The following is a 222408-nucleotide window of genomic DNA, read 5'->3' on the forward strand; positions in this document are numbered from 1 at the left end:
GCTGCTGCTGGACTGGCAGATGCCGGACCTGTCCGGGCGCGAGGTGCTGGCGTGGATGCGCACCAATCTCGACCGGCGCGTGCCGGTGATGTTCCTGACCTGCCGCGATGCCGAGCACGACATCGTCAACGCGCTGACGGCCGGCGCCGACGATTACATGGTCAAGCCGGTGCGCCAGGCCGAACTGGCCGCGCGCATCGAATGCCTGCGGCTCGGCGACTACGCCTTCGACTGCGCCACCCGCAAGGTCACCTGCAACGGCCACCCGGTCGGGCTGACACCCAAGGAGTTCGATCTGGCGGTGCTGCTGTTCCGCAACGAGGGGCGCATCGTCACGCGCGACCACATCACTGCCGCGGTCTGGGGCCGCGAGATCTCGCCGATGTCGCGCACCATCGATGCCCATGTGTCGCGCGTGCGCAGCAAACTGGACCTGCATGCGGCGCATGGCTTGCGGCTGACGCCGGTCTACACGCATGGCTACCGGCTGGAGCGCACCGGCAGCGCCGCGCTTGCTGCCGCATGAGGCCGGGCCTGTTGCGCGTTGCTGCGCTTGGTGCGGCACTGTGGGCGGGCGCGCACTGGCTGCTCCGGCGCAGGGGGGGGCAGCGCCTGTTCGCCGACCGGACGCCGGCGTGCGCGATCCCGGCGCCGTGCGCGACATGGTGCTCCATGTGCTCGGCCACGACCTGCGCGAGCCTCATGCCTCGCTGCTGGCCTGGCTGGCACTGCGCCGCACCCAGGCGCAGGCCGACGCGGCGCTGCTGGCACAGGTCGACGGCCATTCGCGCCGCTCGCTGCGGTATTTCGATGCGCTGAACCGGCTGCTGCGCGAAACCCGCCACCCCTACCGCATGCGCCGCCTCGCCATGGAAGCCCTGCTGATGAAGCGCTGGACCGTGTCTGGGACGCCGCCGGCGAGGCCGGTATCCGGCTGGACCGGCCGGCAGGGCGCCCGCCGCGCATCGGCGGCGACCACGCCATGCTGGTGCAAACGCTGGGATGGCTGCTCTCGTGCGCCATCGGTGCCGCGGGGCAGGGTACCGCGCTGCGCATCAGGTGCCGCCGCCACGCGGGCGGCATGGCGCTATGGATCGCACTCGATCCCGTCGATGAAGACAGCGCCGCGCGGCTGGCCGAGCCCGGGCCGGCGCTGCAGCCGATGGCGGCGCCACCAGCCAGGGACGCGACGCAAGCCTCGCCGCAGACAGGCTGGTACCTGTGGCTGCGGCGCCGGCCGCGCCCATGAAAAAAGGCACCCGAAGGTGCCTTTCTGCCAGGGTCTGCCAATCGGGCAAACGATCAGAAGATGTGGCGGATGCCGACAGCAGCGCCGGTCTGGTTGTTACGGCCCGGCAGTTCGGTGGTGGTGCCGCCCGAAACCTTGTTGAAGTCAACCGTACCGTAAACCTGGGTGCGCTTGGACAGCGAGTACTCGGCCAGCAGCACGCCGGTGTAGCGACGGCCGTTGTTGTCGTTCACGCCGTTTTTGTTCTCGACGTAGTCGCCGTAGAACACGCCGGTCAGGGCCAGGGCCGGGGTGGCCTGGTAGGTCACGCCGATGTAGCCGATGGTGTCCTTGCGCGGGTTGTTGACAGCACCGGCAGCGACCACGGGCGCGGGAGGCGCGGAAGCCGAGTTGTTCAGGAAGCCGTTGTCGATCACGCCGGTGCGGTCCTTGCCACCCACGTAACCCAGGAAGATCTTGGCCGGGCCGATCGAGTACTTACCGGCAGCGCCCCACATTTGCTGCTTGTTGCCGTTGATGTCGCGGATTTCCTGGTACACGCCGCCGACGCCGAACGGACCGTACGTGTAGGCGGCACGAGCGCCCCAGTACTGGTTCTTGGTCATGCTGCCCGGCTGCTCGCCGAAGCCGTAGCCGGCGCCCACGTCCAGGCCGCCGAACTTGCCGCTGTAGCTGACCACGTTGTCGCTGCGGAACTGGGTCAGGAAGAACGGCCAGGCGTTGGCGGTGTAGTTGCCGATAGTCAGCGGATCGTAGTCGCCGAAGAAGTTAAAGCCTTCGGTGTACTGGCGGCCCAGCTTGATCGCGCCGAAGTCACCCGACAGGCCAACGTAAGCCTGACGACCGAACAGGCGGCCGTTCGGGTTGGTGGCGCTGGCCTGGTTGGAGCGGCCGGTGTCCGGATCGAAACCGCCTTCCAGCTGGAAGATTGCCTTCAGGTTGTTGCCGAGGGCTTCGCTGCCCTTCAGGCCCCAACGGCTGTTGGTGACCGCGCCGTTGGTCAGTTCCCACAGATTGTCGTTGTTGGCGTTGGCGTTCGTGGTGAAGCGGATGCTCTGGTCGACGATACCGTACAGGGTGACGGACGCCTGGGCGTACGCCGAACCTGCCAACAGGCTGCCGGCTGCGAGGACGATGGCCGATTTCTTCATGGTGCTCCTTTTCTGTCTTGTATTGTTCTCCGCCGGATCACGGCAGTGACGAGGTCTACGTTTGGTGTAGACGTCGCGAAAATCTAACAAAACGTAAGCATTAAGGACACAAAACTCCGCCAAAGCGCGCTTTCCAGCAGGATTTTGGTGCAATTCCGTTGTCTGGCCGCTACACAATTCCGGATCGGTGCGAAGCGGCAAAGCCGGAAACCGGGCCTGTGCACTGAGCTGGCGGGGGAGCGGGAGAAAGCGGGGAGAGAGGGGAGGGACAAACCGCGGCGCAGGAGCCGCGCCGCGGTCAGGGTGAACAGCGATGAGGACTGGGGGAATCAGCCCTGCGGGATTTCGATCTTGACTTCAAGGACCTCGAGATTGTCCTGGCGCTCGAGGCTCACGCGCAGGTCCTGGTCGCTGATCTTGACGTACTTTGAAATCACCGCCACCAGCTCGCGCTGCAGCGCGGGCAGGTAGTCGGCGGGCGCGGAATGGCCGGTGCGCTCGTGGGCGAGGATGATCTGCAGCCGCTCCTTGGCGACCGACGCGGACTTCTTCTTCTCTCCCAGCAGGAAGGAAAGGATCGACATTGGGATGAGCCCTCCTGACCGTTACTTGTTGCCGAAGATGCGGGAGAACAACCCCGGCTTCTGGTAGTCGATGAAACGCATCGGCTTGTCCTTGCCGAGGAAGCGGTCCACCACGTCGCCATAGGCGTCGGATACGTCGCTGCCTTCCAGGTGGATGGCGGGCGTGCCCTGGTTGGACGCATGCAGCACGGCTTCAGACTCCGGCACCACGCCGATCAGCTTGATGCGCAGGATTTCCTGGATGTCGGTCAGCGACAGCATCTCGCCGCCATGCACGCGCTTGGGGTTGTAGCGGGTGATCAGCAGGTGTTCCTTGATCGGGTCGCCGCCCTCGCTGGCGCGCTTGGTCTTGGATGCCAGGATGCCCAGGATGCGATCCGAATCGCGCACCGATGACACTTCCGGGTTGGTGACGATCAGCGCTTCATCGGCGAAGTACATCGCCATCAGCGCGCCCGACTCGATGCCAGCCGGCGAATCGCAGACGATGAATTCGAAGTCCATGTCGATCAGGCCGTTGATGACCTTCTCGACGCCGTCGCGCGTAAGCGCGTCCTTGTCGCGCGTCTGCGAGGCCGGCAGGATGAACAGGTTCTCGCACTTCTTGTCCTTGATCAGGGCCTGGCGCAGGTTGGCTTCGCCCTGCACCACGTTGATCAGGTCATACACCACGCGACGTTCGCAACCCATGATCAGGTCGAGGTTGCGCAGGCCGACGTCGAAGTCGATCACGGCAGTCTTGTGGCCACGCAGGGCCAGGCCGGCGGCAAAGCTGGCGCTGGTGGTGGTCTTGCCGACGCCTCCCTTGCCGGAGGTCACAACGATGATTTTTGCCATGGCTCTTTGGTCCAGTAATGGGTTGAAGCTTACGCTGCTTTGATTGGGGATCCCGAGGGGCGCGCTGGCTTATTTGAGCCGCAACGCTTCCAGGATCAGTTTTTCATCGGCCAGGCGGACCTGGGCGGTCTTGCCGAGCACGTCGGCCGGGAGCGTCTGCTCCGCGGTGCGATAGATGCCGGCGATGGAAATCAGTTCAGGCTCCATGCACGTGCTGAAGATGCGCGCGCCGGTATTGCCCTTGACGCCCGCCAGCGCGCGGCCGCGCAGCGGGGCGTAGATATGGATGTTGCCTTCGGCGATCACTTCGGCGCCGTGGCTGACCACGTCGAGGATCACCACGTCGCCCTGCGCGTAGATCTGCTGGCCCGAGCGCACCGGCTTGTCGATCAGCAGGGTCTGGGTCTGGCGGATGGCGGCGGCCACGGCGGCGTCGGTCGCGGCGGCAGCGGCCGCGCGGACGGCCTCTTCGCGCGCGGCCTGTTCGGCGGCGGCTTGGTCGGCGGCCTGTTCCGCGGCAGCAGCGGCCTTGGCCTCGGCGGCGCGATCGGTGGTGCTGCCGCGGCGGCTCTGGCTGTCGAGCAGCGGCAGGCCGAAGCGCTCGGCCCACTCGCGCTGGCCGGGACGGGCCACCACCCCAATGGCGCGCGCCTTGAGCGTGGCAAGCGTCTCGATCACCGTTCCGAGCGCAACGGCGCCATCGTCTTCCAGTGCGCGCAGGTCCAGCGCGATCACGTCATTGGAGAAGAAGTCGGGAGTGGCTTCGAAGCGGGAGAGGAGGTCATCCCGCAGCGCAGCCATGTCGGCGGTCTGGAGGGCGAGAAGGAGGGCGTCGACGTTGCCACTGCGCAGCTCGAAGCGTGGCGTTTTCTTCTGGGACATAGCCGGGTGACCGTGGAAATGCCACATTCTAACGTTGTCTCTGTCGCGAACTGTAACAATTGGCGTGATAAAAGCGATGTAGGCGCGATGCCGGCGTGATGGGTGGCCTGTGCGTTCCATATGCACTGCGATGGCACAGCGTGGCCCGGCGAATGTGTGCCAGCCGTGGCCTGCGCCGCGCGACAGCGGGACGGCATAGCGTGGGCAAAGCAAAGCCTTGTTACGATTGCGCCATCTGATAGCGGAGTTCCCATGGGCGCCATCGTCAATTGCGTAGCCTACCGGCAGGGCAAACGGCTCGGCACGGTCGGCATGGAAGAGATTCCTTCAGTGCTGAGCGTGCCGGGCACTTTCGTCTGGCTCGGGTTGCACGAACCCGACCTCGCGCTGCTGCGCCAGGTGCAGCACGCCTTCGGCCTGCACGATCTCGCGGTGGAAGACGCGCTCGACGCGCACCAGCGTCCCAAGCTGGAGGCCTACGGCGATTCGGTCTTCGTCGTGCTCAACACCGCGCAATTGGTAGAGGATGAAGTCGTGGTCGGCGAGACCCATCTCTTCGTCGGCCCCAACTACGTGGTGTCGGTGCGCCACGGCGCCAGCAGCACCTACGCCCCGGTGCGCGAGCGCTGCGAACATGACCCGCAAGGGCTGGCCAACGGCCCCGGCTACGTGCTGTACGCGCTGATGGACTTTGTCGTCGACCACTACTTGCCAATCGTGACGCGGCTGGAAGATACCTTCGAAGCGCTGGAGCAAGGCATCTTCCGCGACGAATTCGACCGCGCGGCGATCGAACGCCTGTATCGGATCAAGCGCCAGGTGCTGCGGCTGCGCAATGCGGTCAGTCCCGTCGAGGATATGTGCGGCCAGCTGATCCGCCTGCACGAGGACCTGGTGCCAAAGGAGCTGCGCGCCTACTTCCGCGACATCGAGGATCACGCCAGCCGGCTGGTGCGCACGCTCGACGTGGTGCGCGAAATGCTGACCACCGCGGTGCAGGTCAATCTGGCGCTGGTCACCGTGGGCCAGAACGAGGTGGTCAAGCGGCTGGCCGGCTGGGGCGCGATCCTGGCGATCCCGACCGTGGTGTTCAGCCTGTACGGGATGAACTTCGATTTCATGCCCGAACTGCAATTCCACTACGCCTACCCGGCGGTGATTGGCGTGACGGCGCTTGCCTGCGGTGCGCTGTGGCGGCGGCTGCACCGGGCGGGATGGATCTGAGCACGTTGCTTATATATCTGTACGACGAATGTTATGGGGTGAAATCAAGGTGCGTTGATTATTCGCGCGGATAGTAAGACTGCTACCGAGCCTGCCTACCGGGCGCGTGCCCTGACTCCTACACTGGAGCAAAGAAGGCGCCGCGCCCGGAGTCCGCCATGTCGATTGCCCGTTCCCCGATTGCCGTCTTGCTGGCCGGCGCCATCGCCGCATGGCTGTCTGTGCAACCCGCCGCTGCCGCGCCGCAGCCGCCCGCGCCGGCGCAGGCCCAGACCCGCGATGCCGTCACGGCCTATGAGGCCGGCAACTTCGACCAGGCCCTGCGCGGTTTCGCCAGTGCCGCCCGCCAGGGCAACCGCCTCGCCCAGTTCAACTACGCCATGATGCTGCTGCGTGGCGAGGGCACCCCCGCCCGCCCGCAGGAGGCTCTGGTATGGCTGAAGAAGGCGGCCGACAATGAGATGACCCATGCCCAGTACACCTGGGGCGACCTGCATGAGCGCGGCGAGCTGGTGCCCAAGTCACTCGAGGAAGCCAACCGCTGGTATGAGCGCGCGGCGCAGGGCGGGCACGTGCAGGCGCAGATGGCGCTGGCGACCAACTACTTCACCGGGCGCGGGGTGCCGCGGGACTACGCGCAGGCGTTCGCGTGGTACAGCCGCGCCGCCAGTGCCGGCGACGGCGGTGCGCAGTACATCGTCGGCAGTTTCTATGAGCACGGCGAGCCAGGCGTGGTCGACCGGGATATCGAGCAGGCCAAGATTTGGTATGCGCGCTCGGCCGCGCATGGGGATCCGGGGGCGCTGGCGAAGTTGAGGTCGTTGCTGCAGGAGACGGTGCGGGGCAGGGCGGGGATGTAGGGAAGAGAGAAGCAGAAAGCGAATCCGACGGTGTTGGGTGCACCAGAACCGCCCGAGCTAGCCTAAGCAAGGTGTTCTCCCTCTCCTCTCAGGGGGAAAGGGTTGGGGGAGGGGTGGGCTAGCCAGGAACCACATCAAGCGGGGCCAACGGTTTTAACCCGCCGCGCTCAGCTTTTGACACGCCTGCCCTCTCCCCCGGCCCCTCTCCCGCACGCGGGAGAGGGGAGCAAACAGGCGGTTTGTTGAGGCTGTCTCAGTCCTCTGAACTCAGCCGAGTTTCTTGCGCAGCAATTCGTTCACCTGCGCCGGATTCGCCTTGCCCTTGGTCGCCTTCATCGCCTGACCAACCAGCGCATTGAACGCCTTCTCCTTGCCGGCGCGGAACTCCTCCACCGACTTGGCATTGGCCGCCAGCACATCGTCGATGATCTTCTCCAGCTCACCGCTGTCCGACATCTGCTTCAGCCCCTTGGCCGCAATGATCGCATCGGCATCGCCGCCATGCTCGCCCGCCCACATCGCCGGGAACACATCCTTCTTGGCAGTGTTGTTCGACACCGTGCCATCGGCAATGCGCGTCAGCAGCTTCGCCAGTTGCGCCGGCGTGACCGGCGCGGCATCGATGGCGATGCCTTCGCGGTTGAGCTGCGAGGCCACGTCGCCCATCAGCCAGTTGGCCGCCGGCTTGGCATTGGCCGCGCCGGCGTCGGCCACCACGGCCTCGTAGTAGGTGGCGAACGCCTTGGTCGCGGTCAGCGTGGTGGCGTCATACGCCGACAGGCCGTATTGCGAGACAAAGCGCGCCTGCATCGCGGCCGGCAGTTCGGGCAGTTCGCCGCGCACGCGGTCGACCCACGCCGCGTCGATTTCCAGCGGCATCAGGTCCGGATCGGGAAAGTAGCGGTAGTCGTGCGCGTCTTCCTTGGTGCGCATCGCGCGGGTCTCGCCGGTATCCGGGTCGAACAGCACGGTGGCCTGCTGGATCTTGCGGCCGTCCTCGATCTCCGCGATCTGCCACTGCACTTCGTATTCGATGGCCTGCTGCAGGAAGCGGAACGAGTTCAGGTTCTTGATTTCGCGGCGGGTGCCGAATTCCTTCTGCCCGAACGGGCGCACCGACACGTTGGCGTCGCAGCGGAAGCTGCCTTCCTGCATGTTGCCGTCGCAGATGCCCAGCCACACCACCAGCGAGTGCAGTGACTTGGCGTAGGCCACCGCTTCGGCGGCGCTGCGCATGTCGGGCTCGGTGACGATTTCCAGCAGCGGCGTGCCGGCGCGGTTCAGGTCGATGCCAGTCATGCCGGCGAAGTCCTCGTGCAGCGACTTGCCCGCGTCTTCTTCCAGGTGGGCGCGCGTCAGGTTGACGGTCTTCTCGTAGAACTCGCCCTTCTTGCCCTCGACCTGGATGGTGATGGTGCCGCCCTGGACCACCGGGATCTCATACTGGCTGATCTGGTAGCCCTTGGGCAGGTCGGGGTAGAAGTAGTTCTTGCGCGCAAAGATGCTGCGCGGCGCGATGGTGGCGCCGATCGCCAGGCCGAACTGGATGGCACGCTCGACCGCGCCCTTGTTGAGCACCGGCAGCACGCCCGGCAGCGCCAGGTCCACCGGCGAGGCCTGCGTATTGGCTTCGGCCCCGAAGGCGGTGGAGGTGCCGGAAAAAATCTTGGAGGCCGTCGAAAGCTGCGCGTGCGTTTCGAGGCCGATCACCACTTCCCATTGCATGGCGGTATTCCTGTTCGGTTCTTTCGGTTCTGTTTGTTGCGGTGGAGCGGCGCTGCCGCCCCGGTGTTCTTTGGCTTCGTTCCGCCTTCTAGGGGTCGGGACTGGCGAGCCATGAGTCGAGCTGGGCCAGCGCGGCCACGCGCGCCACCGCGTCGCCGCCGACGGTGACGCCTTGCACCTTGCGTGCGGCAGCGGGCACGTCGCGGCGCATATGCAGCTCGCTGGTGCCGTCAAAGCCGTGGTACGCGCCCGGGAAGATCTCCAGCCGGAAGCGCGCCCCCGGCTGGCGCGCCAGCACGGCGCTCTGCAGCATGGCGCAGCGGGTAGCGGGCGTCCAGTCGTCAGCGCCGCCGATCATCAGCAGTATCGGCGCGCGCAGGCGGAAGCTGTGCTGCTGCACCGCGCGCTTGCAGCCGGGGTAGAACGCAACCGCGCGTTCCACCTGCGGCGTGCCGGCCGGCCACGGGCGGCTGGCGTCGACTGTGGCCAGCACCGCCTGCGCGCCGTTGGACCAGCCCAGCAGCACGACGCGTGAGGTATCGATGCCCGGCTGGCTGGCCAGCCAGCGCAGCGCGGCCAGCGCATCGGCGCGGCGGGTGCGGTCGTCGATGCCGCGCGTGTCGGTCGGCTCGGTGCAGATGCCGTGGGGCCGTCCGCGGGCGCTGAAGCTGTCGGGCATCAGCACGGCGTAGCCGCGTTCGGTCAGCCACTGGGCGTATTCGCGATAGCGCTGCTGCAGCATGGCGGCGACCTCGCCGTCTGGTGTGGTCTCGCGCGCGGCGCGCGCCGACAGCAACCCGCCGCAGCCGTGCAGCGCCACCACCACCGGCAGCGCGCGCGCCGTTGCGCCTTCGCGCGGCAGGAACCAGTAGGCGGTCAGCGCGGGCGCGGTCGCGTCGCCGCGCAGCTGGACGCGCTGCGCCGGCACGGGTGCCGCTGCGGATCCGGGCGTCGGCCGCGTCACCGCGTTCGGTGCCAGCGCGCCGGCGGGTGTCAGCGGCGCCGGCTGCGTCAGCGCGGGCGCGGGGAGGTCGGGCGTATGCGCCGCGGCGCCGGCCAGCCACGCACCCAGCGCCAGCGCCACGGCCGCGCGCAGCAGCCGGCTGGCGGCGCTGGTGGAGCGGGGCGGGGTGGCGGAGGCGGTGGCCATGGCGGTCGGCATCGGCGGTATTGGCAAGATCAGCGCGTGCTGGCGCAGGCGCCGCTGCCGGGCTCGAACATCACGGGCCAGGCCTGCTCGTAGATGCCGGGCGTGCAGCGCTGCTGGCAGTTGGCATGCGCCAGCGTAACGCGGCGCGGGTCCTGCCAGACCATCAGCTTGCAGCCGCTGCCGTCATTGGCGCGCAGCTCGATATGCGGCCTCTTCTGGACCTGGCGGAAGTCCGCCAGGTTGAAGCTGCACGAGCCGCGCCTGCCGACCCACAGCTTCCACGACAGCTGCTGCACGCTGTTGTCGGACACGCGCAGCTGGGCATCCTCGCGGAAGCCGTCTTCCTCGGTGCGGCGGCAGTCGCCCACCAGGTCGATATCGCGGCTGGCGATCGGCGTGGGCCGGCCGAGCCCGCCCGGCAGCGGGATGCAGCCGGCCACCGCCGCGGCGAGCGCGGCGGCCGCCATCAGGCGCAGCGGAAGCAGGCGGGGGGCGGAGCGCGAGGTCATGGTCATGCCTTGGCGGGACGGCGCAGGTGCCAGTCGGTCGCCTGCTGGAACGCGTGCGCGGTCTGCAGCAGGCGCGCTTCGTCGAAGTAGTTGCCGATCAGCTGCAGGCCGACGGGCATGTTGCCCTCGCCGAAGCCGCACGGCACGCTCATGCCGGGCAGGCCGGCCAGGCTGGTCGACAGCGTGAAGATGTCGGCCAGGTACATCTGCACCGGGTCCGAGGTCTTCTCGCCCAGCTTCCACGCCACCGTCGGCGCCACCGGGCCCATGATCACGTCGCACTGGTCGAAGGCGCGCTGGAAGTCGTCGGCGATGATGCGGCGGATTTTCTGCGCCTGCAGGTAGTAGGCGTCATAGTAGCCGTGCGACAGCACGTAGGTGCCCACCAGGATGCGGCGCTTGACCTCCGGGCCGAAGCCTTCGGCGCGGCTCTTCTTGTACATGTCGAGCAGGTCGCGGTACTCGGCGGCGCGGTGGCCGTAGCGCACGCCGTCGAAGCGCGACAGGTTGGACGAGGCCTCGGCCGGTGCGATCACGTAGTACACGGGAATCGACAGCTCGGTCTTGGGCAGCGACACCTCGACCAGCGTGGCGCCGAGCTTTTCATACTCGGCCAGCGCCGCGCGCACGGCCTGCTCGACGTCGGCGGACAGGCCCTTGCCGAAGTATTCCTTCGGCAGGCCGATGCGCAGGCCGGCCAGCGGGCGCTCGGCGGTGGCGCTGGCACGCGGCTGGCCCAGCAGGCGGGTGTAGTCCTCGTCCACGCCGCCCTGCTCGGGCGGGATGCTGGTCGAATCCCTGGGATCGAAGCCGGCCATGGCGTTGAGCAGCAGCGCGCAGTCCTCGGCGCTATGGGCCATCGGGCCGGCCTGGTCGAGCGACGAGGCGAACGCGATCATGCCGTAGCGCGACACGCGGCCATAGGTCGGCTTGATGCCGGTGATGCCCGAGAACGACGCCGGCTGGCGGATCGAGCCGCCGGTGTCGGTGCCGGTGGCGGCGGGCGCCAGGCCTGCGGCCACCGCCGCGGCCGAGCCGCCAGACGAACCGCCCGGCACGCGGCTGGTGTCCCACGGGTTTTGCACCGGGCCGAAATGCGAGTTCTCGTTGGACGAGCCCATCGCGAACTCGTCCATATTGGTCTTGCCCAGCGTGACCATGCCGGCCGCGGCCATGCGCTCGACCACGGTGGCGTCGAACGGGCTTTCGTAGTTGCCCAGCATCTTCGAGCCGGCGGTGGCGCGCCAGCCACGGGTGACGAACACGTCCTTGTGCGCGACCGGCACGCCGGTCAGCGGCGTGGCCTCGCCGCGCGCGCGGCGTTCGTCGGCGGCGCGCGCCTGCGCCAGGGTGCGCTCGGCATCGACGTGGATAAAGGCGTTGAGCGCGGCGGCTTGCTCGATGCGGGCCAGGTACTCGCGCGCGAGCTCCTCGGCGGAGACGGAGCGCGCGGCCAGGGCGTCGGCGAGCTGGCGCAGGGAAGTCACGGAATCAGCGGAAAAGGGCATGACAGTCGGTTGGCATCAGGGGTGGCGCAGGGTGACGTAGTGAGGTAGCGGCCGCGATAGCGGGGTTCGCGGCGGCGGCGGTCACTCGATCACCTTGGGCACCAGGTACAGGCCGTTTTCGGTGGCGGGCGCGGGGCGCTGGTAATCTTCGCGGCGGTCGGCTTCGGTGACCACGTCGTCGCGCAGGCGCTGGGCCATGTCGCGCACGGCCGACAGCGGGTGGGCCAGCGGCACGATGCCGGTGGTGTCGACCGCCTGCATCTGCTCGACCAGCGAGAAAAAATTGTTCAGCTGCGCAAGCGTCTGGGCGGCCTCGTCATCGCTGGTTTCGATGCGGGCCAGGTGGGCGATGCGCTTGACGTCGGATAGGTCGAGGGCCATGGCGTGGTGTTCGGATGCTCGGATGCGGAAGGCGCCGGCGGGGCCGGCGGCCGGCCGTGCGGCGGAGGCGTCGCGCGGCCCGGACAGGCGGCTCCGGAGCGCGGCAAAGACGCCACGGAGTCGTCGGAATTACAGGTATTTTCAGGCTGTAAACGCCCGAAGCAGCAGGAATTATAAGGTATCATTGCGTGCTTCCGACCTTTGGCAACGCCTTCGTCACATGGCTGCCAAACTGGCTGCATACAGCCTTGGCCGGCGCCCCCGCGCCAGGGCCGCCGAAAGCGCCAGAAGGTGGAAAAAATCTGGGTCCTCTGATTAGGCCTCTGCCGCCGGCCGGACTATGTCTCAATGTCTTATGACATGCCGGTCCAGCGCCCGACAAATACTCGCGAACTTTTGCGCGAGGTCTAATCAAAGGTTCCCGTAGGGCCGGCATCGCGCATTGCAAATCGCAAAAATGCAAATTCGCAAAAGTGCTAGATTGCAACTTTGCAACCGCGTGCCGGCGGCGGTGCCGATCCCGATTCCGACTCTGCTCCCGGCCGCCCCGCGCCGGACGGCGGGCGGGCCGGGAAGCCGAGAACCATTCCGTATTCAACACAAGCATTTCGTGGCCGGGCCGCCCGCGGTGCCGGCCGCTTCGCCTACCCGCGAACACCACCACAGACAGGATTCCTGATGTTCGGATTTCTCCGCAGCTACTTCTCCAACGACCTGGCGATCGACCTCGGCACCGCCAACACGCTGATCTACATGCGCGACAAGGGCATCGTGCTGGACGAGCCCTCGGTCGTCGCGATCCGCCAGGAAGGCGGCCCCAACGCCAAGAAGACCATCACGGCGGTGGGCAAGGAAGCCAAGCAGATGCTGGGCAAGGTGCCGGGCAATATCGAAGCGATCCGCCCGATGAAGGACGGCGTGATCGCCGACTTCACCGTCACCGAGCAGATGCTCAAGCAATTCATCAAGATGGTGCACGACAGCAAGCTGCTGCGTCCGAGCCCGCGCATCATCATCTGCGTGCCGTGCGGCTCGACCCAGGTCGAACGCCGCGCCATCCGTGAGTCGGCGCTGGGCGCCGGCGCCAGCCAGGTGTACCTGATCGAGGAGCCGATGTCGGCCGCGATCGGCGCCGGCCTGCCGGTGTCGGAGCCGTCGGGCTCGATGGTGGTCGATATCGGCGGCGGCACCACCGAGGTGGGCATCATTTCGCTGGGCGGCATGGTCTACAAGGGTTCGGTGCGCGTGGGCGGCGACAAGTTCGACGAGGCCATCGTCAACTACATCCGCCGCAACTACGGCATGCTGATCGGCGAACAGACCGCCGAAGCCATCAAGAAGGAAATCGGCTCGGCCTTCCCGGGTTCCGAGGTCCGCGAGATGGAAGTCAAGGGCCGCAACCTGTCCGAAGGCATCCCGCGCGCCTTCACCGTCTCGTCCAACGAAATCCTGGAAGCCCTGACCGATCCGCTCAACCAGATCGTCTCGGCGGTGAAGATCGCGCTGGAACAGACCCCGCCGGAACTGGGCGCCGACATCGCCGAGCGCGGCATGATGCTGACCGGCGGCGGCGCGCTGCTGCGCGACCTGGATCGCCTGCTGGCCGAGGAAACCGGCCTGCCGGTGCTGGTCGCCGAAGACCCGCTGACCTGTGTGGTGCGCGGCTCCGGCATGGCGCTGGAACGCATGGACAAGCTGGGCAGCATCTTCTCCTACGAGTAAGCAGAAGGACGCTCACGTGGCGATGCGCGGCCTGCCGGATCCAGCGATCAGGGCGGTGTCGCGGCGCTGCATCCGTCAGGGGCTAGCCCCCACCGAACCCGCCGCCTGGCCGTGCCGCCCCCTTTTGGGGCGCGGTACGGCGGGCGGCGGGGCGTTTCCGCGTGTGCACCGGTTTTCAATCGGGTAAATGGATTACTCCCCTCCGCCGCTCTTCAAGCAAGGCACCTCCGCTGTCGCCCGGCTGGTCCTGTATGTGGCCATTGCGCTGGCGCTGCTCGTGGTCGACGCCCGCTTCGACGCGCTCAGCGTGGGCCGGCAGGTTGCCGCCACCGTGCTGATGCCGGTCGAACGCCTGGTGCTGACGCCGCGTGACGCGCTGCGCACGGTGTTCGACTATGCGCAGTCCTCCGCCATGCTCGCCACCGAGAACCGCGAACTGCGCCAGAGTGCGGTGCAGCAGGCCGAGGCCTCGGTGCGCCAGGCGCAGCTCGAGGCCGAGAACAACCAGCTGCGCAAGCTGCTCGGGCTGGCGCAGCAGTCGGCCACGCCGGTCACGGCCGCCGAGATCCTCTATGATGCGCGCGACCCCTACAGCCAGCGGATCGTGATCGACAGGGGCAGCCAGCACGGCCTGCGTGCCGGCTATCCGGTGATCGACGAGCGCGGCGTGGTGGGCCAGGTCACGCGCGTGTCGCCGTTCCAGTCCGAAGTGACGCTGCTGACCGACAAGGACCAGGCCATCCCCGTGCAGGTGGTGCGCAACGGCCTGCGCAGCGTGGCCTTCGGCGGCGCGCGCGCGGGCCAGCTCGACCTGCGCTTCATGGCCGCCGCGGCCGACCTGCAGCAGGGCGACCTGCTGGTGACCTCGGGCCTGGACGGCACCTATCCGCCGGGCCTGCCGGTGGCCAGGATCGTCCATATCGAGCGCAAGGCCGATACCGCGTTCTCGCGCGTGTACTGCGAGCCGGTGGCCGGCGTGCGCGCGCACCGCCAGCTGCTGGTGGTGCGCTACGACGCCGCCATCCCGGCGCGCGAGACCGTCGAGGCCAAGCCGGAGGCGCCGGTCAAGGGCGCCAAGTCCGCCGCCGCGCGCGCCGCCGCCGCCAGCGCCGCCGCGGCCAAGGCCCCGCCTGCCAAGGAGGCGTCACAGTGACCAATCGCCAATACCTGCTGCGGCCGGTCAATCCCGCCTTTATCGCGCTCAGCTTCGTGCTGGCGTTCCTGTTCAACCTGATGCCCTGGGGCGACACGCTGTGGATCCCCGACATGGTGGCGCTGGTGCTGGTGTTCTGGAACATCCACCAGCCGCGCAAGGTGGGCATGGGCGTGGCGTTCGCGCTCGGCCTGCTGATGGACGTGCACGATGCGCGTCTGCTGGGCGAGCACGCGCTGGCCTACACGCTGCTGGCCTACTTCGCCATCACCATCCACCGGCGCGTGCTGTGGTTCACCGTCTATACCCAGGCGCTGCATGTGCTGCCGCTGCTGTTTATCGCGCACGCGGTGCCGGTGCTGATCCGCCTGGCGATGGGCGCGCCGCTGCCGGGCTGGCCGTTGTTGCTGGCGCCGGGGATCGAGGCGCTGCTGTGGCCGCTGGCCACCAGCCTGCTGCTGGCGCCGCAGCGCCGTTCGAGCGATGTCGACGAGACGCGTCCGATCTGACGCCGCACGCACCTGACCGCACCTAAACGCTCACTCCTGGCCAACGCAGTACCATGACCGAAATCCGCAACGTCGAACTGGAAATCGGCCGCTTCCGCATCCGTGTGGCGGCTGCCGCCCTGTTCACGGTGATCTGCTTTGGCCTGCTGTTCACGCGCTTCCTGTGGCTGCAGTGGTACAAGCATGACCAGTACTCGGCCAAGGCCGAGGATAACCGCATCTCGGTGGCACCGATCGAGCCCAACCGCGGCATCATCATGGACCGCAACGGGATCGTGCTGGCGCGCAATTATTCCGCCTACACGCTCGAGATCACGCCGTCCAAGCTGACCGACACGCTGGACAACACCATCGAGGGCCTGTCGGCGCTGGTGGATATCCAGCCGCGCGACCGGCGCCGCTTCAAGCGGCTGATGGAAGAGTCGCGCAGCTTCGAGAGCCTGCCGCTGCGCAGCCAGCTGAGCGACGAGGAAGTGGCGCGCTTTTCCGCGCAGCGCTTCCGCTTCCCGGGCGTGGACGTGCGCGCGCGGCTGTTCCGGCAGTATCCGCTGGGCGAGTCGGCCTCGCACGTGATCGGCTATATCGGCCGCATCTCGCAGCGCGACCAGGAGCGCATCGAGGCCATGGACGAGGCCAACGATGCCGAGAGCGCCAAATACGACCCGCGCAAGGACGGCGACAACTACAAGGGCACCAACTACATCGGCAAGATCGGCCTGGAGCAGAGCTACGAGACCGAACTGCACGGCCTGACCGGCTTCGAGGAAGTGGAAGTGAGTGCCGGCGGGCGCCCGATCCGTACCTTGTCGACTTCGCCCGCCACGCCGGGCAACAACCTGATCCTGTCGCTCGACATCCGCCTGCAGCAACTGGCCGAGGCGCTCTACGGCGACCGCCGCGGCGCGCTGGTGGCGATCGAGCCTTCCACGGGCGACATCCTGGCCTTCGTCTCCAAGCCGACCTACGACCCCAACCTGTTCGTCGAAGGCATCGATACCAATACCTGGAACGAGCTGAACAACTCGCCCGACAAGCCGCTGCTGAACCGCCCGCTGCGCGGCACCTACCCGCCGGGCTCGACCTACAAGCCCTTCATGGCGCTGGCGGCGCTGGCCACCGGCAAGCGCACCGCAGCCTGGGGCATGTCCGATCCGGGCTTCTTCACGCTGGGCAACCACACCTTCCGCGACGACAAGCCGGGCGGACACGGCTGGGTCGACATGCACAGCTCGATCGTGCATTCGTGCGACACCTATTACTACGCGCTGGCGCGCGACATGGGCGTCAACGGCATCCATGACTTCATGAAGCCGCTGGGCTTCGGCCAGATCACGGGGATCGACATCGAAGGCGAAAGCCGCGGCATCCTGCCGTCGACCGACTGGAAGCGCAAGGCCTACCGCAAGCCCGAGCAGCAGAAGTGGTACGACGGCGAGACCATCTCGCTGGGCATCGGCCAGGGCTACAACAGCTTCACCATCCTGCAGCTGGCGCAGGCTACCTCGGTCATCGTCAACAACGGCAAGGTGATGAAGCCGCACCTGGTCAAGGCCGTGGAAGACGCGGTCACGCGCAAGCGCACGCTGACGGTGCCCAAGGAAAGCTACACGATCCCGCTCAAGCAGGCCGATATCGACGTGATCAAGCGCGCCATGGTGGCGGTGACGCACTCCGGCACGGCGGCGCGCGTGTTTGCTGGCGCGGCTTATGAATCCGCCGGCAAGACCGGCACCGCGCAGACCTACAGCCTGGCCAAGGGTGAGAAATACAACCACCACGCACTGGAAGAGCGCAAGCGCGACCACTCGCTGTACACCGCCTTTGCGCCGTCGGACAACCCGAAGATCGCGATCGCGCTGATCGTCGAGAACGCCGGCTTCGGCGCCGCGGTGGCCGCGCCGATCGCACGCAAGCTGATGGACTTCTACCTCACCGGCAAATGGCCCGGCGAGCTGGAAGCGATCGCGCCGCCGGCCACCGAGCTCGTGGCAGGCCGCCCGCCGGTCAATACGCCCAGCGTGTTCACCACCGGCCAGACCGCCAGCATTGCCAGCGCCACTGTGATGTCCGGCGGCGCGGCCGCGAGCGGGGCCGGCGCCAGCGCGGTGGCCGTGGCCTCCGCGCCGCACGCCGGCGCCTCCGCCGCCATCGCCGCGGCCATCGACCCGGCCGCGATCGCGCCGGCTTCGGCGGTGCAGTCGCTCGATGAACGCATGCTGCAGGCGCTGGGCCACAGCAAGCCCCTGGCGCCGCAGCCGGCCTCCGCGCCCGCTGCGCAGCCGGTCAAGGCGCCCGCGCCCAAACCACGCGTCAAGCCCGTGTCCGCCAAGGCGGCCAGCGGTGCCGACGCCACTCGCTGAAGGAGACGCGCATGGATCGACGCCGCGTCCTGTCACTCGTCAAGACCGCGCTGACCGGTTTTGACAAACCGCTCTCACTGATCGTCTTCCTGTTGTTCGCCACCGGCATCGTGGCGCTGTACTCGGCCGCCATCGACATGCCGGGCCGGGTCGAGGACCAGCTGCGCAACATCCTGCTGTCGTACGTGGTGATGCTGGTGATCGCCTACATGCCGACGCAGACGCTGATGCGGGTGGCGGTGCCCATCTATACGGTCGGGGTGGCGCTGCTGATCGCGGTGGCGATGTTCGGGCTGATCCGCAAGGGCGCGCGCCGCTGGCTCTATGTCGGCATGGTGATCCAGCCGTCCGAGATCATGAAGATCTCGATGCCGCTGATGCTGGCCTGGTACTTCCAGAAGCGCGAGGGCGTGATCAAGTGGTTCGACTTCGTGGTGGCGCTGCTGCTGCTGCTGATCCCGGTCGGGCTGATCGCCAAGCAGCCTGACCTGGGCACCGCGCTGCTAGTGATGGCCGCCGGCATCTACGTGATCTACTTTGCCGGCCTGTCGTGGCGGCTGATCCTGCCGCTGTTGGGGCTGCTGGTGGTGGCGATCACGCTGCTGATCACGTTCCAGAACGATATGTGCGCGCCGGGCGTGAACTGGCCGGTGCTGCACGATTACCAGCAGCATCGCGTCTGCACGCTGCTCGATCCGACCAGCGATCCGCTCGGCAAGGGCTTCCACACCATCCAGTCGATCATCGCGATCGGCTCGGGCGGGGTGGAGGGCAAGGGCTGGCTCAAGGGCACGCAGACGCACCTGGAGTTCATCCCGGAGAAGCACACCGACTTTATCTTCGCGGTGTACTCGGAGGAGTTCGGCCTGATCGGCAATGCGGTGCTGCTGGTGCTGTACCTGCTGCTGATCTTCCGCGGACTGTTTATCGCGGCTAACGCGCCGACGCTGTTCTCGCGGCTGCTGGCGGGATCGATCACGCTGATCTTCTTTACCTATGCCTTCGTCAATATGGGCATGGTGAGTGGCATCCTGCCGGTGGTGGGGGTGCCACTGCCGCTGATGAGCTATGGTGGTACGGCGCTGGTGACGCTGGGGGCGGGGATCGGGATTCTGATGAGTATTTCGCGGCAGAAGCGGTTGATCCAGACGTAGCGCGGCCCAGCGTGCTGAGGGTTTGCTCCCCTCTCCCGCCTGCGGGAGGGGGAGAACACCTTGCTTAGGCAAGCTCGGGCGGCTTTGGTGCACCCAGCACCGCGCCCCTCTTCTGGCTGGGTGGGTTTGTTAAACTGCCACCCAATTTTCTCTACCGGTTCCCGCCATGAACGCCCAAGACGTCGCAGCCTACCTGCAGAGCAACCCTGAATTCTTCGAAGAGCACGCCGAGCTGCTGGCCGCGGTGCAGCTGACCAGCCCGCACAGCCACCGCGCCGTGTCGCTGCAGGAGCGCCAGATGGAAATCCTGCGCGAGAAGAACAAGGGTCTGGAGCTGCGCCTGGCGGACCTGGTCCGGCACGGCCACGACAACGACCGCACCCAGCAGCGCATGCACGACTGGCAGCTGCGCCTGCTGGCCGAAGCCGATTCGCACGCGCTGCCCTATGCCGTGCAGGACGGCCTGCAGCAGGTGTTCGATGTGCCGGCGGTGGCGCTCAAGCTGTGGGACGTGGCCGAGCAGTACGCCCATATGGAAGTGGCGCAGGGCGCCAGCGAAGACCTGCGCATCTTTGCCGAAGGCCTGCGCGCACCGTACTGCGGCACCAACGGCGGCTTCGAGGCCGCGGCGCTGCTGGAGCGCGACGATATCGTCTCGCTGGCGATGGTGACGCTGCGCGTGCCCGTGCGCGCCGCCGACGCGGGTGTGGACGCACAGGGCGCGGCCTTCGGCCTGCTGGTGCTGGGCTCGCCCGATCCGCGCCGCTTCCATGAAGGCATGGGCACCGCCTACCTGACGCAGATCGGCGAGGTCGCCGGTGCCGCGCTGAACCGGCTTCGCGACTGAGGCGCGGTCGACCACAGCGGCTGACGCCATGACCGCACGCCGGCCGCCCCGCCAGGCCAACGACCCCGCGCCGGCCAGCGACAGCGCGCCCCCGCCGGCTCCCGATCCTCTCGTCACACGCTACCTCGACTGGCTGCGCGGCAGCCGCAAGCTTGCCGAACACACGCTCTCCAGCTACAGCCGCGACCTGCGCGTGCTGCAATCCCACGCGGCACGCTACGCGCCCGGCGCCGGGCTGCTGGCGCTGCAGACCCACCATATCCGCAACTTCGCCGCCCGGCTGCATGCCGCCGGGCTGGTCGGCACCAGCATCGCGCGCACGCTGTCGGCATGGCGCGGCTTCTACCAGTGGGCGGCTCGCCATGGCCACGGCGTCACCGTCAATCCGGTCGACGGTGTGCGCGCGCCGCGCTCGGGCCACGCACTGCCCAAAGCGCTGTCGGTCGAGCACGCGGTGGCGCTGGTGTCGCACCCCGCCGGCACCGATGCGCAGGCGCTGCGCGACCACGCGGTCTACGAGTTGTTCTATTCGAGCGGATTGCGGCTGTCCGAGCTGGTGCAGCTCGATGTGCGCTACGCCGATGCCGATGGCTACCGCTCCGGCAGCTGGCTCGACCTGGCCGGCGCCGAGGTCACGGTAACCGGCAAGGGTTCGCGGCAGCGCTCGGTGCCGGTCGGCAGCAAGGCGGTCGAGGCGCTGCGCGCCTGGCTGGCGGTGCGCGACACGCTGCTGCGCCCCGGCGCCGCCCCGGAAGACGCGCACGCGCTGTTCCTGGGGCCGCGCGGCAAGCGGCTGTCGATGCGCACCGTGCAGCTACGGCTCAAGCAGCAGGCCTTGCGCGCCGGCGTGCCGGCCGACGTGCATCCTCATATGCTGCGGCACTCGTTCGCCACGCACCTGCTGCAGTCGTCCGGCGACCTGCGCGCGGTGCAGGAGATGCTGGGACATGCCAGCGTCTCGACCACGCAGGTCTATACCGCTCTCGATTTCCAGCACCTGGCGCGCGTCTACGACAAGGCCCATCCGCGCGCCGGTCGCGCGCGCAAGACAGCGGCGCCGCAGGATGCCGAGGCTGCGGACGACCCAGCCGAAGACTAGTCGTCAGCCCACTGCGCCAGCACTTCGCGAAAGCGCTCCATCTCCGGCAGGAACCAGGCGCGGAACGCCTGCACCTTGGGTGCCTCCAGCATGCCCGGCGCGCACACGAAATACAGCAACCACGGACACGGGATGCTGACATCGAACAGCCGCACCACGCGCCCCGCCAGCAAGTCGTTGTAGGCCAGCGACGAGCGGATCAGCGCGATCCCCTGGCCCGCGGCAGCGGCTTGCAGCAGCAGCGACGAATCCTCCAGCAGCAGGCCCTTGCGCGGCTCCGGCCAGTCCAGCCCGGCGGCCTCGAACCACGGCTTCCACGGATCGCCCTCGCCGCGCAGCAGCGGCAGGCCGGCCATGTCCTGCGGCCGCTCGGGCAGCCGTCCGCCGTTGAAGCCGGGACTGCAGACCGGGAAGAAGACGTCGTCCATCAGCTTCTCGACATACAGGCCGGGATAGTCGCCGCTGCCCATGCGCAGCGCGATATCGACCTCCTCGCGGGCAAAGTCGACCAGCGTGTTCGACGACAGCAGCTCGACGTCCAGTTCCGGGTGGCGCTCGATAAAGCTGCCGATGCGCGGCGTCAGCCAGCGCGCGGCGAACGACGGCATGGTGCTGATGGTCAGCCGCTTGTCACGGTTGCCGGCCTGCAGCACGCGCGTGGCATCGGCGATCTGCAGCAGTGCGTCGCGCACGCGCTCGGCATAGACGCGGCCGGCCGGCGTCAGCGCGACGCGCTTGCCGTGGCGCTCGAACAGCGGCATGCCCAGCTCTTCTTCCAGCGCGCGGATCTGGTGGCTGACCGCGCCGTGGGTGACGAACAGCTCGGTCGCGGCGCGCGAAAAGCTCTCGTGCCGCGCCGCGGCCTCGAAGGCGCGCAGGGCGGTCAGCGCGGGCAGACGCGGCAGTTCACGATGCCAGCCGCGCGGCAGGTCCTTTTCCCAGGCGCTTTTCCAGGCCATGGCGGTCTCCCTGATCTCTGGGGGTATGTGAGTTTTACTAACAAGAACAAAGAAAATATATCGTTTTGATAGTGCCCGGGCAATCACTAATATTCTTTCACCGGCCCCTGCTGTTGCGATTTTTTTCACGGTGATTTCCACGTTATTTAACTGGCTCGGTCCCAATACCGGGCCAGTTGCCGAGAAACCCGCGACACTTCGGCGCCCCCTGCCGAAGCCGGCTGAACGGAGAACCCTCATGAAAACCGTGCTCACAACGACTGTGTTCACCCTGAATCCTGGCGAAGTCACCGCGCTGTCGGTGCACGCCGCCCAGCGCCTGCACGTGGAAAATGCCCGCGGCACCGACGTATGGCTCACGCGCGAGAACGATTCGGAGGACTACTGGCTGCGTTGTGGCGGCAGCCTGTTGCTGCGCTCCGGCGATGAGGTGACGGTCAGCGTCGATCCGCGCGCGGAGCAGCCGGTGCGGCTGGCCCTAATCGCCGAAGCGCGCCGCCCGGCGCTGTCGCTGGCCGATGTGCCGCACCTGGTGTATCGCAGCCTGCGCCGTTTGGTTCGAGGTACGGAGTGGACGCCTAACCAGGACCAGGTCACCGCATCCTGACGCGGGAGCCGGCGAGGCATCGTCCACGTCACGCCCGGGCCGCGCGCACCTGCGCCTGGTCTGGTCGCGTGGCGGATCGGACGATGCGCCACGCTCGCGACCGTAAGCGGTGCAGGGAAGGGAGCCGGCGCAAGCCGGCCCTTTTCGTTACACTCTCGCCATGCATCCGATCCACGTCATCGAACGCGGCCGCGAGGACTATCAGCCGTGCTTCGACGCGATGCGCGCCTTTACCGCCGCACGCACGCCCGAGACGCCCGACCAGATCTGGCTGGTCGAGCATCCGCCGGTCTACACGCTGGGCCAGGCGGGCGATCCCGCACACCTGTTGTCGCCGGATGACAACATCCCGGTGGTGCAGATCGATCGTGGCGGGCAGATCACTTATCACGGTCCCGGCCAGGTCGTGGCCTACCTGCTGGTCGATTTGCGCCGCCGCCACCTGATGGTGCGCGAGCTCGTGCACGGCATCGAGCAGGCGGTGCTGGACACGCTCGCGGCGTATAATCTCGCAGCCGAACGCAAGCCCGGCGCCCCCGGCATCTACCTGTCCGACGGGCCGCACCAGGGCGCCAAGATTGCCGCGCTCGGCCTCAAGATCCGCAACGGCTGCAGCTACCACGGCGTCAGCCTCAACGTGCAGATGGACCTGTCGCCGTTCCTGCGCATCAATCCCTGCGGCTATGCCGGACTGGAAACGGTCGACATGGCGAGCGCGGGCGCCACCTGCCCGGTGGCCGATGCCGGTGGCACCCCGCTGCCCGTAACCGCGGCAAGACAACCCGAAATCGCGCAGCGCCTGGCGGCGGCATTGTGCGAAGTGCTGGCAGCGCACGAAGCCCGCGTGCTGGCAGCCGAAGAAACCGCCACGCCGGCCCTGGCCTCCTAGTCAAAAGCGAAATGCACGCTGAGCGCGTGCGGAGAAATGTATGAGCGACGCCCTGATCGCCACTTCCAGCGAAGCCCCGCAGTCCCCCGCGGAGCAGTACGACCCGACCCGCAAGCAGAAGTCGGCCGACAAGACCGCACGCATCCCCATCAAGATCGTGCCGGCCGAAAAGCTCAAGAAGCCGGACTGGATCCGCGTCAAGGCCGCCACCGGCAGCTCACGCTTCTACGAGATCAAGGACATCCTGCGCGCCAACAACCTGGTGACGGTGTGCGAGGAAGCGAGCTGCCCCAACATCGGTGAATGCTTCGGCAAGGGCACGGCCACCTTCATGATCATGGGCGACAAGTGCACGCGCCGTTGCCCGTTCTGCGACGTCGGCCACGGCCGCCCCGATCCGCTCGACGTGAACGAGCCGGGCAACCTGGCCCGCACCATCGCCCAGCTCAAGCTGAACTACGTGGTGATCACCAGCGTCGACCGCGACGACCTGCGCGACGGCGGTGCCCAGCACTATGTCGACTGCATCTCGCAGACGCGCGACCTGTCGCCCGCCACCCGCATCGAAGTGCTGGTGCCTGACTTCCGCGGCCGCCTGGACAAGGCGCTGGACATCCTGCAGGCCTGCCCGCCTGACGTGATGAACCACAACATGGAAACCGTGCCGCGCCTGTACAAGCAGGCCCGCCCGGGTGCGGACTACGAGCACTCGCTCAAGCTGCTGCAGGAATTCAAGCGCCGCAACCCCAATGTGCCGACCAAGTCCGGCCTGATGGTGGGCCTGGGCGAGACCGACGAGGAAATCCTCGAAGTCATGCGCGACATGCGCGCCCACGACATCGACATGCTGACCATCGGCCAGTACCTGGCGCCGTCGAACCACCACCTGCCGGTGCTGCGCTACGTCCATCCCGACACCTTCAAGATGTTCGAGGAAGAGGCCTACAAGATGGGCTTCACCCACGCCGCGGTGGGCGCGATGGTGCGCAGCTCGTACCACGCCGACCAGCAGGCGCATCAGGCGGGGTTTGCCTGAGCGACAGCGCTGCAAACTGATCGAGCAGAGACGGCCGGGACTTCCCGGCCGTTTTTCTTTGGTGCCCCGCCATGGTGCAGCCGGCCGCAGTGGCCCTTGCGCCCCTAGGGTCAACCCTGACTGTTTCTCCTCGTTTCGTTTCGATATTATGAATTCATCGATAAATTATCGATGAAATACAACTGCGTCACATTCCGGCTTGCCTGCCTACACTGGTAGCAAGTGCGCTACCGGGAATCCCATGAACTCCTGCACCGTCCACCGACTCGCCGAGCAGGCGCTGCTGTACAGCGTCGCTCCGCCCGCATCGCTGGAAGTCCAGCGTCGCATCTGGGCGATGGCCGCCAGGGCGGCGGACTGGCGCGGCGTGGTGGACGTGGTGCCGGGCATGAACAACCTGACGGTGATCTTTGACGGCAGCGCCGACGTGGACGCGCTGGAACGCAACCTGAAGCTCGCGTGGGCCTCGGGCGAGGCGCGCAATGCGACGGGCAAGCTGGTGGAGATCCCGGTGCGATACGGCGGCGAGCACGGCCCGGACCTGGGCGACGTGGCCGCCCATACCGGCCTTTCCCCGCAGGAAGTGGTGCGCCGCCATGCGGCCGGCGAGTACGTCGTCTACTTCCTCGGTTTCCAGCCTGGCTTCGCCTATATGGGCGGCCTGGCGCCCGAGCTGGCCACGCCGCGCCGGCGCGAGCCGCGCGTGGCGGTGCCGGCCGGCTCGGTCGGCATCGGCGGCGAGCAGACCGGCATCTATCCGGCGGTGCTGCCGGGCGGCTGGCAACTGATCGGGCATACCGCAGCCGAACTCTTCGTGGCGGACCGCGATCCGCCGTCCCTGTTCGCGCCCGGCGACACCGTGCGCTTTGTCGCCGAGGAAATCATCGCGTGATCGAGATCATCCGACCTGGCGCGCTCGCCTCGGTGCAGGACCTGGGCCGAACCGGCTTTCGCCGTTTCGGCGTGGGCCGTTGCGGTGCGATGGATCCGCTGGCCGTGGCGGTCGGCAACCGGCTGCTGGGCAACGAGCCGGGCTGCGCCGCCATTGAATTCACGCTGGGCCGCGCCGCGGTGCGCTTTCACGCGGACCTGCGCGTGGCGCTGGCCGGCGCCGAGTGCGGCGCCAACCTGGACGGTGTGCCGGTGTGGTCGTGGCATGCCTTCGATGCGCACAAGGGCGAGACCCTGACGCTGCCGTCGACACGCGGCGGCACGCGCGTGTACCTGTGCGTGGCCGGCGGCATCGCTGTCGAGCCGGTGATGGGTTCGCGCAGCACCGATTTGAAATCCGGTTTCGGCGGCCTGGGCGGGCGTCCGCTGCAGGAAGGCGACCGCCTGCCCGCGGGGCGCCCGGGCCTGGCGGCCGAGGGCGACTGGATCGGCGTGCAGGCGCCGACATGGGCGCTGCCGGCCAAGGTTGATGGCAAGGCCACGCCGATCCGCATGCTGCCCGGGCCCGAGTACGAGGATTTTGACGCCGCCTCGCAGCAAGCGCTGTGGCAGGCCGACTGGACCGTCACGCCCAACAGCAATCGCATGGGCCTGCGCCTGAACGGACCGGCGCTGGTGCGCCGCCCTGAGCGCAGTGCCGACCTGCTGTCGCATGGGGTGGTCCCCGGCGTGATGCAGGTGCCGCCGGCCGGCCAGCCGATCGCGCTGATGGCCGATGCGCAGACCACCGGCGGCTATCCCAAGATCGGCGTGGTGATCGGCGCCGACCTGTGGCGGCTGGCGCAGGTGCCGCTGGGCGCGCCGGTGCGCTTCGTGCAGGTCACGCTGGGCCAGGCCACGGCGGCGCAGGCCGAGGTGGACCGCTACCTGCGCCAGATCGACCAGGCGCTGCAATGGCAGGGCAAAGGCATGACCATCGCCGCGCGCCGGCGCACGCTGACCCGCGCGGCGGCATGAGGGCACGCGCGCAGCACAGGTAACCGCGCCGGCGCGCAGACCACGCACCGGCCACACTGACAAAGGCGGCGGCACACACCGCACCGCACAGGAGAACGGCAATGCAGATCGATTTGAACGCCGACCTCGGCGAAGGCTGCGGCAACGACGAGGCGCTGCTGGCGCTGATCAGTTCCGCCAACGTGGCATGCGGCTGGCACGCCGGCGACGCGGCCACCATGCTGCAGACGGTGAAGTGGGCGATCGAGCACGGCGTCGCGATCGGCGCGCACCCGAGCTACCCGGACCGCGAGAACTTCGGGCGCACAGAAATGCAGCGCGACCCCGAGGCCGTCTACGCCGACGTGCTGTACCAGATCGGCGCGCTCGACGCGATCGTGCGCGCGCAGGGCGGCCAGCTCCATCACGTCAAGGCGCATGGCGCGCTCTACAACCAGGCCGTGCGCGATCCCGCGCTGGCCCGCGCGATCGTGCGCGCGGTGCGCGACTTCGATTCCGACCTGGTGTTCTTCGGCCTGGCCGGCAGCCAGATGATCGACATCGCCAGAGAGGCCGGCCTGCGCGTCAAGCAGGAAGTCTTTGCCGACCGCGGCTACAACCCCGACGGCACGCTGGTCAAGCGCGGCACGCCCGGCGCGCTGCACGAGGACGAGGAAGTTGCCCTGAACCAGACCCTGACCATGGTGCGCGAGCAACGCGTGCGCGCCATCGACGGCACCTGGGTACCGATCCGCGCTGAAACCGTGTGTCTGCACGGCGACGGCGCCCACGCGCTTGCCTTTGCGCGCCGCATCCGGGAACGGCTGGGCGCGGAAGGCATCGCGATTCGCGCCAGCGACTGAGCGCACCCGCGCCGCTTCGCTGGTTTCTCCCGCGGCCCGCTCCGTCGTGCTGTACGACGGCTGCCGTCCGCGCGCCTTCGTTTTATTCGTTTGGTGTCTCTTATGGAACAGGCAGTCAATCTTTGGCCCCTTGTCGGGGTCGGCGTCATCATTATCGGCTTCGTGCTGCGCTTCAATCCCATGCTGGTGGTGGTACTCGCCGCGCTGGCCACCGGGCTGGCCGCGCCGATGCCGCTGATGCAGATCTTCACCGCGATCGGCACCGCCTTCGTCAAGGCGCGCAACCTGCCGCTGATCATCCTGCTGCCGCTTGCCGTGATCGGCCTGCTCGAGCGGCACGGCCTGCGCGAGCATGCGCAGGCATGGATTGCGCGCATCGCCTCGGCCACGGTCGGGCGCCTGCTGATCGTCTACCTGGGCGTGCGCGAGCTGACCGCGGCGATCGGCCTGACCAGCCTGGGCGGCCATCCGCAGATGGTGCGCCCGCTGCTGGCACCGATGGCAGAAGGCGCAGCCGAGAACCGCTTCGGCCACCTGCCCGAGCCGGTGCGCCAGCGCGTGCTGGCCTTCTGCGCCGCCACCGACAACGTGGGCCTGTTCTTCGGCGAGGACATCTTCGTCGCGTTCGGCGCCATCGCGCTGATGCATACCTTCCTGCTGTCATCGAACATCGACGTCGAACCGCTGCATATCGCCGTGTGGGGCATCCCCACCGCGATCTGCGCCTTCCTGATCCATGCGGTGCGCCTGAAGCGCCTGGATGGCTGGCTGGAGCGTGAGCTGGGCGGCCAGGCCGCCACAGCCAGCGCCGCCGGAAATGTCGCAATGAAGTCCGGCGAGTAAGGGGCCAGCCATGATCGTTTCCATCGAATATCTCTACTGGCTCGCCGGCCTGGTGCTGGCCATCACCGCGCTGATGACCTTCGCGGATCGCACGCATCCGCGCCGCCTCAGCACCGGCCTGTTCTGGCTGCTGTATGCGATCGTGTTCCTGATCGGCGACCGGTTGCCGCCCGCGGCAGTGGGCATCGGTGCTGTGGTGATGGCGCTGATCGCCGGCTTCGGCGGCGTCGGCCACGGCAAGCATGACAGCCTGCCAGAAGAAGAACGCCGCGCCAGTGCGAAACGCCTCGGCAACAAGCTGTTCATCCCGGCGCTGCTGATTCCGCTGGTGACCGTGATCGGCACGATGCTGTTCAAGGACGTCAAGCTGGCCGGCGTGCCGCTGCTCGATCCCAAGAACGTGACCTTTGTCTCGCTCGGCATCGGCTGCCTGATCTCGCTGGGGGTGGTGTGCTGGCTGACGCGCGACACCGTGGCGCAGGGCGTGCGCGAATCCCGCCGGCTGACCGAGTCGCTTGGCTGGGCGCTGGTGCTGCCGCAGATGCTGGCGATGCTGGGCCTGGTGTTTGCCGACGCGGGCGTGGGCAAGGCCGTGGCGCACCTGTCCACCGCCTACATCAACATGGACTACAAGCTGGTCGCGGTGGCGGTCTACTGCGTGGGCATGGCGCTGTTCACGGTGATCATGGGCAACGGCTTCGCGGCCTTCCCGGTGATGACCGGCGGCGTGGGCGTGCCCATCCTGGTCGGCATGTTCGGTGCCAACCCGGCGGTGATGGCGGCGATCGGCATGTTCTCGGGCTATTGCGGTACGCTGATGACGCCGATGGCGGCCAACTTCAATATCGTGCCGGCCGCGCTGCTGGAGCTGGACGACAAGAACGCCGTGATCCGCGCCCAGGTGCCGAGCGCGCTCGCCATCCTCGTCGCCAATATCGTGCTGCTGTACTTCCTGATGTAACCGCGGAGCCCTTGCCATGCATACCGTGCTTCTGACCGGCTTCGAGCCGTTCGAGAACGAACCGATCAATCCGTCCTGGGAGGCGGTGCGCGCGCTCGACGGCGAGCGCGTCGGCGATGCCGTGATCGTGGCGCGCCAGCTGCCGTGCGTGTTCGGCGCGGCGATCGACGCGATCGGCGAGCTGGTCGGCGCGCTGCAGCCGACGCTGGTGATCGCCGTCGGCCAGGCTGGCGGGCGCACGGAGATGTCGGTGGAGCGCGTGGCGATCAATGTCGACGATGCGCGCATCGCCGACAACGCCGGGGAGCAGCCGATCGATACGGCCATTGTCGAAGACGGCCCCGCTGCATACTTCTCGACGCTGCCGATCAAAGCCATGGTGCGCGACATGCGCGCCGCGGGCGTGCCGGCCTCGGTGTCGCAGACGGCGGGCACGTTCGTGTGCAACCATGTGTTCTACGGGCTGATGCACCGGCTGGCGCAGCACAAGCGCGGCGAGGTCCGTGGCGGCTTCATCCACATCCCCTATCTGCCCGAACAGGCCGCGCGCCATCCCGGCCAGCCGAGCCTGGCGCAGGAAACGCTGGTCAAGGGATTGCGCCAGGCCGTGGCGACGGCGCTGGCGACCCGCGCGGACGTACGCGAGCAGGGCGGCCAGTTGCACTAGCCTGCCCGGCCCTGGCTACTCCTGCGTACCGGCCGCGGCCGCCTCACGGCGCGCCGCGGCTTTTTTCATGGCATGCCGGCGCAGGCTGACCTGCTCGAAGCGCCAGATCACATAGCAGAACGCCAGGAACGGCCACAACCAGCCCAGCCATTGCGCCAGGCTGTTGAAGTGGACGAAGCGGCCCATGCGCCAGCCTTGCTCCGAAATCCACGCATACGGGTTGGACGGCAGCACGTTGGTCAGCACCACCAGCGTGAGCAGCGCCGCCATCGCCAGCACCGCGCGCAGCCAGCGCGGCAGGTACAGCAGCAGCGCCAGCACCAGCGAGCTGGTCAGCAGCGCGAAGCGGCCGCCTTCGGACAGCCAGACGAAGGCGCTTTCGGCCGGGAACTGCAGCTCGGCCACGGTGGCCTTGAGCAGCAGCGCCGCCGCCAGCAGGCCGGCCAGGATGCGCAGCGACGGTGCGCTGCGGCGCATGGCGATCGAGGCGAACAGCCCCGTGCCGACCCAGCTGCTGGCGGTTACCAGCGATTCCAGCAACTGCTGGCTCTGCATGTCCTCGGGCCGCAGTCCGATATGGTCCTGCCACGCCTCCAGCTGCGGGAACAGCATCTGCAGCACCTGCATCGGCCACGAATCCGGATCGGTCAGCCATTCGCGCACGATGCCGCCCATGCCGAACAGGTGCTCCTGCGGGAAGATCTGCGCAAACGGCCACAGCATCAGCAGGATGATGGCAAAGCTGGCGTGCGGCTCGAACCAGGCATGGCGCAGCCGCGTAAGGCGCCCGTCGTCGATCAGCGCGCGGGTGAAGGGCGCCACCACCGCGCCGCCCAGCAGCGCGCCCAGCGCATTGGTGATCAGGTCGATGTTGGACGAGATCCGGCTCGGCAGCCAGGTCTGGAACGCTTCCATGCACGCCGACAGCAGCGCGCCCGCCACCAGCGCCACCAGCGTGGCGCGCCCGCCCGACATGCGCGGATGCAACGCCAGCACCACCAGCGCGCCGAAGGGGAAATACCCCAGCACATTGGTCAGCAGGTCGAAGTCGGTGATATAGCGCGGCTTGGGCGCGGTCAGGAAGGCGAACGGCGAGATGCCGTTGTCGACCCAGCCCGAAAACGGGTACAGGCTTGCGTACACCACCAGCAGCGTGAAGCAAAGCAGCCCCACGCGGGCCAGCGGCGAATACTGTGGCCCGGCCGGTTCGGGTACGGACGTTGCCGCCGCAGGCAGCGGCGAGGGCGGCGCGGAGGGCGGCGGGGGAGCCGGCTCCATGGGCATATCTCCTTGCTTGTCTTTACTTTAGCTGCAGTGTGCCGGCCCAGTCGAGCACCGTGGCGATCACCGCGTCGCTGGCGTCAGCCAGCGCCTTGGCGCCGCCGGCACCATCGCCGCTGGGCGCGGGCCGGCGCACCTCGAAGGTCTGCTGGCCGATCATGCCGTGGTGGTACACCGTGGCGCGCAGCCGCACCACGCCCTGGCTGGTGGTGGCGCTGTCGAATACCTGCTCGAACTGGAGCAGGTCGACCTTGAGCGCCGGCACGCTGGTGTCGCCGGACCAGGTCAGCGCGCCGCGCGCCGCCACGGCTTCGCGCAGCCGCTCGTCGAACAGGCGCGTGGGCGACATCACCCAGCGCTGCGTGGCATAGGCCTGCAGCCGCTGCGCCTGCGCGTACCGCAGCCGGTAGTAGAGCGCGTTGCCTTCGAGCCAGTCGGGGCCGTCGGTCTGCGTCACGCGCAGTCTGGGCAGCGGCGCCGGGCCCGGGTTTGTCGCGGGGAGGGCAGCGGACGGACCCAGGTCATAGGTGATGGTGGGCGTGCCGCGCGACAGCGCGCAGCCCGACAGCACCAGCGCCGCGGCCACCAGCGCCAGCAGCGTGGCGGAGGCGGAGGCGGAGGCGCGGCGATGTTGGCGTGGCATCTCGGGGGCAGGGTTCACGGCGATGTCTCGGCGGTTGGCAGTTCTTTGGTCTGGACAGGAGGGCGCCGTCATCAGGGCGTGCTGAAGCCCGGCTCGCCCGGCCCCGGCGTCGGCGTCGGCACGCCGAACAGCACGCTGTTCGGGCTCTCGTTGAACTGGCCGGCGGCGCGCTCGAAGGTGCGCGCGGTCTGGCGCGCGTCACGGGCCAGGCCGTTGAGCTGCGGCAGCGTTTCCTGGCTGAAGGTGCCGGCCGCCGACTGCACCGAGGCGGACGCGCCCTGCAGGTCGCGCCCGACGCTGTCGACGGTGCGCATCACGGTGCCGTTCGGGTTGGCCAGCTCCTGCGTCAGGCGCCGGGTCGATTCCAGCGTGGCGTTCAGGTTCTCGGTGACTTTCGGCAGCCGGTTCGTGGCCGGCGCCAGCGAAGCCGAGAGCTGCGAGTAATCCTCGGCGGTCTTGCGCACCGAGCGGATCGCCGCCATCAGCTCGGCGCGGTTGGCGGTCTGGAACATGTCGTTGAGCGAGGACAGCAGCGTCTCGGCCTGGGTCAGCAGCGTGTCGCCGCGCTTCTCCAGCTCCTCGAAGAAGCCGGGGCGCATGGCGATGCGCGCCGGCGCCTTGGGCGAGGTGGCCAGCGGCGGCGAGGTCGCGGAGCCGTCGTGCGCGGCGGAGTCATCGAGCTGCACGTATGCGATCCCGGTCACGCCCTGGAAGCCCAGCGTGGCATAGGTGGTGCGCGTAATCGGCGTGTCCTTGTTGACGCTGATGCGCACAATGATCTGGCCTGGCACCTGCGGATCGAACTTGATCGATTCGACCTTGCCCACCGCCAGGCCACGGTACTTCACGTCCGCCTGCGGGCCCAGCCCGTTGACGGTGGAGCGGGTGATCAGGTCATACGGCACGCGCACCGCGTGGTCGCTGCTGAACCAGAAGATCGCGAACATGACCAGCACGGCCAGGCCGATCGTGAACACGCCCGCGAGGAATGCGTTTGACTTGTTTTCCATCATGCTTCTCCAGAGGGCGCCGCATCCGGCCGCGCGGGGTGTGCGGACTGCGCGGACTGCCCTGGCTGCTGCAGCGCCTGCAGGGCGCGCTGGGCACGCTCGCCCAGGAAATACTCGCGGATGAAGGGGTGGTCCACCTTCACCACTTCGGGGATCGGCGCCGCGGCCACCAGCTTGTGGTCGGCCAGCACTGCGACGCGGTCGGACAGCGCCACCAGCGTGTCCAGGTCATGCGTAATCATCACCACCGTGAGGCCCAGTTCGCGGCGAAGTTCCCGGATCAGCGCGACATAATCGTCCGAGGCCATCGGGTCCAGCCCCGCGGTGGGCTCGTCCAGGAACAGCAGCTCGGGCTCCAGCGCCAGTGCGCGCGCCAGCGCCACGCGCTTGATCATGCCGCCGGACAGGTCCGACGGCATCTTGTCCGCATCGCGCGCGGACAGGCCTACCAGCTGCAGCTTGAGCAGGGCCGCGCGGCAGATCAGGTTGTCGGGCAGCGCACGCAGCTCGCGCAGCGGCAGCGCGATATTGTCGATCACCGACAGCGCCGAGAACAGCGCGCCGCGCTGGAACTGCAGGCCCCAGCGGTTGCGCAGCGCCTGCAGCTGCGCCGCGTTCAGCCGGCGTGGCTCTTCGCCGAACACGCGGATGGTGCCCGAGGTGGGCCGCTCCAGCCCGACGATCTGGCGCAGGAGCACGGTCTTGCCGCTGCCCGAGCCGCCGACGATCGACAGCACCTCGTCGCGGTAGACGTCCAGGTCGATGCCGTCGTGCACCACGACCTTGCCGAAGCGCTTGACCAGGTTGCGCACCTCGATCACCGGCGTGGGCTTCGGTTGCGAGGCTTGCGAGGGGGCTTGCGAGGCGGGCGGCAAGGAACTCATATGCCCACGTCCTTGAACAGGATCGCAATCACCGCGTCGGCCAGGATCACGATGGTGATCGAGGTCACCACCGAGGCGGTCGTGCCTTCGCCCAGGCTCTGCGTGTTGGGCTTGATGCGCAGCCCGAAGTGGCACGCCGTCAGCGCGATCAGGATGCCGAACACCACGCCCTTGCCCAGCCCCAGCCACAGGTTGGCCACCGGCACCGCGTCGGGGAGTTCGCGCAGGAAGAAGGCGGCGCTGATGCCAAGCTGCATGCGCGCGGCCAGCATGCCGCCGGCCAGCGCCATCACGTCGGTCCACGCCACCAGCAGCGGCATGGCGACGGCCAGCGCGATCACGCGCGGCATGATCAGCCGGAAGCCGTGCGAGATGCCCATCACGCGCATCGCGTCGAGTTCCTCGGTCACGCGCATCACGCCGATCTGCGCGGTGATGGCCGAGCCCGAGCGCCCCGCGATCAGGATCGCCGCCAGCACCGGCCCCAGCTCGCGGATCACCGCCATGCCGAGGATGTTCACGATAAAGGTGCTGGCGCCGAAGGTGCGCAGCTGGTTGGCCGACAGGTACGACAGCACGATGCCGATCAGGAAGCCGACCAGCGCGGTGATGCCCAGCGCCTTGTAGCCCACGTTGTAGATATTGGCCGAGATTTCGCGCCACGGTCCGCGCTGCGGCATGCGCGCGAAGCGCAGCAGGTCGAAGGTGAGCTGGCCGAGCATGGTGATGCCACGGCCCAACTGCTCGCCGAACGACAGCACGTTCGCGCCGAACAGCGTGACCGGGTTGAAGCGGTCCACCATGTGCTTCTTCCAGCCTTCGTCCTGCACCGCGGCGATGCGCTCGAACACGCGGCGCTGGCCGTCGCTGGCATCGAGCTGCGACGGCAGCTTGCCATCCCACGCCTGCCACAGCAGCTGCCCGCCGATGTGGTCCAGCCGCTCCACTTCCGCGAGCGACCACTGGGCATGCTCCGGCGCCAGGGCCAGTTCGTGCAGTTGCGACCGCAACTGCCGCGCCTGGTGGCAGCCGGCCAGGGCGAGCGCGGTCCAGTCGCCACGCAGCTGTACGCTGACGGTTCCGTCCCCGCGGGTGATCTGGAAATCTGGCGTCGTCTGGCGTTCCAAGGGCAAGGGATGTGATGACCGAGTCCCGATTCTAAGCCACCCGCCCCACTGGCGCGACCGCGGGCATGCCGCCGCCCTGCCCGGGCACGCCGCACGGCTACAATGCGGCATCCGTGGCCGGCGCCCGCGCTTGCCTGTGCGCTATACGATCCCCGTCGATCCCAGTCCTCTTGCTCCCTTTATCCCGCATGCCCGCCGATCCTGCCAGCCCGTCCAATCCGTCCGCCCAGTCCGCCCAGTCCGCCCTCTCCTGGCGCATCGATGCCGACGCCCTGCGCGCCGCGCTCTCGCCCGCGCTGCGCGATTGGACGCTGGAACTGGTGGAGAAAACCGGCTCGACCAATGCCGACCTGACCACCACCTGCCGCCAGATGCCCTGGTCCGACGCCGGCCGGCTGCGCCTGGCCTACCGCCAGACCGCCGGGCGCGGGCGCCAGGGCCGGACCTGGCAGGGGCAGGCGGGCATGACCTTCTCGGTGGCGTTGCCGCTGGCGCTGGCACCGGCGCAACTCAGCGGCCTGAGCCTGGCCGTGGGCCTGGCGCTGGCCGAGGCGCTGGGCGATGTCGATGCGCGGCTGGGTGCGCGCGTCGGCCTGAAGTGGCCCAACGACCTGCAGATCGACGGCCGCAAGCTGGCCGGCATCCTGATCGAATCGGTGCCTGCGGGCCCGCAGCGGGTCTGGGCCGTGATCGGCATCGGCCTGAACCTGGTGCGCGACGCGCAGATGGAAGCGGCGCTCGGCCGCGAACTGGCGGGCGTGGCCGAGGCGCTGCCCGGCTTCGACGCCCAACGCGACGCGCCGCGCCTGCTGGCCGCGTTGCTGGAGCGGCTGGCGGTGATGCGCACGGACTTCCTCGCGCATGGCTTCGGGCCGATGGCGCGGCGCTGGTCCGCCGCCGATGCCTACCGCGACCAGCCGGTGCGGCTGCTGCACGACGGCCAGGTGATGGCCGAGGGCATGGCGCGCGGCGTCGACGAGGCCGGCCACCTGCTGCTGGAAACGCCGGCGGGGCTGGAGCGCATCGCCAGCGGCGAGCTGTCGCTGCGGCCTGCGCCGGGCCAGGGAGACGCCGCATGAGCACGCCGCGGCTGCTGATCGATATCGGCAACACCCGCCTGAAATGGGCGTGGTGCGAGCCGGATGCGCCGGTGCCGGCGACCGCGGGCCTGCCCACGCCATGGCAGCACGCCGGCGCGGTCACGCATGCCGACGACGGCGCACTGAAGACGCTCGCCGCCGGCCTGCGCGCGCTGCGCGGCAGTGGCCCGATGCCGGCGGTATGGATCGCCAACGTGGCCGGCCCGGTGATCGCGGCGGCCGTCGATGCGGCGCTGGTCGATGCCTTCGGCGCCTTGGCGCCGGTGCAATGGGTGCGCAGCGCCGCCGCGCACGGCAACCTCGCCAACGGCTACCGCGAGCCCACGCAACTCGGCGTGGACCGCTGGGTCGGCGCCATCGGCGCGCACCGCTGGCTGCCGCACGACACGCTGCTGGTGGTGACCGCGGGCACGGCCACCACGCTCGATATCGTCACGGTTTCAGCAGATGGTCGGGCGCGCTTCGAAGGCGGCCTGATCCTGCCCGGGCTGGCATTGATGCTCGGCACGCTGGCGCGCAACACCGCGCAGCTGCCGGCGCTGGACGTCGACGACGCCGGCACTGTGGCCGGCGCGAACCTGCGCTGGGCCGACAACACCCACGACGCGATTGCCGCCGGCTGCCTGGCGGCGCAGGCGGGCGCGATCGAGCGCACCTGGCGTGCGCTGGGCGAGCGCGGTCCCACGCGCTGCCTGCTCTCGGGCGGAGCGCGCGCCGCGTTGGAGGGCGCGCTCGCGGTGCCATGCGAGATGCACGATAATCTGGTGCTGCTCGGCCTGCATGCGATGGCATTGGCCGACGCGTAGGGCTACCTGCCATCTTTTTGCCCCAGCTGCCAGCTATCTCCCACCCGATTCATTCCGTCCCCGCCCCATGCTTGCCAACCTCCCACGCCCGCTGCGCATCGCGCTGCTGTTGCTGCTGCTCGCCAATGTCGCGCTGCTGGCGGCGGTGCTCGGGGTGTTCGGGGCGAACCCGCTGTCGGGCTGGTTTGAAACGCCGCGTGAGCCGCATCGGCTGGAGCAGCAGGTGCGCGGGGAGCGCATGCGGTTGCAGCCACCGGCCTCGGCGGCAGAGGCCGCGCCGCGCAGTGGGTTGCCCGCCACCACGGCAGGCACGGTGACCACGCTGGCCGCCGCCTGCATGGAAATCGGCGGCTTCAGCGCCCAGGCCGCGCGCCGCGCCGCCGACGACCTGGCCGCTGCCGCGCTGCTGGTGGAGGCGTTCGAACGCCAGGAACAGGTGCGCTGGTGGATCCACCTGCCGCCGCAGCCCACCCGCGAGAACGCCGAGCGCAAGCTCGCCGAACTGCGCCGGCGCAACGTGACGGAATACTCGCTGGTGACCGCCGGTGCGGCCGAGGCGGCCACCTACACGGTGTCGCTGGGCCTGTTCCGGGAGCGCGAGCGCGCCGAGCGCTACCTCGACACGCTGCGCGGCCACGGCGTGCGCACCGCCATGCTGACCGAGGCCGCGCGCCCGCTCACGCGCCAGTGGCTGCGCGTGCGCAATGCCGATGACGCCGCGCGCGCTCGGATCGAGGATATGCGCCAGCGCTATGGCGCCGAGGACGTGCTGGCCTGCTCCTGAGTCGCACGCAAGCGCGTCAGGCGCCCTGGCGCACCCTGGTCAGCAGCTTGGTGGTCGAGCGGTCGTGAAGGAAGGGGATGGCGTAGGCCTGGCCGCCCCAGCTGCGCACCAGCCGGGTTTCTTCCAGCGTGTCGATGTCGTAGTCGCCGCCCTTGACATAGATGTCGGGGCGTACCAGGCGGATCAGCTCGACAGGGGTCTGCTCGCGGAACAGCGCCACCAGGTCGATCGATTCCAGTGCGGCCAGTAGCGCCATGCGGTCCGACTCATGGTTGAGCGGGCGGTCATCGCCCTTGCCCAGCATCCTCACCGAGGCATCGCTGTTGACGCCCACCACCAGGCTCGCGCCCAGGGCGCGCGCCTGCGCCAGGTAGGTGGCATGGCCGCGGTGCAGGATGTCGAAGACACCGTTGGTGAACACCAGCGGGCGCGGCAGCGCGGCAATGCGCGCGGCCAGCGCGGCGGGGTCGTCGGAGGGCGTCAGCTTGGATTCGAAGGCGGGTACGGACATGGGTCAGGGTCGGAAGTTGAAGGCCGGCCCCGCAACGGGCCCGGCACGCTTGTCCGAGATGGTACCCCGTCTTGTGCCCGACACCGCTGCGGGTTTGCGGCCTAGCCCGCCAGCGGCAGCGCCATGGCCGCGTCATTGGCCGGCAGCGGCACGGTCGCAGCGGCAATGCCGCGCAAAACCGCCACCAGCGCCTGCCGCACGGCGTCGATGCATGTGGCCTGTGCGCGCCCGCTCAGGTAAAGCAGGCTGACGCTGGCCCACGCCGGGAAGCCCTCGGGCACGTCCGCCACGTAGGCCGCGCTGGCGCCTTCGATCCACGGCACGTTGAATTTCAGCACCGGCGTTACGCCACCGCGCGAGCGCCACAGGGCCACCTGAGCGTTCCATGACGGCGCCACGGTCAGCCTGACGCTGTCGGACACGCCCGCCAGGTAGCGCCGCACCGCGCTGTCGGCGTCGGCATCGTCGGCCGCAGGGTCCAGTGCTCGCGCACCTGCCCTGGGTGGTCGCCCGCGACGGAGAGCGGCGGCAGCCGGATCAGGCTGCGCTGGGCCATCATCACATGCTCGGCCATCACGCCGCCCGGGCCGGGCAGCCCGTCCACCGTGACGACGCAGTCGATCAGCCCCCTGGCCAGCGCCTGGCCGGCCTGGCCTCCGTTACCGATCACACCCCTGCCAAGCCGGCGGTGCAACGATGCTATCCGAATTGCGGGATATTACAAAATGAATTGATTTAATCTTTAATGGCGGATCATCAATGCATCGGCGCACGTCGAGATAATCATCGGCAGTGAATTAAGTATTTTATTTTCCGAATTAAATGTCCTGGAGGATCGCGCCCCCACTGGGTTTGCGGCTGATGTATCGGGAAGGCATCGCTGGGCGCTTAAACCGGTGATTGCGTAACCGAATACCTCCCGCGGTTGCGCGGCTTCTGCTACGGCCCCGGGTTTTCTGAAATCATCGGAAAAACAGGAAACGGGAAATGCGCTGGCGCCGCGCCAATGAAAAAGCCCCGCCGGAGCGGGGCTTTGCTGAATGCAGCCGTGGCCGCGCGGCCCAGGCTTACGCCGGCTGGGCGCCGCCAGCGCCGGGCAGGCGCGCATTCAGTTCCTTGCGGTAGCGGTTCAGGTCCTGCACCGTCTCGAAGGTGCGTTCGAACAGCAGCGACATGTTGTGCAGGATCCGCTCGATGACCTTCTTCTCCCAGCCTTCGTCGAAGCGGATCTGCTCGTCCAGCCAGTGCTCGAGCCAGTCCGGGTCCGGCAGGCGCGACTGCACCGTGTCGTTGGGGAACAGCGCCTTGTTCACGTGCAGGTTGGTCGGGTGCAGCGGCTTCTCGGTGCGGCGCGCCGAGGCCATCAGCACGCCGATCTTGGCGAAGGCGGCGCGCGCGTTGTCGCCGAACTGGGCCAGGTACTTCTTCATGTAGCGCAGGTAGGCGCCGCCGTGGCGGGCTTCGTCCTGCGACAGGGTGCGGTAGATATGCTTGATCACCGGTTCCGTGTGCCATTCGGCGGCGCGGCGGTACCAGTGGTTCAGGCGGATCTCGCCGCAGAAATGCAGCATCAGCGTTTCCAGCGGCGGGGCCGGGTCGAACTCGAAGCGCACGGCGTGCAGCTCTTCCTCGGTCGGCACCAGGTCCGGGCGGAAGCGGCGCAGGTACTCCATCAGCACCAGCGAGTGCTTCTGTTCCTCGAAGAACCAGATGCTCATGAACGCCGAAAAGTCGGAATCGTGGCGGTTGTCGCGCAGGAACATTTCGGTCGCGGGCAGGGCGGACCATTCCGTGATCGCGTTCATCCGGATGGTCCTGGCCTGGTCGTCCGTCAGCAGGCTGGCGTCAAAGGTATCCCAGGGGATGTCCTTGTCCATGTGCCAGCGGACGGCTTCCAACGATTTGAACAGTTCGGGGTAGAGCATGGTAAGCCTTTGAAATTACGGGCAGATTCTACCAGATGCGAATTATTCTCTTCTTCTTTTTTAGCCGGGATCGGGCCAAATGCAACGTTATTTGCGAGGTTTGGCGCAGCCGGCTGCATTTTGCGGCCGATCAGCGGCGCCCGGGCGTGCCAAGTGCCATTCACGCCGCCCCGTCTTTGTGACGCCGGGCACTCAAGGCGACAGCGCCCGCTCCGCCGCCAACGCCGGGGGCGCCGCGCCGGGCACGATGCCGAACAGGAACGCCGCCAGTTCGGCGGCCTGGGCCTCGGCGTCGCGTTCGCCCAGGGCCATCAGCGCCTGGGTGAACTCGGGCTCGAACAGCAGGTAGCTGGCAAAGGCTGCGCCGCGCGCCTCGGTGCCGCCCAGCGGCGCCAGCAGCGCGCGCACGGTGCGCGGCAGCTGCTTCTGGTGCTCGGCGGCAATGGCCTCGATCGGCTCGCTTGGGGAGATCGTCATCACCTGCACCGGGCGCCAGCCCTCGCGGTCGCCGGCCATTTCCGGCATGCGCGCGAGCAGCCGGTTGATATGCAGCAGCCGCTCCAGGTCGGCGTTGAGCCCGTCCAGGAAGATGCTGGCCAGCGCCTGGCCGCCCACCTGAGCCAGCGACGGGTAGCCGCCGGCCGGTACCGTGTCGAACCAGCCCGAGCGTTGGCGCGAGGCCGCGCCGATCGCCAGGATGCGCGACGCGCCCAGGTGGATCGCCGGTGACAGCGGCGACATCTGCCGCATGGTGCCGTCGCCGAACCACTCATGGTGGCCGTCGATCTCCAGCGGCGTGGCCGGGAACAGGAACGGGATCGATGCCGATGCCAGCAGGTGGTCGACCGTGATCTGCGCCGGCACGGCGATGCGCTGGCTGCGGTGCCACGGGTGGATGCGGTGGTGCGACTGGTAGAAGGTCACGTGGCGGCCGGTGCTGTACGACAGCGCTGTCACCGCGAACGCCTGCAGGGCCCCGCTGTCCAGGCTGGCCTGCACGCGCGCGGGCTCGAACAGCTCGCCCAGCATGCTGCCCAGCGGGGTGTTGTCGAAGAGCGCGCGCGGCGCGCGCCGCTGCGTGGCCCAGCCCAGCGCCAGCGTCGACAGCCAGCGTGCGCCCGACACGCCCACGCGCAGCACGTCGGTGCGGTAGACGTCGTCGGCATGGATGCTGTGCCACAGCGCGCCCAGGCTTTGCGTGGCGGCCTGGAAGTCGGCCGCGTGGATGGCCAGGCCGGCGCCGTTGATCGCGCCCGCCGAGGTGCCGGCGATGATGCCGAACGGCAGCGCCCCGTGCGCCTTGCCGTGGCGCGCGGCGATGCGCGCCAGCCCGCATAGCACGCCCGCCTGGTACGCGGCGCGGGCGCCGCCGCCCATCATGATCAGCGCGGTGGCAGCGGGGTTGGGTCCGGATTGCGGAGCAGGGCGGGGTCCCGACAAGGGGTCGCGGTGCATTGGGGGCTGGGCGAAGGGTGTGGTGGGGCCGCGCCGGCTGGGGGTCAGGAAGCGTTGCTGCCGCCGTTGGCGCCACTGTTGCCATTGCCGTTGCCATTCCCCGCGTTCTTGGCGGGCTTGGCCTTGGCCGCCTTACTGGCCGGCGCCTTCTTTGCAGCGGTTTTCTTTGCCGCCGGCTTGCCAGCGGGCTTGGCCGCCGCGGCCTTGCGCGGGGGGGCGTCTTTCGGCGTTACCGCGGGCGCTTGCGCAGGCGTGCCGGGGCCGGCCGCGCCAAAGCCGCTCATGCCGAACGGTGCAATGCTGGCCGCGGCGGCGCTGCTGGCGATATGGCTGAACTGTTGCTGCAGCATGTCCCACCACAGCCCCGCGTTGGGCGGCGCGGCGGGCTCCGCTTCGCCCGCCCCGGCCTGCGCGCCTGCAGCCTGGGCAGGCTCCTGCGCAGCGGCCTCGGCCTGCGGCTCGTTGTGACCCGTGGCGCCGGTATCGGCGCCGGACCGTTGCGGTGGCGTGGCGCTGGGCGCGTTGGCCGCGCGCGCGACGTTCTCCATCGCCGACTGCATGGCCTCCGGCGAGAGCGCGTTGCCGAAGGTCTGCAGCGCCACCAGCGTGGCGCGCTGCACCTCCAGGCCCTGGATGGTGGTGTGCAGCAGGTTGGTATTGAGCTGCAGCCAGCTCTCCACCGCCTTCAGGTCGGCGATGCGCTTGTCGAGCTCATCGAGGTCCATCGGCGGGGCCATCGCCTGCAACCCGGGCATCAGGCCGCCGGGCATGCCGGTACCGCTGCCCCACAACCGGCGCACAAAGTCGAAGCCGTTGGTGAAATCGGGAATCTGTCCGAACATGGTCGCGCGCTCCGTGTGCGACGCAGCCCAGGGCCGGCCAACAGTGGGCCGGCGGCTGCGTCGTCGTTATCTGAATTGTGGCGGCCGCTTCTGGCGCAGGCTCGCCATGCCTTCGTGCACGTCGGGGCCGGCAAAGCCCATGAATTCGAGCGCCAGCGAGGTATCGAAGGCGGGGCCGGCCATGCGCAGCCAGTTGTTGAGGGCGTACTTGGTCCAGCGGATCGCGGTCTGCGACCCGGCCGCCAGCCGGTTGGCGACCTCGAAAGCGCGCGCAACCAGTTCGTCCTCTTCCACCGCCAGCGAGACCAGGCCGATCCGCTCGGCCTCCTCGCCGCTGACCGACTCGCACAGCATCAGATAGTACTTGGCCTTGGCCATTCCGCACAGCAGCGGCCACACGATCGCGGCATGATCGCCCGCCGCCACACCCAGCCGGGTATGGCCGTCGACGATGCGCGCGGTCTTGGCGGCGATCGAGATATCGGCCAGCAGGCCCGCCACCAGCCCGGCGCCCACGGCCGGGCCGTGCATGGCCGAGACCACCGGCTTGTCGCAGTTGATGACGTTGTAGACCAGGTCGCGCGCCTCGTGCCACACGCGCGTGCGGGTCTCGAAGTCATTGGCCATGTCCTCCACCAGCGCCAGGTCGCCGCCGGCGGAAAAGCCCTTGCCCTCGCCGCGGATCAGCGCCACGCGCACCTCGGGATCGGCGGAGACGTCGCGCCAGATCTCGGCCAGCTCGCGGTGCATGTTGGCGTCCGCCGTGGCCAGCTTCTGGTTGGCCGACTGGGCGGCGCCCATGATGATTTCCAGGATGGGGCCGTGGCGGCGCAGCGTCAGCGCGCGATAGCGGGCGTAGCGTTCGGAGAGTTCAGCGGAAGGCGAGTCATTATTGGGGGCAGTCATGGGTGGCCTGTCAGGTGAGGGGCGTGGGCCGCGCCGGATGGATTGCGAATTTACCAACCGATCGGTCGGTTAATTATATGCGCATCCGGACGGGCGCGGCCTTGCCGACAGGCCGGGCGGCGTTCAGGCCGCCGCCACCAGCTGGTCGATCGCGCCGAACACCGAATGCCCCTGCGCATCGAACATCTCGATCTTGACCGCGTCGCCGAACTTCATGAATTCGGTCGACGGCTTGCCTTCGTCGATGGTCTCCAGCGTGCGCTTCTCGGCGATGCAGCAGTAGCCCTTCTTGCGGTCGACGTTGGAGATCGTGCCCGAGCCGACGATGCTGCCGGCGCGCACATTGCGCGTCTTGCAGATATGCGCGATCAGCTGGCCGAAGTCGAACACCATGTCGGTGCCGCAGTCGGGCTGGCCCACCTTCTTGCTGTTCCAGTGCACGGTCATCGGCAGGTGCAACTTGCGCTCGCGCCAGGCCTCGCCCAACTCGTCTGGCGTCACCGCCACCGGCGAGAACGCCGTGGCGGGCTTGCTCTGGAAGAAGCCGAAGCCCTTGCCCAGCTCGGCCGGGATCAGGTTGCGCAGCGAGACGTCATTGGCCAGCATCACCAGGCGGATGGCGTCGCCGGCCTGCCCGGGGCTGGCGCCCATCTTCACGTCGCCGGTGATCACGGCCACCTCGGCCTCGAAGTCGATGCCGAAGGCTTCGCTGGCGCAGACGATATCGTCCTGCGGCCCGAGGAAGTCGTCCGAGCCGCCCTGGTACATCAGCGGATCGGTCCAGAACTCAGGCGGCATCTCGGCGCCGCGCGCCTTGCGCACCAGCTCGACATGGTTGACGTAGGCGGAGCCGTCGGCCCACTGGTAGGCGCGCGGCAGCGGCGCCATGCAGTCCTTGGCGGCGAACGGGAAGGGGTGGCGCGCGCGGCCGGCGTTCAGTGCGTCGTACAGGTCCTGCAGCTGGGGTGCGTAGAAGTTCCAGTCGTCCAGCACGGTCTGCAGCTTGCCGGCGATATCGGTGGCGTAGTGGGCTTGCTTCAGGTCGCGCGACACGACCACCAGCTGGCCGTCGCGCGAACCGTCCTTCAGGGTTGCGAGTTTCATGAATGCGGTGCGGTAGAGATCGGGGGGGCGTCCGCGTGGCGGACACAACGCCCGCTAGTCTACCGTGGCCGACATTCAGTCCACCGTGATGCCCTTGGCCTTGATCAGCTTGCCCCAGCGGTCAGCCTCGGCGCGCGCATAGCTGGCGAATTCCTCGGGCGTGCTGTAGACCGCCTCGACGCCCACGCCTTCGAGCTTCTTCTGTACCTCGGGCGTCTTCAGCGCCTTGACCAGTTCGGCGTTCAGGCGTGTGACCACGGCCTTGGGCGTGCCGGCCGGGGCCACCATGCCCTGCCAGGCGTAGGCCTCGAAGCCGGCCACGCCGCCTTCGGCCACGGTGGGCACGCCGGGCAGGGCAGCGAGGCGCTTGGGCGTGGCCACGCCGAGCGCGCGCAGCTTGCCTGCCGTCACGTTCTGCTGGCCCGAGGCCAGGTCCAGGAACATCAGGTCGACCTGGCCCGCCAGAAGGTCCTGCACGGCCGGGGCGGCGCCCTTGTAGGGCACGTGCGTCATCTTGACCTTGGTCTGGTCCATGAACAGTTCCATCGCCAGGTGGTGCGGGCTGCCTGCGCCGGGCGAGGCGAAGTTGACCTTGCCCGGGTTCTTCTGCGCGTACTCGACCGCCTCTTTCAGCGTGCGCGCCGGGAACTTGGGATTGGCCACCAGCACCAGCGGGAAGCGCGCGAGCTGGCCGATGTAGACGAAATCCTTCTCCGGGTTGTACGGCAGCTTCTTGTACAGCGACGGGTTGGCGGCCAGCGTGGCGGTGTCGGCGGTCAGCACGGTGTAGCCGTCGGGCTTGGCGTGGGCGACGGCATCGGCGCCGACGATGGTGGCCGCGCCCGGGCGGTTGTCGATCACCACCTGCTTGCCCAGCCCCGGCGTGATTGCCTGGCCGATGGTACGCGCCACCACGTCGGTGCCGCCGCCTGCCGGGTAGGGCACGACCCAGCGGATCGGCTGCGCCGGCCAGTCGTCGGCGCGGGCAGGCGCGCTGGCGCCGGACAGGGCGCCGGCCGCGGCCAGGGCCATCAGCACGATGCGGGTGGAACGAAGCTGAAGCAAGGGACGCAGGGGGCGCATCGGTAGTCTCCGTGTTAAAAAGGGGCCCGGCTCGGCGGGGCATGCATGTGTACGCCGGCAAGGTCTGTTGCGAAGAAAGTCTACCGAGGACTTAAAAATTGGTAAATCGATTTCGCTATAGTAAATTTACCTAGGAATTTGCCCGGGGAACGCTCCTGGGAGCGGCCTTTCGGGCCCATCAACAAGCCAACCAATCCGCTGCATGTCCGAACTCGAAGAAGACGACGCAAAGCTGCGCTCCGGGATCCAGTCCATCGAGGTGGGCTTCAAGTTGTTGCAGGCGCTGGCGGCATCGCCGCGCGCGATGATGCTGCGCGACCTGGCCGCGGCCGCCGGCATGAACCCGGCCAAGGCGCACCGCTACCTGGTCAGCTTCATGCGGCTGGGCGCGGTGGCGCAGGACCCGGTCAGCGGGCGCTACGACCTGGGGCCGTTTGCGCTGCAGCTGGGGCTGGCGGGGCTGAACCGGCTCGACCCGGTCAAGAAGGCGCGCCCGATCCTGTCGCAGCTGCGCGACGAGATCGACCTGACCGCCGGCATCGCGGTCTGGGGCAACCACGGCCCCACCATCGTCCACTGGGAGGAATCCAGCCACCCGGTCACCGTCAGCCTGCGTCTGGGCGACGTGATGCCGATGCTGAACTCCGCCACCGGACGCCTGTACGGCGCCTACCTGCCGCGCAAGCAGACGCTGCCGCTGATTGAGCGCGAACTGGGCGCGCGCGGTAACGATGGCGTGCCGGACATGCCGCGCTCGCTGGCCGAATACGATGCGATCTGCACCGAGGTGCGCGCCCATGGTGCCGCGCGCACGCGGGGCGGGGTGCTGCCGGGCATCAACGCGTTTTCGATGCCGGTGTTCGATGCCAACGGCCATCTGGCGATGGGACTGATCGTATTGGGCGCGCAAAGCATATTCGATGCAGAATGGGGCGGTACGATGGATTGCCGCGTACGCGACATCGCCCAACAGCTCTCATCGGAACTCGGCTACCTTGGTGCCGCCCCTCCGGCCGGACAAACCGGCTAAACCCGACCCGCGCCCCCGCCTCCCCGCGCGGCCAGGCACGGATCCCCGCGTCTGGCGCCGGCGACGCTGGATCATCGTCATTGCGCTGGTGCTGCTGGTCCACCTGCTGGCCGTGGTGGGCTTCGTGCGCATGCCGGGGCCGCTGATCCCGGTGGACGTCAGCAACACGCCCACGTTGGAGGCGGTCCTGCTGCCACCACCCAAGCCGCCCGCCCCGCCCAGGCCGCTGCACGCCCCACGTCCGCGCCCGAAACCGGCCGCGCCGGCCCCGGCTCCCGAAACGCAAGAGACGCCTGCGCCACCCCTTGCCACCAGCCCGCACGGCCCGGCCGAGATGGCATCCGGTATGGGTGGCGAAGGCACCGCAGCCGGACCCGCGGTGGCGCAACCCGCCGCACCGAATGGTGGGGGTGCCCCGGACGGCACCCGTTACAACGCGCCGCCATCGGCCACCATGCACTACGCCAGCTTCGTCAACGGCGTGCAGAACCCGGACGGCCTGATCCGCTGGGAGCAGGACGGCAAGCGCTACCGGCTCGCGGTCGAGACCCGTGTGCTGTGGTTCAAGTTTGCCTTCCAAAGCAGCGGCGCGATGGCCGAGCAGGGACTATTGCCCGAGCGCTACGAAGAGCGCCGCCGCAACAAGCTGGAGAGCTCGCGCTTCGACCCCGCGACCGGCATCGCCGTGCTGGCCTCGGGCAGCCAGGCGCAGTTCCCGCCCGGGGCGCAAGACCGCTTCAGTGTGTTCCTGCAACTGGTAGGCCTGGTGCGCGGCAATCCGCAGCGCTACGTCACGCCAGGTGTGACGGAACAGTTCCTTGTGGCCGACACGCGCGATGTGGAACCCATGCAAGTGCAGTATGTTGGAGAGGATGACATCGATACGGGCCATGGCGTGATACGTGCCAAGCACTTCGTGCGGCTGCAGCGCCGCGCCAACGACCGCCGGCGCGTCGAACTGTGGCTGGCCCAGTCGCTCGGCTGGATGCCGGTGCGGCTGCGCCAGACCGAGCCCGACGGGACCCAGATCGACCTGGTATATCGCGGCGCCGAGGGCCAGTAGCCGGCGCGCCGACACTGACTGACGCATTGCCAACAGCAAGGAGCCCAGCCATGACCGTTGCCATGCCACCCGCCGAAACCCACCGCATCCGCGCCGATGGCGCCGACATCTATGTGCGGCTGGACGGTGCCGACGGGCCGTGGGTGATCCTGGCCCACGCGCTGGGCGCCAACCACACGCTGTGGGACGCCACCGCGCAGCACCTGGCCGCGCGCTACCGCGTGGTGCGCCCCGACCTGCGCGGCCACGGCGCCAGCGATGCTCCGCTGGGGCCCTACACCATGACGCGGCTGGCCGACGATGTCATCGCGGTCATGGACGCGCTGGAGATACCGCAGGCGCATTTCTGCGGCATTTCCGTCGGCGGCATGGTCGGGCAGGCGCTTGGGCTGCGCCATGCCGAGCGGCTGTTGTCGCTGGTGCTGGTGGCCACCAACAGCCAGACGCCGATGGAAGCGCACCCGATGTGGCATAACCGCATCGGCCAGGCCGAGGCACACGGCATGGCCGGCATGGCCGACGCCACGCTGGAGCGCTGGCTTACCACCCCGTTCCGGGCGAGCCATCCTGACGAAGTGTCGCGTATCCGCGACATGCTGGTGGCTACCCAAGTGCGCGGATATGTGGGTGTGGCCGAGGCCATCATGGCTTTCGACCTGACCGGCGCGCTTTCCCGCATACATTGTCCTACGCTGGTAGTAGCAGGCGAGCAGGACCAGGGTGCCTCGGTGGCGATGGCGCAGAGCATCGCCGCCGCCATCCCCGGGGCCCGGCTGGAGGTGATGCCGCAGGCGGCGCACCTGGTGCATGTGGAGCAGCCCGAGCGCTTCCATGCCGCGCTGGACGCTTTTCTCGGCAACGCCGCATGCGGAGGCCAGTGCGACGTTCCGTGACAAGCAACACACTGATGTAAAACGCTCAAGAAACTTGTTGCATTGGCCGATGCCCAACCTATGTAAGGCAGCAAATCGTGGCAATGTGGTGACCAGCACTGGCAGCTTGATTTCCCGCGGGTCATCCCAAGTTTGGAGGTAAAGCCGCGGCGCCCCCCTCAAGGCATCAACGAGGCAAGAATCACAAGGGCATGCCGCCCATCCATGACGCCCAGGAGGTGTGCCATGCAAATGATCTACAACAGCGACAACTACTGCATCGTTGAATTCGGTGCGGATGTCGATCAGGCGCCGCTTGAGTTCGGTGGCTATGAAATCGTCGACAAGAACCTGAAGCGCGAGATTTTCCTCGGCGGCCATCTGGCCGAAAGCTTCCGCGCCGATGTGAAGCGCCTGATTGAAAGCGAGCCATCCGTGGAGGAAGTCGATGACTTCCTCGGCAAGTTCGACAATGTGATGACACACCCGCTGGTGATGCACTGAGCGGCTTTGCTTCGAATGGTCACGCCCGCTTCGGCGGGCGTTTTTGCTTTTTGCGGGTGCTGCGCGCCGCGCTCAGTACTGCTCCCATGGCAGCCCGTCATGGCGCCAGCCGTTGAGCGTATTGCGGTGGCGCTGCGCGTCGAGGTCACCCTCGAAGCCATGCAGCACATAGCAGACGTTGGAAAACCCCGCCCCTTCCAGCGCCCGCGCCGCCGCCGACGAGCGGTTGCCGCTGCGGCAGATCAGTAGCACCGGACGCGCCGAGACCTGGCCGGCCAGCTTCTTCACCACCGGTACGAAATGCGGATTGACCTCCCAGTCCGGGCCGTCGTTCCACGGCACGTTGTGGGCGCCCTTGGGATGGCCGACGAACAGGTATTCCATCTCGCTGCGGCAGTCGATGAAGAGCGTCTCGGGCGTTTGCTCCAGCAGGGCCTGGGCGTCGGCGGGGGAGAGGTATTGCATGGTCGGGAAAGGAGCGGGCGTGGAAGTGCCCATGCGGTGACGGTTACGTCTCTCAGTGTAGGCGCCAGACCGTCCGACAGGCAACCACGGGCGGCCGCAAGGCCTTGATACACCTGATAAAATCGCTTCTCTTTGGCCAGCATCGGCCACAGCCGCGGCCCACCGTCGTGCCACCATCGGTCGACGGGCGGCTCGCCTTTCCAGAGTTCCCCGCCATGAGTGCCCCTGAATCCCGCGCCACGCCGCGCCCCTACACCCGGGCTGCCGAGCTGCCCCGGCTGCTGCAAGAACGCATCCTGATCCTGGATGGCGCCATGGGCACCATGATCCAGCGCTACAAGCTGACCGAGGCGGACTACCGCGGCGAACGCTTTGCCGAACACAAGGTGGACGTCAAGGGCAACAACGAACTGCTGCTGCTGACGCGCCCGCAGGTCATCAGCGAGATCCACGAGCAATACCTGGCTGCCGGCGCCGACCTGATCGAGACCAATACCTTCGGCGCTACCCGCGTGGCGCAGGAAGACTACAAGATGGCCGACCTGGCGTACGAGATGAACGTCGAGGCCGCGCGCCTGGCGCGCGCCGCCTGCGACAAGTACAGCACGCCCGACAAGCCGCGCTTTGTTGCCGGCGCCTTCGGCCCCACGCCCAAGACCGCCAGCATCTCGCCCGACGTCAACGACCCGGGCGCGCGCAACGTGACCTTCGAAGAGCTGCGCGTCTCATACTACGAGCAGGGCAAGGCCTTGCTCGAAGGCGGCGCCGATGTGTTCCTGGTCGAGACCATCTTCGACACGCTCAACGCCAAGGCGGCACTGTTCGCCATCGACCAGCTCTTTGAGGACACCGGCGAACGCGTGCCGGTGATGATCTCGGGCACCGTCACCGATGCCTCGGGCCGCATCCTGTCGGGCCAGACAGTGGAAGCGTTCTGGAACAGCCTGCGCCACGCCCGGCCGATCACCTTCGGCCTGAACTGCGCGCTTGGCGCCACGCTGATGCGCCCGTATATCGCCGAACTGGCCAAGGTTTGTGATGCCGCGGTGTCGTGCTACCCCAACGCGGGTTTGCCGAACCCGATGAGCGACACGGGCTTCGACGAAACGCCTGAAGTCACTTCGTCGCTGGTGGAAGAATTCGCCGCTTCCGGCCTGGTGAACCTGGTGGGCGGCTGCTGTGGCACCACCCCCGAGCATATCGCCGCCATCGCCCAGCGCGTGGCAGATAAGACCCCCCGCACCTGGCCCGGCCAGTATCGCGACGCCGCCTGAGCCCGGAGCCTGAGAACATGAGCGACAACAAACTGCCCCCCCGCCCGATGCGCCTCTCGGGCCTCGAGCCCTTCACCATCGACGACGACACGCTGTTCGTCAACGTCGGCGAACGCACCAACGTGACCGGCTCCAAGGCCTTCGCGCGCATGATCCTGAACGGCCAGTTCGACGAGGCGCTGGCGGTGGCGCGCCAGCAGGTCGAGAACGGCGCGCAGGTCATCGACATCAATATGGACGAGGCCATGCTGGACTCGAAGGCCGCGATGGTTCGCTTCCTGAACCTGATCGCTTCCGAGCCGGACATCGCGCGCGTGCCGATCATGATCGACTCGTCCAAGTGGGAAGTGATCGAGGCCGGCCTGCAGTGCGTGCAGGGCAAGCCGGTGGTGAACTCGATCTCGCTGAAAGAGGGCGAGGAGCAGTTCCGCCACCACGCCGAGCTGATCCGCCGCTATGGCGCGGCCAGCGTGGTGATGGCCTTCGACGAGAAGGGCCAGGCCGACACGTATGAGCGCAAGACCGAGATCTGCAAGCGCAGCTATGACATCCTGGTCAATGAAGTCGGCTTCCCGCCGGAAGACATCATCTTCGACCCGAATATCTTCGCGGTCGCGACCGGCATCGAGGAACACAACAACTACGCGGTCGACTTCATCAACGCCACGCGCTGGATCAAGCAGAACCTGCCGTACGCCAAAGTGAGCGGCGGCGTGTCCAACGTGTCGTTCTCGTTCCGCGGCAACGACACGGTGCGCGAGGCGATCCACACCGTGTTCCTCTACCACGCTATCGGCGCGGGCATGGACATGGGCATCGTCAACGCCGGCCAGCTCGGCGTGTACGACCAGCTCGATCCCGAGCTGCGCGAGCGCGTGGAAGACGTGGTCCTCAACCGTCGCGAAGATTCCACCGATCGCCTGCTGGAGATTGCAGACCGCTACAAGGGCGGCGGCGCGAAGAAGGAAGAGAACCTGGCCTGGCGCGGCACGCCCGAGCAGCCGGTGCCGGTGGGCGAACGCCTGGCGCACGCGCTGGTGCATGGCATTAACACCTTTATCGTCGAAGACACCGAGGAAGTTCGCCAGCAAGTCGAGGCGCGCGGCGGCCGTCCGATCGAGGTGATCGAAGGCCCGCTGATGGATGGCATGAACATCGTCGGCGACCTGTTCGGCGCCGGCAAGATGTTCCTGCCGCAGGTGGTCAAGAGCGCCCGCGTGATGAAGCAGGCGGTGGCGCACCTGCTGCCCTACATCGAGGAAGAGAAGCGCCTGCTGGCCGAGGCCGGCGGCGACGTCAAGGCGCGCGGCAAGATCGTGATCGCCACGGTCAAGGGCGATGTGCACGACATCGGCAAGAACATCGTGTCGGTGGTGCTCCAGTGCAATAACTTCGAGGTGGTCAACATGGGCGTGATGGTCCCGTGCAACGAGATCCTGGCCAAGGCCAAGGTCGAGGGCGCGGACATCGTCGGCCTGTCGGGCCTGATCACGCCGTCGCTCGAAGAGATGGCCTACGTCGCCTCGGAGATGCAGCGCGACGACTACTTCCGCGTAAAGAAGATCCCGCTGCTGATCGGCGGCGCCACCACCTCGCGCGTGCATACCGCGGTCAAGATCGCGCCCAACTATGAAGGTCCGGTGGTGTACGTGCCGGACGCCTCGCGCTCGGTCAGCGTGGCCTCGAGCCTGCTGTCGGATGACGGCGCGGCCAAGTACCTGGACGAGCTGAAGGCCGACTACGACCGCATCCGCACCCAGCACGCCAACAAGAAAGCCACGCCGATGGTGACGCTGGCGCAGGCACGCGCGAACAAGACGCCGCTCGACTGGAGCGGCTACGTGCCGCACAAGCCCAAGTTCATCGGCCGGCGCGTGTTCCGCAACTACGACCTGGCCGAACTCGCCAACTACATCGACTGGGGCCCGTTCTTCCAGACCTGGGACCTGGCCGGCAAATTCCCCGACATTCTCAACGACGAGATCGTCGGCGAATCGGCGCGCCGCGTGTTCTCGGACGGCAAGGCCATGCTGTCGCGCCTGATCCAGGGGCGCTGGCTGACCGCCAACGGCGTGATCGCGCTGCTGCCGGCCAACACCGTCAACGACGACGATATCGAGATCTACACCGATGAGACCCGCAGCAAGGTCGCGCTGACCTGGCACAACGTGCGCCAGCAGAGCGAGCGCCCGGTGGTGGACGGCGTGCGCCGCCCGAACCGCTGCCTGGCGGACTTCGTGGCACCGAAGGACAGCGGCATCGCCGACTACGTCGGCATGTTCGCGGTCACCGCGGGCCTGGGCGTGGACAAGAAGGAAGCGCAGTTCGAAGCCGACCACGACGACTACAGCGCGATCATGCTCAAGTCGTTGGCCGACCGCCTAGCCGAGGCCTTCGCCGAATGCCTGCACGAGCGTGTGCGCAAGGACCTGTGGGGCTATGACGCGGGCGAACAGCTCAGCAACGAGCAGCTGATTGCCGAGTCGTACCGCGGCATCCGCCCCGCGCCCGGCTATCCGGCCTGTCCAGAGCACACCGTCAAGGGCCCGATGTTCGAATTCCTCGACGCGGCCGAGATCGGCATGGGCATCACCGAGTCGCTGGCAATGACCCCGGCCGCTTCGGTCAGCGGCTTCTACCTGGCGCATCCCGACTCGACCTACTTCACCATCGGCAAGATCGGCCAGGACCAGCTCGACGACATGGCGGCGCGCCGCCATGAAGACCGCTCGACGCTGGAGCGCGCACTCGCGCCCAACCTGTAACCGCGTGCGACGGCGGGGCGGTGCCGATATCGGCACCGCCCCGCTGCGCGGGGCCTTGATGCAGCAGGGAAAACCAGCGTGGCAGGCCGCATCCGCCGCATGTCGGCGTTGTTTGCGGCGCAACACAACTCCTTACACAGCCTTTCAACTCCTCACAGACCGGTGCAGCCCCGGTCCCTAGACTGAGGGCTCGATTCACGCAAACACCACGGCGTGAACACCGCAGCGAATGTTTCGTTGCGGGGCACCCTGAAAGGAGTCCTTCCATGAAGAAACTGCTGATCTCCCTGTCCGCTCTGTCGCTCGCCGCTGCTTCCTCGCTCGCCATGGCACAAGGCACCGGCGTCTCCGTGGGTACGAAGGCCGATGCGGGCGCTTCGGTGAACGCAGCGCCGGCAACTGGCGCCGCGCAGTCGGGCCTGTCCACCGCGGGCAGCGCGGCCGAGAAGGGCCTGTCGACCGCCGGTGCGGCAACTGACAAGGGCCTGTCGGCAGCGGGTACGGCAGCGGACAAGGGCCTGTCGACCGCCGGCGCGGCGGTAGACAAGACCACCGGCGCCGCGGCCGACACCACGGGTGCGGCCAAGGCCGAGGCCGGCAGCAAGGCCAAGTCCGGCAAGCACGCCGCCAAGTCGACCAAGAAGTCGAAGGCCGACGCCAGCGTGGGCGTGGGTGCCGAAGCAGGCGCCAAGGCGCAGTAATCCCCTGCAGTACTAGCCCTCTGCAGTCACCGGCGCCAGGACCCTCCCGGGATTCTCCCAACCCCTGACGCGCCGCAGCAAAGCGGGACGGATCGCATCCGTCCCGCTTTGCGTTTGTGCGTGCGCTGGTGCGTGCAATTGTGCGCGGCGATCCGGCAAGCCGGCACCCGGCGCGGCGTGCGTGCCGCCTGGCCCGTGCCCCATGTGCTGCGTACGCGTTGTGGCCGCACGTCATTGTCAGCCTGACACTGACAGCCCGCGCGCGCGGCCGGCACTACAATGACAGCAACGCAAGCGGTTCCGCCTGCACCCCGACGTGCACCGGGCAGTGTGCCGGTCCGTTCTATCCGTGGAGCCCCACATGATCCGCGTCCTGATCGCTGACGATCACGAGATTGTGCGTGCCGGGCTGCGCCAGTTCATTTCCGAAGAGCCCGACATCCAGGTGACAGGCGAAGCCGGAAGCGGCGACCAAGTCATGGCGAAGCTGCGCGACGCCGAGTTCGATGTCCTAGTTCTCGACATTTCGATGCCTGACCGCAATGGCATCGACGTGCTCAAGCTGATCCGCCAGCGCAAGCCCGACCTGCCCGTCCTGATCCTGTCCACCTACCCGGAAGACCAGTACGCGATCAACCTGATCCGTGCCGGCGCCTCCGGCTACCTGACCAAGGAGAGCGCCCCGGACGACCTGGTCAAGGCCATCCGCACGGTGGCCCAGGGGCGGCGTTACGTGAGCGCGACCGTGGCCGACCTGCTGATCGGCGGGCTCGACAAGCCCACCGAGCAGCCGGTGCACCAGATGCTGTCCGAGCGCGAGTTCCAGATCTTCTGCAAGCTTTCGCGCGGGCAGTCCGTGTCGGTGATCGCCGACGAACTGTTTCTCAGCGTCAAGACCGTCAGTACCTATCGTTCCCGCATCCTCGAAAAAATGGGCATGAAGACCAACGCGGACCTGACTTACTACGCCATCAAAAACGGCCTGGTCGAGTAGCAGCCCGCGGCTGGGCTGTGCCGAACCGGGCGAGCAACCTTGAATATGTCGGAGCAGGCTTCGAACACTTCCTACCGGGCGCTGAGCATACTGCTGATTGAAGACTCGGCGGTCCTGCGAGGCATGCTGCTCGAATACCTGAAAGACTTCTCGTTTATCGAGAACGTGGACTGGGCCGATACCGAGGCGATGGCCCTGCGCCTGCTCGCGGCCGGCAAGTACGATGTCGCCATTGTCGACCTGCAGCTGCGCCAGGGTAACGGCATCAATGTGCTGCGCGCGATGCAGCGCAACGGCTCCGGCACGGTGCGCATCGTCTACACCAACCATGCCCAGGTCGACATGTACCGGCGCCAGTGCGCCGAGGCCGGGGCGGACTACTTCTTCGACAAGTCGCTCGAACTGGAGCAGGTGTTCCGCGTGATCGAGGAACACGCGGCGCCCGCGCCCTGATACCAGGCGGCGCGATGCACGTCCGTGCGCCCGGCCACGCAGGCCGCGCGCGTCTCGCTTGATTCCTGCCTCGCCCCTCAGGCGCGCGCCGGCTCCTGGCTTTCCGGTTCCTCCGCCGGCTGCAGCACCGACGCCGTCAGCGGCACCTCGACATGGATGCGTACGCCCGAGTGCGCCGCGGAATCGATCTGCATGCTGCCGCCCAGCGCGGTGACGCGCTGCTCCATGCCCAGCAGCCCGTGGTGGCCTGAGGTGCTGACCGCGTCGAAGTCGGGCGGCATGCCCTTGCCATCGTCGCGCACGGTCAGCGTCAGCCGGTCGTCGTGGCATTCCAGGCAGACGTCGATGCGCTTCGCCTCGGAGTACTTGCTGGCGTTGGTCAGCGATTCCTGCACGATCCGGTACAGCGCGATGGCAGCCTCGTCGCGCAGCGGCGGCAGGTCCTCGGGCACGCTGACCCCGGTTTCCCAGTTGTTGCGCGCGCCTACTTCCTCCACCAGCTGGCACACCGCCGCGCGCAGACCCAGGTTGAGCAGCACCGTCGGGCGCAGGTCCTCGATCAGGCGGCGCTTGATCTGGATGCCCTGGTCCACGTGCAGCATCACGCGCGTGAGCCGCTCGGCGGCCACCGCGTGTTCCTGCTGTATCTGACGGCGCACCCAGTGCAGGTCCAGCTTGATCGCGGTCAGGATCGCGCCCAGCTCGTCGTGCAGCTCGCGCGCCAGGCGCGTTTTCTCGTCTTCGGTCACGCGCTGCAGGTGGCCCGCCAGTGCCGACAGCTGGCGCGTGCGCGCGCGCACCTTGCGGTCCAGCTTCACGCTTTCCTCTTCCAGCTGGGTGCGCGCCGCCTCGGCCATCGACAGCCGCTTGGCATGGCCCACGCCCACGGCCATCAGCAGGATGATGTTGATCGCCGTCAGCAGGCCGATGCCGTAGCGCGACAGCTGCACATCGTTCTCGGCGCCTTCGAGCCGGTGCGAAACCGAGCCCGCCTCGCGCGCCTGCAGCTGGTCCAGCCCGCGGCGCGCGTTGTCCATGGTCTGCTTGCCGTAGTCGGTGCGGATCAGCTCCAGCGCCACTTCCAGGTCGCGCTTGCCGTACACCAGCGTCAGCGCCATTTCGTTGAGCTTGCTGTTGATCAGCTTGGAGGTGTCGCCGAAGAGCTTCAGCGCCTCCGGGTCGTTGGCGTAGTCGGCGCGGACCTGCGCCATCAGCTCGGCAATGCGGGGCAGGGCCTTGTAGTACGGCTCCAGGTAGCTTTCCTTGCCGGTCAGCAGGAAGCCGCGCTGACCCGCCTCGGCGTTGACCAGCTCGCCGTTGAGCGCGGCCAGCTCGGTCTGCACGCGCTGCGAACGAATCACGTCGGTATAGCTTTCGCGCAGGCGGATATTGCCGGTCTCGGACGCCACCAGCACTACCAGCGTCAGGACGATGCCGCCCGCGAGCAGCAGCGTGTGGGGAAGGAAGGACTGCTTGAACATAGGGCAATTCCTGTAGTGGAGGCGCGCCGCCTGCCCGCGCAGCGCCAGGGAGCGCTTATGGAATCACATCGATTGCCATGGGGCAACAGCGGCGCCGTGGTTGCGCGGCCACGGCGCTGTCGGGGCTATAGGGTGGTTGTAGGACTCGGCTGACAGCGGAATCGGCTCCCTGTCGGTATTGGCGCGCCGGCTGGCTTCCTACGATGAGGCTATGAGCTTGCACCGCTTGGCGCAAGCCCTCACATGGGCCCGGCCAGTGCGCTGGCGTGGTCCGACATTTTCCGGAGCCTAGCCATGCTGCAGTATGCACTCGTATTTTTCGTCATTGCCCTGATCGCCGCGATCTTCGGCTTCGGCGGTATTGCCGCCGGTGCAGTGGAAATCGCCAAGATCCTGTTCTTCATCTTCCTGGTCGTGGCGCTGGTTGCGGCCGTGATGGGCCTGGTCCGCAGAGGACGCTAAGTACCGGCCGCGAGCCGGTTTCTCCCCGCCGACCGACACCTGAGGAGCCCGTATGCTGACGCAGAACCCGAAAGTCCGAAAGGAACTGAACCACTTGTCCGACAGTGCCGACAGCGCTATCAGCCATATCAAGCACGCCGCGCGCGACACGCGCGAAGCGGCGGCGCCGGTATCGGGCGAGGTCAAGGCCCTGATCACCCAGCTGGAGCACACCATTCAAGTGCTGGCGCACGAAGGCTCGGCCGAGAGCCTGCGTGCGGGGCAGCGCCTGCGCGAACGGGCCTCGGAAATGGCCCAGCGCCTGCGCGCCCAGACCACCGACGGCGTGATGCGCGCACGCGAACGCATGGACGGTGCCGTGGAGCACTCGCGCCAGCGTGTGGCTGAATCCCCTCTCAAGGCAGTGGCGCTCGCCGCTGCCGTGGGGGCGCTGATCGGTTTGCTGCTGGCCAACGGCCGCCACCATAGCGATGAGGAATAGGCCCGGCCAGCGATAAGACGAATGACTGGGGGCCGACGGCTCCCGGCAGGAATCCCCCTTTCCGGAACCCTCGTCCGGAAGCCCGGCAACCCTACTGCGGAGCCGGGCGTTTTTTTGTGCGCGCGGCAATCCGTGCCGGGCGCAACCGGGCGTCTTATCCCGTCACACACCCCACATCACGTTGGTCCCCTCACGCTGCGAGGCGCGCAGCATGTCCAGGAACGGGTAGGCGCGCTGGCCCAGGTGCAGCGGTTCTTCCTCTTCTTCGTCCTTGCCAGTTTCCGCTGCGACGGCCGAGTCGGCGGGATGGGGCTTGCGGGCATCGGCGACCGCGGCTTCCAGCTTGTGGATCGCGGTTGGAAGCTCTTCAACGGTGATCACCCCTCGTTCCCCGAGACGCTTGCCGATGATGCCCAGCAGCGTCATCGCCAGATCCTTCATCATGATCAGGTCCTGCGCGGCATGGGATTTGAAGGTGATCAGCATGATGTGTATTCCTTTCACGGAAGTGCGGCGCGCGGCGGTCCCGGGGGCGGGATGCCACGCCGATAGTGTCCCCGAATGTGGCCCGGATTGTGGCCCGGGGCCATCATCGCGCATGATGTCAGCATAGCACCTGATAAAATTCGGCGTTCCCGATTCCAATGCCTGTCACGCGGCGCAGCGCGGCGTTCACTGTTCCTTTGCCGTCACTTGCCGCCTTCCTGGCGACGGCGCCGCCCAAGGCGGTGCCTGAATACCTAGCCCACAGGGCTTCCGACATCCATGCTGCCTGTTCAGACCTCCAATCTCGCCGCTGCGTTCACCGATGCCGTGCGCGCGCTCGCCCCGGCCGATGCCACCCTGCCCGCCGTCACCTTCGAGCGGCCCAAGGTGGCCGCCCATGGCGACCTCGCCTGCAATGTCGCCATGCAGGTCGCGCGTGCGCTCAAGAGCAACCCGCGCGAGCTGGCGCAGCGTATCGTCGCCGCCGTGCAGGCCGACGCGCGCGCGCAGGGCCTGGTCGAGGGCCTGGAGATCGCCGGCCCCGGCTTCATCAACCTGCGCCTGACGGCCGCGGCCAAGGCCGACGTGCTGCGCGCGGTGCTGACCGAGGGCGACCACTACGGCGCGCGCGAACGCGGCGTGCACGGCCAGGTGCTGGTGGAGTTCGTCTCGGCCAACCCGACCGGCCCGCTGCACGTCGGCCACGGCCGCCAGGCGGCGCTGGGCGATGCGCTGGCCAACCTGCTGTCCTGGCAGGGCTTCCACGTGCACCGCGAGTTCTACTACAACGACGCCGGCGTGCAGATCCAGACCCTGGCGCTGTCGGTGCAGGCGCGCGCGCGCGGCCTGAAGCCGGGCGACGCCGACTGGCCCGAGGCCGCCTACAACGGCGACTACATCGCCGATATCGCCGCTGACTTCCTCGCTGGCAAGACCGTCAGCGCCTCCGATGGCGAGCCGGTCACCGCCTCGGGCAACGTCGAGGACATCGACTCGATCCGCAAGTTTGCCGTCACCTACCTGCGCAACGAGCAGGACATCGATCTGCAGGCCTTCGGCGTCAAGTTCGACCGCTACTACCTGGAGTCGTCGCTGTACAGCGACGGCCGCGTCGAAGCCGCGGTGCAGTCGCTGGTTGCCAAGGGCAAGACCTACGAGAGCGAGGGCGCGCTGTGGCTGCGCACCACCGACGACGGCGACGACAAGGACCGCGTGATGAAGAAGAGCGACGGCACCTATACGTACTTCGTGCCGGATGTGGCCTACCACACCACCAAGTGGGAGCGCGGCTTCACCAAGGTCATCAACGTGCAGGGCAGCGACCACCACGGCACCATCGCGCGCGTGCGCGCTGGCCTGCAGGGCCTGGACATGGGCATCCCGCAGGGCTACCCCGACTACGTGCTGCACAAGATGGTCACCGTGATGAAGGACGGCGAGGAGGTCAAGATCTCCAAACGCGCCGGCTCCTATGTCACCGTGCGCGACCTGATCGAATGGTCCAACGGCGGCGACGAGACTATCCGCGGCTGCCTGGAGCAGGGCGTCGCCGACTGGGCGGAGCACTTCACCCGCGGCCGCGACGCAGTGCGCTTCTTCCTGCTGTCGCGCAAGGCCGATACCGAGTTCGTGTTCGACGTCGACCTGGCGCTCAAGCAGAACGACGAGAACCCGGTGTACTACGTGCAGTACGCGCATGCCCGGATCTGCTCGATCTTCGAGTCGTGGGGTGGCGCGGACTGGGAAGGCCGCCTTGCCGAACTGGCCGGCGCCGACCTGTCGGCCGTGACCGGTCCCGAGGCCAGCGCGCAGGCGCAGGCGCTGGGCCGCCGCCTGGCGGAATTCCCGGACATGCTGTCGGCCGCCGCCGCCGAGCTGGCGCCGCACGCGGTCGCCTTCTACCTGCGCGACCTGGCTGGCGACTTCCACGCCTTCTACAACGCCGACCGCGTGCTGGTGGACGACGAGGCCGTCAAGCGCGCCCGGCTGGCGCTGCTGGCCGCCACGCGCCAGGTGCTGCGCAACGGCCTGGCGGTGATCGGCGTCTCGGCGCCGCGCCGCATGTAAGGAAGCGCCCGGCGCCACGCCGGGTGCGCAAATGGGGCCGCGCGGAGCGCGCAGCCCCGGGGAAACAGCCGGTGCTGCCCGTGGCGGCACTGGCCCTATAATCCCGGCATCACCAAAGAGGACTTCATGCAACAGCAACGCAAGCGCGACGCGCGCAAGGTCCGCCGCAGCCAGCAGCGCGGCGGTACGTTCCTGGGCCTGGTGCTCGGGCTGATCGTCGGGCTGGCCATCGCCGTGGTGGTCGCCCTGTACATCACCAAGTCGCCGACGCCGTTCCAGCAGAAGAGCGCCCCGCGGCCGAGCGAGCCCGGCAATGTCGCCAGCCAGCTCCCGCCGCCGGCCCAGCGTGCCGACGAGGGCCCGAGCGACCCCAACAAGCCGCTGTGGAGCAAGACGCCGGCCAAGCCGGTGGGCCAGGCGCCCGAGCCGGAACCGAAGCAGAACGGCCAGCAACCCCCGGTGGCCGTCGCCCGTCCGCCCGAGAAGCCGGTGGAAAAGCCCGTGGAGAAGCCGGCTGACAAGCCCGTCGCCACCAAGCCGGCCGAGAAGCCGGTGGCCGACCCGATCGCCGAGATCGCCCAGGCCGACGCCAACAAGGTGGGCTACCTGCTGCAGGTGGGCGCGTTTCGCTCGTCGGACGACGCCGACCGCCAGAAAGCCAATCTGGCGATGCAGGGCTTTGAAGCCAGGATCACCGAGCGCGACGTCAACGGCGTCAAGATGTACCGCGTGCGCATGGGGCCGTTCAATCGCATCGAGGACATGAACAAGACGCGCGAGCGGCTGCAGTCGTCGGGCTTCGAGGCCTCCGTGATCCGCTTTACCAAGCAGTAAGCCGGACCGCAGGGTCAGGCGTTATCCCGGGTGGCTGCGGCGGATTGCCGCAGCGCCTGGTGGCTGATTAATACCCGGTAACCACCGCAACACCTTGTCACGGCCGCGGCCGGCGTCCCGCTGAACCGGACGCCGCCGCCGCTGTCATACGCTCATCGTCCAAACCGCAAGGCCGCACCAAATGAAGAAACTCGCCGCACTATTCGCCATGTTCGCCGCCGTGGGCGGCCTGCTGATGTCCGCCCCGTCCCAGGCGGCGCCCGCCGAGGGCAAGGAATACCAGGTCCTGAAGACGGCCCAGCCGGTCACGCCGGGCAAGATCGAGGTCACCGAGTTCTTCTGGTACGGCTGCCCGCACTGCTTTGAATTCGAGCCCGACCTGGAAGCCTGGGTCAAGAAGCAGGGCAACAACGTGGTGTTCAAGCGCGTGCCGGTCGCCTTCCGCGACGACCTGATGCCGCACACCAAGATCTTCTATGCGCTGGAAGCCATCGGCAAGCTCGACGCGATGCACCTCAAGGTCTTCAACGCCATCCACGTCGACCGCAAGCGCATGCTCGACCCCAACGAGATCGCCGACTTCATGGCCAAGAACGGCGTGGACCGCAAGGCCTTCCTGGACGCGTACAACTCGTTCACGGTGACCACCAACTCGCAGCGCGCCAACAAGATCGCCGACGCCTACAAGATCGACGGCGTGCCGACCGTGGTGGTGCAGGGCAAGTACGTGACCTCGCCGTCGATCGCCGGCAACAAGACCAGCGCGGTCCAGGCCATGGATTACCTGGTGGAGCAGGTCAAGGCCAAGAAGATGTAATGGTTGCCGGCGGCCTCCCGCAGGCCGCTGGTTTTCTCCTCTCTCCCGCTTGCGTCGCTTGCGGGAGAGGGAGCCCACCAGTGGTATTGTCAGGGTAACCGAAACTCCCCGCACCCCGACGATGCGTCCCCTGAAAGTCTTCCTCACCGGCGCCTCCAGCGGACTAGGCCAGGCCCTCGCGCGCGAATACGCGTCGCAAGGCGCCATCCTCGGCCTGGTGGCGCGCCGCGAGGACGCGTTGCGCGAGTTCGTCGCCACGCTGCCCAACCCGGGCGCGGTGCGCGTCTATGGTGCCGATGTGCGCGACGCCGACGCCATGGCGCGCGCGGCGGAAGACTTCCTCGGCCATTTCGGCTGCCCTGACGTGGTGATTGCCAATGCCGGCGTCTCGGTCGGCACGGTCGCCAGCGAGCGCGAAGATCTCGACGCCTTCCGCCAGGTGATGGACACCAACTGGTTCGGCCTGCTGACCACCTTCCAGCCCTTCATGCATGCGATGCAGGCGCGCGAGCCCGGGCACTTCGGGCGGCGCGGCACGCTGGTGGGCATCGCCAGCGTCGCCGGCGTGCGCGGCTTGCCGGGCGCTGGCGCATACAGCGCCTCCAAGTCGGCGGTGATCAAGCTGCTGGAGAGCCTGCGCCTGGAGCAACGCGAGCACGGCATCCGCGTGGTCACGATCGCGCCGGGCTATATCCGTACGCCGATGACCGCGCACAACCCCTACCGGATGCCGTTCCTGACCGATGCCGACGTGTTCGCGCGCAAGGCGGTCCGCGTCATTGCCGCCGGACGGCGCTTCCGTGTGATTCCGTGGCCGATGGGTGTGGTGGCGGCGCTGCTGCACGTGATGCCGCGTTGGCTGTATGACGCGCTGGCCGCGGGCGCACCGCGCAAGCCCCGGCGCGCAGAAAGCCAGGAGCCCTGACCATGTGGCGCGACGCCATCGGCCAACAGCACGCCGCCGCCAGCGGCGAGGTGCGCATCGCCTCGCTGGTGCCGTCAGTGACCGAGCTGCTGTTTGCGCTCGGGCTGGGCGAGCAGATGGTGGCGCGCACCGGCTTCTGCATCCACCCGGAGCCGGCCGTGCGCGCGGTGCCCAAGGTGGGCGGCACCAAGGACGTGAAAATGGCGCGGCTGCGCGAGCTGGCGCCCACGCACGTGATGGTCAATATCGACGAGAACCGGCGCGAGACCGTGGATGAGATCCGCAGCTTCGTGCCCAACGTGATCGTCACCCATCCGTGCGCGCCGGAAGACAACCTCGGCCTGTACCGGCTGCTCGGCGGCATCTTCGGACGCCACACCCAGGCCGAGGCGCTCTGCACCGCGCTGCAAGCCGAGCTGGATGCGATCCGCGCACGCCCCTGGCCGCCGCGCCGCGTACTGTACGCAATCTGGCAGGACCCGTGGATGACGGTGTCGCGCGACACCTATATCAGCCGCATGCTGGCGCTGGCCAACTGGCAGACCTGGCCGGAGCCCGCCGACGGCACGCCGCAGGCGTGCGTCGATGGCGATTGCAGCCGCCCCAACACGCCCGGCGAACGCTATCCCACCTTCCGCTGGAGCGACGCCCTGGTGCGCGAGCTCGACCTGGTGATGCTGTCGACCGAGCCCTACCGCTTTACCGAAGACCACGCCGACGCGCTCGAGCGCCAGCTCGGCAAGCCGGTGCTGCTGGTCGATGGCGAGATGCTGTCGTGGTACGGCAGCCGCGCCGTGGACGGCGTGCACTACCTGGCGGCGCTGGCCGCCGCCAACTAGGGTCCCGGCTCAGGTTCAGGCCGCGCGGAAGCGGATCACGCCGTCATCGCCCGTTTCCCTTACCAGTTCGCCGCGGTGCCACAGGCAATGCAGGTGCGCCAGCGACTCGCCCATGGCGAAGGTCATCTGGTGGATATCGAACTGGCGCTTGAAGATCACGCTGACGATGTCGTGCGCGCTGCAGGCTTTCTCGCGGCACGCTTCCAGTGTCTCGGCGAGCCGGTCGACATGGTGCTCGCGCAGCTGGGTGATACGGGTATGCAGGTTGCGGAAGGGGCGGCCGTGCGAGGGCAGGATCAGCACGTCCTGCGGCAGCGGCTCGTACTTGCCGAGCGAATCCAGGTAGAGCTGCAGCGAATTGCCTTCGGGCTCCATGTCGAACACGCTGACGTTGGTCGAGATGCGCGGCAGCACCATGTCGCCGGAGATCAGCACGTTGGTGGCTTCGTTATACAGCGCCACGTGCTCGGGCGAATGGCCGAAGCCGGTGATCACGCGCCAGCCGGACGTGGCCGCATCGGTGCCGATGCGCACCGTGTCGCCCGCCATCATCCGGCGGTACTGCGCCGGCAGGTCGGGCACCAGCGACGGGTAGTAGGTCTTGCGCGCGCGCAGCTTTTCCTGGCTGTCTGGATCGGTCAGGCCGTGCAGCGCGAAGTGCGCGGCGGCTGCTTCGCCGCCCGCGCTGGAGCCGGCGCCGGTGCCGCTGCCCATCACGCGCGCGCTCATGTAGTCGCCCAGGCTCATCCACAGCCGCACGCCGAAGCGCTTGCACAGCCAGTGCGCCAGGCCGACGTGGTCGGGGTGGCTGTGCGTGACCAGCACGCGCACCACCGGCAGGCCATCCAGCTCATTGGCGAAAATGGTCTCCCAGTGGCCCTTGATGACATCGTTGGTGATGCCGCAATCGATGATGGTCCAGCCCTCGCGGCCGTCCAGGCGGTCGCGCACCAGCCACAGGTTGATATGGTCGAGCGCGAACGGCAGCGGCATGCGCAGCCAGTAGACGCCGGGGGCGACCTGTTGTTTGGTGCCGGGCTCGGGCATGGTGTCGCCGAACGGGTATTGGAGCTGGTGTTCGAGTGCGTTCATGAGGAGTCTCTTGGTCGAAGCCTTGTGCCGGAGGATCGGGGATCGGGGGCAGGCGGGCTTTCTCGTTGCTGCGTCAGGCCCTGGGGGCGTATAAGCGCTAGTTGCCAGTCGCCGGAGTTGACGCTAACGTAAACGTCAATTCAAGCGGTTCGTCTCCATCTTAAGCGAAAACTTGATTCCGCAACGAACGACCGTTCACTTCCTGGGCGCACCATGGCAGTCACGCAATCCCCCGGCTCCGCCACCTACACCATCACCGATCTCGCCCGCGAGTTCGACGTCACGCCCCGCGCCATTCGTTTCTACGAGGACCAGGGCCTGCTGTCGCCGGAGCGCGAGGGCCCGGGCGGGCGCAAGCGCGTCTACAACGGCCGTGAGCGCACCAGGCTGAAGCTGACGCTGCGCGGCAAGCGGTTAGGGCTCACTCTCAATGAGATCCGTGAGATCCTTGATCTTTACGAGTCGCCGCGCGACACCGCCCCGCAACTGGAGCGCTTCCTGCACTCGCTGGCTGACCACCGCCGCGCGCTCGAGCGCCAGTTGGAAGACCTGCAGGCACAATTGGCCGAGATCGACCAGCACGAGCGCCAGTGCAGGGCGCTGCTGGCCGCGCAGACCGGCGGCAAGACCTCGCCGGCGGAGGGCGGCGATGCGCCGGCCCGTAACCGATCGGCCTGATACAGCACTTCGTCCGGCATCCGTGCCGGACGGGATTGACGTTTACGTAAACGTAAATAGAATACCCGGACAGCCCGCCACTACGGCGGCGCGCCGTGCCTTAACGCCTTCATCGGCCTTCACACCGGAAACCCGCCATGACGTCCTCCAACGCCTGTGCCGTCCCCGCTGAACCCGAAGCACTGTCCGCCACGCGCGCCGACGCCATCGCCACCAGTTTCTCGCGCCAGGGGCTGATGACCAGCTTCGGCGCCACGCTGCAGCGGGTGGAGCGCGGCGAGGTCGAGATCGCGATGCCGTGGTCCGAGGGCGTGACCCAGCAGCACGGCTTCTTCCACGGCGGCGCGGTGGGCGCGCTGGCCGACAGCGCCTGCGGCTACGCCGCGCTGTCGATGGTGGGCGAGGGCGAGGCGGGCCTGACCGCCGAATACAAGATCAACCTGCTGTCCCCCGCCCAGGGCGAACGCCTGGTGGCGGTGGGCCGCGTCCTCAAGCCCGGGCGCACGCTGATCGTGGCGCAGGGCGAGGTCTACGTCGAGCAGGCCGGCCGCCGCAAGCAGGTGGCCACCATGCTGATGACGCTTTGCGTGGTCCGCACCCTGGACCACGTCTGAACCGCCTATCCGGCGACAAAAACACGACACACACCGAATCCAACAGGAGACCATCATGACCGAACTGCCAGGCCTGAAATTCGATCTGGGCGAAGACATCGAGATGCTGCGCGATTCCGTGCGCGCCTGGGCCCAGGCCGAACTGGCCCCGCGCGCTGCCGAGATCGACCGCACCGACCAGTTCCCGATGGACGCCTGGAAGAAGATGGGCGACCTCGGCGTGCTCGGCATCACCGTGGCCGAGGAATACGGCGGCGCCAACATGGGCTACCTGGCGCACATGATCGCGATGGAAGAAATCAGCCGCGCCTCGGCCTCGGTCGGCCTGTCCTACGGCGCGCACTCCAACCTGTGCGTGAACCAGATCCACCGCAACGGCACGCCGGCGCAGAAGGCCAAGTACCTGCCCAAGCTGGTGTCGGGCGAATGGATCGGCGCGCTGGCGATGAGCGAGCCCAACGCCGGCTCGGACGTGGTCAGCATGAAGCTGCGCGCGGAGCTCAAGGGCGACCGCTACGTGCTCAACGGCACCAAGATGTGGATCACCAACGGCCCGGACTGCGATGTGCTGGTGGTTTACGCCAAGACCGAGCCCGACCTGGGCGCGCGCGGCATGACCGCGTTTATCGTCGAGAAGGGCATGAAGGGCTTCTCGGTGGCGCAAAAGCTGGACAAGCTGGGCATGCGCGGCTCGCATACCGGCGAGCTGGTGTTTCAGGACGTGGAAGTGCCGGTCGAGAACATCCTGGGCGCCGAGAATGGCGGCGCCAAGGTGCTGATGAGCGGGCTGGACTATGAGCGCGCGGTGTTGTCGGGCGGCCCGGTCGGCATCATGCAGGCCTGCATGGACGTGGTTACGCCGTATATCCATGACCGCAAGCAGTTCGGCCAGAGCATCGGCGAGTTCCAGCTGATCCAGGGCAAGGTGGCGGACATGTACACCACGCTGCAGGCCGCGCGCAGCTACCTGTACACGGTCGGCAAGAACCTGGACGGACTCGGCAGCGACCACGTGCGCCAGGTGCGCAAGGACTGCGCCGCGGTGATCCTGTACACGGCCGAGAAGGCCACCTGGATGGCGGGTGAGACCGTACAAATCCTGGGCGGCAACGGCTATATCAATGAGTACCCCGCCGGCCGGCTGTGGCGCGACGCCAAGCTGTACGAGATCGGCGCCGGTACCTCGGAGATCCGCCGGATGCTGATCGGCCGCGAACTGTTCGCCGAAACGATGTAAGCCAGGCCAGTCATACGGCGCGGGGCGCCGAAATCACCCGGAGCCCCCGCCCGAACCCATTTACAATCTCACTACCCGTCGCAAGACCGCCGCGCCAGCCGCCCCCCGTCGACCCATGTCCCACTTCCCCAAACTGCTTTCCTCGCAGATTGCCTACGATGTGGCGAGAACGATGCTCGACGGGTTCGACAAGCACTACCGTTTGTTCCGCGAGGTCAGCCACCAGGCCAAGATCAAGTTCGAGGCCGGCGACTGGCACGGGCTGCAGCAGATCCAGCGCGACCGCATCGCGTTCTACAACGAGCGCGTGCGCGAGTCGAGCGTCATCCTCGAAGACGAATACGACGCCGAGAATATCGAGGACGAGATCTGGCAGCAGATCAAGCTGCACTACATCGGCCTGCTGACCAACCATCACCAGCCCGAACTGGCCGAGACCTTCTTCAACTCGGTCTGTACGCGCATCCTGCACCGCTCGTACTTCAACAACGGTTTCATCTTCGTGCGCCCGGCGATCTCGACCGAATACATCGAGAACGAGGAATCGCCCACGCGCCCGACTTTCCGTGCCTACTATCCGGGCAGCCGCGAGGGCATGGCGGCGTGCTTCGAGCGCATCGTGCACAACTTCCAGCTCGAGCGCCCGTTCGAAGACCTTCAGCGCGACATCAGCTACGTGGTGCGCGCGGTCGGCGAGCATTTCGGCGACCTGCGCATCGCGCCGAATTTCCAGATCCATACGCTGTCGTCGCTGTTCTTCCGCAACAAGGCGGCCTTCATCATCGGCCGCATCCTGAACGGCGACCGCACTTTCCCGCTGGCGATTCCGGTGCTGCATGGCCCCTCGGGCAAGCTGATGCTGGACACGGTGCTGCTGAAAAAGGAACAGCTGCTGATCCTGTTTTCGTTCACGCATTCCTACTTCATGGTCGACATGGAGATCCCGTCGGCCTACGTGACCTTCCTGCGCGACATCATGCCGCGCAAGCCGCGCGCGGAGATCTATACCTCGCTGGGTCTGCAGAAGCAGGGCAAGAACCTGTTCTACCGCGACTTCCTGCACCACCTGCAGCATTCGTCGGACAAGTTCATCGTCGCGCCCGGCATCCGCGGGCTGGTGATGCTGGTGTTCACGCTGCCGTCGTACCCGTACGTGTTCAAGGTCATCAAGGACTTTTTCCCGGCGCCCAAGGAAACCACGCGCGAGCTGGTCAAGTCCAAGTACCAGCTGGTCAAGCAGCACGACCGCGTCGGCCGCATGGCGGATACGCTGGAGTACTCCGACGTGGCCTTCCCGCGGTCGCGCTTCGACGATGCGCTGGTGCGCGAGTTCGAGCAGCACGCGCCGTCGATGATCGAATACCAGCGCGGCAAGGACGGCGGCGAGGAGATCGTGGTGCGCCACGTCTATATCGAGCGTCGCATGACGCCGTTGAACATCTACCTGCAGGAGGGCACCGACGAGCAGGTCGAGCACGGCGTGCTCGAATACGGCAACGCCATCAAGGAGCTGATGGACGCGAACATCTTCCCCGGCGACATGCTGTACAAGAACTTCGGCGTCACGCGCCACGGGCGCGTGGTGTTCTACGACTACGACGAGATCGAGTACCTGACCGACTGCAATATCCGCCACGTGCCGCAGCCGCGCAACGAGGAAGAGGAGATGTCGGGCGAAGTCTGGTACACGGTGCGTCCGCACGATATTTTCCCAGAGACCTTCCGCACCTTCCTGCTGGGCGATCCGCGCGTGCGCGCGGCGTTCCTGCGCCATCATGCGGATTTTTTCGAGCCTGCCATGTGGCAGGGCCACAAGGACCGGCTGCTGGCCGGACATGTTCATGACTTCTTTGCCTATCAGAGTACAGAGCGATTCATCCACCGTTACGGCGACACTGGCGGCGCACCTGGTGCCGCAGCTGACGCCGGTCCTGCAAGGAGAGTCGCATGATTGACGCCATTGCCCAGCTGTTCCGCAACAACCGTGAGTGGGTCGACCGTGTCAACGCGGAGGACCCGACGTTCTTCACCCGGCTGGCCAACCAGCAGGCGCCGGAATACCTGTGGATCGGCTGCTCCGATTCGCGCGTGCCGGCCAACCAGATCCTGGGGCTCGCTCCGGGCGAAGTGTTCGTCCACCGCAATATCGCCAACGTGGTCGCGCACAGTGACCTGAACGCGCTGTCGGTGATCCAGTTCGCGGTGGAAGTGCTGAAGGTGCGCCACATCACCGTGGTCGGCCACTACGGCTGCGGTGGCGTCAAGGTAGCGCTCAAGCGCGAGCGCATCGGGCTGGCCGACAACTGGCTGCGCCATGTGCGCGACGTCGCCGACAAGCACGAGGCTTACCTCGGCACGCTGCTGCGCGAAGACGACGCCCATACCCGGCTGTGCGAGCTCAACGTGATCGAGCAGGTCAACAACGTCTGCCAGACCACGGTGATCCAGGACGCCTGGTCGCGCGGCCAGGCCGTGACCGTGCATGGCTGGGTCTACGGCGTGTCCGATGGCCTGCTGCGCGACCTGGGCATGGCCGCCAGCAACAACGACGAACTGCACGCGCAACTGGCCGCGGCTTACCGCCAGTACGGCGACCCGCCGCAGGCATCGATCCGCTGACCGCTGCCGCAACGAATACCGCTTCATCAACACCGATCCAGGAGACCCGACATGGAAGAGATCGTCATCGTTTCAGCCGCCCGCACGCCAATGGCTGCGTTCCAGGGCGAATTCGCCAGCGTCACCGCGCCGCAACTGGGCGCCGTGGCCATCCGCGCCGCCGTCGAGCGCGCCGGCCTGAAGCCCGAGCAGGTGGAAGAAGTGGTGTTCGGCTGCGTGCTGCCCGCCGGCCAGGGCCAGGCGCCGGCGCGTCAGGCGGCGCTGGGCGCGGGCCTGCCGCTGGGCGTGGGCTGCACCACCGTCAACAAGATGTGCGGCTCGGGCATGCGCGCGGCGATGACCGTCTTTGACGGCCTCATTGCAGGCTCGTTCGAGGTCGCCGTCGCCGGCGGCATGGAGAGCATGACCAACGCCCCGTACCTGATTCCGAAGGGGCGCGGCGGCTACCGCATCGGCCACGGCATGATCTATGACCACATGATGCTGGACGGCCTGGAAGACGCCTATGAGAAGGGCCGCGCCATGGGCACCTTCGGCGAGGACTGCGCCGCCAAGTACGGCTTCACGCGCGAGCAGCAGGACACCTTTGCGATGGAAAGCGTGCGCCGCGCGCAGCAGGCTACCGAGAACGGCGACTTCCGCTGGGAGATCGCGCCGGTGACCGTGTCCGGCAAGGGCGGCGACACCGTGATCGACACCGACGAAGGCCCGCGCCGCATTAAGCTGGACAAGATCCCGTCGCTGAAGCCTGCCTTCGCCAAAGACGGCACCATCACCGCCGCCTCGTCGTCGTCCATCAACGACGGCGCCTCGGCGCTGGTGATGATGCGCGCCTCCACCGCGAAAAAGCTCGGCCTGCAGCCGATCGCCCGCATGCTCGGCCACACCACCCATGCGCAGGCACCGGGCTTGTTTGCCACCGCACCGGTGGAGGCCATCGCCAAGCTGTACCGCAAGCTGGACTGGACCACCGACAGCGTCGACCTGTTCGAGATCAACGAGGCTTTCGCCGTGGTGCCGATGGCCGCCATGCAGGACCTCAAGATCCCGCGCGACAAGGTCAATATCAACGGCGGCGCCTGCGCGCTGGGCCATCCGATCGGCGCCTCCGGCGCGCGCATCATGACCACGCTGATCGGCGCGCTGCGCAAGACGGGTGGCAAGCGTGGTGTGGCGAGCTTGTGCATTGGTGGTGGTGAAGCGACCGCGGTGGGGATCGAAATCCTCTAACACGCCCTCTCCCGCTTGTTTTCTCCCCTCTCCCGCTCGCGGGAGAGGGGTGCAAAGACCCAGGCAGTCCGCTGAACCTACGCACCCAGACAAAGGAGCACAGCCTTGCCAACCGTCCTGATCCTCGGTGCCTCGCGCGGCATCGGCCTTGAATTCGTGCGCCAGTACCGTGCCGACGGCTGGCGCGTCATTGCGGCGGCACGCACGCCCGAAGGCGTCGGCGCGCTGCAGGCGCTCGGCGCCGAAGCCCACCAGGTCGACCTGTCCGATGCCGGCGCGGTCGCGGGCCTGGGCTGGAAGCTCGACGGCGAAGCCCTCGACGTGGCGATCTACAACGCCGGCGTGCTGGGTCCGCGCACGGAAGGCGCGCAACCGGTCACGCCGCAGGAGTTCGACCAGGTGATGCACGTCAACGTGCTGGGCCCGATGATGGCGCTGCCGCTGCTGCTGCCTTATGTCGAAGCCGGCCAGTCCGGCCATGGCGGCGTGCTGGCGGTGCTGTCCTCGCGCATGGGCAGCATCGGCGCGATGGAGCACAACACCAGCTGGCTGTACCGCGTCAGCAAGGCCGGCGCCAATGCGGCGCTGCGCGCGGTGTCGCTGGATGCGCGCCACGCCACCTGCGTCGCGCTGCACCCGGGCTGGGTCAAGACCGACATGGGCGGCCAGGAAGCCGACCTGACCGTGCAGCAGAGCGTCAAAGGCATACGCCAGGTGCTGGCCGGCGTCAAGCGGCGCGATAACGGCACTTTCCATAACTACGACGGCACGCCCATCCCCTGGTAAGCGCGCCCGCATACCGATCACCGAACCGACATGCTGCTGACCCCCGAACAGGAAATGATCCGCGACGCCGTGCGCCAGTTCGCGCAGGAGGTGATCGCGCCGCAGGCCGCGCAATGGGACCGCGACAAGACCTTCCCCAAGGATGTCCACCGCGAGCTGGCCGCGCTCGGAGCGTACGGCGTGGCCGTGCCCGAGGAATACGGCGGTGCCGGTCTCGACTACCTGTCACTGGCGCTGATCCTGGAAGAGATCGCGGCCGGCGACGGCGGCACCTCCACCGTGATCAGCGTCAACAACTGCCCCGTGTGCAGCATGCTGATGTCGTTCGCCAGCGAGGCGCAGAAGCAGCAATGGCTGGTGCCGCTGGCGCGCGGCGAGATGCTGGGCGCGTTCTGCCTGACCGAGCCGCACGTCGGCTCGGACGCGTCGGCGCTGCGTACTACCGCCGTCCGCGACGGCGGCGATTACGTGCTCAACGGCGTCAAGCAGTTCATCACCAGCGGCAAGAACGCCGATGTGGCGATCGTTCTGGCCGTGACCGACAAGGCCGCCGGCAAGCGCGGCATCAGCGCCTTTATCGTGCCGACTACCACGCCCGGCTACGTGGTGGCGCGCCTGGAAGACAAGCTCGGCCAGCATTCGTCGGACACCGCGCAGATCCTGCTCGAGGATTGCCGCGTGCCGGCGGCCAACTTGCTGGGCGACGAGGGCGGCGGCTACAAGATGGCGCTGTCCGGGCTGGAAGGCGGGCGCATCGGCATCGCCTCGCAAAGCATCGGCATGGCGCGCGCCGCGTTCGAGGCGGCGCTGGCGTATGCCAAGGAACGCGAGAGTTTCGGTCAGCCGCTGTTCCAGCACCAGGCGGTGCAGTTCCGCCTGGCCGAGATGGCGACCCGCATCGACGTGGCGCGCCAGATGGTGTGGCACGCCGCCGCGCTGCGCGATGGCGGCCGGCCCTGCCTGAAAGAGGCCGCGATGGCCAAGTTGTTTGCCAGCGAGATGGCCGAGCGGGTGTGCTCGGATGCGATCCAGGTGTTCGGCGGCTATGGCTATGTCAGCGACTTCCCGGTGGAGCGCATCTACCGCGACGTGCGCGTTTGCCAGATCTATGAGGGCACCAGCGATATCCAGAAGATCCTGATCGCACGAGCGCTCGCCTAGTCCACAGATAAGCGCGTACGATGGGGGCATGCCGTGAAAGCGGCACACCTCCCTGACCCGAGTACCGGCAACCCCAACAAGAAGGGCCCCCGACATGACCGCAGCGATCGACTTCTATTTCGACTTCTCATCGCCCTACGGCTATTTCGCCAGTACCCGCATCGACGAGCTGGCGCAGAAGTACGGACGCATCGTCGCCTGGCATCCGATCTTGCTGGGCGTGGTGTTCAAGACCACCGGCGCCTCGCCGCTGCCGCAGCTGCCGCTCAAGGGCGACTACTCGTGGCGCGACTTCGAGCGCACCGCGCGCTTCCATGGCATCGAATACAAGCGCCCCACGCATTTCCCGCTGCCGACCACGCACGCCGCGCGCGCGATGCTGTGGCTGCAGAACCATCACGGCGACGACATCGCGGCGGCGTTCGCCAAGTCGGTGTACCGCGCGCTGTTCGCCGACGACATCAATATCGCCGAGCCGGCCGAGATCATGAAGCTGGCCGAGCCGCTGGGCGTCGATGTGCAGGCGCTGGACGCCGGCGCCACCAGCTACCAGATCAAGGACCAGCTCAAGGCCGAGATCGAGGTGGCGATGGCCAAGGGCGTGTTCGGTTCGCCCTTCGTCATTGTCGACGGCGAGCCGTTCTGGGGCTTCGACCGCTTCGACCAGGTCGAGGCGCACCTGAAGAGCCGCCGTCAGACTGAACTCCGGGCCGTACCCAGTGTCGGGAGCCTGGACAACATGGAAAAGAAACCCGCATGACTGCAGTAACCCGTGGCCATTCCGGCCGATTCGATTGCGTGATCTTCGACTGCGACGGCGTGCTTGTCGACAGCGAGCCCATCGTCAACCGCGTGCTCAACCAGATGCTGAACGAACTCGGCATCGAGATCTCGCTGGAAGACTCCACGCGCCTGTTCCTCGGCCGCGCCGTGCGCGAGGAACTGGAGATGATCGAACGCATGCGCGGCGCGCCGCTCCCCGAGAACTGGCTGTCGACCTGGCTCGCCCGCCGCAACGCGGTGCTGGAAGCCGAGGTCGCCGCGGTGGCGCACGTGCGCGACGCCATCGGCAAGATCGCGGCCACCGGCATGCCGGTGTGCGTGGCCTCGGGCGCGGACCGCATCAAGGTCAAGCTGCAACTGACCAAGACCGGCCTGGTCGAGCTGTTCCAGCAGGATGAGCGCGAGCATATCTTCTCCGCCACCGAAGTGGCGCGCAGCAAGCCCGCGCCCGATGTTTACCTGCTGGCGGCGCGCACCATGGGCGTGGCGCCGGGGCGCTGCGCCGTGGTGGAAGACAGTCCGACCGGCGTGACCGCTGGCGTGGCCGCCGGCATGACGGTGTTGGGCTACGCCGAGCGCAACGATGCCGCGCTGCTGCGCGGGGCCGGCGCGCACACCATCTTTACCGACATGCGCGACCTGCCGGAGCTGGTGGGATGACCAGGGGAAAGGCGGCAGAGAACGCGGTACGCCGGCTGCCTAAGGCCGGACCGGTGCCGTGCCCGTGCGGCAGCGCGGACTATGCCGCCTGCTGCGGCCGCTTTCACCGCGGCGAAGCGCTGCCGCCCAACGCCGAGGCGCTGATGCGCTCGCGCTACAGCGCCTATGTGCTGAGCGATATGGACTGGCTGCAGCAGACCTGGCATCCGTCCACCTGCCCGGCCGATCTCTTGCCGGACACCGCCACGCGCTGGCTCGGGTTGGCGGTCAAGTCGCATGCGCAGCAGGACGACACGCATGCCGAAGTGGAATTCGTGGCGCGCTACAAGGTAGGCGGGCGCGCCATGCGGCTGCATGAACGCAGCCGCTTTGTGCGCGAGCCGCGCGCGCCTGGCGAGGCGCCGCGCTGGCTCTATGTGGATGGCGACATGATCGGGGAGACATCATGAGCACCGAAAAGCAGAACCAGCCGGAGTACCTGCTGTATTGCTTCGCCCAGTCCGGCAACGCCTACAAGGTGGCGCTGCTGCTGGAGACGGTCGGCGTGCAGCGCGGCCAGCGCCTGTGGCAGCCGCGCTTCGTCGACTTCTTCAACGGCGAGACCCGCACCCCCGAGTACCGGGCCATCAACGTGATGGGCGAGGTGCCGGTGCTGGAGTTCGGCGGCCAGCGCCTGTCGCAGTCCGGCGTCATCCTGGAATCACTGGCCGCGCGGCTCGATGCCTACGGTCCGCGCGACGACGCTGAACGTGCCGAGGTGCTGCGCTGGCTGCTGTTCGACAACCACAAGTTCACCTCCTACACCGCTACCTACCGCTTCATGCGCAACTTCGCCAGGACGCCGGACCCGGCCGTGCTGGAGTTTTTCCGCGCGCGCTGCGAAGGCGCGTGGAACGTGCTCAATGCGCATCTGGCGGGGCGTGCCTTCGTGGTGGGCGAGCGCACCACCATCGCCGACTTCTCGCTGGCGGGCTATGTGTTCTTCGACGACGAGATCGGCGTGCACTGGCGCAAGGAGTATCCGCATATCCATGCCTGGGCGGAGCGCATGCGCGCGTTGCCGGGCTGGAAGCACCCCTATGACCTGATGCCGGGACATCCTCTCAATCGGCGGTAAAAAGAAGCAGGAAGGGACAAACCATGCCCACGCTGGAAACCAAGCTCAACGCCCGCTCCGAATCGTTCAAGACCAACGCCGAGGCCATGCAGGCCGTGGTGGCCGACCTCAAGGCGAAGATCGCGAAGCTCGCGGAGGGCGGCGGCGAAGACGCGCGCAACAAGCACCTGTCGCGCGGCAAGCTGCTGCCGCGCGACCGGGTGCAGCAACTGCTCGATCCGGGCACGCCGTTCCTGGAGCTGTCGCAGCTCGCGGCCTATGACATGTACGACGATGCCGCGCCCGGCGCGGGCATCATCACCGGCATCGGCCGCGTGGCCGGGCAGGAATGCGTGATCGTCTGCAACGACGCCACCGTCAAGGGCGGCACCTACTACCCGATGACGGTCAAGAAGCACGTGCGCGCGCAGGAGATCGCCGAGCAGAACAACCTGCCCTGCATCTACTTGGTCGATTCCGGCGGCGCCAACCTGCCCAACCAGGACGACGTGTTTCCCGACCGCGACCACTTCGGCCGCATCTTCTACAACCAGGCCAACCTGTCCAGGCAGGGTATTCCGCAGATCGCGGTGGTGATGGGTTCGTGCACCGCCGGCGGCGCCTACGTGCCGGCGATGAGCGACGAGTCCATCATCGTCAAGAACCAGGGCACCATCTTCCTGGGCGGCCCGCCGCTGGTGAAGGCCGCCACCGGCGAGGAAGTCAGCGCCGAGGACCTGGGCGGCGCCGACGTGCATACGCGCCTGTCGGGCGTGGCCGACTACTTCGCGCAGAACGACCACCATGCGCTGTCGCTGGCGCGCAATATCGTGCAGCACCTGAACCGCCGCAAGCCGGACCAGATCCGCCTGCACGAGCCGGTGGAGCCGCTGTACCCGGTGCAAGAGCTGTACGGTGTGATCCCCACCGACACGCGCAAGCCCTATGACGTGCGCGAGGTGATCGCGCGCCTGGTCGACGGCTCCGAGTTCGACGAGTTCAAGGCACGCTACGGCACCACGCTGGTGTGCGGCTTCGCGCGCATCTGGGGCTACCCGGTCGGCATCATCGCCAACAACGGCATCCTGTTCTCGGAGTCGGCGCTCAAGGGCGCCCACTTTATCGAGCTGTGCTGCCAGCGCAAGATCCCGCTGGTGTTCCTGCAGAACATCACCGGTTTCATGGTGGGCCGCAAGTACGAGAACGAAGGCATCGCCCGCAATGGCGCCAAGATGGTGACCGCGGTTGCCACCGCGCAGGTACCCAAGTTCACCGTGATCATCGGCGGCTCGTTCGGTGCCGGCAACTACGGCATGTGCGGGCGCGCCTATTCGCCGCGCTTCCTGTGGATGTGGCCGAACGCGCGCATCTCGGTGATGGGCGGCGAGCAGGCCGCGAGCGTGCTGGCGACGGTGCGCCGCGACGGCATCGAGGCCAAGGGCGGCAAGTGGAGCGCGGAGGAGGAAGACGCCTTCAAGCAGCCGATCCGCGACCAGTACGAACACCAGGGCCATCCCTATTACGCCAGTGCGCGCCTGTGGGACGACGGCGTGATCGATCCCGCGCAGACCCGCACTGTGCTGGGCCTGGGCCTGTCCGCGAGCCTGAACGCGCCGATCGAGGACATGAAGTTCGGCGTGTTCCGCATGTAATCACCACGCCGTCGCAGCCGTACCCATCACCATGCGCAGTGTCGCCCGCCTGTTTCGCAGTCTTGCCCTGGTAGCGGTGCTCGCCGTGCTGCAGCCGCCGGCGGGCCATGCGCAGTACGCCAACGGCGATGGCACGGGCAAGGCGGCGCCGCGCATGCGTTTCACCGAGCAGGTGATGATGCTGCCCAAGGCGGCGATCCCGTCGCGCATCGACCTGGAAGCCACGGTGTTCAAGCCTTCGGGCGAGGGGCCGTTCCCGCTGGTGGTGATCAACCACGGCAAGGCGCCGGGCCGGCCGTTCATGCAGGGGCGCGCGCGCTTTGCGGCGCAGAGCGCCGAGTTCCTGCGGCGCGGCTATGTGGTGGTGCTGCCGATGCGGCAGGGCTTTGCGCGCTCGGGCGGCGCCTATGTGGGCGGCAGCTGTGACATCGAGACCAACGGCCTGATGCAGGCCGACGATGTCGTCGCCACGCTCGACTACATGGCCACGCTGCCTTACGTGGACATGGAGCGCATCGTCGTGATCGGCCAGTCGCAGGGCGGGCTGACCACGATGGCGTTCAGCACCATCGGCTATCCCGGCGTGCGCGGCGTGGTCAACTTTGCCGGCGGGCTGCGCAACCTGAACTGCCCGGACTGGGAAGAGCGGCTGGTCGATGTCTTTGCCAGCTATGGCAGCCTGGCCCGGTACCCGTCGCTATGGGTGTACGGCGACAACGACAGCTACTGGCCGGTGCCCTTGCCCGGCCGCTTGTTCAACGCCTTCAAGTCGCGCGCCACCGGCCCCGGGGCCAATGCGCGGATGTTCGATGTGGGCGAGTTCGGCATGGACTCGCACCGCCTGTTCAGCCAGCGCGAGGGCATCCCAGTGTGGCTGCCGGAAGTCGGCGACTTCTTCCGCTCGCTGGGGCTGCCGTTCGATAGTGGCACCTGAGCGGCACCCCCGATAACTATCCGTCTACGGAGACGAACCATGGAATTCACCACCCTGACTGTCAATATCGCCAGCCACGTCGCCACCGTCACGCTGAACCGGCCTGACGTGCGCAATGCGTTCAACGAGACCGTGATCGCCGAGCTGACCGGGGCCTTCCGCGCCCTCGGCGACATGGACGAAGTGCGCGCCGTCGTGCTAGCCGGAAATGGTCCCGCCTTCTGTGCCGGCGCCGACCTGAACTGGATGAAGAAGATGGCCGGCTACTCCGACGACCAGAACCGCGCCGATGCGCTGACGCTGGCGCAGATGCTGCACACCATCTGGTCCTGCCCGCGTCCCGTGATCGCACGCATCCAGGGCGACACCTATGCCGGCGGCATGGGGCTGGTGGCCGCGTGCGATATCGCGGTGGCGGCCGAGCACGCGCATTTCTGCCTGTCCGAGGCGCGCTTGGGCCTGCTGCCCGCCACCATCAGCCCGTATGTGATCCGTGCGATGGGCGAGCAGGCGGCGCGCCGCTATTTCATCACTGCGGAGCGCTTCGATGCGGCCGAGGCGCTGCGGCTGGGGTTCGTGCATGCGGTGGTGCCGGCGGAGGGGCTCGATGCCAAGGTCAGCGAGCTGGCTACGGCGCTGGTCGCCAACAGTCCCAATGCCGTGCGCGAGAGCAAGCGGCTGGTGCAGGACGTGTCGGGGCGGGTGATCGACAACGACCTGCTGGCGGATACGGCGGACCGGATTGCGAAGATCCGGGCGTCGGCAGAGGGGCGGGAAGGAGTGAAGTCGTTTTTGGAGAAGCGTACGCCGTCGTGGCGGCCGGCTTGAGGATGGCGCTTAGCTTGCGGGGTGTTTGCTCCCCTCTCCCGCGCGCGGGAGAGGGGAGTCCCGCAGCAGCATGCGAAAGCGTGCCGCACTGAAAAAAAGACTTGCGTGGAGATCGCAGCACGCTAGCGACAAGAGAGCTGCTTCACCCCCGTAACATCCATCAAATCCAGCTAAACCACCGCTAACGCAAAAATCCCGCCGCCATTGCCAACATCCAGGAGACATTTCTAACATGACCCTCCCCAACCAGTCCGCCTTCGTCGCACTGCCCGGCCCAGCCGGCAGCGCCACGCACACGGACGGTCAACAAAGGAGGGCTACCTTGGATCACCTGTCCCTTTCCCCAGGCAGCGACGCGCAGGCCCTGGGCCAGCGCAGCCGCAACGCGGTCTGGCACCCCTGCACGCGCCTGCGCCCCGACGACGACGCCGTACCGCTGGCGATCGTGCGCGGCGAAGGCCCGTGGCTGCATGACGCCAGCGGCCGCCGTTATTTCGACGCCACCAGCTCGTGGTGGGTCAACCTGTTTGGCCACGCCAACCCGCGTATCAACGCCGCGCTGGCAAGCCAGCTGGAGACGCTCGAACACGTGATGCTCGCCGGCTGCACCCACGCACCAGCGGTCGAACTGGCCGAGCGCCTGTCCGCACTGACCGGCGGCGCGCTCGGTAATGTCTTCTATGCCTCGGACGGGGCCTCGGCCGTCGAGATCGCGCTGAAGATGAGCTTTCACTACTGGCGCAACACCGGCCTGCCGGCCAAGCGCGAGTTTGTCTGCCTGCGCCACGGCTACCACGGTGAAACCGTGGGCGCGCTCGCCGTGACCGACGTGGAGGTCTTCCGCGACGCCTACGACGCGCTGATCCGCCGCGCGCACGTGGTGATGTCGCCCGACGCACGCCAGGCCGCGCCCGGCGAGTCGGCGGCGGATGTTGCCGCCCGTGCGCTGGCGGAACTGGAAGCGCTGCTGCGAGAACGCGCCGGCCAGATTGCCGCGCTGATCGTCGAGCCGCTGGTGCAGGGCGCCGCCGGCATGGCGATGTATGATCCGTCCTACCTCGACGGCGCACGCGCGCTGTGCGACCGCTACCGGGTCCACCTGATTGCCGACGAGATCGCGGTCGGCTGCGGCCGCACCGGCACCTTCTTCGCGTGGGAACAGTCGCGCGCCGCGGCCGAGGACATGGCGGTGCTGCCCGCGCACCTGTGGCCCGACTTCCTGTGCCTGTCCAAGGGCATCAGCGGCGGCTACCTGCCGCTGTCGCTGGTGTTGTCGCGCCCGGAGATCCAGCGCGCCTTCGTCGCCGACGAGCTGGCGCGCAGCTTCCTGCATTCGCATTCCTATACCGGTAACCCGCTGGCCTGCCGCGCCGCGCTGGCCACGCTCGACCTGTTCGCGCAGGACGACGTGCTCGCGCGCAACCGCGAACGTGCGCAGTGGCTGGCCGAGGCGATGTCCACCCTGGCCGCCGACCCGCGCCTGCGGCACGTGCGCCAGCGGGGCCTGATCTGGGCCGCCGATGTGCGCGATGACGCCGCGGGCGCTGACTTTGCCTCGCGCTTCCACCACGCCGCGCGTGCGCGCGAGCTGCTGGTGCGCCCGATCGGCAATACGCTGTACGTGATGCCGCCCTACGTTTTCGATGCCGCGCAGGCGCGCTGGCTGGGCGAGCAACTGCTGGCCGCGCTCGACGATGTGACCACGCTGGTGAACGGGGAGGTGCGCCATGCTGCTTGAACAACTGAAGCGGGCTGCCGAGCAACGCCACGCGCTGGCCCTGACGCGCCGCCGCCGCATCGCGCACACCGCGTGCGCGCCGCACCAGGCCGTGGGCGAAGTGGAAGAGACGCGGCCGGAATCGCTGCTGACCTTCTGCAGCAACGACTACATGGGGCTGGCCAACCATCCCGACGTGATCGCCGCGCTGGCCGAAGGCGCGCATCGCTATGGCGCGGGCAGCGGCGCCTCGCACCTGGTCAGCGGCCATTCGCTGGCGCATGCGCAGCTCGAAGCGGAACTGGCGCGCTGGTTCGCGCCGCATATCCCGCACGCGCGCACGCTGTATTTCTGCACCGGCTACATGGCCAACATGGCGGTGCTGACCGCGCTGGGCGCGGCGGACGCGACGCTGTTCTGCGAATCGCTCAACCATGCCTCGCTGATCGACGGCGCCCGGCTGGCGCGCGCGGACGTGCAGCGCTACCCGCACTGCGATACCGCCGCGCTGGAAGCCCTGCTGGCGGCCAGCACCAGCGAACGCAAGCTGATCGTCACCGACAGCGTGTTCAGCATGGACGGCGACGTCGCACCGCTGCGCGAACTGCTGGCGCTGGCCGACCGCTATGACGCGTGGATCATCGTCGACGATGCGCACGGCTTCGGCGTGCTGGGCGAGCAGGGCCGCGGCGTGCTGGAGGCGCTGGGGCTCTCGTCCGAGCGCTTTATCTATATCGGCACGCTCGGCAAGGCCGCGGGCGTGGCGGGGGCGTTCGTCGCCGCGCACGAGACCATCATCGAGCACCTGGTCAACACCGCGCGGCCATATATCTACACCACGGCCGCGCCGCCGGCGGTCGCGCATGCATTGCTGACCAGCCTGGCGATCATCGAAGGCGAAGAGGGCAGGCAACGCCGCGCCCAACTGACGCGCTGCATCGCCATGCTGCGCGGCGGGCTGGCGCAACTGGCCGCGATCGCGGGCTGGACGCTCGGCGACAGCGAGACTGCGATCCAGCCGCTTATCGTCGGCGACAACGGCGCCGCGCTCGCGCTGTCGGCAACGCTGGAGGGCGACGGCATCCGCGTCGGCGCGATCCGCCCGCCGACGGTGCCCGAGGGCACGGCGCGGCTGCGTATCACGCTGTCGGCCTCGCACACCGAAGCCGACGTGCAGCGCCTGCTGGATGTACTGAGCGCCGCGGTGGCGCAGCGGGAGGCGGCATGACAGCACGCCAGCCTTTCGCCTGCTTTGTCACTGGCACCGATACCGGCGTCGGCAAGACCCACGCCAGCGCCACGCTGCTGCACGCGTTGAACGCCGCCGGCTACCGCACCGCGGGCATGAAGCCCGTGGCCAGCGGCAGCGAATGGCGCGACGGCCACTGGCACAACGATGACGTGGCGCAGCTGCGCGCCGCCAGCTCGGTGACGGTGCCGCTTGGCCATACCTGTCCGTTCCTGCTGCGCACGCCGTGCTCGCCGCACCTCGCCGCCGCGCAGGAGGGTGTGCGCATTACACGCGCACCGATCCGCGAAGCGTTCGACGCGCTGCGCCACCAGGCCGAGGCCGTGGTGGTGGAGGGCGTGGGCGGTTTCCACGTGCCACTGGATGTCGGCGCGGTGCGCTGGAGCACCGCCGACCTGGCGGTCATGCTCGGCCTGCCGGTCGTGATGGTGGTCGGCATCCGGCTTGGCTGCCTGAACCACGCCGTGCTGACCGCCCAGGCCATCCGAGCGCGCGGCCTCAACCTGGCCGGCTGGATCGCCAACCGGGTCGACCCGGACATGCTGCTCGCCGACGAGAACATCGCCACTTTGCATGCGTCGCTGGACGCGCCATGCCTGGGTGAACTGCCCTGGCAACAGGAACCCGCCGCTGCCGCTTCCAGGCTCGATCTCGCGCCGCTGCTTGCCGCCAATCAATACCAAGCCGAGGCCGCTGGCCTCGCCGCCTGAACCAGAATTCGAATCCAATCATGACCCAAGCTCACACCGTTACCACCGTTTCCGTTGACGCCCTGCGCCAGACCGCGCGCTCGCATGCCCTGCCCGATGACGCCGAGTGGCGCGTCGATGACGTGGCCGCACTGTTCGCGCTGCCGTTCAACGACCTGCTGTTCCGCGCCCAGCAAGTGCATCGCGAGAACTTCGACGCTAACACCGTGCAGCTGTCCACGCTGCTGTCGATCAAGACCGGCGGCTGCGAGGAGGATTGTGGCTACTGCCCGCAGAGCGCGCACCACGATGCCGGCGTCAAGGCCGAGAAGCTGATGGCGCTGGACGAGGTGCTCGACGCCGCGCGTGCGGCCAAGGCCAACGGCGCCACGCGCTTCTGCATGGGCGCCGCCTGGCGCAGCCCGAAGGACCGCCACCTGGAACCTGTGATGGACATGGTGCGCGAGGTGAAGGCCATGGGCCTGGAAACCTGCGTGACGCTGGGCATGCTCAAGGCCGAACAGGCGCAGCAACTCAAGGAAGCCGGCCTCGACTACTACAACCACAACCTGGATACCTCGCCGGAGTTTTACGGGAAGATCATCACCACGCGCACCTACCAGGACCGGCTCGACACCATCGGCCATGTGCGTGACGCCGGCATCAACGTCTGCTGCGGCGGCATCGTCGGCATGGGCGAGGCGCGCGAGGCGCGCGCCGGGCTGATCGCGCAGCTGGCCAATATGGACCCGTACCCGGAGTCGGTACCCATCAACAACCTGGTGCAGGTCGAAGGCACGCCGCTGGCCGGCACCGAAGCGCTGGACCCGTTCGAGTTCGTCCGCACGATCGCCGTGGCCCGCATCACCATGCCGCGTGCGATGGTGCGCCTGTCCGCCGGCCGCGAGGCCATGGACGAAGCGTTGCAGGCGCTGTGCTTCATGGCCGGCGCCAATTCTATTTTCTACGGCGAAAAGCTGCTGACCACCGGCAATCCGCAGGCCGACCGCGATCGCGCCCTGCTGGCCCGCCTCGATATCCGCGCAGAGGGTTACGCGGGATGACAAGGTAGGAGATAGCCCGCTGGACAGCTCGCCGCCGTAAGATCCCAATAACAGGGATAACAAGGAGGGAGCCATGTTCAACAAGATCCTGATCGCTAACCGCGGTGAAATCGCCTGCCGCGTGGCCGCCACCTGCCGCCGGCTCGGCATCCGCACCGTCGCGGTGTACTCGGACGCCGACGCCGACGCGCGCCACGTCGCCTTCTGCGACGAGGCCGTGCATATCGGCGGCGCGGCCGCGCGCGACAGCTACCTGCGCGCCGACCACATCATCGAGATGGCGAAGGAGACCGGCGCCCAGGCCATCCACCCGGGCTACGGCTTCCTTTCCGAGAACGAGGCCTTTGCCGAGGCCTGCGCCGCGGCCGGGCTGGTCTTTATCGGCCCGCCCGCGTCGGCCATCAATGCGATGGGCAGCAAGAGCGCGGCCAAGCAGCTGATGGAGAAGGCTTCGGTGCCGCTGGTGCCGGGCTACCATGGCGAGGACCAGGATCCGGCCCTGCTGCGCCGCGAGTCCGATCGCATCGGCTACCCGGTGCTGCTCAAGGCCAGCGCGGGCGGCGGCGGCAAGGGCATGCGCGTGGTCGAGTCTGGCGATGGCTTCGAGGCCGCGCTGGCCTCGGTCAAGCGCGAGGCGTCGGCCAGCTTCGGCGACGACAAGGTGCTGGTGGAGAAATACCTGACCCGCCCGCGCCACATCGAGATCCAGGTGTTCGCCGATACCCACGGCAACTGCGTCTACCTGTTCGAGCGCGACTGCTCGGTGCAGCGCCGCCACCAGAAGGTGCTGGAAGAAGCGCCGGCACCGGGCATGACCGAAGCACGCCGCCGCGCCATGGGCGAGGCCGCGGTCGCCGCGGCCAAAGCCGTAGGCTATGTCGGCGCCGGCACGGTGGAGTTCATCGCCAACCAGGACGGCTCCTTCTACTTCATGGAGATGAACACGCGCCTGCAGGTCGAGCATCCGGTCACCGAGATGATCACCGGGCAGGACCTGGTCGAGTGGCAGCTGCGCGTCGCCGCCGGCGAGCCGCTGCCGCTGACGCAGGAGCAATTGCGCATCGACGGCCACGCGCTGGAAGCGCGTATCTACGCCGAGAATCCCGACAAGCAGTTCCTGCCCTCCACCGGCACGCTGCGCTTCCTGCGCACGCCGCCGGCGGTGCAGTTCATGCGCGGCGGTGATACGCACGGCCCGGCCGGCATCCGCATCGATGCCGGCGTGCGCGAGGGCGACACCATCAGCCCGTTCTACGACCCGATGATCGCCAAGCTGATCGTCTGGGGCAAGGATCGCGACGAAGCGCTGGCACGCATGCGCCAGGCGCTGGCGTCGTATCACGTGGTGGGGCTGTCGACCAACGTCGCCTTCCTGCAGAGGCTGGTGTCGTCGCAGGCGTTTCGCACCGCCGATCTCGATACCGGCCTGATCGAGCGCAACGAGAAGGTCCTGTTCCCGGCGCCGGCGCCGGTCGGCATGGAGATCATCGCGCTGGCCGTGGCCGCGCTGATGGATCGCGAGAACCGCGAGCGCCGCATCGACGCCGCCGACCAGCATTCGCCGTGGACCCACGGCGGCGCGTGGCGGCTGAACGGTGGCGCGACGCGCCAGTTGCGCTTCGGCTATGGCGAGCAGGTGCTCGACGTCACGCTGCACATCAATGAGCACCGCAGCACGCTGATCTATGCCGACCAGGCCGCGCCATTCGCCTGCACCTGCCAGGCGGGCGATATCCGCGTCGACCTCGGCACGCGCCGCGCGCATGGGCAGGTACATGTCGATGGCGAGGCGTTCCATGTCTTCAATGCCGGGCGGCATGTCAGCCTGACCTGGCTCGATCCGCTCGCGCACGCGGGCGAAGCCGAGAGCGAAGGCGGCAAGCTGACCGCGCCGATGCCGGGCAAGGTCATCGCGGTGATGGTCGAGGCCGGCAGCACCGTCACGCGCGGCGCGCCGCTGCTGGTGATGGAAGCGATGAAGATGGAGCACACCATCAGCGCACCGGCCGACGGCGTGGTCAGCGAAGTGCTGTACGGCGTCGGCGAGCAGGTGGCCGAAGGGGCGCAGCTGCTGGCGTTCGAAGGGAAGTAAGTCTGCCCATGGGGGCCGGGATCGCCGAGCGCGGTCCCGCGCCGTCCATGGCGGTTGGCGTGCGTCAACGCCAACCCCATTACTCTGCCAGAATAGCTGTTTACCCCACCACCAGAATCCCCCTGGAGACAAAATGAAGTTGCAGTTGTACGTCCCTGACGGCCGCTATGATCCGTGGATCGAAGGCTTCGCCGAAGCACTCCCCGAAGCCGAATGCGTGACGTGGGAGGGCAGCCGTGGCGAACCAGCCGACTACGCCGTGGTCTGGCGCCCGCCGGTGGAAATGCTGCGTGGCCGTACCGACCTGAAGGCGGTATTCAACCTCGGGGCCGGTGTCGACGGCATCCTGCGCCTGCGCGACGAAGCGCCGGATGCGTTGCCTGCCGGCGTACCGATCGTGCGGCTCGACGATGCCGGCATGGCCGCGCAGATGGCCGAGTACGTCACCCACGCCGCGCTGCGCTATTTCCGCAAGCTCGATGCCTATGAAGCGCAGCAACGCGCCGGCACCTGGAAATTCCTCAAGCCGCACCGCCGCGTCGACTTCACCATCGGCGTGATGGGCGTGGGCACGCTGGGCACGCATATCGCCCGCGCGCTGGCGGGCTTCGGCTTCCCGGTGCGTGGCTGGAGCCGCACCGCGCGCGCCATCGAAGGCGTAAGCGGTTTCTATGGCGATGCCGGCCAGGCGCCGTTCCTCGACGGCCTGCGCGTGCTGGTCAATGTGCTGCCGCTGACACCGCAGACCGAGAACATCCTGAACGCAGGGCTGTTCGCGCGGCTGGCGCAGGGCGCGTATGTGATCAACGTGGCGCGCGGCCAGCACCTGGTCGAAGAGGACCTGCTGGCCGCGGTCCAATCGGGACAGATCGGTGGTGCCACGCTCGACGTGTTCCGCACCGAGCCGCTGCCGGCGGAGCACCCGTTCTGGCAGGAGCCGCGCATCACCATCACGCCGCATATCTCGGCGCTGACGCTGCGCGAGGACAGCATCACCCAGATCGCCGGCAAGATTCGCGCAATGCGCGCGGGCCAGCCGATCGCGGGCGTGGTCGACGTGCAGCGCGGCTACTGACGTCGCCACTGCGCGCCACCAACATAACGAACAACGGACAGGAGACAGCCATGACCATCCCGAACTACGTGAAGATCGTTGAAGTCGGCCCGCGCGACGGCCTGCAGAACGAAAAGGCGATGGTGCCGACCGACGTCAAGGTCGCGCTGATCAACCAGCTCACCGACGCCGGCTTCGTCAATATCGAGGCGGCGTCGTTCGTCTCGCCCAAGTGGGTGCCGCAGATGGCCGACGGTGCCGAGGTGATGGCGCGCATCCAGCGCCGGCCGGGCACGCTGTACTCGGCGCTGACGCCGAACATGAAGGGCTTCGAGGGCGCGATCGCCGCCGGTGCCGACGAGGTGGTGATCTTTGGCGCGGCCAGTGAGGCGTTCTCGCAGAAGAACATCAACTGCTCGATCGCGGAATCGATCGCGCGCTTCGAGCCCGTTGCCGCCGCGGCGAAAGACAAGGGCGTGCGCCTGCGCGGCAGCATCTCGTGCGCGCTGGGCTGCCCGTACCAGGGCGAAGTGCCGGTACACGCGGTGGTCGACGTGGTGCGCCGCATGCGCGAGCTGGGCTGCGACGAGATCGACATTGCCGACACCATCGGCGTGGGTACCCCCGTGCGCGTGCAGGAAGTGATGCGCGCAGCCGCGGCGGAGTTTGCGCTCGACCGGCTGTCGGGCCATTTCCACGACACCTACGGACAGGCGCTGTCCAACATCCTGGCCAGCCTGGAAGTGGGCATCTCGATCTTCCACGCCTCGGTGGCGGGGCTGGGCGGCTGCCCCTACGCCAAGGGCGCGACCGGAAACGTGGCGACCGAGGACGTGCTGTACATGCTGCACGGCATGGGTATCCACACCGGCATCGACCTGGAAGCGATGGTGCGCACCGGCGACTACATCTCGCAGGCGATCGGCCGCGCCAACAGTTCGCGCGTGGGCCGCGCCATGCTGACCAAATGGGCCGCCGCCAGCGATGCGGCGCCCGCCTGCGTCTGACTGTTGGACACAGCACAAGGAGAATGCATGACGGCAAGTAACGAAGCACTGCCGGAGTCCGCGCAGCGCGTCGCGGACCTGCTGGCCGAACTTGGCCACGATCGCCCGGTAGTGTTGCTGCCCGCGACCGGTAAGACTTCCGCGGAAGCCGCGGCGGGCCTGGGCTGCAGCGTGGCCGAGATCGCCAAGTCCATCATCTTCCGGCGCGTGGCCGACGATGTGCCGGTGCTGGTGATCGCCAGCGGCAGCAACCGCGTCGACGAGGCCAAGGTGGCCGCCCGCGTGGGCGCGCTGGGCAAGGCTGACGCGCGCTTCGTGCGCGAGAAGACCGGCTATGCCATCGGCGGCGTCTGCCCGATCGGCCATGCGGTGGCGCCGGTGATGCTGCTGGACCAGGACCTGTTCCGCTATGACAGCCTGTGGGCGGCGGCGGGGCATCCGCACGCGGTGTTCAACCTGACGCCGCATCAGCTGCAGCAGATGACCGGTGCGGAAGTGGCCGACGTGGCCGCGGGATCCGCGGCATGAGCCCCGAACTTCGCCCCGGCCTGACCTTCCGGTGGCAGTACACAGTGCCGCCCAAGGCCACGGTGCCGCAGCTGTATGACGACATCCCTTGCTGCCCGGAGATGCCCGACGTGCTGGCCACCGGCTATATGGTCGGCATCATGGAATGCGCCTGCCTGCAGATGCTGCGCGATCACCTGGACTGGCCGCGCGAGCAGTCGCTCGGCACGCTGGTCAGCTTCTCGCACCTGGCGCTGACGCCGCCGGGCATGACTGTGACGGTGAAGGGCGAACTGGTCGAGGTGGACGGGCGCCGGTTGCGCTTTGAACTGAGCGCGTGGGACGGCGAGGACAAGATCTCCGAAGGCGTGCATGAGCGCCACCTGATCGACGCCGGCCGCTTTAATCAGAAGGTGGCGGCCAAGGCCGCCCGCGCGGCGGCCTGAGTGCCGCCTGACTGCATCGACATGGCTGACATGCCCGCGCCCGTGACGTCCGCTGCAGAGATAGCCGTGCAGGCCGACGCGGCGCTGCGGGCCGCGCCCGTGCCGTCGCCGTGCCGCAACGTCTGCCGCATGGACGCGGCCAGCGGCTTCTGCGAGGGCTGCCTGCGCACCATCGAAGAGATCGCCGGCTGGTCGTCAGCCAGCGACGAAGACAAGCGCCGCATCTGGGCGCAACTGCCCCAGCGCGCCGCATGGCTGGCAGGCGAGGAGGCATCCCCTTGAGCGAAGCACCCGTTCCGCAGCTGCCAGCCACGATGCGCGTGTTCGAGCGCGGCTGGCTGTCGGCCAACAATATCCTGTTTGTCGACGGTGAAGACACGGTGCTGGTGGACACCGGCTACGTCACGCACGCGCCGCAGACCGTGGCACTGGTGGCGGCCGCGCTGCAAGGCCGCCCGCTCGCGCGCATCTTCAACACGCACCTGCATTCCGACCACTGCGGCGGCAACGCCGCGCTGCAGGCGCGCTGGCAGCCGCGAACCGCGATCCCCGCGGCCGAGGCTGAAGCCGTGGCCGCCTGGGATATCGATGCGCTGAGCTATATTGCCACGGGGCAGCAGTGCGACCGCTTTACCTTCGACAGCGTGCTGCAGGATGGCGACACGCTGCGCCTCGGCGGCATCGACTGGCAGGTGGTGGCCGCGCCCGGGCACGATCCGCATGCGGTGATGTTGTTCGCGCCGGCGCAGCGCATCTTGATTTCGGGCGATGCGCTGTGGGAGAACGGCTTCGGCGTGATCTTTCCCGAGCTCGAAGGCGAGAGCGGGTTTGCCGAGCAGGCGGCGGTGCTGGAGCGGATCGCGGAGCTCGATGCGAGGGTGGTGATCCCGGGGCATGGGCGGATGTTTGACGATGTGGCAGCCGCGGTGGAACGCGCGAAAGGGCGTCTTGGCTACCTCAGTGCCGACCCGGCGCGCAATGCCAGCCATGCGGTCAAGGTGCTGGTGAAGTTCAAGCTGCTCGAGCAGCAGCGCATGGCGCAGGCTGAGCTGGTGGCATGGATGGAGGCGGCGCCGTTGATGGTGCGGATCCGGGAGCGGTTCATGCCGGGGCAGGCGATGGCGGAGATTTATGCGCAGACGGTGCGGGCGCTGGCGGGTGTGGGAGCGCTGCAGGTTGATGGGGAGTGGGTGGTGAATCGGGATTGAGCTGGTTCGGACGGCCCCGGGATGGACGTGCCTGCCCTCTCCCCCCGCCCCTCTCCCGCCTGCGCTTGCCTTTACCCACATCTCGATAGGAAAGGTTGTAAACCGGATTGGACGGTGTTAACTTCGGGTGAAGTTGACAATCAGTGGTGGCAATTTTGCCTGATACGGAAGATCTGGAAGACTGGGCCAGCGACGAATTCGGTGGCGCTCAGTTGGGCGATGCACGTCGCACGCAGCGCCTTGTGGCATTGGCGCGCGGACTGGCGCAAAAAGCCCATGTTTCGTTCCCGCAGGCCTTGAGTGGTGCCCAACTCAAGGCGGCATATCGCTTCTTTGATAATGAGGCGGTCGACCCGGACGGAATACTGGCGAGCCACGTCACTCAAACCGTGGGTCGCATGCAGCAGGTACCTGTCGTATTGGCGGTGCAGGACACCACGGAATTCAATCTGGCAAATTTGCCCGCGACTGAGGGACTTGGTCACGGCACGGGCGGCAATTTGCACGGATTCATGTTGCACAGCGTGCTGGCGGTGACGCCTGAGGGCCTGCCACTGGGCGTGTTGAGCATGAAGACGTGGGTGCGTGCGCCGCAAGCATCGGGCAAGGCCAGGCAGCGCCGGGCGCTGTCCATTCGTGACAAGGAAAGCGTGAAGTGGCTGGAGGGGCTGGAATGCCTTGAGCCGCTCAAGATGCAGTGTCCGGACACGCACCTTGTTGCCGTCAGCGATCGCGAGGGCGATGTGTATGACGTGTTCCTGGCGCCGCGCCCAGCGGGGGTGGACTGGTTGGTGCGGGCCGCCTGGAATCGGGGCGTGGACCACCCAGAGAAGTATCTGTGGGAGACGGTTGCTGCGGCTCCTGTACTTGGGGAGACCGTACTGCACGTGCCCAGGAGCGGCGCCAGGCAGGCGCGTAGCGCCCGACTGGCTTTGCGCTGTGTGCCCGTCCAACTGCGACCGCCGCGCAGCCGCGGTGCAGAGGCCCTACCGAGTCTCGAAGTATTTGCCATTCACGCGCTGGAACTCGACCCGCCCGAAGGCGTTGAGCCGCTCGAATGGATGTTGCTCAGTTCAATGCCCACCCAAACGCTGGAAGATGTGCTCGAACGGCTGAGCTGGTACGCCCGTCGCTGGACCATTGAATCCTGGCATCGTGTCCTGAAAAGTGGCTGCCAGATCGAAGCCCGGCAGTTCGGGACGCTGGAGCGGTTCCTGCGGGCCACGGCGCTGTTCGCCGTAATCGGCTGGCGCATCTTGTACGCAACTATGCTGGGCCGGCTCGAAGCCGATATCCCTTGCTCGGTGCTACTGCAATCGCTCGAATGGCAGGCCTTGTACTGCCGCACGCACGGCACAACCAAGCCACCAGAGCAGGCACCCAAACTCAGCGACGCGGTCCTTTGGGTCGCCAAGCTCGGTGGCTACCTGGGTCGCAAAAACGACGATCCCCCCGGTGCTACTGTCCTGTGGCGCGGCTTCCTCGCCCTGCACGAAATCACCGAAATGTATCGGATCTTCCAGAAAAACGAGTAAGCCGCCGGAAGTTGTGGGTAAAGGCAAGCGCCTGCGGGAGAGGGGCCGGGGGAGAGGGCAGGCGCTGCAACGAAGTAGCGCCGCCGCCATGCCGAGCTCACCTCAGAACGTCGTCCTGAACCCCACCTTCACACTGCGCCCGGCCAGTGGCGCGATATCCCGCAAAATCGACGCCGCATTGCGCGCATCCTGGTTGGTCAGGTTGTCCCCGCGCAGGTACACCAGCGTCTGCGTGCCCGCCGTCTTGAACTTGTAGGTCAGCGCCAGGCTCAGCAGCGTATAGGCATCGGTCGGTGTGTCATTCACCGGCACCCGTGTCTGCTTTGCCGCATAGGTGACATCCACGCGCGCGCCCCACGGCCCGGCGCCATACACCAGCGCGCCGCCCAGGCGCAGCGGCGCCAGCCGCGGCAGCGGCTCGCCGGTATCGCGGTTCTCGCCGCGCACGTAGTCGGCACGCGCTTCGAAGTCGAGCGTATCGCTGGTCGTCAGCATCTTCTGCCACAGCCGCGTCTTGCCTTCGGCCTCGAAGCCATACAGCGTGGCCGGCACGCCCAGGTACTGGAACTCAGGCAGCGAGTCGGGACTGCCGGCGGCGACCACGTCGCCCGCTTCATCGCGCGCGCGGCCGGTCGAGGTCAGCGCCAGGTAGTTGGCAAAGCGGCTGTAGTAGCCCGACAAGCTTGCGCTGTGCGCCCCGGACTTGAAACGCACGCCGAGGTCGATCGAGGTGGCGCGCTCCTTGTTGGCGTTGGGGTCGCCCAACTCCCACGCGCCGGTGGCGACGTGCGGGCCGTTGGCGTACAACTCATAGAACGTCGGCGCGCGCTCGGTGTACGACAGGTTGCTGGTCAGCGACCACAGCGGATTGACCTTGTACAGCAGGCCCGCCGAGGCACTGGTGGCATTGAAGCTGCGGTTGGCATCGGCAAAGCGGTCGTTGCCGTTGGCGCTGGCCTTGATGCTGCTGTGGTCGAGGCGCCCGCCCAGGTTGAGCTTGAGGTCGCCGGAGGCCGTCAGCGGCAGTTCCTCGAACACGAACAGCGCAGCGTTGTCGGTGTTGGTGCTGGGCACGAACGCCTCTTCGCCCAGCGCCGAGAAATCGGTGTGGCCAAACTGCGTGCCGATCACGCCGGTCATGTTGCCGATCCTGGCGTGCTTGGCCTCGAAGCGCGCGTCCCAGCCGCGGTTCTTGAAGATCGTGCCGGTCTCGCCGTCTTCGATCTCCTTGTGTTCGTAGTCGGTGTAGCTGAACTTGCCCTTGACCGATTCGATCCAGCCGCCTGTGTTGCCGGCGAGGTTGCGCGCCTCGCTTTCCAGCGCAAAGCGGTCCTGGCGCATCTTCAGCCGCACGTCGTCTTCGGCGGGGGTGCCGTACTCGTTGCGGTAGGCACTGTAGTTGGCGCCGATAAAGCCGTCGGCCCAGGTGTAGGAGCCGCCCAGCGAGCCGCCTTCCTGCTGCGCGCTGGTGTTGGGCAGGCGGCCGTAGGCTTCGCTTTCGCCCTCGGGCAGCGGTTCAGCGGCGCGCAGGCGGTCGCTGCGGGCGAAGCCGGGGATGCGCAGGTCGCTGGTCTTGCGGGCAAAGGCGTCGGCGTGCACGGCGAACTTGCCGTTGCCGGCCTCGATCAGCGCACTGGCATTGCGCGCCTGGTCACCGCCCGCGGTGGCGCTGGCGTCCACCGCGCCGCCGATGCCTTCGATCGGCTCCTTGGGAATGCGGTTGTCGATCACGTTGACCACGCCGCCGATGGCGTTGCCGCCGTATATCAGCGCGGCGGGGCCGCGCACGACTTCGATGCGCTCGGCCACCAGCGGATCGACGGGCACGGCGTGGTCGTAGGATAGCGTGGAGGCGTCGACGGTGGTGCCGCCGTTCTGCAGCACCTTGATACGGTCGCCATCCAGGCCGCGGATCACCGGCCGGCTGGCGTTGGGCCCGAAGTAAGTGGACGAGACCCCGGGCAGCTTGTCGAGGGTCTCGCCCAGCGTGCTGGCCTGGCGCACGGCAAGGGCGTCGCCGCCCAGCGTCGATACGGGCGCCACCATGTCGTTGAGGTCGCTGCCGAGCGGGTTGGCGGTGACCACGACTTCGCGCAGGGTTGCGCCGGCAGGCGCGGTGGCAGGCGCCGCAGGCGTGGCAGGAGCGGTGTCGGCAGCGGGCGCCGCGGGCGGCGTGGCATTCTGCGCCAGCGCGGCGGGCGCCACGAAGGCGGTCGCCATGGTGGCGGTGAGCGAAGCGGCAAGGGCTGCCAGCGGGGTCAGGCGCGGTGCGCTGGTTTGCGGGTGTGAGCGGTTAGACATGGCGCGCGGAGAGAGGCAGTGGCAATCGGCCCGGCTGGCACGGCGGTCGCCCAGCGCCGGCCGGCCCGCAATGGGCGTGGCCGCGCAGCCGGAGTGGCAGGCGTTCAGCACGGATATTCATGGGCCGGGCGCGCGGCGAGGGCCGCGTCCCGGATCAGGCGAGGGCGATGGCCGGCGCCGGTGGCGCGCGCGAATGGAAGGGTTGTGCAGCGGGCAGGTCGGGCCAGCGCCAGGCCAGGTTGGCCGGCTTGACCGGTTTGCCGAAGGCGAGATCCGGCAGCGGCAGCTTGCCGCACAGGGTGTCGGCAACGGTGGCGCCGTCGAACAGCACGCACGAGTGGCCGGTGAAGGTCTGCGCCTGCGAGTGCGGGTCGGTATCGGCCGCTGGCGCGGTGTCAGTTGCCGTGGCCGTGGCGGCCAGGGCGGCCGCCGGCGGCAGCACGCCGCCGTGCACGATACGGTGGGTCAGCCCGGCATGCTGCGCGAGCAGCAGGCACAGCGCCAGCCACAGCGCGGAGAAGAGGCCCGGGCCGTGCGTGCGCAGGCGGGCGAACCAGTCAGTGCGCATGCCGATGGCCGCCGTGGCTGCCGTGGTCATGGTCGGGGTCGCCGCAGCCGCAGTCATCGCCATGGTCATGGTCATGGCTGTGGCCGTCTTCGTCGTCGAAGTCGTCGACCCAGGCAGGGAAGGGGTCCGGGTAAGCCGCCCAGGCGTCCGCGCCCGCCGCCATCTCGGCGTCGGTCAGCAGGCAGGCATCGAGCCGTGCCCACAGCGCGGCAGGGTCCAGTTCCACGCCGGTCAGCACCAGTTCCTGGCGGCGGTCGCCGAACGGCGCCAGGGCGCCGTCGACCAACATGTCGGCTTCCACTTCGGCGCGCTGCGCCGGGTCGCTCGGCCATTCGGCCGGGTCCAGCGCGGCCCACCAGGCGCCGGCGCCACCGTGGCGGCAGACGCCGCCGGCCTGGTTCCAGTCGCCGGCGGTTTCCATGCGGCTGGCCAGCCAGAACAGGCCCTTGGAGCGCAGCACGCTGCCGTGTTCGCGCAGCCACTCGGTGTGGATCAGGTCCGCGAAGCGTTGCGGATGGAACGGGCGCCGTCGCCGGTAGACCAGGGTGGACACACCGGTGGCGGCGTCGGCAGCGGGCACCTCGCCACGCAGCGCGGCGAGCCAGCCCGGGGCGTCGGCGGCGGCCTCGAAGTCGAAGCGGCCGGTGCCTTGCACGCGCTGCGGTGGCACCTTGCCGAAGCTGGCCTCGATGATGTCGGCACGCGGGTTGAGCGCATGCAGCACCGCATGCAGGCGCGCCAGTTCGGCGGCTTCGGCCAGGTCGGCCTTGTTCAGCACGATCACGTCGCAGAACTCGACCTGCGCGAGCAGCACTTCGGCCACGGTGCGGTCGTCGCCACCACCTTGCGCCAGCCCGCGGTCGCCGAGGAACTCGGCCTCGTTGAGGTCGCGCAGGAAGGTGGCGGCATCGATGACCGTCACCAGCGTGTCGGGCTGCACTGCGGCATCAGGCCCCGCGCCATGCTCGGCCTCGAACAGGAAGCCTTCGGCGATGGCCAGTGGCTCGTCCAGGCCGTCGGCTTCCACCAGCAGCGCGTCGAAGCGGCCTTCGGCGGCGAGCCGCGCCGCTTCGGCGAGCATGGCGTCACCCGACGGCAGAACGGTGGCCTCGCAGCCCGGCGGCAGCGGCGCCAGCGTCTGCCCGTCCTGCGCGCCGCAGACCAGCACGGCCACGCGGCTGCCCGCGCTATGCGCAAGCAGGTGGTTCAGCAGCGTGGTCTTGCCGGCGCCGGGGAAACCGGACAGCACGGCGACGGGCAGGCGATCGGCCATGGCAGGAGGGCAGAAAGACAGAAAATACGGCAGGCAGCGGGCGCACCTCGGCGGCCGTTGCCTCGTTGTTGCAACAAAGTTGCGAATTTACCAGAAAGGCCGGGCCGGCGACAGCCGGAGGATTCTGACAATGGTAGGCCGTGGCGACGCCACGACAAAGCGCCGCCAGGCCGTGAGTAAGCGCAAACACAAACGGCCCGGAGAACCGGGCCGTCACGTCGCGCCTGCCGCGCCGGCGTTGCCGGCGCGCGGCGTCTCAGTCGCCGAACAGCTTCTGGCGCAGTTCGCGGCGTTGCTGGGCTTCCAGCGATAGCGTGGCGGTGGGCCGGGCCAGCAGGCGCGGCACGCCGATCGGCTCGCCGGTTTCCTCGCACCAGCCGTAGTCGCCCGATTCGATGCGCTGCAGCGATTGCTCGACCTTCTTCAGCAGCTTGCGCTCGCGGTCGCGCGTGCGCAGTTCCAGCGCATGCTCTTCCTCGATGGTGGCGCGGTCGGCCGGATCCGGCACGATGACCGTTTCGCGCAGGTGTTCCGTGGTCTGGTCAGCGTTCTTCAGGATTTCGTCGCGCAGCTGCTCCAGGCGATGCTTGAAGAAGGCGAGCTGCGCTTCGTTCATGTAATCCTTGTCGCTCATCTTCAGGATTTCAGCTTCAGTCAGAAGTTTGTTGCTGCTCATGGTTGCTGCTGATTCTCTTGTTGATGCGGCCGGCGGCGTCTGGGTCCGCTCGGGTGCGCTGTCCGCGGGCTTGCGCGCCACGGTTGTTTCACTCTGGCTGGCTGCAGTCTTGCTGCTTCGCGGGCCTCCCTTCGTTGCGCCCGCTTCGGCGTTCGCCGTACTGCCGCGGGGAGCGGGCGCGGCCTTCACAGGCTGCGCCTTGAGCGTCTCTGCCGCTGCACTACCAGTCTTGCTGCGGCTTTCTTTTGTCTTCGTTGCGGCTGTCATGGGGACACCTCTCTCTCGCGTCAGTCAGTGACGGCGCGTGCCGGGGTACCCCAAGCGGAAAGGCGGTCTCCGCACGAAGCACTGCGACCGCACCTGCCCGGCGGCCTGCCTCATGCTGACGACAACCGCCGCCCTGCAAGATATCGGTAGCGGAAAAAAGGTGCGCCACCGGTATCAAATCCGGCCTATTGTACTTGAACAAATTTTTCCGAGATACGGGGGAAAGCCAGCCAGCACTTCGGTATTTCCCCGGTACCCCGAATGAGAGGGCCGCCGCAGGGCGGTATCTGGAGGCAGCCGCCCCGAGGGGCGGCTGGTGCACTCAGGCCAGGCAGTTCTCCAGGCCCTTGAGGATGGCTTCGCGGGGCAGGTCCACGCCGATGAACACCATCCGGGTGCCCGGGGTCTCGTCTTCCCACTTGCCGCCGATATCGCTGCCCATCAGTTGGTGGACCCCCTGGAATACCACTTTGCGGTCCACGCCCTCCATATATAGTACGCCCTTGTAGCGCAGTAGTTTTTCCCCGTACACCGCCAGGATTCCGGACAGGAATTCCTCCAGCTTGCCGTAGTGGAAGGGCTTGTCGCTGCGGAAGACAAACGACGCGATGCGGTCGGTATGGTGGTGGTGATGGTGGTGGTCGTGCTCGTGGCCATGATCGTGGTCGTGATCGTGGCCGCAGTCGGTGCCGCAGTGCTCGCCGTGGTCGTGATCATGGTCGTGGTCGTGATCCTCCGCGCGCAGGAACTCCGGGTCCAGCTCCAGCTTGGCGTTCAGGTTGAAACCGCGCAGGTCGAAGATGGTGTCGATCGGCGCCTCGCCGAAGTTGACCAGGCGGATCGGCGCGCGCGGGTTCATACGCACCAGCCGGTGGCGCAGCCCGGTCACGTCGTCCTTGCCGACCAGGTCGGACTTGGTGATGAAGATGGCGTCGGCAAAGCCCACCTGGCGCTGCGCTTCCTCCTGCTTGTCGAGTTGCATATGCGCATGCTTGGCGTCGACCAGCGTGATCACCGCATCCAGCAGGTAGCGCGAGGCGATTTCCTCGTCCATGAAGAAGGTCTGCGCCACCGGGCCGGGGTTGGCCACGCCGGTGGTCTCGATCACCACGCGGTCGAAGTCGATCTCGCCGGCGTCGCGCCGCGTCAGCAGCCCGGACAGCGCCTGCACCAGGTCGCCGCGGATGGTGCAGCAGATGCAGCCGTTGCTCATCTGCACGATCTGCTCGCGGCCGTCCTGTACCAGGATCTCGTTGTCGATGTTCTCTTCGCCGAACTCGTTCTCGATCACGGCGATCTTCATGCCGTGCGGCTCGTTCAGGATGCGCTTGAGCAGGGTGGTCTTGCCGCTGCCGAGGAAGCCCGTCAGGATCGTGACCGGGGTCAGTTTGGACATTTGTTGTTCTCCGGGAATTTGAGAAGGCCGTGTTCAGTGCGCGGGCGCGCGCTTGCCGCACTCGGCGCAGACGCCGTTCACGGTCAGTTCGACATGTTCGATGGCAAAGCCGCTGGGCACGCGCGGCGCGACCGGCTGCGCCGGCGCACTGGCATCGTCCAGGCAAAAGGTGCGGTCGCAGCGGGTGCAGTGGAAATGACTGTGCTGGCGATGCTCCTGCGCGCGCGCGGCCTCGTGCTCGACCAAGCTGAAGCGGAACACGCGGTCGTTGCCGGCGCGCTTCTGCGCCACGCCCTGTTCCACCAGCCAGTCCAGCACGCGGTAAACGGTGACGCGGTCGACGGTCTCGCCTTGCTCGGGCAGGCGGTCGATCACGGCCTGGTGCGTCAGCGCCTCGTCGCTGCCGATCAGGCAGGCCAGGATGCACAGCCGCGGCTGCGTCACGCGCGCGCCCAACTGGCGCAGGCGCTCGTGGGCGGCCTCCAGGGGCGGGGGGATCGCCGGTTCCGGCGCAAGGGCCGGCCGGTCCGGGCTGGGACGGGTCATGGGGCGATTTAACCATAGGGCCCCGGTTGATGCAATTCAGTTGCGTCAGCGGGACTTCCCGGGGGCGGCGTTGTATTGCCGGCTCCACCTCCGTGCGACCAAGCCGAAGGTGCTGTTTGTCGCCTATGATCGGCACAGAGATGTCCGTCAAACAGAGCAGACACACATGGAGACACCCATGCTGAACGACGCCAGCGCGCTGCTGTTCCCCAATTTCGAGCCCTTCCGGCGCCACGTCGGCGAAATCGAGATCGCCGGCGTGCAGGGCGGCTCGGGCCCGCCGCTGCTGCTGTTGCACGGCCATCCGCAGAGCCACCTGATCTGGCACCGCGTGGCGCCGGCGCTGGCCGACCACTTCACCGTGATCGCCACCGACCTGCGCGGCTACGGTAGCAGTTCCGCGCCGCCGGGCAACCCCGGGCACGAGGGGTACAGCAAGCGCAACATGGCGCAGGACCAGGTCGCGCTGATGGCCGCGTTCGGCTTCGAGCGCTTTGCGCTGTGCGGCCACGACCGCGGCGCGCGCGTGGCACACCGGCTGTGCGCCGACCATCCCGAGGCGGTCAGCCGGGCGATGCTGCTGGACATCGCGCCCACGCTGGCGATGTACGAACGCACCAGCATGGCCTTCGCCGCCGCCTACTGGCACTGGTTCTTCCTGATCCAGCCGGCGCCCTTTCCCGAGACGCTGATCAACGCCGAGCCGGAGTTCTACCTGCAGAAACTGATGGGCCTGCGCCAGGCCGGCCCAAGCCCGTTCGCCCCCGATGCCATGGCCGCCTACGTCGCCGCCATGCGCGACCCCGCGCACGTGCATGCCATGTGCGAGGACTACCGCGCCGCCGCCACCATCGACCTGGAACACGACCGCGCCGACCGCGAGGCCGGGCGCCGGCTGGAGCTGCCGCTGCGCGTGCTGTGGGGCGAGCACGGCGTGGTGGCGCGCTGCTTCGAGCCGATGGCGCTGTGGCAGGAGGTGGCTGCCGACGTCAGCGGCCGCGCGCTCCCGTGCGGGCATTACATTCCGGAGGAAGCCCCCGAGCCGCTGCTTGAAGAAATGCTCGGTTTTTTCCGCTAGCGCCCCGCCGCTGCGAACCCCGCGTTTTTCCGTGCATTCCTCCCATATCTTCGGCGTATCTCGCCATATGTGCAGCGTTGCAGGCGGGTTAGCCCCTATACCTGCACATTGTCTGGCGTTGCTAACATCATCCCCCCGCCCATGCCGCTGCGTGCGGCGGGGCGGCGGTGCCTGCCGGCATGGTCAAAGCGCGGCCAAAGAGCCTGCGCAATCAGCGCCCCCACAGCCGGGGCCGGGCCGGCGGCAACGCCTTGCAGACGGGTATTTGAAGGGAACCAGGAGAAGAGAGCATGAAACGAGTGGCAAAGATGGTCGCGGCAGCGCTGGCAGTCAGCGCAATGGGTGTGGTGTCGGGCGCGTACGCCCAGGAATATCCCGGCAGCAAGCCGGTGTCGGCGGTGGTGCCGTTTGCCGCAGGTGGTCCGACCGACAAGCTCTCGCGCGAGCTGACCGCGATCATGTCCAAGCATCTGGGCGCGACCATCATCATCGAGAACCTTGGCGGCGCCGGCGGCACCATCGGGGCCAAGAAGGTGGTGCAGGCCAAGAACGACGGCCACACCGTGCTGATCCACCATATCGGCATGTCCACCGCGCCGGCGCTGTACCGCAACCTGGGCTTCGATCCCCTGAAGGACTTCGAGATGGTGGGCGAGATCGCCGACGTGCCGATGATCCTGGTGGGCAACAAGTCGCTGCCGCCGAACAACTTCAAGGATCTGCTGCCGTACATCAAGGCCAACGCCAGCAAGCTGTCGCTGGCCAACGCCGGCATCGGCTCGGCCTCGCACCTGTGCGGCCTGCTGTTCCAGAGCGCGATCCAGACCGAGCTGACCACCGTGCCGTACAAGGGCACCGCGCCGGCGCTGACCGACATCCTGGGCGGCCAGGTCAACCTGATGTGCGACCAGACCACCAATATCGCCGGCCAGCTCAAGGCCAACGCGCTCAAGCCGTACGCGGCCATGCAGTCGCGCCGCGTGGAAGCGTTCAAGGACATTCCGACCGCGGCCGAGCAGGGCCTGCCGGGCGTGGAAGTCAAGATCTGGCACGCCATGTATGCCCCCAAGGGCACGCCCAAGCCGGTGATCGACAAGCTGTCGGCGGCACTGCAGAAGGCCGTGACCGACCCGACCTTCCGCGCCAAGATGGCCGAGCTGGGCGCCGAGGCCGTGCCGGCGCAGCGCGCCACGCCGGATTCGCTGCGCACCTTCCTGACCGCCGAAATCAACAAGTGGACCCCGGTGATCAAGAAAGCCGGCGTGTACGCGGACTGATCTGATGGAGTGATGTGCGAGGCGCGCGGGCCGCTGGCCCCGCGCGTTGCGGACAAGGGCCATGCGGCAACGCATGGCCCTTTTTGTTTGGGCGCGGCGCCGGGCAACGTGGCGGCAGGCATCCTATATTGGTCAGACCGCGCCCGGCGCACGCGAGGGCCTTGAAACCGGCCGGAGGCGTCGCCAACTACGGTCCTGACATATTCACGGAAGCCACCATGGAACAGTATCACGGCACTACCATCGTCAGCGTCCGCCGCGGCAATCAGGTCGCACTCGGCGGTGATGGTCAGGTCACTCTCGGCAATATCGTGATGAAGGGCACCGCGCGCAAGGTGCGCCGCATCTACAACGGCAAGGTGCTGGTCGGGTTTGCCGGCAGCACGGCCGATGCCTTCTCGCTGCTGGATCGCTTCGAGGCCAAGCTGGAGAAGTACCAGGGCAACCTGACCCGCGCCGCGGTCGACCTCGCCAAGGACTGGCGCTCGGACCGCGCGCTGCGCCGGCTGGAAGCCATGCTGATCACCGCCGACCGCGACACCACGCTGGTCATCACCGGTAACGGCGACGTGCTCGACCCCGAGGGCGGCATCGCCGCCATCGGCTCGGGCGGCGCGTATGCGCAGTCCGCCGCCAAGGCGCTGGTGGAAAACACCGAACTGCCGCCGAAGGACGTGGTCGAGAAGGCGCTGACCATTGCCGGTGAACTCTGCATCTATACCAACACCAACTTCGTCATCGAGACGCTGGAATAAGCGAAGGCCAGCCACTGCCAGCTTTTGCCACGCCCGGCTGGCCGCACGCCCCACCGCGCCCCAACTGAACGGATACCATGTCGCACACCATGACCCCGTCGGAAATCGTTTCCGAACTCGACAAGCACATCATCGGCCAGAACAAGGCCAAGAAGGCCGTGGCCGTGGCGCTGCGCAACCGCTGGCGCCGCCAGCAGGTGGCCGAGCCCCTGCGCCAGGAAATCACTCCCAAGAACATCCTGATGATCGGCCCGACCGGGGTCGGCAAGACCGAGATCGCACGTCGCCTGGCCAAGCTGGCCGACGCGCCGTTCATCAAGATCGAGGCGACCAAGTTCACTGAGGTGGGCTATGTGGGCCGCGACGTCGACACCATCGTGCGCGACCTGGCCGAGATGGCGATCAAGCAGACCCGCGAATCCGAGATGAAGAAGGTGCGCACCAAGGCCGAGGACGCGGCCGAGGACCGCCTGCTCGACGTGTTGCTGCCGCCGCCGCGCGATATCGGCTTTACGCAGCCGGAAGAAAAGGATTCCAACACGCGCCAGGTGTTCCGCAAGAAGCTGCGCGAAGGCCAGCTCGACGACAAGGAAATCGAGCTGGAGCTGGCCGCCGGCATGCCGAGCATGGACATCATGGGCCCGCCGGGCATGGAAGACATGACCGAGCAGATCCGCTCGATGTTCGCCGGCCTGGGCCAGGGCAAGAAGGCGCGCCGCAAGATGAAGGTCAAGGAAGCCTTCAAGCTGCTGATCGACGAAGAGGCCGCCAAGCTCGTCAATGACGATGAGCTCAAGCACAAGGCCATTACCAACGTCGAGCAGAACGGCATCGTGTTCCTGGACGAGATCGATAAGATCGCCAGCCGCAGCGATATCGGCGGCGGCGAGGTGTCGCGCCAGGGCGTGCAGCGCGACCTGCTACCGCTGGTGGAAGGCACCACGGTGAGCACCAAGTACGGCATGATCAAGACGGACCATATCCTGTTCATTGCCTCGGGTGCGTTCCACCTGTCCAAGCCGAGCGACCTGATCCCCGAACTGCAGGGCCGCTTCCCGATCCGCGTGGAGCTGGACTCGCTGTCCGTGCAAGACTTCGAGGCCATCCTGACGCAGACCGACGCGAGCCTGACCAAGCAGTACCAGGCGCTGCTGAGCACGGAAGCGGTCGAACTGGTGTTTGCCGATGACGGCATCCGCCGGCTGGCGGAGATCGCCTTCTCGGTCAATGAAAAGGTGGAGAACATCGGCGCGCGCCGGCTGTACACGGTGATGGAGCGGTTGCTGGAAGACCTGTCGTTCCATGCGACCAAGTCGTCGGGCGAGACCGTGACCATCAATGCCGCGTATGTCGATGAGCGCCTGGGCGACCTGGCCGGCAATGAGGATCTGTCGCGCTACGTGCTGTAAGTCGGTACTGTCGGCAAGCGGGAAGGGCGCACCACGGTGCGCCCTTTTTGCATCTGTGGGTCAGTTTCCGTCCCCTGGCGGGAACGGATTTCTCATATCCGTGCGTATCCGGCTGCCACATGCCGGTAAGGCGCGTAAGCATTGGTAAGCACGCTGGCGCGCGAAGGCGCGTCAATGCGACCCTTCGTCACCTTGACGGTCGATTGACCGGTGCGGGAGCCACCGCATCCCACTCAACTCACTGGCAGGAGAAATCCAATGATCCAATACAAGACCCGCCGTGTGGTGCTCGCCACAGGAGGCCTGCTGGCCGCGCTGGCCGCCGCGACGGCCTTTCTCTGCATCCGTCCCGCCGTGCCCGCCGCCGAGGCGGCGCAATCGGGTTCGCGCGGCGCGGCCACTGCCGCGGCAGCGACGCTGGCGCTGGATTCGGGCGCGCTGTTCACGCTGGCCGACCGGCATGCCGGCGACGCCATGCGCATCGTCGCGCAAGGCAGCACGCCGCAGGACAGCGCCGACGGGCTGGACTGGGACTACGTCCAGTTGCGCCTGTAAAACACCGGCAGCATTTGTCACCGGAAAGGCCGCGCAATACGCGCGGCCTTTTCCTTTAGCGTGACACCGGCCGCTTGCCCAGCTTGCGCTGCAAGGTGCGCCGGTGCATGTTCAGCGCCCGCGCCGTGGCGGAGATATTTCCGCCGTGCTCGGCCAGCACGCGCTGGATGTGTTCCCACTCGAGCCGCGCCACCGACAGCGGCACCGGCTCTTCCATTGCGGCCTGCGCCGCCTCTTCCGACACGCCCGCCATCAGCGCGGTCAGGATCGAATCGACATTGGCCGGTTTGGCCAGGTACTCGTCCGCGCCCTGCTTGACCGCCGCCACCGCGGTGGCAATGCTGGCGTAGCCGGTCAGGATCAGGATGCGCGCGTCGGGCAGCGCCTGGCGCAGCGGCGATACCAGTTGCAGGCCCGATTCGGCCGGCGCGGTGCTGCCGGCTTCGGGCGGCGGTTCCAGGTGCAGGTCCAGCGTGACGTAGGCAAAGGCCGTGCGCGACGCCAGCGCGAGCGCGCTGCGGCCGTCGTGCGCGACCTGCACCGAATAGCCGCGGCGCGTGAGCGCGCGCGCCAGCGTGCCGGCGAAGACTTCATCGTCGTCGATGAGCAGGAAGGACGTGCCTGCGGGTGCGGTGGCTTCAGGTACCGGGTGGAAGGTGTCGGTCATGTTCAGTGGTGGCGCGATGGTTCCGGATGCGCGGCAGGCGCGGAAAACGTCGATAGCGCGGACAGCGCGGGCAGGCGCAGCTCGGCCACGGTGCCGCCGCCGGGGCGGTCGTGCCAGGCCAGTTCGCCGCCCATCTGGCGGGCGGCGCTTTGCGCCAGGTACAGGCCGATACCCTGGCCGCCGTGCTGGCTGGCCACCGGCGTTTCGCCGAGCTGGCCGCGCAGGGATTCGGGGATGCCGTCGCCGTGGTCGGCCACGCGGAAGGACAGCCACGGCGCGGTGTAGCCGGGCTCCATCGCGATCTGCAGCTGCAGCGGTTCGTTGCCGCGGCCGGCGGCCTGCTGGCTGCGCGCGGCGTTGTCGAGCAGGATGGTCAGGATCTGGCCGACGCGGGCAGTTTCTACCGCTTGCGCGCCGGCGCCCGGGGTGGTGCCGGCCTGCAGGCCGGCGCCGGGATGGCGCAGCTGCCAGCGTTCGGCAAAGGCCGGCAGCCAGCCGTCGATGCGCTGTGGCGCCAGTGTGGCGGGATCTTCGCGCAGCCTTGCCAGCGTGGTGCGGCACAGCCCGAGCTGCTGCTCCATGGTCTGCAGGTCGGGCAGGTAGGCGTTGATCGCGGTGGCGCCGCGGCCGGGGTCGGAGGCATCCGCGCGCAGTTCGCCGGCGATCACCGCGAGCGTGGCCAGCGGCGTGCCGATCTCATGTGCCACGGCGGCCGCCTGGCCGTTGAGGTCTTCCACGCGCGCCTCGCGCAGCAACTGCTCGCGCGCCAGGTTGAGCTGCGCCTCGCGCTGGCGCAGCACGCCCGACAGGCGCGCGACGAACAGCGCGATCATCACCGCGCTGGCGACGAAATTCAGCCACATGCCCGCCAGGTGGTAGTTCACCGCGTTGTCGGGGTTGTGCAGGTCCAGCGGCACGTACTCGAACAGCAGCACCGTGTAGCAGGCCAGCGCGTACAGCGCCAGCGCGATCACCTGGCGCCAGGGCAGGATCGCCGCGGCAATGGCGAGGCCGGGCAGGTAGAACGAGACGAAGGGGTTGGTGGCGCCGCCGGTAAAGAACAGGATCGCCGACAGCGCGGTCAGGTCCACCAGCAACTGGCCCATCAGTTCGGCCTCGCCGGGCGCGCTGTTGCGCCGCGTGTGCTGGCGCAGGCGCAGGCCGGTGAGCAGGTTGAACAGCGCCTGCAGCCCGAACACCACCAGCAGCGGCCCGTAGGGCAGCCGGATGCCGGCCATCGGGTCGCAGCTCAGCATGGTCAGCGCCTGCCCGGCCAGCAGCGCCCAGCGCAGCCAGAACAGCCGGCGCAGCGTCACCTGGCCGTGGCGGGCGGAGGAGCCGGCCGGCAGCGGCGTCAGGAAGGGGAGTTCGGGCAGGCTTGGCACGACGGCGCGGGTGGTCATGGCGCGAGTGTATCAATGCCGCCGCGGGGCACCTGCGCGTGCGACACCTTGCCGCATTGGCGGCGCGCCGCGCGGCCTGCCAGACTAGCCGGCTATGCGCCGCGCCGGCGCTCCCCGGCCTGCCGCGCCGGCGCCCCCCTTGCCGGGCACGGCCAGGCATCGGCATGGTCTAATGTCTGCTTTCAGGAGAGCCTTACATGCAAGCCAAGATCCGCGCGGCCACGGTGGCCGCATCGTTCGCCGCGCTCGCCGCCACGCTGGCTTCGGGCGCCGTGCTGGCCCAGGTCGATGTCAGCAATGCCTGGGTGCGCGGCACCGTGCCGACCCAGGCCGCATCGGGCGCCTTCATGGTGCTGCACGCGCACGAGAACGCGAAGCTGGTCGGCGTATCGTCGCCGGTGGGCACGGCCGAGCTGCACGAGATGAAGATGGAAGGCAACGTGATGCGCATGCGGCAGATCAAGTCGCTGGACCTGCCAAAGATGAAGGACGTCGAGCTGAAGCCCGGCGGCTACCATGTGATGCTGATGGACCTGAAGTCGCAGCTGAAGAAGGGCGACACCGTGCCCATCACGCTGAAGATCGAGCAGGGCGGCAAGGTGACCGAGCAGAAGGTCACGGCAGAAGTGCGCGACATGGTGCCCGCTGCCGCCGGCGCGAGCGGCGGCCACGGCGAGCACAAGCACTGATCGCCTGACGGGCCCGGCCTCGTCCATCCACTCATCCAGCCAACATGGCCAACAAGCAGCACGGCACCCGGCAGAAGCTGGTCTTTCGCGGGGACACGCGGCCCGCCAGGCCAGCCACCGGCGCCACCCAGCGTCGTGATGCCAGACCGCAGCCACCGAATCCGGGTGGCGGCAAGCCCGCCAAGCCCGCACTCCGCCGTCAGCCGCGCAAGCTGATCGGCTCTTCCGATTCCTGATTGGCAGCCGCCGCCAGTACGCGCTCGCGCAGCCACGCGTGGGCCGGATCGGCCTCGGTGCGCTCGTGCCAGATCATGCTGAAGGTGAAGTCGTCCAACGCAAACGGCGGCGTGAATACGGCATAGCGGGGGTCGTCTTCCAGCGCGGCCAGGCTGCGTCGCGCGGTGGTGAGCACCAGGTTGGTCCCGGCGATCAGCGCCGGCGCCACGCTCCAGTGCGGCACCACGCAGGCGATCTTGCGGCGCCCGCCGAGCTTGGCGACGGCCGTGTCGATCGCATCCATGCGTTCGCTGTGCGTGGCCACCAGCACGTGCGAGCGCGCCAGGTAAGCCACCTGGTCGAGCCGGCCGGAATCGCGCACGGTCGCCGCATCCACCGCGCAGGCGTAGCTCTCCCGGAACAGCTCGGCGGATTTGACGCCTTCGGGCTGGTAGGTGAACACGCCCAGCGCCATGTCGATCTCGCCGTCGGCCACCTGCGCGGTCATGCCCTCGCGGCTGGCCTGCGACACCACCAGGTCGATATTGGGCGCGGCCTTGCGCACCGCGCGCAGCAGCCGCGGCAGCACCACCAGCGCGCCATAGTCGGACATCGCCAGGCGGAAGGTACGGCGCGTGGTGGCGGGCTGGAAGCCGCTCGGCCCCAGCAGGATGCGCACCTGCGCCAGCGCCTCGGCCAGCGGGCCGGTCAGTTCATGGGCGCGCGCGCTCAGCACCAGTCCACCCTTGCCGCGCACCAGGATAGGATCGTCGAGCAGCTGCCGCAGGCGGCCCAGCGCGTGGCTCACCGCCGGCTGGCTCAGGTGCAGCCGCAGCGCGGCGCGGGAGATATGGCGCTCGGCCAGCAGTGCTTCCAGCACCACCAGCAGGTTGAGGTCGATTCCGCGTAGGCTATTCATTCGGCGAATATTAAACGTACGAAAGCAGAATTGGGAATTCGCTTTGCGATATTTCACACTGGCAGGCATCGCATATTGCCTCACGGAGCGCACCATGTCAGTCACTCAGGTCCCGTTTTCGATCCCCGTTTCGCTGTTGCTGCCGCTTGCCACGGCGGTACTGGCCGGTGCCGTGATCCCGTTCCAGGCGGGTGCCAACGCCACGCTGGGGCGCACGCTGGGCCATCCGCTGTCGGCCACGCTGGTGTCGTTGCTGGTCAGCCTGGCAGCAATCCTGCCGGTGCTGTGCCTGCTGCGGGTGCCGCTGCCGGCGCCGTCGCAGCTGGCGCGCGCGCCGGGCTGGATCTGGATCGGCGGGGTGCTGGGGGTGTTTTATATCTCGGCCGCGCTGATGATGGCGCCGAAACTGGGCGCCGCCGGCTTTATCGCCGCGGTGGTGGCGGGGCAGGTGCTGGCGGCGCTGCTCGTGGACCAGTTCGGGCTGGCCGGGTTTGCCGTGCGTGTGCTGACGCCGGCGCGGCTGGCGGGCGCGGTGCTGATCGTGGCCGGGATGCTGGTGATGCAGTGGGGCAGTGCGCCGGCTCAGCCGGCCGGCGTGCCCACGGCCGGGGCCGGCGCCTGATCCTCGCTCCGGCGCGCCGCCAGGCAGGCGGGGCACAGGCAGTGCTGGCCGGGCACGATCTGCCGCGCCGGCAGCAGCGGCTGGCTGGCGCACCAGCACTCGGGCAGCCCGGCCACGTAGCCACAGACGAAACCGGCGCCACAGCGGCTGCAATGCTCGACCGGGCGCAGCTGGCCGGTGAGGACCGTGCGAGCGTCGCTCATCGGCGGCACGCCGGCGCCGGGGCCGGGATCGGAGGGGGCAACGCGGGGTTGGTTTCTGGCATGGTGGGAACTGGTGCGCGGAGTGGCTTGCCAAATGGGCACAGTGATCGGGGCACAGTGATCGGGCTCAGGTGACCGAGTGCGGGGCGGCTGTTGCGCGGACGGAACGCCGGCGCGCTGTCTGGTGCCCCGTGGGGCGCTTGCCGGCGGCTTGCGCGCGCAGCTTGGGCCGGCAGGCTCGCGCCCCGCGCGGTTTCTTGTAAAATCGGCGCCTGCCGTGGCCGGATGGCGCACTTTCGGGCGATCCCCGTTGGTTTCCCCCGGGTACGCGGCCGATTAGCCATCATACCTGTTGAATCTCACGGATGTCCCCCATGAACGCCGACAACCCCGGGCCTGCCGCAACGACGGTGGCCGCCATTGCCCCCGCGCTGAAAGCCGAGATCCTCGCCGAGGCGCTGCCGTATATCCGCAAGTTCCACGGCAAGACCATCGTGGTCAAGTACGGCGGCAATGCCATGACCGAAGAGAAGCTCAAGCACGGCTTCGCGCGCGACGTGATCCTGCTGAAGCTGGTCGGCATGAATCCGGTGGTGGTGCACGGCGGCGGCCCGCAGATCGATGAGGCGCTGAAGAAGGTCGGCAAGGTCGGCACCTTCGTGCAGGGCATGCGCGTCACCGACGAAGAGACCATGGAAGTGGTCGAGTGGGTGCTGGGCGGCGAAGTCCAGCAGGACATCGTGATGCTGATCAACCAGTACGGCGGCCAGGCCGTGGGCCTGACCGGCAAGGACGGCGGCCTGATCCGCGCCAAGCGCCTGCAGATGCCGGATCGCGAGAACCCGGGCGCCTTCATCGATATCGGCTACGTGGGCGATATCGAGGCGATCAACCCGGCGGTGGTCAAGGCGCTGCAGGACGATGCCTTTATCCCGGTGATCTCGCCGATCGGCTTCTCCGACGATGGCCAGGCCTACAACATCAACGCCGACGTGGTCGCCGGCAAGATGGCCGAGATCCTGAAGGCCGAGAAGCTGGTGATGATGACCAACATCCCCGGCGTGATGGACAAGAAGGGCAACCTGCTGACCGACCTGACCGCGCGCGAGATCGAAGAGCTGTTCGCCGACGGCACCATCTCGGGCGGCATGCTGCCGAAGATCTCGTCGGCGCTGGATGCGGCCAAGAGCGGTGTGCATTCGGTGCACATCGTGGACGGCCGCATCGAGCATTCGCTGCTGCTGGAAATCCTGACCGAGCAGGCGTTCGGCACCATGATCCGCTCGCACTGAGCGGAGCCGCCGGGGCGGCCCTGGCCACAACCAGCCGCCCCGGAACACCCCCATATCCTCCGAGTCGTCCGGCGTGCCTTCCAGTCTTCCTCCTCCGCGCCGTGTCCGCGCTCGCCTGCGCCGCCGCCCGGCGGGCGACAACTCAGGCCGCACGGTCTGGCTGTTCGACCTCGACAACACGCTGCACGACGCGTCGCACGCAATCTTCCCGGCCATCAACCGGCTGATGACCGCCTACGTGGCGCGCGTGCTCGGTTGCGACGAGGCCACCGCCAGCCGCGTGCGCGTGGACTACTGGCAGCGCTACGGCGCCACGCTGCTCGGCATGATCCGCCACCATGGCGTCGATCCCGCGGACTTCCTGCGCGCCGCGCATGAATTCCCGGCGCTGGCCGAGATGGTGCGCGTGCGGCGTGGGCTGGCCGCGCACCTGCGGAGCCTGCCCGGGCGCAAGATCCTGGTCACCAATGCGCCGCAGGACTATGCGCATGCGGTGATGGAGATTGCCGGCATCCGCCATTGCTTCGAGCGCGTGGTGGCGATCGAGCAGATGTGGGTGCACGGCCACCTGCGGCCCAAGCCGGACCGGCGCATGCTGCGCCGGTTGCTGGTGCAGACGGGCATCGCGCCCCATCGCGCGGTGCTGGTGGAAGACACCGTGTCGCACCTGAAGCGCTATGCGGGCACCGGTATCCGCACGGCATGGGTGACCGGCTACCTGCGCACGATCGCGCCGTCGCGCCCGCACGAGGCGCTTGCTGTGCCCACTGCGGCGCGCGACGACGGCAGCCGGCGCGATGCCGCGGTACGCTCCACGCTGGAGGCCGAGGACCGGCGCCATGTCGGCCACGCCGCGCAGGAGCAGTCGGTCACGCTGGTGGCGGCAGAGACCCAGGCGCCGCAGGCGCAGCCCGACAACGTGCCGCGCGTACGTGCCCGCGTGCCGAACCGGCCGGCCTATGTGGACATAAAAGTACAATCCATGCATCAACTCCAACGACGAATGCGGAGAACCGGGTCATGACGCAGAGCAACGGGGACCAGCCGGAGGCTGTCATTTCAGGCAGGGCCGAGGACATCGACATGCCGGCGGGCGAACAGGCGCCGGCCGCGCCCGTGCGCAAGCGCCCGCGCCCGGGCGAGCGCCGCGTGCAGATCCTGCAGACGCTGGCCACCATGCTGGAACACCCGCGCGGGGAAAAGATCACCACCGCCGCGCTGGCCGCGCGCCTGAACGTGTCCGAGGCGGCCCTGTATCGCCACTTCGCCAGCAAGGCGCAGATGTACGAGGGCCTGATCGGCTTTATCGAGCAGACCGTGTTCGGCCTGATCAACCAGATCGCCGACAAGGAAGAGCATGGCCTGCGCCAGGTCCATGCGATTGTGCGCATGCTGCTGTCGTTCGCCGAGAAGAACCCGGGCATGACGCGCGTGCTGACCGGCGAGGCGCTGGTGGGTGAGCACGAACGCCTGCAGGAACGCATCAACCAGGTGGTGGACCGCATCGAGGCCTCGCTGCGCCAGTGCCTGAAGGTGGCGGTGACACAGGCCGCGTTCCCCGCGGACGCCGATATCCCGGCACGCGCCGCGCTGATCATGGCGGCGGTGCAGGGCCAGTGGCACCGCTATGCCAAGAGCGGCTTCCGCAAGTCGCCGTCGGACCATGTCGAGGCGCACCTGAGGGTCTTGCTGGGCTGAAAACAACATGCCGGGCCGATTGCTCTATAATTGCCCGGTCGCGCCGATTTGATGACTGGCTTGCGGGCGCGCGGCAGCCAAGGGACCAAGGTCCGGGTTGCCACTATAAATGCGGCTAAAGAGGTTGGGTCGGCGCCCCATGTCACCACTGCAATGGATGGCGCCGGCACGCGGAATCCCGCAAGGAATCCAGTGAATCCCGACTTGGCTGCGATGCTGCATACGCAAATGCCGGTCGGGTTTTTTTATGCCCGTTCGCCACGGGCCCGGATTCCATGACTGATGTCGCCCTGCCGTCTGCCGCGCCCAGCGCGCTCGCCCTGCCGCCCGATTCGGTCGGCGTGGTCACGCCGCAGCGCATGCATTTCGCCGAGCCGCTGAAGCTGCGCAACGGCACGTCCATCGCCGGCTACGACCTGATGGTCGAGACCTACGGCACGCTCAATGCGGCCCGCTCCAACGCGGTGCTGGTCTGCCACGCGCTCAATGCCTCGCACCATGTGGCCGGCGTCTATGCTGACGACCCGCGCGACGTGGGCTGGTGGGACAACATGGTCGGCCCCGGCAAGCCGCTCGATACCAACCGCTTCTTCGTCATCGGCGTCAACAACCTGGGCTCGTGTTTTGGCTCGACCGGACCGATGAGCGTGAACCCCGCCACCGGCCAGCCCTATGGCGCGAGCTTCCCGGTGGTGACGGTGGAAGACTGGGTCAACGCGCAGGCGCGCGTGGCCGACGCGTTCGGCATCACGCAGTTCGCCGCAGTGATGGGCGGCAGCCTCGGCGGCATGCAGGCGGTGGCCTGGAGCCTGATGTACCCGGACCGGCTGCGCCACTGCATCGTGGTCGCATCCACGCCCAAGCTGTCGGCGCAGAACATTGCCTTCAACGAGGTCGCGCGCAGCGCCATCCTGTCCGACCCCGACTTCCACGGCGGCAACTACTACGCGCATGGCGTCAAGCCCAAGCGCGGCCTGCGCGTGGCCCGCATGATCGGCCATATCACCTACCTGTCGGACGAGGACATGGCCGAGAAATTCGGCCGCGAGCTCAAGACCGACGACATCCGCTTCTCGTTCGATGTCGAGTTCCAGGTGGAGAGCTACCTGCGCTACCAGGGCGACAAGTTCGCCGAGTACTTCGACGCCAACACCTACCTGCTGATTACGCGCGCGCTCGACTACTTCGACCCGGCGCTGGCCTACGGCGGCGACCTGACGCGCGCCATCGCGCAGACCCAGGCCAGCTTCCTGGTGGCGAGCTTTGGCACCGACTGGCGCTTCGCGCCCAGCCGCAGCCGCGAACTGGTCAAGGCGCTGCTGGACAACAAGCGCCCGGTCTCGTACGCCGAGATCGACGCGCCGCATGGTCACGACGCCTTCCTGCTCGACGACCCGCGCTATCACAACCTGATGCGCGCCTATTACGACCGTATCGCAGAGGAGATCGGCGCATGAACGCCCTGGCCAATCCCAATATCCTGGCGCTGCGCCCCGACTTCCGCGCGATCGCGCGCTGGATCGAACCCAATTCCACGGTGCTCGACCTGGGCTGCGGCGACGGCAGCCTGCTGCGCGTGCTGCAGGACGAACTCGATGTGCAGGCCTACGGCATCGAGATCCGCGACGAAGGCGTGCTGGCGTGCGCGCAGAAGGGCGTGCATGTCATCCAGCAAAACCTGGAGGGCGGGCTGGCGCTGTTCGAGGACAAGAGCTTCGACACCGTGATCCTGTCGCAGACGCTGCAGACCATCCACAACACCGCGCAGGTGCTGCGCGACACGCTGCGGGTGGGGCGCGAGTGCATCGTCTCGTTCCCGAACTTTGGCTACTGGCCGCACCGGCTGTCGGTGTTCCGCGGGCGCATGCCGGTGTCGGAGTCGCTGCCTTACCAGTGGTACAACACGCCCAACGTGCGCGTGCTGACCATCAGCGACTTCGAGGCGCTCGCGCCCAAGGTCGGGCTGCGCGTGATCGACCGCGTGGTGATGCACGAGGGCGTGACCGTCAGCTGGGGCGTCAACTGGCGCGGCAGCCTGGCGGTGTACCGGGTCTGCGCGGCCTGAGCGGGGCCCATCGGCTTCAGCCCGGCAGCGCGCCGGCCTCGTACTGCGCCGCAAATTCTCCCGACGGCGGGATCGGCTTGATGATGTCGATCAGCACGCCGTTGGGGTCGGCGGTGATGAAATGGCGCTGCCCGAAAGCCTCGTCGCGCAGCGGCAGCAGGATTGGCAGCCCGGCCGCCCGCAGGCGGTCATGGATCGCATCGGGGTCTTCCACTTCAAAATTCAGCAGCAAGCCCTTCGCGCACTGGCCGCGCGCCAGAGCGGGGATGGTCTCGTGGCTGCCGTCCAGCACCGCCAGGTTGACCGCCGGGTCGTCCGCTAGCTGCAGGTGTACGTACCAGTCGCTGGTGAAGAGGGCCACGAAGCCGAAGTGGCGCTGGTAGAACGCGGCCGTGCCGGCAACGTCGCCGGTCATGATGACGGGGTAGTAGCTGGTGACTTTCACGATGCGGCTCCTTTCGGTTGTTAGATACATGCAGACTGTATGTAAATTGATATTAAGATACAGGCTGCATGTATGCAAGGAGGAAATGCGTGGCCCGCTCGAACCGAGAACGTACCGAGGCAACCCGGCAGGCGCTGCTCGATGCCGCGCGCACGCTGTTCGTCAGCCGCGGCTATGGCGAGACTTCGACGCCTGACGTCTGCGCCGCCGCCGGCATCACGCGCGGCGCGCTGTACCACCATTTCGCCGACAAGCGCGACCTGTTCCGGCACGTGCTGGCCGAGGAAGCGGCGGCGGTCGCCGCCGATATCGAGGCGGCCACGCCCGATGGGCAGGACCCTGCCGAGGCCCTGATCGCCGGCGCGCAGGCCTACCTGGATGCGATGACCGTGCCGGGCCGCACGCGGCTGCTGCTGGTGGAGGGGCCGGCGGCGCTGGGGCTGCGCGAAACGCTGGCGCTGGACGAGGCCAACGCCGCCCGCACGCTGCGCGAGGGGCTGGATACCGCGGGTGTCGGCCAGCGGGGCGACATGGCAGTGCGCGCGCTAGCGCCGCTGCTGTCGGCGGCGTTCGACCGCGCGGCATTGGAGATCGAGGCGGGCGCCGATGCAGCACGCGTGCGCGAGGCCATGCTGTGGTTGCTGCGGCGGGTCCTCGGCAAGGGGTGAGGCTCAGCTAGACCGGCGCGTCGCCGGCGGTCGCGGCGAGGTGGTCGACAAAGGCCCGCACCTTGGGCGGCACGTGCCGCGTCGGCGTATACACCGCGTAGGCGGTGCCGATGTAGGGCTCGAGGATGTCCCAGTCCGGCAGCACTGTCACCACGCGGCCATCCTCGAGGGCGCTGCCCAGCGAGAAGTCCGGCACCAGCCCGATGCCGGCATCGCGCTCCACCATGGTCATGATCGCCAGGCTGTTGTTCAGCGTCAGGCGCGGCGGGATGCGCACCACCACGGTCTCGCCGCCGGCCTGGCGGCGCATGGTCCAGCGTTCGCCGAAGTTGCCGTAGCCGAGGTAGAGGCAGCGCGCGGCCGCCAGTTCGGCGGGCGTGGCCGGGGTGCCGTGGCGGTCCAGGTGGCCGGGCGAGGCCACCAGCCGGTAGCGCACCTCGCGCAGCGGCCGCGCGGCCAGCCCTGGCGCCAGTTCGCGGGCGATGCGCACGGCCACGTCCAGGCCTTCCTCGACCAGGTCGACCATGCGGTCGGCCAGCGTCAGCTGCAGGTCCAGCCCCGGGTACCTGGCAAGCAGCGCCGGCAACCGCGGCGCCAGCCAGGCTTGCCCGAACGAAACCGGGGCGCTGACGCGCAGCACGCCGTGCGGCGTACCGCCGTGCTCGCCGGCCAGCGCGGTGACCTCGCGCGCGGCGGCGGTCATGCGTGCGCAGGCGGCATAGACCGACTGGCCCAGCTCGGTCAGCGCAAAGGCGCGCGTGGTCCGCTGCAGCAGGCTCGCGCCCAGCGTCGCTTCCAGCCGCGACACGTGGCGGCTGACCGCCGACGGGGTCATGCCGAGGTCCTGCGCGGCGGCCGAGAAGCTGCCGCACTCGACCACGCGCGCAAATACGGCCATCGCATTAAGTGGTGCATCCAGCATCGCACGTCCTCATTCTTTGACTTCAGATCAAATACTAATTGAGCTGAGACGGGATTGTTGAGCGGATTGCATGGTGGAACAATGCGGCCATCACTCTGAGCGGAGTCCCTCATGCCCTCCCAACAACCCTTGCCAGGCGGCGCCTGGCGCATGGTCGCGGCCATGCTGCTGTCCGGCACCATCGGCTGGTTCGTGGTCACCAGCGGCCAGGCGCCGCTCGATGTGGTGTTCTTCCGCTGCCTGTTCGGCGGCGCGGCGCTGCTGGGCGTGCTGACGCTGCAGCGCGGCTGGGTGCGGATGACCCGCGCGCAGCTCGGCTGGCTGGTGCTGGGCGGTGTCACGCTGGTGCTCAACTGGCTGGCGCTGTTCTCGGCGTACGCGTACAGCGGCATCGCCATTGCCACCGTGGTCTATCACACCCAGCCGTTCTTCCTGCTGTTGCTGACCTCGGTGGTCCAGCGCGAGCCGTTCCCGTTCGCGCGGCTGCCGTGGCTGGTGCTGGCCTTTGCCGGTGTAATGCTGATCACCGGGCTCGAGCACGGCGCCACCGGCGCGGCGATGCTGGCCGGCATCGGCCTGGGCCTGCTGGCCGCGCTGCTGTACGCGGTGACGACCCTGGCCACGCGCCGGCTGCAGGCGATCCCTCCTGGCCAGATCGCCGGGCTGCAGATGGTGCTGGGCGTGATGATGCTGGCGCCGCTGGCCCATCCCGCGGCAGGCAGCTACGACGCTGGCACCTGGGCCGCGCTGCTGGCGCTGGGGCTGGTCCATACCGGCGTGATGTACACACTGCTGTATGGCGCCTTCCAGCGGCTCAACGTGGTGTCGATCGCGACGCTGTCCTTCATCTACCCGCTGGTGGCGATCGTGATCGACGTGCTGGTGTTCGACGTGGTGCTGGGCCCGCTGCAGGTCGCCGGCATGGCGCTGGTGCTGCTGGGCGTGATCGCCAACCAGTTGGGCTGGAGCCTGCCGCTGCGGCGGCGGGCGGAGGGCTGATGCGGCACCCCGAGGACGCTGGACGGGCGCCTGATGCATGATCGTGTTGACCAAATGTCTGACTACGGCTAGTGTAGGCAGCTCATCGAACGATCGTGCTATTCGCCCCCATCGCCATGTCAGCTATCGCTCCCCAGACTGCCGCCGCTCCTGCTGCGCTCCATTCCTTTGACGATGCGATTGCGCTGGAGGCCGCCGGCGAGCACCGTTTCCTCGGCCGCACCACGCCGGCGTACTGGAACATGATCGGTCCGTTCGGCGGCATCACCGCCGCCACGCTGCTGCAGGCGGCGCTGGACCATCCGCAGCGGCTGGGCGACCCGGTTTCGCTGACCGTCAACTTTGCCGGACCGATCGCCGAAGGACCGTTCGAGATCGAGGCGCGCCCGGTGCGCACCAACCGCTCGACTCAGCACTGGACCCTGGAACTGCGCCAGGGCGATGGTGTGGCCACCACCGCCACCGCCATGTTTGCCGTGCGCCGCGAGACCTGGGACTGCGGCGAGGCGGTGATGCCGGAGGTCCCGGCCGCCGACACGCTGCCGGCCATGGGCGGGTTTGCGCCGGTGCGCTGGCTCAAATCCTACGACATGCGCCCGGTGCGCGGCGCCAAGCCGACCGCCGAGCCCGGCACCGAGCACCCGGACAGCCTGACGCAGTTCTGGTTGCGCGATGCGCCGGCACGCACGCCAGACTTCGCCGCGGTGGCGGCGTGGGCGGACAGCTTCTACCCGCGCATCTTCCTCAAGCGCGCGGGCTTCGTGCCGGCCGGCACGGTGTCGATGACCACCTATTTCCATGCCGATGCGCAGACGCTGGCGGCGCTGGGCGACAGCCACGTGCTGGCCAGCGCGCAGGCGCAGGTGTTCCGCCAGGGCTTCTTCGACCAGCGCGCGCAGCTGTGGAGCCCGGCCGGCGAGCTGATCGCCAGTTCGCACCAGATCGTCTACTACAAGGAATAAGGCTCAGGCGATCGCTTCGCGCGCCTGGGCCTCGTAGCGGTGCACGGTGTTGCGCATGACCCAGAGCAGCATCACGCCCGGCAGCGCCACCGCCACCGTGCCGAGGTAGAACGGCGCCCAGCCCCAGGCCTCGACCATATAGCCGGAGGTGGGGCCCACATAGACCCGGCCCACCGAAGCCAATGCCGACAGCAGCGCGTACTGCGTCGCCGAGAACGAGCGGTTGCACAGCGTCATCAGCAGCGCCACGAAGGCCGCCGTGCCCATGCCGCCGCACAGGTTCTCCACGGCGATGGTCGCGCCCATGGTCCACAGGTGCGCCGGCGTCACCGCCAGGATCCAGTAGCCCAGGTTCGACACCGCCTGCAGCATGCCGAACAGCATCAGCGAGCGGTACAGCCCCAGCCGCACCATCAGCGTGCCGCCGAACAGCGCGCCGATGATGGTGGCGGCCAGCCCGAGGGTCTTGTTGACGATGCCGACCTCGCCCGCCGAGAAGCCCACGCCGCGGATCAGGAAGGTGGTCGACAGGCTGCCGGCAAAGGCGTCGCCGAGCTTGTACAGCACGATCAGCAGCAGCAGCCACCATGCGCCCGGGCGCGCAAAGAAGTCGCGCAGCGGGCCGAGTATGGCCTCTTCCAGCGTGCGCGGCGCGCGCGCCGGCACGTCCGGTTCGGGGGCCCACAGCAGGGTGACGATACCCACGCCCATCAGCGCCGCCATCAGCAGGTAGGTCTGCTGCCAGCCGAGCACGCGGTCGGCCAGCCACAGCGCCAGGCCGCCCGAGACCAGCATCGCCAGCCGGTAGCCCAGCACCTTGACCGCCGCACCGGCGCCGCGCTCGGCGGGGCGCAGCACGTCGGTGCTGTAGGCGTCGAAGACGATGTCCTGCGAGGCCGACAGGAAGGCCACCAGCGTGGCCAACGCCGCCAGTGTCCACAACGCCTCGCGCGGCGGGCAGAAGGCCATGGCGGCAATGCCCAGCACCAGGCCCACCTGCGTCACCAGCAGCCAGCCGCGCCGGCGCCCCATCAGCGGCGGCGTGTAGCGGTCCATCAGCGGCGCCCACAGGAACTTGAAGATATAGGCCTGCCCGACCAGCGAGAAGAAGCCGATGGTCTTGATATCCAGCCCCTCGACCGTCATCCACGCCTGCAAGGTGCCGGAAGTCAGCGCCAGCGGCAGCCCGGAGGCGAAGCCCAGCGCCAGCATGGCGCCAATGCGGCGGTTGCGGAAGATGTCGAGATACGATTGGAAAGTCATGAACGGGGCAGGCGTGTGGCGCCGCGCGGCTGCGCGGGCGCCGTGTATTATTGCATCACCCGTCCGCCTCGCCGCCACATGCGGCACTGCGCGGCGGGCTTTTCCGCTTCCTGACTGCGCCCGAGGAACCGCACATGCTCCGCCGCTTGCAAGGTGTTCAGCGTCCCGCCCGTACCCGGCTGGCCCGCGCGCTGGCGCTGGCCGCGGTGGCGTTGCCCACGGCCTGGAGCCAGCCCGCGCCGGCGCAGGAAGGCGATGCCGACGGCATCCGGCTCAACCGCGGCGGCTCGGCGGTGCGCAACATCGTGCCGGCCGAGGCCATCGAGCAGCAGGCCACGCAGGAGTACGAACAGCTCAAGCAGGAGGCCATCGCCAAGCATGCACTGGCCGCCGACAACAACCCGCAGCTGATCCGCCTGCGCGCCATCGGCAAGCGGCTGCTGCCGCATACCGTGCGCTGGAACGAGCGCGCGCGCCAGTGGCAGTGGGAGGTCAACCTGATCGGCTCCAAGCAGGTCAATGCCTTTTGCATGCCCGGCGGCAAGATCGCCGTCTATACCGGGCTGCTCGACCAGCTCAAGCTCACCGACGACGAGGTCGCGATGGTGATGGGCCACGAGATCGCCCACGCGCTGCAGGAGCACGCGCGCGAGCGCGCCGCCAAGTCCGAGATCACCAACCTGGGCGCCAACGTGATTTCCCAGCTGTTCGGCTTCGGCAACCTGGGCAATATGGCGCTGGGCACCGGCGCGCACCTGCTGACGCTGCGCTTCTCGCGCGCGGATGAATCCGAAGCGGACCTGATCGGCATGGATGTTGCCGCGCGGGCAGGCTTCGACCCGCGCGCAGCGATCACGCTGTGGCAGAAAATGGGCAAGGTGTCGCAGTCCGGCGCCGAGTTCCTGTCCACGCACCCTTCCGGGCGCAGCCGCATCGCCGACCTGGAAAAGCACCTGCCCGAGGTGCTCCCGCTCTACGCGCGCGCGATCAACTCGACGGTGGACAAGCTGCCGCCGTACCGCGCCAATATGGCGGGCCTGGGCGATGCGCCAGTGGACAGCGGCGACGACGACCGGCAGAAGCCGCTGAAGCGCTGAGGCGCATTCCGCTGCAAAAGAAAAAAGCCGGCATTGCCGGCTTTTCTCGTTCAGGGTTGCCGCCGCTTCAGGCGCTCAGACCCGTGGCCTCATCGGCGCCCACATGCACGTTCATGCACTGCACCGCCGCACCGGCCGCGCCCTTGCCCAGGTTGTCCAGGCGGGCAACCAGGTTCAGGCGCTTGGGCGTGCCGAACACGAACAGGTCGACACGGTTGGTGTCGTTGTTGGCCTGCACGTCGAAGAAGCCGTCGTCGAGGTTCTCTTCGCTGTTGTACGGCAGCACGCGCACGAACTGCTCGCCCTCATAGTGCTTGCGGTAGATCTCGACGATCTGCTCCGGGCTTACCTTGCGCGCCAGGCGCTCGCCGAAGACCGGCACCGTCACCGCCAGGCCCTTGAGGAAGTTGCCGACGATCGGGTTGAAGATCGGGTCCTGCGACAGGCCGCCCTGCACGCGCATCTCGGGCAGGTGCTTGTGCTGCAGCGCGAGCGCGTAGGGGCGCGGGCTGTGCAGCTTCGGGTTACCGCCGGCTTCGAAGTCGGCAATCATCTTCTTGCCGCCGCCGCTGTAGCCGGTCAGGGAGAACGCCGACACCGGGTAGTCCGGCGGCAGCACGCCGGCATCCACCAGCGGGCGCACCGCCATCACGAAGGCGCTGGCGTGGCAGCCCGGCACCGCGATGCGCTTGCTGGCGCGGATCTTCTCGCGCTGGCCGCGCACCAGTTCGGGCAGGCCGTAGGCCCAGTTGTCGGAGGTGCGGAACGCCGTGCTGGCGTCGATCACGCAGGTATTCGGGTTGGTCACCAGCGACACCGCCTCGCGCGAGGCCACGTCGGGCAGGCACAGGAAGGCAACGTCGGCGGCGTTCAGGAAGCGTGCTCGCTCGGCCGGGTCCTTGCGCTTGTCATCGGCAATGCGCAGCAGTTCCACGTCGGGACGACCGGAAAGATAGTCAAGCAGCCGGAGACCGGTGGTGCCTTCCTGACCATCGACGAACACTTTGAAAACCATGGCGGACTCGCTCAATGAAATGCGGGATATGCGCGGGATATGCGAAATGTCCCCTGCCGGACCCGGTGGGGACCCTGCATTGTAGCGGGGATGGGGGCGGGTCGCAGGGTTTGCACCGGTTGGAATATTGCGATCTGGCACAGTTCGGCGCTTGCAGAATATAACCAAGTAGGTTAATTTGCATGGAGAAGGGGACGGCGCATTACTCGCTGTGGCGGGTGCGGGAGCTTCTGGCAGCACGGCGGGTCACGGTCACGCGAACCGCCCGCGATGGGGCCGTGGCGCTGGGGCTGGACATGGCAGGGCTGGCCGAGGTAATCGGCGCGCTGCGTCCGGCCCACTTACGCCGACCACACCGTCTGGCAGGACGTCTACCGTCCGGTTACGCGTACCTGAAGCTGACGGTGACCGAAGGCCTGCTGGTCGTGTCGTTCAAGGCGCGATGAAAGGAGCTGTGCAGTGAAATGCCCCGAATGCGGCGCGGCCGAACTGCTGGCCGATGTCCGCGACATCCCTTACACCTATCGCGGCGAAACCACCGTGCTGGAAAAAGTGCGCGGACAGTCCTGCCCGGCCTGCGGTGAGTCCGTGACCGACTGGCAGGAAAGCGACCGGGTGATGAAACTGATGAACGCGTTCAGCCGCCAGGTGAATGCCGCGTTCGTCGATCCGGCCTACATCACCGGCGTGCGCAAGAAGCTCCGCCTCGACCAGCGCGAAGCCGCCGAGATCTTTGGCGGCGGCGTCAACGCGTTCTCGCGCTATGAAACCGGCAAGACCAAGCCGCCGCTGGCGCTGGTCAAGCTGCTGAAGCTGCTCGACCGCCACCCGGAGCTGCTTGAAGAAGTCCGGGCGGCTTGATGGCAACCGCTCAGAGCGGATAGTCGTAATCGATCGACAGCGGCGCGTGATCGCTGAACTTTTCGTCCTTGTAGATCGAGCAGATATGCGCGGTCTCGGCGAGCTTCGGCGTGGCCAGGTGATAGTCGATGCGCCACCCCACGTTCTTGGCATAGGCCTGCCCGCGGTTGCTCCACCACGTGTACTGGTCCGGGCGCGGATCCAGCCTGCGGAACACGTCGACATAGCCGTGGGTGTCGAACAGCTCGCCGATCCATGCACGCTCTTCCGGCAGGAAGCCTGAGTTCTTCAGGTTGCCCTTCCAGTTCTTGATATCGATTTCCTTGTGCGCGATGTTGACGTCGCCGCACAGCACGATCTCGCGCCCGCTCGCCTTCAGTTGCAGCAGGTGTGGCAGGAACGATTCCATGAAGCGGAACTTGGCCTGCTGGCGCTCCTCGCTGCTGGAGCCGGACGGCACGTACACCGATATCACCGCCAGGTGCGGATACTGCACTTCGACATAGCGGCCTTCGCTGTCGAATTCCGTATTGCCGAAGCCGGTGACCACACGCTCAGGCTTGTGGCGCGTATATAGGCCCACGCCGCTGTAGCCCTTCTTCTCGGCGTAGTGGAAATAACCGTGGTAGCCATGTGGCGCAAGGAACGCTTCGGTCATGTCGGCGGCCTGCGCCTTCAGTTCCTGCACGCAGACCATGTCCGCGTCCTGCTTGCCCATCCAGTCGAAAAAGCCCTTCTTGGACGCGGAGCGGATGCCGTTGAGGTTGGCGCTGATAATCCGTAACATCTCGGGAAATTTTGAATTCAGAGAGAAATGATGACGCAGAACACGCCTGCAAGCACGCAAGAGGGCGCCGACCTCAGCCAGACCTTTATCCGCTTTGCGCTCGATGCCGGCGTGCTGTCGTTTGGCGAGTTCGTCACCAAGGCTGGCCGCAAGTCGCCGTACTTCTTCAACGCCGGCCTGTTCAACCAGGGCGCGATGCTCGGCCAGGTGGCGCAATTCTATGCGAAAACCCTGCTGGGCTCGGGCGTGCAGTTCGACGTGCTGTTCGGGCCGGCCTACAAGGGCATCACGCTGGCGTCGGCCACCGCAGTGGCGCTGGCGGGCATGGGACGTGACGTCGGCTTCGCCTACAACCGCAAGGAAGCCAAGGACCATGGCGAAGGCGGCACGCTGGTGGGCGCGAAGCTGCAGGGCAAGGTCGTCATCGTCGACGACGTGATTTCGGCCGGCACCTCGGTGCGCGAGTCCGTCAACATGATCCGGGCCGCCGGTGCCGAGCCCGCCGCGGTGCTGATCGCGCTGGACCGCATGGAGAAGAGCGGCACCGCCGAGCAGGTCGGCACGCATTCCGCCGTGCAGGACGTGCAGCGTGAATTCGGCATCCCGGTGATCGCGATCGCCAGCCTGAAGGACTTGCTGGCCTACCTCGATGCGTCGCAGGATCCGGCGCTGTCCGCCTCGCGCGAGGCGGTGGCGGCCTACCGTCAGCGCTACGGCGTCTGAAGCCGTTGATGGCGGTGGGCGCTGACAGCAGCGTCCCATCATCGGATAGCGGGGCAGGCGGACTTTCTAACTGGCAGGGAGCGCGGCGTGGCGGCAAAAGAGCGGCAGGAACGGCAAGAGCAACAAGAAAAGGCAGGGCAGGCGGCAACGCCATCCGCCCAGGCTGAAAACGGCAACCAGGCCGATTCCCTCGCCGAGCGCGGCGCCCAAGTGCGCCCGCGCAAGCCGGTGCGCCAGGCCGCCAAGGCCCCGGACCGTCCCGCGCATGAAGCCTATGCCGTGCGCGCGCTGGTGCTGCAGGGTGGCGGGGCGCTGGGCGCCTACCAGGCCGGCGTGTACCAGGGACTGGCCGAGGGCGGCATCTACCCGAACTGGGTCGCCGGCATCTCCATCGGCGCGCTCAATGCCGCGGTGATCGCCGGCAATCCGCCGGAGCGCCGGGTCGAGCAGCTGTGCGCCTTCTGGGAGCACATCTGCGCGCAGCCGTGGCTGCCGAGCCTGTCGCATACCTGGCTGATCGATCATGCAGAAACCTGGCCGGAGCCGCTGCGCATCTGGTTCGACGGCCTGCACGCCGCGCGCGCGATGTTCGAAGGCCAGCGCGGCTTCTTCCAGCCGCGCAGCTGGCCGGAGCTGTTGTCGCGCTATGCCGAGCCAACCCGCGCCAGCTTCTACGACACTACGCCGCTGAAGGCGACGCTGGAGCGCTTTGCCGACTTCGACCTGATCAACCACCGCCCCGACCTGATGCGTGTTTCGGTGGGCGCGGTCAATGTGCGCACCGGCAATTTCGCCTATTTCGACAACACCCGCGACAAACTCCGCCCCGAGCATTTCATGGCTTCGGGCGCGCTGCCACCAGGCTTCCCGGCGGTGGAAATCGATGGCGAGTACTACTGGGACGGCGGCCTGGTCTCCAACACACCGCTGGCCGAGGTGCTGACCGCGCAGCCGCGGCGCGACGCGCTGATCTTCCAGGTCGACTTGTGGAGCGCGCGCGGCAAGCTGCCGCACGACCTGATTGACGTGGCCGAGCGCGAGAAGGACATCCGCTATTCCAGCCGCACGCGCGCCATTACGGACTACATGCGCGAGCAGCAGAACATGCGCCGCATGCTCAATGAAGTGATGGCGCTGGTGCCGCAGGCAAAGCGCGACAACGCGTGGTACCGGCGCGCCGCCGAGCAGGCCTGCGACGCGCGCCGCAACGTGATCCAGCTGATCTACCGCGACAAGTCGTTCGAGAACATGGCCAAGGATTACCAGTTCGGCTCGCTGACCATGCATGAGCACTGGACCAGCGGGCTGGACGATATCCGCCAGACGCTGCGCCACCCGCAATGGCTGGCCATGCCCAGCCGCGAGCATCCCTTCGTCACCCACGACGTGCACCGCGGCAACGGCGGCTGAGCCGCGCCGGCGCCGGCCGCGCTACTCGACCTTCACCTGCGCCAGTTCGGGCCGCGGCGGCGGATAGGCGGGTTTCAGTTCTGCGAACACCTGTGTCAGGATTTCCGCCACCATCAGGTTGCGGTGAGTCTTGGAGTCGGCCGGCACCACGTACCATGGGCATTCGGGCGTGCTGGTCGCCAGGATCGCCGCCTCGTAGGCGTCCATGTAGGCCTTCCAGCGCTTGCGCTCGGCCAGGTCGGTGGTATCGAACTTCCAGTGCTTCTCCGGATCCGCCAGGCGAGCCTCCAACCGCGCCTTCTGCTCGTCGCGCGAAATATGCAGGAAGCACTTGACGATGGTGGTACCGGTCTCGGTCAGCATGGCCTCAAACGCGCGGATCTGGCGGAAGCGGCGCTCGCATTCGGCATTGTCGATCCAGCCGTGCACGCGCGTGATCAGCACGTCTTCGTAATGGCTGCGGTTGAACACCACGATTTCGCCCGCCTTGGGCACTTGCAGGTGGATGCGCCACAGGTAGTCGCGCGCCAGTTCTTCCGGCGACGGGGCCTTGAAGCCCACCACGCGGATGCCCAGCGGATCGAAGCTGCGGAACACGCCGCGCACGGTGCCGTCCTTGCCGCTGGTGTCCATGCCCTGCAGCACCACCAGCAGCTTGCGGCGGTGCTCGGCATAGAAGATGTCCTGCTGCGCGTCGAGCGCGTTGCTCAGTTCGATGATGCGGGCGAGATCTTCCTCTTTCTTGCCGCACGAGAGCGGCTTGCTGCCCGGGTCGAAGTCAGCAAGGCGGAATCGCTTGCCTGAAGTAATTCGGAAATCGTCCAGCGGCATGGGGCGCTCCATCGGTCTGACCTGCAAGATCAAAAGGACTGGGCGCGCCGCCGGCTGCCGTCGGCGGTAAGGCGGAAGAGAGGACGGAAAGGGGCGCGCAGCCCCTATGGTCAGGCCGGCAGGGCTGCCAGGTCAATGCTGCCTTCGAACACGGTGGTCGCCGGACCGGTCATGCGCACCGGCTCCGAACCGCCATCCCAGGCGATGGTCAGTTCGCCGCCGTGGGTGTGCACCCGCACCGGCGAGTCCAGCAGCCCGCGCCGGATGCCGGCCACCACCGCCGCGCAGGCGCCGGTGCCGCAGGCCAGCGTCTCGCCGGCGCCGCGCTCGTAGACGCGCAGCCGGATGGTGTGGCGGTCTTCCACCTGCATGAAGCCGGCGTTGACGCGGTTGGGGAAGGCGGAGTGGTATTCCAACACCGGGCCGTCCTGCAGCACCGGGAAGTTCTCCACGTCGTCCACCGCCTGCACCGCGTGCGGATTGCCCATCGACACGGCCGAGATCCATTCGGTGCGGCCGTTGACTTCCAGGCCGTAGAGCGTGTCGGCGCCTTGGCTGCGGGTCGGCAGGCCTTCGGCACGGAACGGCACGCGCGCCGGTTCCAGCTCGGGCGCACCCATGTCGACCGTGACCTGGCCGTCGTCCTGCAGCGTCAGCGTAATCACGCCGTTCATCACCTCCACGCGCACCGAGCGCTTGTCGGTCATACCCTTGTCGGCGACAAAGCGCACGAAGCAGCGCGCGCCGTTGCCGCAGTGCTCGACCTCGCTGCCGTCGGCATTAAAGATGCGGTAGCGGAAGTCGACATCCGCGCGCGAGGGTTTCTCGACCACCAGCATCTGGTCGGCGCCCACGCCGAAGTGCCGGCTGGCGAGCGCGCGCCACTGCGCGGGGGTCAGGTCGATCTGCTGGCCGATGCCGTCGAGCACGACAAAGTCGTTGCCGGCGCCATGCATCTTGGTGAACTGGAGTTTCATGAGGGGGATTGTAGTCGTGGGGCGCAGGGCGTGCCGGCGCTCAGTAGATCTCGGGCTCGCCCGGCAGGCGGTGCTTGAAGCGCTTATGCACCCAGTAGTACTCGGGCACGCGCGGGCGGATGCAGTCCTCGAAGAAGGTGTTCATGCGGCGCGTGTCGTCGGTGACGCTTTCGCCGGGGTAGTCTTGCCAGGCCGGCAGGATGCGCAGCACGTAGCCCTGGTAGTCGGGCAGCATCTCGGTATAGATCGGCACCACCCTGGCCCCGGTCAGCCGTGCCAGCCGCGACACCGAGGTCAGCGTCAGCGCCTGCACGCCGAAGAACGGCACGAACTCCGAATCGCGCTCGCCGAAGTCCATGTCGGCGATCAACTGCAGCGCCTCGCCCTTCTTCAGGCAGCGCAGGATGTCGCGCGCGCTGTCATTGCGCGCAATCATGTTGGCGCCGAAGCGCCCGCGCGCGTGCTTCAGGAAGCCGTCGAACAGGGCGTTCTTCTGCTTGGTATAGAGCGATGCGCCGGAGCGCCCCACGTGCTCGCGCAGGTGGATGGTCAGCCGTATCGCGCCGGCCTCCACGCCCGACAGGTGTAGCGTCACCAGGATATGGGGAGTGCCGTCCAGCGCTACCAGGTCGGCCTGGTCGTCGATCTGCACCCAGCGGCGCATCTGCGCCTCGTTGCCGGTCCAGAAGATGCCGCGCTCGGCAAAGCTGCGGAACAGGATGCGAAAGCCTTCGCGCGACAGCGCGTCGATCTCGGCCTCGGTCTTGTCCGGGAAGCACAGGCGCAGGTTGGCCTGCACCACGCGCCGGCGGCTGCTCGGGACCACGTACAGCAGGCTGCCCAGCGCTTCGCCAAAGCGGGCAACGAGTGGATATGGCAGTTTGCCCAGCACCGTCAGCAGGCCGATGCCGAGCCAGGTGAACACGCGGCTCATGAAAGGGATGGATCAGTGGTCGTCTTGGTCGCGGTGCTGGTGGTGGGGTCAGGCGGCAGTTCGGCCCCGGCCGGATGCTTGTAGCGGTTGTAGCCCCACAGGTACTGCGTGGGCGCCATGGCCACCAGTTGCTCGATATTGCGGTTGATCACGGCGGCGGCCTGGGTCGGATCCTCGGGCAGCAGGCCGCCGTCGTTGAGCACGCGGAAATGGCCGCGGTAGCCGGCGCCGCGCGGCAGCCGCTCGGCGAACACCGCCACCACCGGCGCCTGGGTCAGCTGTTGCATCCGGTGCACCAGCGCCATGGTGTAGGCCGGCTTGCCGAAGAATGGCGCCCAGTGACCCTCGCCGCCGGTCGGCACCTGGTCGGGCAGGATGCCCACCGCCTGGCCGCGCTTGAGGGCCTTGACCAGCATGCGCACCCCGCGCGGCGTGGCCGGCGCCATATGCAGGTTCGGGCGGGTGCGCATCTTTTCGATCCAGTCGCGCAGCCAGGGCTGGTGCGGCGGCTTGAACAACGCGGTGACCGGGCGCAGCAATGCGTGGGACTGCGGCAGCACTTCAAAGCAGCCCAGGTGCGGCGTCAGGATGATGAGGCCTTTGCCGCGCGCTTGCAGCGCCTCCAAGGCCGGCCACATGTCGTCGTCAAAGCCGTACAGCTTCGCGCCGATCTTGCGGCGACTCCAGAAGTAGGGCATCTCGACGATCATGCGCCCCGCCGAGCGGGCGGCTTCGTCGATCATCGCGTCGGTGGCGTCCGGAAACGCCAGGCGGAAGTTTTCTCTGAGGCGCTGGCGGTAGCGGCCGGGCAGGCGCCCCGCCAGAAGCCCGAGTGCGCCGCCCACGGCTTGCAGCAGGCGTAGGGGAAGGCGGGAGATCAGCCAGAAAAGAAAGGTCATCAGGCGCGAAAAGGAAGCCTGTGCCAGGTCTGCGCCGGGGAACAGACGGGAAACAGGCGATTTTTTCGATTGCGGTGTTCAGTTCCGCGCGCAGCGTGCCGTCATCGGGAGACCAGCACGGGGGCCAGCGGCGAAGTGTTGCTTTGGTCCCGTTGGTGCGCTGCAAGAGCCCGGCAGGCGCGTATAATAGCGTGTATCGCCGAGTTAACTGACAACTTGCGGGGCGATGCGGCTCTAACCGGGCTGCTTGAAATACCGCTAAAGCGTCGCCGCCATGGACCGAACGGGCTGGCACGCAATAGCCAACCTGGAGAATAAGTTCGTGGCAAACGACTTCCTTTTTACTTCGGAATCCGTCTCCGAAGGCCATCCCGATAAGGTCGCCGACCAGATTTCCGACGCCGTCCTCGACGCCATCCTGGCGCAGGACAAGTATGCGCGTGTGGCGGCCGAGACGCTTTGCAACACCGGTCTGGTGGTGCTGGCGGGGGAAATCACCACGACCGCCAACGTCGACTACATCCAGATCGCGCGCGACACGATCAAGCGCATCGGCTACGACAATACCGAGTACGGGATCGACTACAAGGGCTGCGCAGTGCTGGTCGCCTATGACAAGCAATCGCCCGACATCGCCCAGGGCGTTGACCGCGCCTCCGATGACTACCTGAACCAGGGTGCCGGCGACCAGGGCCTGATGTTCGGCTACGCCTGCGACGAGACCCCGGAACTGATGCCGTTCCCGATCTACTACGCCCACCGCCTGGTCGAGCGCCAGTCGCTGCTGCGCCGCGACGGCCGCCTGCCCTGGCTGCGCCCGGACGCCAAGTCGCAGGTCACGGTGCGCTATGTCGACGGCAAGCCGCACAGCGTGGATACCGTGGTGCTGTCGACCCAGCATTCGCCGGACATCACCCAGGCCCAGATCCGTGAAGCGGTGATCGAGGAGATCATCAAGGCGGTGCTGCCGGCCGAGATGCTGAAGGAAACCAAGTACCTGGTGAACCCGACCGGGCGCTTCGTCATCGGCGGCCCGCAGGGCGATTGCGGCCTGACCGGCCGCAAGATCATCGTCGATACCTACGGCGGCGCTTCGCCGCACGGCGGTGGCGCGTTCTCGGGCAAGGACCCGTCCAAGGTCGACCGCTCGGCCGCCTATGCCGCGCGCTACGTGGCCAAGAACGTGGTGGCCTCGGGCCTGGCGCGCCAGTGCCAGGTGCAGGTCAGCTACGCCATCGGCGTGGCCCGCCCGATCAACGTGACGGTCTACACCGAAGGCACCGGCAAGATCCCCGACGCCAAGATCGCCGAGCTGGTGCAGGAACACTTCGACCTGCGCCCGAAGGGCATCGTGCAGATGCTGGACCTGCTGCGCCCGATCTACGAGAAGACCGCTGCCTACGGCCACTTCGGCCGCGAAGAGCCGGAATTCTCGTGGGAAGCCACCGACAAGGCGGCTGCCCTGCGCGCCGCGGCCGGTCTGTAAGCCGTACCCGCCTTCACTGCAAGCCCCGCCGGCCCGCCAGGGCCCGCGGGGTTTTTTCATGTGGGTTTGATCCCGGTCGGCTCCATGTGTGGCGCCGCCGCCACTGCGGGCCGCAGGGAGTAAAATCCAGCCATTCCCGACCCGCCGCCGCAGGCGGCCGATCCCCTTGCTGGTGACCGTTCCCAGAGGATGCCATGTCTGAAGCGCCTGTCCTTGCCACTGCCACATCGCCGAGCCGCCCGGCTGCCGCCGGCACGCTCAACCTGATCCGCCCGCAGCCTTACACCGACTGGGCGCCACAGGTCACGGCCGAGGAGCGTGCCACGCTGCGCCGCGAGCTGGAGCAGGGCGCCGTGCTGTACTTCCCGAACCTGAATTTCCGCTTCGAGCCGGGCGAAGAGCGCTTTCTCGACAGCCGCTATTCCGACGGCAAGTCCAAGAACATCAACCTGCGCGCCGACGACACCGCGGTGCGCGGCGCCCAGGGCAGCCAGCAGGACCTGGCGGACCTGTACAAGCTGATTCGCCGCTACGCCGACAGCAGCGAGGCGCTGGTGAGTACGCTCTTCCCCGAGTACGTGCCGCACATGACGCGCGCCGGCACCTCGCTGCGCCCGAGCGAGATCGCCGGCCGCCCGGTCAGCTGGCGCAAGGACGACACCCGGCTGCACGTCGATTCCTTCCCGTCCAACCCGATGCTGGGCAAGCGCCTGCTGCGCGTATTCCACAACATCGACCCGGCCGCGCCGCGGGTGTGGCGCGTGGGCGAGCCGTTCGCCGACTTTGCGCAGAAGTTCGTGCCCAAGACGCACAGCTTGTGGCCGGGGCAGGCAGCGCTGATGAAGCTGCTGCATATCACCAAGCGCACGCGCTCGGAATACGACCACCGCATGCTGCAGCTGCATGACCTGGCCAAGGCCGACCTGGACTACCAGGCCAATGTGCCGCAGCAGGAATTCCACTTCCCGCCGGGCTCGACCTGGATCGTGTTCAGCGACCAGCTGCTGCACGCCGCCATGCGCGGGCGCGCGATGATGGAGCAGACCATCTACCTCGAACCGCAGGCGATCTCCGACCACACCCATTCGCCCGAGGCGGTGCTGTCGCGCATGCTCGGGCGTCCGATGCTTGTGTCCTGATCAGGCGTGATCAACGCCTGATCAACGCAGAAGCAGCTTCAGCATCGTCTCGAAGGTCTTGCCATAGGGCGGCTTGAGCAGGCCGGCGCCATTCAGCGCCGCCTGGTGGAACACCGGCTTCACCTTGGAAAAGGTGTCGAAGCCCGCCTGGCCGTGATAGGCCCCCATGCCGCTGGCGCCGACGCCGCCGAACGGCAGCCCGTCCTGGGCGATATGGAACAACGTGTCGTTGACGGTGACGCCGCCGGCAACGGTCTGGCGCATCACATGGCCGATCGCGCCGCGGTCGCGCTCGAACAGATAAAGCGCAAGCGGGCGCGGGCGCGCATTGATGTAGTCGACCGCTTCATCCAGCGTGCGGTACGTCACCACCGGCAGCACCGGCCCGAAGATCTCCTCGCGCATCGCCGTCACGCCCTCGGGCGCATCCAGCAGCAGCACCGGCGGCAGGCGGCGCGCCTGCGCGTCGGGTTGCGCGTCCGAGAGCGGCACCACGATCGCGCCCTGCGCCGCCGCTTCGTCAACCAGCCCTGCCAGCCGCGCAAAGTGGCGCGGGCTGATGATGCTGGTGTAGTCCGGGTTGCGCGCCAGGTCGGGATAGAGCCGGTTCACGCACTGCCGCGCGGCTTGCACCAGGCCATCGCGCAGGTCTTCCGGCACCAGCACATAGTCCGGCGCGATGCAGGTCTGGCCCGCGTTCATCAGCTTGCCCACCAGGATGCGCTCCACCGCACGCGCCAGGTCCGCGCCGGCGCCGACGATGGCCGGCGACTTGCCGCCCAGTTCCAGCGTCACCGGCGTCAGGTTGGCGGCTGCCGCGCGCATCACATGGTGGCCGACCGCGGTCGAGCCGGTGAACAGGAGGTGGTCGAAGGGCAGCGCGGTAAAGGCGCTGGCGACCTCGGCATCGCCGTTGACCACCACGATCTCGTCCGGCGCGAATTCCTGCTGTGCCAGTTGCGCAAACAGCGCCGCGAAGCGAGGTGTGTATTCCGACAGCTTCACCATGGCGCGGTTGCCCGCGGCCAGCGCGCCCGCCAGCGGCCCCACCGTCAGGTACAGCGGATAGTTCCAGGGCACCATGATGCCCACCACACCCAGCGGCTGCGGCACCAGGCGCGAGCGGCCCGGGCGGAACCAGAAGCCGGTGGCGGCGCGGCGCACGCGCATCCAGCGCTTGCCGTGGCGCAGTGCATCATCGATGGCGGCCACGCTCGGGAACACTTCCAGCAGCGCGGTTTCCTGCCGCGGCCGGTTGGTGAAGTCTTCATTGATCGCGGCGGCAATCGCGGCCTGGTTCGCGGTCACCAGGCGCCGCAGCCGTTGCAGGCGATCGGCGCGCAGGGTCCAGGCCGGCAGCTGGTCACGCCGCGACGCGGCGTGCATGGCGCCAAAGACGGACGACAGGTCGGGAACTTCTCGCATTGCTGCGCTCCTGGGCAATCGGTGTACGGGAAATGGAAACGGATCGCGGCAGCCGGCCAGGCAGACGCTCGCGCCTTTGGCTGCGCAATTGGATCCGATCCGCGTGCGCCCGCGCAAGATAAGGTAGCGCGCCAGCGGTGGCAATGGAAGTTTGCCACCGGACGGACGATTCAAACGGCCGTCTGCATCGCGCCGCGGGTCATCCCTACTGTCCTTCTCCACCCCTGCGGCCAGCGTCTACACTGAATCTCACGGCTTGCCATCCGCTGGACGGACAGGGCGCGCGCGGCCGGTCAGTCCGGCCCCGCCCGGCTCACGCATGCGCGCCGCCTGCGGACTCGCGGGGAGACAGATGGAAACCACCTATGACTTCGTCATCGTCGGCGCGGGCTCGGCGGGCTGTGCGCTGGCCGGACGGCTCGCCGACAGCGGCGACGACACCATTGCCCTCCTCGAGGCCGGGCACCACGATCACCATGTGCTGGTACGAACACCCGCCGCGGCAGCCGCGATGCTGCCGCGCGCCGGCGCGCGCAATTATGGGTACCAGACCGTGCCGCAGCCCGGCCTGAACGGCCGCCGCGGCTACCAGCCGCGCGGGCGCGGGCTGGGCGGCTCGTCGTCGATCAACGCCATGATCTACACGCGCGGCCGGCCCGCCGACTATGACGCGTGGGCCGACGCCGGCTGCGACGGCTGGTCATGGGACGACGTGCTGCCGTACTTCCGCCGGGCCGAATGCAACCAGCGCCTGGCCGGCAGCGACGACGACCCGCTGCACGGCGGCAACGGCCCGCTGCACGTTTCCGACCTGCGCAGCCCCAACCCCTTCGGCGAACGCTTTATCGAAGCCGCGCAGCAGGCTGGCTTCCCGCGCAACGACGACTTCAACGGCGAAGAGCAAGAAGGCGTGGGCTGGTACCAGGTCACGCAGCACGCGGGCGAGCGCTGGAACGCGGCGCGCGCCTACCTGCACGGCGGCAACGTGCGCGACAAGGCCTGCAACGGCGGTCGCGCGCGGCTGCATGTGCTGACCGGCACGCAGGCACTGCGTATCGTGTTCGAAGGCCGCCATGCGGCCGGCGTGCTGGTCGCGCGCGACGGTCGCCAGCACCTGCTGCGCGCGCGCCGCGACGTGATCGTCTGCGCCGGCACGTTCGGCTCTCCGCAATTGCTGATGGTGTCGGGCGTCGGCCCCGCGGCGCAGCTGCGCGAACTCGGCATCGGCGTCGTGCACGACCTGCCCGGCGTGGGCACCAACCTGCAGGACCATCTCGACGTCATCCTGCACAAGCGCGTGGCGGCGCCCGAACTGTTCGGCGTGTCGTTCGGCGGGCTGGCGCGGCTGTTCTCGGAAATCCTGCGCTACCGGCGCGAGCGCACCGGCATGCTGTCGAGCAACTTCGCCGAGGCGGGCGGCTTTTTGCGCAGCCGCCCGGACCTGCCCGAGCCCGATTTGCAGCTGCATTTCGTGGTCGGCATGGCCGACGACCACATGCGCAAGCTCAACAGCGGCCACGGCTATTCCTGTCACGTCTGCGTGCTGCGCCCGCGCAGCCGCGGCGAGGTGCGCCTGGCATCGGGCGATATCCGGCGCGCGCCATTGATCGACCCGCGCTACCTGAGCGATGTGCGCGACCTGGACGACATGGTGGCCGGCGTGCGCATCGTGCGCAGGATCTTCGCGCAGCCGCAGCTGGCGTGCTTCGGCGGACGCGAACTGTATTCCGCCCACCTGCGTGCCGATGGCAGCGACGACGCCGACGTGCGCGAGATGATCCGCGAGCATGCCGATACCATCTACCACCCGGTGGGTACCTGCCGCATGGGCATGGACGCGATGGCGGTGGTCGATCCGCAGCTGCGCGTGCGCGGCGTGGAGGGTTTGCGCGTGGTCGACGCCTCGATCATGCCGACGCTGATCGGCGGCAATACCAATGCGCCGGCGATCATGATCGGTGAGCGCGCGCACGACTTGATCCGCTACGCGCCGCGGGTGATGTTGCGGGTACTGGAGTCGATGGAGGCGTGAATACCCGCGTGCAGCGCTAACCTTCGAAGCCGCGCGAGAACACTCGCTTAAGCGTATCGGCGTCGCTGTCGAGCGTGCCGAACACGCGCCCATGCTGCCGCCCCAGCCGGCTGGCGACAAACAGCTCAGCGTTCTCCGTATCGGCATGCGCCAGCATCAGCGCCGCCTGCGCGGTCAGCACCAGGCCCTGCGCAAAGCGGCGCGCATGCGTTTCGAGATGCTCCGGCGCCTCGCGCAGCATTGCCTGCAGCGAGGCCAGCTCCGCGCGCACTGCGGGATGGCCGCCGGCGCGGCGCGACAGGTCGTGCAGCAGCCGCGCCGCATCGTCGGGATTGCGCTGAATCGCGCGCATCACGTCCAGGCACATGATGTTTCCCGAGCCTTCCCAGATCGAATTGACCGGCGCCTCGCGATAGAGCCGCGCCATCGGGCCTTCCTCGACATAACCGTTGCCGCCCCACACCTCCATCGCTTCGCCGGTGGCTTCGAGGGTGCGCTTGCACACCCAGAACTTGGCCGCGGGCGTGACCACGCGCTTCCACGCGGCGGCGAGCGGATCGTCGTCGGCGTGCTCGAAGGCGTGGCCCAGTTCCATCATCATCAGCGTGGCTGCTTCCGCTTCCAGCGCCAGATCGGCCAGCACATTGCGCATCAGCGGCTGGTCGGCCAGCAGGCGCCCGAAGGCGCTGCGGTGGCGCGTGTGGTGCAACGCCTGCACGAAGGCCGCGCGCAGGATCGCGGCGCTGCCGATCACGCAGTCTAGCCGCGTGCTGGTGGCCATTTCGATAATGGTCGGGATGCCGCGGCCTTCCTCGCCGATCAGGATGCCGGTGGCGTCGCGGAATTCGACCTCGCTGCTCGCGTTGGAGCGATTGCCCAGCTTGTCCTTCAGGCGCTGGATCAGGATCGGGTTCTTGCTGCCGTCATCGCGAAAGCGCGGCACGAAGAAGCACGACAGCGGCCCGCCTTCGGCGCCCATGCGCGCGACCACCAGGTGCGCATCGCACATCGGCGCGGAGAAGAACCACTTGTGGCCGGTCAGCGCATATTCCGCGCCGCGGCCCTCGCCGCCCACCGGGCGCGCCACGGTGGTATTGGCGCGCACGTCGGACCCGCCCTGTTTCTCAGTCATGCCCATGCCGATCATGATCGCCGTCTTGTCGCGCCAGGGCAGGTCGCGCGCATCGTGTTCGGCCGAATACAGCCGCGGCTCCAGTTCGGCAAACAGCGCGGTTTCCTTGCGCAGCACGGGGATGCTCGCCAGGGTCATGGTGGGCGGGCACAGCGAGCCTGATTCCACCTGCGCCTGCAGGAAGTAGCCTGCCGTGCGCGCCGCCCACGCGCCCGCGCGCGGCTGCGCGAAGGGCAGCGACTGCAACTGCTGGCTGCGCAGCAGCGACAGCAGCGCATGCCAGCTCGGGTGGAAGCTCACCACGTCGATGCGCTCGCCCGTGCGGCTGTGCGTATGCAGCTCGGGCGTGTAGCGGTTGGCGTCCGCCGCCCATTGCTGGACCTCCGGCTCGCCCAGGCGCGCGCCGAACTGGCCGAGCGCATCGGCGTGCCAGTCGCCGCCGAGCCGCGCCAGCGCACCGCGCAGGGCGGGATCGGTGGCGAACAGGTTGTAGTGCACGAGATCGGGCACCTGGTTGAACACGCGGTGGGTGGCAGCTTCGGTCATGGCGGCATGGAAGATGGACACGGTCTTACTGCATGGTAGAGCACGTAACAAGCGTTTGAGTGCCGGGGGATGCCCTTGGCTGCGGCGCAAGCCGCATGACGCGTTGCAGCATGGCGCATTGGATACGTTGGCGCACGTCAGTTGCGACCGAATTAGGGGTGGCGCCTGCCGGGGGCTTGTGCTTAAATTCACCCCGTTGGATGAAACAGGGGTGCCGTACGGATGGGCCGTGCGGCTGAGAGAGTCCCTTCGAACCCGATCCGGTTAGTACCGGCGTGGGAAGTTTCACAAGACCAAGTCTCTTGTCCCTCCGGGACTCGCTACACCGGCCCCAGGCCGAGGCAGCGCTCACAGGGCTCCTGGTTTCGTCCACCCCGCAAGAGAGAGGACGACACCCATGGCCCGTACTGCCCCCGCAGCTTCCTTCGAATCGCTCGAAAGCGACCTCGACCAGAAATTCGCCTACCCGGCTTCCAGCAAGACCTACCTGACGGGCAGCCGCCCCGATATCCGCGTGCCGCTGCGCACCATCCTGCAGACCTCCACGCGCACCGACAAGGGCGAGATGCAGAATCCGCCGATCCCGGTGTACGACACCTCGGGTCCGTACAGCGATCCGGACGTGCACATCGACCTGAAGGCCGGCCTGCCTGCGCTGCGCGCCAAGTGGATCGACGAGCGCGGCGACACCGAAGTGCTGCCGGGCCTGTCGTCGGAATACGGCCGCGACCGTGCCAACGATCCCGCCACCGCGCACCTGCGCTTTGCCCAGCTGACCAACCCGCGCCGCGCCAAGGCCGGCGCCAACGTGTCGCAGATGCACTATGCGCGCAAGGGCATCATCACGCCGGAAATGGAGTATGTGGCGCTGCGCGAGTCGCTGAACCTGCAGGCGCTGTACGACAAGCCCGAATACAAGGCGCTGCTGCGCCAGCACCCCGGCAACGCGCTGGGCGCCGGCCTGCCGCTGCGTCCGGAAGACATCACGCCGGAATTCGTGCGCCAGGAAATCGCCTCGGGCCGCGCCATCATTCCGGCCAACATCAACCACACCGAACTGGAGCCGATGGCGATCGGGCGCAATTTCCGCGTCAAGATCAACGGCAACCTGGGCAACTCGGCGGTGACCTCGTCGCTGGCCGAGGAAGTGGAAAAGATGGTGTGGTCGATCCGCTGGGGCGCCGACACCATCATGGACCTGTCCACCGGCAAGCACATCCACGAAACGCGTGAATGGATCCTGCGCAATTCGCCGGTGCCCATCGGCACGGTGCCAATCTACCAGGCGCTGGACAAGACCGGCGGCATCGCCGAGGACCTGACCTGGGAAATGTTCCGCGACACGCTGATCGAGCAGGCGGAGCAGGGCGTGGACTACTTCACCATCCACGCCGGCGTGCTGCTGCGCTATGTGCCGATGACCGCCGACCGCGTCACGGGCATCGTCTCGCGTGGCGGTTCGATCATGGCCAAGTGGTGCCTGGCGCACCACAAGGAAAACTTCCTGTACACGCACTTCGACGAGATCTGCGAGATCATGAAGGCCTATGACGTGTCGTTCAGCCTCGGCGACGGCCTGCGTCCGGGTTGCATCGCCGACTCGAACGACGATGCCCAGTTCGGCGAACTGCGCACGCTCGGCGAGCTGACCGCCAAGGCCTGGAAGCACGACGTGCAGGTGATGATCGAAGGCCCGGGCCATGTGCCGCTGCAGCGCATCCAGGCCAATATGGACGAAGAACTCAAGCATTGCTACGAGGCGCCGTTCTATACCCTGGGACCGCTGGTGACGGACATCGCCCCCGGCTACGACCACATCACCAGCGGCATCGGCGCGGCCAATATCGGCTGGATGGGCACCGCCATGCTGTGCTACGTCACGCCCAAGGAGCATCTGGGCCTGCCGGACAAGGAAGACGTGCGCGAAGGCATCATCACCTACAAGATCGCGGCCCACGCTGCCGACCTTGCCAAGGGCTGGCCCGGCGCGCAACTGCGCGACAACGCGCTGTCCAAGGCACGCTTCGAGTTCCGCTGGGAAGACCAGTTCAACCTGGGCCTCGATCCGGAACGCGCGCGCTCGTACCACGACGCAACGCTGCCGGCCGAGGGCGCCAAGATCGCCCACTTCTGCTCGATGTGCGGGCCGAAGTTCTGCTCGATGAAGATCACGCAGGAAGTGCGCGACTACGCGGCCTCGCTGCCCAAGGAAGCGAAGCAGGGCATGGAAGAGAAGTCGATCGAGTTCCTGAAGAAAGGCAGCAAGATCTACTCGTAAGGCAGTGACAGGCAGTACGGGCATGGCTTCGCACCCATGCCCGCTCGTGTTTCGCCGCCGCGCAGCGCCTCGCGCGGCGGCACCGACAACAAGGAGGCCGGCGCGGCCGCACGCCCCGTCCGGCACAAACACCCCTCATGACAGCAGTGCAGTCGTTTGACGTCGCCATCCTCGGGGCCGGTCTAGCCGGCCGCCTGGCCGCCTGGCAACTGGTACGCAGCGGCGCCCGCGTGGCGCTGGTGGAGCGGGCCGGTCCGGACGGCGCGGGCTCGGCCGCCTATGTGGCAGCGGCCATGCTCGCGCCGCTGGCGGAGTCGGCCATTGCCGAGCGCCGCATCGTCGACCTGGGTATCGCCAGCGTCGACCTGTGGCGCGCGTGGCTGGCCGAGTTGCCGGAGCCGGTCTTCTTCCAGGAGGACGGCACGCTAGTGGTCTGGCATGCGCGCGACCGCGGCGAGATGTCGCTGTTCACCAGCCGCATGCGCGCGGTGGCGCCGCCGGAACTGGTGGCGCAGCGGCTACGCGTGCTGGATGGCAAGGGTGTGGGCGAGGTCGAGCCCGCGCTGGCGGGCCGTTTCCCGCAGGGCTTGCTGCTCGCGGGCGAAGGCCAGCTCGACAACCGCGGCGTGCTGCGCGCGCTGCTGTCGTGCGCGGTCAGCGAAGGCGTCCACTGCGTCTGGGAAGCCGGCGAAGTCGATGCCGCGACGCTGCCCACGCTCGGTATCCGTGCCGACGTGGTGCTGGATTGCCGCGGCCTGGGCGCGCGCTCGGCCTGGCCTGCGCAGCCGGGCGGCGACAAGCCGGGCCTGCGCGGCCTGCGTGGCGAAGTGGTGCGCGTGCATGCGCCCGACGTCAAGCTGCACCGGCCGGTGCGGCTGCTGCATCCGCGCTATCCGATCTATATCGCGCCCAAGCCCAACGACCTGTACGTGATCGGCGCCACCGAACTGGAAAGCGAGGACGAATCGCCGATGAGCGTGCGTTCCGCGCTGGAACTGCTGTCGGCGGCGCATTCGTTGCATCCCGCCTTTGGCGAGGCGCGCGTGCTGGAACTGAACGTGCAGCGGCGCCCGACACGGCCCGACCACCTGCCGGCGATCCGCGTCGACCAGCGTGCGCGCGTGGTGCGCGTCAACGGCCTGTACCGCCACGGCTTCCTGATCGCGCCGGCGGTGACCGAGGCCGCGTGCGCGGTGGTCGGTGCGCTGCTCAAGGGCGATCCCGCCGCGCATGCGGTGCCGGCGGCGCTGCGCTGGCCCGGCATGATCGAGGCGGTCACCGAAGCGCCCGCAGCCACCATGGTCGCGCCCGCCGGGCTGCTGCACTAACGCATGACTGACATGGAAATCCTGCTCAACGGCCGACCGCTCGCGCTTACCGAATCCGCCACGCTGGCGGACGCGGTGACCGCGGCGCAGATCGCGCCCCCCTTTGCCGCGGCGGTCAACGGCCAGTTCGTGCCGCGCGCCGCGCACGCCAACACCCCCCTTGCGGCCGGCGACCGCATCGACCTCGTGCAACCCGTAACGGGAGGCTGACCCATGACATTCGAACCTTCCGAAACCTTGCGCGACCCGTTCGTGCTGTATGGCGAGTCGTTCGGCTCGCGCCTGCTGCTGGGCACCGCGCGCTATCCGTCGCCGGCCACGCTTGAAGCGGCCGTGCAGGCGTCGACGCCCGCCATGATCACCGTCGCGCTGCGCCGCCAGGGCGCGGTCGGCAATGGCGAAGGCGGCCAGGCCTTCTGGCAGATGCTCAAGGCGCTCAACGTGCCGGTGCTGCCCAACACCGCCGGCTGCTTCACCGCGCAGGAGGTCATCGCCACCGCGATGATGGCGCGCGAGGTCTTCGAAACGCCGTGGATCAAGCTCGAGCTGATCGGCGACGACTACACGCTGCAGCCCGACACGCTGAACCTGCCCGCCGTGGCCGAGACCCTGATCAAGGAAGGCTTCAAGGTGCTGCCGTACTGCACCGAAGACCTGGTGCTGTGCCGCCGCCTGCTCGACGTTGGCTGCCAGGCGCTGATGCCCTGGGCCGCCCCGATCGGCACCGGCCGCGGCGCGGTCAACCCGCATGCTATGCGCGTGCTGCGTGAGCGGCTGCCGGACACGCCGCTGATCGTTGACGCCGGCCTGGGCCTGCCGTCGCATGCGGCGCAGGTGATGGAGTGGGGCTACGACGGCGTGCTGCTGAACACTGCCGTGGCGCAGGCCGCTTATCCGGTCAACATGGCGCGCGCCTTCGCGCAGGCCGTGGAAGCGGGTCGCACTGCTTATCTGGCCGGGCCGATGCCCGAGCGCGAGGTCGCGCAGGCCAGCACGCCGGTGGTCGGCATGCCGTTCTGGCATGCGGATACGGAGCAGCGGGCATGACGCGCCGCCCCGTGCATGCCGCCAGTGACGGCCCGCTGCGTGCGGCGGTGCTCGAACACTATGGCGAGACCTTCGGCGTCGACGACAAGCCCTGGCAGGCTTGGCGTCTGGAAGATGCCCCGGCGCAGCCGGGCGCGCATGACGTGCTGCTGTCCGACGGCGAAGCCACCGAGGACGTGATCGCACGCGTCGCCGCCAGCGGCGCCACGCTGCTCGAGACCGACCGCGAAGGCGGCCAGTGGATCGACACGGTGCGCTCGCCGATGGGCACATGGGTGTTCTCTGTCACCGCGGACACCGACCAGCCGCATTCGCCCGCGTTCGTCGCGGTGCTGCTGGCGAGCCTGTCGCTGCATTTCCCCGCGCATGACGCACTGTGCCTGGCGCGCGCCTGGGAGCCAGGCTCGGCCGATTGGCCGTCGGACTTTGCCCGCTTCCCGCACGTGCGGCATGCCGCGCTGGTGGCGCCGGAGCAAACGGCCGCCCCGTTCGTGCCGTGTCCCGCGCTGGGTCTGTACGTGGTGGTGCCGACTGCCGAGTGGATCGAGCGGCTGGCACCGCTGAACGTGCCGACGGTGCAGCTTCGCTTCAAGTCGGATGACTCCGCCGCAGTGCGCGCCGAGATCGCGCGCGCTGCCAAGGCCATGCGGGGGTCGACCTCGCGCCTGTTCATCAACGACCACTGGCAGGCCGCGATCGACTACCGCGCGGCCAACGGCGGCGACCAGAGCGGCATCTACGGCATCCACCTCGGCCAGGAAGACCTGGACGACGCCGACCTGGACGCGATCCGTGCCTCCGGCCTGCGGCTGGGCGTCTCCACCCACGGCTACGCCGAGATGCTGCGCGTGGCCGCGATCCGCCCGAGCTACCTGGCGCTGGGCGCGATCTTCCCGACCACTACCAAGGTGATGCCGACCCAGCCGCAAGGCGTGGGCCGCTTCCGCGCCTATGTGAAGCTGATGCAGCCGGTGATCCCGTCGCTGGTCGGGATCGGCGGCGTCAACGCGACCAATATGCGCGAAGTGCTGGCGGTGGGCGTCGGCAGTGCGGCGGTGGTGCGCGCCGTGACCGAAGCCGACGACGTGCCGGCCGCGGTGGCTCACCTGGTCAGCTTGTTCCCGGCCGCCTGAGCGCCGCCCCGCGATGGCGCCGACCGCCGCCGCGCCCCGCATTCGCCTGGCGGTGGAAGACGACCTGCCGCGCCTGCCCGAGATCGAGCTGGCCGCGGCGGCGCTGTTCCCGGATGCCGACCTGCCGGCGCTGCTGCGGTTGGTCAGCACACCGGCTTCGGCACTTGCAGCCGCGCAGCGCGAACGCCGCCTGTGGGTGGCCGAGCGCGGCGGCGCACTGGCCGGCTTTGCGCTGGCCAGCAGCAAAGGCGAGTGCGGTTATCTCGATGAAATGGATGTCCACCCGGAGCACGGGCGCCGCGGCATCGGGCGCTCGCTGGTTGGGGCGGTGCAGGTCTGGGCGCGGGCGGGTGGCTTGCGCTCGCTGAACCTGACCACGTTTGCGCATTTGCCGTGGAATGCGCCGTTCTATGCATCGCTGGGGTTTCGCCAGTTGCGCGATGAGGAGCTTTGTCCGCTGCTGGCGTATGCACTGGCGGCGCAACGGGCGGCGGGATTGCGGCAGCGGGTGGCGATGCGGCAGGTATTCTGACGGCATGACCCCATCGTTGCTATACTTGTATAGCAATCACTTTGGAGGGGCTGCGATGCTCGCCATCCGACTACCCGAGGACATCGAAGAACGCCTGGAAGTCCTTGCCAAACGCACCGGCCGCACCAAGACGTTTTATGCGCGTGAGGCCATCATGCAGCACCTGGATGACCTTGAAGACCTGTATCTGGCAGACAAGGTTGCCGCGCGTGTTCGCTCCGGCGAGGAATCCACGGTAACGCTGGATGAGCTGGAGGCGCGGCTTGGCCTGGCGGATTGAAATCACGCAAACGGCAGAGAAACAACTTGCCAAACTGGACCGCCCGGTCGCCAGGCGTATTGTTACGTTCTTGCGCGAGCGGGTCGCGGCATCCGCCGACCCCCGCTCGCTTGGCGAAGCCCTGAAGGGCAGCGAGCTTGGCGAATACCGGAAATACCGGGTCGGCGACTGGCGCTTGATTTGCCAGATCGAAGACGCGCGCATCACTGTTGTCGTGCTGCGTCTTGGGAACCGCAGGAACGTGTATCGCTAGCGCCAAGATTTGTGCGACATTCGCCCAGCCGCCAAAACCGAGCGGCAGCCCGCCGCTATGATGGCAGGCAGCATTCCCCGCCCACCATCCCCGCCATCCCGACCATGTCCTCCCAGCCCTCCGCCGAAATCATCCCCGCCGCGCCCGGCACGCTCGAGAAGCCCTACTTCGGCATCGACGTCCCGCTGATGCGTTATTTCGGCCTGCAGCCGGAGCTTATCGAGGAGGGCTATTGCCGCACGCGGCTGCCGGCGCACCCGCAGCTGGTGAACAGCCGTGGCGATGTGCATGGCGGGACGCTGATGGCGACGCTGGACTTCACGCTGAGTGGTGCCGCGCGCTCACATGCGCCCACGGAAACCGGCGTGATCACCATCGACATGTCGACCCACTTCCTGGCCGCCGCGCGCGGCGAGCTGACGCTGGAGGCGCGCTGCCTGCGCCGTGGCGCACGCATCGCATTCTGCGAGGGGGAAGTGAAGGATGCGGCCGGCACCGTGGTGTGCGTGGCGCGGGCCGCGTTCAAGCTGGTGCCGCTGTCCAGCGGCGGCAACTGATCCCTTCCTGAAGGCCGGCCGCTCAGTCCTGCAGCGGCCGGTACACCTGTTCGAACCTTGCGCGCTCGGTGATGCCAAAGTCGCCGGGCGCGTATTGCATCAGCCAGTCGCCCGGCTTGCCATGGAGCACGTCGCCACCGGCACTACGTTCGATGCTGAAGGCATCGTGCATCTCGCGCGCCAGCACCGGGATCGGCTTGTTGCGGTAGGCGCCGTCCTGGCCGTGCGCGAGCGGCGGCACGGCTTCGTACTTGGGGTCGAAGCGGTCGCGCGACACGCACCAGCGATCGCCGGTGCGGCTGGTGATCAGCGCGTCGCCCGGCCGGTAGCGGTTGGGGCCTTCGCGGCTGATCAGCTCGCCGGCTTCGGAGGCGAACACCACGTCGACGACTTCATGCTTGAGGTAGAAGGCGGCTTCGGGATCGCTGCGCAGGTCGATATCGGTCAGCATCGTCATGTGGCCCTCAACCCAGCGCCCGCGGCGCGAAAGCGTGGTTCAGCGGACCGTTCCCGCTGCCCAGCCGCAGCCCGGCGCCGGCCGCGATAGCCTGCGCCACGTAGTCCAGCGCCTTGCCGGCCGCCACTTCCAGCGCATCGCCGCGCGCCAGCTGCGACGCGATCGCCGCCGCGAGCGTGCAGCCGGTGCCATGCAGGTTGCGGGTATCGATGCGTGGATGCGTGAACACGCGCACCGTGCCGTCCTTCAGCATCAACAAGTCGTCCAGCCCGCCGGCACCGCTGGCCGGGCCATCGTCTTCCAGATGGCCGCCCTTGAGCAGCACGGCGGGGCAGCCCATCGCGATCAGGTCGGCGGCAGCCTGCTCCATCTCGGCGCGGCGGGTGATCTTGCGGCCCAGCAGGTAGGAGGCCTCGGGCAGGTTGGGCGTGACCAGCAACGCGCGCGGGAACAGCAGCCGCACCATCGCCTGCGTGGTGGCGTCGTCCGACAGCGTCGCGCCCGAGGTCGAGATCATCACCGGATCCACCACCAGCTTGCGGATGCCATGCCGGTCCGCCGCCGCGGCCACGGCCTCGACGATGGCGGCGGTGCCGAGCATGCCGGTCTTGGCCGCGTCGACGCCGATATCGCTGGCCACCGCGTCGATCTGCGCGGCCACCATGTCGGCCGGAATGGCGTGCACGCCGGTCACGCCCAGCGTGTTCTGCGCGGTGATCGCGGTGATGGCGCTCATGCCGAAGCAGCCCAGCGCGGAAAAGGTCTTCAGGTCGGCCTGGATGCCGGCGCCGCCGCCGGAGTCGGAACCGGCGATGGTCAGGGTGCGGGGTGGCGTTGAGATCATCTGGGAAGGGAATCGGGGAGCCGGCGCAGGCGCGCAGGCAAATCGCCGGTGCGCAAGGCAGCCGGGCACGCTACAATACCGCCACTCCGAGGAGCGTTGCAACGGATGGGGCCAGGGCAGAGCACATTGCCCGGCCGGCGGGAAAGCCGCCCCATGCCATCCGCCAGGCTCGGACTGTCTTCAACGGCGCTCGCTGATCCGTGGTTTCGCACGGAGGCGAGTCGACCTATCCGCCCGCCATGCATGCTTTTTGTCATGCAATTGGCGGCGCGGCCCATCTCCCGTACTCGTCACCTGCGTGCCACTCTTCACCGGAGTGAAACATGAACGCTGTGACCGACCTGAAGCAAGACTACATCGTCGCCGATATCGGCCTGGCCGCCTGGGGCCACAAGGAAATCGCCATTGCCGAGACCGAAATGCCCGGCCTGATGGCGATCCGCGATGAATTCGCCGCCGCGCAGCCGCTCAAGGGCGCACGCATCGCCGGCTCGCTGCACATGACGATCCAGACCGCGGTGCTGATCGATACGCTCAAGGCACTGGGCGCCGACGTGCGCTGGGCCTCGTGCAACATCTTCTCGACGCAGGACCACGCCGCTGCCGCCATCGCTGCCGGCGGTACGCCCGTGTTCGCTTTCAAGGGCGAATCGCTGAAGGAATACTGGGACTTCACCCACCGCATCTTCGACTGGTCTGACGGCGGCACGCCCAACATGATCCTCGACGACGGCGGCGACGCCACGCTGCTGTTGCACCTGGGGGCGCGCGCCGAGAAAGACGAGTCCGTCATCGCCAAGGCGACCAGCGAGGAAGAAACCTACCTGTTCGCCGCGATCAAGGAAAAGCTGGCCAAGGACCCGAGCTGGTACAGCCGCAACCTGGAAGCCATCCGCGGCGTGACCGAGGAAACCACCACCGGCGTGCACCGCCTGTACCAGATGGCGCAAAAGGGTGAACTCCGTTTTCCGGCGATCAACGTCAACGACTCGGTCACCAAGAGCAAGTTCGACAACCTGTACGGCTGCCGCGAGTCGCTGGTGGACGGCATCAAGCGCGCCACCGACGTGATGATCGCCGGCAAGGTTGCCATCGTGGCCGGCTACGGCGACGTGGGCAAGGGCAGCGCGCAGGCGCTGCGCGCGCTGTCGGCCCAGGTGTGGGTGACCGAGATCGACCCGATCTGCGCGCTGCAGGCCGCGATGGAAGGCTACCGCGTGGTGACCATGGACTACGCTGCCGAGCACGGCGATATCTTCGTCACCTGCACCGGCAACTACCACGTCATCACCCATGACCACATGGCCAAGATGAAGGACCAGGCCATCGTCTGCAATATCGGCCACTTCGACAACGAGATCGACATCGCCTCGATCGAGAAGTACGAGTGGGACGAGATCAAGCCGCAGGTCGACCACGTCAAGTTCCCGGACGGCAAGAAGCTGATCATCCTGGCCAAGGGCCGCCTCGTGAACCTGGGCTGCGCCACTGGCCACCCGTCGTACGTGATGAGCAGCTCGTTTGCCAACCAGACCATCGCCCAGATCGAACTCTGGCAGGAACGCGACAGCGGCAAATACCCGGTCGGCGTCTACACGCTGCCCAAGCACCTGGACGAGAAGGTGGCGCGCCTGCAGCTGCGCAAGCTGAACGCGCAGCTGACCGAGCTGACCGACCAGCAGGCCGCGTATATCGGCGTGAAGAAGGAAGGCCCGTACAAGGCGGATCACTACCGCTACTGATACGGTTCACCGTTCGCAGCTTGCCGGACTCCCCTCTCCCGCTTGTGGGAGAGGGGAGGAACCACCTTCAAGGAGCCGTCATGAGACTACTGGTCGTCTGGGTCATCAACGCCGTTGCGCTGTTCGTGCTGCCGTACATCATCTCGTCGATCCACATCAAGAGCTTCGGCTCGGCGATGCTGGCGGCGCTGGTGCTGGGCCTGGTCAACACGCTGATCCGTCCGATCCTGGTGATCCTGACGCTGCCGGTGACACTGCTGACGCTGGGGCTGTTTATCTTCGTCATCAACGCGCTGCTGTTCCTGTTTGTCGGCAACCTGCTCTCGGGCTTTACGGTCGGCGGCTTCTGGGCGGCCCTGCTGGGCTCCATCCTGTACAGCGTGATCTCGTGGCTGCTGTCCAGTCTGCTGCTGGGCGACCGCAACGACTGAAGCGGACCACGAATCCATACCGCGCGCCGCGCCAACGCGGCGCGCCACCATCATGCAAGACCGCTACTTCAGCTTTGAATTCTTCCCGCCCAAGACGGCGGAGGGCACGGAAAAACTGCGCAACACGCGTGCGCAGCTGGCCCCGCTCAAGCCCAAGTACATCTCGGTGACGTTCGGCGCCGGCGGCACCACGCAGCAAGGCACGCTCGACGCGGTGCTGGAAATCCAGCGCGAAGGCATCGAGGCCGCGCCGCACCTGTCGTGCGTGGGCTCGTCGCGCGACAGCATCCGCGAGATCCTGAAAAAATACCGCGAGGGCGGAATCCGCCACATCGTCGCGCTGCGCGGCGACATGCCCTCGGGCATGGGCGAGATCGGCGAGTTCCGCTACGCCAACGAACTGGTCGAGTTCATCCGCGCCGAGACCGGCGACTGGTTCAACATCGAAGTCGCGGCCTACCCCGAGTACCACCCGCAGGCCAAGTCCCCGCGCCACGACCTGGAGAACTTCGTGCGCAAGGTCAATGCCGGCGCCAACTCCGCCATCACGCAGTACTTCTACAACGCCGACGCGTACTTCCGCTTCGTCGACGATGTGCGTGCGATGGGCGTGGAGGTACCGATCGTGGCGGGCATCATGCCGATCACCAACTACTCGCAGCTGATGCGCTTCTCCGATATGTGCGGCGCCGAAGTGCCGCGCTGGGTGGCCAAGCGGCTGGAGAGCTTCGGCGACGACCGCGAATCGATCCGCGCCTTCGGCCTGGACGTGGTCACCGCCCTGTGCGAGCGGCTGCTGGCCGCGGGCGTGCCGGGGCTGCATTTCTACACGCTCAACGCGGCCGGCGCGACCAAGGCGATCTGGCAGCGGCTGAAGCTGTAAGGCGCAACATGGCCACGCGCCGCCCGGATCCCTTCATCGAACACCTGCTCGAACTGATGGGCCCGCTGGCGGCGCGCATCGGGCCTGTCACGGCGAAGCGGATGTTCGGCGGGCACGGGTTGTTCTATGACGGGCTGATGTTTGCACTGGTGTCGGATGGCACTTGCTACCTGAAGGCCGATGACGCGACGCTGGCGAAGTTCGAGGCCGAGGGCAGCGAGCCGTTCCGCTACCAGTCGGCGAAGCGCGTGGTCACCATGCGGCACTACCTGAGCCTGCCGCCCGCGGCGCTGGAATCGCCGGCGGCGATGACGCCGTGGGCGAAGCTGGCGGTGGAGGCGGCGCTGCGGTTGGGGAACCAGGCCGGCTGAGTCCGCGCACGCAGCGCGAAAACGGTGCCATACTCGCCCCCATGGTCACCGCCACCTTCCGCTTCTACGAGGAACTGAACGACTTCCTCGCGCCGGACCAGCGCCGGCGTGACCTCCCCTGCGCCTGCGCACGCGCCGCCACCGTCAAGCACATGATCGAAGCACTGGGCGTGCCGCACACCGAGGTCGAGCTGATCCTGGTCAACGGCGAATCCTCCGGCTTCGAGCGGCTGCTGCAAGACGGCGACCGCGTCTCCGTCTATCCCAAGTTCGAACGCCTCGACGTCTCGCCGCTGCTGCGGGTCCGCGAGCAGCCGCTGCGCGTGATGTGCTTTGTCGCCGATGCCCACCTGGGCGGACTGGCGCACCTGCTGCGCATGACCGGCTTCGACACCCTCTACGACAACCACTTCGAAGACAGCGAGATCGAGCGCATCGCCGTCGACGAAGGCCGCGTCGTGCTGACGCGCGACCGCGAGCTGCTCAAGCGCCGCGGCATCACACACGGCTGCTATGTGCGCGCGATCAAATCCAGGCAGCAGGTGCGCGAGATCTTTGCGCGGCTGGACCTGGCGCGCAGCGCGCGGCCGTTCTCGCTGTGCCTGGACTGCAACGCGCCGCTGCGCACGCTCGATGCCACCGCCGCCGCGGGACGCGTGCCGGATGGCGTGCTCGAGCGCCATCGCAGCTTTTCCACCTGCGACCACTGCCGGCGCGTGTTCTGGGAGGGCTCGCACTGGCGCTGCATGCGCGCGCTGGTGGACGAGCTGGTGCAGGGGGGCTGAGCGCCGCCCGGGCTCCCGTCAGCCTGCCAGGCTAGAACGTCCCCGTTTCCGTCACGATCCAGTCCATCGCGATGTCATGCGGCTGCGCCAGCAGCGCGATGCGGCAGGACTCGTAGCCGATGCCGATCGCCACCGGACGCTGCGGCATGGCCGCCAGCGTGCGGTCGTAGAAGCCGCCGCCGTAGCCCAGGCGGAACTTGTCCGGGCTGAAACCGACACAGGGAATGACCAGCGCATCGGGCGTCACGGCCTCGGTGCCGTCGGGCACCGGGATGCCGTAGTGGCCGGTGGCCATCGGCGTATCGGGCGCCCACAGGTGGAAGTCCAGCGGCGCGCCCGGGCGGCTGACCGCGGGCAGGGCGGCCTGGCGGCCCGGTACGGCGGCGAGCCAGCGCGCGACGGCGTCGCGGGCGTCGAATTCCTGCTGGATCGGCCAGTAGAAGCCCAGGCAGCGCACGGCCAGCCCGGCCAGCAGTTTGGCCAGCGCGGCGGCGATGCGGGCATCGGCCTCGGCGCGCGACGCCAGGCCGGCGCGCAGGGCCAGCAGCCGCGAGCGCAGCGCGCGGCGGTCGCCGTCGGCGGTGTCCGGGGAAGGGATGGCAGGAGTGGAAGACATGGCGTGGGATAATGCCTGCGTCCGAACCAACACGGACGGTGGATGCGGTAGCCTTGCACGACGTTGCGGGCGCCGGCGCCGCCGTCATCGACAAGGAAGCAAAGAATGCTGAAGGGAGTATATCTGCAGCGTGCAGGGCGGGCCGCCTGGATCGCCCTTGCATGTGCACTGCTTGTCACGCCGGTCCACGCGCAGAAGCGCCCGCAGCCCGTGGCACGCCAGCAGCCCGCGGCGATCCCGGGCGATCCCGACGACGCCTTCGCGCAGTTGCGCGAAGCCGCGCGCAAGAACGACGTGGAGCGTGCCTATGCGATCTCGGCCACGCTGGTCGATTACCCGATCCCGTCCTATGTCGAGTACTTCCGCATCAAGCCGCAGCTGTTCGACGCCAGCGGCCTGGCGCGCATCGACGCGCCCGACGACCAGGTGCGCGCATTCCTGCAGCGCTACAAGGGCGAGGCCATTGCCGACCGCATGCGCAACGACTGGCTGCTGGTGCTGGGCAAGAAGCGCGACTGGGCCAACTTCGATGTCGAGTACCCGCAGTTCGCGCTGAAGGACGACACCCAGGTCGAGTGCTATGCGCTGCTGTCGCGCGCGCTCAAGGGCCAGAACGTGGCCGCCGAGGCACGCAGCGTGCTGAGCGACCCCAGGTACTACGGCGAAGGCTGCGTCGACCTGATCGGCTACCTGGTGCAGAGCCGGCAGATCCAGCCCAGCGACGCCGCCTTCCAGGCGCGCCTGGCGCTGGAGCAGAACTTCATCACGCTGGCCGGCAGGATTGCCGCGCTGGTGCCCGACGCACGCGCCGACGGCGACACGCTCGCCACCATCGTCAAGATGGCGCGCAGCGACCCGTCGCAGGCGGCAGCCTACCTCAGCACCGCGCAGGGAACGCTCTCGCGCGACGAGCAGGGCGCGGCCTGGGGCGTGATCGGTCAGTTCGCGGCCAAGAAGCTGCTGCCCGAGGCGGCCGGCTACTACCGCCGCCAGATGGAGCAGGGCGGTAACCAGTGGCTGTCCGATGACACGCAGGAATGGCGCGTGCGCGCCGCGCTGCGCCAGGGCGACTGGAAGCAGGTGCGCCAGGCGGTCGAGCTGATGCGTCCGGAGCTGCGCGCCAAGGATCCGGCCTGGCTCTACTGGTACGGCCGCGCGCTCAAGGCCGAGGGCCGCGATACCGAGGCGCAGCAGAACTTCCAGCAGATCGCCGGCCAGTTCAACTTCTACGGCCAGCTCGCCAGCGAAGAACTGGGCAACCGCATCACGCTGCCCGCGCGTACCAGCGTCAGCGACGCCGAGGCCATGGCCATGCGCACGCGCCCGGGTTTCCAGCGCGCGCAGAAGTTCTATGCGATGAACCTGCGCTTCGAGGGCAACCGGGAGTGGAACTGGGAGCTGCGCGGCATGAACGACCGCGAGCTGCTGGCCGCGGCCGAGTACGCGCGCCGCATCGAACTGCTGGATCGCACCGTCAACACCGCCGACCGCACTCGCAACGAGCATGACTTCACGTTGCGCTTCCTGATGCCGTACCGCGACATCATGCAGCGCGCCACCGACGACGTTGGCCTGGACATGGCGTGGGTGTACGGCCTGATCCGCCAGGAATCGCGCTTCCTGATGAGCGCACGCTCCTCCGCCGGCGCGCACGGCCTGATGCAGGTGATGCCGGCTACGGCCAAGTACGTGGCGCGCAAGATCGGCATGAACGATTTCTCGCCAACGATGATGGGCGATCCCAATATCAACATCCTGCTCGGCACCAACTACCTGAGCATGGTGCTGACCGACCTTGACAGCTCCTGGACGCTGGCTTCGGCCGCGTACAACGCCGGTCCGGGCCGGCCCAAGGCCTGGCGCAGCACGCTGGCGAAGCCGGTGGAAGGCGCGATCTTTGCAGAGACCATCCCGTTCAATGAAACGCGCGGCTATGTGAAGAATGTGCTTTCCAACGCTACGTACTATGCTGCATTGATGAGTGGCCGGCCGCAGTCGCTGAAATCGCGCCTGGGCACGGTTGCGCCGTCGCCGGTGACCACCACCAGCCTGCCCTGACGGGGCCGGCGCCGGGATGCGTTCCCGGCGCAGGGCCTTGCTGGCGCGGGTGCCGCGGCGTGCAGTTCTCTTGGCACGGAGGCATTCATGCAGACCAGCAACGTCCTTGTCATCGGTGGTGCCGGCTTTATCGGCAGCCACCTTGTCTCGCGCCTGGCCGGGGCTGCCTCGGCCTCGGGCGCGCCGCTGGAGCCGGGCAGCAACCCGGATTCCCCGATCGCCCCGCAGCGCATCGTGGCCGGCACGCGCAATGTCGAGCACGCGCAGCACCTGCTGCTACTGCCGCGCGTGGAGGTGGTCGAACTGGGCCTGGCCGACAATGCCGCGCTCGATGACGCGATCGGCTCGCTGGGCGTCGACGGCATCGTCGTCAACCTGGTGGGCGTCCTGCACGGCGAGCGCGCCGAACCCTACGGCGAAGCCTTCGCCAGCGCGCATGTGGAAATGGTGCGGCAGATCGTGGCCTCGTGCCTGTCTACCGGCGTGCGCCGGCTATTGCATATGAGCGCGCTGGGCGCGGACAGCCAGGGCCCGTCGATGTACCTGCGCAGCAAGGGTGACGGCGAGCGCATCGTGCGCGCCAGCGGCCTGGATTGGACCATATTCCGGCCCTCGGTGGTGTTCGGCCCCGACGACCACTTCCTGAACCTGTTCGCCCATATGCAGCAGATGGCACCGGTGGTGCCGCTGGCATGCGCGCATGCGCGCTTCCAGCCGATATTCGTGCAGGACGTGGTGCAGGCCTACCTGAATGCAATGGTGAACCCCGCTACGATTGGCCATGGCTATGAGCTGGGTGGGCCGCAGGTCTACACGCTGGAAGAGCTGGTGCGCTTTGCCGGCCGTGCCTCGGGCCATCCGCGCCCGGTGATCGCGCTGCCCGATGCGCTGGCGCGCGTGCAGGCCACCATCATGGAGCACATGCCGGGCGATCCGCTGCTGTCGCGCGACAACCTGGACTCGATGCAGCTCGACAACGTGCTGGAACGCCCGCTCGCGCCCGAACTGAACCTGCATCCCGCCAGCCTGGAGTCGGTGATGACCGACGCGCTGGCCGGGCGCAATCGCGACAAGGCGCTGACGCATATGCGCGCCAGCGTGCATCGCTGACGTCGCGGGATCGGCCTGTCCGGCCTGTCCGCTATGTGACCGGAATTCATATCGGTTGCGAGTGCAATTCACTTTGATACGCGCGGCCGGGCTGGCAAAATGACCGATCCGGCGCGCGGCTGCCACGCCGACCGTGCGCAGGGGCACCGCCCCGTGCGCAGGCCGCTGGCGCCGCGACTGCGCCGTCTCCCTCCGTCTCCTCCCCCAAGGATCCCACGATGAAGCTCATCATCGGCAACAAGAACTATTCTTCCTGGTCGCTGCGCCCGTGGCTGCTGCTGCGCCAGGCCGGCATCGAATTCGAAGAGGTGCAGGTGCGCCTGTTCACCGGGAACTTCGCCGCCGAGATCGCGCGCTATTCGCCCGCGGGCAAGGTGCCGGTGCTGATCGATGGCGAGGTCACCGTGTGGGACTCGCTGGCGATCGCCGAATACCTGGCCGAGCGCTTCCCGGAAAAAAACCTGTGGCCGGCCGACCGCGCCGCGCGCGCGGTGGCGCGCGCGGTCTGCGCCGAGATGCATTCGGGGTTCGGCAACCTGCGCAACCAGTTGCCGATGAACGTGACCGCGGTGCTGCCCGGGTGCGGCTGGAACGTCGCCGTGCAGCGCGACGTCGACCGCATCGCCGCGATCTGGGGCGGGCTGCGCGCGCAGCATGGCGCCGCCGGCCCGTTCCTGTTCGGCGAGTTCACGGTGGCGGATGCGTTCTTCGCGCCGGTAGTGAGCCGTTTTGCCACCTACGGCATCCATCTTCCCGATGAAGCGGAGGAGGCCAAGGCCTATGCCGACTTCATGCTGGCGCTGCCGACCATGCAGGAATGGATCGTCGCCGCGCGCGAGGAACGCGACTTCCTCGCCGACGACGAGCCCTACCGCCTGGCCCCCGATCGCCCCGATGCGATAATCGTCAACCACTAGCAACACCGCCGGCGCCGGGGCTGTGCCCCGCGCGCCCGGCACTTGACGAGGCCAGAACGATGCAGGTGTATGCCGTCGGCGGCGCGATCCGCGACGAATTGCTGGGCAAGCCCAGCCAGGACCGCGACTACGTAGTCGTCGGCGCGACCCCGCACGAGATGGAAGCCGCGGGCTATCGCCCGGTCGGCAAGGATTTCCCGGTCTTCCTGCATCCTGAGACCCATGAGGAATACGCGCTGGCGCGCACCGAGCGCAAGACCGCAATGGGCTACAAGGGCTTTGCCTTCTATTGCGAGCCCGATGTCACGCTCGAGGACGACCTGGTCCGGCGCGACCTGACCATCAACGCGATGGCGCGCGCCGTCGATGCCGACGGCAACCTGGTCGGGCCGGTGATCGATCCGCATGGCGGCCAGCGCGACCTGCAGGCCCGGCTGTTCCGCCATGTCTCCGACGCCTTTGCCGAAGACCCCGTGCGCATCCTGCGGCTGGCACGCTTCGCCGCGCGCTTCCACGATTTCACCGTCGCTGCCGAAACCATGCGGCTGATGCGCGAGATGGTCGCCGCCGGCGAAGTCGACGCGCTGGTGGCCGAACGCGTGTGGCAGGAGCTGGCGCGCGGACTGATGGAAGCGCGCCCGTCGCGCATGTTCGAGGTGCTGCGCGAATGCGGCGCGCTGGCGCGGCTGCTGCCCGAGCTCGATCGCCTGTGGGGCGTGCCGCAGCGCGCCGACTACCACCCCGAGGTCGATACCGGCGTGCATGTGATGATGGTGATCGACTGCGCCGCCGCGATGGGCACGCCGCTGCCGGTGCGCTTTGCCGCGCTGGTGCACGACCTGGGCAAGGGCACCACGCCCGAGGACGTGCTGCCGCGCCATACCGGCCACGAGATGCGCAGCGTGAAATTGCTGGAGGACGTCTGCACGCGCCTGCGCGTGCCCAACGAGTGCCGCGACCTGGCGCTGGTGGTGGCGCGCGAGCACGGCAATATCCACCGCTCGCTGGAGATCGGCGCGGCGGCCGTGATGCGCCTGCTCGAACGCTGCGATGCATTGCGCAAGCCGGCCCGCTTTGCCGAAGCGCTGCAGGCCTGCGAGGCCGACATGCGCGGACGCAAGGGCTTTGAATCGAGCGCGTACCCCCAGGCGGCGCGCTTGCTGACCGCGCTGGACGCAGCGGCGGCCGTCGACGCCGGCGCGATCGCGCGCGCATGCGCCGACGATGTCAGCCAGATCCGCGACCGCGTTCATGCGGCGCGCGTAGCGGCGGTGGCGCAGCGGCTCGGGAGCTAGCGATAAACCAGCACCGGAATCTTCGTATGCGTCAGCACCTTTTGCGTTTCGCTGCCGAGGACCAGTGCCTGCACCCCGCGGCGCCCGTGCGATGCCATCACGATCAGGTCGCAGCCCCTGGCCCCGGCCGTATCGATGATGGTCTCGTAGACGTGGTCGCCAGTGACGCAGGTGGTTTCACACTTCACGCCCGCCGCAGCTGATTCCTCTGCGATCTTCGCCAGGTATGCCTCGGCCTGGCTGTACATCTCCTTCATGTAGTGCTCCGCGATTTCCCGCCGCGTAGGGGTTTGCAGGCGGAACGTGTCGTAGTGGCTCACGACCTGTATCGCCGTGATGCTGGCGTGGATTCCCTGGGCCAGCGCGATCGCTTTGCGGTAGGTCGCCTCGGACAGTTCTGAGCCGTCGACCGCCAGCAGCATATGCTTGAACATTTGGGTCTCCTTGCAAACCGGCGCCTGCCATCCCGTCCGGGTCAGGCACCGAGAAACAGCCGGCCGACCTCCGGGTCCCGGCTCACTTCGCCTCCGGTGCCGGCCATGGCCAGCTGCCCGGCCACCAGGACATAGCCGAGGTCGGCGAAGGCGAGCCCTTTGCGGGCGTTCTGCTCGACGAGGAGGATGGTCTTGCCCTCGTCTTGCTGCAGTTGGCGCAGGAGTTCGAACACCAGATCGACATAGCGCGGCTCCAGCCCGATCGAGGGCTCGTCCACCAGCAGCACGGCGGGGTCCATCATCAGCGCGCGCGAGATTTCCAGCAGCCTGCGCTCCCCACCGGAGAGCACGCTGGCGCGCTGGCCGCGCCGTTGCGCGAGCGCGCCATGGCGCTGGAAGATGCGCTCGGCGGCGGCCGCGGCGTCTCGCGGGTGCCGCATCAGGTACCCGCCCATCAGCAGGTTTTCTTCCACCGTCATGTCGGGGAAGATCGAACCCTCCTGCAGCACATAGGCCACGCCTGCCTGCCGCAGCTTCTGCTCGGCACGCAGGTGGGTGACCGGCGCGCCGGCCACGGCGATGGTCCCCGACATGACCCGGGCCAGGCCGTAGATGGCGCGCAGCACCGTTGACTTGCCCGCGCCGTTCGGGCCGATCAGGCACAGCGAACTGCCGCGCGCCACGCGCAGGCTGAAGCCGTGCAGGATCTCCATGCCGCCATAGCCGGCGACCAGGTTGTCCACGGCGACCATCGGCGTGCCGCCGGCCAGTCGTTCGAGTTGCGCGACGGTTGGCCGGGGGCGCGAGAGGGCGGCGGCGAGCGTGGCGGCGGGCGCGTGGGCAACCGGCCGGGCCGCGGTGCGCGCGGTGATCATGGCTGTCCTCCCAGGTAGGCCTCGATCACTGCGCGGTTGGCGGTGATCTGCGCCGGCGAACCCTGCGCCAGCATCTCGCCATGCGCCAGGCAATAGACGTGGCCGGCCAACTGCATCATGACCCGCATATTGTGTTCGATCACCAGCAGTGCGATGCCGAGCCGCGCATTGATGTCCCTGAGCAGCGCGATCAGGCTGTCGATCATCACCGGGTTCACGCCAGCGGTCGGCTCATCGAGCAGCAGCAGCCTGGGCTCGTTCATCAGGGCCATGGCGATCTCGAGCAGCTTCTGCTGTCCGAACGAGAGGTCGGCACCGCGCTGGTCCAGGTGGTCCTCCAGGCCGGCAAAGCGCAGGATCTGCCGGGCCCGTTCCGTCACCGCCGGCGTCTGCCGCGTGCACATCGCGCCGAGTCCTTCATGCACATGGGGCACGCTGACCAACAGGTTCTGCAGGCAGTTCATCTTGCCGAACAGCCGGGTCTGCTGGAAGGTGCGCACCAGGCCCAGGCGGGCGATCTCGGGGACGCGCAGGCGCGAGATCTCGCGCCCGTCGAACATGATCGATCCGCCATCGATCGGGTGGTAACCGACGATGGAATTGAACAGGGTCGTCTTGCCCGAACCGTTCGGCCCGATCAGGCCCACGATGCTGCCGTGTGGCACCTGCAGGGAGATCTCATGGTTGGCGACGACACCGCCGAAGCGCTTGGTGACGTCGCGCACCGCAAGCAGGTCGGTCATGGCGCGGCGCTCCCCGTCATGTGGCGGCGCTTTGCACTGGGTTCGCGCAGCCAGCCCATGATGCCGGTCGGGAACAGCACCACGATCAGCACGATCAGCACGCCCAGCGCAACGCGCTGCCAGTTCAGCAGGTAAGTCCAGAACAGCTCCTGGGTGAGGTGGAACAGCGCGGCGCCGATCACCGGCCCCCACAGCGTGCCCTTGCCGCCCAGGATTGCCATCACCACCATCCACACGCCGAAAGTAGCGCCGGCAAAGGCCAGCTCGCGCGGATCGATGAAGCCCACCAGGTTGCCCGTCAGGGCGCCCGCCATGCCGAGGAAGACGGCGCAGACGCACCAGGCCAGGATCTTGTAGCGCGTCGTGTGCAGGCCGAGCGCCTCGGCCTTGTCCTCGTCGTCGCGAATGGCATTGAGCGCGAGCCCGAACGGGCGCGCGTAGAGCCAGCGCAGTGACAGCAGGGTCGCCACGGCCAGCACCAGCATCGCGTAGTAGAAGAACGGCTCGCGGCTGCCTGCCGCGCCCGGGAATAGCGGCAGCGTCATGCCCGATCCCGCGCCGATGAAATCCCAGCCGGCGGCGGCATCGGCGCAGGCGATGCCCAGGCCCAGCGTTCCGATGGCGAAGTAGTGGCCGCGCAAGCCCAGCATGGCCGGACCCAGCGCAAGCGCCGCAGCCACAGCCGCCAGCGCCGCCAGGCCGGTACCCGCGGCCAGGCCGGCGAAGTATCCCAGCCCGAAGTCGCGCTGCGCCACCGCGCAGACATAGGCGCCCACGCCGAAGAATACGATGTTGCCGAAGGAGTTGTAGCCCATCTGCCCGCCCATCACGTCCCACGTCAGCGCGAACAGCACCATCAGCCAGAGAAAGGTCAGTTGCGTGGTGATACCGGCGAACAGCCACGGCGCGATCAGCGCGCCCAGGCTGCCCGCCAGCAGCGCCAGCCAGGCAGCCCGGGCGGCCGGGGTGACCGGGACCTCCGATGCGGGCCGGCGCGCGCCGCGCAGGTGCGGGTTCATCGCAGGTAGCCGCGCCGCCGGCGCAGCATCAGGTTGCGGCTCACCAGGATCGCCACCAGCAGGGCATACAGGAAGGCGGTCTGGTATTCGGTACCGAGCAGGAAGCCGGCGTAGTTCTCGGCAATGCCCAGCCCACCCCCGGCGCCGAGCACCGGCAGCATGCTGCCAAGCCCGGCCACCACCACGATCATGAAGGCGCGCACGGTATAGGGCAGGCCCAGGTAGGGGTGGATGATCCAGGTCATTGCCACCAGTCCGCCGGCCGCGCCGCAGATGGCGGCATTGAGGGCGAAGGTCGAGGCGTAGATACGATCGGCGTCCACCCCCAGCACACGGGCAGCGCGCGCGTTCTGGGCGATTGCCCGGATCGCCTGGCCGCGGCGGGAATGCCTGAGGAACAGCATCAGGCTGGCGCCCAGCGCCAGGGCTGCGGCGAACGCCGCCAGCTTGATCTTCGGCACCACCAGTCCGCCCGGCAGCAGCAGGCTGCCCAGCCCCGCATCGACCGTGCGCACATTGGCGCCGAATACCAGGTTGGCGAGCTGCTGCAGCACGATGCTCAGGCCGAAGGTGGCCAGCACCGAGACAAAGAGATCGCGCTCGACCAGGCGGAAGATGACGATGCGATAGAGTCCCCAGCCCACGCAGTACATCACCGCCGCGGCAACCGGCACGGCCAGCATCGGGGGCACGCCCTTGCCGACCAGCCAGATCACGATATAGCCGCCCAGCATCACCAGCTCGCCCTGGGCCACGTTGATGAGGTTCATCACGCCCCATACCAGCGCCATGCCGTAGGCGGCCAGCGCGAAGATCGCGCCGGCCAGCAGGCCATCCACCACGAGCTGCAGGTTAAGCTCGGGGCTCTGGACGAGGACCGCGAGATTGGTCATCTGCGTCAGGCCGCGCAGCAGCCCCTTATTTGCGCCGCGCCCAGGCAGGTGCCGGATAGATGACCTTCGACGACGCCCACTTGGCCGGCGCGACCACCTTGAACTTGCCGTCCTGTACCTGGTACAGCACCATCGACTTGGCGATGTTCTTGCCGCTCTGGTCGAACTTGAGCGGGCCGTAGAACGTCATCAGGTCGGAGGCTGCAAGCGCGTCGCGGACCTTTTCCGTATCGAACGAGCCGGCGCGCTCGAAGGCATCGGCGAAAGCCAGCACCGCGGCGCTGGATTCGGCCGCCTGGTAGGGTGCCTCGTAGCGAAACTCCTGCTCGAAGCGCCGCGCATACTGGTCGGCCGTGCCGAACCAGCGGTCCTTGTAGCTCAGCGAGCGGTCCCATTGCGAGCCGCACACCGCGAATTCCGCGCTCTTGCCGAACTTCTCGATGATTTGCGCGGAGTCGCAGTGGGTCAGGGCCAGCATCGGCACGTCGATGCGCATCTCCGCCACTTGCCGCACCGCCAGCACCGCGCCCTTTTCATGGCCGGATACCACCAGGATGTCCGGCTTGAGCGCCTTTACCTTGGCCAGCGTGGCCGACATGTCGTTCAGCTCGGGCGGCAGCTTGTCGTCTATTACCACCTGCATGCCAAGGCGTTTCGCATCCTCTGCCACGCCGTCGCGCACGTCCTGCGAGAAGTTGTCGTTCTCGATGGCGATGGCTACCTTCAGGTTCTTCGGCGCCTTGCCCGCCCGCTGCGCTTCTTCGGCGGCAAGGTTGATGGCCGCACGCAGGTAATAGTCGGATGTGTTGAGCACCGCGAACATATAGCGGTAGCCCTGCGTGAACAGGTTGCGGTCCGCGCCGTTGCCCTCGACCATCGGAATCCTGTACTTCTCAGTGACCGGGGCGATGGCCTTGGTCAACCCGGAACTGTAGGGCCCCAGGACGAACTTCACGCCGTCCTGGCCGATCAGCCGCTCGGCCAGTTGCGCGCCGCGTGCCGAGGTGGATTCGTCGTCGTAGTAGAGGACCTTCAACTGATAGGCCTTGCCTCCGACCTTGACGCCCCCCATCTCATTGACGCGCTTCACGGCAAGGTTGTAGCCGTCCTGGGTGTTCTTGCCATTGGTGGAGTACTTGCCGGTCAGGGAGACCGCGGCACCGAGGATGATGGTGTTGCCCTCCACCTTGGCGGCGGCGGGGACCGACACGGCCAGGCCAAGACCGGCCAGGGCGCAGACGGTGGCATGGCGTAAATGGATAGCGTGCCTGGGATCGCCTGGCGAGCTTCGTGCAGATGCGTTTTTCATGGCACCTCCTCACTCTCTCCAACGTAGGACTCATTTCTGAAAGCGGAAGTGCCGTATGTCACGGGTCCATCACTCCATGAGGTGTTCCCGGGATTCCCTAATCATGAAATGAGGCCTACGCTTGAGTTGATCAGGTAGATCGTTGCTCGACCGGGATGGGAGCCGACCGCTTTCTCGCATAAGGAGATAGCCATGGCCAAGACAGCGCATCCAGGTGGTACCCACGTGGCAGTCGCCACCAGCCCCAATCCGCATACCAATACCGGCCGGCGCAGATTCATTCGGACCGCAGGGGCCGCTAGCCTCGTTGCCGGCGTCGGCCCCTTCCTGATCCCGCACTACGCCCGCGCGGCAAAGCACACGCTCAAGATCCTGCAGTGGAACCACTTCGTGCCGGGCTACGACAAGTGGTTCGATGACACCTATGTGAAGGAGTGGGGCCAGAAGAACGACACCGAGGTGGTGGTCGACCACGTCGGCATTCCGGCGCTGGCCACGCGCGCGGCGGCCGAAGTGTCGGCGCAGAAGGGGCATGACCTGTTCATGTTCCTGTCGCCGCCGCCGGTCTACGAGGAGCAGGTGATCGACCATCGCGAGCTTTATGAGGAATGCCAGCGCAAGCATGGCAAGCCGATGGAGCTGGCGATCAAGAGCACGTACAACCCGAAGACGAAGAAGTACTTCGGCTTCTCGGACAGCTTCGTGCCGGACCCGATCAACTACCGCAAGGACCTCTGGGACGACGTCGGCATGAAGCCGCCGGACACCTGGCTGGACGTCCTCGCCGCCGGCCGCAAGATCAAGGCCAAGCGCGGCATTCCGGTTGGCGTCGGGCTGTCCGCGGAACTCGACACCGCGATGGCGATGCGCGCCATCCTTTATGCCTTCGGCGGCTCGATCCAGGATGACCGGCACACCGTGGTGCTGAACTCGAAGAACACCCTGGAAGCGGTGAAGTTCGTCAAGGCGCTGTTCCAGGAGACCATGACGCCGGAAGTGCTGGCATGGGACCCGTCGTCCAACAACCGCGCCATGCTGGCGGGCAAGATCTCGCTCTGCCTGAACGCCATCTCCATCACCCGCGAGGCCGAGAACAAGAACCTGCCGATCGGGCGGGACATCTGGCTCACGCAGGCCCTGCAGGGGCCGGTGCGGCGCATCGCGCTGGAGCACGTGATGGACTGCTACGTGATCTGGAAATTCGCCGAGAACATCGCCGGCGCGAAGAAGTTCCTGGTCGACTATATCGACAACTTCCGGCAGGGCTTCCTGGGCAGCGAGTTCTACAACTTCCCCTGCTTCCTCAGCACCGTGCCCGACCTGCAGAAGCTGATCGCCGACGACCAGAAGGCCACGCCGCGCGACAAGTACAAGGTGCTCGGCGCGCTGATGAACCAGGCGACCAATGTCGGCTACCCCGGCTACGCCAACGCGGCCGTCGACGAGATCTTCAATACCTGGGTCCTCAACACCATGTTCGCCAAGGCAGCCACGGGCGACGAGACGCCGGAGAACGCGGTCCGGATCGCCGATGCCGCGTGCAAGCGCATCTTCTCCAAGTGGCGAGACAAGGGCATGGTGTAGCGCGCGGCTGGATATGGCTTCAGTAGAAGTTCGCTCGCTCACCAAGCATTTCGACGGTGCCAACGCGGTCGATAACGTCGACCTTGGCGCCCGCGATGCCGAGTTCCTGGTCCTGCTGGGGCCGTCCGGCTCCGGCAAGACCACGCTGCTGCGCCTGATTGCCGGGCTCGAGGCGCCGAGCCGCGGCGACATCCTGGTGGACGGCCGCGTCGTCACGGCGCTGCCGCCCAGGCTGCGCAACATGGCGATGGTGTTCCAGAGCTACGCCCTGTACCCGCACCTCAATGTGTTCGACAACATCGCCTTTCCGCTGCGGGCCAGGCACATGTCGCGCGAGGAGGTCGGGCGCAAGGTGGACTGGGCTGCGCAATTGTTCGGCATCGGCCATCTGCTGCAGCGCAAGCCGCGCCAGCTGTCCGGCGGCGAGCGCCAGCGGGTGGCGCTGGCGCGCGCGGTGGTGCGCGAGCCGGTGGCGTTCCTGCTCGACGAGCCCTTGTCCAATCTCGACGCCAAGCTCCGGACCTCGGCGCGCGACGAGCTGCAGCGCTTCCAGCGCCGGCTGGCCATCACCACCATCTACGTCACGCATGACCAGATCGAGGCGCTGGGCCTGGGGGACCGCATCGCCATCCTCGACCATGGCAGGATTCACCAGATCGGCACGCCGCAGGAGGTCTATGAACATCCCGCCAATCTCTTCGTCGCCACCTTTATCGGCTCGCCGCCGATGAACCTGATGGAGGCCGACGGGGTCGTGACCGGATTCCGGCCTGAGCATTTCCTGCCGCGCGAAGCCTATCCCGCAGGGGATGCGCTGCGAGCCTTTGTTGTGGACGTGACGCGCATCGAGAACCTGGGCTCGGACCGCCTGGTGTACGGCAAGCTGGAAGCGCCGCTGCCGACGGCCAGCGTGGTCTCGCGCATTCCCTGCACGGTGACGGTCCCGATCGAGGCCGGCACCGGCCACCGGTTCGTGGTGCGCGAGCGCGACCTGCGCCGCTTCGATGCGAAATCCGGGGCCAGCCTGGGAGCCGCGCCGTGAAGCCGCAGCACATCGCCACTGGGCAGCCTGCGCAGGACGTAGCGCGACAGCCCGCGCAGCGCCTGGCCGACGACGACCGCTGGCTCGGCCGCGCCATGCTCGCCCCGGCGGTGATCTACATCGCCTTGCTGGTCGGCTTTCCGTTCATGCTGTCGATCTACTACAGCCTTTCGGATGCCACGGTAGGCAGCCAGGTGCTGCACTTCGTCGGCCTGGAGAACTTCCGGCGCGTGCTGGAAAGCAATACGTTCTGGCGTTCGCTGCGCAATGCGCTGGTCTTCACGCTGGTGTCGCAGGCGCTGGTGGTGGTGCTGGCCAAGATACTGGCAATGGCCCTGTACCAAGACTTCCGCGGCAAATGGCTGGTGCGCCTGCTGATCCTGCTCCCGTGGGTGGCGCCGATCTCGCTCGGCACCATCGGCTGGCTGTGGATCTTCGATCCGGTCTACAGCATCATCAACTGGACCTTGGCCGCGGTCGGGGTTCTGGGGCCGCACAACTGGCCGGTGTGGCTCGGCCAGCCGGAACTGGCGATGGCCTCGGTCATCGTGGTGGACGTCTGGCGCCTGCTGCCGCTGGCCACGGTGATCATCCTCGCCGGGCTGAGCGGCATCCCGCAGGACATCCACGACGCCGCCGCCATGGATGGCGCCGGCTTCTGGAGGCACCTGTTCCTCATCAACATTCCGCTGTTGATGCCCATCATGCTGGTGGCGCTGCTGTTCGGCATCGTGTTCACCTTCACCGACATGATCATCATCTACGTGCTGACCCGCGGCGGGCCATACGACACCACCCAGGTGCTGGCCAGCCTGGCCTTCTTCACCGGCATCCAGGGCGGCGACCTGGCGGAAGGGGCCGCCATCTCGCTGTTCCTGTTCCCGGTGCTGGTGGCGGTCGTGATCGTGCTGCTGACCGTGGCGCGCCGCACCGAGGTGACCTGAAATGCGCCCCGCTGCCATCACTTGGCGACGCTGGGCCGCGCGCGGCGCCCATTTCGGCGTCGTCGCCGCATTTGCGACGTTCTGCGCGTTTCCCTTCTACTGGATGCTGATCACGACCTTCAAGGATGTGCACGACCTGATCAACACCGCCAACAACCCGTTCCTGTTCAACCTGCCGCCGACGATGGAGAACCTGCGGATACTGTTCGGCGAGACCCGCTATTTGCGCTGGGTGTTCAATACCCTGGTCGTGTCCGTAGGTGTAGTGCTGATCACGCTGCTCCTGGCCGTGCCCGCCGGCTACAGCCTGGCCCGGCTGTCGGGGCGATGGGGCCGGCAGTGGGCCATCGGCATCTTCCTGACCTACCTGATTCCGCCCACCATCCTGTTCATCCCGTTTTCGCGCATCATCGGCACACTGGGCCTGCAGGATTCGCTGTGGTCGCTGGTGCTGGTGTACCCCAGCTTCACGGTGCCGTTCTGCAGCTGGCTGATGATGGGGTTTTTCAAGGCTGTGCCGCGCGACATCGAGGAAGCCGCGATGATGGACGGCCTGAGCCGCTTCGGCGCGTTCCTGAAGGTGGTGGTGCCGCTGTCGTCGAGCGGGATACTGACCGTGGTCATCTTCAGCGCCACGCTGGCGATGCAGGAATTCGTCTATGCGCTGACCTTCATCACCAGTTCGTCGCAGTACACGGTGAGCGTCGGCGTGCCGACCTTCCTGGTGCGGGGCGATGTCTATTTCTGGGGTTCCCTGATGGGCGCCTGCCTGATCGTCAGCGTGCCGGTCGCTGCGCTCTACAACAGTTTCCTTGACCGTTTCGTTGCCGGGTTTACCGTCGGCGCGATCAAGTGATTCCGTAAAACTAAAGCAGCTTGCCGATCACCAGCGCGATCAGCGAAATCAGGATCGTCGATGCAAACGGCAGCACGAATTCGCGTCCGAACACGCGGAAGCGCACGTCGCCGGGCAGTTTTCCCAGCCCGATCTTCTGCAGCCACGGCAGCGCCGCGGACAACACGATCACGCTCAGGAAGATGGTGAGGGTCCAGCGCAGCATGGCGGCCTCCGGTGCCGTTACAGCGTGTGGCAGCGGTCGCCGCGGGCAAAGCCGTCCATCGGCTCGCTGTCATCCAGGCCGCGCGTGAGCGCGATCACCTTGAACAGCTCGCCCATTTCGGCTTCGGACAGCAGCTTCTGCACGGCGTTGGCCTGCGGCAGGAAGGCGCGCGCGTCGGACGGATCCAGTGCCGTCAGCAGCTCGGTGATGCCGGCGTTCATCAGGAAGCGCGCCTGCGAGGCAAAGCCCGACACTGTCAGGCCCGCATCCACGGCGGCCAGGGCGATGCCGCTGAAGTTCACGTGCGCGGTGATGTCCTGCAAGCCGGGGTAGAGGAACGGATCCGGGTGCGCATGATGGCGGTAGTGGCACATCAGCGTGCCGCCGGCGCGCTGCGGGTGGTAGTACTCGCCGGCCGGGAAACCGTAGTCGATGAAGAAGGCGGCGCCACTTGCCAGCATGGCGCCCACCGCGCGCGTGAAGCCCTCGGCTTCGGCGTGGGTCTCGGTGACCAGGTCGTGGTTGCCTGGGATGGCGCGCAGGGTCTCCGGCACGTCGGCGTCGGCCAGCGAGCGGTCCTCGAAGCGGAAGGCGCGTTCGCCATCGTCGCTGCGCACCACGCCGCGCTCATGCCAGCGGCCGCCGTTGCGCGCGTAGAGCTGCACCGGCATCGCATCCAGTACTTCATTGCCGACGATCACGCCTGCGAAGGTGTCCGGCAGCGTGTCGAGCCACGTGACCCGGTCCGCCAGGTGCGGTGCGCGCTGCGCCAGCGTGGCCTGCTGGCGCGCGCGCAGTTCGCCCGACAGCTCGACGATGGCGTACGACTCCGGCAACCGGCCTTCCTGCTCCAGCCCCAGCAGCAAATCCGCCGCCAGCCGCCCGGTGCCGGCGCCGAATTCCATCACGCCCGGCAGGCCCCGGGCCAGCAGCGGCGCGAACTGGCGCGCCAGCGTGCGCGCGAAGAAGGGGCTCAGTTCGGGGGCGGTGATGAAGTCGCTGCCGTCGCGGGCGTCGCGCCCGAACTTGGCCGAGCCGCCGCTGTAATAGCCCAGGCCCGGCGCGTACAGCGCCAGCGCCATGTAGCGGTCAAAGCCGATCCAGCCGCCGGCTGTATCGATGGTTTCGCCAATACGGGCCGTAAGGGTATCGGAGGCGGCCTGCGCGTCGGCGGGGGGAAGGGGTAAACTAGCGGCTTTCTGCATCCCGCGATTGTAGCAATGCCCGCATCCAATACTCCGGCCGGCCAACCGCCCGCCCAGCCAGGCCAGCCCGCCACGCGCGGCGTGGCGCTCGTGACCGGCGGCGCGCGCCGCCTGGGCCGCGCCATCGCGCTCGAACTTGCCGCGCAGGGCTGGGACGTGGCCGTGCACTGCCATCGCTCTGTGGACGAGGCCGAGGCCCTGGCCACGCAGATCCGCGCCCTCGGCCGCCGCGCCGCGGTGCTGCGCGCCGACCTGGCCGACGAAGCCGCCACCGGCCGCCTGGTGGCCGACTGCACGGCCGTGCTGGGCGTGCCCACCTGCCTGGTCAACAATGCCTCGTTGTTCCAGTACGACGTGGCGACCAGTTTCTCGTATGCGTCGCTCGATACGCATATGCGCACCAATGTGGCGGCGCCGTTGCTGCTGGCGCGCGAACTGCACAAGGCCCTCACTGCCGCAGCCGGCTCTGACAAGGCCGCCGAGCTGCGCGGCGTGGTGATCAACCTGCTCGACCAGAAGCTGGATAACCTGAACCCCGATTTCCTGTCGTACACGCTGTCCAAGGCCGCGCTGCAGACCGCCACGGTGCAGCTGGCGCAGGCGCTGGCGCCGCGCCTGCGCGTGGTCGGCGTGGCACCGGGCATCACGCTGGTGTCGGGGGAGCAGTCCGAGCAGAGCTTCCGCCGCGCGCACCGGGTGACGCCGCTGGGCCAGTCGTCCACGCCCGAGGACATCGCCCAGGCGGTGGCCTACTTGGCGCAGGCGCGCGCCGTGACCGGCACCACGCTTTACGTGGACGGCGGCCAGCACCTGATGCCGCTCGCGCGCGACGTGATGTTCCTGACCGAGTAAGCTGGAAGCCAGCCTTCCTCCGAAATTCGGGATTACCGAAGTACCGATCGATGTGCCGCGCCCGCCGGGCGCGGTTTACTTTTTTCTCCCTCCGCTGCCGCCATGACCATGCTCGCCGCCCTTTCCCACCCCAGCCTGCAAGACTGCCGACGCATGTTCCTGCGCAACTACGAAGTGCAGATCAATATCGGCGTGCACGAGTTCGAAAAGAAGGGCGAACAGCGGGTGCTGATCAATATCGACCTGTTCGTGCCGCTGGCGCAGAGCACGCCCCAGGCGGACAAGCTCGAAGAAGTGGTCGACTACGACTTCATGCGCAACACCGTGGCCGAGCGCATGGCGCAAGGCCACGTGCACCTGCAGGAAACCTTGTGCGACGACGTCGCGCGCGCCATGCTCAAGCATCCCAAGGTGCGCGCGGTGCGTGTCTCGACCGAAAAGCCCGACGTGTACCCGGACTGCGATTCGGTCGGCGTCGAGGTCTTCCATATCAAGCAGGCCTGAGCCGCGGCCAACTGGCGCCAGCATCGTGCGGGCGCCTAAAGTAAAATGTTGCCCCTTCGCGCCGCGCCGGCCATTCCATCCGGCGGGCGCCACGCAACAGGATGCTCCATGAGCCACTCGAACAACTTCTACCGCCTCGAGACGAGGCTGCAATCGCAAACCGGCAAGGCCATTGGCGACTTCGGCATGATCGAGGACGGCGACACCGTGCTCGTCTGCATGAGTGGCGGCAAGGACTCGTACACCATGCTGTCGGTCCTGATGGCGCTGCAGAAGCGCGCGCCGATCAAGTTCAAGCTGATCGCGATGAACCTGGACCAGAAGCAGCCCGGCTTCCCGGAGCACGTGCTGCCGGAGTACCTGAAGTCGGTGGGGGTGGAATACCTGATCGTCGAGGCGGACACCTACTCGATCGTCAAGGAGAAGGTGCCCGAGGGCAAGACCACCTGCTCGCTGTGCTCGCGCCTGCGCCGCGGCGTGATCTACCGCACCGCCAAGGAGCTGGGCGCCAACAAGATCGCGCTGGGCCACCACCGTGACGACATCGTCCAGACCTTCTTCCTGAACATGTTCTTCGGCGGCAAGATGAAGGCGATGCCGCCCAAGCTGTCGACCGACGACGGCCAGCACATCGTGATCCGCCCGCTGGCCTACTGCTCGGAGAAGGACATCGCCGCGTATGCGCGTGCGATGGAATTCCCGATCATCCCGTGCAACCTGTGCGGCTCGCAGGAGAACCTGCAGCGCAAGAAGGTCAGCGAGATGCTGCAGCAGTGGGAGCGCGAGAACCCGGGGCGCATCGACAATATCTTCTCGGCGCTGCGCAACGTGGTGCCGTCGCACCTGGCCGATACCGAGTTGTTCCCGTTCACGGGCCTGGCCACCGGGCTGGCCAAGGTGGATGAGGCCTCGCTGTTCGGCGAGACCACCTTCCAGCAGCAGCCGCTGGTGTTCGCCGGCAGCGTGGAAGAGAACCGGATGGAGTTCGTGCGCTTCGAGCGCCCGGCCGCGGCAGCAACGCCCGCGGCGGAGCAGGCCGGCACGCAGTAACGCTGCGCCAGCCATACAGCAAAACGCCCGCTTTGCGCGGTAATGCCGTTCAGTTAAGTCTGAACGGCATTTTTCTTTGCAGGGGTTGTAAACAAGGTGTCGAGCTGTTAACTTGCCGTTCCGATGCTATCGGAACAAGTCCACGCCACCCTTGAGCTTAGTGAGCCGGCCAGTTTTGCCCGGCTCAGCGAGCATCTGCCGATGGCTTGGATTGAGCAGGCGCTGGCAGCCACAGGAATAGCGTCCGTTCGCCGGCGTCGACTGCCAGCAGAGCAGGTGGTCTGGCTGGTCATCGCGCTGGCGCTCTATCGGCACCAATCGATTCCCGATGTGCTGGAGACGCTGGACCTGGCACTGCCCAACGATGTCAACGCCTGTGTCAGCAAGAGCGGGATTGCCCAAGCCCGCGAGCGGCTTGGAGACAAGCCTCTGTTGTGGCTGTTCGAGCAGACCGCGCGGGCGTGGGTGGCTCAGGATGCTGCGCACTACAAATGGAAGGGCTTGGCGCTTTACGCCATGGATGGGACCACCTTCCGCACCGCCGATAGCCCTGAGAATCGCCTCCACTTTGGCGCGCAGAGCTACGCCAGCGGCAAGGTCGCCAGCTATCCACAAGTCCGCGGGGTCTCGCTCACGGCTGTTCCCACCCATCTTGTTGCCGATATCGCCTTTGGCTGTTATGGGCGCAACGAGATGCTCTATGCCAAGGAGCTCATTGAGCGGATCCCGGATCATTCGTTGACGATCTTTGACAAGGGCTTTCTGGCCGCAGAAATCCTGTGGGGCTTGCGCATGGGCGGCAGCGAGCGCCACTTCCTGATCCCCGCCAAGAAGAATCTGCAGTGGGAGCTGCTCTCAGGCAACGAGGGCGATGGCATCGTCCAGATGAAGGTCTCGCCTCAGGCTCGCCGCAAGAATCCTGCCTTGCCAGAGACTTGGACAGCTCGCGCGATCCGGGATGAGGACTCAGGCCGCGTCCTGTTGACCTCGTTGACAGACCGTCGGCGCTTCAAGGCAGCCGACATCATTGGGTGCTACAAGCGCCGTTGGGAAATCGAAACCAGCTATCGGGAACTGAAGCAGACGATGCTCGGGGCCGAACTGACCTTGCGCAGCCGCCAGCCTGAGGGCGTGCATCAGGAAATCTGGGGAGCACTGATTGCGTACAACCTGGTGCGTCTGGAGATGGCCAAGGCTGCGCTCGAGGCCCGCGCCGAGCCCACCGACCTGAGCTTTGTGCTGGCCTTGCGCCTGATACAGGGCGAGTTGATCTGGGCAGCCGGCATGGCCCCAGGCAAGCTGCCGGCCCATCTGCAGCGCATGCGCGCCAAACTTCAGTTGGCGATCGTCCAAAAACGACGGGGGCGTAAGTGCCCCCGTGTAGTCAAAGCCCTGCCTAAGCGCTACTCCGTCCGGTTCCTCAGAAAGGACCTTAACTGAACGGCATTACGCTTTGCGCGGGCGTTTTGCCTTGGGCGAGGCCGTGGCTTCAGTTGGCCGCCGCCGACCGCACCGGCCCGCTCGCCTTATCGCGCATCAGCGCATGCGTATCGTCGATCCACTTCTGGAAGCGGTCTTCGGCGTGCGCCTTCTGCTTGGGCGTGGTCATGTTGGCGATAGCCACGGTCAGCGCAACGCCGGCGTTGTTGGTGGCCTCGTGGCTGACGGCGCGCCTGCCCGGCGGGTTTTGCCAGTATTCGCGGAAGCGCCGCAGCAGGTCCATCACCTGCGCCTTGGGCGGTTGCGTAGTCTGCACGTAGCGCACCAGCTTGATCCATTCCTGCTGCCGGGCCACGCGCTCGGCATAGCGGGCGTCGGCGTTCTGCACCACCGGGGCGAGCGCGGCGCGGATCGCCTTCTCCTGTTCGTTGGAGAAGCTGCCGTAGACCAGCTTGGCGTATTCCATCACCTTGTCAAAGCGCGCCTCTTCGCGCTCGGCCGGCTTGGAATTCAGGAATGTCTTGCGGTACTTGGCATTGCCGTCGGCGAACTTCTTCTCCATCCGGCTGATCTGCTCAGGCGTCAGCGTCAGCAGCAGGTCGGCCATGTCGGGCATCGCATAGTCAAATGACTGGCGCGCGAGCCGCTGCGAAGCGTCCTGGAAGTGCTCGACCATGGCCGGGGTGACCGGCTGGCGCACCTCGGCCTTGGCGTGCTGCAGCAGGCTGGCGATCTCCGGAAGCTGCGCCTTGCGGTGCCAGGCGAAGAAGCGCGCGATGGCCTCGCGCGTGTGCGGTTCCTGCTCGGAACTGACGTCGACATAGTTGTCGATCCACCAGTACGCCAGGTGGTCGCCCTGCTGGTATCCCAGCTTCATGGCGCTGCATGCGCACAGTGCCGCCGCACCCAGAAACACGAAAATCCGCCGTGCCCAGCGATTGTGAGTTTCAGAAACAGCGGCGCGTTGCGCAGAATGCGCCATGTTAAAATCGGCGCGCATCGCCCCGGGCTTGTTTCGCTGGCCGCCAGCCCAGTGCTGGCAAGGGTTTGCGGGATTTTTCGCGGACCCGGCGGCGCTGTTCCGCCAACCCTGGCGGTACATTCCGCGAAACACCCGGCCGGCGTTTTCCAGAATATTTTTGGACACACTCACTTAGGGGTCTCCTTGTGAATATCGTCATTCTCGCCGCGGGCATGGGCAAGCGGATGTATTCCGATTTGCCCAAGGTGCTGCACCCGGTTGCGGGGCGGCCCATGCTGGCCCACGTCCTGGATACGGCTCGTGCGCTGTCGCCGTCGCGGCTGGTCGTCGTCGTCGGTCACGGTGCCGCGCGCGTGCGCGAGGCCGTTGCCGCAGACGATGTCGCCTTCGCCGAGCAGGCCCAGCAGCTCGGCACGGGCCATGCGGTGATGCAGGCACTTCCATTGTTGGACGACAGCCAGCCTACATTGGTTCTGTATGGTGACGTGCCGCTCACTACCGCCGCCACGCTCAAGGCACTGGTGGCCGAAGCCGGCGCACGGCGCTTCGGGGTGCTGACGGTGGAAATGCCCGATCCGACCGGCTATGGCCGCATCGTGCGCGACGCCGCCGGCAACGTCGTCCGCATTGTCGAGCAAAAGGACGCCAGCGACGCGGTCAAGGCGATCCGCGAGATCAACACCGGCATTATCGTGTGCCCGACCGGCCACCTGCGCAAGTGGCTTTCCACACTGCGCAACGACAACGCCCAGGGCGAGTACTATCTGACGGACACCGTCGAGCGCGCCGCCACCGAAGGCGTGGAGATCGTCTCGGCCCAGCCTGCGGCGATCTGGGAGACGCTTGGCGTCAACAGCAAGCTGCAACTGGCGGAGGTCGAGCGCATCCACCAGGGCAACCAGGCCCGCCGCCTGCTGGAAGCCGGCGTGACGCTGCTGGATCCGGCCCGCATCGACGTGCGCGGCGAGCTGACCTGCGGCCGCGACGTCACCATCGACGTCGGCTGCGTGTTCGAAGGCCGCGTGCACCTGGAGGACGGTGCCCGGATCGGCGCCAATTGCGTGATCCGCAACAGCACCGTGGGTGCCGGCGCGCTGGTGCACCCGTTCTGCCATATCGACGAGGCCAGGATCGGCCCGGCCGGCCGCATCGGCCCGTACGCGCGCCTGCGCCCCGGCACCGAGCTGGGCGAGGACGTGCATATCGGCAATTTCGTCGAAGTCAAGAACGCACAGGTGGCTGCGCACAGCAAGGCCAACCACCTGGCCTATGTGGGCGACGCCACAGTGGGGTCGCGCGTCAACATTGGCGCGGGTACCATCACCTGCAACTATGACGGTGTGAACAAGCACCGCACGGTGATCGAGGACGATGTCTTTATCGGGTCCGACACGCAGCTGGTGGCGCCGGTGACGGTGCGCCGCGGCGCCACGTTGGGCGCCGGCACCACGCTGACCAAGGAGGCGCCCGCCGACAAGCTGACGCTGTCGCGGGCCAAGCAGCTGACCATCGACGCCTGGCAGCGTCCGGTCAAGCAGCCGAAGAAGTAATCGTCAGGCCGCCGCTTGAGCGGCCAGGGAAACGCCGCCTCCGCCTCGCCGGGGCGGCGTCAGTGGTTTGATACCGGCGCCGCACAGGCGGCGCCTGAAACGGGGGTTCACCATGTGTGGCATCGTCGGCGCGGTTTCAACGCGCAATATCGTTCCGGTCCTGATCGAAGGGCTGCGCCGCCTGGAGTATCGCGGCTATGACTCGTGCGGCGTCGCCGTCGTGCGCGACGATGCGGTCGAGCGCGCGCGCACCGTGTCGCGCGTGGCCGACCTGGACGCGCAGACCCAGGCCTCGGGCCTGTCCGGCTTTACCGGCGTCGCGCATACCCGCTGGGCCACCCACGGCAAGCCCGATACCACCAACGCGCACCCGCACCTGTCGGGCGAGACCATCGCGCTGGTGCACAACGGCATCATCGAGAACTACGAGCCGCTGCGCGAGGAACTGCGCGCGGTCGGCTACGGCTTCGAGTCGCAGACTGACACGGAAGTGGTCGCCCACCTGATCCACCAGGCCTACACCTACCCGAGCAGCGCCACGCGCGGCGACCTGTTCGGCTCGGTGCGCGCGGTGACCAAGCGCCTGCACGGCGCCTACGCCATCGCCGTATTCGCCAAGGACCTGCCCGGCGTCGTGGTCGGCGCGCGCGCCGGTTCGCCGCTGGTGGTGGCGCTGGGCGAGAACGAGGCCTTCCTCGCCTCCGACGCGCTTGCCGTGGCCGGCACCGCCAACCGCATCATCTACCTGGAAGAGGGTGATGTGGTCGAGATCTCGCTGGATGGCGTGGCCATCCACGACGCACAAGACCACGCGGTCGAGCGCGAGGCGCACCTGGTCGAAGCCCACGCCGCGTCGGTCGAACTGGGCCCATACCGCCACTTCATGCAGAAGGAAATCTTCGAGCAGCCGCGCGCGCTGGGCGACACGCTGGAAGGCATCGAGACCATCTCGCCGGCACTGTTCGGCCCGGGCGCCGCCGAGGTCTTTGCCGGCATCGACAGCATCCTGATCCTGGCCTGCGGCACCAGCTACTACTCCGGCTGCACGGCCAAGTACTGGCTGGAAAGCATCGCCAAGATCCCGACCCAGGTCGAGGTTGCCAGCGAATACCGCTACCGCGACACCGTGCCGAATCCGCGCGCGCTGGTGGTGGTGATCTCGCAGTCCGGCGAGACCGCGGACACCATGGCCGCGCTGCGCCACGCACGCGCGCTCGGCCATGTCCATACGCTGGCGGTGTGCAACGTCGCCACCAGCGCGATGGTGCGCGAAACCGAACTGCGCTTCCTGACCCGCGCCGGCACCGAGATCGGCGTGGCCTCGACCAAGGCCTTCACCACGCAGCTGGCCGCGCTGTACATGCTGACGCTGGCGCTGGCCAAGACGCGCGGCCTGCTGACCGATGAGGCCGAGGCTCGCGACCTGGCCAACCTGCGCCACCTGCCCGCCGCGCTGCACGGCGTGCTGGCGCTGGAGCCGCAGATCATCGCCTGGTCGGAAGACTTCGCGCGCCGCGAGAACGCGCTGTTCCTGGGCCGTGGCCTGCACTACCCGATCGCGCTGGAAGGCGCGCTCAAGCTCAAGGAAATCTCGTATATCCATGCCGAGGCCTATCCGGCGGGCGAACTGAAGCACGGGCCGCTGGCGCTGGTGACCGAGGCGATGCCGGTGGTCACGGTCGCGCCCAATGACGCGCTGCTGGAAAAGCTCAAGTCCAATATCCAGGAAGTGCGCGCGCGCGGTGGCCGGCTCTATGTGTTTGCCGACAGCGATACGCAGATCCAGTCGTCGGACGGCATCCAGGTGATCCGCATGCCTGAGCACTATGGCGACCTGTCGCCGATCCTGCATGTGGTGCCGCTGCAGCTGCTGGCGTATCACACGGCGTGTGCGCGGGGAACGGATGTGGACAAGCCGCGCAACCTGGCGAAGTCGGTGACGGTGGAGTAAGTCGGCGCATCATCATGCAAAAGAGGCCCTTCTGGGCCTCTTTGCTTTGGTGCGCAGGCTCACGCCACATACAGCAGGCACGCCCGCGCTGTCAGCGGATACACCAAGCTTGTGCCAGTGAGCCACGGGCGGGTCAGCCTGCATGCGGCGGCGCACCTTGGCTTTGCGCCAGCACTTCATGCACCAGCGCCGCGAACGCGCGTACGGCCGGCGAGGGCGAGTGCCCGGCCAGCGACACGATGCCGTACTGCGCCCTGAGTTCGCTGGGCGGGCGCATCGGCAGGGCCACCGCCGCGCCTTGCGCACAGGCGTCGGCCATCATCGCCGCCGGTACCAGCGCCACGGCGTCGGTGCCCAGCATCAGCGTGCGCAGCGCGTGCATGTCGTTGCAGGTGACGGTCAACAGGGCGGGGGCGTCTTCGCCGGCCGGGCCGGCATTCTCACCAGCATCGTGCAGCGCTTGCCGGAAGAAATCGCGGATATGCGGCGGCAGCCGCGGCCCCGCCACCGGGAAGGCCGTCAGCGCGGGGAGGCTGACTTCGCGCAACTGCGCCAGCGGATGCGCGCGGCGCACGAAGAACCCGGTCTCGAGCGCCGGCAGCCGCTCGATCTGCAGGTGGCCGAGCGCCGCCAGGCTGCGGCTTTCTCCGACGAAGATGTCGAGCCGCTCGGCTTCCAGCGCGCGCAGCATGGCCGGGGTGTCGGCGGTCTCCACGTCGATGCGCAGGCGCGGGTAGCGCCGCACCAGCGCCTCCAGCACCGGATCGAGCAGGAACGACGCGGCGAACGGCCCGAAACCGGCGCGGATCTCGCCGATCTCCACGTCCTCCAGCAGCTGCAGGTCGCGCCGCAGCTCGCGGCCCTCGCGCAGCATGCGCCGCGCGCGTTCCAGCACCAGCGCGCCGGCTGCGGTCGGGCGCACTTTGCCGTAGCTGCGGTCGATCAGCTGGCCCAGGTCGGCTTCCAGCGCCTGGATGCTGCGCGTCAGCGCCGGCTGCGACAGGTGCAGTGCGGTGGCGGCGCGGGCAAAGCTGCCCTGTTCGACCAGGGTGACGAAGTGATGCAGCTGCCTTATTCCCATCAAGCCCATGAACTTAACCGTTTCTGCATGGAAATATGAAAAATATTGCATTGGACGTGGTTTCTCAAGCCCGCTACCGTTGTCCTCCAAAACCATAAAGACGACCTGGAGACGACGACATGAACCGACGCGCAATGCTCGCGCTCGCACTCGGCGGGCTTACGCTCAGCCTGGCCCTGCCGGCCGCGGCGCAAACCTATCCCGTCAAGCCCATCCGCATCGTGGTGCCCTATGTGGCCGGCGGCGGCACCGACACCATTGCCCGCGCCATGGGCGAGAAGCTCAGCAAGCGGCTGGGCCAGCCCGTGGTGGTGGACAACAAGGCCGGCGCCTCCGGCATCATCGGCACCGACGCCGTGGCCAAGGCCGCGCCCGACGGCTACACGCTGCTGCTGACGATCACGCAGTCGGTGCTGACCAACCAGTTCCTGTACGAGAAGCTGCCCTACGACCCGCGCAAGGACCTGACCATGATCAGCGTGCTGGCCGATGCGCAACTGGTGCTGGTGGTGCATCCGTCGGTGCCGGCGCGCACGGTGCGTGAGCTGGGCGACTACGCGCGCGCCCGGCCGGGCAAGGTCACCTATGCCTCGTGGGGCGTGGGCTCGCTGTCGCATCTGAGCGGCGCCTACTTCAGCAAGCTCACGCGCGGCGATGCCACGCACGTGCCGTACAAGGGCGAGGCGCCAATGATGCAGGACCTGCTGGGCGGCCAGGTGCAGTTCGGCTTTGCCAGCATCCTGACGGCCAAGCCGTATATCCAGAGCGGCAAGCTCAAGGCCCTGGCAGTCACCGGCACGCAGCGTAGCAGCGCGCTGCCGGAGATGCCGACCTTTGCCGAATCCGGCATGCAGGACAGCGCCTTCAAGACGCTGGGATGGATCGGCCTGCTGGCGCCGGTGGGGGTGCCCGCGCCGGTGGTCGCAAAGCTGGAAGGCGAGGTGCGCGCAATCCTGCAGACGCCGGATATGCAGGCGCGGCTGGTGGCGCTGGGACTGCGCACCGTGGGCAGTTCGCCGGCCGAGGCGCAGGCGCTTTATGCGCGCGACTGGCCGGTGCTGAAAACGCTGGTGGCGGATTCGGGCGCGAAGCTGGACTGATTATTCCTGCCTGAATCCCGAGGACGGGCGGCGCGGCGGATACCGCGTCCGCCCGTTTTTCATTTGGTTATCGTGTGCGAATCGGACGAATAGAGGGCGAATAGAAACTATTGCCATTCGCATCCTCAATTAGCCCGGGGAAACTGGAAAACCCGCCGAATTCGCTTGATGTACGCCTTGGCCGGACTACCATGAAAGCCACGACGGGAGATTCCCTGCGGATATTCCGTGTGCATGAAAATAATAATTGATCCACCCGTATCGAGGGGTCGTTAGGGGTTGCCATGAAAAGCGACAAAAAGGTGATCCAGTTGCTCAATGGCCAGCTCAGGCATGAGCTCACCGCGATCAACCAGTATTTCCTGCATGCCCGCATGTACGGGCATTGGGGGCTCAATGCCCTGGGCAAGCACGAATACGAGGAATCGATCGAGGAAATGAAGCATGCCGACAAGCTGATCGAGCGCATCCTGCTGCTTGACGGCCTGCCCAACCTGCAGGACCTGAACAAGCTGCTGATCGGCGAAAACACCGAGGAAATGCTCGGCTGCGACCTGAAGCTGGAGCAGGTCTCGCAGGCAAGCTGCAAGGATGCGATCAAGTATTTCGAATCGGTCGGCGACTACGTGTCGCGCAAGGTCGTGGTCGATATCCTGGAGGCCACCGAAGAGCATATCGACTGGCTTGAAGCGCAGCTCGAACTGATTGGCAAGGTCGGCGCGCAGAACTATATCCAGTCCGCCATGGGCGACATCGGCTAGCCGCTCCGGGGCAGCGCCTGCGCGGTGCCCTGCAGACTTTTCCATTTCCCGCTACACTGCGGCCCGCAACCCGACGCGCCTGTATGACGCGTCGTCCACGGCGGGGTGGCAGAGTGGTGATGCAACGGCCTGCAAAGCCGTGTACGACGGTTCGATTCCGTATCCCCGCCTCCAGTATTCTCTTGCCGGCGCATTGCCGCCGGGCGTGAACGGCATCCCGTTCCTTTGCGCTGCGCGACGCTCCTGCAACGCGCTCATCTCTCAGCGTTTTCCCGCATACCACTCCGGCCGCGTGAACGCGCAGCCATGCGCGCGCCTGCGCCAAAATAACCTACGTATTTCCGTACACCCCCCTTATTCGGTTTCATCCCTGATAGATCAAAGCGGGCGGATCGGGTAGTGTTGCGCGTCAGGCCAAAACGGCCTGCGTGCATAGCGCGCCGCCTGCCGGCAGCGCAACCATGACCGGGCTTCCATGGTGTTCCCGTCGCTAAGTGATGTGAAGAAGAGAGGCTCCAGATGATCAAGGACCTGCGGATCCGGGCGGCCATGCCCTCGGACGCGCCAGCCGTGGGCGCAGTGCTCGAGCGTTGCGGCCTGCCGACAGACGATGTGTTCCGCTTGCTGGAGCACTTCCACGTCGCCATTCTCGAATCGCAGATCATCGGCTGCGCTGCCGGTGAGCTGTTCGGTCAGACCGTGGTCATCCGCTCGGTCGCCGTGCTGCCAGAGCACCGCGACCAGGGCGTGGCCACGCACGTGGTGCATGCCGCGCTGATGCGCGCGCGTGCCAACGGCGCGCGGCGCGCGGTGCTGCTGGCCTCGAGTTGCCCCAGCTATTTCGCCCGCTACGGCTTTACGCTGGTGCCGGCCGCCAAGCTGCCGCAGGAGGTGATGTCCTCCAGCGAATTCCATCGCCATACGGATACGCCGCCGCTGTGCATGTGGTGCGAGTTGAGCTGAGCCCGCACCAGGTGGAGTGAGCGGGAGATGCGCGCGTCAGTGCGCGCCATCCTCGCAGCGGCTGATCTCCACCGTCACGTGCACCAGTTCCTCGTGCACGGACAGCGCCTGCCGCACGCGTTGCGGCGTCAGCGCCTGGTCATGCGTCACCAGGCTGACGATGCAGGCGAACTTCTGCCGGCCTACGCGCCATACATGCAGGTCGGTCACGCTGGTAGGTTGCTCACCCTGGTTGTGGCCATGGTCGAGGCTCGCCAGCACCTCGCGCACTTCTTCCACCACTGGGTGGTCCATCTCGCGGTCCAGCAGCACCGTGCCGCTCTGGCGCAGCAGGCCGATCGCCCACTTGCCCACCAGCGCCGCGCCCACCAGCCCCATCACCGGGTCCAGCCAGGCCAAGCCCAGCCACCAGCCGCCGGCCAGCGCGACGAGCGCGAGCACCGAGGTCGCGGCATCGGCCAGCACGTGCATATAGGCGGCGCGCAGGTTGATGTCGTGGTGGTGCTGGCCGTCGTGGTCATGGTGATGGTGGCCATGCCCGTGATCGTGGCCATGATCGTGCCCGTGTGAATGCCCGCCGAGGATCAGCGCGCAGCCCAGGTTGACCAGCAGTCCCAGCGCGGTCACGGCCATGGCCTCGCGGTAGTGGATTGCCTGCGGGCTGAACAGCCGCTCGACCGAGCCCGCCGCCATCAGCGCCGCGATGCCCAGCAGGAACACCGCGCTGGCAAAGCCGGCCAGCACCTCGATCTTCCAGGTGCCGAAGGCAAAGCGCCAGTCGCCGGCATAGCGCCGCGCGGCCGCATAGGCAAAGGCCGACAGGCCGATGGCAAGGGCGTGCGAACTCATGTGCCAGCCATCGGCCAGCAGCGCCATCGAGTTGAACCAGAGGCCAGCGGCGATTTCCACCACCATGGTGACGGCGGTGATCGCCATCACCAGGCGCGTGCCGCGCTCGGCGGCGCGGTTGCCGGTGTCGAAGGCGTGGCTGTGGGTCCACGCGGACAGGTCGTGGGTGTGCATCGTCAGGTCCTGCTCAAAGCTTGAAGTCGGTCAGTCGCGACTCTGCGGGGCGGCCATTCACTCAGGCAAGGGTAGCAGAGCACCAGTGCGCCAACGGCTACATCCCTGACGGGCGCAGGGGCGGGTAGCCGGCCCAGATTGATGAATGCCTGGAACGAATGAGTGTCGCCAGAGGAAATCATTTCCATGGATTTCGTGATTACACTTAGCCATCGGACGCCAATGCCAGCGGCCAGCACAGGAGACAGACGATGTTCGAAGGATTCACGCCGCACCGGATCGATTGCGGCGAGGTAACCATACACGCGGTGGCGGGCGGGCAGGGCCCGGGTTTGCTGCTGCTGCACGGCCACCCGCAGACGCATGTGATCTGGCACAAGGTGGTGCCGGTGCTGGCGCAGCACTTCACCGTGGTGGCGGCCGACCTGCGCGGCTATGGCGACAGCGACAAGCCCGCCGGCCTGCCTGACCACGCCAACTACAGCAAGCGCACCATGGCCGCCGACCAGCTCGCGGTAATGCGCGCGCTGGGTTTCGACCAGTTCAGCGTGCTGGCGCACGATCGCGGCGCGCGCGTGGCGCACCGGCTGGCGGTCGACCATCCCGAGGCCGTGCAAAAGCTGGTGACGCTCGACATCGCGCCCACGCTGGCCATGTACGAGCAGACCCACGAGGCCTTTGCCCGCGCCTACTGGCACTGGTTCTTCCTGATCCGCCCGGCGCCGTTCCCCGAGACCCTGATCGAGGCCGATCCCGCGCTCTACCTGCGCCAGACCATGGGCAGCCGCAGCGCCGGGCTGGCGCCGTTCACCGACGCCGCCATGGCCGAGTACCTGCGCTGCCTGAGCCTGCCTGGCGCCGCCCACGGCCTGTGCGAGGACTACCGTGCCAGCGCCTCGATCGACCTGGAACATGACCGCGCGGACCTCGCTGCGGGGCGCATGGTCGAGTGCGAGATGCTGGCGCTGTGGGGCGAGCACGGCGCGGTGGGTCAGTGTTTCCGGCCGCTGGAAGCGTGGCGCGAGGTGGCGCGCCGGGTGCGCGGCCATGCGCTGCCGAGCGGGCACTACATCGCCGAAGAGATTCCTGAGCGCCTGCTCGAGGAAGTGCTGCCTTTCCTGCGCGGCTGACGGCGCCGCCGGCTGCTGCTGCCTTGCGGCGCAGCCGGTTTCCTCATGCCGGGTAGGCCCGGCACCTTTCCAAGCGCCCGGTTTCTGGAAGCGGTGTGTTTTCCACGTTGTGAAATATCCCAGTGTTTCGCTGGGATATTTCCGACGCCCTTACATACATTCATGAATGGATGTATGATTCGGCGAAGAATTCACATTGCCACAACATCTTTGTTGTCGTTTCCGAGATGAGCTACCGATTCATTGCCATTTGCCTCACCTCCTGGGTGGCCGTCTGCGCCACCGCGGGCTGGGTCGTCGAGCGCCTCTGGAGCTGACGCCGCGCCGGGGAGCGGCGCCGGTCATGCTCCCGCCAGAATAAAAAAAGCAGCACCCGAATCAGAAGAAGACGGCTCGCATGCGTACCCTCACCGCCTTGCTCGACCGGCTGGCCAGTAAGGCTGCCATTGCCGTGGCTGCGGCATTTACCCTGTGCGGCACCGCCTACGCCGACCCCGCCGTGTACGTCGCCTTCGGGCGCGACCCTGGCCACGACATCAACAAGTACGAGATCGGGCTGAACTGAGATTCCGGCTTTGCCTGGGGCAATCCACAGGGGTGGCTGGCCAGGCTGCAGTGGGAAGTGGAACTGGCCGAGTGGAACACGCGCAGCGGCACCAACCGCCGCAACATCACCGAGCTGGGCTTCTCGCCGATCTTGCGCGTGGAAAAGCGCGGCGGCGCGCTGGTGCCGTTCCTGGAGGCGTCGGTGGGCGCGCGCGTGCTCAGCCATACCAGCACCTCCGGCGAGCACCAGTTCAGCACCGCCTTCCAGTTCTCGGACATGATCGGCGTGGGCGTGGCCTTCGGCCCCAAGCAGGCGGCCGAGGCCGGCTTCCGCTTCCAGCACATCTCCAATGCCGGTATCAAGAATCCCAACCCGGGCTCCAACTTCTACACCGGCTACCTGCGCTATCGCTTCTGATTCTTTCCGTTGACATCCTCCCCGACCTGAAGGCCGGAGATTCCTACGGCGCTCAGACGCGGCATTGAGCCGCCCCTGAGTCGCTTCGATGGGTTCCTGCTGCTGACGCCGTTACCGCAGCGTTCACTTCACAGGCTAACCGGGCGTGTCCCGCCCTTAGAACATTGATCGCGCCGACCACATCGGCATTTTCCTCGAAACCGCATTCCACGCACTCGAACCGGGCTTGCGTCTGGCGGTTGTCTGCCGAGACATGGCCGCAGCATGGACAGGTGCGGCTCGTGTTCTGCGGTGGCACGGCGATGAGATAGCCACCGTTCCAAGCCAGCTTGTAGTCCAGTTGGCGGCGGAACTCGAACCAGCCTTGATCGAGGATGGCTTTGTTCAGGCCGGACTTGGCCTGAACCTGCTTACCCGGCTGTTCGGTGCTGCCTGCCGCCGACCTGGACATGTTCCGTACCTGCAAGTCCTCGATACACACCATCGCGTGGTTTTGGCTGATCGTGGTGGAGCACTTGTGGAGGTAGTCGCGGCGGGCATTGCCGAGGCGGGAATGGATGCGCTGGACGCGGGCTTTCGCCTTCTTCCAGTTGCTGCTGAACTTCTGTTTGCGGCTCATCGCCTGCTGCGCTTTGCGCAGCGCGGCCTCTTGCCGCTTGAAACTATTGAGCGGGGCGTAGAACGTCCCGTCCGAAAGCGTGGCGAACCGGGCAACACCCATGTCGATGCCAACCGCGCTCGCGGCCCGTGCCACCGGCTGTTCGACCTCACGCTCGGTCTGGATCGACACGAACCACTTGCCGCAGGACTGCCTGACTGTGACGTTCTTCACCACCCCCAGCACCTTCCGGCTGTTGCGGTATCGCAGCCAGCCCAGCTTGGGCAAAAACAGGCGGCTGCTGGCCTGGTCGAGCTTGATTTGCTTGGGGTCGGGATAGCGGAAACTGTCGCCCTGGCCCTTCTTCTTGAAGCGCGGAAAGTCGGCCCGCTTGGCAAAGAAGTTGCCGTAGGCCCGCTCCAAATCTTTGAGCGTCTGTTGCAGCGGATGAACCGGCGCATCGGCCAGCCATGCGGTTTCCGTGCTGTTGCGCCACTCGGTGAGCAGCTTGCACAGTCCGGCGTAGCCGTGCTTCTTCTCGCCTTGCTCGTAACGAGCCTTCTGCAACGCCAGTGCCTTGTTGAAGACGAACCGGCACGAACCAGAAAAGCGACGCATGTTGCGTTGCTGCTCGCCGGTCGGCATCAGTTCGTACTTGTAGGCTTGAAGTCGCTGCATGGCTCAATCATACTCTTGGCCTATGAGCGATGACAACGATATTAGACACGGAAGACACTGTGTTTTCAAGATGCACGTCCATTTGGTCTTCGTGGCGAAATACCGCCGCAGAGTGTTCGACGGCGACGCCATCAAACGGCTGCACGCCATCTTCGACAAGGTATGCGCCGACTTCGAGGCGAACTTGATCGAGATGGACGGCGAGGACGATCACGTTCACCTGCTGGTGGAGTACCCGCCAAAGGTCGCGGTGTCGAATCTGGTGAACAGCCTCAAGGGCGTGTCCAGCCGCCTGCTGCGCAAGGAAAGACCCGACATCCAGAAACGCTACTGGAAGGGCGTGCTGTGGTCGCCTTCCTACTTCGCATCATCCTGTGGCGGCGCACCGATCGCCATCGTGCGCCAGTACATCGAACAACAGCAGACCCCACACTGAAAAACCAACAGCAAGGACGGCTACGCCGTCCGCGCTATCCTTCCCCACCATGAATGGCGGGGCTTGCCGCGCACTGGGTCAGGCCGCCGCCGCGCGCGGCGCCTGCGCCAGGCTGTCGAAGAACTGCCATAGCTGCGGCGCATCGCCGGTGGCCACGTTGAAGCGGATCCACGGCGAATCGGTCTCGTCCGGCTCGAAGTACGAGCCCGGGGCCAGCCAGATGCCGTGTTCCAGCGCCAGCGTCGCCAGCCGGTTGCCGTGCAGCGGCTCGCCGCGCCTGCTGGCCTGCAGCCGCGCCTGTACCGCCTCGCTCAGCCGCGCCCACGCGAACATCCCGCCTTCCGGGCGCAGCAGCACTTCCAGCCCGTGGGCTTCCATCTTCTCGGTCACACGGTCCTGCTGCGCGCGCAGCCGTTCGGCCAGCGCCGCCACGTGGCGGCCGTAGTGGCCGCTGGTCAGCACCGAATAGACCAGCCGCTCCGTCACCTCCGACGAGGTCAGGCCGACCGCCATCTTGGTGCGCGCGAAGGCCTTGGCCAGGTCCGGGCTGGCGGCGAGATAGCCGACGCGCAGCGAAGGCGTGATGGTCTTGGAGAACCCGTTGACGTAGACCACCTGCGACAGTCCGTCCATGGCCGCCAGCATCGGCGAGCCGGCTGGCGCCAGTTCGCGATAGATGTCGTCTTCCACCACCAGCAGCCGGTGTTGCTCGGCCAGTTGCAGCACGCGGAAGGCGTTCATGCTGCTCAGGCTGGCGCCGGTCGGGTTCTGCAGCACGGTGTTGACGAACAGCGCGCGCGGCGCGTGCGCGCGGATGGCATCGTCCAGCGCATCGGTATCGAGCCCCGCCGCCGAGCGCGGCACGCCGACCACGCGCAAGCCAGCCAGCCGCAGGATCTGCAAGAGATTGCAGTAGCAGGGGGATTCCACCAGCACCGTGTCGCCGGCGCGCAGCAGCGTGCGCACCACCAGGTCCAGCGCCTGCGTCGCGCCCTGCGTCAGCACCACCTGCTGCGCCTGCAGCGGGATGCCGTACTGGCCCAGGCTGGTGGCGATATGCTCGCGCAGCGGCGCGAAACCGTACGGGTGGCCATAGCCCGATAGTTGCGCCGCCGGTACCCGCGCCGAGGCGCGCATGGCCTGGTGCAGCCCTTCCTCGTTGAGCCAGTCGCCGGGCAGCCAGCCCGCGCCCGCCTTGATCGGCACGGAGTGGTCGGCAAACACATCGGAGAGCAGCCACGCCGCGTTCAGCCCCGGTGCTTCCCATTGCGGCGCGCGTGCGTGGCCGGTGGGCGCATGGCGGTGCGCCACGGTATAGCCCGAGCCGGCACGCGCCGCCAGGTAGCCCAGCGCGGTCAGCCGGCCATAGGCCTCGGCCACGGTGAAGGTGCTGACGTGATGGTGCTGCGCAAAGCGGCGCACCGAGGGCAGCGCGGTGCCGGCGCGCAGCGCGCGCTGCTCCACCAGCTCGGCGATACCGGCCACGATCTGCTCGGTCAGGGTTTCGCCGCCGCGGCGGCTGCGGGTCAGGTTCAGGGTCAGCATCAGGCACTCTGGCAGGCACGAACCTGTACAGTTTAGCGGCCCGCACCGGGGCTCGCTCAGGCCCGCGTTCCGCCACGCGAAATTTGCCGCAGTGCAGCGTGGGATGCCGCACGGCGGTCCGGTGCGGCATGTGGCACGGTGGTGGGCCGGCCACACCCCGGCAACGCTTGCCTGTACGGTTGCGCGTGAGCAAACTGTACGGTAAGGCAGTGCTGTCAGGACTGTATATTTTGTCGGCCAGAGGCCGCCGGTAGAGTGGCCGTCATTGCCGCCGTTTCCTTGCCTGCACCTTTTTACGAGCAAGGCGGCACAAGATCGCCGCTGCGCAACCAGCCAGCGCGCCAACCAGATTTCCCCGAGGAGGACGTATGGACGCCGCCAAGACCGTGATTCCCGATCTCGATGCCCTGTGGATGCCCTTTACCGCCAACCGCCAGTACAAGGCGGCGCCACGCCTGCTGGCGTCGGCCAGCGGCATGTACTACACCACCCACGACGGCCGCCAGATCCTGGACGGATGCGCGGGCCTGTGGTGCGTCGCCGCCGGTCACTGCCGCAAGGAGATCGCAGAGGCCGTGGCGCGCCAGGCCGCCACGCTGGACTATGCACCGCCGTTCCAGATGGGCCACCCGCTGTCGTTCGAGGCTGCCTCCAAGGTCGCCGCGATCATGCCGCAGGGGCTGGACCGCATCTTCTTCACCAACTCGGGCTCCGAGTCGGTCGACACCGCACTGAAGATCGCGCTGGCCTACCACCGCGCGCGCGGCGAAGGCCAGCGCACGCGCTTTATTGGCCGCGAGCGCGGCTACCACGGCGTGGGCTTCGGCGGCATGGCGGTGGGCGGCATCGGCCCCAACCGCAAGGCCTACTCGGCCAATCTGATGCCGGGCACCGACCACCTGCCGGCCACGCTCAACATCGCCGAGGCAGCCTTCTCCAAGGGCCAGCCGCAATGGGGCGCGCACCTGGCCGACGAGCTGGAACGCATCCTGGCGCTGCATGACCCGGCCAACGTCGCCGCCGTGATCGTCGAGCCGCTGGCCGGCTCCGCTGGCGTGCTGGTGCCGCCGGTCGGCTACCTGGAAAAGCTGCGCGAGATCACCAGCAAGCACGGCATCCTGCTGATCTTCGACGAGGTGATCACCGCCTTCGGCCGCCTGGGCGCCGCCACCGCGGCCGAGCGCTTCAACGTGACGCCGGACCTGATCACCATGGCCAAGGCGATCAACAACGCCGCCGTGCCGATGGGCGCCGTGGCCGTGCGCCGCGAAGTCCATGACACTGTGGTCAACGCCGCCGCGCCGGGCACGATCGAACTGATGCATGGCTACACCTACTCCGGCCACCCGCTGGCTGCCGCGGCCACGATCGCGACGCTCGACCTGTACGAGCGCGAGAACCTGTTCGGCCGCGCCGCCGAACTGGCGCCGGTGTTCGAAGCGGCGGTGCACGGCGTGCGTGGCGCGCCGCACGTGAAGGACATCCGCAATTACGGGCTGGTGGCAGGCATCGAGCTGGAGTCGCGTCCGGGCCAGCCCGGCGCGCGCGCCTACGAGGCCTTCCTGAAATGCCTGGAGCGCGGCGTGCTGGTGCGCTACACCGGCGACATCCTGGCGTTCTCGCCGCCGCTGATCATCTCGGAAGCGCAGATCGCCGAGCTGTTCGATACCGTCAAGCTGGCGCTGCAGGACGTCAAGTAAGCGGCCCGGGCCGCCATGCATCCTTGCCGGGCCTGAGGGCCCGGCAGTCTCTCGTTTTCAAGGGCCCGTAGGCGTCGCACGCCTGCGGCCATCGAGGAAAAATCCAGTGAATATCGCAGAAAACCGGCAGCTGGCCGAGATCCACCATTACATCGGCGGCGCCGTGCGCCGCGCCGGCGGGCAGCGCCTGGCCGACGTCTTCAATCCCGCCACCGGCGAGGTCAGCGCTCGCGTCGCGCTCGGCACCACGCAGGATGTGGCCGACGCCGTGGCTGCCGCCAAGGCCGCCTTCCCGGCATGGTCGGAAACCCCGCCGCTGCGCCGCGCGCGCATCCTGTTCAAGTTCAAGGAGTTGCTCGACCAGCACCACGACGACCTGGCCGCGCTGATCACGCGCGAGCACGGCAAGGTGTTCTCGGACGCCAAGGGCGAAGTCACGCGCGGCGTCGAGGTGGTGGAGTTCGCCTGCGGCATCCCCAACCTGCTCAAGACCGACTTCACCGACAACATCGGCGGCGGCATCGACAACTGGAACCTGCGCCAGCCGCTGGGCGTGGTGGCCGGCATCACGCCGTTCAACTTCCCGGTGATGGTGCCGATGTGGATGTTCCCGGTGGCGATCGCCTGCGGCAATACCTTCGTGCTGAAGCCTTCGGAACGCGATCCGTCGCCGAGCCTGCTGATTGCCGATCTGCTGCGCCAGGCCGGCTTGCCCGATGGCGTGTTCAACGTGGTGCAGGGCGACAAGGAAGCGGTCGATGCGCTGCTGGCGCATCCGGATGTGCAGGCGCTGTCGTTCGTCGGTTCGACGCCGATTGCGGAGTACATCTATACGGAAGGCACCAGGCACGGCAAGCGCGTGCAGGCGCTGGGCGGTGCCAAGAACCACCTGGTGGTGATGCCCGATGCGGATCTCGACCAGGCGGTGGATGCGCTGATCGGCGCGGCCTACGGCTCCGCCGGCGAGCGCTGCATGGCGATCTCGGTGGCGGTGGCGGTTGGCGACGTGGCCGACAAGCTCGTGCCGCGACTCGCCGAACGCGCCAGCTCGCTGAAGATCCGCAACGGCATGGAGACGGACGCCGAAATGGGTCCGCTGGTGACCGCTGCGCACAAGGCGAAGGTGGAGGGCTATATCGCCAAGGGCGTGGAAGAGGGCGCGACGCTGGTGACCGATGGCCGCGGCCACAAGGTCGAAGGGCATGAGAACGGCTTCTATGTCGGCGGCACGCTGTTCGACAACGTCAAGCCGGACATGACGATCTACAAGGAAGAGATCTTCGGCCCAGTGCTGTCGGTGGTGCGCGTGCATGACTTTGCCGATGCCGTGGCGCTGATCAATGCGCATGAATACGGCAACGGCGTATCTTGCTACACCAGCGATGGCGGCATCGCCCGCGCCTTTGCGCGGCAGATCCAGGTGGGCATGGTCGGCATCAACGTGCCGATCCCGGTGCCGATGGCCTGGCATTCGTTCGGCGGCTGGAAGCGCTCGCTGTTCGGTGATCACCACGCCTATGGCGAAGAAGGCGTGCGCTTCTACACGCGCTACAAGAGCGTGATGCAGCGCTGGCCGGATTCGATTGCCAAAGGCGCTGAGTTCACGATGCCGGTGGCCAAGTAACCGGCGCGCGGGCATGAGGGTCAACCGGATCGTTGCCAACATTGCCGCCGCCGACCCGGCCGGTGCCCGCGCTTTCTACCAGGACATCCTGGGCCTGGACGTGTTGATGGACCACGGCTGGCTCCAGACCTACGGCAGCACCGCGACCATGACCGTCCAGCTCAGTGTCGCCACGGAAGGTGGCAACGGCACGCCGGTGCCGGACCTGTCGATCGAAGTCGATGACGTCGACGAGGCGCACCGGCGCATGCTGGCCGCCGGCATTGCCATCGAGTACGGTCCCGCCGACGAGCCGTGGGGCGTGCGCCGCTTCTACGTGCGCGATCCGTTCGGCCGGCTGGTCAATATCCTGATGCACACCTGAGCGCAGTCATTCCGCGCTGCCGGCGCGGGCTTGCCGGTATGCCTTAGGCGTGGACGGCTCGGCTTTGTTCCAGCAGGCGCGGAAGGCCTGCACGCTACCGAAGCCGCTTTTCAGCGCAATCTCTTCTACCGGCAATGTCGATGCCGCCAGCAGCTTGCGCGCGCGCGCCATGCGTAGCGTGAGTTGGTACTGCTTGGGCGTGAGGCCGGTTTCTTCATGGAACATGCGGGACAGGTGCCGCACGCTGATGGCGAAGCGGTCGGCGAAGCGCGGGTCGGCAACATTGGTGTCGAGCTCCCGCGAGATCGCGTCCTGTACCGCATGCACCAGCGCGTTGCCATGCGAGCGCGCGCGGAACTGCGGAGCGAGCTGCGGATCGCCGCTGAAGCGGCGGAAGGGCACCACGTTGTCGCGTGCCACGGCGATGGCGGCTTCGTCGCCGTAGGCGTCGGCCACCAGACGCAGCGCCAGGTCGATGCCCGAAGCCACGCCGGCTGACGTCCACACATTGCCATCGCGAACGAACACCCGGTTGTCGACGACCGAGGCGGCGGGGTGCCGCGTGCGCAGGCGGCGGGTGTGGGCATGGTGGGTGGTGCACAGGCGGCCGTCGAGCAGGCCGGCGGCGCCCAGCAGGAAGGCACCGGTGCAGACGGCGGCGACTTGTACGTCGGCGTTCCTGCCGTCGCCGAAAGACGCCTTCAGCCAACTCGCGGTATCGTGCCATGCGGGCGAGGTAGTCAGCGTGTCCAGAAGTTTGCTGCCGATGGCCAGCACCACGTCGCCGGGGGAGAGTCGTGCAGGCAGGCGTTCGACCTGGCCCAGTGCCGGCCCCTGGAACGAAGTGACGCTCGAATGCGGCCCGACGCAGCGCACCTTGAGCGGCGCAACGCCCAGCTCCGATACGCTCGACAGGATCTGCAGCGGGCCGCCAAGGTCGAGCATGTGGACGTTGGGCAGCACCAGGAGATAGGCGGTAGTCATCGCGGCAAGGGAAGAGCGAGCGATACGATGCCGTCATTCTCGCGCGATTCCAGCGCAACGCAACAGTGATGGCCGAAAATTTGCTTTTCTGGTCCAGGCGGTTGCCGTGGCGAGGGGGCGGGCTTGCTTAGCATGCCACCAAGCCTCGCACGACTGAGAGATCGACATGCCCCGCACCCGCATCCCCGCCATCACCCTTGCCCTGGTCGCTATCGGCTTTGCCGCGATGTTCGTCTCGACCGCGGTCAAGGGCCTCTACCAGGTGTATTTCGTCGACCTAGCGGCGCACTTCGGCCAGGGCCGGGCGCAGTTCGCCTGGTCCGGCAGCGTATTCATGCTGGCCACCGGGCTGATGTCGCCGGTGGTCGGCGCGCTCAGCGACCGGATCGGTCCGTTGCGCACCTCGGCGGCCGGTGCGCTGGCGGCGGGGCTGGCGCTCGCCGGGGTGGCGCTATGGCAGCAGTCGCTGGCGTTCTTCGTGCTGATGTTCGGACTCGCCGGTGCCTTCGGTCTGGCGGCGATGACCTTCGTGCCGATGGGCATCCTGGTCGACCGCCTGTTCGAGGAACGCAAGAAGGGGCTGGCCTATGCGGTCGTCACCAACGGCACCGCGATCGGCTTTATTGTGCTGTCGCCGCTGTGGATCTGGCTGCAGCCGCAGGCAAGCTGGGGCGCGGCCTTCGGCGTGGCCGGAGCGGTGTTCGCCGTGCCGGTTGCCATGGCGTTGTGGCTGGCATCGCACTGGGAACCGGCGTCGGGGCAGCGCACGGCGGCAGTGGAAGCCTCGGCATGGACGGTGGTGCGGCGCGATCCGGTCTTCTACGCGCTGGCGGCCAGCTTCTTCGGCTGCGGCGCGACCATGGCCTTTATCGACGTGCACCTGATCGCGCACTGGCAAGGGCAGGGTGAGCCGCGCCTGGCGATGGGCTATGGCATGAGCACGCTCGGCGTGCTGGAGCTGGCCAGCGGCATCGCCTCCGGCGCGCTGGCGCTGCGCTTTGACAAGCACCGGCTGCTGGCCGGGTTCTACGCGCTGCGCTCGGCGTCGATGCTGTTGCTGCTGCTGCCGGGGCTGGGCGTGCTGCCGTTCGCGATCGGCTTCGGCGCCAGCTACCTGGGCACGGTGGTCCTGACCTCGATGTTCTGCTTCGAGCGCTACGGCAGCCGGATCAAGGGCAAGGTGTTCGGCCTGCTGTTCCTTGGGCATCAGCTGGGCGCTTTCCTGACCGTGCAACTCGGGGCGTGGTCGTTCGACGCAACCCGCAGTTACCAGCACACGATCGCGGCGCTGGTCGCGGTGACGCTGTGCTCGGCCGCCTGGGCGTGGTTCGGCCTGCGCCGCGCGGGACCGCTGCCCGCGCTGGCCGACCTCCCGGCGATGCCGGAAGCCGCCAGCCGTTGAGGCCCGGGCCATGATCGCGCCGGCGTTGCTGCGCATCGTCTTTGCCGGAGTCACCCTGCTGCCTCTGGCGCTGGCAGCGTGGGCGCTGCCATGGCCGCTGCGCGCAAGAATCGCGGCGCTGGCCTTGCTTGCGCTCTGTGCCGCCGCCGTGCTGGCGCTCGATCCCCTGGCCGCCGCATTCGCGCGTGTGGACGGCATCCTCTCGGCGCCGGGCTGCGGCGGTTGATCGGTCGGCGGTCAGCACCCTGATTTTCCTATCATTTCGCGGACCTGCACCGCGGCGCTTCCATCCCAAAAGTGATTGCCTTTACGCTGATCTCCGTGGCGGTGCTGGTGCTGCGCAAGACGCGCCCGGAACTGCCGAGCGCGTTCCGCTGCCCGGGCGTGCCGGTGGTGCCGCTGCTGTCGATCGGCTTCTGCCTGTTCCTGATGGCGCACCTGCAGGCGCTGACGTGGATCGCCTTCCTGGTGTGGCTGGCGGTGGGGCTGGTGACCTACTTTGCCTATGCGCGGCGCAATGCCGTCCTGCATAACCACGGAGGCTAGACCCCATCAACCACCGCGCTCGGCGGCGGCCTTCATGAAGGCCACCGCGCGCGGTTCGTTGGCATAGGCGGCGTTGATCCGGATCCAGGCCGAGGTCTCGCCGCCGGGGCGGAAGTAATTGCCTGGTGCCAGCGTCACGCCGTATTCCTCGCCCAGCGTCACCAGCTCGCGCGAATCTTCGATGCCGGGCGGGCGCGCCCACAGGAAGTTGCCGCCCGACGGCTCGCAGAACACTTCCCAGCCGCAGCCGGTGAGCTGCCGCACCGCATTGGCCGATGCCTCGCGCACGCGCAGCCGCAGCCGCTCCACAAACTTGCGATAGCCGCCACGTTCCAGCAGCGCCGCCGTGACCGCCTCCGCAAAGTGCGAGCCGGCCACGCTGGTCAGCACCTTCACGTCGACCAGGTCCTTGATCAGCGCCTTGTCCGCCACCAGGTAGCCGATCCGCAGCGAGGCCGACACCGTCTTGGAAAAGCCGCCGATGTAGATCACGTGCTCTAGCTGGTCCAGCGTCGCCAGCCGGTCAGTGAAGTGCGTCTGGAAGTCCGAGAAGATATCGTCCTCGACAAAGCGGAAGCCATGCCGGCGCGCCAGCTCCAGCAGGCGGAACGCCACCGGCGGCGCCAGCGTCGAGCCGGTCGGGTTCTGCAGCACGCTGTTGGTGAAGAACAGCTTGGGCTTGTGCTGGCGCAGCAGCGCCTCGGTGGCGTCCGGGTCGGGGCCGTTGCGCGTGTGCGGCACGCCCACCAGCTGCACGCCGTGCAGCCGCAGCAGGCCGAACAGGTTGTAGTAGCCGGGGTCTTCGACGAAGACCGTGTCGCCGGGCTTGAGCAGGTGGCGCACCACGAGGTCCAGTGCCTGGCTGGCGCCGCTGGTGATCAGTACCTGTGGCAGCTCCGCCGCGATGCCCAGCTGGCGCACGCGCAGCAGCACCTGGCGGCGCAACTCCGGGTGGCCCGTGGGCGTGGCGTAGTGGATCACGCTGTCGATCTCGTTGCGCGAGATTGCGCGGATCGCCTGCTGCAGCCCTTCCACGTCGCGCCAGGTCTCGGGAACGAAGCCGCCGGCCAGCTTGAGCGTGCCGCTGGGGTGGTTGAACTGCTCGATGATGTGGTCCGACAGGTCTTCGGCCAGGCTCGGGTCCGACCAGCCGCGCGCCGAGCGCCCCGCCAGTGGACTGTCCGCCACATAGAAGCCCGAACCCTGGCGCGAATCCAGCAGCCCTTGCGACACCAGCCGGTCATAGGCCTCGATCACCGGGAAGCGGCTGATGCCGTTCTCGGCCGCCAGCTGCCGGATCGACGGCAGCTTTGCGCCAGGCCGAGCCTCGCGGTTGCCGATCCACGACTTCACGCCGTTGACGATCTGATCGGTCAGTGGAATTCCGGTAGAAGCATCTAAGATTAGTTTCATAGGCAGGGCAGCCGGGGGAAACCGGAGAACGCAACTGTCAGAAAAAACTACTGAACAGTTCATCGAAAACTGTTCACAACTGTACATGGGATTGTAGTGAGGGATGCGAATAATGGAAGCATGGCGGAGAAAGGCGCCGGCTCCTGTGGTCATTCGGCATCCAGGCGTCGGCACCGGACCAGACCGCCGGGCTGATGAGGAGTGCAACATGCGCGAACTACGGACTTTAGAACTGGATGAGCCCGGACAGCCAGTGAGCTGGCGCGCCGGTTACGGGCAGACCGTCTGCGCGGCGGCGGGCAAGCTGTGGGTGACGGTCGAGGGCAATCCCAACGATATCTGGCTGGAGCCGGGCGCCGAGCTCGCGCTGCCGGAGGGCTATCGTGTATGGCTGTCGGGCGACGGCCCGGGTGCGCGCTTCACGCTGGCGCAGACGCCGGCACCGTGGTCGCTGCGGCGGCTGGCGGCGTGGCTGCGTGTGATGCGGCATCGTGTGGAAGAGCACAGCACGGATGCGTTCGGGGAGTGCCCGAGGATTTGGGCGTTATGCCGATAGACCGGCCACCGCCGGCGGTTTGCGCCCCTCTCCCATAAACGAGAGAGGGGAGGCAACACTCCCAGCTTTTGTTAGCAACCTCAGGCCACCGACAGGTGGCCTTTTGCTTGCCCGACAGTCGCCCCGGACACCTACTCTATAAGGACACCGAAACCCTGCCCTCGGGGTTCCAACCCATTGATTTACGTTAACGTCAACGTCATATAATCGATCGGCCCCAACCCCCGGGGCGCAGCCCGCGCATCTTCAGCCAAGCCGGCACAGACCAGCACCCCAGGCGGACGCCGCGGTGGCAGCCAACACCAGAAACGGTGGAGACAATGACCGACCTTTCCGATGTGCATGATGTGCGCCGCGGCGCGCCGCAGCCCAAGCCCACCGCGCAGGGCCGCGGTCCGGTCAACAAGGTTCGCTTTGTCACGGCGGCGTCGCTGTTCGACGGCCATGACGCCTCGATCAACATCATGCGCCGCATCCTGCAGTCGCACGGCTGCGAGGTGGTCCACCTTGGCCACAACCGTTCCGTCGAGGAAGTGGTGACGGCGGCGCTGCAGGAAGACGCGCAGGGCATTGCGATCTCCAGCTACCAGGGCGGCCATGTCGAGTACTTCAAGTACATGGTCGACCTGCTGCGCGAGAAAGGTGGCGAGCACGTGCAGGTCTTTGGCGGTGGCGGCGGCGTGATCGTGCCGGACGAGATCCGCGAGCTGCAGGCCTACGGCGTGGCGCGCATCTTCAGCCCCGAGGACGGCCAGCGCATGGGCCTGGCCGGCATGATTGCCGACATGGTGCAGCGCTGCGATATCGACCTGTCGCGCTATGCGCCGGCCTCGCTCGAACCCGTCGCCGGCGGCAACCGCCGCGCGCTGGCGCAGCTCATCACCGCGCTGGAGAACGGCAAGGCCGATCCGGCGCTGGTGCAGGCGATGCATTCGCAAGCGGCAGCCGCATCGATCCCGGTGCTCGGCATCACCGGCACCGGTGGCGCGGGCAAGTCGTCGCTGACCGACGAGCTGATCCGCCGCTTCCGGCTCGACCAGCAGGATGCGCTGTCGATCGCCGTGATCTCGATCGACCCGTCGCGGCGCAAGTCTGGGGGCGCGCTGCTGGGCGACCGCATCCGCATGAACGCGATCAACCATCCGAACATCTTCATGCGCTCGATGGCGACGCGCGAGGCGGGCTCGGAGATCTCGCAGGCATTGCCGGACGTGATCGCCGCGTGCAAGGTGGCGGGCTTCGACCTGGTGATCGTCGAGACCTCGGGCATCGGCCAGGGCGACGCGGCCATCGTGCCGCATGTGGACCGGTCGCTGTACGTGATGACGCCGGAGTTCGGCGCGGCCAGCCAGCTCGAGAAGATCGACATGCTGGACTTCGCCGACTTCGTCGCCATCAACAAGTTCGACCGCAAGGGTGCGCAGGACGCCTGGCGCGACGTCGCCAAGCAGGTGCAGCGCAACCGCGAGCAATGGCATGGCAAGGCCGAAGACATGCCGGTGTACGGCACGCAGGCCTCGCGCTTCAATGACGACGGCGTCACCATGCTGTATCAGGGCCTGCGCGAGGCGCTGGCCGAACGCGGACTGAAGCTGCAGCCGGGCACGCTGCCCGCGCTGTGGGGGCGCATTTCCACCGGCCAGAACGTGATCGTGCCGCCCGCGCGCAGCCGCTACCTGGCGGAACTGGCCGACACGGTGCGCGGCTACCACCGCCGCGTGATGGAGCAGAGCCGCATCGCCCGCGAGCGCCAGCAGCTGCGCGCATCGAGCGCCATGCTGCAGGCCGCGCAAGGCGATGGCGCCGCGCTGGATGCGCTGGCGGCTGAGCGCGACACCGCCCTCGGACAGGTCGAGCGCAAGCTGCTGGCGATGTGGCCGCAGATGCGCGAAGCCTACGGCGGCGACGAGTACGTGGTGAAGATCCGCGACAGGGAGATCCGCACGGGGCTGGTCACCACCACGCTGTCCGGCACCAAGGTGCGCAAGGTGGTGCTGCCGCGCTTCGAGGACGACGGCGAGGTGCTGAAGTGGCTGATGCGCGAGAACGTGCCCGGCAGCTTCCCGTACACCGCCGGCGTGTTCGCCTTCAAGCGCGAGAATGAGGATCCCACGCGCATGTTCGCCGGCGAGGGCGATGCGTTCCGCACCAACCGGCGCTTCAAGCTGGTGTCCGAGGGCATGGACGCCAAGCGCCTGTCCACGGCCTTCGATTCGGTCACGCTGTATGGCGAAGACCCGCACGTGCGGCCCGATATCTACGGCAAGGTCGGCAACTCCGGCGTGTCGATCGCCACGCTCGACGACATGAAGGTGCTGTACGACGGCTTCGACCTGACCAGTCCGTCGACCTCGGTGTCGATGACCATCAACGGCCCGGCGCCGACCATCCTGGCGATGTTCATGAACACCGCCATCGACCAGCAGTTCGACAAGTTCCGCGCCGACAACCAGCGCGAGCCCACCGCCGACGAAGAAGCCAAGACCCGCGCGTGGGTGCTGCAGAACGTGCGCGGCACGGTGCAGGCCGACATCCTCAAGGAAGACCAGGGCCAGAACACCTGCATCTTCTCTACCGAGTTCTCGCTAAAGGTGATGGGCGATATCCAGGAGTACTTTGTCCACCACCAGGTGCGCAACTTCTACTCGGTGTCGATCTCGGGCTACCACATCGCCGAGGCCGGTGCGAACCCGATCTCGCAGCTCGCCTTCACGCTCGCCAACGGCTTCACCTATGTGGAGGCCTACCTGGCACGCGGCATGCATATCGATGACTTCGCGCCCAACCTGTCGTTCTTCTTCTCCAACGGCATGGACCCGGAGTACAGCGTGCTGGGCCGCGTGGCGCGCCGCATCTGGGCGGTGACCATGCGCGACAAGTACGGCGCCAACGAACGCAGCCAGAAGCTCAAGTACCACATCCAGACCTCGGGCCGCTCGCTGCACGCGCAGGAGATCGACTTCAACGATATTCGCACCACGCTGCAGGCGCTGATCGCGATCTACGACAACTGCAATTCGCTGCACACCAATGCCTACAACGAGGCCATCACCACGCCCACCGGTGAATCGGTGCGCCGCGCGCTGGCGATCCAGCTGATCATCAACCGCGAATGGGGCGTGGCCAAGTGCGAGAACCCGAACCAGGGCAGCTTCCTGATCGAGGAACTGACCGACCTGGTGGAAGAGGCGGTGCTGCAGGAGTTCGAGCGCATCGCCGAGCGCGGCGGCGTGCTGGGCGCGATGGAAACCGGCTACCAGCGAGGCAAGATCCAGGAAGAGTCGCTCTACTACGAGCAGCTCAAGCACGATGGCACGCTGCCCATCATCGGCGTCAACACCTTCCGCAATCCTGAGGGCGACCCGATCCCGCAGAAGCTGGAGCTGGCGCGCTCGAGCGAGGCCGAGAAGCAGAGCCAGCTCGACCGGCTGCAGGCCTTCCAGCAGGCGCATGTGGACGAGGCACCTGCGATGCTGCAGCGGCTGCGCCAGGCGGTGATCGACAACCAGAACGTGTTCGCGGTGCTGATGGACGCGGTGCGGGTTTGCTCGCTTGGGCAGGTCACGCATGCGCTGTTCGAGGTGGGCGGGCAGTACCGGCGCAATATGTAGACCCGGGCTCACGCAGGGAGCGCCTCAGTGCGCGTTTATCGCGCAGGGCGGCCGCAGTGAACGGCCGCCCTGCGTTACACTCGAATGCTGCGCCGCGGCGATTCCAGCATCGCGCCGGCTACGAAATCCGAGATAACCGCAATACAAGACCATGGACAGCCAGTACAACCCGAACAACATCTTCGCGAAGATCCTGCGCGGCGAGATGCCGTGCATCAAGGTGTACGAGGACGACGACACCATCGCCTTCATGGACATCATGCCGCAGGCCGATGGCCATACGCTGGTGGTGCCCAAGGAAGCCGCGGTCAACCTGTTCGACTTGTCCGAGCAGGGCGCGCAGGCGGCCATCCGCGCCACGCAGCGCGTGGCGCGCGCGGTGCGTGCCGCGTTCTCGCCGGACGGCATCTCGATCGGCCAGTTCAACGGCGCGGCCGCGGGGCAGACCGTGCCGCACGTGCATTTCCATATCGTGCCGCGCTATAACGATCACGCCCTGCGCGGTCACGCGCGCGAGATGCAGGACCCGGACCTGCTCAAGGGGCACGCCGAGCGCATCATCGCCGCGCTGCGCGAGCAGGCGGCCTGATCCGGAACAATCCAACACAATCCAACCAGCAGACAGAGGAAGACAAGATGGCAATCAGGACAGTGGGCATCGTCGGTGCCGGCACCATGGGCAATGGCATCGCCCAGGCCTGCGCGGTAGTGGGTCTCAAGGTGGTGATGGTGGACATCAGCGACGCCGCCGTGCAGAAGGGCGTGGCCACCGTGGCGGGCAGCCTGGATCGGCTGATCAAGAAAGAAAAGGCGACCGAGGCCGACAAGGCCGCGGCGCTGGCGCGCATCAAGGGCAGCACGTCGTATGACGATCTGAAGGCCACCGATATCGTGATCGAGGCCGCCACCGAGAACTACGACCTGAAGGTCAAGATCCTCAAGCAGATCGACGACATCGTCGGCGAGAACGTGATCATCGCGTCCAACACCTCGTCGATCTCGATCACCAAGCTGGCCGCGGTGACCTCGCGCGCCGACCGCTTTATCGGCATGCACTTCTTCAACCCGGTGCCGGTGATGGCGCTGGTGGAACTGATCCGCGGGCTGCAGACCAGCGACGCCACGCACGCCGCCGTGGAAGCGCTGGCCAAGGAGCTGGGCAAGTACCCGATCACGGTCAAGAACAGCCCGGGCTTCGTCGTCAATCGCATCCTGTGCCCGATGATCAATGAGGCTTTCTGCGTGCTGGGCGAAGGCCTGGCGTCGCCGGAAGAAATCGATGAAGGCATGAAGCTGGGTTGCAACCACCCGATTGGGCCGCTGGCGCTGGCCGACATGATTGGCCTGGACACCATGCTGGCGGTGATGGAAGTGCTGTACACGGAATTTGCCGATCCGAAGTACCGCCCGGCGATGCTGATGCGTGAGATGGTGGCCGCCGGCTACCTGGGCCGCAAGACCGGCCGCGGCGTGTACGTCTACAGCAAGTAATCCAGGCGGCACCTGCCGCATGTGACAGGCCCCGCTGCCCCACGGCGGCGGGCAATGAGTACCGGCGGCCGCTTCGCGCGGCCGCCGGCCATTCCGGGCCGTCCCGCTGCCGGGCTGCCAAATCCCGCTTACACGGCGTTATATGCCGAAACAATCCGCCGCATCCAGTAACAGGAATGCGCGGTAGAGTGCACCCATTCCATTTACAACAAGAGAATCACAATGGCCCATCCGGTTCTTTTTGCCGCGCTGCTCGCCGGTGCGTTGTCCCTGCTGGCTGCCCGCTCCGCGATGGCCCACGTCGATGTGGGCGTGCATGTCGGCGCGCCGGTCTATGTGGCGCCCGCGCCGGTCTATGTGGCACCCGCGCCGGTCTATGTGGCACCCCCGCCGCACGTGGTCTATGCGCCGCGCTACCACGGCTGGCATGGTGACCGCTACTGGGACGGCCGGCGCTGGTATGGCCGCCATGAGTGGCGCGGCCACCGCCATCACCACCACCATCGCCACCACGGCTATCACGGTCACTATCGTGGCCACGGGCACGGCGGACACCACGGGCACCATGGCCACGGCGGCCATGGCGGCCATGGCGGCCATGGCGGCCACCGAGGCCACGGTCACTGATTGCCATGCCGGCTGACGCGCCGGCAGGCAACGCCTGACAGGCGCGCGGCGCTCAGCGCAGCAGCACCAGTCGCGGCACCGCGTCCGCGCCGCTCCACACCAGCGCGTTCTGCCCGTATTTCTCCCCCAGCGCCCTGGCATCGGCCAGCGACAAACCGGGCACCAGCAAGCTCGGCTCGGCCGGCCAGCCGTTGCACGGATGCTCGCCGGCGGCGTCGATCGCACGCAATCCCATCTGAGTCACGTCCTGCGCCAGCGCCTGCTGGCGGCGCGCGTTGGCGGCATCGTCGCAGCGCTGGCTGAACGGGTTGGCGGCGGTGATGAAGGCGCTCGCTGCCACACCATGGGCGCGGTGCAGCGCTGCCAGCGGGGCGCTGGCCTGGTCGATGCGCAAGGTCATCGGCATATCGCCCAGCACGCGATAGTGCGTCTCGCGGTAGGCGCGCAGCGTGGCGTCGTCGATGGCGGTGGCCATGCTATTCGCCGTACTGCCGCAACCCCTCCAGATCCAGTACCTCGATCACGCCGTAGTCCACCCGCACCAGCCCCTGCTGCTCCAGCACCTTCAGTGCCTGGTTGGCGCGCTGGCGCGAAATGCCGGCGAGCAGGCCGATTTCTTCCTGCGAAATCTCCAGCGTCTTTCCGATCCCCGGATACAGGTGCTCGTTAAAGAGCGACGACACCGCGCGCGCCACGCGCGAATCGATATCGAGCAGCCGCTCGTATTCCACCGCCGCGATGAACTGCCCCAGGCGCTCGTTGAACTGCGTCAGTAAAAAGCGCGTGAACGGCAGGCTGGTATCCAGCAACCACTGAAAAGTGTCGCGCGGCAGGAAGGCGATGGTCGAGCGGCGCAGCGCCATCACGTCGTACTTGCGGATCTCCGACTTGAGCACCGCGCCTTCGCCGAACCAGCCGCCGGTGGGCACGCCGGTGAAGGTGACCGACTTCCCTGACGGCGACACCGTGGTGATCTTGACGATGCCTTCGAGCACGCCCATCCAGTGCTCGGCGATGTCGCCCTTGTGGCAGACGTAGTCGCCCTGGCTGTACTCGTGCACGAACATCGCGCGGCGCACGCGCTCGCGCTGCTCCGGGCTCAGGTCTGCTGCCCACACGCAGCGGTCGACAAAATCGTTCAGCATGGCCTGGAATTGCTCCGGTAGGGATTAACCCGGAATTGTCACCGGCGTGACAACCCGGGTGGTTGGCATGGGCTATCGTACGATCACAACGGAACCGCGGGTGCCACACGGGGCACGCCGGGGAAAGACGAAAAAGCTTTCCCGGCCCCCCTCAGAACAGGCACAGACGGGCTTGATGCGATGCGGCAGATGCCGCCGGGCAAAGCAAGCCAAGTATAACGACCGGACCGGCGCTTGACACCGCGCGTGGACCCCCACGCCGGAGGGACAGGAGACAGCGATGCAGGAATCGTCGGCGACGACCTTCCCGCGATGGCTGCTGGCGCACGCCCAGCAGCGGCCGGATCATCCGGCTTATCGCGAGAAGGATCTCGGCATCTGGCAGACATACAGCTGGGCCCAGGCGGCACAGCAGGTGAGGGCGCTGGCTTGTGGGCTGGCCGCACTCGGTTTCAGGCGCGGCATGAACCTGGCAGTGGTGGGCGACAACCGCCCACGCCTGTACTGGGCCATGACCGCGGCGCAGGCCCTCGGCGCCGTACCGGTACCGCTGTACCAGGACGCGATCGCCAACGAGATGGTCTACGTGCTCAACGATGCGGAGATCGAGTTCGCCGTCGTCGAGGACCAGGAGCAGGTCGACAAGCTGCTCGAGGTCGAAGCGCAGCTGGCCACTTCCGGCCGTGCCGTGCGCCACATCATCTATGAAGACCCGCGCGGCCTGCTCGACTATGACCATCCGTCGCTGATCTCGTATGAACGGCTGCAGGAACTGGGCCGCGAGTTCGACCAGGCGCATCCGGGCTTCTATGACGAGGCGATCGCCGCGGGCCAGTCCGACGACACCGCGATCATCCTCTATACCTCCGGCACAACCGGCAAGCCCAAGGGCGTGTGCCATTCGCATGCGGGCCTGATCGGCGCGGCGCGCAATGGCTGTGCCTTCGACAAGCTCGGCGCCGACGATGACGTGCTCTCCTACCTGCCGATGGCGTGGGTGGGCGACAACCTGTTCTCGTATGCGCAGGCGATGGTGGCGGGCTTCACCGTGAACTGCCCGGAGTCGCGCGAAACGGTGATGACCGACCTGCGCGAGATCGGCCCCACCTATTACTTTGCGCCCCCGCGCATCTATGAAGGGCTGCTGACGCAGGTGATGATCCGCATGGAGGATGCCGGCTGGATCAAGCGCAAGCTGTTCCACTGGGCCATGGACGTGGCGCGCCGCTGCGGTGCCGACATCCTCGACGGCCGCCCTGTGTCCTATGCCGACCGCATGCGCTATGCGCTGGGCGAAGGGCTGGTCTACGGCCCGCTGCGCAACGTGCTCGGCATGAGCCGCATCCGCGTCGGCTATACCGCGGGCGAGGCGATCGGGCCGGACCTGTTCCGCTTCTACCGCTCGATCGGCGTGAACCTGAAGCAGTTCTACGGCCAGACCGAGACCTGCGCCTACGTGTGCCTGCAGCCCGACGGTCAGGTCAAGTTCGACTCCGTGGGACCGGCCGCGCCGGGCATGGAAATCCGCATCGCAGAGAACGGCGAAGTGCTGGTGCGCGGCGTGGGCCTGCTCAAGTCCTACTACAAGCGTGACGACGCCACGCGCGAGGCCATCAACGACGAGGGCTACTTCATGACCGGCGACGCCGGCGTGCTCGATGCCGACGGGCACCTGAAGATCATCGACCGCGCCAAGGACGTGGGCAAGCTGGCCGATGGCTCGATGTTCGCGCCCAAGTACATCGAGAACAAGCTCAAGTTTTTCCCGTACATCAAGGAAGCGGTGGCGTTCGGCAACGACCGCGACAACGTCTGCGCCTTTATCAACATCGACTTCGAGGCGGTCGGCAACTGGGCCGAGCGGCGCCACCTGCCGTATGCCGGCTATGTCGACCTGGCCGCGCAGCCGGACGTGATCGAGATGATCGGCGAATGCGTGAACCAGGTGAACGCGGACCTCGCCAACGACCCGATGCTGGCCGGTTCGCAGGTTGCGCGCTTCCTGATCCTGCACAAGGAGCTGGACCCGGACGACGACGAGCTGACACGCACGCGCAAGGTGCGGCGCGGCTTTATCGCCGAGAAATACGGCGTACTGGTGGAGGCGCTCTATGCGGGCAAGTCCGAGCAGTTCATCGAGACGCGCGTCAAGTTTGAAGACGGGCGCGAGGGCAGCGTGTCGGCCACGCTGAAGCTGGTAGATGCGAAGCGCCTGCCTGTGGCGGCGCGCGCGGCATAAGCGGAGGCAGCAACATGACGCAAGTGGCCTGGCAAGGCGCTGGACAGCGCAAATGGACGGGGACAGCACGCACGGATGCCAGCGGCGCGGGGGGCAGCGGTGCGATCGCCCCGGCGGGCCCGCTATCTCCGGCAGGACTGGCTGACGACAGCGGCGCACAACCCGGTACGCGCCACGCGCAGCGCACCGGCGAGCACGCGCGTACCGGCGGCGAGGTGATCCTGGACCTGCAGCATATCTCGCTGGCGTTCGGCGGCGTGAAGGCGCTGACCGACATCTCGTTCGACGTGTGCGAGCACGAGGTGCGCGCCATCATCGGTCCCAACGGCGCGGGCAAGAGTTCGATGCTGAACGTGATCAACGGCGTGTACCACCCGCAGCAAGGGCGCATCGTGTTCCGCGGCGAGGAGCGCAAGCAGATGCACCCCACCGCCGCCGCGCGCCAGGGCATCGCGCGAACGTTCCAGAACATCGCGCTGTTCAAGGGCATGACGGTGCTGGACAACATCATGACCGGGCGCAACACCCAGTTCCGCACGGGCTTGTTCGCGCATGCGCTGTGGTGGGGCCCGGCGCGCAACGAAGAGATGCGCCATCGCCAGAAGGTCGAGGAGGTGATCGACTTCCTGGAGATCCAGTCGATCCGCAAGACCCCGGTCGGGCGCCTGCCGTATGGCCTGCAGAAGCGCGTGGAGCTGGCGCGCGCACTGGCGGCCGAGCCGTCGATGCTGCTGCTGGACGAGCCCATGGCCGGCATGAACGTGGAAGAGAAGCAGGACATGTGCCGCTTCATCCTCGATGTGAACCGGCAGTTCGGCACCACCATCGTGCTGATCGAGCACGACATGGGGGTGGTGATGGATATCTCCGACCGCGTGGTCGTGCTCGACTACGGCAAGAAGATCGGCGACGGCACGCCCGAGGAAGTCAAGGGCAATCCGGACGTGATCAAGGCGTACCTGGGCACATCGCACTGAGGGGTTCCAAACCATGACGTTCTTCTTTGAAATCCTGATCGGCGGCCTCTTGTCCGGCTTGATGTACTCGCTGGTGGCGCTGGGCTTCGTGCTGATCTACAAGGCCTCGGGCGTGTTCAACTTCGCCCAGGGCGCGATGGTCTACTTTGCCGCGCTGGCGGTGGTGGGGCTGATGGACAAGGGCATGCCGATGTGGGCGGCGGTGATCGGCGCCTTCGTGGTGATGATCCTGGTCGGCATGAGCACCGAGCGTTTCGTGCTGCGCAAGCTGGTCAACCAGCCACCGATCACGCTGTTCATGGCGACCATCGGGCTGTCGTTCTTCCTGGAAGGGCTGGGGCCGCTCTTGTTCGGCAACGAAGTGCGCCCGATCAACCTGGGCATCGTCGACGAGCCGATCGAGTCGATCATGACCAACTTCAATATCGTGCTCTCCAAGTTCGATATTGCGGCGGCGGCCATTGCCGGTGTGCTGGTCGGATCGCTGGCGCTGTTCTTCCAGTACACCAAGGTCGGCCGCGCGCTGCGCGCTGTCGCCGACGACCACCAGGCGGCGCTGTCACTGGGCATCCCGCTGCAGAACATCTGGGCGATCGTGTGGGGCGTGGCGGGTTTCGTCGCACTCGTGGCCGGCATGCTGTGGGGCTCGCGCAATGGCGTGCAGTTCGCGCTGACGCTGACCGCGCTCAAGGCGCTGCCGGTGCTGATCCTGGGCGGCTTCACCTCGGTGCCCGGCGCCATCGTCGGCGGGCTGATCATCGGCGCCTCGGAGAAGCTGGCCGAGATCTATATCCCGCCGGTGTTCCAGTCGATGTTCGGCGGCAACTTCGGCGGCATCGAAGGCTGGTTCCCGTATGTGTTTGCCCTGCTGTTTCTGCTGGTGCGGCCCGAAGGGCTGTTCGGCGAGAAACACATCGATCGCGTCTGACCGACTTCGCACAGGAGACTTGCCATGTTTTATCGTGAAGCCGGCCAGTTCAAGACCAGCTACGTCGCCGACAGCCAGATTTTCCCGATCCGCCAGGACCGCATCGGCTTTGCGCTGCTGATGGCCGTGGCGTTCGTGGTGATCCCGCTGACGGGATCGGAATATTGGTTCTCGGCCATCCTGATCCCGTTCCTGATTTTTTCGCTGGCGGCGCTGGGGCTGAATATCCTGACCGGCTATGCCGGACAGCTGTCATTGGGCACCGCGGCCTTCATGGCGGTGGGTGCCTACGCCGCCTACAACTTCCAGCTGCGCGTGGAAGGCATGCCGGTGCTGCTGACGTTCGTGATGGCGGGCCTTTCCGCCGCGCTTGTGGGTGTGGCCTTTGGCTTGCCGTCGCTGCGCATCAAGGGCTTCTACCTGGCGGTGGCGACGCTGGCGGCGCAGTTCTTCGTGGTGTGGGCGCTGACCAAGTTTCCCTGGTTCTCGAACAACAGCTCCTCGGGCGTGATCACCGCGCAGCGGCTGGACCTGTTCGGCTTCGCCATCGACACCCCGGTGAAGAAATACCTGTTCGTGCTGGGCATCGTCACGGTGCTGGCGCTGGTGGCCAAGAACCTGGTGCGCTCGGCCACCGGCCGCGCCTGGATGTCGGTGCGCGACATGGACGTGGCGGCCGAGGTGATCGGCATCCCGCTGATGCGCACCAAGCTGCTGGCGTTCGCGGTCAGCTCGTTCTACTGCGGCGTGGCCGGCGCGCTGTACGCGTTCTGCTACCTCGGCTCGGTCGAGCCGGACGGCTTCTCGCTGGACCTGTCGTTCCGCGTGCTGTTCATGATCATCATCGGCGGCGTGGGCAGCATCCTGGGCTCGTTCCTGGGTGCGGCATTCATCCTGCTGCTGCCGATCTTCCTGGACAACGTGCTGCCGCCGCTGGCCGCGCTGCTGCACCTGCCGTTCACCAATGCCACCGTGTCGCACATCCAGCTGATGGTGTTCGGCGGGCTGATCATCTTCTTCCTGATCGTGGAGCCGCACGGGCTGGCCCGGCTGTGGCAGATCGCCAAGGAGAAGCTGAGGCTGTGGCCGTTCCCTCACTGACGGGGAGGGAAGCAAGGGATTACCGCAGTACCTGCATGTCATCCGAAGCATTGACGCTTCAGCATAACGAAACGCTCCACCGAGGGCGAAGGAGACTGTCATGACCAACCTGATTCGCAACGTGCAACGCGCCGCCCTGGTGGTCAGCGCCGCGGCTGCACTGCTGGCGCCGGCGGCGCCGGCCATGGCGCAGAGCAACGAGCAGTTCGTCGCGCTGCCGAGCTATCGCGTGGGGCCGTATGGCGCCAACGGGCAGTCCTGGTATGGCGGCTTCATCGACTACCTCAACTACGTCAACCTGAAGGACGGCGGCGTCAACGGCGTCAAGCTATCGTGGGAAGAGTGCGAGACCGAGTACAACAACGCCAAGGGCGTGGAGTGCTACGAGCGCCTGAAGTCCAAGAACGCCACCACCAAGGGCACGGCCTACCACGCGATGTCGACCGGCATCTCGTACGCGCTGGTCGACAAGACTGCCGCCGACAAGGTGCCGCTGGTGATGATGGGCTACGGCCGCACCGACGCGGTGGACGGCTCGGTGTTCCCATATGCGTTCCCGCTGGTGACGACGTACCAGATGCAGGTGTCGGCCATCGTCAAGTACCTGGCCTCGAAGAGCGGTGGCTCGCTCGCCGGCAAGAAGATCGTCTACCTGTACCACGACTCGGCCTATGGCAAGGAGCCGATCGTGGCGCTGCAGGCTGAGGCGAAGCTGGGCAAGTTCAACCTGGTCGAGATCCCGGTGGCGCACCCCGGCAACGAGCAGGGCGCGCAGTGGCTGAAAATCCGTCAGGAGAACCCCGACTACGTGATCTTCTGGGGCTGGGGCGTGATGAACCAGACCGCGCTGAAGGCCGCGCAGAAGGTCGGCTTCTCGCGCGACAAGATGATTGGTTCGTGGTGGGCAGGCTCGGAGGAAGACACAGTGCCGGCCGGTGATGCCTCCAAGGGCTACATGAGCGCGACCTGGAACGTCGCGGGCAAGAGCGTGCCGCTGATCGCCGATATCGAGAAGGTGGTCTACGGCGCCGGCAAGGGCAATATGCAGGACAAGAACAAGGTGGGGTCGGTGCTGTACAACCGCGGCGTGTCGGCGGCGGTGGTGACGGTGGAAGCGGTCCGCGTGGCGCAGGCCAAGTTCGGCAAGGGCAAGGCCATGACCGGCGAGCAGATGCGCTGGGCCTTCGAGAACCTGAACCTGACCAACGCTCGCTTGCAGCAACTGGGTGCCACCGGCCTGCTGCCTGAGATCAAGACCAGCTGCGACAACCACGAGGGCTCGGGCAAGGTGAAGATCCAGCAGTGGGACGGCAGCAAGTGGGTGGTGGTGTCGGACTGGATCGAGGGCAACAAGAGCCTGATCCACCCGCTGTTCAAGGCCACGGCGGCGCAGTACGCGAAGGAGAAGGGGATTACGCCGGCTTGTTCGAAGTCTTGACAGCAACCTGGCGGGCGTGCGGTGCCTGGCGCCGCATGCCCGCCGCAGCCGACTGCAACACCAACCGAGCCGCACCATGAGCCTCCTCTCCGTCAACAATATCGAAGTCATCTACGATCACGTGATCCTGGTGCTCAAGGGCGTTTCGCTCGAAGTGCCGGAGGGCCGCATCGTGGCACTGCTCGGGGCCAACGGCGCGGGCAAGACCACCACGCTGAAGGCCATTTCCAACCTGTTGCAGGCCGAGCGCGGCGACGTCACCAAGGGCTCGATCGAGTATCGCGGCGACCGCGTCGACCAGCTCACGCCCAACGACCTGGTGCGCCGCGGCGTGATCCAGGTGATGGAAGGCCGCCACTGCTTCGCGCACCTGACCATCGAGGAAAACCTGCTCACCGGCGCCTATACGCGCGGCCTGTCGCGCGCGCAGACGCGCGACGAGCTGGAGAAGATCTACGCCTACTTCCCGCGGCTGAAGACGCGCCGCAAGTCGCAGGCGGGCTACACCTCCGGCGGCGAGCAGCAGATGTGCGCGATCGGCCGGGCCATGATGGCCAAGCCCGCGATGATCCTGCTGGACGAACCGTCGATGGGCCTGGCGCCGCAGATCGTCGAGGAGATCTTCGAGATCGTGCGCGACCTGAACTCGCGCGAGAAGGTCAGCTTCCTGCTGGCCGAGCAGAACACCATGGTGGCGCTGCGCTATGCCGACTACGGCTACATCCTGGAAAACGGCCGCGTGGTGATGGACGGCGACGCCGAGTCGCTGCGCACCAACGAGGACGTGAAGGAGTTCTACCTGGGCGTGGCGGCCAACGATGCGGACGACGGTGCCGGGCGCAAGTCGTTCCGCGACGTGAAGAGCTACCGGCGCAGGAAGCGCTGGCTGGCCTGAGCCGACATAAGCCGACCCAATTTATCCGGCATTGCCACCACGCGCCGGCGGCGCGGCGGCAAGCCGCATCCATTTCCCTGACGCACAGCACCATGCCAGAACACTTCGATTCGCTCGAAACCCGCGCGCCGGAAGTCCGCGAGCAGGCGCTCCTTGCCGCCCTGGCACGCCAGGTAGCCCATGCGCGCGACAACGCGCCTTACTTTGCCGAGATGCTGAGCGACGTCGACCCGCGCTTGCTGACCTCGCGCGCGGCGCTGGCCGCGCTGCCGGTCACGCGCAAGTCAGAACTGTCGGCACGCCAGCGCGCGTTGCCGCCGCTGGGCGGGCTCAACGCGACGCCCCTTGGCGGCCTGCGCCACGTGTTCCAGTCGCCCGGCCCGATCCACGAACCCGACGGCAAAGATGCGGACTGGTGGCGCGTGGCGCGCGCGATGTTCGCGGCGGGCTTCCGCGCCGGCGATCTGGTCTACAACACCTTCTCCTATCACTTCACGCCGGCCGGCATGATGATGGAAACCGGCGCGCACCGGCTCGGCTGCTGCGTGTTCCCCGCGGGCGTGGGCCAGACCGAATCGCAGGTACAGGCGCTGGCCAGCCTGCAGCCGGCCGCGTATGCGGGCACGCCGTCGTTCCTGAAGCTGCTGCTGGAGCGTGGCGACGAGTTGGGCACGCCCTGCACCAGCCTGACCAAGGCGCTGGTGTCGGGCGAGGCGCTGCCGCCGTCGCTGCGCGCCTGGTTCAAGGAGCGGGGCGTGCGCGTGCAGCAGATGTATGGCACCGCGGATGTCGGCTTGATCGCTTATGAAACCGAAGGCGGCGACGGCTGGGTCGTGGACGAGGGCGTGCTGGTGGAGATCGTCGAACCCGGCGGCTCGCGGCCGATGGCCGAGGGCGAAACTGGCGAGGTGGTGGTGACGGTGCTGGGGAATGGCGACTATCCGTTGATCCGCTTCGGCACCGGCGATTTGTCGGCGATCGTGGCGGAGTCGTCGCAGCGGCCGAGCCCGTGCGGGCGCACCAATATCCGCCTCAAAGGGTGGCTCGGTCGCGCCGACCAGGCGACCAAGGTCAAGGGGATGTTTGTGCATCCGGGGCAGGTGGCGGACGTGATGCGGCGCCATCCGGAGATCCGCGCTGCGCGGCTGGTGGTGACCGGAGAACTCGGCGCCGACGTAATGACGCTGCACTGCGATGCCACGCGCGAGGACGAGGCGTTGCAGCGCGCGGTGGCGGAGTCGCTGCGCGAGGTGATGCGGCTGCGCGGCGCGGTGGCGTTCGTGGCGGCGGGGTCATTGCCGCAGGATGGGAAGGTGATCGAGGACGCGCGGCGGTACGATTGAGGCAAGCAAAAGGCCCCGCATCGGCGGGGCCAGTCACGCGCGGCAGCTCAGGACTTGCGCCCTTCCGGCGGCCGCGTCGGCAACCGGACCATCCACACACTCACCCCCACGGCACACGCCAGCAACGCCGCCGACGCCAGCGGCCGCCCGCGCAGCAACCACGCCGTAGTCCCCATCGACACCCACATCATCGACAAGGCCAGGCACTTCGCCCGAAATGGAATGCTGCGATGCCGCTGCCAGTCGCTGACCAGCGGCCCGAAGCGCGGATGCCCCATCAGCCATTCATGAAAGCGCCGCGAGCCGCGCGCAAAGCACGCCGCGGCCAGCAGCACGAACGGGGTGGTTGGCAACACCGGCAGGAAGATGCCGATCACCCCAAGCAAGAGGCAGATGCCGCCCAGCGCCACCCAGAGGGCGCGCAGCGCCCTCTGGCGGCGGCTCAGCGCGGCTTCAGGATCGGGCGAGGTGGCGGGACGAGTCAGGGGCAATGGGCGAACAAAGGGCCGCAAGGCGGCCCGGTAATGGTTCGTTCAGCGCGCGATACCCAGCCGCGCCTTGGCCTCATCGTACTCCGCTTTCATGCGCGCAACGATTTCCCCGGCGGTGGGAATGTCATGGATTTGCCCCACGCCCTGGCCGGCGCCCCAGATATCCTTCCACGCCTTGGCCTTGGAGCTGCCGCTGGAGAAGTCCATCTTGCTCTTGTCGGCGATGGGCAGGTTGTCCGGGTCCAGGCCGGCGTTGCTGATGCTCTCGCGGATGTAGTTGCCGTGCACGCCGGTGAACAGGTTGGTATAGACGATATCGGCGGCGGCCGAGCTGGTGATCGACTGCTTGTACGATTCGGCCGCATGCGCCTCCTGCGACGCGATAAAGCGCGTGCCCACGTAGGCAAAGTCAGCGCCCATCGCCTGCGCCGCCAGCACCGCCTCGCCGGTGGCGATCGAACCCGACAGCGCGATCGGGCCGTCGAAGAGCTTGCGCACTTCGCCCACCAGCGCAAACGGCGACAGCATGCCGGCATGGCCGCCGGCGCCGGCCGCCACCAGGATCAGGCCGTCGACACCGGCCTCGATCGCCTTCTCGGCATGGCGCATGCTGATCACGTCGTGCAGCACGATGCCGCCGTAGCTGTGCACCGCGTCGATCATCTCCTTGACCGGCGCGCGCAGCGAGGTGATGAAGATCGGCACCTTGTGCTCCACGCACACCTTGATGTCATGCTCGAGCCGGGCGTTTGACGTGTGCACGATCTGGTTGACCGCGACCGGGCCTACCGGCGCGCCCGGGTTGGCGGCCTTGAACGCGGCGAGTTCGTCCTGGATCTGGGTGAGCCACTCGTCGAGCAGCTCCGCCGGGCGCGCGTTGAGCGCCGGGAACGATCCGACGATGCCGGCCTTGCACTGCGCCAGCACCAGCTCCGGATAGCTGACGATAAACATGGGCGAGGCAATGACGGGCAGGGCCAGGTTCTGCAGGACCTGGGGCAGTTGCTTGGCGGCGGGCATGGTGTCTCCTGAACCACTGGCGGGCACGTTGCCGTGCCCTAAATGAACGGTCGTTCGATTATAGGGAGTTTCAGCGGCGCATCGCTAGAAGCCACAGTCTATGCCGATCCTGCGGTGCTAGGCGGCCGGCAGCGTCAGTTCTGCCAGCGCGCCGCCGCCGGGGCGGTTTGCCAGCGTCACATCGCCATGATGCAGCGTCGCCACCTCGCGCGCAAAGCACAGGCCCAGGCCGGTACTCTTGTCCGCGCCGTGCGGGCGCGGCAGCGAGTAGAAGCGCTCGAACACGCGCGGCAGCGCGTAGTCCGGGATGCCGGGGCCCTGGTCGGCCACGGCGATGGCGACGGCGTTGTTGCGCCGTTCCAGCCGCATCGTGACTTCGCTGCCCGCCGGCGCGAAGTCGATGGCGTTTTCCAGCAGGTTGGCGATCGCCTGGCGCAGCAGGAACGGATCGCCGGCCACCAGGTCCGGCCCGCCGTCCGCGGCCAGCCGCAGCGTGACGCCGCGCTGGCGCGCACGGGGTTCCAGTTCGTCGCACAGTTCGGCCAGCAGCGGCGCCAGCCGCACCGGCTCGCGCACTTCTAGGCGCTGGCGCTGCTCCACGTCGGCCAGCGCCAGCAGCTTGCGGATCATGGTCTCGAGCCGCCCGGACTGGGCGCGGATATTGGCGACGAAGCGCTGGCGGTCCGCCGCCGGCATCTCTTCCTGCAGCAGTTCGGCCGCGCCGCCGATCGCGGCCAGCGGGCTCTTCATCTCGTGCGTCAGCGTATGGATGTAGTGCTCGACATACTGCTTGTCCTCCAGCCGCTCGCGCATGCCCTGCACCGCGCGGCCCAGCTCGGCCAGTTCGCCGGCGCCGCGCAGCGGCATCTCGGCGCGCTCGCCGGCGGCCACCGCGCGCGCATAGCTGCGCAGCCGCTGCAGTCCATGCACCAGCCACAGCGTGCAGGCGATGCCGATCACGCAGGCGGCGCCGATCAGCAGCCCGCCATAGAGCAGGATCTTGTGCTGGCTGCGCTCGATAAAGGGCGCCATCGCCGCATTGGGCTTGGCCACGGTGAGCACGCCGATGATGCGCTCGCCGTCGCGCACCGGTGCAGCCACGTGCATCACGGTCGTGGCCTCGTCGTTGGGATCGGTGCGCGTGCTGCGCGCGCCGTAGCGGCCGCGCAGCGTCAGGTAGACATCGTTCCAGCGCGAATAGTCCCGGCCCACGTCGGTGCCGGTCGAGTCGAAACGCACGATGCCGTTGGCGTCGGTGACATAGACCCGGTAGCCGATGCTGTCCTTGTGCAGGCCCCACACTTCGGCATCGACCGGCGCGGTGCGCAGCGCCGCCATGCGTCGCGCGAAGTCGCCGTCGGCGATGCGGCCGGCCTTCATGTCGTCGGCGGCGAGTGCCGCCAGCACGTGCGCGGTATCGATCAGCGTGTCTTCCATGGCCTGGCGCACGCCGGGCTTGACCTCCTGCACGAACACGCGCAGCGTCAGCACGGTCGCCAGCCCGACGATCAGGAAGAAGCCGAAGAAGATGCGCAGGCCGATATGCATGGCGCGCGCTCAGGGTTCCAGCGAATAGCCCATGCCGCGATGGGTGCGGATGCGCTCGGCGGCGTCCGGGGTGGTGTCGCGCAGCTTGGCCCGCAGGGTCTTGATATGGGTGTCGACGGTGCGGTCGCTGGTGTCGAGCGCGTCTTGCCAGACGATCTCCATCAGCTGCGCGCGCGAGTAGATGCGGCTCGGGTGCGTCACCAGCAATGCCAGAAGCAAGTACTCGTAGCGGGTCAGGTCGAGCCAGTGGCCGCGATAGGCGAGGCGCGCGCCAGCCTTGTCGTGGGTGAAGCCGGCGCTGTCTTTGGTCTTCGCCATGGCGTTGCCGCCGCGCGCCCGGCGAATGATGGCGCGCACGCGCGCGGCCAGCTCGCGCGGCGAGAACGGCTTGACTACATAATCGTCGGCGCCGATCTCCAGCCCGACGATGCGGTCGATTTCCTCGTGGCGTGCGGTCAGGAAGATCACCGGCGCATCGCAGAAGGTGCGTAGCATGCGGCAGACCTCGAAGCCGTTGATGTCGGGCAATCCCACGTCGAGGATCACCAGGTCGGCCGGGCTGGCGCGCATCTGTTCGAGCGCCGCATTGCCGAGCGTGCAGTGCTCGGCCTGCATGCCATCGGTGCGCAGCGCATAGAGAATGGTGTCGGCGATGGCCTGTTCGTCTTCCACCACCAGGATCCGCGGTTGTTCCATGCCCGGCATTCTAGTCCAGGCTGACCGCCGTGCGCGGCGGCGGCGCGGGCTTGTCGCCGCGACGCTTGTGGAAGTAGATCTGCTCGGCCGCCCAGCGCAGCGGGGACGAATACAGCAGCAGGTCGAAGGGCCAGTCGCACTGGAAGCGATCGAACATCCAGCGCAACGCGCGTTTGGCGCGAAAGCGCGGCGCGCTGGCAGTGGCGACGGCTTCCGGCGCCGGGCCGCCGCGCAGCAGGTGCCCGGCGATGGCACGGCCGACCGACTCGCCATGGGCAAAGGCGTAGTGGATACCGCCCGCAGTGACCGGCGAGACGATGCCGGCGGCATCGCCGGTCAGGATCACGCCGTCGCGTGCGAGCGGAAAGGCCGGGCCGCCGCCGCACGGGATCAGGCCCGCGCGCGTCGCTGCCGGCCGTGCCAGCTCCGGCAGCCCGGCGCGTTCGCGCACATGCGCCAGCAGCCCGTCGAGATCCGGCGCGCGGCCGCGCCGCGGCAGATGGCGCAGCGCCAGGCCGGCCTGCACGCCGGTGGGGTTCTGCGCGATCCAGCCGATATAGCCGGGCGCGAAGCGGCGGGTGAGGAAGCAGTGCAGCGCGCCGGGTTCGGGCAGTGACAGGCCGGGGAACTCGTATTCAACGCCGTACAGGAAGCTCTCCACCCGTCCCAGCCCGGCACACTGCGCCACGCGCGACTTCGCGCCATCCGCGCCGATGAGGTAGCGCGTATTGCCCACGCCGGACACATGCCAGCCGCCGTTGCGCGGCACCGCGCCGACGAACGCCTGCCCGAGCCGCAGCTCCACGCCATGCCGCACCAGCTTGGCCGCGAGCCAGCGCATCAGCCTGGGCGTATCGGTGGTGTGGAAGTAGTAGCCCGGTGCGCTCAGGTCGATGCTGCGCAGCCGGGGCGAGTACAGCCGCACGCGCTCCACACGGTGCACGCAGTCGGTGGGAGCGCGTCCCAGCCAGGTTCGTTCGATGGCTTCCTTGACCAGGATGCCGGTGGTGTGGAGCTTGTCGCCCGGATCGTCCTTGCGTTCGAGCACCAGCACGCGCAGGCCGGCGCGCGCGGCGGCAAGGGCGCAGGCAGCGCCGGCGAAGCTGGCGCCGGCGACGACGACGTCATAGTCGAAGAGGGGCATGGCAGGTCCCGGAGATTGAGAGTCTCCAGTGTGGCCAGCCGGGGTGAGGGCAATGTGTGGCCAGTGTGAAGCTTGCGTCAGCCAAAAAAATGCCCCGCGACACCGCGGGGCCATCAATTACCACGAAGATTGATACAGACGGCGGGCACCTGCCAATGCCGCAACCGCATGCGAAGGATAGGCAGCCAATGTGACGCCTGCATGGCAGAGTGGTGAAAGCGGCGTGACAGGGGCCGGCCTCAGAGCCCGTAGCGCTTGATCTTGTCGTACAGCGTGGCCTTGCCGACCTGCAGCAAGTCGGCTGCCTGACTCACCGCGCCGCCGGTACGCGCCAGCGCATCGGCGATCACTGCGCGCTCGTAGTGCTCCATCCGTTCGCGCAGCGGGGTGGTCTCGTCGGGCGCGGCACCCTGCGCGCCGGCTTGCCCGCCCTCGGGCACACCCAGCACCAGCCGGTCAGCGGCGTTGCGCAGCTCGCGCACATTGCCCGGCCACGGCCGCTGCGCCAGCGCCTGGCGCTGCGCCTCGGACAGGATCGGCGCCGGCCGCTGGTAGCGCACCGCGGCCACCAGCATGAAATGCTCGAACAGCGCCACGATGTCCTCGCGCCGCTCGCGCAGCGGCGGCAGCGCGATGGTGACCACGTTCAGGCGGTAGTAGAGGTCTTCGCGGAAGGTGCCTTGTGCCACCAGCGCGTCCATGTCGCCCTTGGCCGCAGCCACGATGCGCACGTCGATCTTGATCGAGGCGTTTGAGCCCAGCCGCTCCAGCGTGCCTTCCTGCAGCACGCGCAGCAGTTTGACCTGCAGCGCCAGCGGCATGCTTTCGATCTCGTCGAGGAAGAGCGTGCCGCCGGACGCGTGTTCGAGCTTGCCGACGCGGCGCTTGCCCGCGCCGGTGAAGGCGCCGGCCTCGTGGCCGAACATCTCGCTCTCGAAGATCGCTTCGGGTACCGCGCCGCAGTTCAGCGCAATAAAGGGGCCCTCGGCGCGGCCGGACAGCGCGTGCAGGCTGCGCGCCACCAGTTCCTTGCCGGTGCCGGTCTCGCCGTTGATCATCACCGGCACGTCGGTGGGCGCGACGTTGGCCACCAGCGCGCGCACCTGCTCGATCGCGGGAGAGCGGCCGATGATGCGGGTGCCCGCGGCAGGGCCGGCCAGTTCGCGGCGCAGCGCCTGGTTTTCCAGCTCCAGCGCGCGCCGTTCCAGCGCGCGGCGCACGGTGTCGGTCAGGCGGTCGGCGCCGAAGGGTTTCTCGATAAAGTCGTAGGCGCCCTCGCGCATGGCCTGCACGGCCATGGTGATGTCGCCGTGGCCGGTCACCAGCACCACCGGCACGCCCGGCGCGGCGTTGCGGCAGTGCTGCAGCAGGTCCAGGCCGCTGGCGCCGGGCAGGCGCACGTCGGTCACCACCACGCCGGGAAAGGCGCCGTGCAGGTGGGGAAGGGCGGCTTCGGCCGAGGGCAGCGCCAGCACGGAGAAGCCGGCCAGCTCCAGGCTCTGCGCGGTGGCCTGGCGTACCAGCGGCTCGTCTTCGACAAACAGGACACGCAGACCGTCTTGCATGGCAATACTCATTGGGGTGCGGAAACCGTACGCACGGGATCGGCGGCATCGCTGGCCGGCGCGCGCGCCAGCACCAGCGCGAACTGCGCGCCGCCGCCGCCGGGGACGTTGGCCACGCTGAGCTGGCCGCCGAACTCGCGCACGATCGACGAAGAGATCGCCAGCCCCAGCCCCAGGCCTTGCCCGGTTTCCTTGGTGGTGAAGAAAGGTTCGAACAGGCGTGGCAGCGCTTCCGGCGCAATGCCGGTGCCGTTGTCGCGCACGATGATGATGACGGCTTGGCCGTCGGCCTGCACGTCGAGTTCGATGCGGCCTTGCTGCGGCGCCGCCGTGGCGATGGCGTCGAGCGCGTTGCCCAGCAGGTTCAGCAGTACCTGCTCGAGCTTCAGTTCGTCGGCACGCACCGCCAGCCCCGGCACATCATCCAATCCGGTGACGCTGACCGTCACTGTGGCCAGCCGCGGCGCCAGCAGTGCCAGCACGTGATCGACCGCCGCGCGCACCACCACCGGACGTCGCACCGGCCGTGCCTTGCCGGCAAACAGCTTGAGCTGGCTGGTGATCTTGCCCATGCGCTCGGTCAGGTCGGCGATCGCGGTGAGGTTGCCTTCGGCGGCGGCAAGCTGCCCGCGCTCCAGCAGCACGCGGGTGTTGTCGGAGAAGGTGCGCAGCGCCGCCAGCGGCTGGTTCAGCTCATGTGTGATGCCCGCCGCCATCTGCCCCAGCGCGGCCAGCTTGCTGGCCTGCACCAGTTCGTCCTGGGCCGCGCGCAGCTCGCTTTCGGCGCGGGTGCGCTCGGCCACCTGTTCTTCCAGCTTCTCGTTGATGGCCATCAGGTCGGCGGTGCGCGCTTCCACGCGGCGTTCCAGCTCGTCGTAGGCGGCCTCCAGCAGGCGGCGGCTGTACAGCATGTCGCGCGCGCGCTGGCGGCGCTGGCGCCAGTTGACCAGCAGCAGGCAGATGCAGGCGTAGGCCAGCGCGGCGGCCACGGTGGCGTTGCGCGCATTGGCCAGCACCGGTTCCAGCGGCGCCATCACCTGCATGGTCCAGCCGGCGGGGCCCACGGTGCGGCCGAGTTCGAGGTAGCGGTCGGCGCGCTCGGCGCCGTCGGGGGCGAATGTGGTTTTGGTCGTGGGTGCGTCGTTGCGCACGCGCACCAGCCGCGCGCCGGCGTCCAGCGTGGTGTCGGCCAGCCAGCGCGTGACCGGGGAGGTGAGCGGCTCCAGCGGCAGCGGCGTCACCGCGCGGCCGTGGTACTGGCGCGTATTCTCCAGCTCAGCCTGCAGCGCTGGCGCCAGCGGGCGCAGCGTGCGGTACTGCCATGCCGGGACCGACGACAGGAAGATCACGCCGTTGTCGTCGCTGACCATCAGCGGCTCGGCGCCGCTGCCGGCGCGCTGGAACCACTCCAGGTTGAGCTTGACCACGGTCACGCCGATCACCTTGCCGCCGGACTCGACCGGCTGTGCGATGTAGTAGCCGGGCTCGTCGCTGGTGATGCCGATGGCATAGAAGCGCCCCAGCTTGCCGCCCGAGGCGATCTGGAAATAGGGGCGGAAGCGGTAGTCGGTGCCGACGAAGCTGCCGGGCTGGCCGTGGTTGCTGGCCGCCAGCGCGATGCCGTTGGCGGCGATCACATAGGTGGCGGACGCGTGCGCGCGGCGGTTGACCTCCGCCAGGTATTGGTTGGCGGCGGCGACGCGGTCCGGGTCGTTAGGGGATTCGAGCAGCCCGCGCACGAAGGGGTGCAGCGACACCAGTGCGGGCAGGAATTCGTAGCGGTCGAGGGTGCTTTCAAGCGTGGCGGCGTAGCGGTCGGCACGCGTGGCGGTGCTTTGCTGCAGGCTTGCCAGGCCGCGCTGGACCGAGACCAGCCAGGTCAGCCCGCACAGCAGCAGCAGGCCGGTGGCGAGCAGCACGGCAAAGCCCCACCACCGGCCGCTGCCGGCGTCCGGCGCGTGGGCCGGACGGGTGGCGGCGGGGTCATGCACGGCGAGAAAGTCGTCGGAGTGGGGCATCGGCGCGCGCGAGGGCTGTCGCGCCGATGATACTCGCTGGCGGGCGGCCGGGGCAGCCGCCCGCACAGCGGTGGCGCGCTTAGCGGGCGCCCTGGCCGACGTCGGCAAGATCCGCCACATCGTCGCTGCCGCCTTGCAGCACGCGGGCCATGCGCTTGCGGTCCAGCTCGCGTTCCCAGGCCGACACCACCACCGTGGCCACGCCGTTGCCGATGATGTTGGTCAGCGCGCGGCATTCGCTCATGAAGCGGTCGATGCCCAGGATCAGCACCATGCCCGCGACCGGGATGGTCGGCACCACCGCCAGCGTCGCCGCCAGCGTGATAAAGCCCGAGCCGGTCACGCCGCTGGCGCCCTTGGAGGTGATCATCGCCACCGCCAGGATGGTCAGCTGTTGCAACAGCGTCAGTTCGATGCCGGTGGCCTGCGCGATAAAGATCACCGCCATCGTCATGTAGATGTTGGTGCCGTCCAGGTTGAACGAATAGCCGGTCGGCACGACCAGGCCCACCACCGACTTGGAGCAGCCCAGCTTCTCCAGCTTCTCCATCATGTGCGGCAGCGCGGCTTCCGACGAGCTGGTGCCCAGCACGATCAGCAGCTCTTCCTTGATGTACGAGATAAAGCGCACGATGCTGAAGCCGGTCATGCGCGCGATCGAGCCCAGCACCACCAGCACGAAGATGATGGCCGTGAAGTAGAAGGTGCCGATCAGCTTGAGCAGCGGCACCAGCGAGCCCAGGCCGTACTTGCCGATGGTGAACGCCATCGCGCCGAAGGCGCCGATCGGCGCGACCTTGGTGATCACGTGGACGATATGGAAGAACACCCTGGAGAGCTGCTCGATCAGATCCACCACGATGCGCGCGCGCTCGCCGATCACCGCCAGCGCGGTGCCGAAGAACAGCGACACCAGCAGGATCTGCAGGATGTCACCGTTGGCAAAGGCGCTGAAGACCGTGTCCGGGATGATGTGCATGAAGAACTCGACCGTGCTCTGGCCGTGCGCCTTGGACACGTATTGCGCGATGGCCTTGGTGTCCAGCGTCGACGGGTCGATATTGAAGCCCACGCCCGGCTTGAGCAGGTGCGCGGCGCCCAGGCCGATCAGCAACGCGAAGGTCGACACCACCTCGAAGTACAGCAGCGCCTTGCCGCCGACGCGGCCGACCTTCTTCATGTCGCTCATGCCGGCCATGCCGGTCACCACGGTACAGAAGATGATCGGGCCGATGATCATCTTGATCAGCTTGATAAAGCCATCGCCCAGCGGCTTCATGGCCACGCCGGTGTCGGGCACGAAATGGCCGAGCAGGATGCCGACCAGGATGGCGAACAGCACCTGCACGTACAGGATCTTGTAGAAGGGTTTCTTCATGATGTCGTCCTCGGTTTTGACCGTACCCGGCGCGGTGGTGGCCGGGGTGGCGCGCCGTCACGGTTGCGGCGCGTTCGGGACGTGGATTCGCAATCGACATGCCAGTCCAACCGGTGTGGCTAACTGCCTGATTCACAAGGAAACACGGGTCTTGCGGAGGCGCCCGGCCTCCGGGATTCCGGAAATCCGGACTGCGCGTCTCCGGGGATTCGGAACGCCGAATCCGCGCAAGGTGCGCGAGGCGCCACCCGGTGGGTGCGGATTGGCGACGACGATAGCGGCGCAGGCCTGCCGGATGCGCGGCTACACCCCCGCGACGCCGTATAATTCCGAGCTTCCGTTCCAATGCCATCCGGCCGACCCTTGTCCGGGGCCCGCTTTTCTCACCGCACACCGCACGCATGAGCAGCTACTACCAGCATCACGTCTTCTTCTGCCTGAACCAGCGCGACGCCGGCGAGGACTGCTGCGCCAACCACAACGCCAAGGCGATGCAGGAATACGCCAAGAAGCGTTGCAAGGAACTGGGCATCGCCGGTGGCGAAGGCCGCGTGCGCATCAACAAGGCGGGCTGCCTGAACCGCTGTGAACTCGGCCCGGTGCTGGTGGTCTACCCCGAAGCCATCTGGTACACCTTTGTCGACGAGCACGACATCGATGAAATCATCGACAGCCACCTGCTCAACGGCAAGCCGGTGGAGCGGCTGATGGTGGATCGCTGAACGGACACGCATGCCGGCGGCGGCCGGCGCGGCAAACGCTGCGCCGGCCGCCGCATTGTTGTTTTACGGACTTGGCGTCGAGCTGAAGTCCACGTTTGAAGTCTTACCTCGCCGCCCGCCAGCCGGACGGTTTTTTCATTTTTTGCCCCGGACGATTCCGGGCCTGAGCCAGCCAGTTCCTCGCCATCCTGACCGCCCATCATGAACGCGCATACCCAGGTACTCTCCATTGCCGGTCCCGCCGGTGCGATCGATCTTTCGGTGGACCTGCCCCAGGGAGAGCCGCGCGGCCTGGCGCTGGTGGCGCACCCGCATCCGCTCTTTGGTGGCACCAAGGACAACAAGGTCGCGCAGACGCTGGCGCGCGCCTTCGTGCAGCTGGGCTACGCCACGGTGCGCCCGAACTTCCGCGGCGTGGGCGGCACCGCCGGCGAACATGACAACGGCATCGGCGAGCAGGACGACCAGCTCGCCGTGATCGCGTGGATGCGCGAGCAGACCGCATGGTCGGCGCAGGCCGCCACGCTGCCGCTGGCATTGGGCGGCTTCTCGTTCGGCAGCTTCGTCACCACGCACGTGGCGCGCCGTCTCGCCGAAGCCGGCACGCCCGCGCAACGCCTGGTGCTGGTAGGCACCGCCGCCAGCCGCTGGCAAGTGGCCGAGGTGCCGGCCGACACCATTGTCATCCACGGCGAGCAGGATGACACCGTGCCGCTCGCGAGCGTGTTCGACTGGGCCCGCCCGCAGGAGCTGCCGGTGATCGTGATCCCCGGCGCCGACCATTTCTTTCACCGCAAGCTGCACCTGATCAAGCAGCTCGTCGTCAACGCGTGGGACCGGTAACGCTGGCCGTTTCGCGCCGCTGCACCGCATGTCCCGCACGATCCCTTTCTTGTCGGAAACTGAAACAATGCTGAATAGAGCCACGACACGTCTTTCGTCCGCTTTTGCACCCGCCGCCATCGTCGCGGCCGTTGCGCTGGCCGCCGCGCCTGCCGCCGTCCTTGCGCAGGGCGTGCCGATGCCGCAGGTCGCAGCCAAGTCGTGGATGCTGTATGACGTGACCAGCGGCCAGGCCCTGGCGTCGCAGAACGCCGATGCGCGCATCGAGCCGGCCTCGCTGACCAAGCTGATGACCGCCTACCTGGCGTTCGAGGCACTCAAGGAAAAGCGCCTGACGCTGGAACAGACCGTGGTGCCGACCAACCTGGTGCTCAAGGTCAAAAGCGACGAGTCGCGCATGTTCATCGAGCCCAACAAGCCGGTCAGCGTGCAGGACCTGCTGCTGGGCCTGATCGTGCAGTCGGGCAACGACGCCGCGCTGGCGCTGGCCGAGGCCGTGGGCGGCTCGGAAGAGGGCTTCGTCGCGATGATGAACCGCGAGGCCCAGCGCATGGGCATGAAGAACACCCACTTCACCAACACCGACGGCATCCCCGACCCGAACCACTACACCACCGCGGTCGACCTGGCCACGCTGACCACGCGCCTGATCAAGGACTTCCCCGAGTACTACAGCATGTACTCGCAGAAGGAGTTCACCTATAACAAGATCAGGCAGCCCAACCGCAACCGCCTGCTGTATATCGACCCGACCGTGGACGGCGTCAAGACCGGCCACACCAAGTCCGCCGGCTACTGCCTGATCTCGTCGGCCAAGCGGCCGCTGGCCAACGTGCCCAACGGCTCGCGCCGCCTGATCTCCATCGTGATCGGCACCACCACCGAACAGGTGCGCACGCAGGAAAGCCTGAAGGTCCTCAACTACGGCTTCCAGTTCTTCGACACGCTGCGCCTGTACGACAAGGGCCAGGTGTTGGCCACGCCGGAGATCTACAAGGGCAAGAACGGCGCGGTCAAGATCGGCGTGCAGGAAGAGACCTTCGTCACCGTGCCCAAGGGCACCGGTGGCCGCCTGAAGCCGGTGCTGGAGCGCCAGGAACTGCTGATCGCGCCGATCGCGGCGGGCCAGCAGGTGGGCATGGTCAAGCTGATGGACGGTGCCAACAAGGTGGCGGAGTTCCCGGTGGTGGCGCTGGAAGACGTGCCCGAGGCCGGCTTCTTCGGCCGCCTGTGGGACACCATCCGCCTGTGGTTCAAGCGCAAGTGACCTGAATGCGCGGGGCCCGGCGCGCCATGCAGCGTGCCGGGCCGCGCCGGAGAATCCGACATGACAGCCGACAACCAGGGCAGCGGCAGCAAGCCCGGCGATATCCCGCCGGAGCAGTCGCTGATCGAATACCCGAGCCACTTCCCGATCAAGGTGATGGGCTCGATGCAGGACGGCTTTGCCGAGGCCATCGTTACGCTGGTGCAGGAGTTCGATCCTGACTTCCATGCGGGCAAGATGGAGATGCGCCCGTCGCGCAATGGCAATTACCTGGGCCTGACCGTGACGGTCTGGGTGACCAGCCGTGAGCAGCTTGATGATTTGTATCGGGCGCTGACTGCGCATCCGATGGTGAAGGTGGTGCTTTAACGCTTCGTTCCCGCTTTGTTTTCTCCCCTCTCCCGCGCGCGGGAGAGGGGTGCCGCCTTGACGCATTCTCGCCAGCCTCTGCTGCCGCGGGCCTGCTGTTTCCCCATACCGACATGAACACCATCACCCTGAAACCCGGCAAGGAAAAATCCCTGCTGCGCCGTCACCCGTGGATCTATGCCACCGGCATCGCCACCACCGAAGGCCGCTGCGAGCCGGGCGCCACCGTGATCGTGCGCGCCGCCGACGGCCGCTTCCTGGCCAAGGCTGCCTACAGCCCCGAATCGCAGATCCGCGCGCGCGTGTGGACCTTCGACGAGAACGAGCCGGTCGACCACGCCCTGTTCAAGCGCCGCGTGGCCGCGGCGATCGC

At 67.5% G+C, this 222408-nt stretch carries 221 protein-coding genes, 1 tRNA gene, 2 pseudogenes and 2 riboswitches (2 of these 226 running past the window's edge); of the genes and pseudogenes, 147 read left to right on the top strand and 77 right to left on the bottom strand.

From position 1 onward, the window contains the following. Positions 1 to 526: the 3' portion of a response regulator transcription factor gene (locus ABNX08_RS00265; protein WP_022533163.1), read on the top strand. Its footprint begins 149 nt before the window's first position; only the last 526 of its 675 coding nucleotides appear in the window; its start codon lies beyond the left edge, outside the window; the stop codon is at positions 524 to 526. A gap of 456 nt (positions 527 to 982) precedes the next feature. Beyond that, complete coding sequence (locus tag ABNX08_RS00270; RefSeq protein ID WP_022533164.1) at positions 983 to 1249, top strand: hypothetical protein; 267 nt, start codon at positions 983 to 985, stop codon at positions 1247 to 1249. A gap of 53 nt (positions 1250 to 1302) precedes the next feature. Here ABNX08_RS00270 and ABNX08_RS00275 read toward each other — a convergent pair whose 3' ends face one another. The 4 genes from ABNX08_RS00275 to minC form a co-directional block, all read right to left on the bottom strand. After that, a complete protein-coding gene (locus tag ABNX08_RS00275) occupies positions 1303 to 2400 on the bottom strand; it encodes a porin (protein ID WP_349605248.1) in 1098 nt (365 codons plus the stop codon). A 329-nt stretch (positions 2401 to 2729) separates the two neighbouring features. Continuing rightward, a complete protein-coding gene (gene minE / locus ABNX08_RS00280; RefSeq protein WP_006164360.1) occupies positions 2730 to 2984 on the bottom strand; it encodes a cell division topological specificity factor MinE in 255 nt (84 codons plus the stop codon). A gap of 21 nt (positions 2985 to 3005) precedes the next feature. Then, positions 3006 to 3821, bottom strand: coding sequence for a septum site-determining protein MinD (gene minD / locus ABNX08_RS00285; protein ID WP_022533166.1), 816 nt, complete (start codon positions 3819 to 3821; stop codon positions 3006 to 3008). A 69-nt stretch (positions 3822 to 3890) separates the two neighbouring features. Then, a complete protein-coding gene (gene minC, locus ABNX08_RS00290) occupies positions 3891 to 4703 on the bottom strand; it encodes a septum site-determining protein MinC (RefSeq protein WP_041680914.1) in 813 nt (270 codons plus the stop codon). Between the two features lie 252 nt (positions 4704 to 4955). Between minC and ABNX08_RS00295 the strand changes: the two genes are divergently transcribed. Both ABNX08_RS00295 and ABNX08_RS00300 read left to right on the top strand, forming a co-directional pair. Continuing rightward, on the top strand, positions 4956 to 5927 hold the full coding sequence (locus ABNX08_RS00295) for a magnesium and cobalt transport protein CorA (RefSeq protein WP_022533168.1): 972 nt from the start codon (positions 4956 to 4958) through the stop codon (positions 5925 to 5927). Positions 5928 to 6085: 158 nt separating this feature from the next. Then, positions 6086 to 6787, top strand: a complete 702-nt coding sequence (locus tag ABNX08_RS00300) for a tetratricopeptide repeat protein (RefSeq protein ID WP_022533169.1) — start codon at positions 6086 to 6088, stop codon at positions 6785 to 6787. Between the two features lie 267 nt (positions 6788 to 7054). On the opposite strand, the gene gatB is transcribed toward ABNX08_RS00300, so the two are convergent. The 5 genes from gatB to gatC all read right to left on the bottom strand — a co-directional run bounded on the left by gatB (position 7055) and on the right by gatC (position 12060). Further along, the gene (gatB, locus tag ABNX08_RS00305) at positions 7055 to 8512 is read right to left on the bottom strand and encodes an Asp-tRNA(Asn)/Glu-tRNA(Gln) amidotransferase subunit GatB (protein ID WP_022533170.1); all 1458 of its coding nucleotides are present in this window, start codon (positions 8510 to 8512) and stop codon (positions 7055 to 7057) included. An 88-nt stretch (positions 8513 to 8600) separates the two neighbouring features. Further along, complete coding sequence (locus ABNX08_RS00310) at positions 8601 to 9662, bottom strand: dienelactone hydrolase family protein (RefSeq protein ID WP_349605244.1); 1062 nt, start codon at positions 9660 to 9662, stop codon at positions 8601 to 8603. A 29-nt stretch (positions 9663 to 9691) separates the two neighbouring features. Further along, the gene (locus ABNX08_RS00315) at positions 9692 to 10177 is read right to left on the bottom strand and encodes a hypothetical protein (protein ID WP_349605242.1); all 486 of its coding nucleotides are present in this window, start codon (positions 10175 to 10177) and stop codon (positions 9692 to 9694) included. Then, a complete protein-coding gene (gatA, locus tag ABNX08_RS00320; RefSeq protein ID WP_022533173.1) occupies positions 10174 to 11679 on the bottom strand; it encodes an Asp-tRNA(Asn)/Glu-tRNA(Gln) amidotransferase subunit GatA in 1506 nt (501 codons plus the stop codon). Before gatA ends, ABNX08_RS00315 begins: the two co-directional genes overlap by 4 nt. Before the next feature lie 81 nt (positions 11680 to 11760). Then, on the bottom strand, positions 11761 to 12060 hold the full coding sequence (gatC, locus tag ABNX08_RS00325; protein WP_349605240.1) for an Asp-tRNA(Asn)/Glu-tRNA(Gln) amidotransferase subunit GatC: 300 nt from the start codon (positions 12058 to 12060) through the stop codon (positions 11761 to 11763). Between the two features lie 678 nt (positions 12061 to 12738). Between gatC and ABNX08_RS00330 the strand changes: the two genes are divergently transcribed. The 7 genes from ABNX08_RS00330 (at position 12739) to xerC (ending at position 20904) form a co-directional block, all read left to right on the top strand. Beyond that, positions 12739 to 13782, top strand: coding sequence for a rod shape-determining protein (locus ABNX08_RS00330; RefSeq protein WP_008648066.1), 1044 nt, complete (start codon positions 12739 to 12741; stop codon positions 13780 to 13782). Between the two features lie 187 nt (positions 13783 to 13969). Further along, positions 13970 to 14935, top strand: a complete 966-nt coding sequence (gene mreC, locus ABNX08_RS00335) for a rod shape-determining protein MreC (protein ID WP_022533175.1) — start codon at positions 13970 to 13972, stop codon at positions 14933 to 14935. After that, on the top strand, positions 14932 to 15444 hold the full coding sequence (mreD, locus tag ABNX08_RS00340; protein WP_022533176.1) for a rod shape-determining protein MreD: 513 nt from the start codon (positions 14932 to 14934) through the stop codon (positions 15442 to 15444). Before mreC ends, mreD begins: the two co-directional genes overlap by 4 nt. Before the next feature lie 53 nt (positions 15445 to 15497). Then, complete coding sequence (mrdA, locus tag ABNX08_RS00345) at positions 15498 to 17804, top strand: penicillin-binding protein 2 (RefSeq protein WP_022533177.1); 2307 nt, start codon at positions 15498 to 15500, stop codon at positions 17802 to 17804. Positions 17805 to 17815: 11 nt separating this feature from the next. Further along, positions 17816 to 18958 (top strand): rod shape-determining protein RodA, encoded by a 1143-nt coding sequence (rodA, locus tag ABNX08_RS00350; RefSeq protein ID WP_022533178.1) that lies wholly within the window; start codon positions 17816 to 17818, stop codon positions 18956 to 18958. A 166-nt stretch (positions 18959 to 19124) separates the two neighbouring features. Beyond that, positions 19125 to 19805 (top strand): DUF484 family protein, encoded by a 681-nt coding sequence (locus ABNX08_RS00355; protein ID WP_022533179.1) that lies wholly within the window; start codon positions 19125 to 19127, stop codon positions 19803 to 19805. A 28-nt stretch (positions 19806 to 19833) separates the two neighbouring features. Continuing rightward, positions 19834 to 20904: a tyrosine recombinase XerC gene (gene xerC, locus ABNX08_RS00360; RefSeq protein WP_022533180.1), complete on the top strand. Its 1071-nt coding sequence runs from the start codon at positions 19834 to 19836 to the stop codon at positions 20902 to 20904. Here xerC and ABNX08_RS00365 read toward each other — a convergent pair. After that, positions 20901 to 21863 carry a transcriptional regulator GcvA gene (locus ABNX08_RS00365; protein ID WP_022533181.1) on the bottom strand — a complete coding sequence of 321 codons (963 nt, stop codon included), beginning with the start codon at positions 21861 to 21863 and terminating at the stop codon, positions 20901 to 20903. The genes xerC and ABNX08_RS00365 overlap by 4 nt on opposite strands. Before the next feature lie 238 nt (positions 21864 to 22101). On the opposite strand from ABNX08_RS00365, the gene ABNX08_RS00370 reads away from it, so the two are divergent. The 9 genes from ABNX08_RS00370 to pcp all read left to right on the top strand — a co-directional run bounded on the left by ABNX08_RS00370 (position 22102) and on the right by pcp (position 29616). Beyond that, the gene (locus tag ABNX08_RS00370) at positions 22102 to 22470 is read left to right on the top strand and encodes a DUF2917 domain-containing protein (protein ID WP_022533182.1); all 369 of its coding nucleotides are present in this window, start codon (positions 22102 to 22104) and stop codon (positions 22468 to 22470) included. Positions 22471 to 22630: 160 nt separating this feature from the next. Beyond that, positions 22631 to 23359 carry a lipoyl(octanoyl) transferase LipB gene (gene lipB, locus ABNX08_RS00375; RefSeq protein ID WP_041680915.1) on the top strand — a complete coding sequence of 243 codons (729 nt, stop codon included), beginning with the start codon at positions 22631 to 22633 and terminating at the stop codon, positions 23357 to 23359. Positions 23360 to 23399: 40 nt separating this feature from the next. Beyond that, positions 23400 to 24395 (top strand): lipoyl synthase, encoded by a 996-nt coding sequence (lipA, locus tag ABNX08_RS00380; protein WP_022533184.1) that lies wholly within the window; start codon positions 23400 to 23402, stop codon positions 24393 to 24395. A 241-nt stretch (positions 24396 to 24636) separates the two neighbouring features. Then, positions 24637 to 25287, top strand: coding sequence for a 5-oxoprolinase subunit PxpB (gene pxpB, locus ABNX08_RS00385; RefSeq protein ID WP_022533185.1), 651 nt, complete (start codon positions 24637 to 24639; stop codon positions 25285 to 25287). Then, positions 25284 to 26303 carry a biotin-dependent carboxyltransferase family protein gene (locus tag ABNX08_RS00390; protein WP_022533186.1) on the top strand — a complete coding sequence of 340 codons (1020 nt, stop codon included), beginning with the start codon at positions 25284 to 25286 and terminating at the stop codon, positions 26301 to 26303. The genes pxpB and ABNX08_RS00390 overlap by 4 nt, the downstream gene beginning before the upstream one ends. Before the next feature lie 101 nt (positions 26304 to 26404). Further along, positions 26405 to 27145, top strand: a complete 741-nt coding sequence (gene pxpA / locus ABNX08_RS00395; RefSeq protein WP_022533187.1) for a 5-oxoprolinase subunit PxpA — start codon at positions 26405 to 26407, stop codon at positions 27143 to 27145. 102 nt (positions 27146 to 27247) lie between these two features. Further along, a complete protein-coding gene (locus ABNX08_RS00400; protein ID WP_022533188.1) occupies positions 27248 to 27988 on the top strand; it encodes a DUF969 domain-containing protein in 741 nt (246 codons plus the stop codon). Positions 27989 to 27998: 10 nt separating this feature from the next. Beyond that, positions 27999 to 28949, top strand: coding sequence for a DUF979 domain-containing protein (locus ABNX08_RS00405; protein WP_022533189.1), 951 nt, complete (start codon positions 27999 to 28001; stop codon positions 28947 to 28949). Between the two features lie 16 nt (positions 28950 to 28965). Next, positions 28966 to 29616 carry a pyroglutamyl-peptidase I gene (gene pcp, locus ABNX08_RS00410; RefSeq protein ID WP_022533190.1) on the top strand — a complete coding sequence of 217 codons (651 nt, stop codon included), beginning with the start codon at positions 28966 to 28968 and terminating at the stop codon, positions 29614 to 29616. A gap of 15 nt (positions 29617 to 29631) precedes the next feature. On the opposite strand, the gene ABNX08_RS00415 is transcribed toward pcp, so the two are convergent. From ABNX08_RS00415 to ABNX08_RS00435, 5 genes are all read right to left on the bottom strand, one after another. Next, positions 29632 to 30894: a VanZ family protein gene (locus ABNX08_RS00415; protein ID WP_022533191.1), complete on the bottom strand. Its 1263-nt coding sequence runs from the start codon at positions 30892 to 30894 to the stop codon at positions 29632 to 29634. Between the two features lie 22 nt (positions 30895 to 30916). Next, positions 30917 to 31540 (bottom strand): ABC-type transport auxiliary lipoprotein family protein, encoded by a 624-nt coding sequence (locus tag ABNX08_RS00420; protein WP_041680916.1) that lies wholly within the window; start codon positions 31538 to 31540, stop codon positions 30917 to 30919. A 71-nt stretch (positions 31541 to 31611) separates the two neighbouring features. Further along, on the bottom strand, positions 31612 to 32553 hold the full coding sequence (locus ABNX08_RS00425) for an MlaD family protein (protein WP_022533193.1): 942 nt from the start codon (positions 32551 to 32553) through the stop codon (positions 31612 to 31614). Continuing rightward, positions 32550 to 33434 carry an ABC transporter ATP-binding protein gene (locus ABNX08_RS00430; RefSeq protein WP_022533194.1) on the bottom strand — a complete coding sequence of 295 codons (885 nt, stop codon included), beginning with the start codon at positions 33432 to 33434 and terminating at the stop codon, positions 32550 to 32552. Before ABNX08_RS00430 ends, ABNX08_RS00425 begins: the two co-directional genes overlap by 4 nt. Further along, complete coding sequence (locus ABNX08_RS00435) at positions 33431 to 34567, bottom strand: ABC transporter permease (RefSeq protein ID WP_349605234.1); 1137 nt, start codon at positions 34565 to 34567, stop codon at positions 33431 to 33433. The genes ABNX08_RS00430 and ABNX08_RS00435 overlap by 4 nt, the downstream gene beginning before the upstream one ends. 182 nt (positions 34568 to 34749) lie before the next feature. Between ABNX08_RS00435 and ABNX08_RS00440 the strand changes: the two genes are divergently transcribed. From ABNX08_RS00440 to ABNX08_RS00450, 3 genes are all read left to right on the top strand, one after another. Further along, complete coding sequence (locus tag ABNX08_RS00440; RefSeq protein ID WP_022533196.1) at positions 34750 to 35640, top strand: biotin--[acetyl-CoA-carboxylase] ligase; 891 nt, start codon at positions 34750 to 34752, stop codon at positions 35638 to 35640. Then, on the top strand, positions 35637 to 36467 hold the full coding sequence (locus ABNX08_RS00445; RefSeq protein ID WP_022533197.1) for a type III pantothenate kinase: 831 nt from the start codon (positions 35637 to 35639) through the stop codon (positions 36465 to 36467). Before ABNX08_RS00440 ends, ABNX08_RS00445 begins: the two co-directional genes overlap by 4 nt. Positions 36468 to 36534: 67 nt before the next feature. After that, positions 36535 to 37251 (top strand): SPOR domain-containing protein, encoded by a 717-nt coding sequence (locus tag ABNX08_RS00450; RefSeq protein WP_022533198.1) that lies wholly within the window; start codon positions 36535 to 36537, stop codon positions 37249 to 37251. Between the two features lie 16 nt (positions 37252 to 37267). Here the strand turns inward: ABNX08_RS00450 and rfaE2 are convergent, their stop codons facing one another. The 9 genes from rfaE2 to ABNX08_RS00495 form a co-directional block, all read right to left on the bottom strand. After that, positions 37268 to 37762 carry a D-glycero-beta-D-manno-heptose 1-phosphate adenylyltransferase gene (gene rfaE2 / locus ABNX08_RS00455; protein ID WP_022533199.1) on the bottom strand — a complete coding sequence of 165 codons (495 nt, stop codon included), beginning with the start codon at positions 37760 to 37762 and terminating at the stop codon, positions 37268 to 37270. 101 nt (positions 37763 to 37863) lie between these two features. Continuing rightward, positions 37864 to 38205 (bottom strand): hypothetical protein, encoded by a 342-nt coding sequence (locus tag ABNX08_RS00460; RefSeq protein ID WP_022533200.1) that lies wholly within the window; start codon positions 38203 to 38205, stop codon positions 37864 to 37866. Further along, positions 38163 to 38456: a hypothetical protein gene (locus ABNX08_RS00465; protein WP_022533201.1), complete on the bottom strand. Its 294-nt coding sequence runs from the start codon at positions 38454 to 38456 to the stop codon at positions 38163 to 38165. Before ABNX08_RS00465 ends, ABNX08_RS00460 begins: the two co-directional genes overlap by 43 nt. Before the next feature lie 373 nt (positions 38457 to 38829). Further along, positions 38830 to 39687, bottom strand: coding sequence for a ferritin (locus tag ABNX08_RS00470; protein WP_022533202.1), 858 nt, complete (start codon positions 39685 to 39687; stop codon positions 38830 to 38832). 192 nt (positions 39688 to 39879) lie between these two features. Continuing rightward, positions 39880 to 41142 carry a patatin-like phospholipase family protein gene (locus tag ABNX08_RS00475; protein WP_022533203.1) on the bottom strand — a complete coding sequence of 421 codons (1263 nt, stop codon included), beginning with the start codon at positions 41140 to 41142 and terminating at the stop codon, positions 39880 to 39882. 44 nt (positions 41143 to 41186) lie between these two features. Continuing rightward, complete coding sequence (locus tag ABNX08_RS00480; protein WP_022533204.1) at positions 41187 to 41984, bottom strand: PhaM family polyhydroxyalkanoate granule multifunctional regulatory protein; 798 nt, start codon at positions 41982 to 41984, stop codon at positions 41187 to 41189. Between the two features lie 66 nt (positions 41985 to 42050). Further along, positions 42051 to 42890, bottom strand: a complete 840-nt coding sequence (locus ABNX08_RS00485; RefSeq protein ID WP_022533205.1) for an enoyl-CoA hydratase/isomerase family protein — start codon at positions 42888 to 42890, stop codon at positions 42051 to 42053. A 123-nt stretch (positions 42891 to 43013) separates the two neighbouring features. Then, positions 43014 to 43994, bottom strand: coding sequence for a fumarylacetoacetate hydrolase family protein (locus ABNX08_RS00490; RefSeq protein ID WP_022533206.1), 981 nt, complete (start codon positions 43992 to 43994; stop codon positions 43014 to 43016). A gap of 75 nt (positions 43995 to 44069) precedes the next feature. Further along, positions 44070 to 45026, bottom strand: coding sequence for a tripartite tricarboxylate transporter substrate binding protein (locus ABNX08_RS00495; RefSeq protein ID WP_041681201.1), 957 nt, complete (start codon positions 45024 to 45026; stop codon positions 44070 to 44072). Positions 45027 to 45279: 253 nt separating this feature from the next. Between ABNX08_RS00495 and ABNX08_RS00500 the strand changes: the two genes are divergently transcribed. From ABNX08_RS00500 to ABNX08_RS00515, 4 genes are all read left to right on the top strand, one after another. Next, positions 45280 to 46107, top strand: a complete 828-nt coding sequence (locus tag ABNX08_RS00500) for an IclR family transcriptional regulator (protein WP_022533208.1) — start codon at positions 45280 to 45282, stop codon at positions 46105 to 46107. Between the two features lie 130 nt (positions 46108 to 46237). After that, positions 46238 to 47170, top strand: a complete 933-nt coding sequence (locus tag ABNX08_RS00505) for a DUF3108 domain-containing protein (protein ID WP_051369834.1) — start codon at positions 46238 to 46240, stop codon at positions 47168 to 47170. A gap of 50 nt (positions 47171 to 47220) precedes the next feature. Beyond that, complete coding sequence (gene pcaD / locus ABNX08_RS00510) at positions 47221 to 48063, top strand: 3-oxoadipate enol-lactonase (protein ID WP_022533210.1); 843 nt, start codon at positions 47221 to 47223, stop codon at positions 48061 to 48063. 225 nt (positions 48064 to 48288) lie between these two features. Further along, complete coding sequence (locus tag ABNX08_RS00515) at positions 48289 to 48546, top strand: DUF3567 domain-containing protein (RefSeq protein WP_018314386.1); 258 nt, start codon at positions 48289 to 48291, stop codon at positions 48544 to 48546. A gap of 72 nt (positions 48547 to 48618) precedes the next feature. Here ABNX08_RS00515 and ABNX08_RS00520 read toward each other — a convergent pair whose 3' ends face one another. After that, entirely contained in the window at positions 48619 to 49011 is a 393-nt protein-coding gene (locus ABNX08_RS00520) for a rhodanese-like domain-containing protein (protein WP_041681203.1), read from the bottom strand. A gap of 215 nt (positions 49012 to 49226) precedes the next feature. On the opposite strand from ABNX08_RS00520, the gene ABNX08_RS00525 reads away from it, so the two are divergent. From ABNX08_RS00525 to ABNX08_RS00545, 5 genes are all read left to right on the top strand, one after another. Next, complete coding sequence (locus ABNX08_RS00525; protein WP_022533212.1) at positions 49227 to 50285, top strand: homocysteine S-methyltransferase family protein; 1059 nt, start codon at positions 49227 to 49229, stop codon at positions 50283 to 50285. Between the two features lie 17 nt (positions 50286 to 50302). Next, complete coding sequence (gene metH / locus ABNX08_RS00530) at positions 50303 to 53050, top strand: methionine synthase (protein WP_022533213.1); 2748 nt, start codon at positions 50303 to 50305, stop codon at positions 53048 to 53050. A 266-nt stretch (positions 53051 to 53316) separates the two neighbouring features. After that, the gene (locus ABNX08_RS00535; RefSeq protein ID WP_022533214.1) at positions 53317 to 53751 is read left to right on the top strand and encodes a hypothetical protein; all 435 of its coding nucleotides are present in this window, start codon (positions 53317 to 53319) and stop codon (positions 53749 to 53751) included. Positions 53752 to 54112: 361 nt separating this feature from the next. Continuing rightward, entirely contained in the window at positions 54113 to 54745 is a 633-nt protein-coding gene (locus ABNX08_RS00540; protein WP_022533215.1) for a response regulator transcription factor, read from the top strand. 45 nt (positions 54746 to 54790) lie between these two features. After that, on the top strand, positions 54791 to 55198 hold the full coding sequence (locus tag ABNX08_RS00545) for a response regulator (RefSeq protein WP_022533216.1): 408 nt from the start codon (positions 54791 to 54793) through the stop codon (positions 55196 to 55198). Between the two features lie 77 nt (positions 55199 to 55275). Here the strand turns inward: ABNX08_RS00545 and ABNX08_RS00550 are convergent, their stop codons facing one another. Then, the gene (locus ABNX08_RS00550; protein ID WP_022533217.1) at positions 55276 to 56679 is read right to left on the bottom strand and encodes a CHASE3 domain-containing protein; all 1404 of its coding nucleotides are present in this window, start codon (positions 56677 to 56679) and stop codon (positions 55276 to 55278) included. Positions 56680 to 56973: 294 nt separating this feature from the next. Here ABNX08_RS00550 and ABNX08_RS00555 point away from each other — a divergent pair, with 294 nt between their 5' ends. Both ABNX08_RS00555 and ABNX08_RS00560 read left to right on the top strand, forming a co-directional pair. Beyond that, a complete protein-coding gene (locus tag ABNX08_RS00555) occupies positions 56974 to 57141 on the top strand; it encodes a DUF1328 domain-containing protein (RefSeq protein WP_010812883.1) in 168 nt (55 codons plus the stop codon). Positions 57142 to 57193: 52 nt separating this feature from the next. Continuing rightward, on the top strand, positions 57194 to 57622 hold the full coding sequence (locus tag ABNX08_RS00560) for a DUF883 family protein (RefSeq protein ID WP_022533218.1): 429 nt from the start codon (positions 57194 to 57196) through the stop codon (positions 57620 to 57622). 162 nt (positions 57623 to 57784) lie between these two features. Here ABNX08_RS00560 and ABNX08_RS00565 read toward each other — a convergent pair whose 3' ends face one another. Then, positions 57785 to 58108, bottom strand: a complete 324-nt coding sequence (locus tag ABNX08_RS00565; protein WP_022533219.1) for a DUF1840 domain-containing protein — start codon at positions 58106 to 58108, stop codon at positions 57785 to 57787. 279 nt (positions 58109 to 58387) lie between these two features. Here ABNX08_RS00565 and argS point away from each other — a divergent pair, with 279 nt between their 5' ends. The 5 genes from argS (at position 58388) to ABNX08_RS00590 (ending at position 63590) form a co-directional block, all read left to right on the top strand. Then, positions 58388 to 60175 (top strand): arginine--tRNA ligase, encoded by a 1788-nt coding sequence (gene argS / locus ABNX08_RS00570; RefSeq protein WP_022533220.1) that lies wholly within the window; start codon positions 58388 to 58390, stop codon positions 60173 to 60175. Between the two features lie 126 nt (positions 60176 to 60301). Then, a complete protein-coding gene (locus ABNX08_RS00575; RefSeq protein WP_022533221.1) occupies positions 60302 to 61009 on the top strand; it encodes an SPOR domain-containing protein in 708 nt (235 codons plus the stop codon). Between the two features lie 181 nt (positions 61010 to 61190). Continuing rightward, on the top strand, positions 61191 to 61826 hold the full coding sequence (locus ABNX08_RS00580; RefSeq protein ID WP_022533222.1) for a thiol:disulfide interchange protein DsbA/DsbL: 636 nt from the start codon (positions 61191 to 61193) through the stop codon (positions 61824 to 61826). A gap of 121 nt (positions 61827 to 61947) precedes the next feature. Then, entirely contained in the window at positions 61948 to 62751 is an 804-nt protein-coding gene (locus ABNX08_RS00585) for an SDR family oxidoreductase (protein ID WP_022533223.1), read from the top strand. Between the two features lie 2 nt (positions 62752 to 62753). Then, complete coding sequence (locus ABNX08_RS00590) at positions 62754 to 63590, top strand: helical backbone metal receptor (RefSeq protein WP_022533224.1); 837 nt, start codon at positions 62754 to 62756, stop codon at positions 63588 to 63590. A 15-nt stretch (positions 63591 to 63605) separates the two neighbouring features. Here the strand turns inward: ABNX08_RS00590 and ABNX08_RS00595 are convergent, their stop codons facing one another. After that, positions 63606 to 64682 carry an MBL fold metallo-hydrolase gene (locus ABNX08_RS00595; protein WP_022533225.1) on the bottom strand — a complete coding sequence of 359 codons (1077 nt, stop codon included), beginning with the start codon at positions 64680 to 64682 and terminating at the stop codon, positions 63606 to 63608. Between the two features lie 213 nt (positions 64683 to 64895). Here ABNX08_RS00595 and ABNX08_RS00600 point away from each other — a divergent pair, with 213 nt between their 5' ends. The 27 genes from ABNX08_RS00600 (at position 64896) to ABNX08_RS00730 (ending at position 91528) form a co-directional block, all read left to right on the top strand. Then, on the top strand, positions 64896 to 65360 hold the full coding sequence (locus ABNX08_RS00600; protein ID WP_022533226.1) for a MerR family DNA-binding transcriptional regulator: 465 nt from the start codon (positions 64896 to 64898) through the stop codon (positions 65358 to 65360). A gap of 137 nt (positions 65361 to 65497) precedes the next feature. Continuing rightward, the gene (locus tag ABNX08_RS00605; protein ID WP_022533227.1) at positions 65498 to 65974 is read left to right on the top strand and encodes a PaaI family thioesterase; all 477 of its coding nucleotides are present in this window, start codon (positions 65498 to 65500) and stop codon (positions 65972 to 65974) included. A 55-nt stretch (positions 65975 to 66029) separates the two neighbouring features. Beyond that, positions 66030 to 67211: an isovaleryl-CoA dehydrogenase gene (locus tag ABNX08_RS00610; RefSeq protein WP_022533228.1), complete on the top strand. Its 1182-nt coding sequence runs from the start codon at positions 66030 to 66032 to the stop codon at positions 67209 to 67211. A gap of 115 nt (positions 67212 to 67326) precedes the next feature. Beyond that, positions 67327 to 69162 (top strand): bifunctional isocitrate dehydrogenase kinase/phosphatase, encoded by a 1836-nt coding sequence (aceK, locus tag ABNX08_RS00615; protein ID WP_022533229.1) that lies wholly within the window; start codon positions 67327 to 67329, stop codon positions 69160 to 69162. Then, on the top strand, positions 69159 to 69830 hold the full coding sequence (gene can, locus ABNX08_RS00620) for a carbonate dehydratase (RefSeq protein WP_022533230.1): 672 nt from the start codon (positions 69159 to 69161) through the stop codon (positions 69828 to 69830). The genes aceK and can overlap by 4 nt, the downstream gene beginning before the upstream one ends. A 51-nt stretch (positions 69831 to 69881) precedes the next feature. Then, positions 69882 to 71060, top strand: coding sequence for an acetyl-CoA C-acetyltransferase (locus ABNX08_RS00625; RefSeq protein ID WP_022533231.1), 1179 nt, complete (start codon positions 69882 to 69884; stop codon positions 71058 to 71060). 105 nt (positions 71061 to 71165) lie between these two features. Beyond that, a complete protein-coding gene (locus ABNX08_RS00630; RefSeq protein ID WP_349606127.1) occupies positions 71166 to 71846 on the top strand; it encodes an SDR family oxidoreductase in 681 nt (226 codons plus the stop codon). Positions 71847 to 71876: 30 nt separating this feature from the next. Next, a complete protein-coding gene (locus tag ABNX08_RS00635) occupies positions 71877 to 73007 on the top strand; it encodes an acyl-CoA dehydrogenase family protein (RefSeq protein WP_022533233.1) in 1131 nt (376 codons plus the stop codon). A 94-nt stretch (positions 73008 to 73101) separates the two neighbouring features. Continuing rightward, on the top strand, positions 73102 to 73767 hold the full coding sequence (locus ABNX08_RS00640; protein WP_022533234.1) for a 2-hydroxychromene-2-carboxylate isomerase: 666 nt from the start codon (positions 73102 to 73104) through the stop codon (positions 73765 to 73767). Then, positions 73764 to 74450, top strand: coding sequence for an HAD family phosphatase (locus ABNX08_RS00645; RefSeq protein ID WP_022533235.1), 687 nt, complete (start codon positions 73764 to 73766; stop codon positions 74448 to 74450). The genes ABNX08_RS00640 and ABNX08_RS00645 overlap by 4 nt, the downstream gene beginning before the upstream one ends. Next, complete coding sequence (locus ABNX08_RS00650) at positions 74447 to 74899, top strand: YchJ family protein (RefSeq protein WP_022533236.1); 453 nt, start codon at positions 74447 to 74449, stop codon at positions 74897 to 74899. The genes ABNX08_RS00645 and ABNX08_RS00650 overlap by 4 nt, the downstream gene beginning before the upstream one ends. Beyond that, positions 74896 to 75567 (top strand): glutathione S-transferase family protein, encoded by a 672-nt coding sequence (locus tag ABNX08_RS00655; RefSeq protein ID WP_022533237.1) that lies wholly within the window; start codon positions 74896 to 74898, stop codon positions 75565 to 75567. Before ABNX08_RS00650 ends, ABNX08_RS00655 begins: the two co-directional genes overlap by 4 nt. A gap of 23 nt (positions 75568 to 75590) precedes the next feature. Next, positions 75591 to 77198 (top strand): carboxyl transferase domain-containing protein, encoded by a 1608-nt coding sequence (locus ABNX08_RS00660; protein WP_022533238.1) that lies wholly within the window; start codon positions 75591 to 75593, stop codon positions 77196 to 77198. A 31-nt stretch (positions 77199 to 77229) separates the two neighbouring features. Then, a complete protein-coding gene (locus tag ABNX08_RS00665; protein WP_022533239.1) occupies positions 77230 to 78132 on the top strand; it encodes a dienelactone hydrolase family protein in 903 nt (300 codons plus the stop codon). Positions 78133 to 78171: 39 nt separating this feature from the next. Continuing rightward, entirely contained in the window at positions 78172 to 78960 is a 789-nt protein-coding gene (locus tag ABNX08_RS00670; protein ID WP_022533240.1) for an enoyl-CoA hydratase/isomerase family protein, read from the top strand. Between the two features lie 322 nt (positions 78961 to 79282). After that, positions 79283 to 80698: an adenosylmethionine--8-amino-7-oxononanoate transaminase gene (gene bioA, locus ABNX08_RS00675; protein ID WP_051369666.1), complete on the top strand. Its 1416-nt coding sequence runs from the start codon at positions 79283 to 79285 to the stop codon at positions 80696 to 80698. Beyond that, entirely contained in the window at positions 80688 to 81905 is a 1218-nt protein-coding gene (gene bioF / locus ABNX08_RS00680) for an 8-amino-7-oxononanoate synthase (protein WP_349605211.1), read from the top strand. The genes bioA and bioF overlap by 11 nt, the downstream gene beginning before the upstream one ends. Beyond that, a complete protein-coding gene (gene bioD / locus ABNX08_RS00685) occupies positions 81902 to 82636 on the top strand; it encodes a dethiobiotin synthase (RefSeq protein ID WP_022533243.1) in 735 nt (244 codons plus the stop codon). The genes bioF and bioD overlap by 4 nt, the downstream gene beginning before the upstream one ends. A 20-nt stretch (positions 82637 to 82656) precedes the next feature. Then, positions 82657 to 83679 (top strand): biotin synthase BioB, encoded by a 1023-nt coding sequence (gene bioB, locus ABNX08_RS00690; RefSeq protein ID WP_022533244.1) that lies wholly within the window; start codon positions 82657 to 82659, stop codon positions 83677 to 83679. 73 nt (positions 83680 to 83752) lie between these two features. Beyond that, entirely contained in the window at positions 83753 to 85771 is a 2019-nt protein-coding gene (locus ABNX08_RS00695; protein WP_349605209.1) for an acetyl/propionyl/methylcrotonyl-CoA carboxylase subunit alpha, read from the top strand. Between the two features lie 133 nt (positions 85772 to 85904). Next, on the top strand, positions 85905 to 86846 hold the full coding sequence (locus ABNX08_RS00700; RefSeq protein WP_349605208.1) for a glyoxylate/hydroxypyruvate reductase A: 942 nt from the start codon (positions 85905 to 85907) through the stop codon (positions 86844 to 86846). A gap of 50 nt (positions 86847 to 86896) precedes the next feature. Next, entirely contained in the window at positions 86897 to 87832 is a 936-nt protein-coding gene (locus tag ABNX08_RS00705) for a hydroxymethylglutaryl-CoA lyase (RefSeq protein WP_022533247.1), read from the top strand. Positions 87833 to 87859: 27 nt separating this feature from the next. Continuing rightward, complete coding sequence (locus ABNX08_RS00710; protein ID WP_022533248.1) at positions 87860 to 88360, top strand: YbaK/EbsC family protein; 501 nt, start codon at positions 87860 to 87862, stop codon at positions 88358 to 88360. Further along, complete coding sequence (locus tag ABNX08_RS00715) at positions 88357 to 88785, top strand: thioesterase family protein (RefSeq protein WP_022533249.1); 429 nt, start codon at positions 88357 to 88359, stop codon at positions 88783 to 88785. The genes ABNX08_RS00710 and ABNX08_RS00715 overlap by 4 nt, the downstream gene beginning before the upstream one ends. A gap of 30 nt (positions 88786 to 88815) precedes the next feature. After that, entirely contained in the window at positions 88816 to 89067 is a 252-nt protein-coding gene (locus ABNX08_RS00720; RefSeq protein WP_374063688.1) for a DUF1289 domain-containing protein, read from the top strand. Continuing rightward, positions 89037 to 89993: an MBL fold metallo-hydrolase gene (locus ABNX08_RS00725; RefSeq protein ID WP_051369667.1), complete on the top strand. Its 957-nt coding sequence runs from the start codon at positions 89037 to 89039 to the stop codon at positions 89991 to 89993. Before ABNX08_RS00720 ends, ABNX08_RS00725 begins: the two co-directional genes overlap by 31 nt. A gap of 143 nt (positions 89994 to 90136) precedes the next feature. Then, complete coding sequence (locus ABNX08_RS00730; protein WP_374063636.1) at positions 90137 to 91528, top strand: IS4 family transposase; 1392 nt, start codon at positions 90137 to 90139, stop codon at positions 91526 to 91528. 102 nt (positions 91529 to 91630) lie between these two features. Here ABNX08_RS00730 and ABNX08_RS00735 read toward each other — a convergent pair whose 3' ends face one another. The 6 genes from ABNX08_RS00735 to ABNX08_RS00760 form a co-directional block, all read right to left on the bottom strand. Next, positions 91631 to 93829, bottom strand: coding sequence for a TonB-dependent receptor (locus ABNX08_RS00735; RefSeq protein ID WP_349604770.1), 2199 nt, complete (start codon positions 93827 to 93829; stop codon positions 91631 to 91633). Positions 93830 to 93983: 154 nt separating this feature from the next. After that, positions 93984 to 94427: a hypothetical protein gene (locus ABNX08_RS00740; protein ID WP_349604769.1), complete on the bottom strand. Its 444-nt coding sequence runs from the start codon at positions 94425 to 94427 to the stop codon at positions 93984 to 93986. Further along, on the bottom strand, positions 94387 to 95670 hold the full coding sequence (locus tag ABNX08_RS00745; protein WP_022533254.1) for a GTP-binding protein: 1284 nt from the start codon (positions 95668 to 95670) through the stop codon (positions 94387 to 94389). Before ABNX08_RS00745 ends, ABNX08_RS00740 begins: the two co-directional genes overlap by 41 nt. 256 nt (positions 95671 to 95926) lie before the next feature. After that, the gene (gene dksA / locus ABNX08_RS00750) at positions 95927 to 96346 is read right to left on the bottom strand and encodes an RNA polymerase-binding protein DksA (RefSeq protein ID WP_010813282.1); all 420 of its coding nucleotides are present in this window, start codon (positions 96344 to 96346) and stop codon (positions 95927 to 95929) included. A 589-nt stretch (positions 96347 to 96935) separates the two neighbouring features. Continuing rightward, positions 96936 to 98009: a GTP-binding protein gene (locus ABNX08_RS00755; RefSeq protein ID WP_022533255.1), complete on the bottom strand. Its 1074-nt coding sequence runs from the start codon at positions 98007 to 98009 to the stop codon at positions 96936 to 96938. A gap of 33 nt (positions 98010 to 98042) precedes the next feature. Further along, positions 98043 to 98555: a Fur family transcriptional regulator gene (locus tag ABNX08_RS00760; RefSeq protein WP_022533256.1), complete on the bottom strand. Its 513-nt coding sequence runs from the start codon at positions 98553 to 98555 to the stop codon at positions 98043 to 98045. Between the two features lie 178 nt (positions 98556 to 98733). On the opposite strand from ABNX08_RS00760, the gene ABNX08_RS00765 reads away from it, so the two are divergent. From ABNX08_RS00765 to ABNX08_RS00785, 5 genes are all read left to right on the top strand, one after another. Next, the gene (locus ABNX08_RS00765; protein ID WP_022533257.1) at positions 98734 to 99633 is read left to right on the top strand and encodes an alpha/beta fold hydrolase; all 900 of its coding nucleotides are present in this window, start codon (positions 98734 to 98736) and stop codon (positions 99631 to 99633) included. A gap of 290 nt (positions 99634 to 99923) precedes the next feature. Further along, positions 99924 to 100910: a tripartite tricarboxylate transporter substrate-binding protein gene (locus tag ABNX08_RS00770; RefSeq protein WP_022533258.1), complete on the top strand. Its 987-nt coding sequence runs from the start codon at positions 99924 to 99926 to the stop codon at positions 100908 to 100910. Between the two features lie 218 nt (positions 100911 to 101128). Further along, complete coding sequence (gene hslV / locus ABNX08_RS00775) at positions 101129 to 101665, top strand: ATP-dependent protease subunit HslV (RefSeq protein ID WP_022533259.1); 537 nt, start codon at positions 101129 to 101131, stop codon at positions 101663 to 101665. A 77-nt stretch (positions 101666 to 101742) separates the two neighbouring features. Then, positions 101743 to 103074 (top strand): ATP-dependent protease ATPase subunit HslU, encoded by a 1332-nt coding sequence (gene hslU / locus ABNX08_RS00780; protein WP_022533260.1) that lies wholly within the window; start codon positions 101743 to 101745, stop codon positions 103072 to 103074. A 258-nt stretch (positions 103075 to 103332) separates the two neighbouring features. Beyond that, a complete protein-coding gene (locus ABNX08_RS00785) occupies positions 103333 to 103629 on the top strand; it encodes a hypothetical protein (protein ID WP_022533261.1) in 297 nt (98 codons plus the stop codon). Between the two features lie 55 nt (positions 103630 to 103684). Here ABNX08_RS00785 and ABNX08_RS00790 read toward each other — a convergent pair whose 3' ends face one another. Both ABNX08_RS00790 and ABNX08_RS00795 read right to left on the bottom strand, forming a co-directional pair. After that, positions 103685 to 104296, bottom strand: a complete 612-nt coding sequence (locus tag ABNX08_RS00790; RefSeq protein ID WP_022533262.1) for a response regulator transcription factor — start codon at positions 104294 to 104296, stop codon at positions 103685 to 103687. A 2-nt stretch (positions 104297 to 104298) separates the two neighbouring features. Next, a complete protein-coding gene (locus ABNX08_RS00795; protein WP_022533263.1) occupies positions 104299 to 105699 on the bottom strand; it encodes an ATP-binding protein in 1401 nt (466 codons plus the stop codon). 197 nt (positions 105700 to 105896) lie between these two features. Between ABNX08_RS00795 and ABNX08_RS00800 the strand changes: the two genes are divergently transcribed. Beyond that, on the top strand, positions 105897 to 106388 hold the full coding sequence (locus tag ABNX08_RS00800) for a copper chaperone PCu(A)C (protein WP_022533264.1): 492 nt from the start codon (positions 105897 to 105899) through the stop codon (positions 106386 to 106388). Between the two features lie 199 nt (positions 106389 to 106587). On the opposite strand, the gene ABNX08_RS00805 is transcribed toward ABNX08_RS00800, so the two are convergent. After that, positions 106588 to 107523 (bottom strand): LysR family transcriptional regulator, encoded by a 936-nt coding sequence (locus ABNX08_RS00805; RefSeq protein ID WP_022533265.1) that lies wholly within the window; start codon positions 107521 to 107523, stop codon positions 106588 to 106590. 94 nt (positions 107524 to 107617) lie between these two features. Here ABNX08_RS00805 and ABNX08_RS00810 point away from each other — a divergent pair, with 94 nt between their 5' ends. Beyond that, positions 107618 to 108145 (top strand): DMT family transporter, encoded by a 528-nt coding sequence (locus ABNX08_RS00810; RefSeq protein ID WP_022533266.1) that lies wholly within the window; start codon positions 107618 to 107620, stop codon positions 108143 to 108145. Here ABNX08_RS00810 and ABNX08_RS00815 read toward each other — a convergent pair. Further along, positions 108106 to 108348: a cysteine-rich CWC family protein gene (locus ABNX08_RS00815; RefSeq protein ID WP_022533267.1), complete on the bottom strand. Its 243-nt coding sequence runs from the start codon at positions 108346 to 108348 to the stop codon at positions 108106 to 108108. The genes ABNX08_RS00810 and ABNX08_RS00815 overlap by 40 nt on opposite strands. 374 nt (positions 108349 to 108722) lie before the next feature. Between ABNX08_RS00815 and argB the strand changes: the two genes are divergently transcribed. The 5 genes from argB to metW all read left to right on the top strand — a co-directional run bounded on the left by argB (position 108723) and on the right by metW (position 113403). Beyond that, the gene (gene argB, locus ABNX08_RS00820) at positions 108723 to 109640 is read left to right on the top strand and encodes an acetylglutamate kinase (protein ID WP_080745243.1); all 918 of its coding nucleotides are present in this window, start codon (positions 108723 to 108725) and stop codon (positions 109638 to 109640) included. A 73-nt stretch (positions 109641 to 109713) separates the two neighbouring features. After that, on the top strand, positions 109714 to 110664 hold the full coding sequence (locus tag ABNX08_RS00825; RefSeq protein ID WP_349604764.1) for a pyrimidine 5'-nucleotidase: 951 nt from the start codon (positions 109714 to 109716) through the stop codon (positions 110662 to 110664). Further along, entirely contained in the window at positions 110661 to 111338 is a 678-nt protein-coding gene (gene slmA / locus ABNX08_RS00830; RefSeq protein WP_022533270.1) for a nucleoid occlusion factor SlmA, read from the top strand. The genes ABNX08_RS00825 and slmA overlap by 4 nt, the downstream gene beginning before the upstream one ends. Before the next feature lie 275 nt (positions 111339 to 111613). Further along, the gene (locus tag ABNX08_RS00835; protein ID WP_022533271.1) at positions 111614 to 112795 is read left to right on the top strand and encodes a homoserine O-acetyltransferase; all 1182 of its coding nucleotides are present in this window, start codon (positions 111614 to 111616) and stop codon (positions 112793 to 112795) included. Next, a complete protein-coding gene (metW, locus tag ABNX08_RS00840; protein ID WP_012351496.1) occupies positions 112792 to 113403 on the top strand; it encodes a methionine biosynthesis protein MetW in 612 nt (203 codons plus the stop codon). The genes ABNX08_RS00835 and metW overlap by 4 nt, the downstream gene beginning before the upstream one ends. A gap of 16 nt (positions 113404 to 113419) precedes the next feature. Here the strand turns inward: metW and ABNX08_RS00845 are convergent, their stop codons facing one another. After that, the gene (locus tag ABNX08_RS00845) at positions 113420 to 113848 is read right to left on the bottom strand and encodes a VOC family protein (protein WP_022533272.1); all 429 of its coding nucleotides are present in this window, start codon (positions 113846 to 113848) and stop codon (positions 113420 to 113422) included. A gap of 68 nt (positions 113849 to 113916) precedes the next feature. Here ABNX08_RS00845 and ABNX08_RS00850 point away from each other — a divergent pair, with 68 nt between their 5' ends. Continuing rightward, positions 113917 to 114516, top strand: coding sequence for a TetR family transcriptional regulator (locus ABNX08_RS00850; RefSeq protein WP_041680919.1), 600 nt, complete (start codon positions 113917 to 113919; stop codon positions 114514 to 114516). A 7-nt stretch (positions 114517 to 114523) separates the two neighbouring features. Here ABNX08_RS00850 and ABNX08_RS00855 read toward each other — a convergent pair whose 3' ends face one another. Next, positions 114524 to 115438: a LysR family transcriptional regulator gene (locus ABNX08_RS00855; protein ID WP_022533274.1), complete on the bottom strand. Its 915-nt coding sequence runs from the start codon at positions 115436 to 115438 to the stop codon at positions 114524 to 114526. Positions 115439 to 115549: 111 nt separating this feature from the next. On the opposite strand from ABNX08_RS00855, the gene ABNX08_RS00860 reads away from it, so the two are divergent. After that, positions 115550 to 116437: a DMT family transporter gene (locus ABNX08_RS00860; protein ID WP_022533275.1), complete on the top strand. Its 888-nt coding sequence runs from the start codon at positions 115550 to 115552 to the stop codon at positions 116435 to 116437. A 116-nt stretch (positions 116438 to 116553) separates the two neighbouring features. Next, entirely contained in the window at positions 116554 to 117399 is an 846-nt protein-coding gene (locus tag ABNX08_RS00865) for a thioesterase family protein (RefSeq protein ID WP_051369836.1), read from the top strand. 3 nt (positions 117400 to 117402) lie between these two features. Here ABNX08_RS00865 and ABNX08_RS00870 read toward each other — a convergent pair whose 3' ends face one another. Then, complete coding sequence (locus ABNX08_RS00870; RefSeq protein WP_022533277.1) at positions 117403 to 118662, bottom strand: muropeptide transporter; 1260 nt, start codon at positions 118660 to 118662, stop codon at positions 117403 to 117405. A 134-nt stretch (positions 118663 to 118796) separates the two neighbouring features. Here ABNX08_RS00870 and ABNX08_RS00875 point away from each other — a divergent pair, with 134 nt between their 5' ends. Further along, positions 118797 to 119759, top strand: a complete 963-nt coding sequence (locus ABNX08_RS00875) for a M48 family metallopeptidase (RefSeq protein WP_349604763.1) — start codon at positions 118797 to 118799, stop codon at positions 119757 to 119759. Between the two features lie 67 nt (positions 119760 to 119826). Here ABNX08_RS00875 and argC read toward each other — a convergent pair whose 3' ends face one another. Further along, positions 119827 to 120774, bottom strand: coding sequence for an N-acetyl-gamma-glutamyl-phosphate reductase (gene argC / locus ABNX08_RS00880; protein WP_349604761.1), 948 nt, complete (start codon positions 120772 to 120774; stop codon positions 119827 to 119829). A gap of 182 nt (positions 120775 to 120956) precedes the next feature. Between argC and ABNX08_RS00885 the strand changes: the two genes are divergently transcribed. Both ABNX08_RS00885 and ABNX08_RS00890 read left to right on the top strand, forming a co-directional pair. Beyond that, positions 120957 to 121220 (top strand): type II toxin-antitoxin system MqsR family toxin, encoded by a 264-nt coding sequence (locus ABNX08_RS00885; protein ID WP_374063637.1) that lies wholly within the window; start codon positions 120957 to 120959, stop codon positions 121218 to 121220. A gap of 13 nt (positions 121221 to 121233) precedes the next feature. Beyond that, positions 121234 to 121635 carry a type II TA system antitoxin MqsA family protein gene (locus tag ABNX08_RS00890; protein ID WP_022533280.1) on the top strand — a complete coding sequence of 134 codons (402 nt, stop codon included), beginning with the start codon at positions 121234 to 121236 and terminating at the stop codon, positions 121633 to 121635. 10 nt (positions 121636 to 121645) lie between these two features. Here the strand turns inward: ABNX08_RS00890 and ABNX08_RS00895 are convergent, their stop codons facing one another. Next, complete coding sequence (locus ABNX08_RS00895; RefSeq protein WP_022533281.1) at positions 121646 to 122422, bottom strand: exodeoxyribonuclease III; 777 nt, start codon at positions 122420 to 122422, stop codon at positions 121646 to 121648. A 27-nt stretch (positions 122423 to 122449) separates the two neighbouring features. Here ABNX08_RS00895 and pyrE point away from each other — a divergent pair, with 27 nt between their 5' ends. Both pyrE and ABNX08_RS00905 read left to right on the top strand, forming a co-directional pair. Then, positions 122450 to 123145, top strand: coding sequence for an orotate phosphoribosyltransferase (pyrE, locus tag ABNX08_RS00900; RefSeq protein WP_349604759.1), 696 nt, complete (start codon positions 122450 to 122452; stop codon positions 123143 to 123145). An 87-nt stretch (positions 123146 to 123232) separates the two neighbouring features. Then, positions 123233 to 124555 (top strand): patatin-like phospholipase family protein, encoded by a 1323-nt coding sequence (locus tag ABNX08_RS00905; protein WP_022533283.1) that lies wholly within the window; start codon positions 123233 to 123235, stop codon positions 124553 to 124555. Between the two features lie 21 nt (positions 124556 to 124576). On the opposite strand, the gene ABNX08_RS00910 is transcribed toward ABNX08_RS00905, so the two are convergent. The 4 genes from ABNX08_RS00910 to ABNX08_RS00925 form a co-directional block, all read right to left on the bottom strand. Then, complete coding sequence (locus ABNX08_RS00910; RefSeq protein ID WP_022533284.1) at positions 124577 to 125386, bottom strand: polyphosphate kinase 2 family protein; 810 nt, start codon at positions 125384 to 125386, stop codon at positions 124577 to 124579. 110 nt (positions 125387 to 125496) lie between these two features. Then, positions 125497 to 126363, bottom strand: coding sequence for a diaminopimelate epimerase (gene dapF, locus ABNX08_RS00915; protein WP_349604757.1), 867 nt, complete (start codon positions 126361 to 126363; stop codon positions 125497 to 125499). Positions 126364 to 126403: 40 nt separating this feature from the next. Continuing rightward, the gene (locus ABNX08_RS00920) at positions 126404 to 127297 is read right to left on the bottom strand and encodes a lipid A biosynthesis lauroyl acyltransferase (RefSeq protein WP_022533286.1); all 894 of its coding nucleotides are present in this window, start codon (positions 127295 to 127297) and stop codon (positions 126404 to 126406) included. Beyond that, positions 127294 to 128196 carry a lysophospholipid acyltransferase family protein gene (locus ABNX08_RS00925; RefSeq protein WP_022533287.1) on the bottom strand — a complete coding sequence of 301 codons (903 nt, stop codon included), beginning with the start codon at positions 128194 to 128196 and terminating at the stop codon, positions 127294 to 127296. The genes ABNX08_RS00920 and ABNX08_RS00925 overlap by 4 nt, the downstream gene beginning before the upstream one ends. 322 nt (positions 128197 to 128518) lie before the next feature. On the opposite strand from ABNX08_RS00925, the gene metK reads away from it, so the two are divergent. Beyond that, positions 128519 to 129682 carry a methionine adenosyltransferase gene (metK, locus tag ABNX08_RS00930; protein WP_022533288.1) on the top strand — a complete coding sequence of 388 codons (1164 nt, stop codon included), beginning with the start codon at positions 128519 to 128521 and terminating at the stop codon, positions 129680 to 129682. A gap of 194 nt (positions 129683 to 129876) precedes the next feature. Then, entirely contained in the window at positions 129877 to 130821 is a 945-nt protein-coding gene (locus ABNX08_RS00935) for a Kdo hydroxylase family protein (RefSeq protein WP_022533289.1), read from the top strand. Between the two features lie 21 nt (positions 130822 to 130842). Here the strand turns inward: ABNX08_RS00935 and ABNX08_RS00940 are convergent, their stop codons facing one another. Then, positions 130843 to 132246: a coniferyl aldehyde dehydrogenase gene (locus ABNX08_RS00940; protein WP_022533290.1), complete on the bottom strand. Its 1404-nt coding sequence runs from the start codon at positions 132244 to 132246 to the stop codon at positions 130843 to 130845. A 352-nt stretch (positions 132247 to 132598) separates the two neighbouring features. On the opposite strand from ABNX08_RS00940, the gene ABNX08_RS00945 reads away from it, so the two are divergent. Further along, a complete protein-coding gene (locus ABNX08_RS00945; RefSeq protein WP_022533291.1) occupies positions 132599 to 134278 on the top strand; it encodes a GMC family oxidoreductase in 1680 nt (559 codons plus the stop codon). Between the two features lie 16 nt (positions 134279 to 134294). Here ABNX08_RS00945 and ABNX08_RS00950 read toward each other — a convergent pair whose 3' ends face one another. Beyond that, complete coding sequence (locus ABNX08_RS00950) at positions 134295 to 135956, bottom strand: acyl-CoA dehydrogenase family protein (RefSeq protein WP_349604773.1); 1662 nt, start codon at positions 135954 to 135956, stop codon at positions 134295 to 134297. A gap of 197 nt (positions 135957 to 136153) precedes the next feature. Then, positions 136154 to 136255, top strand: a riboswitch (TPP riboswitch). A 98-nt stretch (positions 136256 to 136353) separates the two neighbouring features. On the opposite strand from ABNX08_RS00950, the gene thiC reads away from it, so the two are divergent. The 9 genes from thiC (at position 136354) to ABNX08_RS00995 (ending at position 143364) form a co-directional block, all read left to right on the top strand. After that, positions 136354 to 138234: a phosphomethylpyrimidine synthase ThiC gene (thiC, locus tag ABNX08_RS00955; protein WP_022533293.1), complete on the top strand. Its 1881-nt coding sequence runs from the start codon at positions 136354 to 136356 to the stop codon at positions 138232 to 138234. A gap of 137 nt (positions 138235 to 138371) precedes the next feature. Beyond that, a complete protein-coding gene (locus tag ABNX08_RS00960; protein WP_022533294.1) occupies positions 138372 to 139562 on the top strand; it encodes an FAD-dependent oxidoreductase in 1191 nt (396 codons plus the stop codon). Between the two features lie 12 nt (positions 139563 to 139574). After that, a complete protein-coding gene (gene thiS, locus ABNX08_RS00965; RefSeq protein ID WP_041681209.1) occupies positions 139575 to 139772 on the top strand; it encodes a sulfur carrier protein ThiS in 198 nt (65 codons plus the stop codon). A gap of 3 nt (positions 139773 to 139775) precedes the next feature. Further along, entirely contained in the window at positions 139776 to 140609 is an 834-nt protein-coding gene (locus ABNX08_RS00970; RefSeq protein WP_022533296.1) for a thiazole synthase, read from the top strand. Beyond that, on the top strand, positions 140606 to 141742 hold the full coding sequence (locus tag ABNX08_RS00975; RefSeq protein WP_349604753.1) for a thiamine phosphate synthase: 1137 nt from the start codon (positions 140606 to 140608) through the stop codon (positions 141740 to 141742). Before ABNX08_RS00970 ends, ABNX08_RS00975 begins: the two co-directional genes overlap by 4 nt. Before the next feature lie 13 nt (positions 141743 to 141755). Continuing rightward, positions 141756 to 142274 (top strand): GNAT family N-acetyltransferase, encoded by a 519-nt coding sequence (locus tag ABNX08_RS00980; protein ID WP_022533298.1) that lies wholly within the window; start codon positions 141756 to 141758, stop codon positions 142272 to 142274. A gap of 55 nt (positions 142275 to 142329) precedes the next feature. Continuing rightward, a complete protein-coding gene (locus ABNX08_RS00985; RefSeq protein WP_041680920.1) occupies positions 142330 to 142554 on the top strand; it encodes a TraY domain-containing protein in 225 nt (74 codons plus the stop codon). Beyond that, the gene (locus ABNX08_RS00990) at positions 142538 to 142807 is read left to right on the top strand and encodes a type II toxin-antitoxin system RelE/ParE family toxin (RefSeq protein ID WP_022533300.1); all 270 of its coding nucleotides are present in this window, start codon (positions 142538 to 142540) and stop codon (positions 142805 to 142807) included. The genes ABNX08_RS00985 and ABNX08_RS00990 overlap by 17 nt, the downstream gene beginning before the upstream one ends. Positions 142808 to 142911: 104 nt before the next feature. Continuing rightward, positions 142912 to 143364, top strand: coding sequence for a PaaI family thioesterase (locus ABNX08_RS00995; RefSeq protein ID WP_041680921.1), 453 nt, complete (start codon positions 142912 to 142914; stop codon positions 143362 to 143364). A 22-nt stretch (positions 143365 to 143386) separates the two neighbouring features. Here the strand turns inward: ABNX08_RS00995 and ABNX08_RS01000 are convergent, their stop codons facing one another. Continuing rightward, a complete protein-coding gene (locus ABNX08_RS01000; protein WP_022533302.1) occupies positions 143387 to 143821 on the bottom strand; it encodes a PGDYG domain-containing protein in 435 nt (144 codons plus the stop codon). Positions 143822 to 143828: 7 nt separating this feature from the next. Further along, positions 143829 to 144665 carry a bifunctional hydroxymethylpyrimidine kinase/phosphomethylpyrimidine kinase gene (gene thiD, locus ABNX08_RS01005; RefSeq protein WP_051369669.1) on the bottom strand — a complete coding sequence of 279 codons (837 nt, stop codon included), beginning with the start codon at positions 144663 to 144665 and terminating at the stop codon, positions 143829 to 143831. 82 nt (positions 144666 to 144747) lie between these two features. Continuing rightward, a riboswitch (S-adenosyl-L-homocysteine riboswitch) is annotated at positions 144748 to 144864 on the top strand. Between the two features lie 124 nt (positions 144865 to 144988). Here thiD and ahcY point away from each other — a divergent pair. The 5 genes from ahcY to ABNX08_RS01030 all read left to right on the top strand — a co-directional run bounded on the left by ahcY (position 144989) and on the right by ABNX08_RS01030 (position 148877). Next, complete coding sequence (ahcY, locus tag ABNX08_RS01010; RefSeq protein ID WP_022533304.1) at positions 144989 to 146407, top strand: adenosylhomocysteinase; 1419 nt, start codon at positions 144989 to 144991, stop codon at positions 146405 to 146407. Positions 146408 to 146487: 80 nt separating this feature from the next. Then, positions 146488 to 146838 (top strand): phage holin family protein, encoded by a 351-nt coding sequence (locus tag ABNX08_RS01015; protein ID WP_022533305.1) that lies wholly within the window; start codon positions 146488 to 146490, stop codon positions 146836 to 146838. A gap of 52 nt (positions 146839 to 146890) precedes the next feature. Continuing rightward, on the top strand, positions 146891 to 147721 hold the full coding sequence (gene metF / locus ABNX08_RS01020) for a methylenetetrahydrofolate reductase [NAD(P)H] (protein WP_022533306.1): 831 nt from the start codon (positions 146891 to 146893) through the stop codon (positions 147719 to 147721). Between the two features lie 8 nt (positions 147722 to 147729). Then, positions 147730 to 148092, top strand: a complete 363-nt coding sequence (locus tag ABNX08_RS01025; RefSeq protein WP_022533307.1) for a TfoX/Sxy family protein — start codon at positions 147730 to 147732, stop codon at positions 148090 to 148092. 41 nt (positions 148093 to 148133) lie between these two features. Continuing rightward, positions 148134 to 148877: a Mut7-C RNAse domain-containing protein gene (locus ABNX08_RS01030; protein ID WP_022533308.1), complete on the top strand. Its 744-nt coding sequence runs from the start codon at positions 148134 to 148136 to the stop codon at positions 148875 to 148877. A 31-nt stretch (positions 148878 to 148908) separates the two neighbouring features. Here the strand turns inward: ABNX08_RS01030 and ABNX08_RS01035 are convergent, their stop codons facing one another. Further along, entirely contained in the window at positions 148909 to 149493 is a 585-nt protein-coding gene (locus tag ABNX08_RS01035; protein ID WP_349604750.1) for a 5-formyltetrahydrofolate cyclo-ligase, read from the bottom strand. 105 nt (positions 149494 to 149598) lie between these two features. Here ABNX08_RS01035 and ABNX08_RS01040 point away from each other — a divergent pair, with 105 nt between their 5' ends. The 4 genes from ABNX08_RS01040 (at position 149599) to ABNX08_RS01055 (ending at position 154873) form a co-directional block, all read left to right on the top strand. After that, positions 149599 to 151551 (top strand): lytic transglycosylase domain-containing protein, encoded by a 1953-nt coding sequence (locus ABNX08_RS01040; protein WP_022533310.1) that lies wholly within the window; start codon positions 149599 to 149601, stop codon positions 151549 to 151551. 87 nt (positions 151552 to 151638) lie between these two features. Next, positions 151639 to 152661 (top strand): complex I NDUFA9 subunit family protein, encoded by a 1023-nt coding sequence (locus ABNX08_RS01045; RefSeq protein ID WP_022533311.1) that lies wholly within the window; start codon positions 151639 to 151641, stop codon positions 152659 to 152661. 218 nt (positions 152662 to 152879) lie between these two features. Further along, the gene (locus tag ABNX08_RS01050) at positions 152880 to 153578 is read left to right on the top strand and encodes a glutathione S-transferase family protein (protein WP_022533312.1); all 699 of its coding nucleotides are present in this window, start codon (positions 152880 to 152882) and stop codon (positions 153576 to 153578) included. 59 nt (positions 153579 to 153637) lie between these two features. Further along, positions 153638 to 154873, top strand: a complete 1236-nt coding sequence (locus ABNX08_RS01055; protein ID WP_022533313.1) for a multifunctional CCA addition/repair protein — start codon at positions 153638 to 153640, stop codon at positions 154871 to 154873. Here the strand turns inward: ABNX08_RS01055 and ABNX08_RS01060 are convergent. The 6 genes from ABNX08_RS01060 to ABNX08_RS01085 are packed head-to-tail and all read right to left on the bottom strand — an operon-like array spanning position 154870 to position 160146. Then, positions 154870 to 155307 (bottom strand): universal stress protein, encoded by a 438-nt coding sequence (locus tag ABNX08_RS01060; RefSeq protein WP_022533314.1) that lies wholly within the window; start codon positions 155305 to 155307, stop codon positions 154870 to 154872. The genes ABNX08_RS01055 and ABNX08_RS01060 overlap by 4 nt on opposite strands. 41 nt (positions 155308 to 155348) lie before the next feature. Next, positions 155349 to 156182: an ABC transporter ATP-binding protein gene (locus ABNX08_RS01065; protein ID WP_022533315.1), complete on the bottom strand. Its 834-nt coding sequence runs from the start codon at positions 156180 to 156182 to the stop codon at positions 155349 to 155351. Next, positions 156179 to 156925 (bottom strand): ABC transporter ATP-binding protein, encoded by a 747-nt coding sequence (locus ABNX08_RS01070; protein WP_349604749.1) that lies wholly within the window; start codon positions 156923 to 156925, stop codon positions 156179 to 156181. Before ABNX08_RS01070 ends, ABNX08_RS01065 begins: the two co-directional genes overlap by 4 nt. Next, positions 156922 to 157944, bottom strand: a complete 1023-nt coding sequence (locus ABNX08_RS01075; protein WP_022533317.1) for a branched-chain amino acid ABC transporter permease — start codon at positions 157942 to 157944, stop codon at positions 156922 to 156924. Before ABNX08_RS01075 ends, ABNX08_RS01070 begins: the two co-directional genes overlap by 4 nt. Beyond that, complete coding sequence (locus ABNX08_RS01080) at positions 157941 to 158837, bottom strand: branched-chain amino acid ABC transporter permease (protein WP_022533318.1); 897 nt, start codon at positions 158835 to 158837, stop codon at positions 157941 to 157943. Before ABNX08_RS01080 ends, ABNX08_RS01075 begins: the two co-directional genes overlap by 4 nt. A gap of 25 nt (positions 158838 to 158862) precedes the next feature. Then, positions 158863 to 160146, bottom strand: coding sequence for an amino acid ABC transporter substrate-binding protein (locus ABNX08_RS01085; protein ID WP_022533319.1), 1284 nt, complete (start codon positions 160144 to 160146; stop codon positions 158863 to 158865). 192 nt (positions 160147 to 160338) lie between these two features. Here ABNX08_RS01085 and ABNX08_RS01090 point away from each other — a divergent pair, with 192 nt between their 5' ends. The 4 genes from ABNX08_RS01090 to ABNX08_RS01105 are packed head-to-tail and all read left to right on the top strand — an operon-like array spanning position 160339 to position 164572. After that, complete coding sequence (locus tag ABNX08_RS01090) at positions 160339 to 161730, top strand: ABC transporter substrate-binding protein (protein ID WP_022533320.1); 1392 nt, start codon at positions 160339 to 160341, stop codon at positions 161728 to 161730. A 13-nt stretch (positions 161731 to 161743) separates the two neighbouring features. Next, positions 161744 to 162772 (top strand): ABC transporter ATP-binding protein, encoded by a 1029-nt coding sequence (locus ABNX08_RS01095; RefSeq protein ID WP_349604746.1) that lies wholly within the window; start codon positions 161744 to 161746, stop codon positions 162770 to 162772. After that, positions 162769 to 163716, top strand: a complete 948-nt coding sequence (locus ABNX08_RS01100) for a carbohydrate ABC transporter permease (RefSeq protein ID WP_022533322.1) — start codon at positions 162769 to 162771, stop codon at positions 163714 to 163716. Before ABNX08_RS01095 ends, ABNX08_RS01100 begins: the two co-directional genes overlap by 4 nt. Before the next feature lies 1 nt (position 163717). After that, positions 163718 to 164572: a carbohydrate ABC transporter permease gene (locus ABNX08_RS01105; RefSeq protein ID WP_349604744.1), complete on the top strand. Its 855-nt coding sequence runs from the start codon at positions 163718 to 163720 to the stop codon at positions 164570 to 164572. A gap of 10 nt (positions 164573 to 164582) precedes the next feature. Here ABNX08_RS01105 and ABNX08_RS01110 read toward each other — a convergent pair whose 3' ends face one another. Together ABNX08_RS01110 and ABNX08_RS01115 are read right to left on the bottom strand one after the other, a co-directional pair. After that, positions 164583 to 164777, bottom strand: coding sequence for a DUF2905 domain-containing protein (locus ABNX08_RS01110; RefSeq protein ID WP_022533324.1), 195 nt, complete (start codon positions 164775 to 164777; stop codon positions 164583 to 164585). Between the two features lie 17 nt (positions 164778 to 164794). Continuing rightward, on the bottom strand, positions 164795 to 165982 hold the full coding sequence (locus ABNX08_RS01115) for a class I SAM-dependent methyltransferase (RefSeq protein WP_022533325.1): 1188 nt from the start codon (positions 165980 to 165982) through the stop codon (positions 164795 to 164797). Positions 165983 to 165997: 15 nt separating this feature from the next. On the opposite strand from ABNX08_RS01115, the gene ABNX08_RS01120 reads away from it, so the two are divergent. From ABNX08_RS01120 to ABNX08_RS01135, 4 genes are all read left to right on the top strand, one after another. Beyond that, the gene (locus tag ABNX08_RS01120) at positions 165998 to 166834 is read left to right on the top strand and encodes an SDR family oxidoreductase (protein ID WP_349604742.1); all 837 of its coding nucleotides are present in this window, start codon (positions 165998 to 166000) and stop codon (positions 166832 to 166834) included. A gap of 102 nt (positions 166835 to 166936) precedes the next feature. Beyond that, on the top strand, positions 166937 to 167338 hold the full coding sequence (locus ABNX08_RS01125; RefSeq protein ID WP_022533327.1) for a dihydroneopterin aldolase: 402 nt from the start codon (positions 166937 to 166939) through the stop codon (positions 167336 to 167338). A 108-nt stretch (positions 167339 to 167446) separates the two neighbouring features. After that, entirely contained in the window at positions 167447 to 168388 is a 942-nt protein-coding gene (ttcA, locus tag ABNX08_RS01130) for a tRNA 2-thiocytidine(32) synthetase TtcA (RefSeq protein WP_022533328.1), read from the top strand. Between the two features lie 123 nt (positions 168389 to 168511). Then, complete coding sequence (locus tag ABNX08_RS01135; RefSeq protein WP_349604739.1) at positions 168512 to 169828, top strand: IS4 family transposase; 1317 nt, start codon at positions 168512 to 168514, stop codon at positions 169826 to 169828. A gap of 49 nt (positions 169829 to 169877) precedes the next feature. Here ABNX08_RS01135 and ABNX08_RS01140 read toward each other — a convergent pair whose 3' ends face one another. Then, positions 169878 to 170705 carry a DUF6279 family lipoprotein gene (locus tag ABNX08_RS01140; RefSeq protein WP_041680922.1) on the bottom strand — a complete coding sequence of 276 codons (828 nt, stop codon included), beginning with the start codon at positions 170703 to 170705 and terminating at the stop codon, positions 169878 to 169880. A 290-nt stretch (positions 170706 to 170995) separates the two neighbouring features. Here ABNX08_RS01140 and glmU point away from each other — a divergent pair, with 290 nt between their 5' ends. Both glmU and glmS read left to right on the top strand, forming a co-directional pair. After that, positions 170996 to 172360 carry a bifunctional UDP-N-acetylglucosamine diphosphorylase/glucosamine-1-phosphate N-acetyltransferase GlmU gene (gene glmU, locus ABNX08_RS01145; RefSeq protein WP_022533330.1) on the top strand — a complete coding sequence of 455 codons (1365 nt, stop codon included), beginning with the start codon at positions 170996 to 170998 and terminating at the stop codon, positions 172358 to 172360. Positions 172361 to 172472: 112 nt separating this feature from the next. Further along, the gene (gene glmS / locus ABNX08_RS01150; protein WP_349604737.1) at positions 172473 to 174311 is read left to right on the top strand and encodes a glutamine--fructose-6-phosphate transaminase (isomerizing); all 1839 of its coding nucleotides are present in this window, start codon (positions 172473 to 172475) and stop codon (positions 174309 to 174311) included. Positions 174312 to 174444: 133 nt separating this feature from the next. Here glmS and ABNX08_RS01155 read toward each other — a convergent pair whose 3' ends face one another. Next, positions 174445 to 175443, bottom strand: coding sequence for a LysR family transcriptional regulator (locus ABNX08_RS01155; protein ID WP_349604736.1), 999 nt, complete (start codon positions 175441 to 175443; stop codon positions 174445 to 174447). 68 nt (positions 175444 to 175511) lie between these two features. Here ABNX08_RS01155 and ABNX08_RS01160 point away from each other — a divergent pair, with 68 nt between their 5' ends. The 4 genes from ABNX08_RS01160 to ABNX08_RS01175 all read left to right on the top strand — a co-directional run bounded on the left by ABNX08_RS01160 (position 175512) and on the right by ABNX08_RS01175 (position 178216). Next, a complete protein-coding gene (locus tag ABNX08_RS01160; RefSeq protein ID WP_349604734.1) occupies positions 175512 to 176492 on the top strand; it encodes a tripartite tricarboxylate transporter substrate binding protein in 981 nt (326 codons plus the stop codon). A gap of 284 nt (positions 176493 to 176776) precedes the next feature. Next, complete coding sequence (gene bfr / locus ABNX08_RS01165; protein WP_022533334.1) at positions 176777 to 177253, top strand: bacterioferritin; 477 nt, start codon at positions 176777 to 176779, stop codon at positions 177251 to 177253. 99 nt (positions 177254 to 177352) lie between these two features. Next, positions 177353 to 177427 (top strand) — tRNA-Cys (locus ABNX08_RS01170). Positions 177428 to 177772: 345 nt separating this feature from the next. Then, positions 177773 to 178216, top strand: coding sequence for a GNAT family N-acetyltransferase (locus ABNX08_RS01175; RefSeq protein ID WP_022533335.1), 444 nt, complete (start codon positions 177773 to 177775; stop codon positions 178214 to 178216). 36 nt (positions 178217 to 178252) lie between these two features. On the opposite strand, the gene dmeF is transcribed toward ABNX08_RS01175, so the two are convergent. Continuing rightward, positions 178253 to 179239: a CDF family Co(II)/Ni(II) efflux transporter DmeF gene (dmeF, locus tag ABNX08_RS01180; protein WP_022533336.1), complete on the bottom strand. Its 987-nt coding sequence runs from the start codon at positions 179237 to 179239 to the stop codon at positions 178253 to 178255. Between the two features lie 251 nt (positions 179240 to 179490). Here dmeF and ABNX08_RS01185 point away from each other — a divergent pair, with 251 nt between their 5' ends. Together ABNX08_RS01185 and ABNX08_RS01190 are read left to right on the top strand one after the other, a co-directional pair. After that, positions 179491 to 180369 carry an alpha/beta fold hydrolase gene (locus ABNX08_RS01185; protein ID WP_022533337.1) on the top strand — a complete coding sequence of 293 codons (879 nt, stop codon included), beginning with the start codon at positions 179491 to 179493 and terminating at the stop codon, positions 180367 to 180369. 397 nt (positions 180370 to 180766) lie between these two features. After that, positions 180767 to 181333 (top strand): annotated as a pseudogene (locus ABNX08_RS01190) (acyloxyacyl hydrolase). Positions 181334 to 181385: 52 nt separating this feature from the next. On the opposite strand, the gene ABNX08_RS01195 reads toward ABNX08_RS01190, so the two are convergent. Continuing rightward, positions 181386 to 182609: an RNA-guided endonuclease TnpB family protein gene (locus ABNX08_RS01195; RefSeq protein ID WP_022533340.1), complete on the bottom strand. Its 1224-nt coding sequence runs from the start codon at positions 182607 to 182609 to the stop codon at positions 181386 to 181388. 22 nt (positions 182610 to 182631) lie between these two features. On the opposite strand from ABNX08_RS01195, the gene tnpA reads away from it, so the two are divergent. Next, positions 182632 to 183045 carry an IS200/IS605 family transposase gene (tnpA, locus tag ABNX08_RS01200; RefSeq protein ID WP_374063612.1) on the top strand — a complete coding sequence of 138 codons (414 nt, stop codon included), beginning with the start codon at positions 182632 to 182634 and terminating at the stop codon, positions 183043 to 183045. A gap of 78 nt (positions 183046 to 183123) precedes the next feature. Here the strand turns inward: tnpA and ABNX08_RS01205 are convergent, their stop codons facing one another. After that, positions 183124 to 184590 (bottom strand): PLP-dependent aminotransferase family protein, encoded by a 1467-nt coding sequence (locus ABNX08_RS01205; RefSeq protein ID WP_022533342.1) that lies wholly within the window; start codon positions 184588 to 184590, stop codon positions 183124 to 183126. A 368-nt stretch (positions 184591 to 184958) separates the two neighbouring features. On the opposite strand from ABNX08_RS01205, the gene ABNX08_RS01210 reads away from it, so the two are divergent. From ABNX08_RS01210 to ABNX08_RS01220, 3 genes are all read left to right on the top strand, one after another. Beyond that, positions 184959 to 186290 (top strand): aspartate aminotransferase family protein, encoded by a 1332-nt coding sequence (locus ABNX08_RS01210; protein ID WP_022533343.1) that lies wholly within the window; start codon positions 184959 to 184961, stop codon positions 186288 to 186290. 106 nt (positions 186291 to 186396) lie between these two features. Then, positions 186397 to 187914, top strand: coding sequence for a CoA-acylating methylmalonate-semialdehyde dehydrogenase (locus ABNX08_RS01215; protein WP_022533344.1), 1518 nt, complete (start codon positions 186397 to 186399; stop codon positions 187912 to 187914). A 13-nt stretch (positions 187915 to 187927) separates the two neighbouring features. After that, positions 187928 to 188278 carry a glyoxalase superfamily protein gene (locus ABNX08_RS01220; RefSeq protein WP_022533345.1) on the top strand — a complete coding sequence of 117 codons (351 nt, stop codon included), beginning with the start codon at positions 187928 to 187930 and terminating at the stop codon, positions 188276 to 188278. Positions 188279 to 188284: 6 nt separating this feature from the next. Here the strand turns inward: ABNX08_RS01220 and ABNX08_RS01225 are convergent, their stop codons facing one another. Beyond that, on the bottom strand, positions 188285 to 189262 hold the full coding sequence (locus ABNX08_RS01225; protein WP_022533346.1) for a GlxA family transcriptional regulator: 978 nt from the start codon (positions 189260 to 189262) through the stop codon (positions 188285 to 188287). A 166-nt stretch (positions 189263 to 189428) separates the two neighbouring features. Between ABNX08_RS01225 and ABNX08_RS01230 the strand changes: the two genes are divergently transcribed. The 3 genes and pseudogenes from ABNX08_RS01230 to ABNX08_RS01240 form a co-directional block, all read left to right on the top strand. Continuing rightward, the gene (locus ABNX08_RS01230; protein ID WP_022533347.1) at positions 189429 to 190664 is read left to right on the top strand and encodes an MFS transporter; all 1236 of its coding nucleotides are present in this window, start codon (positions 189429 to 189431) and stop codon (positions 190662 to 190664) included. Between the two features lie 10 nt (positions 190665 to 190674). Further along, positions 190675 to 190890, top strand: coding sequence for a hypothetical protein (locus ABNX08_RS01235; protein WP_022533348.1), 216 nt, complete (start codon positions 190675 to 190677; stop codon positions 190888 to 190890). A gap of 71 nt (positions 190891 to 190961) precedes the next feature. After that, a pseudogene (locus tag ABNX08_RS01240) lies at positions 190962 to 191210 on the top strand (amino acid permease C-terminal domain-containing protein); the annotation flags it as partial. 6 nt (positions 191211 to 191216) lie between these two features. Here ABNX08_RS01240 and ABNX08_RS01245 read toward each other — a convergent pair. Then, on the bottom strand, positions 191217 to 192623 hold the full coding sequence (locus ABNX08_RS01245) for a PLP-dependent aminotransferase family protein (protein ID WP_349605398.1): 1407 nt from the start codon (positions 192621 to 192623) through the stop codon (positions 191217 to 191219). 208 nt (positions 192624 to 192831) lie between these two features. Here ABNX08_RS01245 and ABNX08_RS01250 point away from each other — a divergent pair, with 208 nt between their 5' ends. From ABNX08_RS01250 to ABNX08_RS01270, 5 genes are all read left to right on the top strand, one after another. After that, complete coding sequence (locus tag ABNX08_RS01250; protein WP_349605399.1) at positions 192832 to 193179, top strand: DUF2917 domain-containing protein; 348 nt, start codon at positions 192832 to 192834, stop codon at positions 193177 to 193179. 320 nt (positions 193180 to 193499) lie between these two features. Next, entirely contained in the window at positions 193500 to 196790 is a 3291-nt protein-coding gene (gene icmF, locus ABNX08_RS01255; RefSeq protein ID WP_022533352.1) for a fused isobutyryl-CoA mutase/GTPase IcmF, read from the top strand. 151 nt (positions 196791 to 196941) lie between these two features. Continuing rightward, a complete protein-coding gene (locus tag ABNX08_RS01260) occupies positions 196942 to 197379 on the top strand; it encodes an HIT family protein (RefSeq protein ID WP_022533353.1) in 438 nt (145 codons plus the stop codon). Then, positions 197379 to 198281, top strand: coding sequence for a 3-hydroxybutyryl-CoA dehydrogenase (locus tag ABNX08_RS01265; protein WP_349605690.1), 903 nt, complete (start codon positions 197379 to 197381; stop codon positions 198279 to 198281). The genes ABNX08_RS01260 and ABNX08_RS01265 overlap by 1 nt, the downstream gene beginning before the upstream one ends. Before the next feature lie 222 nt (positions 198282 to 198503). After that, the gene (locus tag ABNX08_RS01270) at positions 198504 to 198908 is read left to right on the top strand and encodes a hypothetical protein (protein WP_349605402.1); all 405 of its coding nucleotides are present in this window, start codon (positions 198504 to 198506) and stop codon (positions 198906 to 198908) included. Between the two features lie 52 nt (positions 198909 to 198960). Here ABNX08_RS01270 and ABNX08_RS01275 read toward each other — a convergent pair whose 3' ends face one another. Both ABNX08_RS01275 and ABNX08_RS01280 read right to left on the bottom strand, forming a co-directional pair. Continuing rightward, entirely contained in the window at positions 198961 to 199383 is a 423-nt protein-coding gene (locus ABNX08_RS01275) for a DUF3293 domain-containing protein (RefSeq protein WP_022533356.1), read from the bottom strand. Position 199384: 1 nt separating this feature from the next. After that, positions 199385 to 200053 carry a Crp/Fnr family transcriptional regulator gene (locus tag ABNX08_RS01280; protein WP_022533357.1) on the bottom strand — a complete coding sequence of 223 codons (669 nt, stop codon included), beginning with the start codon at positions 200051 to 200053 and terminating at the stop codon, positions 199385 to 199387. A gap of 280 nt (positions 200054 to 200333) precedes the next feature. On the opposite strand from ABNX08_RS01280, the gene ABNX08_RS01285 reads away from it, so the two are divergent. The 7 genes from ABNX08_RS01285 (at position 200334) to ABNX08_RS01315 (ending at position 208974) form a co-directional block, all read left to right on the top strand. After that, entirely contained in the window at positions 200334 to 202292 is a 1959-nt protein-coding gene (locus ABNX08_RS01285) for a long-chain fatty acid--CoA ligase (protein ID WP_022533358.1), read from the top strand. A 14-nt stretch (positions 202293 to 202306) separates the two neighbouring features. Continuing rightward, positions 202307 to 203269, top strand: a complete 963-nt coding sequence (locus ABNX08_RS01290) for an ABC transporter ATP-binding protein (protein WP_022533359.1) — start codon at positions 202307 to 202309, stop codon at positions 203267 to 203269. A 13-nt stretch (positions 203270 to 203282) separates the two neighbouring features. After that, complete coding sequence (locus ABNX08_RS01295) at positions 203283 to 204197, top strand: branched-chain amino acid ABC transporter permease (protein WP_022533360.1); 915 nt, start codon at positions 203283 to 203285, stop codon at positions 204195 to 204197. A 24-nt stretch (positions 204198 to 204221) separates the two neighbouring features. Further along, the gene (locus tag ABNX08_RS01300) at positions 204222 to 205298 is read left to right on the top strand and encodes a branched-chain amino acid ABC transporter permease (RefSeq protein WP_022533361.1); all 1077 of its coding nucleotides are present in this window, start codon (positions 204222 to 204224) and stop codon (positions 205296 to 205298) included. Positions 205299 to 205398: 100 nt separating this feature from the next. Further along, positions 205399 to 206736, top strand: a complete 1338-nt coding sequence (locus ABNX08_RS01305; protein WP_022533362.1) for an ABC transporter substrate-binding protein — start codon at positions 205399 to 205401, stop codon at positions 206734 to 206736. A 76-nt stretch (positions 206737 to 206812) separates the two neighbouring features. Then, positions 206813 to 207631 (top strand): ABC transporter ATP-binding protein, encoded by an 819-nt coding sequence (locus ABNX08_RS01310; protein ID WP_022533363.1) that lies wholly within the window; start codon positions 206813 to 206815, stop codon positions 207629 to 207631. 92 nt (positions 207632 to 207723) lie between these two features. Next, entirely contained in the window at positions 207724 to 208974 is a 1251-nt protein-coding gene (locus ABNX08_RS01315; protein ID WP_022533364.1) for a phenylacetate--CoA ligase family protein, read from the top strand. Between the two features lie 47 nt (positions 208975 to 209021). Here ABNX08_RS01315 and ABNX08_RS01320 read toward each other — a convergent pair whose 3' ends face one another. The 8 genes from ABNX08_RS01320 to ABNX08_RS01355 form a co-directional block, all read right to left on the bottom strand. Then, entirely contained in the window at positions 209022 to 209459 is a 438-nt protein-coding gene (locus ABNX08_RS01320) for a YbaN family protein (RefSeq protein WP_349605691.1), read from the bottom strand. 48 nt (positions 209460 to 209507) lie between these two features. Continuing rightward, positions 209508 to 210485, bottom strand: coding sequence for a nitronate monooxygenase family protein (locus ABNX08_RS01325; protein ID WP_022533366.1), 978 nt, complete (start codon positions 210483 to 210485; stop codon positions 209508 to 209510). A gap of 117 nt (positions 210486 to 210602) precedes the next feature. Continuing rightward, positions 210603 to 212033, bottom strand: a complete 1431-nt coding sequence (gene creC, locus ABNX08_RS01330; RefSeq protein WP_022533367.1) for a two-component system sensor histidine kinase CreC — start codon at positions 212031 to 212033, stop codon at positions 210603 to 210605. 9 nt (positions 212034 to 212042) lie between these two features. Continuing rightward, positions 212043 to 212738: a two-component system response regulator CreB gene (creB, locus tag ABNX08_RS01335; RefSeq protein WP_349605404.1), complete on the bottom strand. Its 696-nt coding sequence runs from the start codon at positions 212736 to 212738 to the stop codon at positions 212043 to 212045. Between the two features lies 1 nt (position 212739). After that, positions 212740 to 213873, bottom strand: coding sequence for an NAD(P)/FAD-dependent oxidoreductase (locus ABNX08_RS01340; RefSeq protein ID WP_022533369.1), 1134 nt, complete (start codon positions 213871 to 213873; stop codon positions 212740 to 212742). Positions 213874 to 214112: 239 nt separating this feature from the next. Continuing rightward, complete coding sequence (locus tag ABNX08_RS01345; RefSeq protein ID WP_022533370.1) at positions 214113 to 215438, bottom strand: sigma-54 dependent transcriptional regulator; 1326 nt, start codon at positions 215436 to 215438, stop codon at positions 214113 to 214115. An 8-nt stretch (positions 215439 to 215446) separates the two neighbouring features. After that, positions 215447 to 217456, bottom strand: coding sequence for an ATP-binding protein (locus ABNX08_RS01350; RefSeq protein WP_022533371.1), 2010 nt, complete (start codon positions 217454 to 217456; stop codon positions 215447 to 215449). 79 nt (positions 217457 to 217535) lie between these two features. Next, the gene (locus ABNX08_RS01355; protein ID WP_022533372.1) at positions 217536 to 218834 is read right to left on the bottom strand and encodes a dicarboxylate/amino acid:cation symporter; all 1299 of its coding nucleotides are present in this window, start codon (positions 218832 to 218834) and stop codon (positions 217536 to 217538) included. Positions 218835 to 219235: 401 nt separating this feature from the next. Between ABNX08_RS01355 and ABNX08_RS01360 the strand changes: the two genes are divergently transcribed. The 5 genes from ABNX08_RS01360 to ABNX08_RS01380 all read left to right on the top strand — a co-directional run. Beyond that, on the top strand, positions 219236 to 219556 hold the full coding sequence (locus tag ABNX08_RS01360) for a ferredoxin (protein WP_022533373.1): 321 nt from the start codon (positions 219236 to 219238) through the stop codon (positions 219554 to 219556). A 201-nt stretch (positions 219557 to 219757) separates the two neighbouring features. Next, positions 219758 to 220399 (top strand): alpha/beta hydrolase, encoded by a 642-nt coding sequence (locus ABNX08_RS01365; protein ID WP_022533374.1) that lies wholly within the window; start codon positions 219758 to 219760, stop codon positions 220397 to 220399. 67 nt (positions 220400 to 220466) lie between these two features. Beyond that, positions 220467 to 221666, top strand: coding sequence for a D-alanyl-D-alanine carboxypeptidase family protein (locus ABNX08_RS01370; RefSeq protein ID WP_022533375.1), 1200 nt, complete (start codon positions 220467 to 220469; stop codon positions 221664 to 221666). A gap of 60 nt (positions 221667 to 221726) precedes the next feature. Then, positions 221727 to 222035 carry a YbeD family protein gene (locus ABNX08_RS01375; protein ID WP_022533376.1) on the top strand — a complete coding sequence of 103 codons (309 nt, stop codon included), beginning with the start codon at positions 221727 to 221729 and terminating at the stop codon, positions 222033 to 222035. 113 nt (positions 222036 to 222148) lie between these two features. Then, positions 222149 to 222408, top strand: the start of a protein-coding gene (locus ABNX08_RS01380) for a class I SAM-dependent rRNA methyltransferase (RefSeq protein WP_349605406.1). It continues 937 nt past the right edge of the window; the window shows 260 of its 1197 coding nt (coding positions 1–260); the start codon lies at positions 222149 to 222151; its stop codon lies off the right edge, out of view.

Source organism: Cupriavidus sp. DF5525 (assembly GCF_040149425.2).
In the GTDB taxonomy this organism is placed as follows: Bacteria; Pseudomonadota; Gammaproteobacteria; order Burkholderiales; family Burkholderiaceae; genus Cupriavidus; species Cupriavidus pickettii_A.

Excerpts from the sequence above, each read along its gene's own strand:
- gatB (WP_022533170.1), bottom strand. The coding sequence starts at position 8,512 with ATGCAATGGGAAGTGGTGATCGGCCTCGAAACGCACGCGCAGCTTTCG.
- ABNX08_RS00540 (WP_022533215.1), top strand. The coding sequence starts at position 54,113 with ATGATCCGCGTCCTGATCGCTGACGATCACGAGATTGTGCGTGCCGGG.
- ABNX08_RS00975 (WP_349604753.1), top strand. The coding sequence starts at position 140,606 with ATGACGCGCCGCCCCGTGCATGCCGCCAGTGACGGCCCGCTGCGTGCG.
- ABNX08_RS00755 (WP_022533255.1), bottom strand. The coding sequence starts at position 98,009 with ATGTCCAAACTGACCCCGGTCACGATCCTGACGGGCTTCCTCGGCAGC.
- ABNX08_RS01115 (WP_022533325.1), bottom strand. The coding sequence starts at position 165,982 with ATGCAGAAAGCCGCTAGTTTACCCCTTCCCCCCGCCGACGCGCAGGCC.
- ABNX08_RS00480 (WP_022533204.1), bottom strand. The coding sequence starts at position 41,984 with ATGTTCGGACAGATTCCCGATTTCACCAACGGCTTCGACTTTGTGCGC.
- ahcY (WP_022533304.1), top strand. The coding sequence starts at position 144,989 with ATGAACGCTGTGACCGACCTGAAGCAAGACTACATCGTCGCCGATATC.
- ABNX08_RS01160 (WP_349604734.1), top strand. The coding sequence starts at position 175,512 with ATGAACCGACGCGCAATGCTCGCGCTCGCACTCGGCGGGCTTACGCTC.
- rfaE2 (WP_022533199.1), bottom strand. The coding sequence starts at position 37,762 with ATGTCCGTACCCGCCTTCGAATCCAAGCTGACGCCCTCCGACGACCCC.
- ABNX08_RS00860 (WP_022533275.1), top strand. The coding sequence starts at position 115,550 with ATGCCCTCCCAACAACCCTTGCCAGGCGGCGCCTGGCGCATGGTCGCG.
- ABNX08_RS00440 (WP_022533196.1), top strand. The coding sequence starts at position 34,750 with ATGCCCGCCGATCCTGCCAGCCCGTCCAATCCGTCCGCCCAGTCCGCC.
- ABNX08_RS01285 (WP_022533358.1), top strand. The coding sequence starts at position 200,334 with ATGCAGGAATCGTCGGCGACGACCTTCCCGCGATGGCTGCTGGCGCAC.
- ABNX08_RS01365 (WP_022533374.1), top strand. The coding sequence starts at position 219,758 with ATGAACGCGCATACCCAGGTACTCTCCATTGCCGGTCCCGCCGGTGCG.
- tnpA (WP_374063612.1), top strand. The coding sequence starts at position 182,632 with ATGAGCGATGACAACGATATTAGACACGGAAGACACTGTGTTTTCAAG.
- metH (WP_022533213.1), top strand. The coding sequence starts at position 50,303 with ATGAGCGACAACAAACTGCCCCCCCGCCCGATGCGCCTCTCGGGCCTC.
- minD (WP_022533166.1), bottom strand. The coding sequence starts at position 3,821 with ATGGCAAAAATCATCGTTGTGACCTCCGGCAAGGGAGGCGTCGGCAAG.
- ABNX08_RS01315 (WP_022533364.1), top strand. The coding sequence starts at position 207,724 with ATGCCAGAACACTTCGATTCGCTCGAAACCCGCGCGCCGGAAGTCCGC.
- ABNX08_RS00310 (WP_349605244.1), bottom strand. The coding sequence starts at position 9,662 with ATGGCCACCGCCTCCGCCACCCCGCCCCGCTCCACCAGCGCCGCCAGC.
- ABNX08_RS01205 (WP_022533342.1), bottom strand. The coding sequence starts at position 184,590 with ATGCTGACCCTGAACCTGACCCGCAGCCGCCGCGGCGGCGAAACCCTG.
- ABNX08_RS00515 (WP_018314386.1), top strand. The coding sequence starts at position 48,289 with ATGCAAATGATCTACAACAGCGACAACTACTGCATCGTTGAATTCGGT.
- glmS (WP_349604737.1), top strand. The coding sequence starts at position 172,473 with ATGTGTGGCATCGTCGGCGCGGTTTCAACGCGCAATATCGTTCCGGTC.
- ABNX08_RS00555 (WP_010812883.1), top strand. The coding sequence starts at position 56,974 with ATGCTGCAGTATGCACTCGTATTTTTCGTCATTGCCCTGATCGCCGCG.
- ABNX08_RS00405 (WP_022533189.1), top strand. The coding sequence starts at position 27,999 with ATGATCGTTTCCATCGAATATCTCTACTGGCTCGCCGGCCTGGTGCTG.
- thiS (WP_041681209.1), top strand. The coding sequence starts at position 139,575 with ATGGAAATCCTGCTCAACGGCCGACCGCTCGCGCTTACCGAATCCGCC.
- ABNX08_RS01245 (WP_349605398.1), bottom strand. The coding sequence starts at position 192,623 with ATGAAACTAATCTTAGATGCTTCTACCGGAATTCCACTGACCGATCAG.
- ABNX08_RS00865 (WP_051369836.1), top strand. The coding sequence starts at position 116,554 with ATGTCAGCTATCGCTCCCCAGACTGCCGCCGCTCCTGCTGCGCTCCAT.
- ABNX08_RS00645 (WP_022533235.1), top strand. The coding sequence starts at position 73,764 with ATGACTGCAGTAACCCGTGGCCATTCCGGCCGATTCGATTGCGTGATC.
- ABNX08_RS00895 (WP_022533281.1), bottom strand. The coding sequence starts at position 122,422 with ATGTTACGGATTATCAGCGCCAACCTCAACGGCATCCGCTCCGCGTCC.
- dapF (WP_349604757.1), bottom strand. The coding sequence starts at position 126,363 with ATGAAACTCCAGTTCACCAAGATGCATGGCGCCGGCAACGACTTTGTC.
- ABNX08_RS00815 (WP_022533267.1), bottom strand. The coding sequence starts at position 108,348 with ATGAGCGACGCTCGCACGGTCCTCACCGGCCAGCTGCGCCCGGTCGAG.
- ABNX08_RS01290 (WP_022533359.1), top strand. The coding sequence starts at position 202,307 with ATGACGCAAGTGGCCTGGCAAGGCGCTGGACAGCGCAAATGGACGGGG.
- ABNX08_RS00800 (WP_022533264.1), top strand. The coding sequence starts at position 105,897 with ATGCAAGCCAAGATCCGCGCGGCCACGGTGGCCGCATCGTTCGCCGCG.
- ABNX08_RS00785 (WP_022533261.1), top strand. The coding sequence starts at position 103,333 with ATGATCCAATACAAGACCCGCCGTGTGGTGCTCGCCACAGGAGGCCTG.
- ABNX08_RS01325 (WP_022533366.1), bottom strand. The coding sequence starts at position 210,485 with ATGCCCGCCGCCAAGCAACTGCCCCAGGTCCTGCAGAACCTGGCCCTG.
- ABNX08_RS00700 (WP_349605208.1), top strand. The coding sequence starts at position 85,905 with ATGAAGTTGCAGTTGTACGTCCCTGACGGCCGCTATGATCCGTGGATC.
- ABNX08_RS01185 (WP_022533337.1), top strand. The coding sequence starts at position 179,491 with ATGTTCGAAGGATTCACGCCGCACCGGATCGATTGCGGCGAGGTAACC.
- ABNX08_RS00580 (WP_022533222.1), top strand. The coding sequence starts at position 61,191 with ATGAAGAAACTCGCCGCACTATTCGCCATGTTCGCCGCCGTGGGCGGC.
- ABNX08_RS01030 (WP_022533308.1), top strand. The coding sequence starts at position 148,134 with ATGGTCACCGCCACCTTCCGCTTCTACGAGGAACTGAACGACTTCCTC.
- ABNX08_RS00650 (WP_022533236.1), top strand. The coding sequence starts at position 74,447 with ATGACCAGGGGAAAGGCGGCAGAGAACGCGGTACGCCGGCTGCCTAAG.
- ABNX08_RS00665 (WP_022533239.1), top strand. The coding sequence starts at position 77,230 with ATGCGCAGTGTCGCCCGCCTGTTTCGCAGTCTTGCCCTGGTAGCGGTG.
- ABNX08_RS01300 (WP_022533361.1), top strand. The coding sequence starts at position 204,222 with ATGTTTTATCGTGAAGCCGGCCAGTTCAAGACCAGCTACGTCGCCGAC.
- ABNX08_RS00475 (WP_022533203.1), bottom strand. The coding sequence starts at position 41,142 with ATGCACCGCGACCCCTTGTCGGGACCCCGCCCTGCTCCGCAATCCGGA.
- ABNX08_RS00725 (WP_051369667.1), top strand. The coding sequence starts at position 89,037 with ATGGCTGGCAGGCGAGGAGGCATCCCCTTGAGCGAAGCACCCGTTCCG.
- ABNX08_RS01135 (WP_349604739.1), top strand. The coding sequence starts at position 168,512 with ATGCTATCGGAACAAGTCCACGCCACCCTTGAGCTTAGTGAGCCGGCC.
- ABNX08_RS00995 (WP_041680921.1), top strand. The coding sequence starts at position 142,912 with ATGTCCTCCCAGCCCTCCGCCGAAATCATCCCCGCCGCGCCCGGCACG.
- ABNX08_RS00805 (WP_022533265.1), bottom strand. The coding sequence starts at position 107,523 with ATGAATAGCCTACGCGGAATCGACCTCAACCTGCTGGTGGTGCTGGAA.
- creB (WP_349605404.1), bottom strand. The coding sequence starts at position 212,738 with ATGCCGGGCATGGAACAACCGCGGATCCTGGTGGTGGAAGACGAACAG.
- dksA (WP_010813282.1), bottom strand. The coding sequence starts at position 96,346 with ATGAGCAGCAACAAACTTCTGACTGAAGCTGAAATCCTGAAGATGAGC.
- metF (WP_022533306.1), top strand. The coding sequence starts at position 146,891 with ATGCAAGACCGCTACTTCAGCTTTGAATTCTTCCCGCCCAAGACGGCG.
- ABNX08_RS01110 (WP_022533324.1), bottom strand. The coding sequence starts at position 164,777 with ATGCTGCGCTGGACCCTCACCATCTTCCTGAGCGTGATCGTGTTGTCC.
- ABNX08_RS00425 (WP_022533193.1), bottom strand. The coding sequence starts at position 32,553 with ATGATGGAAAACAAGTCAAACGCATTCCTCGCGGGCGTGTTCACGATC.
- ABNX08_RS00430 (WP_022533194.1), bottom strand. The coding sequence starts at position 33,434 with ATGAGTTCCTTGCCGCCCGCCTCGCAAGCCCCCTCGCAAGCCTCGCAA.
- hslU (WP_022533260.1), top strand. The coding sequence starts at position 101,743 with ATGTCGCACACCATGACCCCGTCGGAAATCGTTTCCGAACTCGACAAG.
- ABNX08_RS01340 (WP_022533369.1), bottom strand. The coding sequence starts at position 213,873 with ATGCCCCTCTTCGACTATGACGTCGTCGTCGCCGGCGCCAGCTTCGCC.
- pyrE (WP_349604759.1), top strand. The coding sequence starts at position 122,450 with ATGATGACGCAGAACACGCCTGCAAGCACGCAAGAGGGCGCCGACCTC.
- ABNX08_RS00445 (WP_022533197.1), top strand. The coding sequence starts at position 35,637 with ATGAGCACGCCGCGGCTGCTGATCGATATCGGCAACACCCGCCTGAAA.
- ABNX08_RS00740 (WP_349604769.1), bottom strand. The coding sequence starts at position 94,427 with ATGACCACGGCAGCCACGGCGGCCATCGGCATGCGCACTGACTGGTTC.
- ABNX08_RS00795 (WP_022533263.1), bottom strand. The coding sequence starts at position 105,699 with ATGACCACCCGCGCCGTCGTGCCAAGCCTGCCCGAACTCCCCTTCCTG.
- ABNX08_RS00935 (WP_022533289.1), top strand. The coding sequence starts at position 129,877 with ATGTCTGAAGCGCCTGTCCTTGCCACTGCCACATCGCCGAGCCGCCCG.
- ABNX08_RS01295 (WP_022533360.1), top strand. The coding sequence starts at position 203,283 with ATGACGTTCTTCTTTGAAATCCTGATCGGCGGCCTCTTGTCCGGCTTG.
- ABNX08_RS01090 (WP_022533320.1), top strand. The coding sequence starts at position 160,339 with ATGGCCAAGACAGCGCATCCAGGTGGTACCCACGTGGCAGTCGCCACC.
- ABNX08_RS00695 (WP_349605209.1), top strand. The coding sequence starts at position 83,753 with ATGTTCAACAAGATCCTGATCGCTAACCGCGGTGAAATCGCCTGCCGC.
- ABNX08_RS01105 (WP_349604744.1), top strand. The coding sequence starts at position 163,718 with ATGCGCCCCGCTGCCATCACTTGGCGACGCTGGGCCGCGCGCGGCGCC.
- ABNX08_RS00275 (WP_349605248.1), bottom strand. The coding sequence starts at position 2,400 with ATGAAGAAATCGGCCATCGTCCTCGCAGCCGGCAGCCTGTTGGCAGGT.
- ABNX08_RS01140 (WP_041680922.1), bottom strand. The coding sequence starts at position 170,705 with ATGAAGCTGGGATACCAGCAGGGCGACCACCTGGCGTACTGGTGGATC.
- ABNX08_RS00400 (WP_022533188.1), top strand. The coding sequence starts at position 27,248 with ATGGAACAGGCAGTCAATCTTTGGCCCCTTGTCGGGGTCGGCGTCATC.
- ABNX08_RS00600 (WP_022533226.1), top strand. The coding sequence starts at position 64,896 with ATGGCAGTCACGCAATCCCCCGGCTCCGCCACCTACACCATCACCGAT.
- aceK (WP_022533229.1), top strand. The coding sequence starts at position 67,327 with ATGTCCCACTTCCCCAAACTGCTTTCCTCGCAGATTGCCTACGATGTG.
- slmA (WP_022533270.1), top strand. The coding sequence starts at position 110,661 with ATGACGCAGAGCAACGGGGACCAGCCGGAGGCTGTCATTTCAGGCAGG.
- ABNX08_RS00545 (WP_022533216.1), top strand. The coding sequence starts at position 54,791 with ATGTCGGAGCAGGCTTCGAACACTTCCTACCGGGCGCTGAGCATACTG.
- metW (WP_012351496.1), top strand. The coding sequence starts at position 112,792 with ATGAACGCCCTGGCCAATCCCAATATCCTGGCGCTGCGCCCCGACTTC.
- ABNX08_RS00470 (WP_022533202.1), bottom strand. The coding sequence starts at position 39,687 with ATGCTCTACCCCGAACTGTTCAAATCGTTGGAAGCCGTCCGCTGGCAC.
- ABNX08_RS00850 (WP_041680919.1), top strand. The coding sequence starts at position 113,917 with ATGTATGCAAGGAGGAAATGCGTGGCCCGCTCGAACCGAGAACGTACC.
- hslV (WP_022533259.1), top strand. The coding sequence starts at position 101,129 with ATGGAACAGTATCACGGCACTACCATCGTCAGCGTCCGCCGCGGCAAT.
- ABNX08_RS00770 (WP_022533258.1), top strand. The coding sequence starts at position 99,924 with ATGAAACGAGTGGCAAAGATGGTCGCGGCAGCGCTGGCAGTCAGCGCA.
- ABNX08_RS00635 (WP_022533233.1), top strand. The coding sequence starts at position 71,877 with ATGCTGCTGACCCCCGAACAGGAAATGATCCGCGACGCCGTGCGCCAG.
- lipA (WP_022533184.1), top strand. The coding sequence starts at position 23,400 with ATGAGCGACGCCCTGATCGCCACTTCCAGCGAAGCCCCGCAGTCCCCC.
- ABNX08_RS00720 (WP_374063688.1), top strand. The coding sequence starts at position 88,816 with ATGCCCGCGCCCGTGACGTCCGCTGCAGAGATAGCCGTGCAGGCCGAC.
- can (WP_022533230.1), top strand. The coding sequence starts at position 69,159 with ATGATTGACGCCATTGCCCAGCTGTTCCGCAACAACCGTGAGTGGGTC.
- ABNX08_RS01280 (WP_022533357.1), bottom strand. The coding sequence starts at position 200,053 with ATGCTGAACGATTTTGTCGACCGCTGCGTGTGGGCAGCAGACCTGAGC.
- ABNX08_RS00925 (WP_022533287.1), bottom strand. The coding sequence starts at position 128,196 with ATGACCTTTCTTTTCTGGCTGATCTCCCGCCTTCCCCTACGCCTGCTG.
- ABNX08_RS00950 (WP_349604773.1), bottom strand. The coding sequence starts at position 135,956 with ATGACCGAAGCTGCCACCCACCGCGTGTTCAACCAGGTGCCCGATCTC.
- ABNX08_RS00985 (WP_041680920.1), top strand. The coding sequence starts at position 142,330 with ATGCTCGCCATCCGACTACCCGAGGACATCGAAGAACGCCTGGAAGTC.
- ttcA (WP_022533328.1), top strand. The coding sequence starts at position 167,447 with ATGAGCCACTCGAACAACTTCTACCGCCTCGAGACGAGGCTGCAATCG.
- ABNX08_RS01175 (WP_022533335.1), top strand. The coding sequence starts at position 177,773 with ATGATCAAGGACCTGCGGATCCGGGCGGCCATGCCCTCGGACGCGCCA.
- ABNX08_RS00760 (WP_022533256.1), bottom strand. The coding sequence starts at position 98,555 with ATGACCCGTCCCAGCCCGGACCGGCCGGCCCTTGCGCCGGAACCGGCG.
- ABNX08_RS00500 (WP_022533208.1), top strand. The coding sequence starts at position 45,280 with ATGTCCGAACTCGAAGAAGACGACGCAAAGCTGCGCTCCGGGATCCAG.
- pcp (WP_022533190.1), top strand. The coding sequence starts at position 28,966 with ATGCATACCGTGCTTCTGACCGGCTTCGAGCCGTTCGAGAACGAACCG.
- pcaD (WP_022533210.1), top strand. The coding sequence starts at position 47,221 with ATGACCGTTGCCATGCCACCCGCCGAAACCCACCGCATCCGCGCCGAT.
- ABNX08_RS00595 (WP_022533225.1), bottom strand. The coding sequence starts at position 64,682 with ATGAACGCACTCGAACACCAGCTCCAATACCCGTTCGGCGACACCATG.
- ABNX08_RS00945 (WP_022533291.1), top strand. The coding sequence starts at position 132,599 with ATGGAAACCACCTATGACTTCGTCATCGTCGGCGCGGGCTCGGCGGGC.
- ABNX08_RS00315 (WP_349605242.1), bottom strand. The coding sequence starts at position 10,177 with ATGACCATGACCTCGCGCTCCGCCCCCCGCCTGCTTCCGCTGCGCCTG.
- thiC (WP_022533293.1), top strand. The coding sequence starts at position 136,354 with ATGGCCCGTACTGCCCCCGCAGCTTCCTTCGAATCGCTCGAAAGCGAC.
- xerC (WP_022533180.1), top strand. The coding sequence starts at position 19,834 with ATGACCGCACGCCGGCCGCCCCGCCAGGCCAACGACCCCGCGCCGGCC.
- ABNX08_RS01305 (WP_022533362.1), top strand. The coding sequence starts at position 205,399 with ATGACCAACCTGATTCGCAACGTGCAACGCGCCGCCCTGGTGGTCAGC.
- ABNX08_RS01040 (WP_022533310.1), top strand. The coding sequence starts at position 149,599 with ATGCTGAAGGGAGTATATCTGCAGCGTGCAGGGCGGGCCGCCTGGATC.
- ABNX08_RS00735 (WP_349604770.1), bottom strand. The coding sequence starts at position 93,829 with ATGTCTAACCGCTCACACCCGCAAACCAGCGCACCGCGCCTGACCCCG.
- ABNX08_RS00705 (WP_022533247.1), top strand. The coding sequence starts at position 86,897 with ATGACCATCCCGAACTACGTGAAGATCGTTGAAGTCGGCCCGCGCGAC.
- ABNX08_RS00550 (WP_022533217.1), bottom strand. The coding sequence starts at position 56,679 with ATGTTCAAGCAGTCCTTCCTTCCCCACACGCTGCTGCTCGCGGGCGGC.
- ABNX08_RS01055 (WP_022533313.1), top strand. The coding sequence starts at position 153,638 with ATGCAGGTGTATGCCGTCGGCGGCGCGATCCGCGACGAATTGCTGGGC.
- minC (WP_041680914.1), bottom strand. The coding sequence starts at position 4,703 with ATGTCCCAGAAGAAAACGCCACGCTTCGAGCTGCGCAGTGGCAACGTC.
- ABNX08_RS00365 (WP_022533181.1), bottom strand. The coding sequence starts at position 21,863 with ATGGCCTGGAAAAGCGCCTGGGAAAAGGACCTGCCGCGCGGCTGGCAT.
- ABNX08_RS00415 (WP_022533191.1), bottom strand. The coding sequence starts at position 30,894 with ATGGAGCCGGCTCCCCCGCCGCCCTCCGCGCCGCCCTCGCCGCTGCCT.
- bioB (WP_022533244.1), top strand. The coding sequence starts at position 82,657 with ATGACCCAAGCTCACACCGTTACCACCGTTTCCGTTGACGCCCTGCGC.
- ABNX08_RS00560 (WP_022533218.1), top strand. The coding sequence starts at position 57,194 with ATGCTGACGCAGAACCCGAAAGTCCGAAAGGAACTGAACCACTTGTCC.
- ABNX08_RS00330 (WP_008648066.1), top strand. The coding sequence starts at position 12,739 with ATGTTCGGATTTCTCCGCAGCTACTTCTCCAACGACCTGGCGATCGAC.
- ABNX08_RS00450 (WP_022533198.1), top strand. The coding sequence starts at position 36,535 with ATGCTTGCCAACCTCCCACGCCCGCTGCGCATCGCGCTGCTGTTGCTG.
- ABNX08_RS00505 (WP_051369834.1), top strand. The coding sequence starts at position 46,238 with ATGCCGGGGCCGCTGATCCCGGTGGACGTCAGCAACACGCCCACGTTG.
- ABNX08_RS01275 (WP_022533356.1), bottom strand. The coding sequence starts at position 199,383 with ATGGCCACCGCCATCGACGACGCCACGCTGCGCGCCTACCGCGAGACG.
- thiD (WP_051369669.1), bottom strand. The coding sequence starts at position 144,665 with ATGATCTCAACGCCACCCCGCACCCTGACCATCGCCGGTTCCGACTCC.
- ABNX08_RS01075 (WP_022533317.1), bottom strand. The coding sequence starts at position 157,944 with ATGAACCCGCACCTGCGCGGCGCGCGCCGGCCCGCATCGGAGGTCCCG.
- ABNX08_RS00625 (WP_022533231.1), top strand. The coding sequence starts at position 69,882 with ATGGAAGAGATCGTCATCGTTTCAGCCGCCCGCACGCCAATGGCTGCG.
- ABNX08_RS01080 (WP_022533318.1), bottom strand. The coding sequence starts at position 158,837 with ATGACCAATCTCGCGGTCCTCGTCCAGAGCCCCGAGCTTAACCTGCAG.
- ABNX08_RS00970 (WP_022533296.1), top strand. The coding sequence starts at position 139,776 with ATGACATTCGAACCTTCCGAAACCTTGCGCGACCCGTTCGTGCTGTAT.
- argC (WP_349604761.1), bottom strand. The coding sequence starts at position 120,774 with ATGGTTTTCAAAGTGTTCGTCGATGGTCAGGAAGGCACCACCGGTCTC.
- ABNX08_RS00980 (WP_022533298.1), top strand. The coding sequence starts at position 141,756 with ATGGCGCCGACCGCCGCCGCGCCCCGCATTCGCCTGGCGGTGGAAGAC.
- ABNX08_RS01310 (WP_022533363.1), top strand. The coding sequence starts at position 206,813 with ATGAGCCTCCTCTCCGTCAACAATATCGAAGTCATCTACGATCACGTG.
- ABNX08_RS00870 (WP_022533277.1), bottom strand. The coding sequence starts at position 118,662 with ATGACTTTCCAATCGTATCTCGACATCTTCCGCAACCGCCGCATTGGC.
- ABNX08_RS01000 (WP_022533302.1), bottom strand. The coding sequence starts at position 143,821 with ATGACGATGCTGACCGATATCGACCTGCGCAGCGATCCCGAAGCCGCC.
- ABNX08_RS01155 (WP_349604736.1), bottom strand. The coding sequence starts at position 175,443 with ATGCAATATTTTTCATATTTCCATGCAGAAACGGTTAAGTTCATGGGC.
- ABNX08_RS00875 (WP_349604763.1), top strand. The coding sequence starts at position 118,797 with ATGCTCCGCCGCTTGCAAGGTGTTCAGCGTCCCGCCCGTACCCGGCTG.
- ABNX08_RS01220 (WP_022533345.1), top strand. The coding sequence starts at position 187,928 with ATGAGGGTCAACCGGATCGTTGCCAACATTGCCGCCGCCGACCCGGCC.
- ABNX08_RS00660 (WP_022533238.1), top strand. The coding sequence starts at position 75,591 with ATGCCCACGCTGGAAACCAAGCTCAACGCCCGCTCCGAATCGTTCAAG.
- pxpA (WP_022533187.1), top strand. The coding sequence starts at position 26,405 with ATGCAGATCGATTTGAACGCCGACCTCGGCGAAGGCTGCGGCAACGAC.
- ABNX08_RS01210 (WP_022533343.1), top strand. The coding sequence starts at position 184,959 with ATGGACGCCGCCAAGACCGTGATTCCCGATCTCGATGCCCTGTGGATG.
- ABNX08_RS01195 (WP_022533340.1), bottom strand. The coding sequence starts at position 182,609 with ATGCAGCGACTTCAAGCCTACAAGTACGAACTGATGCCGACCGGCGAG.
- ABNX08_RS01260 (WP_022533353.1), top strand. The coding sequence starts at position 196,942 with ATGGACAGCCAGTACAACCCGAACAACATCTTCGCGAAGATCCTGCGC.
- ABNX08_RS01025 (WP_022533307.1), top strand. The coding sequence starts at position 147,730 with ATGGCCACGCGCCGCCCGGATCCCTTCATCGAACACCTGCTCGAACTG.
- ABNX08_RS00940 (WP_022533290.1), bottom strand. The coding sequence starts at position 132,246 with ATGCGAGAAGTTCCCGACCTGTCGTCCGTCTTTGGCGCCATGCACGCC.
- ABNX08_RS01050 (WP_022533312.1), top strand. The coding sequence starts at position 152,880 with ATGAAGCTCATCATCGGCAACAAGAACTATTCTTCCTGGTCGCTGCGC.
- ABNX08_RS00495 (WP_041681201.1), bottom strand. The coding sequence starts at position 45,026 with ATGGCCCTGGCCGCGGCCGGCGCCCTGTCCGGCGCCAGCGCGCCTGCC.
- ABNX08_RS00855 (WP_022533274.1), bottom strand. The coding sequence starts at position 115,438 with ATGCTGGATGCACCACTTAATGCGATGGCCGTATTTGCGCGCGTGGTC.
- ABNX08_RS01095 (WP_349604746.1), top strand. The coding sequence starts at position 161,744 with ATGGCTTCAGTAGAAGTTCGCTCGCTCACCAAGCATTTCGACGGTGCC.
- lipB (WP_041680915.1), top strand. The coding sequence starts at position 22,631 with ATGCATCCGATCCACGTCATCGAACGCGGCCGCGAGGACTATCAGCCG.
- ABNX08_RS00575 (WP_022533221.1), top strand. The coding sequence starts at position 60,302 with ATGCAACAGCAACGCAAGCGCGACGCGCGCAAGGTCCGCCGCAGCCAG.
- ABNX08_RS00960 (WP_022533294.1), top strand. The coding sequence starts at position 138,372 with ATGACAGCAGTGCAGTCGTTTGACGTCGCCATCCTCGGGGCCGGTCTA.
- ABNX08_RS01065 (WP_022533315.1), bottom strand. The coding sequence starts at position 156,182 with ATGATCACCGCGCGCACCGCGGCCCGGCCGGTTGCCCACGCGCCCGCC.
- ABNX08_RS01225 (WP_022533346.1), bottom strand. The coding sequence starts at position 189,262 with ATGACTACCGCCTATCTCCTGGTGCTGCCCAACGTCCACATGCTCGAC.
- ABNX08_RS00835 (WP_022533271.1), top strand. The coding sequence starts at position 111,614 with ATGACTGATGTCGCCCTGCCGTCTGCCGCGCCCAGCGCGCTCGCCCTG.
- ABNX08_RS01370 (WP_022533375.1), top strand. The coding sequence starts at position 220,467 with ATGCTGAATAGAGCCACGACACGTCTTTCGTCCGCTTTTGCACCCGCC.
- ABNX08_RS00355 (WP_022533179.1), top strand. The coding sequence starts at position 19,125 with ATGAACGCCCAAGACGTCGCAGCCTACCTGCAGAGCAACCCTGAATTC.
- ABNX08_RS00920 (WP_022533286.1), bottom strand. The coding sequence starts at position 127,297 with ATGAGCCGCGTGTTCACCTGGCTCGGCATCGGCCTGCTGACGGTGCTG.
- dmeF (WP_022533336.1), bottom strand. The coding sequence starts at position 179,239 with ATGCACACCCACGACCTGTCCGCGTGGACCCACAGCCACGCCTTCGAC.
- ABNX08_RS00295 (WP_022533168.1), top strand. The coding sequence starts at position 4,956 with ATGGGCGCCATCGTCAATTGCGTAGCCTACCGGCAGGGCAAACGGCTC.
- ABNX08_RS00490 (WP_022533206.1), bottom strand. The coding sequence starts at position 43,994 with ATGAAACTCGCAACCCTGAAGGACGGTTCGCGCGACGGCCAGCTGGTG.
- ABNX08_RS00535 (WP_022533214.1), top strand. The coding sequence starts at position 53,317 with ATGAAGAAACTGCTGATCTCCCTGTCCGCTCTGTCGCTCGCCGCTGCT.
- ABNX08_RS00715 (WP_022533249.1), top strand. The coding sequence starts at position 88,357 with ATGAGCCCCGAACTTCGCCCCGGCCTGACCTTCCGGTGGCAGTACACA.
- bfr (WP_022533334.1), top strand. The coding sequence starts at position 176,777 with ATGAAAAGCGACAAAAAGGTGATCCAGTTGCTCAATGGCCAGCTCAGG.
- ABNX08_RS01270 (WP_349605402.1), top strand. The coding sequence starts at position 198,504 with ATGGCCCATCCGGTTCTTTTTGCCGCGCTGCTCGCCGGTGCGTTGTCC.
- ABNX08_RS01235 (WP_022533348.1), top strand. The coding sequence starts at position 190,675 with ATGATCGCGCCGGCGTTGCTGCGCATCGTCTTTGCCGGAGTCACCCTG.
- ABNX08_RS00520 (WP_041681203.1), bottom strand. The coding sequence starts at position 49,011 with ATGCAATACCTCTCCCCCGCCGACGCCCAGGCCCTGCTGGAGCAAACG.
- gatA (WP_022533173.1), bottom strand. The coding sequence starts at position 11,679 with ATGCCCTTTTCCGCTGATTCCGTGACTTCCCTGCGCCAGCTCGCCGAC.
- ABNX08_RS00370 (WP_022533182.1), top strand. The coding sequence starts at position 22,102 with ATGAAAACCGTGCTCACAACGACTGTGTTCACCCTGAATCCTGGCGAA.
- ABNX08_RS00810 (WP_022533266.1), top strand. The coding sequence starts at position 107,618 with ATGTCAGTCACTCAGGTCCCGTTTTCGATCCCCGTTTCGCTGTTGCTG.
- ABNX08_RS00270 (WP_022533164.1), top strand. The coding sequence starts at position 983 with ATGCTGGTGCAAACGCTGGGATGGCTGCTCTCGTGCGCCATCGGTGCC.
- ABNX08_RS01085 (WP_022533319.1), bottom strand. The coding sequence starts at position 160,146 with ATGAAAAACGCATCTGCACGAAGCTCGCCAGGCGATCCCAGGCACGCT.
- ABNX08_RS01375 (WP_022533376.1), top strand. The coding sequence starts at position 221,727 with ATGACAGCCGACAACCAGGGCAGCGGCAGCAAGCCCGGCGATATCCCG.
- ABNX08_RS01045 (WP_022533311.1), top strand. The coding sequence starts at position 151,639 with ATGCAGACCAGCAACGTCCTTGTCATCGGTGGTGCCGGCTTTATCGGC.
- pxpB (WP_022533185.1), top strand. The coding sequence starts at position 24,637 with ATGAACTCCTGCACCGTCCACCGACTCGCCGAGCAGGCGCTGCTGTAC.
- bioD (WP_022533243.1), top strand. The coding sequence starts at position 81,902 with ATGACAGCACGCCAGCCTTTCGCCTGCTTTGTCACTGGCACCGATACC.
- ABNX08_RS00565 (WP_022533219.1), bottom strand. The coding sequence starts at position 58,108 with ATGCTGATCACCTTCAAATCCCATGCCGCGCAGGACCTGATCATGATG.
- ABNX08_RS00640 (WP_022533234.1), top strand. The coding sequence starts at position 73,102 with ATGACCGCAGCGATCGACTTCTATTTCGACTTCTCATCGCCCTACGGC.
- ABNX08_RS00590 (WP_022533224.1), top strand. The coding sequence starts at position 62,754 with ATGTGGCGCGACGCCATCGGCCAACAGCACGCCGCCGCCAGCGGCGAG.
- ABNX08_RS01015 (WP_022533305.1), top strand. The coding sequence starts at position 146,488 with ATGAGACTACTGGTCGTCTGGGTCATCAACGCCGTTGCGCTGTTCGTG.
- ABNX08_RS00670 (WP_022533240.1), top strand. The coding sequence starts at position 78,172 with ATGGAATTCACCACCCTGACTGTCAATATCGCCAGCCACGTCGCCACC.
- minE (WP_006164360.1), bottom strand. The coding sequence starts at position 2,984 with ATGTCGATCCTTTCCTTCCTGCTGGGAGAGAAGAAGAAGTCCGCGTCG.
- ABNX08_RS00605 (WP_022533227.1), top strand. The coding sequence starts at position 65,498 with ATGACGTCCTCCAACGCCTGTGCCGTCCCCGCTGAACCCGAAGCACTG.
- icmF (WP_022533352.1), top strand. The coding sequence starts at position 193,500 with ATGACCGACCTTTCCGATGTGCATGATGTGCGCCGCGGCGCGCCGCAG.
- ABNX08_RS01355 (WP_022533372.1), bottom strand. The coding sequence starts at position 218,834 with ATGAAGAAACCCTTCTACAAGATCCTGTACGTGCAGGTGCTGTTCGCC.
- ABNX08_RS01345 (WP_022533370.1), bottom strand. The coding sequence starts at position 215,438 with ATGCAAGACGGTCTGCGTGTCCTGTTTGTCGAAGACGAGCCGCTGGTA.
- ABNX08_RS00525 (WP_022533212.1), top strand. The coding sequence starts at position 49,227 with ATGAGTGCCCCTGAATCCCGCGCCACGCCGCGCCCCTACACCCGGGCT.
- ABNX08_RS00485 (WP_022533205.1), bottom strand. The coding sequence starts at position 42,890 with ATGACTGCCCCCAATAATGACTCGCCTTCCGCTGAACTCTCCGAACGC.
- ABNX08_RS00710 (WP_022533248.1), top strand. The coding sequence starts at position 87,860 with ATGACGGCAAGTAACGAAGCACTGCCGGAGTCCGCGCAGCGCGTCGCG.
- gatC (WP_349605240.1), bottom strand. The coding sequence starts at position 12,060 with ATGGCCCTCGACCTATCCGACGTCAAGCGCATCGCCCACCTGGCCCGC.
- ABNX08_RS01350 (WP_022533371.1), bottom strand. The coding sequence starts at position 217,456 with ATGCCCCACTCCGACGACTTTCTCGCCGTGCATGACCCCGCCGCCACC.
- ABNX08_RS00655 (WP_022533237.1), top strand. The coding sequence starts at position 74,896 with ATGAGCACCGAAAAGCAGAACCAGCCGGAGTACCTGCTGTATTGCTTC.
- ABNX08_RS00585 (WP_022533223.1), top strand. The coding sequence starts at position 61,948 with ATGCGTCCCCTGAAAGTCTTCCTCACCGGCGCCTCCAGCGGACTAGGC.
- argB (WP_080745243.1), top strand. The coding sequence starts at position 108,723 with ATGAACGCCGACAACCCCGGGCCTGCCGCAACGACGGTGGCCGCCATT.
- argS (WP_022533220.1), top strand. The coding sequence starts at position 58,388 with ATGCTGCCTGTTCAGACCTCCAATCTCGCCGCTGCGTTCACCGATGCC.
- bioF (WP_349605211.1), top strand. The coding sequence starts at position 80,688 with ATGCTGCTTGAACAACTGAAGCGGGCTGCCGAGCAACGCCACGCGCTG.
- creC (WP_022533367.1), bottom strand. The coding sequence starts at position 212,033 with ATGCATATCGGCCTGCGCATCTTCTTCGGCTTCTTCCTGATCGTCGGG.
- ABNX08_RS01120 (WP_349604742.1), top strand. The coding sequence starts at position 165,998 with ATGCCCGCATCCAATACTCCGGCCGGCCAACCGCCCGCCCAGCCAGGC.
- ABNX08_RS00790 (WP_022533262.1), bottom strand. The coding sequence starts at position 104,296 with ATGACCGACACCTTCCACCCGGTACCTGAAGCCACCGCACCCGCAGGC.
- ABNX08_RS01250 (WP_349605399.1), top strand. The coding sequence starts at position 192,832 with ATGCGCGAACTACGGACTTTAGAACTGGATGAGCCCGGACAGCCAGTG.
- ABNX08_RS01125 (WP_022533327.1), top strand. The coding sequence starts at position 166,937 with ATGACCATGCTCGCCGCCCTTTCCCACCCCAGCCTGCAAGACTGCCGA.
- rodA (WP_022533178.1), top strand. The coding sequence starts at position 17,816 with ATGGATCGACGCCGCGTCCTGTCACTCGTCAAGACCGCGCTGACCGGT.
- ABNX08_RS01035 (WP_349604750.1), bottom strand. The coding sequence starts at position 149,493 with ATGTCTTCCACTCCTGCCATCCCTTCCCCGGACACCGCCGACGGCGAC.
- ABNX08_RS01230 (WP_022533347.1), top strand. The coding sequence starts at position 189,429 with ATGCCCCGCACCCGCATCCCCGCCATCACCCTTGCCCTGGTCGCTATC.
- ABNX08_RS00610 (WP_022533228.1), top strand. The coding sequence starts at position 66,030 with ATGACCGAACTGCCAGGCCTGAAATTCGATCTGGGCGAAGACATCGAG.
- mreC (WP_022533175.1), top strand. The coding sequence starts at position 13,970 with ATGGATTACTCCCCTCCGCCGCTCTTCAAGCAAGGCACCTCCGCTGTC.
- ABNX08_RS01060 (WP_022533314.1), bottom strand. The coding sequence starts at position 155,307 with ATGTTCAAGCATATGCTGCTGGCGGTCGACGGCTCAGAACTGTCCGAG.
- ABNX08_RS01360 (WP_022533373.1), top strand. The coding sequence starts at position 219,236 with ATGAGCAGCTACTACCAGCATCACGTCTTCTTCTGCCTGAACCAGCGC.
- ABNX08_RS00300 (WP_022533169.1), top strand. The coding sequence starts at position 6,086 with ATGTCGATTGCCCGTTCCCCGATTGCCGTCTTGCTGGCCGGCGCCATC.
- ABNX08_RS00745 (WP_022533254.1), bottom strand. The coding sequence starts at position 95,670 with ATGGCCGATCGCCTGCCCGTCGCCGTGCTGTCCGGTTTCCCCGGCGCC.
- ABNX08_RS01070 (WP_349604749.1), bottom strand. The coding sequence starts at position 156,925 with ATGACCGACCTGCTTGCGGTGCGCGACGTCACCAAGCGCTTCGGCGGT.
- mrdA (WP_022533177.1), top strand. The coding sequence starts at position 15,498 with ATGACCGAAATCCGCAACGTCGAACTGGAAATCGGCCGCTTCCGCATC.
- ABNX08_RS00765 (WP_022533257.1), top strand. The coding sequence starts at position 98,734 with ATGCTGAACGACGCCAGCGCGCTGCTGTTCCCCAATTTCGAGCCCTTC.
- ABNX08_RS00910 (WP_022533284.1), bottom strand. The coding sequence starts at position 125,386 with ATGCCGCTGGACGATTTCCGAATTACTTCAGGCAAGCGATTCCGCCTT.
- ABNX08_RS00885 (WP_374063637.1), top strand. The coding sequence starts at position 120,957 with ATGGAGAAGGGGACGGCGCATTACTCGCTGTGGCGGGTGCGGGAGCTT.
- ABNX08_RS00420 (WP_041680916.1), bottom strand. The coding sequence starts at position 31,540 with ATGCCACGCCAACATCGCCGCGCCTCCGCCTCCGCCTCCGCCACGCTG.